The sequence below is a fragment of the Halobacterium litoreum genome (assembly GCF_021233415.1).
Classification (GTDB): domain Archaea; phylum Halobacteriota; class Halobacteria; order Halobacteriales; family Halobacteriaceae; genus Halobacterium; species Halobacterium litoreum.
The window spans coordinates 1,033,952-1,252,670 of sequence record NZ_CP089466.1 but is presented as its reverse complement, the minus strand read 5'-3'; the positions used below and the strand labels follow the sequence as shown (position 1 = coordinate 1,252,670).

General features: G+C 69.2%; 227 protein-coding genes, 3 tRNA genes and 3 pseudogenes (2 of these 233 cut by a window edge). 105 read left to right on the top strand and 128 right to left on the bottom strand.

The genetic code is table 11. The features are described 5' to 3' along the window. The 3 genes in view from LT972_RS06890 to LT972_RS06880 are tightly spaced (at most 42 nt apart) and all read left to right on the top strand, a layout consistent with a single transcriptional unit that may run on beyond the window. Positions 1–3,085, top strand: partial view of an oligosaccharyl transferase, archaeosortase A system-associated gene (locus tag LT972_RS06890; RefSeq protein ID WP_232572462.1) — the 3' portion only. Its footprint begins 179 nt before the window's first position; only the last 3,085 of its 3,264 coding nucleotides appear in the window; its start codon lies off the left edge, out of view; it ends in the stop codon at positions 3,083–3,085. Further along, on the top strand, positions 3,082–4,020 hold the full coding sequence (locus tag LT972_RS06885) for a DUF368 domain-containing protein (protein WP_232572461.1): 939 nt from the start codon (positions 3,082–3,084) through the stop codon (positions 4,018–4,020). The genes LT972_RS06890 and LT972_RS06885 overlap by 4 nt, the downstream gene beginning before the upstream one ends. A gap of 42 nt (positions 4,021–4,062) precedes the next feature. Then, positions 4,063–4,422 (top strand): hypothetical protein, encoded by a 360-nt coding sequence (locus tag LT972_RS06880; RefSeq protein WP_232572460.1) that lies wholly within the window; start codon positions 4,063–4,065, stop codon positions 4,420–4,422. Positions 4,423–4,485: 63 nt separating this feature from the next. Here the strand turns inward: LT972_RS06880 and LT972_RS06875 are convergent, their stop codons facing one another. Genes LT972_RS06875 through LT972_RS06855 form a run of 5 tightly spaced genes read right to left on the bottom strand, consistent with a single transcriptional unit; the run spans position 4,486 to position 8,960 of the window. Beyond that, positions 4,486–4,848 (bottom strand): helix-turn-helix transcriptional regulator, encoded by a 363-nt coding sequence (locus LT972_RS06875; RefSeq protein ID WP_232572459.1) that lies wholly within the window; start codon positions 4,846–4,848, stop codon positions 4,486–4,488. 25 nt (positions 4,849–4,873) lie between these two features. Further along, positions 4,874–5,560: an NRDE family protein gene (locus LT972_RS06870; protein ID WP_232572458.1), complete on the bottom strand. Its 687-nt coding sequence runs from the start codon at positions 5,558–5,560 to the stop codon at positions 4,874–4,876. A 25-nt stretch (positions 5,561–5,585) separates the two neighbouring features. Then, the gene (menE, locus tag LT972_RS06865) at positions 5,586–7,046 is read right to left on the bottom strand and encodes an o-succinylbenzoate--CoA ligase (RefSeq protein WP_232572457.1); all 1,461 of its coding nucleotides are present in this window, start codon (positions 7,044–7,046) and stop codon (positions 5,586–5,588) included. Further along, positions 7,039–8,028 carry a mandelate racemase/muconate lactonizing enzyme family protein gene (locus tag LT972_RS06860; protein ID WP_232572456.1) on the bottom strand — a complete coding sequence of 330 codons (990 nt, stop codon included), beginning with the start codon at positions 8,026–8,028 and terminating at the stop codon, positions 7,039–7,041. Before LT972_RS06860 ends, menE begins: the two co-directional genes overlap by 8 nt. Continuing rightward, on the bottom strand, positions 8,025–8,960 hold the full coding sequence (locus tag LT972_RS06855) for a 1,4-dihydroxy-2-naphthoate polyprenyltransferase (RefSeq protein ID WP_232572455.1): 936 nt from the start codon (positions 8,958–8,960) through the stop codon (positions 8,025–8,027). Before LT972_RS06855 ends, LT972_RS06860 begins: the two co-directional genes overlap by 4 nt. 128 nt (positions 8,961–9,088) lie before the next feature. Here LT972_RS06855 and LT972_RS06850 point away from each other — a divergent pair, with 128 nt between their 5' ends. Further along, the gene (locus tag LT972_RS06850) at positions 9,089–10,750 is read left to right on the top strand and encodes a histidine kinase N-terminal 7TM domain-containing protein (RefSeq protein WP_232572454.1); all 1,662 of its coding nucleotides are present in this window, start codon (positions 9,089–9,091) and stop codon (positions 10,748–10,750) included. A gap of 7 nt (positions 10,751–10,757) precedes the next feature. On the opposite strand, the gene LT972_RS06845 is transcribed toward LT972_RS06850, so the two are convergent. Together LT972_RS06845 and LT972_RS06840 are read right to left on the bottom strand one after the other, a co-directional pair. Continuing rightward, complete coding sequence (locus LT972_RS06845) at positions 10,758–12,362, bottom strand: BCCT family transporter (RefSeq protein ID WP_232572453.1); 1,605 nt, start codon at positions 12,360–12,362, stop codon at positions 10,758–10,760. Positions 12,363–12,493: 131 nt separating this feature from the next. Further along, a complete protein-coding gene (locus LT972_RS06840; RefSeq protein ID WP_232572452.1) occupies positions 12,494–13,408 on the bottom strand; it encodes a 1,4-dihydroxy-2-naphthoyl-CoA synthase in 915 nt (304 codons plus the stop codon). 118 nt (positions 13,409–13,526) lie between these two features. Between LT972_RS06840 and LT972_RS06835 the strand changes: the two genes are divergently transcribed. Beyond that, on the top strand, positions 13,527–14,156 hold the full coding sequence (locus LT972_RS06835) for a hypothetical protein (RefSeq protein WP_232572451.1): 630 nt from the start codon (positions 13,527–13,529) through the stop codon (positions 14,154–14,156). Between the two features lie 3 nt (positions 14,157–14,159). Here LT972_RS06835 and menD read toward each other — a convergent pair whose 3' ends face one another. The 3 genes from menD to LT972_RS06820 form a co-directional block, all read right to left on the bottom strand. Continuing rightward, a complete protein-coding gene (menD, locus tag LT972_RS06830) occupies positions 14,160–15,899 on the bottom strand; it encodes a 2-succinyl-5-enolpyruvyl-6-hydroxy-3-cyclohexene-1-carboxylic-acid synthase (RefSeq protein ID WP_232572450.1) in 1,740 nt (579 codons plus the stop codon). Beyond that, positions 15,896–17,221: an isochorismate synthase gene (locus tag LT972_RS06825; protein WP_232572449.1), complete on the bottom strand. Its 1,326-nt coding sequence runs from the start codon at positions 17,219–17,221 to the stop codon at positions 15,896–15,898. The genes menD and LT972_RS06825 overlap by 4 nt, the downstream gene beginning before the upstream one ends. Before the next feature lie 125 nt (positions 17,222–17,346). Then, the gene (locus tag LT972_RS06820; protein ID WP_232572448.1) at positions 17,347–17,943 is read right to left on the bottom strand and encodes a sulfite oxidase-like oxidoreductase; all 597 of its coding nucleotides are present in this window, start codon (positions 17,941–17,943) and stop codon (positions 17,347–17,349) included. Between the two features lie 157 nt (positions 17,944–18,100). Here LT972_RS06820 and LT972_RS06815 point away from each other — a divergent pair, with 157 nt between their 5' ends. The 3 genes from LT972_RS06815 to LT972_RS06805 all read left to right on the top strand — a co-directional run bounded on the left by LT972_RS06815 (position 18,101) and on the right by LT972_RS06805 (position 20,824). Beyond that, entirely contained in the window at positions 18,101–18,319 is a 219-nt protein-coding gene (locus tag LT972_RS06815; RefSeq protein ID WP_232572447.1) for a DUF7120 family protein, read from the top strand. A 63-nt stretch (positions 18,320–18,382) separates the two neighbouring features. Beyond that, positions 18,383–18,661 carry a UPF0058 family protein gene (locus LT972_RS06810; RefSeq protein WP_232572446.1) on the top strand — a complete coding sequence of 93 codons (279 nt, stop codon included), beginning with the start codon at positions 18,383–18,385 and terminating at the stop codon, positions 18,659–18,661. A 99-nt stretch (positions 18,662–18,760) separates the two neighbouring features. Next, positions 18,761–20,824 carry a DUF7527 domain-containing protein gene (locus LT972_RS06805; RefSeq protein WP_232572445.1) on the top strand — a complete coding sequence of 688 codons (2,064 nt, stop codon included), beginning with the start codon at positions 18,761–18,763 and terminating at the stop codon, positions 20,822–20,824. Position 20,825: 1 nt separating this feature from the next. Here the strand turns inward: LT972_RS06805 and LT972_RS06800 are convergent, their stop codons facing one another. Beyond that, entirely contained in the window at positions 20,826–21,128 is a 303-nt protein-coding gene (locus LT972_RS06800) for a hypothetical protein (RefSeq protein ID WP_232572444.1), read from the bottom strand. Positions 21,129–21,366: 238 nt separating this feature from the next. Between LT972_RS06800 and LT972_RS06795 the strand changes: the two genes are divergently transcribed. From LT972_RS06795 to LT972_RS06785, 3 genes are read left to right on the top strand one after another with little or no spacing between them, the layout of a single operon-like run. Further along, positions 21,367–22,731, top strand: a complete 1,365-nt coding sequence (locus tag LT972_RS06795) for an adenylosuccinate synthase (RefSeq protein ID WP_232572443.1) — start codon at positions 21,367–21,369, stop codon at positions 22,729–22,731. A gap of 54 nt (positions 22,732–22,785) precedes the next feature. Then, positions 22,786–22,980 (top strand): methytransferase partner Trm112, encoded by a 195-nt coding sequence (locus tag LT972_RS06790; protein ID WP_232572442.1) that lies wholly within the window; start codon positions 22,786–22,788, stop codon positions 22,978–22,980. 54 nt (positions 22,981–23,034) lie between these two features. After that, complete coding sequence (locus tag LT972_RS06785) at positions 23,035–23,592, top strand: DUF7524 family protein (RefSeq protein ID WP_232572441.1); 558 nt, start codon at positions 23,035–23,037, stop codon at positions 23,590–23,592. Positions 23,593–23,623: 31 nt separating this feature from the next. Here LT972_RS06785 and LT972_RS06780 read toward each other — a convergent pair whose 3' ends face one another. Then, positions 23,624–24,682: a DR2241 family protein gene (locus LT972_RS06780; RefSeq protein WP_232572440.1), complete on the bottom strand. Its 1,059-nt coding sequence runs from the start codon at positions 24,680–24,682 to the stop codon at positions 23,624–23,626. Then, positions 24,682–25,605, bottom strand: coding sequence for a CbiX/SirB N-terminal domain-containing protein (locus LT972_RS06775; protein WP_232572439.1), 924 nt, complete (start codon positions 25,603–25,605; stop codon positions 24,682–24,684). Before LT972_RS06775 ends, LT972_RS06780 begins: the two co-directional genes overlap by 1 nt. A 126-nt stretch (positions 25,606–25,731) precedes the next feature. Between LT972_RS06775 and LT972_RS06770 the strand changes: the two genes are divergently transcribed. Further along, positions 25,732–26,892, top strand: a complete 1,161-nt coding sequence (locus tag LT972_RS06770; protein WP_232572438.1) for a DUF4367 domain-containing protein — start codon at positions 25,732–25,734, stop codon at positions 26,890–26,892. 19 nt (positions 26,893–26,911) lie between these two features. Here the strand turns inward: LT972_RS06770 and LT972_RS06765 are convergent, their stop codons facing one another. Together LT972_RS06765 and LT972_RS06760 are read right to left on the bottom strand one after the other, a co-directional pair. Next, positions 26,912–27,211 (bottom strand): DUF7521 family protein, encoded by a 300-nt coding sequence (locus LT972_RS06765; RefSeq protein ID WP_232572437.1) that lies wholly within the window; start codon positions 27,209–27,211, stop codon positions 26,912–26,914. Continuing rightward, entirely contained in the window at positions 27,208–27,552 is a 345-nt protein-coding gene (locus LT972_RS06760) for an ArsR/SmtB family transcription factor (protein WP_232572436.1), read from the bottom strand. Before LT972_RS06760 ends, LT972_RS06765 begins: the two co-directional genes overlap by 4 nt. 87 nt (positions 27,553–27,639) lie before the next feature. Between LT972_RS06760 and LT972_RS06755 the strand changes: the two genes are divergently transcribed. The 3 genes from LT972_RS06755 to LT972_RS06745 are packed head-to-tail and all read left to right on the top strand — an operon-like array spanning position 27,640 to position 30,348. Beyond that, positions 27,640–28,128 (top strand): DUF7523 family protein, encoded by a 489-nt coding sequence (locus LT972_RS06755; protein WP_232572435.1) that lies wholly within the window; start codon positions 27,640–27,642, stop codon positions 28,126–28,128. A 58-nt stretch (positions 28,129–28,186) separates the two neighbouring features. Further along, positions 28,187–29,671, top strand: a complete 1,485-nt coding sequence (gene cysS, locus LT972_RS06750; protein WP_232572434.1) for a cysteine--tRNA ligase — start codon at positions 28,187–28,189, stop codon at positions 29,669–29,671. A 44-nt stretch (positions 29,672–29,715) separates the two neighbouring features. Further along, positions 29,716–30,348, top strand: coding sequence for a DUF6517 family protein (locus LT972_RS06745; RefSeq protein WP_232572433.1), 633 nt, complete (start codon positions 29,716–29,718; stop codon positions 30,346–30,348). 39 nt (positions 30,349–30,387) lie between these two features. On the opposite strand, the gene LT972_RS06740 is transcribed toward LT972_RS06745, so the two are convergent. The 4 genes from LT972_RS06740 to LT972_RS06725 all read right to left on the bottom strand — a co-directional run bounded on the left by LT972_RS06740 (position 30,388) and on the right by LT972_RS06725 (position 34,503). Beyond that, positions 30,388–31,809: an FAD-dependent oxidoreductase gene (locus LT972_RS06740; protein WP_232572432.1), complete on the bottom strand. Its 1,422-nt coding sequence runs from the start codon at positions 31,807–31,809 to the stop codon at positions 30,388–30,390. A 69-nt stretch (positions 31,810–31,878) separates the two neighbouring features. Continuing rightward, positions 31,879–32,085 (bottom strand): hypothetical protein, encoded by a 207-nt coding sequence (locus LT972_RS06735; protein ID WP_232572431.1) that lies wholly within the window; start codon positions 32,083–32,085, stop codon positions 31,879–31,881. Then, positions 32,085–33,083 (bottom strand): cytochrome d ubiquinol oxidase subunit II, encoded by a 999-nt coding sequence (locus LT972_RS06730; protein WP_232572430.1) that lies wholly within the window; start codon positions 33,081–33,083, stop codon positions 32,085–32,087. The genes LT972_RS06735 and LT972_RS06730 overlap by 1 nt, the downstream gene beginning before the upstream one ends. Next, positions 33,076–34,503 (bottom strand): cytochrome ubiquinol oxidase subunit I, encoded by a 1,428-nt coding sequence (locus LT972_RS06725; protein WP_232572429.1) that lies wholly within the window; start codon positions 34,501–34,503, stop codon positions 33,076–33,078. The genes LT972_RS06730 and LT972_RS06725 overlap by 8 nt, the downstream gene beginning before the upstream one ends. 300 nt (positions 34,504–34,803) lie before the next feature. Between LT972_RS06725 and LT972_RS06720 the strand changes: the two genes are divergently transcribed. Both LT972_RS06720 and LT972_RS06715 read left to right on the top strand, forming a co-directional pair. Further along, a complete protein-coding gene (locus tag LT972_RS06720; RefSeq protein WP_232572428.1) occupies positions 34,804–35,634 on the top strand; it encodes a YqcI/YcgG family protein in 831 nt (276 codons plus the stop codon). Next, positions 35,627–36,184: a cysteine hydrolase family protein gene (locus LT972_RS06715; RefSeq protein WP_232572427.1), complete on the top strand. Its 558-nt coding sequence runs from the start codon at positions 35,627–35,629 to the stop codon at positions 36,182–36,184. Before LT972_RS06720 ends, LT972_RS06715 begins: the two co-directional genes overlap by 8 nt. Positions 36,185–36,676: 492 nt before the next feature. Here the strand turns inward: LT972_RS06715 and LT972_RS14865 are convergent, their stop codons facing one another. Together LT972_RS14865 and LT972_RS06710 are read right to left on the bottom strand one after the other, a co-directional pair. Next, positions 36,677–36,811 carry a hypothetical protein gene (locus tag LT972_RS14865; protein WP_269780550.1) on the bottom strand — a complete coding sequence of 45 codons (135 nt, stop codon included), beginning with the start codon at positions 36,809–36,811 and terminating at the stop codon, positions 36,677–36,679. A gap of 32 nt (positions 36,812–36,843) precedes the next feature. Continuing rightward, positions 36,844–36,993, bottom strand: coding sequence for a DUF7837 family putative zinc-binding protein (locus LT972_RS06710; protein WP_232572426.1), 150 nt, complete (start codon positions 36,991–36,993; stop codon positions 36,844–36,846). A 125-nt stretch (positions 36,994–37,118) separates the two neighbouring features. Between LT972_RS06710 and LT972_RS06705 the strand changes: the two genes are divergently transcribed. After that, a complete protein-coding gene (locus tag LT972_RS06705; protein ID WP_232572425.1) occupies positions 37,119–37,481 on the top strand; it encodes a hypothetical protein in 363 nt (120 codons plus the stop codon). 144 nt (positions 37,482–37,625) lie between these two features. Here LT972_RS06705 and LT972_RS06700 read toward each other — a convergent pair whose 3' ends face one another. The 3 genes from LT972_RS06700 to glmS all read right to left on the bottom strand — a co-directional run bounded on the left by LT972_RS06700 (position 37,626) and on the right by glmS (position 40,397). Then, positions 37,626–37,904: a winged helix-turn-helix domain-containing protein gene (locus LT972_RS06700; protein WP_232572424.1), complete on the bottom strand. Its 279-nt coding sequence runs from the start codon at positions 37,902–37,904 to the stop codon at positions 37,626–37,628. Between the two features lie 22 nt (positions 37,905–37,926). After that, positions 37,927–38,442 carry a DUF7344 domain-containing protein gene (locus LT972_RS06695; protein WP_232572423.1) on the bottom strand — a complete coding sequence of 172 codons (516 nt, stop codon included), beginning with the start codon at positions 38,440–38,442 and terminating at the stop codon, positions 37,927–37,929. Between the two features lie 140 nt (positions 38,443–38,582). Beyond that, positions 38,583–40,397, bottom strand: a complete 1,815-nt coding sequence (gene glmS, locus LT972_RS06690; protein WP_232572422.1) for a glutamine--fructose-6-phosphate transaminase (isomerizing) — start codon at positions 40,395–40,397, stop codon at positions 38,583–38,585. Positions 40,398–40,736: 339 nt separating this feature from the next. Here glmS and LT972_RS06685 point away from each other — a divergent pair, with 339 nt between their 5' ends. Beyond that, complete coding sequence (locus LT972_RS06685) at positions 40,737–41,777, top strand: glucose-1-phosphate thymidylyltransferase (RefSeq protein ID WP_232572421.1); 1,041 nt, start codon at positions 40,737–40,739, stop codon at positions 41,775–41,777. Positions 41,778–41,890: 113 nt separating this feature from the next. Beyond that, positions 41,891–42,529, top strand: coding sequence for a DUF7344 domain-containing protein (locus LT972_RS06680; protein WP_232572420.1), 639 nt, complete (start codon positions 41,891–41,893; stop codon positions 42,527–42,529). Between the two features lie 27 nt (positions 42,530–42,556). Here LT972_RS06680 and glmU read toward each other — a convergent pair whose 3' ends face one another. From glmU to LT972_RS06665, 3 genes are read right to left on the bottom strand one after another with little or no spacing between them, the layout of a single operon-like run. Beyond that, the gene (gene glmU, locus LT972_RS06675; protein ID WP_232572419.1) at positions 42,557–43,627 is read right to left on the bottom strand and encodes a bifunctional sugar-1-phosphate nucleotidylyltransferase/acetyltransferase; all 1,071 of its coding nucleotides are present in this window, start codon (positions 43,625–43,627) and stop codon (positions 42,557–42,559) included. 43 nt (positions 43,628–43,670) lie between these two features. Next, the gene (gene glmM / locus LT972_RS06670) at positions 43,671–45,017 is read right to left on the bottom strand and encodes a phosphoglucosamine mutase (protein WP_232572418.1); all 1,347 of its coding nucleotides are present in this window, start codon (positions 45,015–45,017) and stop codon (positions 43,671–43,673) included. Between the two features lie 49 nt (positions 45,018–45,066). Next, positions 45,067–46,236: a glycosyltransferase family 2 protein gene (locus tag LT972_RS06665; RefSeq protein WP_332839502.1), complete on the bottom strand. Its 1,170-nt coding sequence runs from the start codon at positions 46,234–46,236 to the stop codon at positions 45,067–45,069. 208 nt (positions 46,237–46,444) lie between these two features. Between LT972_RS06665 and LT972_RS06660 the strand changes: the two genes are divergently transcribed. Beyond that, positions 46,445–50,227: a PKD domain-containing protein gene (locus LT972_RS06660; protein ID WP_232572417.1), complete on the top strand. Its 3,783-nt coding sequence runs from the start codon at positions 46,445–46,447 to the stop codon at positions 50,225–50,227. A gap of 9 nt (positions 50,228–50,236) precedes the next feature. Here LT972_RS06660 and LT972_RS06655 read toward each other — a convergent pair whose 3' ends face one another. After that, on the bottom strand, positions 50,237–51,709 hold the full coding sequence (locus LT972_RS06655; RefSeq protein ID WP_232572416.1) for a right-handed parallel beta-helix repeat-containing protein: 1,473 nt from the start codon (positions 51,707–51,709) through the stop codon (positions 50,237–50,239). Positions 51,710–51,930: 221 nt separating this feature from the next. Here LT972_RS06655 and LT972_RS06650 point away from each other — a divergent pair, with 221 nt between their 5' ends. From LT972_RS06650 to LT972_RS06620, 7 genes are all read left to right on the top strand, one after another. Beyond that, positions 51,931–53,295 (top strand): MBL fold metallo-hydrolase, encoded by a 1,365-nt coding sequence (locus LT972_RS06650; RefSeq protein WP_232572415.1) that lies wholly within the window; start codon positions 51,931–51,933, stop codon positions 53,293–53,295. 99 nt (positions 53,296–53,394) lie between these two features. Next, positions 53,395–54,453 (top strand): DUF1616 domain-containing protein, encoded by a 1,059-nt coding sequence (locus LT972_RS06645; RefSeq protein WP_232572414.1) that lies wholly within the window; start codon positions 53,395–53,397, stop codon positions 54,451–54,453. Then, positions 54,453–55,037 carry a metal-dependent hydrolase gene (locus LT972_RS06640; protein ID WP_232572413.1) on the top strand — a complete coding sequence of 195 codons (585 nt, stop codon included), beginning with the start codon at positions 54,453–54,455 and terminating at the stop codon, positions 55,035–55,037. Before LT972_RS06645 ends, LT972_RS06640 begins: the two co-directional genes overlap by 1 nt. A 40-nt stretch (positions 55,038–55,077) precedes the next feature. Next, on the top strand, positions 55,078–56,205 hold the full coding sequence (locus LT972_RS06635) for a Gfo/Idh/MocA family protein (RefSeq protein ID WP_232572412.1): 1,128 nt from the start codon (positions 55,078–55,080) through the stop codon (positions 56,203–56,205). Between the two features lie 2 nt (positions 56,206–56,207). Next, positions 56,208–57,014, top strand: coding sequence for a ParB N-terminal domain-containing protein (locus tag LT972_RS06630; protein WP_232572411.1), 807 nt, complete (start codon positions 56,208–56,210; stop codon positions 57,012–57,014). A 192-nt stretch (positions 57,015–57,206) separates the two neighbouring features. Continuing rightward, positions 57,207–57,812, top strand: coding sequence for a DUF1326 domain-containing protein (locus tag LT972_RS06625; RefSeq protein WP_232572410.1), 606 nt, complete (start codon positions 57,207–57,209; stop codon positions 57,810–57,812). Positions 57,813–57,839: 27 nt separating this feature from the next. Further along, positions 57,840–58,631: a DUF2182 domain-containing protein gene (locus tag LT972_RS06620; RefSeq protein WP_232572409.1), complete on the top strand. Its 792-nt coding sequence runs from the start codon at positions 57,840–57,842 to the stop codon at positions 58,629–58,631. An 8-nt stretch (positions 58,632–58,639) separates the two neighbouring features. On the opposite strand, the gene LT972_RS06615 is transcribed toward LT972_RS06620, so the two are convergent. From LT972_RS06615 to LT972_RS06595, 5 genes are all read right to left on the bottom strand, one after another. Then, on the bottom strand, positions 58,640–59,611 hold the full coding sequence (locus LT972_RS06615) for an NAD-dependent epimerase/dehydratase family protein (protein ID WP_232572408.1): 972 nt from the start codon (positions 59,609–59,611) through the stop codon (positions 58,640–58,642). 49 nt (positions 59,612–59,660) lie between these two features. Further along, positions 59,661–61,130, bottom strand: a complete 1,470-nt coding sequence (locus LT972_RS06610) for a flippase (protein ID WP_232572407.1) — start codon at positions 61,128–61,130, stop codon at positions 59,661–59,663. Then, positions 61,127–62,968: a hypothetical protein gene (locus LT972_RS06605; RefSeq protein WP_232572406.1), complete on the bottom strand. Its 1,842-nt coding sequence runs from the start codon at positions 62,966–62,968 to the stop codon at positions 61,127–61,129. The genes LT972_RS06610 and LT972_RS06605 overlap by 4 nt, the downstream gene beginning before the upstream one ends. Positions 62,969–63,075: 107 nt before the next feature. Next, positions 63,076–64,011, bottom strand: coding sequence for a glycosyltransferase family 4 protein (locus LT972_RS06600; RefSeq protein ID WP_390226319.1), 936 nt, complete (start codon positions 64,009–64,011; stop codon positions 63,076–63,078). Between the two features lie 9 nt (positions 64,012–64,020). Then, entirely contained in the window at positions 64,021–65,028 is a 1,008-nt protein-coding gene (locus LT972_RS06595) for a GNAT family N-acetyltransferase (protein WP_232572404.1), read from the bottom strand. Positions 65,029–65,123: 95 nt separating this feature from the next. On the opposite strand from LT972_RS06595, the gene LT972_RS06590 reads away from it, so the two are divergent. Continuing rightward, positions 65,124–65,771: an acyltransferase gene (locus LT972_RS06590; protein WP_232572403.1), complete on the top strand. Its 648-nt coding sequence runs from the start codon at positions 65,124–65,126 to the stop codon at positions 65,769–65,771. On the opposite strand, the gene LT972_RS06585 is transcribed toward LT972_RS06590, so the two are convergent. The 9 genes from LT972_RS06585 to LT972_RS06545 all read right to left on the bottom strand — a co-directional run bounded on the left by LT972_RS06585 (position 65,772) and on the right by LT972_RS06545 (position 75,434). Further along, positions 65,772–67,004: a carboxylate--amine ligase gene (locus LT972_RS06585; RefSeq protein WP_232572402.1), complete on the bottom strand. Its 1,233-nt coding sequence runs from the start codon at positions 67,002–67,004 to the stop codon at positions 65,772–65,774. A 94-nt stretch (positions 67,005–67,098) separates the two neighbouring features. After that, positions 67,099–68,025, bottom strand: a complete 927-nt coding sequence (locus tag LT972_RS06580; protein ID WP_232572401.1) for a polysaccharide deacetylase family protein — start codon at positions 68,023–68,025, stop codon at positions 67,099–67,101. Further along, complete coding sequence (locus LT972_RS06575) at positions 68,022–69,047, bottom strand: DUF354 domain-containing protein (RefSeq protein WP_232572400.1); 1,026 nt, start codon at positions 69,045–69,047, stop codon at positions 68,022–68,024. Before LT972_RS06575 ends, LT972_RS06580 begins: the two co-directional genes overlap by 4 nt. After that, complete coding sequence (locus LT972_RS06570) at positions 69,047–70,615, bottom strand: alkaline phosphatase family protein (RefSeq protein ID WP_232572399.1); 1,569 nt, start codon at positions 70,613–70,615, stop codon at positions 69,047–69,049. The genes LT972_RS06575 and LT972_RS06570 overlap by 1 nt, the downstream gene beginning before the upstream one ends. Next, positions 70,612–71,403, bottom strand: a complete 792-nt coding sequence (locus LT972_RS06565; protein WP_232572398.1) for a hypothetical protein — start codon at positions 71,401–71,403, stop codon at positions 70,612–70,614. The genes LT972_RS06570 and LT972_RS06565 overlap by 4 nt, the downstream gene beginning before the upstream one ends. Further along, positions 71,400–72,779, bottom strand: a complete 1,380-nt coding sequence (locus tag LT972_RS06560; protein WP_390226264.1) for a nucleotide sugar dehydrogenase — start codon at positions 72,777–72,779, stop codon at positions 71,400–71,402. Before LT972_RS06560 ends, LT972_RS06565 begins: the two co-directional genes overlap by 4 nt. Beyond that, positions 72,776–73,750, bottom strand: a complete 975-nt coding sequence (locus LT972_RS06555; RefSeq protein ID WP_232572396.1) for a Gfo/Idh/MocA family protein — start codon at positions 73,748–73,750, stop codon at positions 72,776–72,778. Before LT972_RS06555 ends, LT972_RS06560 begins: the two co-directional genes overlap by 4 nt. Beyond that, entirely contained in the window at positions 73,747–74,865 is a 1,119-nt protein-coding gene (locus LT972_RS06550) for a DegT/DnrJ/EryC1/StrS family aminotransferase (RefSeq protein ID WP_232572395.1), read from the bottom strand. The genes LT972_RS06555 and LT972_RS06550 overlap by 4 nt, the downstream gene beginning before the upstream one ends. Next, on the bottom strand, positions 74,862–75,434 hold the full coding sequence (locus tag LT972_RS06545) for an acyltransferase (protein ID WP_232572394.1): 573 nt from the start codon (positions 75,432–75,434) through the stop codon (positions 74,862–74,864). The genes LT972_RS06550 and LT972_RS06545 overlap by 4 nt, the downstream gene beginning before the upstream one ends. A 358-nt stretch (positions 75,435–75,792) precedes the next feature. Between LT972_RS06545 and LT972_RS06540 the strand changes: the two genes are divergently transcribed. Further along, on the top strand, positions 75,793–76,776 hold the full coding sequence (locus LT972_RS06540) for a polysaccharide deacetylase family protein (protein WP_232572393.1): 984 nt from the start codon (positions 75,793–75,795) through the stop codon (positions 76,774–76,776). Here LT972_RS06540 and LT972_RS06535 read toward each other — a convergent pair. From LT972_RS06535 to LT972_RS06515, 5 genes are all read right to left on the bottom strand, one after another. After that, the gene (locus LT972_RS06535; RefSeq protein WP_232572392.1) at positions 76,733–78,154 is read right to left on the bottom strand and encodes a right-handed parallel beta-helix repeat-containing protein; all 1,422 of its coding nucleotides are present in this window, start codon (positions 78,152–78,154) and stop codon (positions 76,733–76,735) included. The two genes, LT972_RS06540 and LT972_RS06535, sit on opposite strands and share 44 nt — an antisense overlap. Before the next feature lie 72 nt (positions 78,155–78,226). Continuing rightward, entirely contained in the window at positions 78,227–79,339 is a 1,113-nt protein-coding gene (locus tag LT972_RS06530) for a GNAT family N-acetyltransferase (RefSeq protein WP_232572391.1), read from the bottom strand. Between the two features lie 3 nt (positions 79,340–79,342). Further along, entirely contained in the window at positions 79,343–79,549 is a 207-nt protein-coding gene (locus tag LT972_RS06525; RefSeq protein ID WP_232572390.1) for a hypothetical protein, read from the bottom strand. Positions 79,550–79,590: 41 nt separating this feature from the next. After that, positions 79,591–80,427, bottom strand: coding sequence for a BKACE family enzyme (locus LT972_RS06520; protein WP_232572389.1), 837 nt, complete (start codon positions 80,425–80,427; stop codon positions 79,591–79,593). A gap of 62 nt (positions 80,428–80,489) precedes the next feature. Beyond that, positions 80,490–80,930: an Hsp20/alpha crystallin family protein gene (locus LT972_RS06515; RefSeq protein WP_232572388.1), complete on the bottom strand. Its 441-nt coding sequence runs from the start codon at positions 80,928–80,930 to the stop codon at positions 80,490–80,492. Between the two features lie 94 nt (positions 80,931–81,024). On the opposite strand from LT972_RS06515, the gene LT972_RS06510 reads away from it, so the two are divergent. Continuing rightward, positions 81,025–81,804: a hypothetical protein gene (locus LT972_RS06510; RefSeq protein ID WP_232572387.1), complete on the top strand. Its 780-nt coding sequence runs from the start codon at positions 81,025–81,027 to the stop codon at positions 81,802–81,804. 35 nt (positions 81,805–81,839) lie between these two features. On the opposite strand, the gene LT972_RS06505 is transcribed toward LT972_RS06510, so the two are convergent. Beyond that, positions 81,840–82,076 carry a hypothetical protein gene (locus LT972_RS06505; protein ID WP_232572386.1) on the bottom strand — a complete coding sequence of 79 codons (237 nt, stop codon included), beginning with the start codon at positions 82,074–82,076 and terminating at the stop codon, positions 81,840–81,842. Positions 82,077–82,424: 348 nt separating this feature from the next. Here LT972_RS06505 and LT972_RS06500 point away from each other — a divergent pair, with 348 nt between their 5' ends. Further along, on the top strand, positions 82,425–82,604 hold the full coding sequence (locus tag LT972_RS06500) for a DUF7563 family protein (RefSeq protein ID WP_390226265.1): 180 nt from the start codon (positions 82,425–82,427) through the stop codon (positions 82,602–82,604). Positions 82,605–82,650: 46 nt separating this feature from the next. Then, on the top strand, positions 82,651–83,040 hold the full coding sequence (locus LT972_RS06495) for a hypothetical protein (protein ID WP_232572384.1): 390 nt from the start codon (positions 82,651–82,653) through the stop codon (positions 83,038–83,040). On the opposite strand, the gene LT972_RS06490 is transcribed toward LT972_RS06495, so the two are convergent. Then, positions 83,041–83,523: a flavin reductase family protein gene (locus LT972_RS06490; RefSeq protein WP_232572383.1), complete on the bottom strand. Its 483-nt coding sequence runs from the start codon at positions 83,521–83,523 to the stop codon at positions 83,041–83,043. 201 nt (positions 83,524–83,724) lie between these two features. Here LT972_RS06490 and LT972_RS06485 point away from each other — a divergent pair, with 201 nt between their 5' ends. Next, complete coding sequence (locus LT972_RS06485) at positions 83,725–84,012, top strand: HalOD1 output domain-containing protein (RefSeq protein WP_232572382.1); 288 nt, start codon at positions 83,725–83,727, stop codon at positions 84,010–84,012. Between the two features lie 4 nt (positions 84,013–84,016). Here the strand turns inward: LT972_RS06485 and LT972_RS06480 are convergent, their stop codons facing one another. Together LT972_RS06480 and LT972_RS06475 are read right to left on the bottom strand one after the other, a co-directional pair. Next, a complete protein-coding gene (locus LT972_RS06480) occupies positions 84,017–85,015 on the bottom strand; it encodes a GNAT family N-acetyltransferase (RefSeq protein WP_232572381.1) in 999 nt (332 codons plus the stop codon). Next, positions 85,005–86,606, bottom strand: coding sequence for an alkaline phosphatase family protein (locus LT972_RS06475; protein WP_232572658.1), 1,602 nt, complete (start codon positions 86,604–86,606; stop codon positions 85,005–85,007). The genes LT972_RS06480 and LT972_RS06475 overlap by 11 nt, the downstream gene beginning before the upstream one ends. A 332-nt stretch (positions 86,607–86,938) precedes the next feature. On the opposite strand from LT972_RS06475, the gene LT972_RS06470 reads away from it, so the two are divergent. Together LT972_RS06470 and LT972_RS06465 are read left to right on the top strand one after the other, a co-directional pair. Continuing rightward, on the top strand, positions 86,939–89,176 hold the full coding sequence (locus LT972_RS06470; RefSeq protein WP_232572380.1) for a right-handed parallel beta-helix repeat-containing protein: 2,238 nt from the start codon (positions 86,939–86,941) through the stop codon (positions 89,174–89,176). A gap of 2 nt (positions 89,177–89,178) precedes the next feature. Then, a complete protein-coding gene (locus tag LT972_RS06465; protein ID WP_232572379.1) occupies positions 89,179–89,394 on the top strand; it encodes a hypothetical protein in 216 nt (71 codons plus the stop codon). On the opposite strand, the gene LT972_RS06460 is transcribed toward LT972_RS06465, so the two are convergent. From LT972_RS06460 to LT972_RS06390, 15 genes and pseudogenes are all read right to left on the bottom strand, one after another. Further along, complete coding sequence (locus LT972_RS06460; protein WP_232572378.1) at positions 89,391–90,128, bottom strand: class I SAM-dependent methyltransferase; 738 nt, start codon at positions 90,126–90,128, stop codon at positions 89,391–89,393. The two genes, LT972_RS06465 and LT972_RS06460, sit on opposite strands and share 4 nt — an antisense overlap. Positions 90,129–90,203: 75 nt before the next feature. Further along, on the bottom strand, positions 90,204–90,755 hold the full coding sequence (locus LT972_RS06455) for a halocyanin domain-containing protein (RefSeq protein WP_232572377.1): 552 nt from the start codon (positions 90,753–90,755) through the stop codon (positions 90,204–90,206). Beyond that, on the bottom strand, positions 90,748–90,966 hold the full coding sequence (locus LT972_RS06450; protein ID WP_232572376.1) for a dodecin family protein: 219 nt from the start codon (positions 90,964–90,966) through the stop codon (positions 90,748–90,750). Before LT972_RS06450 ends, LT972_RS06455 begins: the two co-directional genes overlap by 8 nt. 83 nt (positions 90,967–91,049) lie before the next feature. After that, positions 91,050–91,673 carry a class I SAM-dependent methyltransferase gene (locus tag LT972_RS06445; protein WP_269780549.1) on the bottom strand — a complete coding sequence of 208 codons (624 nt, stop codon included), beginning with the start codon at positions 91,671–91,673 and terminating at the stop codon, positions 91,050–91,052. Between the two features lie 77 nt (positions 91,674–91,750). Further along, positions 91,751–92,092: pseudogene (locus tag LT972_RS06440) on the bottom strand (phosphate signaling complex PhoU family protein); the annotation flags it as partial. Continuing rightward, positions 92,092–92,997: a phosphate ABC transporter ATP-binding protein PstB gene (gene pstB, locus LT972_RS06435; protein WP_232572374.1), complete on the bottom strand. Its 906-nt coding sequence runs from the start codon at positions 92,995–92,997 to the stop codon at positions 92,092–92,094. The gene pstB and the pseudogene LT972_RS06440, both read right to left, overlap by 1 nt. Further along, positions 92,990–94,633, bottom strand: a complete 1,644-nt coding sequence (gene pstA, locus LT972_RS06430; protein ID WP_232572373.1) for a phosphate ABC transporter permease PstA — start codon at positions 94,631–94,633, stop codon at positions 92,990–92,992. Before pstA ends, pstB begins: the two co-directional genes overlap by 8 nt. After that, the gene (gene pstC, locus LT972_RS06425) at positions 94,630–95,700 is read right to left on the bottom strand and encodes a phosphate ABC transporter permease subunit PstC (RefSeq protein ID WP_232572372.1); all 1,071 of its coding nucleotides are present in this window, start codon (positions 95,698–95,700) and stop codon (positions 94,630–94,632) included. The genes pstA and pstC overlap by 4 nt, the downstream gene beginning before the upstream one ends. An 84-nt stretch (positions 95,701–95,784) precedes the next feature. Then, a complete protein-coding gene (locus tag LT972_RS06420) occupies positions 95,785–96,954 on the bottom strand; it encodes a PstS family phosphate ABC transporter substrate-binding protein (protein WP_232572371.1) in 1,170 nt (389 codons plus the stop codon). Between the two features lie 122 nt (positions 96,955–97,076). Next, a complete protein-coding gene (locus tag LT972_RS06415; protein ID WP_232572370.1) occupies positions 97,077–98,309 on the bottom strand; it encodes a tripartite tricarboxylate transporter permease in 1,233 nt (410 codons plus the stop codon). 105 nt (positions 98,310–98,414) lie between these two features. After that, the gene (rpl12p, locus tag LT972_RS06410) at positions 98,415–98,756 is read right to left on the bottom strand and encodes a 50S ribosomal protein P1 (RefSeq protein WP_232572369.1); all 342 of its coding nucleotides are present in this window, start codon (positions 98,754–98,756) and stop codon (positions 98,415–98,417) included. Between the two features lie 2 nt (positions 98,757–98,758). Continuing rightward, positions 98,759–99,805, bottom strand: coding sequence for a 50S ribosomal protein L10 (locus LT972_RS06405; protein WP_232572368.1), 1,047 nt, complete (start codon positions 99,803–99,805; stop codon positions 98,759–98,761). A 1-nt stretch (position 99,806) separates the two neighbouring features. Further along, positions 99,807–100,445 (bottom strand): 50S ribosomal protein L1, encoded by a 639-nt coding sequence (locus LT972_RS06400; protein WP_232572367.1) that lies wholly within the window; start codon positions 100,443–100,445, stop codon positions 99,807–99,809. 283 nt (positions 100,446–100,728) lie between these two features. Continuing rightward, on the bottom strand, positions 100,729–101,220 hold the full coding sequence (locus LT972_RS06395) for a 50S ribosomal protein L11 (RefSeq protein WP_232572366.1): 492 nt from the start codon (positions 101,218–101,220) through the stop codon (positions 100,729–100,731). 39 nt (positions 101,221–101,259) lie between these two features. Further along, entirely contained in the window at positions 101,260–101,466 is a 207-nt protein-coding gene (locus LT972_RS06390) for a VNG_1110C family protein (protein ID WP_232572365.1), read from the bottom strand. A 156-nt stretch (positions 101,467–101,622) separates the two neighbouring features. Here LT972_RS06390 and LT972_RS06385 point away from each other — a divergent pair, with 156 nt between their 5' ends. From LT972_RS06385 to LT972_RS06365, 5 genes are read left to right on the top strand one after another with little or no spacing between them, the layout of a single operon-like run. Then, positions 101,623–102,735 carry an OBG GTPase family GTP-binding protein gene (locus LT972_RS06385; RefSeq protein WP_232572364.1) on the top strand — a complete coding sequence of 371 codons (1,113 nt, stop codon included), beginning with the start codon at positions 101,623–101,625 and terminating at the stop codon, positions 102,733–102,735. Further along, positions 102,736–103,143, top strand: a complete 408-nt coding sequence (locus tag LT972_RS06380; protein ID WP_232572363.1) for a TIGR04206 family protein — start codon at positions 102,736–102,738, stop codon at positions 103,141–103,143. It begins immediately after the preceding gene. Between the two features lie 56 nt (positions 103,144–103,199). Continuing rightward, positions 103,200–103,985, top strand: a complete 786-nt coding sequence (locus LT972_RS06375) for a VOC family protein (RefSeq protein WP_232572362.1) — start codon at positions 103,200–103,202, stop codon at positions 103,983–103,985. A 49-nt stretch (positions 103,986–104,034) separates the two neighbouring features. Beyond that, the gene (locus LT972_RS06370) at positions 104,035–104,256 is read left to right on the top strand and encodes a hypothetical protein (protein ID WP_232572361.1); all 222 of its coding nucleotides are present in this window, start codon (positions 104,035–104,037) and stop codon (positions 104,254–104,256) included. Positions 104,257–104,258: 2 nt separating this feature from the next. Next, a complete protein-coding gene (locus tag LT972_RS06365) occupies positions 104,259–104,633 on the top strand; it encodes a TrmO family methyltransferase domain-containing protein (protein WP_232572360.1) in 375 nt (124 codons plus the stop codon). Between the two features lie 28 nt (positions 104,634–104,661). On the opposite strand, the gene dph5 is transcribed toward LT972_RS06365, so the two are convergent. After that, on the bottom strand, positions 104,662–105,447 hold the full coding sequence (dph5, locus tag LT972_RS06360) for a diphthine synthase (RefSeq protein WP_232572359.1): 786 nt from the start codon (positions 105,445–105,447) through the stop codon (positions 104,662–104,664). Between the two features lie 90 nt (positions 105,448–105,537). On the opposite strand from dph5, the gene LT972_RS06355 reads away from it, so the two are divergent. From LT972_RS06355 to LT972_RS06345, 3 genes are all read left to right on the top strand, one after another. Further along, entirely contained in the window at positions 105,538–106,521 is a 984-nt protein-coding gene (locus LT972_RS06355; RefSeq protein WP_232572358.1) for a class I SAM-dependent methyltransferase, read from the top strand. Positions 106,522–106,582: 61 nt separating this feature from the next. Further along, positions 106,583–106,656, top strand: a tRNA-Thr gene (locus tag LT972_RS06350). A gap of 203 nt (positions 106,657–106,859) precedes the next feature. After that, complete coding sequence (locus LT972_RS06345) at positions 106,860–107,564, top strand: DUF4396 domain-containing protein (protein ID WP_232572357.1); 705 nt, start codon at positions 106,860–106,862, stop codon at positions 107,562–107,564. On the opposite strand, the gene LT972_RS06340 is transcribed toward LT972_RS06345, so the two are convergent. The 4 genes from LT972_RS06340 to btuC are packed head-to-tail and all read right to left on the bottom strand — an operon-like array spanning position 107,561 to position 112,433. Continuing rightward, a complete protein-coding gene (locus LT972_RS06340) occupies positions 107,561–108,112 on the bottom strand; it encodes a thermonuclease family protein (RefSeq protein ID WP_232572356.1) in 552 nt (183 codons plus the stop codon). The genes LT972_RS06345 and LT972_RS06340 overlap by 4 nt on opposite strands. A gap of 4 nt (positions 108,113–108,116) precedes the next feature. Continuing rightward, positions 108,117–110,093 carry a hypothetical protein gene (locus LT972_RS06335; protein WP_232572355.1) on the bottom strand — a complete coding sequence of 659 codons (1,977 nt, stop codon included), beginning with the start codon at positions 110,091–110,093 and terminating at the stop codon, positions 108,117–108,119. Between the two features lie 43 nt (positions 110,094–110,136). Beyond that, positions 110,137–111,333 (bottom strand): heme ABC transporter ATP-binding protein, encoded by a 1,197-nt coding sequence (locus LT972_RS06330; protein ID WP_232572354.1) that lies wholly within the window; start codon positions 111,331–111,333, stop codon positions 110,137–110,139. Next, on the bottom strand, positions 111,330–112,433 hold the full coding sequence (gene btuC / locus LT972_RS06325) for a vitamin B12 ABC transporter permease BtuC (RefSeq protein WP_232572353.1): 1,104 nt from the start codon (positions 112,431–112,433) through the stop codon (positions 111,330–111,332). Before btuC ends, LT972_RS06330 begins: the two co-directional genes overlap by 4 nt. 88 nt (positions 112,434–112,521) lie before the next feature. On the opposite strand from btuC, the gene LT972_RS06320 reads away from it, so the two are divergent. The 4 genes from LT972_RS06320 (at position 112,522) to LT972_RS06305 (ending at position 115,206) form a co-directional block, all read left to right on the top strand. Beyond that, entirely contained in the window at positions 112,522–113,619 is a 1,098-nt protein-coding gene (locus tag LT972_RS06320; RefSeq protein WP_232572352.1) for a PGF-CTERM-anchored ABC transporter substrate-binding protein, read from the top strand. 75 nt (positions 113,620–113,694) lie between these two features. Further along, a complete protein-coding gene (gene srp19, locus LT972_RS06315) occupies positions 113,695–113,976 on the top strand; it encodes a signal recognition particle subunit SRP19 (RefSeq protein WP_232572351.1) in 282 nt (93 codons plus the stop codon). Further along, positions 113,976–114,203 carry an H/ACA ribonucleoprotein complex subunit GAR1 gene (locus LT972_RS06310; protein WP_232572350.1) on the top strand — a complete coding sequence of 76 codons (228 nt, stop codon included), beginning with the start codon at positions 113,976–113,978 and terminating at the stop codon, positions 114,201–114,203. The genes srp19 and LT972_RS06310 overlap by 1 nt, the downstream gene beginning before the upstream one ends. 46 nt (positions 114,204–114,249) lie before the next feature. Next, positions 114,250–115,206 (top strand): presenilin family intramembrane aspartyl protease PSH, encoded by a 957-nt coding sequence (locus LT972_RS06305; protein WP_232572349.1) that lies wholly within the window; start codon positions 114,250–114,252, stop codon positions 115,204–115,206. A 114-nt stretch (positions 115,207–115,320) separates the two neighbouring features. On the opposite strand, the gene LT972_RS06300 is transcribed toward LT972_RS06305, so the two are convergent. Beyond that, positions 115,321–116,319: an ornithine cyclodeaminase family protein gene (locus LT972_RS06300; protein WP_232572348.1), complete on the bottom strand. Its 999-nt coding sequence runs from the start codon at positions 116,317–116,319 to the stop codon at positions 115,321–115,323. 166 nt (positions 116,320–116,485) lie between these two features. Between LT972_RS06300 and LT972_RS06295 the strand changes: the two genes are divergently transcribed. Next, a complete protein-coding gene (locus LT972_RS06295) occupies positions 116,486–117,652 on the top strand; it encodes an MFS transporter (RefSeq protein ID WP_232572656.1) in 1,167 nt (388 codons plus the stop codon). Here the strand turns inward: LT972_RS06295 and LT972_RS06290 are convergent. Further along, on the bottom strand, positions 117,639–118,040 hold the full coding sequence (locus tag LT972_RS06290; protein WP_232572347.1) for a DUF3054 domain-containing protein: 402 nt from the start codon (positions 118,038–118,040) through the stop codon (positions 117,639–117,641). The genes LT972_RS06295 and LT972_RS06290 overlap by 14 nt on opposite strands. Before the next feature lie 23 nt (positions 118,041–118,063). Beyond that, positions 118,064–118,633, bottom strand: a complete 570-nt coding sequence (locus tag LT972_RS06285; protein ID WP_232572346.1) for a class I SAM-dependent methyltransferase — start codon at positions 118,631–118,633, stop codon at positions 118,064–118,066. A 59-nt stretch (positions 118,634–118,692) separates the two neighbouring features. Between LT972_RS06285 and LT972_RS06280 the strand changes: the two genes are divergently transcribed. Then, positions 118,693–119,271: a GNAT family N-acetyltransferase gene (locus LT972_RS06280; protein ID WP_232572345.1), complete on the top strand. Its 579-nt coding sequence runs from the start codon at positions 118,693–118,695 to the stop codon at positions 119,269–119,271. A 42-nt stretch (positions 119,272–119,313) separates the two neighbouring features. Here LT972_RS06280 and LT972_RS06275 read toward each other — a convergent pair whose 3' ends face one another. Further along, a complete protein-coding gene (locus tag LT972_RS06275) occupies positions 119,314–119,508 on the bottom strand; it encodes a hypothetical protein (RefSeq protein ID WP_232572344.1) in 195 nt (64 codons plus the stop codon). On the opposite strand from LT972_RS06275, the gene LT972_RS06270 reads away from it, so the two are divergent. Both LT972_RS06270 and fen read left to right on the top strand, forming a co-directional pair. After that, a complete protein-coding gene (locus LT972_RS06270) occupies positions 119,507–119,719 on the top strand; it encodes a hypothetical protein (RefSeq protein ID WP_232572343.1) in 213 nt (70 codons plus the stop codon). The two genes, LT972_RS06275 and LT972_RS06270, sit on opposite strands and share 2 nt — an antisense overlap. A 37-nt stretch (positions 119,720–119,756) precedes the next feature. Next, positions 119,757–120,740: a flap endonuclease-1 gene (gene fen / locus LT972_RS06265; RefSeq protein WP_232572342.1), complete on the top strand. Its 984-nt coding sequence runs from the start codon at positions 119,757–119,759 to the stop codon at positions 120,738–120,740. A 69-nt stretch (positions 120,741–120,809) separates the two neighbouring features. Here the strand turns inward: fen and LT972_RS06260 are convergent, their stop codons facing one another. Both LT972_RS06260 and LT972_RS06255 read right to left on the bottom strand, forming a co-directional pair. Then, a complete protein-coding gene (locus LT972_RS06260; protein ID WP_232572341.1) occupies positions 120,810–121,466 on the bottom strand; it encodes a hypothetical protein in 657 nt (218 codons plus the stop codon). A gap of 104 nt (positions 121,467–121,570) precedes the next feature. After that, positions 121,571–122,542 (bottom strand): hypothetical protein, encoded by a 972-nt coding sequence (locus LT972_RS06255; protein ID WP_232572340.1) that lies wholly within the window; start codon positions 122,540–122,542, stop codon positions 121,571–121,573. A gap of 78 nt (positions 122,543–122,620) precedes the next feature. Between LT972_RS06255 and LT972_RS06250 the strand changes: the two genes are divergently transcribed. Further along, a complete protein-coding gene (locus LT972_RS06250; protein WP_232572339.1) occupies positions 122,621–122,875 on the top strand; it encodes a BolA family protein in 255 nt (84 codons plus the stop codon). Positions 122,876–122,923: 48 nt separating this feature from the next. Here LT972_RS06250 and LT972_RS06245 read toward each other — a convergent pair whose 3' ends face one another. The 4 genes from LT972_RS06245 to LT972_RS06230 are packed head-to-tail and all read right to left on the bottom strand — an operon-like array spanning position 122,924 to position 127,251. Next, positions 122,924–124,057 (bottom strand): ABC transporter ATP-binding protein, encoded by a 1,134-nt coding sequence (locus tag LT972_RS06245; RefSeq protein WP_232572338.1) that lies wholly within the window; start codon positions 124,055–124,057, stop codon positions 122,924–122,926. 15 nt (positions 124,058–124,072) lie between these two features. Next, a complete protein-coding gene (locus LT972_RS06240) occupies positions 124,073–124,945 on the bottom strand; it encodes a carbohydrate ABC transporter permease (RefSeq protein ID WP_232572337.1) in 873 nt (290 codons plus the stop codon). Then, on the bottom strand, positions 124,942–125,940 hold the full coding sequence (locus tag LT972_RS06235; RefSeq protein ID WP_232572336.1) for a carbohydrate ABC transporter permease: 999 nt from the start codon (positions 125,938–125,940) through the stop codon (positions 124,942–124,944). Before LT972_RS06235 ends, LT972_RS06240 begins: the two co-directional genes overlap by 4 nt. Positions 125,941–125,964: 24 nt before the next feature. Further along, positions 125,965–127,251 carry an ABC transporter substrate-binding protein gene (locus tag LT972_RS06230; RefSeq protein ID WP_232572335.1) on the bottom strand — a complete coding sequence of 429 codons (1,287 nt, stop codon included), beginning with the start codon at positions 127,249–127,251 and terminating at the stop codon, positions 125,965–125,967. 163 nt (positions 127,252–127,414) lie between these two features. Between LT972_RS06230 and LT972_RS06225 the strand changes: the two genes are divergently transcribed. The 4 genes from LT972_RS06225 to gatE all read left to right on the top strand — a co-directional run bounded on the left by LT972_RS06225 (position 127,415) and on the right by gatE (position 133,055). Then, a complete protein-coding gene (locus LT972_RS06225; RefSeq protein ID WP_232572334.1) occupies positions 127,415–128,824 on the top strand; it encodes a class II fumarate hydratase in 1,410 nt (469 codons plus the stop codon). A gap of 58 nt (positions 128,825–128,882) precedes the next feature. Beyond that, complete coding sequence (locus tag LT972_RS06220; RefSeq protein ID WP_232572333.1) at positions 128,883–129,368, top strand: PH domain-containing protein; 486 nt, start codon at positions 128,883–128,885, stop codon at positions 129,366–129,368. After that, entirely contained in the window at positions 129,365–130,891 is a 1,527-nt protein-coding gene (locus tag LT972_RS06215; RefSeq protein WP_232572332.1) for a PH domain-containing protein, read from the top strand. Before LT972_RS06220 ends, LT972_RS06215 begins: the two co-directional genes overlap by 4 nt. Before the next feature lie 295 nt (positions 130,892–131,186). After that, on the top strand, positions 131,187–133,055 hold the full coding sequence (gene gatE, locus LT972_RS06210) for a Glu-tRNA(Gln) amidotransferase subunit GatE (RefSeq protein WP_232572331.1): 1,869 nt from the start codon (positions 131,187–131,189) through the stop codon (positions 133,053–133,055). Here the strand turns inward: gatE and LT972_RS06205 are convergent, their stop codons facing one another. Next, the gene (locus tag LT972_RS06205; RefSeq protein WP_232572330.1) at positions 133,056–133,544 is read right to left on the bottom strand and encodes an Lrp/AsnC family transcriptional regulator; all 489 of its coding nucleotides are present in this window, start codon (positions 133,542–133,544) and stop codon (positions 133,056–133,058) included. Between the two features lie 144 nt (positions 133,545–133,688). Here LT972_RS06205 and LT972_RS06200 point away from each other — a divergent pair, with 144 nt between their 5' ends. The 3 genes from LT972_RS06200 to LT972_RS06190 are packed head-to-tail and all read left to right on the top strand — an operon-like array spanning position 133,689 to position 135,894. Beyond that, on the top strand, positions 133,689–134,624 hold the full coding sequence (locus LT972_RS06200) for a DMT family transporter (RefSeq protein ID WP_232572329.1): 936 nt from the start codon (positions 133,689–133,691) through the stop codon (positions 134,622–134,624). 42 nt (positions 134,625–134,666) lie between these two features. Beyond that, positions 134,667–135,395 carry a sporulation protein gene (locus LT972_RS06195; RefSeq protein ID WP_232572328.1) on the top strand — a complete coding sequence of 243 codons (729 nt, stop codon included), beginning with the start codon at positions 134,667–134,669 and terminating at the stop codon, positions 135,393–135,395. A gap of 25 nt (positions 135,396–135,420) precedes the next feature. Then, positions 135,421–135,894 carry a MaoC family dehydratase gene (locus LT972_RS06190; protein WP_232572327.1) on the top strand — a complete coding sequence of 158 codons (474 nt, stop codon included), beginning with the start codon at positions 135,421–135,423 and terminating at the stop codon, positions 135,892–135,894. 22 nt (positions 135,895–135,916) lie between these two features. On the opposite strand, the gene LT972_RS06185 is transcribed toward LT972_RS06190, so the two are convergent. Together LT972_RS06185 and LT972_RS06180 are read right to left on the bottom strand one after the other, a co-directional pair. Beyond that, positions 135,917–136,633 carry an RNA methyltransferase gene (locus LT972_RS06185; protein WP_232572326.1) on the bottom strand — a complete coding sequence of 239 codons (717 nt, stop codon included), beginning with the start codon at positions 136,631–136,633 and terminating at the stop codon, positions 135,917–135,919. Continuing rightward, the gene (locus LT972_RS06180; RefSeq protein ID WP_232572325.1) at positions 136,626–137,186 is read right to left on the bottom strand and encodes a hypothetical protein; all 561 of its coding nucleotides are present in this window, start codon (positions 137,184–137,186) and stop codon (positions 136,626–136,628) included. Before LT972_RS06180 ends, LT972_RS06185 begins: the two co-directional genes overlap by 8 nt. A 94-nt stretch (positions 137,187–137,280) precedes the next feature. Between LT972_RS06180 and folP the strand changes: the two genes are divergently transcribed. Both folP and LT972_RS06170 read left to right on the top strand, forming a co-directional pair. Then, positions 137,281–138,396, top strand: coding sequence for a dihydropteroate synthase (folP, locus tag LT972_RS06175; RefSeq protein ID WP_232572324.1), 1,116 nt, complete (start codon positions 137,281–137,283; stop codon positions 138,394–138,396). Between the two features lie 131 nt (positions 138,397–138,527). After that, on the top strand, positions 138,528–139,205 hold the full coding sequence (locus tag LT972_RS06170; RefSeq protein WP_232572323.1) for a 6-hydroxymethylpterin diphosphokinase MptE-like protein: 678 nt from the start codon (positions 138,528–138,530) through the stop codon (positions 139,203–139,205). A gap of 7 nt (positions 139,206–139,212) precedes the next feature. Here the strand turns inward: LT972_RS06170 and LT972_RS06165 are convergent, their stop codons facing one another. The 3 genes from LT972_RS06165 to LT972_RS06155 form a co-directional block, all read right to left on the bottom strand. Next, positions 139,213–140,184, bottom strand: a complete 972-nt coding sequence (locus LT972_RS06165) for a quinone oxidoreductase family protein (RefSeq protein WP_232572322.1) — start codon at positions 140,182–140,184, stop codon at positions 139,213–139,215. A gap of 72 nt (positions 140,185–140,256) precedes the next feature. After that, entirely contained in the window at positions 140,257–141,261 is a 1,005-nt protein-coding gene (locus tag LT972_RS06160; RefSeq protein ID WP_232572321.1) for a TIGR04024 family LLM class F420-dependent oxidoreductase, read from the bottom strand. Further along, the gene (locus tag LT972_RS06155) at positions 141,258–142,022 is read right to left on the bottom strand and encodes an SDR family NAD(P)-dependent oxidoreductase (RefSeq protein ID WP_232572320.1); all 765 of its coding nucleotides are present in this window, start codon (positions 142,020–142,022) and stop codon (positions 141,258–141,260) included. The genes LT972_RS06160 and LT972_RS06155 overlap by 4 nt, the downstream gene beginning before the upstream one ends. A gap of 104 nt (positions 142,023–142,126) precedes the next feature. Here LT972_RS06155 and LT972_RS06150 point away from each other — a divergent pair, with 104 nt between their 5' ends. After that, positions 142,127–142,918: an N-acyl homoserine lactonase family protein gene (locus tag LT972_RS06150; RefSeq protein ID WP_232572319.1), complete on the top strand. Its 792-nt coding sequence runs from the start codon at positions 142,127–142,129 to the stop codon at positions 142,916–142,918. 48 nt (positions 142,919–142,966) lie between these two features. On the opposite strand, the gene LT972_RS06145 is transcribed toward LT972_RS06150, so the two are convergent. Both LT972_RS06145 and LT972_RS06140 read right to left on the bottom strand, forming a co-directional pair. Further along, positions 142,967–144,523 (bottom strand): long-chain-fatty-acid--CoA ligase, encoded by a 1,557-nt coding sequence (locus LT972_RS06145; RefSeq protein ID WP_232572318.1) that lies wholly within the window; start codon positions 144,521–144,523, stop codon positions 142,967–142,969. A 135-nt stretch (positions 144,524–144,658) separates the two neighbouring features. After that, positions 144,659–146,266, bottom strand: coding sequence for a long-chain-fatty-acid--CoA ligase (locus LT972_RS06140; protein WP_232572317.1), 1,608 nt, complete (start codon positions 146,264–146,266; stop codon positions 144,659–144,661). Between the two features lie 92 nt (positions 146,267–146,358). Between LT972_RS06140 and LT972_RS06135 the strand changes: the two genes are divergently transcribed. The 5 genes from LT972_RS06135 (at position 146,359) to sod (ending at position 151,352) form a co-directional block, all read left to right on the top strand. Next, positions 146,359–146,820, top strand: coding sequence for a PaaI family thioesterase (locus LT972_RS06135; protein WP_232572316.1), 462 nt, complete (start codon positions 146,359–146,361; stop codon positions 146,818–146,820). A 62-nt stretch (positions 146,821–146,882) separates the two neighbouring features. Continuing rightward, positions 146,883–147,260 carry a hypothetical protein gene (locus LT972_RS06130; protein ID WP_232572315.1) on the top strand — a complete coding sequence of 126 codons (378 nt, stop codon included), beginning with the start codon at positions 146,883–146,885 and terminating at the stop codon, positions 147,258–147,260. Positions 147,261–147,311: 51 nt separating this feature from the next. Then, the gene (locus tag LT972_RS06125) at positions 147,312–148,712 is read left to right on the top strand and encodes a cryptochrome/photolyase family protein (RefSeq protein WP_232572314.1); all 1,401 of its coding nucleotides are present in this window, start codon (positions 147,312–147,314) and stop codon (positions 148,710–148,712) included. 291 nt (positions 148,713–149,003) lie between these two features. Next, complete coding sequence (locus tag LT972_RS06120) at positions 149,004–150,656, top strand: alkaline phosphatase D family protein (RefSeq protein ID WP_232572313.1); 1,653 nt, start codon at positions 149,004–149,006, stop codon at positions 150,654–150,656. A gap of 93 nt (positions 150,657–150,749) precedes the next feature. After that, entirely contained in the window at positions 150,750–151,352 is a 603-nt protein-coding gene (gene sod, locus LT972_RS06115; RefSeq protein WP_232572312.1) for a superoxide dismutase, read from the top strand. Positions 151,353–151,446: 94 nt separating this feature from the next. Here sod and LT972_RS06110 read toward each other — a convergent pair whose 3' ends face one another. Next, on the bottom strand, positions 151,447–151,896 hold the full coding sequence (locus LT972_RS06110; RefSeq protein ID WP_232572311.1) for a DUF7522 family protein: 450 nt from the start codon (positions 151,894–151,896) through the stop codon (positions 151,447–151,449). Positions 151,897–151,986: 90 nt separating this feature from the next. Here LT972_RS06110 and LT972_RS06105 point away from each other — a divergent pair, with 90 nt between their 5' ends. Continuing rightward, positions 151,987–152,253, top strand: coding sequence for a DUF5827 family protein (locus tag LT972_RS06105; protein WP_232572310.1), 267 nt, complete (start codon positions 151,987–151,989; stop codon positions 152,251–152,253). 10 nt (positions 152,254–152,263) lie between these two features. Here LT972_RS06105 and LT972_RS06100 read toward each other — a convergent pair whose 3' ends face one another. Next, on the bottom strand, positions 152,264–152,842 hold the full coding sequence (locus LT972_RS06100; protein ID WP_232572309.1) for an MBL fold metallo-hydrolase: 579 nt from the start codon (positions 152,840–152,842) through the stop codon (positions 152,264–152,266). Positions 152,843–152,937: 95 nt separating this feature from the next. Between LT972_RS06100 and thyX the strand changes: the two genes are divergently transcribed. The 4 genes from thyX (at position 152,938) to LT972_RS06080 (ending at position 156,100) form a co-directional block, all read left to right on the top strand. Then, entirely contained in the window at positions 152,938–153,678 is a 741-nt protein-coding gene (gene thyX, locus LT972_RS06095; RefSeq protein ID WP_232572308.1) for an FAD-dependent thymidylate synthase, read from the top strand. Between the two features lie 203 nt (positions 153,679–153,881). Continuing rightward, the gene (locus LT972_RS06090) at positions 153,882–154,451 is read left to right on the top strand and encodes a hypothetical protein (protein WP_232572307.1); all 570 of its coding nucleotides are present in this window, start codon (positions 153,882–153,884) and stop codon (positions 154,449–154,451) included. A 104-nt stretch (positions 154,452–154,555) separates the two neighbouring features. Beyond that, positions 154,556–155,947 carry an NAD-dependent succinate-semialdehyde dehydrogenase gene (locus LT972_RS06085; RefSeq protein WP_232572306.1) on the top strand — a complete coding sequence of 464 codons (1,392 nt, stop codon included), beginning with the start codon at positions 154,556–154,558 and terminating at the stop codon, positions 155,945–155,947. 78 nt (positions 155,948–156,025) lie between these two features. Further along, positions 156,026–156,100, top strand: a tRNA-Glu gene (locus tag LT972_RS06080). Between the two features lie 126 nt (positions 156,101–156,226). Here the strand turns inward: LT972_RS06080 and LT972_RS06075 are convergent. From LT972_RS06075 to LT972_RS06060, 4 genes are all read right to left on the bottom strand, one after another. Beyond that, positions 156,227–156,832 (bottom strand): hypothetical protein, encoded by a 606-nt coding sequence (locus LT972_RS06075; protein ID WP_232572305.1) that lies wholly within the window; start codon positions 156,830–156,832, stop codon positions 156,227–156,229. Positions 156,833–156,843: 11 nt separating this feature from the next. Beyond that, positions 156,844–157,767 carry a hypothetical protein gene (locus LT972_RS06070; protein ID WP_232572304.1) on the bottom strand — a complete coding sequence of 308 codons (924 nt, stop codon included), beginning with the start codon at positions 157,765–157,767 and terminating at the stop codon, positions 156,844–156,846. Positions 157,768–158,169: 402 nt separating this feature from the next. Beyond that, positions 158,170–159,198 (bottom strand): LLM class flavin-dependent oxidoreductase, encoded by a 1,029-nt coding sequence (locus LT972_RS06065; protein WP_232572303.1) that lies wholly within the window; start codon positions 159,196–159,198, stop codon positions 158,170–158,172. Between the two features lie 64 nt (positions 159,199–159,262). Continuing rightward, entirely contained in the window at positions 159,263–159,691 is a 429-nt protein-coding gene (locus LT972_RS06060) for a DUF2267 domain-containing protein (protein ID WP_232572302.1), read from the bottom strand. A gap of 136 nt (positions 159,692–159,827) precedes the next feature. Here LT972_RS06060 and LT972_RS06055 point away from each other — a divergent pair, with 136 nt between their 5' ends. After that, positions 159,828–160,250, top strand: coding sequence for a CBS domain-containing protein (locus LT972_RS06055; protein ID WP_232572301.1), 423 nt, complete (start codon positions 159,828–159,830; stop codon positions 160,248–160,250). A gap of 1 nt (position 160,251) precedes the next feature. Here LT972_RS06055 and LT972_RS06050 read toward each other — a convergent pair whose 3' ends face one another. Further along, positions 160,252–160,887, bottom strand: coding sequence for a dienelactone hydrolase family protein (locus tag LT972_RS06050; protein WP_232572300.1), 636 nt, complete (start codon positions 160,885–160,887; stop codon positions 160,252–160,254). A 224-nt stretch (positions 160,888–161,111) separates the two neighbouring features. Between LT972_RS06050 and LT972_RS06045 the strand changes: the two genes are divergently transcribed. Genes LT972_RS06045 through LT972_RS06030 form a run of 4 tightly spaced genes read left to right on the top strand, consistent with a single transcriptional unit; the run spans position 161,112 to position 163,168 of the window. Then, on the top strand, positions 161,112–161,381 hold the full coding sequence (locus LT972_RS06045; RefSeq protein WP_232572299.1) for a hypothetical protein: 270 nt from the start codon (positions 161,112–161,114) through the stop codon (positions 161,379–161,381). A 9-nt stretch (positions 161,382–161,390) separates the two neighbouring features. After that, a complete protein-coding gene (locus LT972_RS06040) occupies positions 161,391–162,374 on the top strand; it encodes a CapA family protein (protein WP_232572298.1) in 984 nt (327 codons plus the stop codon). Between the two features lie 39 nt (positions 162,375–162,413). After that, on the top strand, positions 162,414–162,800 hold the full coding sequence (locus tag LT972_RS06035) for a secondary thiamine-phosphate synthase enzyme YjbQ (RefSeq protein WP_232572297.1): 387 nt from the start codon (positions 162,414–162,416) through the stop codon (positions 162,798–162,800). A 53-nt stretch (positions 162,801–162,853) separates the two neighbouring features. Continuing rightward, complete coding sequence (locus tag LT972_RS06030; RefSeq protein ID WP_232572296.1) at positions 162,854–163,168, top strand: hypothetical protein; 315 nt, start codon at positions 162,854–162,856, stop codon at positions 163,166–163,168. Here LT972_RS06030 and LT972_RS06025 read toward each other — a convergent pair. From LT972_RS06025 to LT972_RS05985, 9 genes are all read right to left on the bottom strand, one after another. Next, a complete protein-coding gene (locus LT972_RS06025; RefSeq protein ID WP_232572295.1) occupies positions 163,165–163,536 on the bottom strand; it encodes an Hsp20/alpha crystallin family protein in 372 nt (123 codons plus the stop codon). The genes LT972_RS06030 and LT972_RS06025 overlap by 4 nt on opposite strands. A gap of 50 nt (positions 163,537–163,586) precedes the next feature. After that, on the bottom strand, positions 163,587–163,811 hold the full coding sequence (locus LT972_RS06020; RefSeq protein WP_232572294.1) for a hypothetical protein: 225 nt from the start codon (positions 163,809–163,811) through the stop codon (positions 163,587–163,589). A 150-nt stretch (positions 163,812–163,961) separates the two neighbouring features. After that, a complete protein-coding gene (locus LT972_RS06015) occupies positions 163,962–166,451 on the bottom strand; it encodes a right-handed parallel beta-helix repeat-containing protein (RefSeq protein WP_232572293.1) in 2,490 nt (829 codons plus the stop codon). Continuing rightward, a complete protein-coding gene (locus tag LT972_RS06010; protein ID WP_232572292.1) occupies positions 166,448–167,710 on the bottom strand; it encodes a thrombospondin type 3 repeat-containing protein in 1,263 nt (420 codons plus the stop codon). Before LT972_RS06010 ends, LT972_RS06015 begins: the two co-directional genes overlap by 4 nt. A 123-nt stretch (positions 167,711–167,833) precedes the next feature. Further along, a complete protein-coding gene (locus LT972_RS06005) occupies positions 167,834–168,301 on the bottom strand; it encodes a pyridoxamine 5'-phosphate oxidase family protein (protein WP_232572291.1) in 468 nt (155 codons plus the stop codon). 4 nt (positions 168,302–168,305) lie between these two features. After that, a complete protein-coding gene (locus LT972_RS06000) occupies positions 168,306–168,764 on the bottom strand; it encodes a universal stress protein (RefSeq protein WP_232572290.1) in 459 nt (152 codons plus the stop codon). Continuing rightward, a complete protein-coding gene (locus LT972_RS05995; RefSeq protein ID WP_232572289.1) occupies positions 168,757–169,554 on the bottom strand; it encodes a 3-oxoacyl-ACP reductase family protein in 798 nt (265 codons plus the stop codon). The genes LT972_RS06000 and LT972_RS05995 overlap by 8 nt, the downstream gene beginning before the upstream one ends. Continuing rightward, entirely contained in the window at positions 169,547–170,269 is a 723-nt protein-coding gene (locus LT972_RS05990) for an HTH domain-containing protein (protein ID WP_232572288.1), read from the bottom strand. Before LT972_RS05990 ends, LT972_RS05995 begins: the two co-directional genes overlap by 8 nt. A 162-nt stretch (positions 170,270–170,431) precedes the next feature. Further along, positions 170,432–171,052 (bottom strand): MaoC family dehydratase, encoded by a 621-nt coding sequence (locus tag LT972_RS05985; RefSeq protein WP_232572287.1) that lies wholly within the window; start codon positions 171,050–171,052, stop codon positions 170,432–170,434. Positions 171,053–171,297: 245 nt separating this feature from the next. Between LT972_RS05985 and LT972_RS05980 the strand changes: the two genes are divergently transcribed. The 4 genes from LT972_RS05980 to phaC are packed head-to-tail and all read left to right on the top strand — an operon-like array spanning position 171,298 to position 173,949. Further along, complete coding sequence (locus LT972_RS05980; RefSeq protein ID WP_232572286.1) at positions 171,298–171,603, top strand: AbrB/MazE/SpoVT family DNA-binding domain-containing protein; 306 nt, start codon at positions 171,298–171,300, stop codon at positions 171,601–171,603. Then, a complete protein-coding gene (locus tag LT972_RS05975; RefSeq protein WP_232572285.1) occupies positions 171,596–172,138 on the top strand; it encodes a hypothetical protein in 543 nt (180 codons plus the stop codon). Before LT972_RS05980 ends, LT972_RS05975 begins: the two co-directional genes overlap by 8 nt. Continuing rightward, entirely contained in the window at positions 172,131–172,679 is a 549-nt protein-coding gene (locus LT972_RS05970; RefSeq protein WP_232572284.1) for a poly(R)-hydroxyalkanoic acid synthase subunit PhaE, read from the top strand. Before LT972_RS05975 ends, LT972_RS05970 begins: the two co-directional genes overlap by 8 nt. Positions 172,680–172,683: 4 nt before the next feature. Continuing rightward, the gene (phaC, locus tag LT972_RS05965) at positions 172,684–173,949 is read left to right on the top strand and encodes a class III poly(R)-hydroxyalkanoic acid synthase subunit PhaC (RefSeq protein ID WP_232572283.1); all 1,266 of its coding nucleotides are present in this window, start codon (positions 172,684–172,686) and stop codon (positions 173,947–173,949) included. A 9-nt stretch (positions 173,950–173,958) separates the two neighbouring features. Here phaC and LT972_RS05960 read toward each other — a convergent pair whose 3' ends face one another. The 6 genes from LT972_RS05960 to LT972_RS05935 form a co-directional block, all read right to left on the bottom strand. After that, on the bottom strand, positions 173,959–176,955 hold the full coding sequence (locus LT972_RS05960; protein ID WP_232572282.1) for an FAD-binding and (Fe-S)-binding domain-containing protein: 2,997 nt from the start codon (positions 176,953–176,955) through the stop codon (positions 173,959–173,961). Between the two features lie 40 nt (positions 176,956–176,995). Beyond that, complete coding sequence (locus tag LT972_RS05955; RefSeq protein WP_232572281.1) at positions 176,996–177,787, bottom strand: SDR family oxidoreductase; 792 nt, start codon at positions 177,785–177,787, stop codon at positions 176,996–176,998. A gap of 224 nt (positions 177,788–178,011) precedes the next feature. After that, the gene (locus tag LT972_RS05950; RefSeq protein ID WP_232572280.1) at positions 178,012–178,386 is read right to left on the bottom strand and encodes a hypothetical protein; all 375 of its coding nucleotides are present in this window, start codon (positions 178,384–178,386) and stop codon (positions 178,012–178,014) included. Continuing rightward, positions 178,386–179,258: a ParA family protein gene (locus LT972_RS05945; protein WP_232572279.1), complete on the bottom strand. Its 873-nt coding sequence runs from the start codon at positions 179,256–179,258 to the stop codon at positions 178,386–178,388. Before LT972_RS05945 ends, LT972_RS05950 begins: the two co-directional genes overlap by 1 nt. Before the next feature lie 774 nt (positions 179,259–180,032). Continuing rightward, positions 180,033–181,064, bottom strand: coding sequence for a succinylglutamate desuccinylase/aspartoacylase family protein (locus LT972_RS05940; RefSeq protein WP_232572278.1), 1,032 nt, complete (start codon positions 181,062–181,064; stop codon positions 180,033–180,035). A gap of 218 nt (positions 181,065–181,282) precedes the next feature. Further along, entirely contained in the window at positions 181,283–182,173 is an 891-nt protein-coding gene (locus LT972_RS05935) for a DMT family transporter (RefSeq protein ID WP_232572277.1), read from the bottom strand. A gap of 93 nt (positions 182,174–182,266) precedes the next feature. Between LT972_RS05935 and LT972_RS05930 the strand changes: the two genes are divergently transcribed. From LT972_RS05930 to LT972_RS05920, 3 genes are read left to right on the top strand one after another with little or no spacing between them, the layout of a single operon-like run. Then, entirely contained in the window at positions 182,267–182,947 is a 681-nt protein-coding gene (locus tag LT972_RS05930; protein ID WP_232572276.1) for a DUF5518 domain-containing protein, read from the top strand. A 41-nt stretch (positions 182,948–182,988) separates the two neighbouring features. After that, positions 182,989–183,795, top strand: a complete 807-nt coding sequence (locus LT972_RS05925; protein ID WP_232572275.1) for a hypothetical protein — start codon at positions 182,989–182,991, stop codon at positions 183,793–183,795. Between the two features lie 49 nt (positions 183,796–183,844). Beyond that, the gene (locus LT972_RS05920) at positions 183,845–185,545 is read left to right on the top strand and encodes a hypothetical protein (protein ID WP_232572274.1); all 1,701 of its coding nucleotides are present in this window, start codon (positions 183,845–183,847) and stop codon (positions 185,543–185,545) included. 47 nt (positions 185,546–185,592) lie between these two features. Here the strand turns inward: LT972_RS05920 and LT972_RS05915 are convergent, their stop codons facing one another. Beyond that, positions 185,593–185,988, bottom strand: coding sequence for a MaoC family dehydratase (locus tag LT972_RS05915; RefSeq protein WP_232572273.1), 396 nt, complete (start codon positions 185,986–185,988; stop codon positions 185,593–185,595). An 88-nt stretch (positions 185,989–186,076) separates the two neighbouring features. Between LT972_RS05915 and LT972_RS05910 the strand changes: the two genes are divergently transcribed. The 9 genes from LT972_RS05910 (at position 186,077) to LT972_RS05870 (ending at position 195,356) form a co-directional block, all read left to right on the top strand. Continuing rightward, positions 186,077–186,874: an alpha/beta fold hydrolase gene (locus LT972_RS05910; RefSeq protein ID WP_232572272.1), complete on the top strand. Its 798-nt coding sequence runs from the start codon at positions 186,077–186,079 to the stop codon at positions 186,872–186,874. Continuing rightward, positions 186,867–188,435, top strand: a complete 1,569-nt coding sequence (locus LT972_RS05905; RefSeq protein ID WP_232572271.1) for an AMP-binding protein — start codon at positions 186,867–186,869, stop codon at positions 188,433–188,435. Before LT972_RS05910 ends, LT972_RS05905 begins: the two co-directional genes overlap by 8 nt. Before the next feature lie 42 nt (positions 188,436–188,477). Beyond that, positions 188,478–189,173, top strand: coding sequence for a helix-turn-helix domain-containing protein (locus LT972_RS05900; RefSeq protein WP_232572270.1), 696 nt, complete (start codon positions 188,478–188,480; stop codon positions 189,171–189,173). 83 nt (positions 189,174–189,256) lie between these two features. Beyond that, a complete protein-coding gene (locus LT972_RS05895; protein ID WP_232572269.1) occupies positions 189,257–190,615 on the top strand; it encodes an ABC transporter substrate-binding protein in 1,359 nt (452 codons plus the stop codon). Beyond that, entirely contained in the window at positions 190,616–191,404 is a 789-nt protein-coding gene (locus tag LT972_RS05890; RefSeq protein ID WP_232572268.1) for an ABC transporter ATP-binding protein, read from the top strand. It abuts the gene before it with no gap. After that, positions 191,401–192,096 (top strand): ABC transporter ATP-binding protein, encoded by a 696-nt coding sequence (locus LT972_RS05885; protein ID WP_232572267.1) that lies wholly within the window; start codon positions 191,401–191,403, stop codon positions 192,094–192,096. Before LT972_RS05890 ends, LT972_RS05885 begins: the two co-directional genes overlap by 4 nt. Next, entirely contained in the window at positions 192,093–193,070 is a 978-nt protein-coding gene (locus LT972_RS05880; protein WP_232572266.1) for a branched-chain amino acid ABC transporter permease, read from the top strand. Before LT972_RS05885 ends, LT972_RS05880 begins: the two co-directional genes overlap by 4 nt. 88 nt (positions 193,071–193,158) lie before the next feature. Continuing rightward, complete coding sequence (locus LT972_RS05875) at positions 193,159–194,346, top strand: branched-chain amino acid ABC transporter permease (RefSeq protein ID WP_232572265.1); 1,188 nt, start codon at positions 193,159–193,161, stop codon at positions 194,344–194,346. Beyond that, a complete protein-coding gene (locus LT972_RS05870) occupies positions 194,343–195,356 on the top strand; it encodes a 3-oxoacyl-ACP synthase (RefSeq protein ID WP_232572264.1) in 1,014 nt (337 codons plus the stop codon). The genes LT972_RS05875 and LT972_RS05870 overlap by 4 nt, the downstream gene beginning before the upstream one ends. Before the next feature lie 43 nt (positions 195,357–195,399). On the opposite strand, the gene LT972_RS05865 is transcribed toward LT972_RS05870, so the two are convergent. The 8 genes from LT972_RS05865 to LT972_RS05830 all read right to left on the bottom strand — a co-directional run bounded on the left by LT972_RS05865 (position 195,400) and on the right by LT972_RS05830 (position 202,224). Then, entirely contained in the window at positions 195,400–195,741 is a 342-nt protein-coding gene (locus tag LT972_RS05865) for a hypothetical protein (RefSeq protein ID WP_232572263.1), read from the bottom strand. Between the two features lie 380 nt (positions 195,742–196,121). Then, on the bottom strand, positions 196,122–196,316 hold the full coding sequence (locus LT972_RS05860) for a hypothetical protein (protein WP_232572262.1): 195 nt from the start codon (positions 196,314–196,316) through the stop codon (positions 196,122–196,124). Between the two features lie 40 nt (positions 196,317–196,356). Beyond that, positions 196,357–196,719 carry a hypothetical protein gene (locus tag LT972_RS05855; protein ID WP_232572261.1) on the bottom strand — a complete coding sequence of 121 codons (363 nt, stop codon included), beginning with the start codon at positions 196,717–196,719 and terminating at the stop codon, positions 196,357–196,359. A 37-nt stretch (positions 196,720–196,756) separates the two neighbouring features. Beyond that, positions 196,757–196,978, bottom strand: a complete 222-nt coding sequence (locus LT972_RS05850; RefSeq protein WP_232572260.1) for a hypothetical protein — start codon at positions 196,976–196,978, stop codon at positions 196,757–196,759. A 71-nt stretch (positions 196,979–197,049) separates the two neighbouring features. After that, complete coding sequence (locus LT972_RS05845) at positions 197,050–198,102, bottom strand: NAD(P)-dependent alcohol dehydrogenase (RefSeq protein WP_232572259.1); 1,053 nt, start codon at positions 198,100–198,102, stop codon at positions 197,050–197,052. Between the two features lie 107 nt (positions 198,103–198,209). After that, positions 198,210–199,934, bottom strand: a complete 1,725-nt coding sequence (locus LT972_RS05840) for a Na+/H+ antiporter NhaC family protein (RefSeq protein WP_232572258.1) — start codon at positions 199,932–199,934, stop codon at positions 198,210–198,212. Between the two features lie 185 nt (positions 199,935–200,119). After that, positions 200,120–200,194: transfer RNA gene (locus tag LT972_RS05835), tRNA-Glu, on the bottom strand. Between the two features lie 56 nt (positions 200,195–200,250). After that, positions 200,251–202,224, bottom strand: a complete 1,974-nt coding sequence (locus LT972_RS05830; RefSeq protein WP_232572257.1) for a 3-hydroxyacyl-CoA dehydrogenase/enoyl-CoA hydratase family protein — start codon at positions 202,222–202,224, stop codon at positions 200,251–200,253. Between the two features lie 158 nt (positions 202,225–202,382). Here LT972_RS05830 and LT972_RS05825 point away from each other — a divergent pair, with 158 nt between their 5' ends. From LT972_RS05825 to LT972_RS05810, 4 genes and pseudogenes are all read left to right on the top strand, one after another. After that, on the top strand, positions 202,383–202,820 hold the full coding sequence (locus tag LT972_RS05825; protein ID WP_232572256.1) for a hypothetical protein: 438 nt from the start codon (positions 202,383–202,385) through the stop codon (positions 202,818–202,820). A 24-nt stretch (positions 202,821–202,844) separates the two neighbouring features. Continuing rightward, positions 202,845–203,246: pseudogene (locus tag LT972_RS05820) on the top strand (DNA-3-methyladenine glycosylase family protein); the annotation flags it as partial. Positions 203,247–203,326: 80 nt separating this feature from the next. Then, positions 203,327–203,848 (top strand): hypothetical protein, encoded by a 522-nt coding sequence (locus tag LT972_RS05815; protein ID WP_232572254.1) that lies wholly within the window; start codon positions 203,327–203,329, stop codon positions 203,846–203,848. Between the two features lie 48 nt (positions 203,849–203,896). Continuing rightward, the gene (locus tag LT972_RS05810; protein WP_232572253.1) at positions 203,897–204,475 is read left to right on the top strand and encodes a DNA-3-methyladenine glycosylase family protein; all 579 of its coding nucleotides are present in this window, start codon (positions 203,897–203,899) and stop codon (positions 204,473–204,475) included. A gap of 91 nt (positions 204,476–204,566) precedes the next feature. On the opposite strand, the gene LT972_RS05805 is transcribed toward LT972_RS05810, so the two are convergent. The 3 genes from LT972_RS05805 to LT972_RS05795 form a co-directional block, all read right to left on the bottom strand. Further along, entirely contained in the window at positions 204,567–204,953 is a 387-nt protein-coding gene (locus tag LT972_RS05805) for a hypothetical protein (protein WP_232572252.1), read from the bottom strand. A 721-nt stretch (positions 204,954–205,674) separates the two neighbouring features. Then, complete coding sequence (locus tag LT972_RS05800; protein WP_232572251.1) at positions 205,675–206,652, bottom strand: tyrosine-type recombinase/integrase; 978 nt, start codon at positions 206,650–206,652, stop codon at positions 205,675–205,677. A 1-nt stretch (position 206,653) separates the two neighbouring features. Continuing rightward, positions 206,654–207,199, bottom strand: coding sequence for a ribbon-helix-helix domain-containing protein (locus tag LT972_RS05795; RefSeq protein WP_232572250.1), 546 nt, complete (start codon positions 207,197–207,199; stop codon positions 206,654–206,656). A 53-nt stretch (positions 207,200–207,252) separates the two neighbouring features. Here LT972_RS05795 and LT972_RS05790 point away from each other — a divergent pair. Then, a pseudogene (locus LT972_RS05790) lies at positions 207,253–207,435 on the top strand (DNA-3-methyladenine glycosylase family protein); the annotation flags it as partial. A gap of 30 nt (positions 207,436–207,465) precedes the next feature. Here LT972_RS05790 and LT972_RS05785 read toward each other — a convergent pair. Beyond that, positions 207,466–208,299, bottom strand: coding sequence for a spondin domain-containing protein (locus LT972_RS05785; protein WP_232572249.1), 834 nt, complete (start codon positions 208,297–208,299; stop codon positions 207,466–207,468). 167 nt (positions 208,300–208,466) lie between these two features. Next, the gene (locus LT972_RS05780) at positions 208,467–209,801 is read right to left on the bottom strand and encodes an ATP-grasp domain-containing protein (protein WP_452176540.1); all 1,335 of its coding nucleotides are present in this window, start codon (positions 209,799–209,801) and stop codon (positions 208,467–208,469) included. Positions 209,802–209,889: 88 nt separating this feature from the next. Between LT972_RS05780 and LT972_RS05775 the strand changes: the two genes are divergently transcribed. The 5 genes from LT972_RS05775 to LT972_RS05755 all read left to right on the top strand — a co-directional run bounded on the left by LT972_RS05775 (position 209,890) and on the right by LT972_RS05755 (position 214,547). Further along, a complete protein-coding gene (locus LT972_RS05775) occupies positions 209,890–210,912 on the top strand; it encodes a succinylglutamate desuccinylase/aspartoacylase family protein (RefSeq protein WP_232572247.1) in 1,023 nt (340 codons plus the stop codon). Positions 210,913–211,058: 146 nt separating this feature from the next. Then, positions 211,059–211,451: a succinate dehydrogenase, cytochrome b556 subunit gene (gene sdhC / locus LT972_RS05770; RefSeq protein ID WP_232572246.1), complete on the top strand. Its 393-nt coding sequence runs from the start codon at positions 211,059–211,061 to the stop codon at positions 211,449–211,451. Between the two features lies 1 nt (position 211,452). Then, entirely contained in the window at positions 211,453–211,815 is a 363-nt protein-coding gene (locus tag LT972_RS05765; protein ID WP_232572245.1) for a succinate dehydrogenase hydrophobic membrane anchor subunit, read from the top strand. Between the two features lies 1 nt (position 211,816). Beyond that, a complete protein-coding gene (locus LT972_RS05760; protein ID WP_232572244.1) occupies positions 211,817–212,698 on the top strand; it encodes a succinate dehydrogenase/fumarate reductase iron-sulfur subunit in 882 nt (293 codons plus the stop codon). 1 nt (position 212,699) lies between these two features. Continuing rightward, positions 212,700–214,547 (top strand): FAD-binding protein, encoded by a 1,848-nt coding sequence (locus LT972_RS05755; RefSeq protein WP_232572243.1) that lies wholly within the window; start codon positions 212,700–212,702, stop codon positions 214,545–214,547. 125 nt (positions 214,548–214,672) lie between these two features. On the opposite strand, the gene LT972_RS05750 is transcribed toward LT972_RS05755, so the two are convergent. Genes LT972_RS05750 through purD form a run of 3 tightly spaced genes read right to left on the bottom strand, consistent with a single transcriptional unit; the run spans position 214,673 to position 216,694 of the window. Beyond that, positions 214,673–214,867 carry a XapX domain-containing protein gene (locus LT972_RS05750; RefSeq protein ID WP_232572242.1) on the bottom strand — a complete coding sequence of 65 codons (195 nt, stop codon included), beginning with the start codon at positions 214,865–214,867 and terminating at the stop codon, positions 214,673–214,675. A gap of 39 nt (positions 214,868–214,906) precedes the next feature. Continuing rightward, entirely contained in the window at positions 214,907–215,362 is a 456-nt protein-coding gene (locus LT972_RS05745) for a ferritin-like domain-containing protein (RefSeq protein WP_232572241.1), read from the bottom strand. Positions 215,363–215,407: 45 nt separating this feature from the next. Further along, complete coding sequence (gene purD / locus LT972_RS05740; protein ID WP_232572240.1) at positions 215,408–216,694, bottom strand: phosphoribosylamine--glycine ligase; 1,287 nt, start codon at positions 216,692–216,694, stop codon at positions 215,408–215,410. Positions 216,695–216,844: 150 nt separating this feature from the next. On the opposite strand from purD, the gene LT972_RS05735 reads away from it, so the two are divergent. Further along, positions 216,845–218,719, top strand: the 5' portion of a protein-coding gene (locus tag LT972_RS05735) for a thioredoxin domain-containing protein (RefSeq protein WP_232572239.1). The gene runs 267 nt beyond the window's last position; 1,875 of the gene's 2,142 nt are visible here — the first part of the coding sequence; the start codon lies at positions 216,845–216,847; its stop codon lies off the right edge, out of view.

Here is a 218,719-nt window from a genome sequence, read left to right as displayed (position 1 = left end):
CGACGCTTACTACCACTTCCGGGAGGTGATGTACACGGTCCAGCACTGGCCGCAGACGATGCCGTTCGACCCGTGGACGAACTTCCCGACGGGGACGAGCGTCGGTCAGTTCGGGACGCTGTACGACCAAATCGTGGCGACGGCGGCGCTCGTCGTCGGGATGGGCGACCCGTCCCAGAACACCATCGCGTTGACGCTGGTGTTCGCGCCCGCTGTCTTCGGCGCGCTGCTCGCGGTTCCTGTCTACTTCCTCGGGAAGCGCATGGGCGGCCGCCTCGGCGGCGTGTTCGCCGCCGTCGTCCTCGCGCTCCTGCCGGGGTACTTCTTGATTCGAACGCGTGCGGGCGCCGCCGACCACAACGGCGCCGAGCCGCTGTTCCAGGCGGTGGCCGTCCTCACGACGATGGTCGCGCTCGCGGTCGCTCAGCGCGAGAAGCCAGTCTGGGAGCAGTTCCTCGACCGCGACGTCGCTGGCCTCCGCCGCGTCGTCGGCTGGAGCGCGCTCGCCGGCGTCGCGACCGCGGCGTACATGTGGATGTGGCCGCCGGGCGTCCTCCTCGTCGGCATCTTCGGCGTCTTCTATCTGGTGAAGCTGACGAGCGACTACTACCACGGGACCAGCCCGGACCACGTCGCCGTCGTCGCCGCGGTCAGTTCGGTGACGACCGGTCTGCTGATGTTCGTTCCCCTCGCGACGCTCGAGTTCTCTGCCTCCCGGTTCTCGCTCCTCCAACCGATAGCCGCTCTCGGCGTCGGCCTCGGCGCGGTGTTCCTCGCGTGGCTCGCTCGCCAGTGGGACACCCAGGACTTCGACGCCACGTCCTACCCGATTGCAGTGTTTTCGCTGGTCGTCGTGGGCGTCGCGGTCGTCTCGGTCGCGCTTCCGAGCCTCTGGTCACTCGTCGAGACGAATCTCCTGCGCTTCGTCGGCTTCAGTTCCGGCGCCGCCACCCGAACCATCGGTGAGGCACAGCCGTTCCTCGCTCGCGAGTCGCGGTACGGCCTCGGGATGTTCGGTGTGGTCTTCCTCGAGTACGGGCTGGCGTTCTTCACTGCACTGCTCGGTGCGGCGTGGATTCTGCTCCGTCCGCATCTCGCGAGCGGGAGCGTGAAGCGCATCGCCGGCGCTGCGGCCTCGGTCGTCGTGGTCGCGACGGTGTTCGCGGCGCCGCAGTTCCCCGAGTGGCTCGGCGGCATCTTCGGTATCGGCGGCCAACTCACCGCGCTCGCGATCGTCGCGGTGACGCTGACTGCGGTCGCGGTGACGGCGGAGCGTGACGCAGAGCAGTTGCTCGTCGTGGTGTGGGGTGCGTTCATCACGTCGGCGGCGTTCACGCAGGTGCGGTTCAACTACTACCTCGTCGTGCCGGTGGTCGTGCTGAACGCCTACCTGCTCGGCGAGTTGCTCTCCGTGCTGGCCCTCGACCGGCCGGCGTCGGCCATCGACGAGGTGAGCTGGTACCAGGTCGGGACGGTGACGATGGCCGTCCTGCTCGTGTTGGTGCCGGTCGCCGCGCCCGCGGTCGCGGAGGCGACGAACAACGACTCGAACCCGAACAGCGCGAGTCCGATTCGGCTGACGAACAACAACGGCCAGCAGGTCCCGCTGCAGTCCGCGATTACGGTCGGCGCGTCGAACAGCCCGGGCGAGGTCATCGAGTGGGACGACGCCCTGGAGTGGATGAAATCGAACACGCCGGAGGTCGGTAACTACGGCGGCGCCGGGAACGCGGACCAACTCGACTACTACGGGACGTACGCGCAGACCGACGACTACGACTACCCCGCGGGCTCGTACGGCGTGATGTCGTGGTGGGACTACGGCCACTGGATTACGGTCGAGGGCGAGCGCGTCCCGCACGCGAACCCGTTCCAGCAGGGCGCGGACAACGCCGCGAACTTCCTGCTCGCGGACAACGAGAGCCAGGCCGAGGACGTGATGGCCGGAATCAGTGAGGACGACGCGAAGATGCGGTACGTCGCCGTGGACTGGCAGATGGTGCTCCCGAGCGCGAAGTTCGGCGCACCCATCCAGTTCTACGACGGCCCGCGCTCGCTGAGCGGGAACGACTTCTACCGGCAGGCGATCAACTCCCAGTACGACGGGAGCCAGATCACGAACTACCAGTCGCTCCAGTCGGCGTCCCTGGTGAAACGCCAGGCGTACTACGAGTCGATGATGGTTCGGCTGTACCGCTACCACGGGAGCGCACAGCAGGCTCAGCCGGTCGTCTTCGACTGGCGGGACACGCTCCAGACGCCGAGCGGGGCGGAAGTCCTGAGCTTCGACTCGTCGACGACGAACGTGCGCTCGTTCGAGAACATGTCCGCAGCGGAGGCGTACGTGGCCAACGACTCGACGTCCCAGATCGGCGGGACGAGCGCGCTGCCCTCCGAGGACGTGCCGGCCCTGGAGCACTACCGGCTCGTCGGTGTGAGCGACGACAACCTCGCGCCGTTCAACTACCTGCGTCAGCTCGGCCCGCAGCGGCCGATGGCCGTCAAGATGTTCGAGCGCGTGGAGGGCGCCGAGGTGACCGGCACCGGGCCGGCGAACACGACGGTGACCGCGCGCGTGACGCTGAACATGACGCAGATGACGAGCAACCAGGACGGCTCGCACCCGCAGTTCACGTACGTCCAGCGCGCGGAGACCGGGCCGGACGGCGAGTTCACGATGACGCTCCCGTACTCGTCGACGGGCTACGAGAACTTCGGGACCGACGAGGGGTACACGAACGTCTCCGTGCGCGCCGCTGGTCCCTACGAGTTCACGACCGGGAACACGACGGCCGCTGACGGCATCACCGTCGTGGAGTACAACGACACGGCGGACGTGACCGAATCGCAGGTGCTCGGGCAGTCCGACGAGACGGTGACCGTGGACCTCGAACGCAGCGTCGTCGACCGGCCGGAGGGCGCACAGAACAACACGTCCTCCGCGTCGCTGGTCGACCCGTCGACGGCGGTCGAGACCACCGAGGAGTCGTCCGCAGACGGCAGTGACGGCTTCGACGGGGCCGGCGCGACCGCGGCGGCCGTGCCCGCGCTGGCTGGTCTCGTCGCGATTCGACGCACTCGATGACGTCGGCGCGCGACTGGGTCGCGGTCTACCTGAAGGGTGCGGCGATGGGCGCGGCCGACGCGGTTCCCGGCGTCTCCGGCGGAACCATCGCGCTCATCACGGGCATCTACGAGCGCCTCGTCGGCGCCATCGCGGCGCTCGACCCGCGGGAGGCGCTGTCGCTGTTGGCGTTGGTGCCGCGACTCGGGAGCGCGAGCGCTCGCGAGGAGTTCGCGGGCGCGCTCGCCGACATGGAGGTGCCGTTCCTCCTCGTGTTGGGCGTTGGCGTGCTCTCCTCGGTGGTGACCGTGGCGAACGTCGTCCACGTCGCTATCAACGACTACACGGGGCTGACGTTCGCGTTCTTCCTCGGGCTCATCGCGGCGTCCGTCGTCGTGCTCGTCGGCGAGGTCGAGGTCGACACGCCGGGCCGCATCGCCGCAGGCGTCTTCGGGTTCGCGTTCGCGTTCCTGCTGAGCGGGCAGGCCCAGGCCGACGTGCTGCCGGGCGGCGTCGCGGTGATGGTCGTGGTCGGCGCGTTCGCCATCTGCGCGATGGTGTTGCCGGGCGTCTCCGGGTCGCTCATCCTGCTCACGGTCGGGAAGTACGACGTGATGACGGGCGCCGTGAGCGACGCGACGGACGCCATCTTCGACGCGCAGTTCGCGGACGCCGTCGAGCCGGTGACGACGCTCGTGGCGTTCATGGCGGGCGCACTCGTCGGCATCCTGTCGTTCGCGCGCGCCGTGGAGTGGGCGCTCGAACACTACCGCGCGGCGACGCTGACGTTCCTCGTGGCGTTGATGGCTGGCGCGCTCCGGGCGCCCGCAATCCGGATTTCGGATGCGACCGGCGCGTGGAACGCGGGGACCGTCGCGCCGCTCGTCGTCGCGGCCGTCGTGGGCGCGGGCCTCGTGCTCGCGTTGGACGCGACGACCGACGACCTCGATTACTGACTCTGGGGTAGCGTTTTCTCGCCCGCGGGCGTACGATTTGGTATGAGCCACCCGTTCGGCCGCGGCGCCGTCCGAGACATCGCGGACGTGTACGGCGTCGACGAGCGCGCGCTGGCGGACGCCGCGGCGTCGGTGCAGGCGGCGGTCGGGAACTATCCGGGCGCGACCATCGACGGCCTCGTCTACGAGTGGCGCCAAGCGTTCGCCGAGGACCCGCTGGTCGAGCGCACGCCGACGCGCTGGGTGTTGCTGGTGCCCGAGCGCGTGTGGACTGACCTCTGCGAGCGCGGCGGCGTCAGGGACGACCTCAGGCCGGTGCTCGCGGCGCTCCACGCGTCGGCGTTCACCGGGGAGCGCGACGAGGACGACGAGCGCGTGCCCCTCGTGCTCGCGCGGTCGTAGTCGTCACTCGCCGTGGCGGGGAATCACGAGACGCCGCGAGAACAGTAGCCGACCGCTCGCTCTTTACTCCTCGTACGCGAGGTTCATCATCCACTGCGAGAAGGCGTCGCTCTGCGCGTCGACTTCCTCCTCGCCGACGAACGGCGACAGCATGTCGCCGGCCATCAGCAGCGAGAAGTCGAGTTCGCGCTCGTCGATGACGGGCGTGATGAGGTAGGTGGTGTTGCCCTCGTGGACCGACTCCTCGCGCTGGACGAATCCCTTCTCCTCGAGTTTGGAAGCGATGCGACTCCCCTTCCGCGAGGACACGTCGAGTTCCTTCCAGAACTCGCTCTGGTGGATGCCGAGGGTCTCCCGGACGAGTTCCAGCCCTGCGCGTTCGTCCTCGGAGAGGTCCTCCTCGGTGACTTCGGCTTCGGCGCTCATGTACCAGACACGGACCGCGACGCGTTTAAAGGTGGTCGTTGACGCGTCGATACTCCGTCTCGCAGGGCGGGCCGTCCGCGAACTCGTAGACGACGTCGCCGTCTTCGACTGTCAGGAGCGACGACGACCGCGTGCCGTAGCCGTCGCGGTGGAGACACGCGCCCGTCTCGTGGTCGCGTAGCGCCTCGCGGGCGGCGTTCCGCCACTCGGTCGCCGTCTCGTGGCCGGTGAGCGCGCGCCGGACCGCACGCGACTTCTCCGTGCCGTCGTCGAACCCCTCGTTGACGACGACGTGCGTGCCGGGGTCGAAGGCGTGCTCGCGGAGTTCGCCGTCCCACTCCAGCAGGACGCAGTCGTCCTCGTCGGCGAGCACGAGGTTGAACCCGGCGTAGTCGGTCCCGGCGACGGCGCGCTCGACGGTCTCGATGGCTGCGCTCGCGGTCTCGGCGGCGAGCGCGTCCGTGATGAGCAGCCCCCGCGAGCGCTCGCCTTCGAGGTCGGTCCGCCGGTTCGTCACGCCGACGAACACGCGGTGTTCGTTCGCGCCGATCCACGTCCCGCCCGCCTGCTCGTCGCGGGGCATCACCACTCTGGGGTCGCCGTCGCGGACGCTCGGCGGCGTCGACGGCCGACCGGTCGCCTCGTCTCGGTTCGCGCCGACGACGAGCCACGCGTCTCCGAACTCGCGCCACGCGAATGCCAGCGTACACACGACCTGACGTAGGTCGTCCCCGTACTTAGGTGTCGTCGGCGAGCGCGGCGAGTGCGGCCTCGCGGTCGACGGTCCCCGACGTCGTGCGCGGAATCTCGTCGACGAACGCGACCGCTCGCGGGTGCTTGTAGCCGGCGAGGCGCCCCTCGCAGAACTCGCGGAGGTCGGCGAGCGAGACGTCGCCGTCCGGGACGACGAGCGCGCCGACGCGTTCGCCCCACTCGTCGTCGGGTACGCCGACGACGGCCACGTCCGCGATTCGGGGGTGGTCGCGGAGCGCGTCCGCGACTTCCTCGGGGTGGACGTTCTCGCCGCCGGTGACGATTTGGTCGGCCTGCCGGCCGCCGACGTGGAGGTAGCCGCCCGCGTCCACGAACCCGCGGTCACCAGTCAGGAGGCCGTACTCGCCAAAGCGGTCGCCGTCGCCGTCGACGTAGCCGGGCGTGACCGTCGGCCCGGCAACCGCGATTTCGCCCGTCTCGCCCGTCGGCACGGGGTCGCCGTCGGGGCCGAGAATCGTCACGTCGGTCCCGAAGAGGGGACGCCCGGCGCTGTCGGGGCGTTCGGCGGCCTGCTCCGGGCGGAGCGTCGCGACCTGCGAGGCGGTCTCGGTCATCCCGAACGTCGGGCAGACCGGCACGTCGGAGTCCAGCGCACGCGCCACGAGGTCGGGGGGCGTGGGCGCGCCGCCGACGAGTGCGAACCGCAGGCTGTCGGGACCACCACCAGAATCGAGCAGGCGCGAGAGCATCGTCGGCACGAGCGAGACGCCGGTGCAGTCGTACGTCGCGAGCGCGTCCCGAACCTCGCTGGCGTCGAAGCCGGGCGTGCGCACGAGGACGGCGGTCGTCCCGTAGAGCGCGCTCCGGAGGACGACCGAGAGGCCGCCCGTGTGGTACATCGAGAGCGGGCAGAGCCAGCGGTCGTCGGGGAGGACGCCGAGGCGGAACGCCGACGCGACGGCGCTCGCGGCGAAATTTCCGTACGTGAGGCGGACGGCCTTCGGGTCGCCCGTGGTTCCCGACGTGAACAGGAGCGCGCGCGTGTCGCCCCACGAGAGGTCTGCAGGAGCGAAGTCGACGGAATCCGCGTCCCGGAAGGCGCGCGCGTCGCCGTCGTCCACGCTCACCGCGGGCGCGTCGAGGGCGAGCGCGTCGGCCTCGGTGTCGGCCTCGCAGACGACGAGCACCGGGCCGAGGGCGTCGACCTGCGCCCGCAGTTCGGGCCGCGAGAGGCGGGCGTTCAGCGGGACCAGCACGGCGCCGAGGCGAGCGCACGCGAACGCAAGCCGCGCGAACGCGGGCCGCGTCTCCATCAGCACGCCGACGCGGTCGCCCGCTTCGACGCCGAGCGCCGCGAGTCGGCCCGCCGTCGTCTCCACCGCGGCGTCGAGTTCGTCGTACGTCCAGGTCTCGTCGGTCGCGGCGTCCACGAGCGCCGTGCCGTCAGGGTTGCTCCGCGTCTGGAGCGCGACGGCGTCACGCATCGACGCTCACCTCCACGCCGTGACCGGGTGCGTCCGGCACCCGGATGCGCCCCGATTCGACGGGCGCGGGGTCGTCGGCGACGTCCTCGGCGAGCAGGTCCGCAGTCGCCAGCCCGCACGCCGAAATCTCGGGGACGCCGGCGGCGAGGTGGACGGCCGCGGTTCGCGCGACGGCGGCGTCGATGGTCGTCGTCACCACGGGTTCGACGCCCGCCTCGCGCGCTGCGAGCGCGGCGTCCCGCGCGCGGTCGACGCCACCGAGCGCCATCGGCTTCAGGACGACGCAGTCCGCGACGGCGAGCACGTCGTCGAGCGCGTGGTTCGTTGTCGCCTCGTCGAGTGCGACCCCGACGCCGTCGCCGAGGCCGCGGTGGCCGGTCAGGTCGTCGGCAGCGAGTGGCTGTTCGACGTACTCGACGCCGAGGCCGGCGAGCGCGTCGAACGCCTCGCGGGCTTGCTCGCGGGACCACGCGCCGTTCGCGTCCGCGCGCAGGGTCGCGTCCGTCGCGTCGCTCGCGGCGCGCATCCGTTCGAGGTCGTCCGCCAGCGAGCGCGCGCCGACCTTCACCTTCACTGTCTCGAATCCGGCGTCGAGGGCGTTCTCGACGGCTTCGACGGTCGCTTCGACGCCGGCGTCGCCCACGGTGGCGTTCACCGGGACGCTCCCGGCGGGGTCGTCGGCGAGGCGGGCGGCGAGCGTGATTCCTCGGGCCCTCGATTCGGCGTCGAGTCTCGCGAGCGAGACGGCGTGCCGGGCGGCGGGCGAGCCCTCGCAGGCGGCGAGCGCGGCGTCCCAGTCGTCGGCGGCGTCGGCCTCACGGAGCGCGGCGCCGCAGTCCTCGCGGGACTCGGTCCACCCCGGAAGCGGCGTGGCTTCGCCGACCCCGCCGTCGCGCTCGAAGAGAAAGCCCGACCGGTGGTCGATGGTGCCGTTGGCGGTCGGGAGCGGCGCGTCGAGGGCCAGCGAGAACGCGCGAATCATAGCGCCAGGCCGGCGGCGAACAGCGCCGAGTACAGCGCGAGCAGTTGGCCGACACGGGAGAGCGCGGGGTTCAGCGCCTCGCCGTCCGTGCGCTCGAAGACGGTCTGTGTCACCGACGCCGCGAGCGGGAGGCTGAGCAGGGGGAGGAACACCGAGAGGCCGTACCCCTCGACGTAGAACCAGACGGGCGCGAGATAGGCGAGCGCGAGCATCGCGGCGAACTCGGCCCGCGAGAACGCGTACCCGAAGCGCACCGCGAGCGTGCGCTTGCCCGTCGTCTCGTCTTCGGCCTTGTCGCGGACGTTGTTCACGACGAGAATGTTCGTGGAGAGGCCGGCGACCGGGAGGCTGGCGACGAACGCCGCGAGCGTGACGGTGCCCGCGGGGAGCGCCGTCGCGAGCGGTTCGGCGAGGTGCGCGGCGGCCTGCACGTAGAACGTCCCCATCACGGCGACGACGCCGAAGAACACGAACACGAACAGGTCGCCCAGGCCGTGGTAACCCAGGGGGTAGGGGCCGCCGGTGTACGCGATGCCGGAGGCGACGCTCGCGAGGCCGATGACGACGATGGGGAGGCCGCCGACGTACACGAGGTAGGTGCCCGAGAGGACGGCGAGCGCGAACGTCGCGTACATCGCGAGTTTCACGCGCTCGCGCTCGATGAGGCCGCTCGCCGTCACGCGAGTGAACCCCTCGCGGTCCTCGGTGTCGGCGCCCTGGACGGCGTCGTAGTAGTCGTTCGCGAAGTTCGTCCCGACCTGAATCAGCGCCGCGCCCACGAGCGCGGCGAGCGCCGGGAGCGCGGCGAACACGCCCGCGTGAACGGCCAGGCCGGTGCCGACGACCACCGGAGCGGCGGCCGCCGGGAGGGTGTGTGGTCGGGCCGCCATCAGCCACGCTTCCCTGCGCGTCACGTCGGCCGCGTCGGTCATTGGTCCGTCTTGGGGGAGCGCTCCCAAAGCGGTGGCGGTCCGCGAGGGCGTCGCCGACACGCCGGCCGATTATAGAGAGTGATACCGGGAGGCGCACGTATAAGTTTCCGAGGACACGTATCACGGCTATGACACCGACCGAGTCGTGGGTTTTCGCCGCGTACGTCGGCGCCTTCGGTGCGGCGGCCGTCGCCTGCGGCGTCGCCGTCCTGCGCGCTCGACGCGTCGCCGACGACGACACCCAACGCGGCCTCGTCGGCCTGCTCGTCGGGAGCGGCGGGTGGGCGTTCTTCCAGTTGCTCTACCTCGTCGTCCCGGGGCGCGCCCTGAAGTACGTCGCCTACGACGCGAGTCTCGTCGTCGGCCTCGCCACCATCGGCGGGTGGCTCTACTTCACCTCGGCGTACACCGGGCGGACGCTCCACCGACAGCAGACCGTTCGGCGGCTCGCAGTCGGCGTGTACGCGAGCATCGTCGCGCTCAAACTCACGAATCCGATTCACGGCTGGTACTTCACGCTCACCGCCGTGGAATCACCGTTCCCGCATCTCGCCGTCCAGCAAGGCACCGTCCACTGGGTCGTCACCGGCCTCTCGTACGCGCTCGTGGCTGTCGGGTTCTTCATGCTGTACGAACTGTTCGTCGAAGCCGACTACGACACGCGCCCGCTCGGCGTCCTCGTCGGCGTCACCGGCCTCCCGGTCGCGTTCGACCTGTTCGGGTTCGCGTCGCCGCTGTTACTGGACGTGAACTACGAACCGCTCGGCGTCGCGGCGTTCGCGCTCGGCGTCCTCTACGTCTACGAGGCCGAGTTCCTCGCCGTCCAACTCACGGACGGGTTCGACGACCCGGTCGTCTACCTCGACGACGCCGACCGCGTTCGGTCCGCGAACGGTCGCGCGACGGCGGTGTTCGACGCGCTCGACGGCGCCACCGGCGAGTCGCTCTCGGCGGTCCTCCCGGACGTCGCGGCCGTCCTCGACGAAGACCAGCCGATAGTCCAGCGCGCCGTCGACGGCGAGGCCCGGTTCTTTCTGGTGTCCAGCACGTCGTTCACCGTCGGCCAGTCCGACGTCGGGCGGATGGTCGTGTTCAGCGACGTGACCGAGACCGAACGCCAGCGCCGCGAACTCGAACGACAGAACGAGCAACTGGAGGGGTTCGCGGCGGCGATTCGCCACGAGCTCCTGAACACGCTCCAAATCGTCTCCGGACACGTGTCCCTCGTGGGCGACGCCATCGACGACGGCGACGTCGACGACGCTCGGTCGTACCTGCAGAACGCCTCCGGGGCCGCCGACCGGATGGCGGGCGTCGTCGACGACCTCTCCGTGCTGGCGCGCCACGGCAAGACCCTCGGCGAGACCGAGCGCGTGAGCGTCGCCGCCGCCGCGAGCGACGCCAGCGAAATTGCCGACGCTGACATCGACGTCTCGGTCGACGGGGACGGGGACGTCGTCGCCGACCCGGAGCGCCTCGAAGAACTGTTCGTGAGCGCCTTCGAGTTCGCGGCGCACAACGGCGCCGAGTCGGTCACCGTCGAGTGCGGCGACGGGTGGTTCGCCGTCGCCGACGACGGCCGGTCGCTGGCGGCCTTCGACGCCGACGCGCTGTTCGAGTACGGGAGCGCGGTGCCGGACGCGGAGGCCGGCATCCTCCTGCCGAACGTCCGAATGCTCGCCGCCGTTCACGGCTGGGAGGCCGACCTCGACGCCGACTACGACGGCGGCACGCGCGTCGTCGTCTCCGGGACGGACGGCGTGGTGCGTCCGTCGGTGGAGGCGGCCTGACGCGCGGTCAGTCGTCGTCCGAGGCCGCGGTGTCAGCGGACCGCGACTGCTCGGAGAGCAACGAACCGGGTTCGACGTCGACGCCGTCGGCTTCTCTCGCGTAGTCGCGAGCGGCGACGTAGGCCGCGTAGACGATTGCGAGCAGGAACACCGTGAACGGGAGCGCGAGCAGCGGGGACAGCGACTGGATGGCCGCGAAGCTCTCCAGTTCGAGGCTCACCACGCCGAAGAAGGCGAGCAGTGCACCCCACCACGCGCGGTTCCGGGCGTTCGGGTCCTCGTCGCCGAGCGTGATGGCGGATATCATGAACACCGCCGAGTCAAGCGACGTGACGATGTAGCCGGCGATGACGACGACGAACAGCACCGCGAGGACGGAGCCGTACGGCGTCACGGAGAGCGCTCGCGCGATGGCCGCGGGGATGCCGTTGGCCGCCAGCGCGTCGCCGACGGGGCCGACGTAGCCGGGCGCGAGCACCCACCCGCCGACGAGGAGGTGTTGAATCCACGTCAGCGCCGTCGGCGCGAGCACGAGGACGGCGAACATCTCGCGGATGGTGCGTCCCTTCGAGACGCGCGCGACGAAACTCCCGACGAAGATGCTCCACGCCGCCCACCACGCCCACCAGAAGCCGGTCCAGTTGGCCGCCCAGTTGCCGGACGCCGTGGGGTCGGTGTACAGCATCATCCGGACCATGTTGTTCAGCCAGACGCCGGTCGCGTCGAGGCCGAGTTCGAACATGAACAGCGTCGGCCCGACGACGACGAGCAGCGCCATCGCGAGCCCGATGAACACCATCGTCGCGCGCGCCGCGTTCCGGATGCCCTTCCGGAGGCCGAGCCAGACGTCGACGAGGAAGACGCCGCCGATGAGCGCGAAGATGCCGTACGTGAGGACGGCGGCGTCGAGGCCGAAGACGCCGCCGAGGATGGCGGCCATCGTCTGGGAGCTGAACCCGAGCGTGGTGGCGATGCCGCCGATGCTCGCGACGATGGCGGCGAGGTCGACGGTCCAGTGGAAGCCGGGGTAGTCGTCGGCCGGGACGATACCGGTGAGCATCGAACTGATCTTGTACTCGCCGACGCCCTCGGTGTAGACGACGATGCCGAACGCGAGGGCGACCGGGAGGTACCACATCGCCAGCCCCGGGAACACCTCGTGGACGAACATGAACGCGAGTGACAGCGACTTCAGCGACGCGCCCTCGACGGGGTAGGGTTTCGGCGGCGGGTTCTGGAAGATGGAGACGGGTTCGCCGACGCCCCAGATGAGAATCGAGGCGCCGAAGCCGACGGTGAACACCATCGAGAGCCAGGAGAACGTGTCGAACTCTGGTTCGGCGTCCGGGCCGCCGATGCGGAGGCGGCCGTACCGGGAGAACGTCACGCAGAGGACGAGCACCAACAGGATGAACCCGAGGAGGATGAACCACCAGCCGAAGTACGTCAGCACCCAGTCGAAGGCGCCGTTCAGCGCGTCGCTGAGGAGCGCCGGGCGCAGGAATCCGACGGCGGCGAGCGAGAGCATCGCCGCCATCGCGACGAAGAACAGGCCGCGCTCGGGCCACGTCGCGTCTTCGAGGCCGAGAACGTACCAGCCACCCCGACTCATCGTCGTCGACGGGGGGCGTCGCTCGGTCGTCTCGGTGCTGTGCGTGCGAAAACGCGGTCGCTCACGGGTCGTAGCGAGCGAGCGTACATCCTGCCTACGGCGAGCGCGCTGTCACTGAAAAGGCCGGCGAATCAGTAATGCCAGGGGTACTTCGAGAAATCCGGGTCGCGGCCCTCCATGAACGCCTCTCGGCCCTCCTTGGCTTCGTCGGTCATGTAGCCGAGGCGGGTGGCTTCGCCCGCGAACACCTGCTGGTCGACGAGGCCGTCGTCGGCCATGTTGAACGCGTACTTCAACATTCGCATCGCCGTCGGCGACTTCGACGCCATCTCGTCGGCCCACTCCAGGGCCACCTCCTCCAGGTCGTCGTGCGGGACCGCCTCGTTGGCCATTCCCATGTCGACGGCTTCCTCGGCGCTGTACGTCTTCCCGCGGAAGAAGATTTCGCGGGCCTTCTTCTGGCCGACCTGCTTGGCGAGGTACGCCGACCCGAACCCGGCGTCGAACGAGGCCACGTCGGGGTCGGTCTGGAGGAACTTCGCGTGCTCGTCGCTCGCGAGCGTGATGTCACAGACGACGTGGAGGCTGTGCCCGCCGCCGACCGCCCACCCGGGGACGACGGCGACCACGGGCTTGGGCATGAACCGAATCGCGCGCTGGACTTCCAGAATGTGGAGGCGGCCCGCCTTCGCCTCTCGCACCGACTCGTCCTCGTCGGCGTCGGCCTCGTCGTCGCCCCGGTACTCGTAGCCGGAGTCGCCGCGCACGGACTGGTCGCCGCCCGAGCAGAACGCCCAGCCGTCGTCTTTCGGACTCGGGCCGTTGCCCGTCAGGAGGACACAGCCGACGTCGGACTGGCGTTTCGCGTGGTCGAGCGCCTCGTGGAGTTCGTCCACTGTCCCGGGTCGGAACGCGTTGCGCACCTCGGGGCGGTCGAACGCGATTCGCACCGCGTCCACGTCCGTCCCCCGGTGGTACGTGATGTCGGTGAAGTCGACGTCGTCGACCGCCTCCCAGCGGTCGGGGTCGAACAGTTCAGAGACCATACCGAGGGTGGGCGGGCGGCGTGCAAAAGGGTTTACACCCGCCACCCGCCCGCGAGCAGACCGCGAGCCGTCCGACAGCCACCCGCAACCTTAAGGCCGTTCTCGGGCAGGAGAGCGTATGGACTTCCCGGGCGCGCTGTACCGCGACTGGCGGGACACGGCGCGCGCCGCCGTCGCGGGCGTCGTCGCGTTCCTCGCGGGGTTCGCGGCGACGTTCGTCCTTGAGTACGACGAGGCCCGGGACTCCGCCGGCTTCGTCGAGGACGTCGCGCGCTTCCTCGGTCCGGACGCCGGCCCGCTGTTCCGGCAGGCCGCCGACTGGCTCGAACCCGACCCCGTGCAGGTGACGGGGTGGTTCTTCTACGCGAGTCACTACGTCCCCCTGGACGTGCGGGTGACGGCGCTCGGGAACTCGGCACACCGGGTCGTGAACGTCCGCGACCTTCCCGTCTGGGACGGCGCGCTCGTTCTCGTGCCGCCCGCCGTCCTGCTAGTCGCGGGGTTCGTCGTCGCGGCGCGCGTCACGCCGGACGCGTCACCGGTGCTGACCGGCGTCCGCGTCGCGTTCGGCTATGTCGCGGCCGCGGTGGTTGCGCTTCGGTGGGTCGCGTACTCGCGGGACGCCGGCCTCGCGTCCGCGTCCGTCGGCCCCGACGCGTGGACGGTCGCAATCAACTGCGGCGCGTACGCGCTGGTTTTCGGAACAATAGGCGCGATAGTGTACGCGGCGTACGTCCGGCGGACGTGACTCTCAGAGCCGGTCGGCGACCAGCGAGTCGAGGCGGTCGCGCTCCCGGTGGGTCGCTTCGGCGTCCGTCCGCACCTCGATGACCTGCGTGCCCGGCGAGCCGACGGACTCGCGGTAGGCCTCGCGGAAGCCGTCGAGGCTCTCGACCCGAGCGAACTCTAAGTCGTAGGTGTCGCCGGTCGGCGCGAAGTCGAGGCCGTGGGGCGTGACGAACTGCTCGGTGAACGGCGGGTCGAAGGCCTCGATGGGGAGTTCGTGGAAGATGCCGCCGCCGTCGTTGTTCACGAGGACGACGGTGGCGTCCACGCCACAGCGCTCCAGCGCGAGCAGGCCGTTCGAGTCGTGGTAGTACGCGATGTCGCCGGTCAGGAGGACGAGCGGGTCGTCGGTCGCGCTCCCCGCGCCGAGCGCGGTGGAGGTGACGCCGTCGACGCCCGACGCGCCGCGATTCCCGAGGACGGTCAGATTTGCGTCGCGGGGGCGCGCGAACCGGTCGGCGTCCCGCACCGGCATGCTGTTCGAGACCGCAATCGTCGCGGGGTCGGGTGCGTCCGCGAACACCGTCGCGGCCACGTCGCCTTCCAGCAGGCAGTCGCGCTCGAAGCCGTCCACCGCGCCCCAGTACCGGGCCTCGGCGTCGAGCACCCGGTCGGTCCAGTCGCTGCGGCCCGAATCCACGCGCTCGGCGAGCGCTCGCGCCGTCTCGGTCGGGTCGGCGGCGACGAGGTCGGTCGCAGTGAACTCGGCTTCGCGCCACCCGCCCGCGGCGTCGACGACGACCTGTCGGGCGTCCGCGTCCCGGAGGAAGTGACGGAGGCGCTTCGAGGTAGGGGACGCGCCGAACCGCAGGACGAAGTCGGGGGCCGGAAAGTCGGCGGCGAGGAAGCCGTCGTAGCCGCCGACGACGGGCGCGTCGGCGGTCTGCGAGCCGAACCGCGCGTCGGACAGCGGGTCCGCGAACACCGGGAAGCCGGTGGCTTCGGCGAGCGCGGCGGCAGCATCTCCGGCGAGCCCGTGGTCGTCCGGGCCGGCGACGACGAGGCCGCGCTCGGCGCTCGCCGCGGCGTCAGCGAGGTCCGCGAGCACGCGCTCGGGTGGCTCGCTCCGGCCGTGGTCGACGGCGACGAACGGGCCGTCGCGTCCCTCGGCGGCGAGCGGGTAGTCCTCGGCGAACGACCCGGGAACGTCGCCCGGCGCCTCGGTCGGTTCGAGCGGCTTCCGGAACGGGAAGTTCAGGTGAACCGGACCCGGGTTCGCGCCCGTCGTCTCGCCGACGGCACGGCAGACCGCGGTTCGGAGCGACCGGAGTTTCCGGTCGTCGGCCTCGGGTTCGGGGAGTTCCCGGAAGTGGCGGACGGCGTCGCCGTACAGTTTCGTCTGGTCGACGGTCTGGTTCGCGCCCGAGTCCCGGAGTTCCGGCGGCCGGTCCGCGGTCAGGAGGAGCAGGGGGACGCGGGCCTGATTTGCCTCCATCACCGCCGGGTGGAGGTTCGCCGTCGCCGTGCCCGACGTGGTGACGACCGGCGTCGGGCGACCGGTGCGCTTCCCGCGGCCGAGCGCGAAGAACGCCGCCGAGCGCTCGTCGAGGTGCGAGAACACCCGGATGTCGTCGTGCTCGGCGAGCGCGACCGTCAACGGCGTGGAGCGACTGCCGGGGCAGACACAGACCGCGTCCACCCCGGACTTCGCGAGTTCGTCGACCGCAGCGCGCGCCCACAGGACGTTCCGGTTCGGCGCCGTCATTCGAGTTCGTCCAGAATCGGCCGGTACTTCAACTGTACCTCCTCCCACTCGGCCTCCGGGTCGCTGTCCGCGACGATGCCGTTCCCGCCGAACATCGTCACCGTCTCGCCGGCGGCGACCGCGGAGCGCAGGCCGACGCCGAACGTCCCGTCGCCGTCGGCGTCGAACCACCCGACTGGCGCGGCGTACCACCCGCGGTCGAACGTCTCCGTCTCCCGAATCGTGTCCAGCGCCGCGTCCGCCGGCAGGCCGTTGACGGCCGGCGTCGGATGCAGGCGCTCGACCACGTCGAGGACGTGCGTGTCGTCGGTCACAGTCGCCGAAATCGGCGTTTCGAGGTGCTGGATGTTCGAGAGTTTGCGGACGCCGCGCTCGCCCACCGTCACGTCGCCGAGCGCGTCGAGGCGCTCGGCGATGGTGTCGGTGACGAGTTCCTGCTCGTGGCGGAGTTTGTCGCTCTCCCGGAGCAGTTCCGCGAGTCGCGCGTCCTCGGCGACCGACTCGCCGCGCTCGACTGACCCCGCGAGCGCCGTCGTCCGCACCGTGTCGCCGGAGAGCGTCGCGAGGCGCTCGGGGGTCGCGCCGAGGAACGCCGCGTCGCTCGTCGGCTCCACGAGAAACCGGAAGCACTCGGAGTAGCGCTGACGGAGGCGCTCGAGGAGGTTCCGCGGCTCGACGGGCGCGTTCAGGTCGGCGCGCAGCGCCGTCGCGAGGACGACCTTCCGGAGGCTCCCGTCCTCGATGCGGGCGAGCGCGTCCCGGACTTGGTCACACCACGCCGCTTTCCCCGGCGTCGGCGTCGTCTCGCGGACGCCCGGTCGGTCGCCGCCGGGCACCATCGCCGGCAGCGACTCGACCGTCTCGCGGGCGTCTTCGAGCGCCGCCTCAACGCCCTCGGCGGTGGCGTCGTCGCCGGCGCGCGTCACCGTCAGCCACGTCTCGTCGCCCGCGCTCGCCAACTGGAACTCGGGGACGACGAACTGCGCGGCGGGGAAGCCAGCCCACGTCCCGCCGGCCTCGTGGTCGTCGAAGAACGCGAAGCCGCCGAGGGCGCGCGGCCGAGCGACCTCGGGGCCGTCGTGGTCGGCGTCCGCGAACAGCGCGTCGGCCCACTCGCGGACGGCGTCGAAGCGGTCGCCGCCCGCCGCCGTCACCACCGCCGTCGCGCCGACCCCCGACACCTCCACGCCGTCGGGGTCGGCCCAGTGGATGCGCGGGGCGTCCCGCGACGCGAGAAACGCCCGATAGGAGACGTCCGCGACCCGGCAACTCCTGCTCACGACCGGCCCCTGAACGGCCGCTTCGCCGGACAGAGAACTCATTGTTCGTGGTTCAGGACTCCCCGACTAATAGCCTATCCTTCTCGCGTGGCTAACTGTACCGGCTCGCGTGTCGGTCACGTTGTTCCCTCCCGCTCGCTCGTTCCGCGGCGCTGCGCGCTGCGTGGCTAACTGTACCGGTCTTCCGCCCACGGGTCGGCGGTGTTCGAGTAGCCGCGCTTCTCCCAGTAGCCGCGCTCGGGTTCGGTGAGGAACTCCACGCCGTCAACCCACTTCGCGCCCTTGTACGCGTACTTGTGGGGCGTCACGACGCGCAGGGGGCCGCCGTGCTCGCGGGGCAGGTCGTCGCCGTCGTACTCCCACGCGAACAGTACCTCGTCGCGCATGCAGGTCTCCAGCGGGAGGTTCGTCGTGTAGCCGTCTAGCGCGTGGAACATCACGTGGACCGCGTCGTCGCGGACACCCGCCAACTCGGCGAGGTGCGGGAACGTCACGCCCGTGAACTCGCAGTCGAGTTTCGACCAGCCGGTGACGCAGTGGAAGTCCTGTCGCTGGGTCTCGGCGTCGAGGCCGGTGAACTCCTCGAAGGAGAGCGACAGTTCCTCGTCGACCGCGCCGGTCACGGTGAACTCCCACGACTCGGGGTCCCACGACGGCGTCCCGCCCTTCGACAACACCGGGAACTTCGACGTCTCGCGCTGGCCCGGCGGGACCCTGTCGTCCCCGAACTCCTCGTAGAGGTCCGTGACGTCCTCGACACTCATGGACCGACCTAGCGGCGGGACACACGTATTCCTACCGACTCGGGTCGCGCTCGCCGCCTCCCGGAATCGGCAGATAGCGCCGTCATCGTCGGCGGACTCCCGCTCGCGCGTGCCCGTCAGGCTTAAGAACGGTGGCGGCGAAGCCCCGCCCAGTACGATGCCTACCGTCGAAGTCAACATCCCGGACCAGATCGAGATGCAGATCGCCCAACTCGTCGAACAGGGGGAGTTCGTCAGCCGCGAGGAAGCAATCGAGCAACTGCTCTCGTCGGGCATCCGCGCGTACAAGACGAGCGGCCCGTCCGACGACGAAGAGGAGTTCGGTCTCGAAGGCGAAGGCGACATGATGGGCCACGAGGACGAGTACGTCTTCTGACGGGCGCGTGTGAACCCGTCGCGGACAACGCTTAACACGTCCAAAATCTAACTCAGACCAGAGATGCACAAGGACGAGCTCCTCGACTTACACGAGCAGATGGTCCAGATCAAAGACCAGTTCATCGAGTTCGACACCGTCGACGAGGACGCGTTCGCGGCCTACGAGCAACTCGAAGTCGACCCCTCCCACGTCCACAAGTCCAAAAGCGAGCACAAACACGCCGTCTTCCTCCTCGGGAACTCGCTCGCGGCGGCGATGAGCGAGGACGAGTTCTCCAGTGCGGGCCGCCTCAGCAAGCGCATGGAGGAGCTCGCGGACGACGCTTCGAACAAACTCTGAGCGGAGACACAACTCGATTGACGTGTCGCGCCGAGTGACCTTCTGAGGGGCTCGTCCGCCCCGGAAAGCCTTTTACGCGCGCCACGCGTTCCGCGCAGTATGCAGGCACACACGGTCGAGCGGGTGGAGTCGTGGGACTCCCGGCCGTTCTCGGGTGGCTTCCGCGAACTCCACGACCTCGCGGACGCTAACTTCTCGGGCGCGGTCGTCGCCGACGGAACGTGGTTGTTCGTGTTGAACGGCCGCGTCATCGGCGTCTTCGAGGGCGACATCGAGGACTTCGAGGACGCCGACGGGACGGTGTACGAGGCACCGGACCCGTCCGTCGCGCTCCTGTTCTCGATGCAGGAGCGAGGCGGACAGACGCAAGCGAAGTACTACTCGAACGACACGCCGCTGTCGGAGGCCGACGACACCCTCTCCAGTGCGAACTTCACGGGCTACGTCGAACTCTCGGAGAACGTCCTCTCCGGGGATTACTACGTCGTCTACTACGGCGGCCGGTCGATGAGCGCGGCGTTCGTCGGAACGAGCGAGGAACTGATAACGGGCGACGAGGCGTTCGAGCGCGCGGACGACGAGGTCGGCGTCTACGAGGTCATGAAGACGCCGGTGAACGTCACGGCGCTCCCCGAAGTCGAGGACGAAGACGAGAGCGAGGGCGAGCCCACCGACGCGGCCGCGGGTGCGGCGGCCGCCGGTGGTGCGGCCGCGGGTGCGGCGGCCGCCGGTGGTGCGGCCGCGAGCGACGACAGCCCGGCGGCGGCCGAGTCGTCGCCCGCGACCGAGCAGTCGACCGGCGGCGAGTCGCGCACGGAAGCGACGTCGGCGACGGACCAGTCGCCGAGCAGTTCCGGAACCGGCGCCGCGTCGTCGTCCACTACAGACACGGCGGCCGCCGGGGCAACGGCGGCGAGCACCGGCGACGCGGACACCGGCGAGACGACCGTCGAGGCGCCGTCGGGGTCGGCTGGCGGCGACGCCGGTGGCGACGAGTCACCGGAGGGGCGCGCGTTCGACGAGGAACAGGAGTGGCAGAACGCGCGCTCGGTGCCGACACTCGACCCCGAGAAGAGCGCGACGAGCGACGGCGGCACCGAGGCGGCGAGCGGGTCGTCGTCGAACGCGCCGTCGCGGAGCGAACAGTCCAAGCGCACGCAACGCAAGCGGTCGACGCAGTCCCGCTCGAAGCGTTCCGCGAACGCCGACCAGCAGTCGTCGTCGGGGAAGCCGCGTTCGACCGTCGAGAAGCTGAAGCAGGCGGTGAAGCGGCGGGACGCGAAACTGGAGGAGACCAAGGAGCGACTCGCGACGCTGGAGGGCGAACGCGACGACCTCCGGGAGACCGTCGAGGAGGTAGAGCGCGAGCGCGACGAACTTCAGTCCCGCGTGGACGAACTGGAGGCGGAACTGGCGGCCGTCGAGGCCGACCAGCCCGACGGCGACCTCGAACTCGACCGGAGCGAGGCGCTGTCGGGTACGAACCTCTTCGTGCGCTACGACTCGAAGGGGAAGCCGACGCTGGACGAACTGGACGGGTCGACGAACCGCGAGGAGGTAAACCAGAATCTGCGCATCGACCACCACACGCAGTTCGAGGCGTCGCGGGCGACCGTGGACGGCGAGTCCTTCGAGTCGTTCCTCGCGGACACGGCGGCCTACCGGTTCGTGTCGTGGGCGGTCCGCGAACTCCCGTACGAGATTCGGGACTCCGGGCACCAGTCGGGACTGGCTGACCTCTACGACGCCATCCCGGACGTCGACCGCGCGGAGTTGGACGGCACCGTCGAAGTCGAAACCGAGGACGGCGCCGTCGCCGAGACGTTCGACGTCGTGCTCCGGGACCGGATGGGGAACCCGCTCGTCGTGGCGGAGTTGAACGCCGAGCGGGAGCCCGTCACCGGGGACGAGATGCAGTCACTCGTGGACGCCGCAACGGGCGTCCGCGAGGGGAGCGACGACCTCGGCGCGGCGGTCTACGTGACCGCGTCGTTCTTCGAGCCGCCGGCCCTCGAAACCGCCGCCGAGGAGACGGGTGGCGGCGGCTTCCTGAGTCGCAGCGACAAGGAGAGTTACGTGAAAGTCGCTCGGAAAGCGGGCTATCACCTGTGTCTCGTGGAAGACCGGAGCGACGCCTTCCACCTCACGGTGCCGGAACTGTAGGTTAGTCGGCTTCCGCGGTCGCGTCGATTTTCATCGACTCCATCTTGTCGACGATTTCGTCGACCTTGCCGTCGAGTTCTTCGACGAACTCGTCGGTGCGCTCGGTCGTGATGGCTCCCTGACTGGACGGCTCGATGAGGTTCTCCTCTTCGAGCACGCGGAGGGAGTACCGGACCTTGTGGTGGGGGTAGCCGGTTTCGTTGGACATCTTCACGATGCCGATAGGTTCGTTCTCGATGACCATGCGGAGGACCTGGAGATGTCGTTCCAGCATGTCGACTTCCTTCTCAAGCCGGTCTATCATGGCATTTGTTAACTTGTCTTGGCGGGGTTTTAAAGGTTATCACACCGGACGGACGAGAAGACGCGCCCTCGTAAGTTGCGAGTGGTAACAATTAACGCTTGTGATGCAGTCAGACTCCCGGACAACACCCGCGTTCGTCCAATTAACGGCAGATTAACTTCCGCACCTACACACGTGCGTGCCCATATTCCCCGGTGAGACCGTAACCGGTTTCACCCCGACGGTGGAACGCAGTCGTATGACCGTCACAATCGTCGGCGCGCAACTCGGCGACGAAGGGAAGGGTGGCGTCGTCGACATCTTCGGCGACGCCGCTGACGTCGTCGCCCGCTACCAGGGCGGCGACAACGCCGGCCACACCGTCGTGGCCGACGGCGAAGAGTACAAACTGTCGCTGGTCCCCTCCGGCGCCGTCCGCGGGAAGACCGGCGTCCTCGGCAACGGCTGTGTCGTCAACCCCGAGACGCTGTTCGAGGAAATCGACGCGCTCCGCGAGCGCGGCCTCGACCCCGACGTGAGAGTCGCGAAGCGCGCTCACGTCATCCTCCCCTACCACCGCGTCCTCGACGGCATCGAGGAAGACGTCAAAAGCGAGTCCGACCAGGAGGTCGGGACGACCGGCCGCGGCATCGGGCCGACCTACGAGGACAAGGCCGGTCGCCGAGGCCTCCGCGTCGCGGACCTACTCGACACCGACACCCTCCGGGAGAAACTGGAGTACGTCGTGCCACAGAAGCGCCGCCTCGCCGAGGATGTCTTCGGCGTGGAGACCGGCGACGCGTTCGACGTCGACGCCCTCCACGAGCAGTACGCGCGCTACGGCGAACGCCTCGCCGACGAGGACATGACCGTGGACGCCGGGAACTACCTCGCCGACCGTCTCGACGACGGCGACGAGGTGATGTTCGAGGGCGCACAGGGCACCATCATCGACATCGACCACGGGAACTACCCCTACGTCACGTCCTCGAACCCGACCGCGGGCGGCGCCGCGACGGGCACCGGCCTGAGCCCCGGCGTCGTCGGCGGCGGCGAGGTACTCGGCATTGTGAAGGGCTACCTGACGCGCGTCGGCAGCGGCCCGATGCCGACCGAACTCGGCGGCGTCGTCGGCGACACGCCGGACTACGACGAGCAGGGCGAGGGCGACAACGAGGAACTGGCGACGTACATCCGCGAGGAGGGCGGCGAGTACGGCACCGTCACCGGCCGCCCGCGACGCGTCGGCTGGCTGGACATGCCGATGCTCCGCCACTCCGCGCGCGCCAACGGCTTCACCGGCCTCGCTCTCAACCACCTCGACGTGCTCGCCGGCCTGGACGAGGTGAAAGTCGGGCACGCCTACGAACTCGACGGCGAGACGGTCTACTCGATGCCCGCGACCACCGAGCGCTGGGGCGACTGCGACCCCGTCTTCCGGACCTTCGAGGGCTGGGAGGAGTTCGACCCCGAGACGGTCGCCGCGGAGGGCTACGACGCCCTCCCCGAGGCCGCACGCGACTACGTGGAGTACGTCGAGGATGAACTCGACGCGCCCGCGTACGTGCTCGGCGTCGGGCCGGGCCGCGAGGAGTCCGTCGTCCGACAGAACCCCTTCGAGTAGCGGGCCGCGCGCGGAACCCGCACGCTTTTGATTGCCGCCGTCCACGCTCCGTACATGAAAGAAGACCTCATGGACATCGTCTGCTGTCCGCTGGACAAACACGACCTCGAACTCGACGTCGAGTCCCGCGAGGACGACGAGGTCATGTCGGGAACGCTGACGTGTACGGAGTGCGGCGAGACGTACCCAATCGAGGACGGCATCCCGAACCTCCTGCCCCCGGACATGCGAGAGGACGCGCCGGCCTGACCGCGCCGTATCACGCCACGAACCTTTTTCTAACCCCGGTTCCATCCACCGAGCGTGCCGGAGCGTCTCGCCGTCCACCTCAACCGCGACCAGCCACGTGAGGTAGCGCCGGAAGCGGCGCGACTGGAGACCGACCGCTCGTTCGTGCTGGCGTTCGAGAACCACGGCGGCCCGCTCCACGTCCACCTCCACTTGGACGACGCGCTCGCAAAGGTGGCGCGCCCGGAGCAGACACAGATTTACGTCGACGAGGGCGAGACGCGTCGCGTCGAGGTGGTGATTCCGCCGGACCACGCGCCGACGAAGGGGTACGTCGACCTCGTGACGGGCTACGGCGCCGAGGAGGCGCGCGTGAACGTCACCGTCACGGCCGAGCGGAAGGACGGCGGCCCCGACGTAGCGGTCGACGAGACGCTCTCGGAGAAACAGCAGGTCGAAGTCGAATCCGAATCCTCGGCTGGCGAGGTGGCGTGGCCGGCGGTCGGCGCGGGCGTCGCCGTGGTCGTCGCGGCCGCGCTCGCGCTCGCCGTCTCGGACGGCGTCGCGGTGTTCGTCGGCGCGTTCGGCCTACTCGCGGGCGTCGCGGCGGCGGCCTACGTGTTGTACGCGTAGCCCGCCGGAGTGCGCTGCGCGCGCCCGTTCTCTACTCGTGGTCTTCGGGGTACGTCGGCGTCCCCGAGAGGCCGTGTTCGTCCATGCGCTTGGCGCGCAGGAACCGCGCCCGGTAGCGGTTCGCGCCCTCGTAGACGTCCGCCTCCCGAATCTCGTCGGTGCGGCCGTCCGCGACGGCGTCGACGATGTCCTCGACTTGTTCTTTCTCCTCGGGCGTCAACTCGAAGGTGTACTCGCGAGTCTCCTCGCGTTCGAGCGTCGTGAACTTGCGCGCGGCCGCGATAAACAGCGAGCACGGCTCCCGGCACGGGAACTCGCCGTCGCCGCGGGGCACGTCGAGTTCCTCGTCCTCGCTCTCGTCCCACTCGCGGCGCTTCAGGCACTGGGAGTCGACACAGCAGGCCTCGGCCGCCCACTCCAGGGCGTCGCCGTCTAACTGCTGGACGATTTCGTAGATGCCGGACTGTCGGCCGGCGGCGTCCTCCCAGTGGTCGACGTCGAGGTCGCCCTCGCGCTCTCGGTGCCAGTTCGCGACCGTCGCCGGGTAGACGTACTCGACGGTCTGCACGAGGTCGCTCCCGTCGAGGTCGACGAACGCCCACCCGGTCGGGAGCGTCGGCGCCGTCGACAGCGGCCGGTAGCGCCCGTCGTCGTCGTGTTTCACCAACTGGCGCGCCTCCAGCGGGTCGGTGTAGGCGTCGACGTCCGCTCCGAGGTCGTCCTCGTGGCGGACCTCGTAGCGCCGCTGGCCGTCCTCGCTCAGGACGACGGTCACCGCGAGTTCGCCCCAGTGTCGCGTGTGGCCGCCCCGGAGGTGGTCGTAGCGCTCGGGGACGGCGTGCTCGCCGTCGCCTTCGAGCCACCGGAGGAACGCGCGCCGCGCGGTGTCGTGGCCCTCCACGACGCGCTCCCAGTAGTGCCAGTTCGTCGCATACGGGCTGTCCGCGCGCTCCCGGAGTTCGGCTTCGGTGACGACCGCCTCGCCGTCGGGCGTCTGCCAGCGGTAGGCGTCGCGGTACGGTTCCACGGTGAGGCCGTCGAAGTCGATGCCGGCGTCGGCGGCGTCGGCGAGTGCGTCGGCGACCGACATCAGTCCCCCGCGGCCGCGTCCGCGCCGCCGGTCTTCTCTCGCACGGCCTCGACGGCGTCGTGGACGGGCGCGCCGGCGTCCTCGGCGCGCTCCAAGATTACGTCCGCGACGAGCGGTTCGGTGCCGACGGCGCCCGAGTACCAGATGCGGTGGCCGTCCACCTCGCCGGGAACGGGGTAGCCGTCCCGGTAATCGTCGGTCAGCCCCATGTCCTCGGGGATGTCCTCCTGCGTGTGGAAGCCGTCCGCGACGAACAGCGGGACGACGACGATGTCCTCGCTCTCGAAGAAGTCGGTCACGTCGTCCACCTCGGGGTCCTCGTCCATGAAGACGGCCTGCACCTCGTCGAAGCGCCCCATCTCGCGGATGCGGTCGGCGTGGTAGTGGATGGCCTTCGCGGAGTTCTCGTTGCGCTCCGTGCCGTGGCCGACGACGGCGAGGCCGAACCCACCGTCAGACTCCGTCTGACGAGCCGACGAGTCCGACTCGTCGACCTCGCCCACGTCCTCGTCTCCCGTAATCGACTTCGCGCGCTGGACGATGACGTCGCTCATCGAGTCGTGGGTGCCGACCGGCCCGCAGTAGTGGACCGTCTTCTCCACGTCCGCGGCGTCGAGCGTGACGTGGTCGGCGTCCGTGCCGTCCGAGTCCCAGTTCTCGGGGTCCCAGTCGTCGAGGCGGAGCTCCCGCGGGATAACCTGCTCGGTGAAGTAGCCCTCCGAGATGAACAGCGGGACGACGTACACCTCGTCGGATTCGAGGGTCCGCAGGACCTCGCGGAACGACGGTTCCTCCTTCCAGAACGCCTCCCGCACCTCGTCGAACGCGCCCGCCTCGCGGATGGTGTCGGCGTGCGCGAACGCGGGGTCCGAGGAGCCCGGATTGAGGTGCGAGCCGTGCCCGACGATGACCAGCGCTTGCATACCCCGACGTTGGGACGACGCGGCCTTAGTGACTTCGGGACGGGCGGCGTTTGCGGGAGCAATGCGGCCCGAAAACCGGCGCTTTTCGCCCGTTTTATCTTCTTTGCCCCACACGTTGGAGGCGTCATGAGTCGCCGTCCCCTCCTCGCCGTCGCGGTCGCCGCCCTCCTCGTCACCAGTGGCTGTAACGCCATCGGGACGCTCGGCGGCGGCAGCGGCGCCGACGTTCCCAACGAGGACGTCGAAGCCGAGTTCGCCGAACTGGAGACGATGGAGGCCACGCAGGTCTCCGTGTCGACGTTCGGCAACACGACGAACCGCACGCGGAGCCACCTGTACGCCGCGTTCGGCGACCCCGTCCGGCAGCGCCAGCGCGTGCTCTCGCCCGAGTCCCGCGCCGGGAATCTCGTGATAGCGAACGAGACGACGACGGTCATCTACGACGACGCGGCGAACAACGCCACGCTGATTCCGCGAACGGCCACGTCGTCCGTCGACCGGAGTGCGTACTACGCGAGCATCGTCGCCGCGGCGCGAGAGAACGGCACTGTCGACCCCGAAACCGGCGTCTCGCCGCTCCCGGTCCTCCCGGCCAGACAGGGGTCGTCGGTGCCGACCGAGGACATCGGCGGCTACCGCGTCGAGTACCTTGGCACGGACACTATCGCCGACCGGACCGCCCACGGGTTCCGGATGACGCCGACGACCGACGCCGCGCTCACCTCGAACCGGACGGTGTGGCTCGACGCCGAGTTCTACTACCCCCTGAAGACCCACGTCCGGGCGACGCTGAACGACCGGACAATCGAGGTCGAGTCCCGCGTCGAGAACGTCACGTTCAACGCCGACCTCCCCGGCGGCATCTTCGACTTCGAACCGCCGGAGAACGCGTCCGTCGAGACGCTGAACGTCTCGGCGGAGACCTACGACACCCCCGAGGCGCTCCGCGAGGCGGTCGACATCGCGGTCCCCGACCCGGACGTGCCCGAGGGCTACGCGTTCGTTCGCGGCCAGCACTACCCCGGGAACGCCTCGCAGGTCGGCCTCCACTACGAGGGCGAGGACGGCGCGACGCTCCGCGTGAGCAAGATGGCGTACGTGACGAACGGCACGGGCCTGTCGAGCGGCGAGAACGTCACGGTCGCCGGACGCGAGGGGAACTACCTGACGACGGGCCGGACGAAACTGCTGACGTGGAGCTGCGAGGAGAGCCAGTACTCGATAGCCGCCAGCGACCTCTCGAAGGAGGAACTGCTCGCTGTCGCCGAGTCCGTCGCCTGCGAGTAGTCGAGTCGCGGGCGCGGGCTCAGGGCCGCCGGTACAGCGAGTACGCGATGCAGACGAGGCCGGCGAACTGGAGGACGCGCACGCCGAGCGTGAACGGCAACTGGAGCGCGCCGTCGATGACGTCGTACCGGAGGAGCGCGGACCCGACGAACGCGGTGGTGTTGGTCACCGCAGTCAGGAGGATGAGTCCCACCGAGAGGTACTGCATCGCCCGCGACTGGTGGCGCCGGAACCCCCGGTAGGCCTGATAGCCGACGAAGAGGCCGACGGCCGTCGACACCAGCGACACCGCGAGGATGGCGAGATACCAGGCGTTCATAGTCCCTCCCACATGCGCGTGAATCGGTCGGCGACGTCCTCGGACTCGCACTCGACCTCGGTGGCGAATTCGCCGTCTTCGAGTTCGAGCGTGAATCGCTGGAGGGTCGCGCGGTAGACGCGGTGGTGGTTCCCGTCCGAGCGTACGTTGATGGATTCTTCGAGGAGGTCGAGTTCGGTCAGGTCGTCGATTCTGCGGTACACCGTCGCCGTCGACGCGTCGCAGGCCTCGCTCAGTTGGCTGGCGGACATGGGTTCCGTGCTTGCCGCTGCGAGGATGGCTCGCGCGTGCTCGTCGTCGAGCAACGAGAGCACTGCCGTCGGGACGCTGTCCTCGCTCACACCCGCCTTTCAGCCCACGGGGATTTAAACGCCGGTCGTCTGTCGCACGCGCTGAGATTTAAGCCACCCCCGCCCCGAGGAGGTGGTATGAGTGTTGCCGGAGAGACACGAGCGGCGGTCGACGACCACCCGTTCCTGCGGCGCGCGCTCCGCGCGGGCGTGGTGAATCACGCCGCCGCCGCGCGCTTCGTCGACGTTGCCGGGGACGAGGACGCGGTCGCCGCGGCGATTCGCCGGTACGGCGAGGAACTGCCGGCGTTCGCGGCGGGCGACCGGAGCGCGCACGTCTCGATGCAGTCCGGCCTCGGGGAGAGCGAGGACGGCCTGCTGGCGGTGGCGGGCACGGGGTTCGCGCCCGGCGAGGGCGACCTGACGGCGCTGTTGGCGAGTGGCGACGTGGACTCGCGGTCGCTCGCGTTCGCGCTCGAACGCCTGCACGCCGCGGGCGTCGACCCGGTGGCGGCGGGCGTCGCGGGCGAGACGCTTGCCGTCGTGGTGACGCGGCGGGCGGCGGCGGACGCGCTCCGAATCGTAGAGGACGCCGTCGTGGCCGTGCCCAGGGCGGGCGGCGACTGACCGAGCGAGCGTCGCTCGTTCCGACGCTTTGAAGCGCTGGCGCGCGTACCTCCGGTGAATGACGCTCTACGTGTCGAACACCCTCTCCGGCGAGCGAGAGCCCTTCGAGCCACGCGACCCCGACGACGTGCTCGTGTACACGTGTGGCCTGACGGTCTCCGACGACGCCCACCTCGGGCACGCTCGCCTCTGGGTGCAGTCGGACGTGATGGCGCGGTGGCTCTCGCACGTCGGCTACGGCGTGCGCCACGTCCAGAACTTCACGGACGTGAACGAGAAAATCGTCGCGCGCACCGGCGAGGACGATTTCGGCGAGACGGAGGGCGAGGTGGCGACGCACTTCATCGAGTCAGTCATCGAGGACATGCGGGACCTGAACCTCGCGCGGGCGGACGTCTACCCTCGCGTCTCCGAGCACGTCCCCGAAATCATCGACCTCGTGGAGACGCTCGTCGAGAAGGGGTACGCCTACGAGTCAAACGGCTCGGTGTACTTCGACGTGACGCGCTTCGAGGACTACGGGAAGCTCTCGGGCCAGCGCGTCGAGGAGATGGAGGCACAGGGCGCCGAAGACGAGCAGTCCGAGAAGCGCCACCCGGCGGACTTCGCGCTCTGGAAGGCGGGCGGCGTCTCGGCTGACGACGCGAACGAACACCGCGACGAGAGCCTGCCGCCCATCGACCACGAGTGCGGGCAGACGTGGGCGTCGCCGTGGGGCGAGGGGCGTCCGGGCTGGCACATCGAGTGCTCGGCGATGGCGACGACGCACCTCGACGACCACATCGACGTCCACGTCGGCGGGCAGGACCTCGTGTTCCCCCACCACGAGAACGAAATCGCGCAGAGCGAGGCGGCGGCGGGCGAACCGTTCGCCAAGTACTGGCTCCACGTCCGCCTCCTCGAAACCGAGGGCGAGAAGATGAGTTCGAGTCTCGGGAACTTCTTCACCGTGAAGAACGCCATCGAGGCGTTCGGCGCGAACGTGGTGCGGATGTTCCTCGTCTCGACGTCCTACACGCAGCGACAGACGTACTCCGAGGCGACGATTTCGGAGGCCGAGGAGCGCTGGGAGCGCCTCGAGCGCGCGTACGACCGCGCCGTCGAGGCCGCCGACAGTTCCGAGGCGTACGCGAAGGTCGCGGACGACGACCTGCGGGACGCCGTCGAGAACGCCCGGCGGGAGTTCGCGGCGTCGATGAACGACGACTTCAACGCGCGCGGCGCGGTGTCCGCGCTCCTCGAACTCGCCACCGCCGTGAACCGTCACGTGGACGAGGCCGAGCGCTTCGACTACCGCGGCCTCGTGGACGCCATCGAGGCGTTCGAGGAACTGGGCGGCGGCGTCCTCGGCTTCCAGTTCGGCGACGGCGAGGCGGGCGGCGACGTGGCGCTCGCGGACGAACTCGTCGAACTCGTCTTAGACGTTCGCGAGGAGGAACGCGAGGCGGGGAACTACGAGCGCGCCGACGACCTCCGCGACCGCCTCGAAGCGCTCGGCGTGACCGTCGAGGACACGGACGACGGCGCGACGTTCCGGCGCTGACCGGCGGCCACTACACTTATCGGCGTCCGGTCGATTCGACGGGTATGGACAGACGTGTGACCGTCGCGGTGGTCTTCGCCGCGCTCGTGGCGACGAGCGGGTGTCTCGGGTTCCTCAGCGGCCCCATCACGTTCTCGGCGTCGAAGGCGACCGTCGGCGACGACGCGCTCCAGCAGACGGAGTACGAGGAGGCGGCGGTGAACAGTTCGGAGGTCACGCGCACGTTCTCGGCGGCCGGCCAGTCGAAGAACGTCACCGTCACGAACTGGGTGGCGATGTACGAGCGCACCGTCGACGTGCCCGTACTCGGTGAGCGCCGGGCGGCGGTGTTCGGCGCGTTCGCCAGCCCCGAGGTGAGCGTGCTCGGGCAGACCTTCAACCCCATCAAGGACTACTCGGACCGCGAACTCGCCTCCCTCGCCCAACAGCAGTACAGCGGCCTCTCCATCGGCGACTCGGTCGGCACCCGAGAGGTGGGGACGCTGAACCAGACGGCGGACGTGACGAAGTTCGAGGGCACCGCGACGCTCTCGGGCGGGCAGTCGGTGGACGTCTACGTCCACGTCACGAAGGTCAAACACGACGGCGACTTCGTGGTCGCGGTCGCCATCTACCCGCAGCGCCTCGACGGCGAGCAGGAGAAGGTCGATGCCCTGCTCTCGGGCCTCGAACACTAGTTCTCGCGGTTTTCTCGTCAGCGACGGACGGCGACCGAGTCAGTCGAGGCTGCCGCGCAGCACCTTCGCGGCGACGAGCACGGGGTCCCAGACGGGGCTGAACGGCGGCGCGTACGCCAGGTCGAGGCGTTCGACCTCGGCGACGGTCATACCGGCTTCGAGCGCGGTGGCGACGGTGTCGATGCGGATGGCGGCGCGGTCGGTGCCGACGATGCTCCCGCCGAGCAGGCGCCCGGTCTCGCGGTCGGCGGTGAGCGTGACTGTGGTTTCCGCATTCCCGGGGTAGTAGCCCGACCGCGACCCGGCAGTGACCGTCTCCGAGACGGGGTCGAAGCCGGCGTCGCGAGCGCGCTCGTGGTCCAGAATCCCGGTTCGCCCGCACTCCTCGTCGAACGCCTTCACGACCGCCGTCCCCGCGATGTCGCCGACTGGTTCGGGGTCGCCGGCGACCGTCTGCCCGATTGCGCGCCCGGCGCGGTTCGCGGTGAGGCCGAGGGGCGTCCAGTCGGGTTCGCCGGTCACGGCGTGGCGCATCTCCGCGCAGTCGCCCGCGGCGTAGACGTGTTCGCGGTTCGTGCGCCCGTGGTCGTCGATTGCGATGGCGCCGCTGTCGCCGAGTTCGACGTCGGTGTCCGAGAGGAGGTCGGTGTTCGGTGCGACGCCGATGCCGACCACCGCCACGTCCGCGTCGAGGCGCGTGTTCGCGCACTCGACGCCGGTGAGGCGGCCGCCGTCGCCGGCGAGTCGCTTCACTTCCATGTCGAGGTGGAGCGTGACGCCGGCGTCCCGGAGGGCGTCCGCGACTTCCTCGGCGACCGCCTCGCCGAACGGTTCGAGCAGGCGGTCGGGGCGCTGGAACAGGTGGACGTCGAGGCCGTGGGCGCTGAAGGCTTCGGCCATCTCCACGCCGACGTAGCCGCCGCCGACGATGGCCGCCGTCTCCGGCGGGTCGCGCGCGCCGAACCCGCGGACGTAGTCGCCGTCGACGTACTCGACGCTCGCGATTTCCTCGGCCTCGGCCTCGTCCACGAGGAACGCGCGCAGCGCGGCGGTGTCGTCCATGCTGTGGAGCGTGAACGCGCCCGACAGGTCGGTGCCCGGAATCGGGTCCGAGACGGCGCGCGCGCCGGTCGCAATCAGGAGGTCGCCGTACGCCTGCTCGAACGTCCCGTCCTCGTTTCGCACGGTGACGGTCTGCTCGTCGGGGTTCACCGACAGCACTTCGTGACGCCGCCGCAGGTCGATGCCGCGCTCTTCGGCCTGGTCGGGTTTCAACGACAGCAGGTCGGTGATGGAGTCGACCTCGCCTTTCACGAAGTACGGCATCCCGCACTGCGCGTACGACACCCAGTCGCCCTTCTCGAAGACGATGACGTCGCCGTCGGGGTTCTCGCGTCGGTACTTGCTGGCGGCGCTCAGGCCGGCGGCGTCCCCGCCGACCACGACGAACGGTTCGGACATGTCTCACCCTGGAACGTCGACCACCGTAACTGTGGGAGTGAGTTCCCGGTAACCGGCTATCGGCCCACACTACGCCGCCGCGACGCGCGCCCGCACCAACCGGTCGACGTTGTAGACGAGGACGGCCACCGACGCGAGCGTCGTCGCGAGGTAGACGACCAACTGGACGGGCCCGCTGGTCGCGCCGCCGAGCGCCGCGCCCGCGAACCCGACGACGACGAGTTCGAGCCACGTCACGACGATTCGGGAGAACAGGAGGGGGTTCGACTCCGCCATCAGTACCCCTCCGTGGGTTCCGCGGGGCCGCTGAACGCGCTGTAGAGGACGACGAAGTACGACGCGACGAGCGGGAGCAGAATCGCCGCGCCGACGGACATGAGGTTCAGCGGGAGCGTCGAGATTATCGCGGAGTCGACGGTGTGGCCGCCCGCGGGGTCGATGCCGGGGTAGAGCAGGAGCGCGACGACGGCGACGAGACCGTAGGTCATCGCGGCGCTCGCGGCGAGCGCGAGGTGGTCGCGGTCGGCGCGGAGCGCGGCGACGTACCCCGCGGCGAGCGCGACTGACGCGACGACGAGCGCGAGGACCGGGAGCGTCGCGACGGCGTCGGCGACGCGGTCGGCGGCGAGCGAGAGCACGCCCAGAGAAGCGACGACGCCGACGAGGTACGCGACGACGGCGCCCTCGCCGTAGGTGCGAATCTCCTCGCGGAGCGCGCCGCGGGCCTTCACCCGGAGGAACGCGACGCCGGAGACGACCGCGAGCGCGACGACGGTGGCGCCGACGACGACGCCGGAGAGCGTGAGCGACCGGCCGGCGCCGGCGACCCAGTTCCCGACGAACGCGCCGAGGAGGAACGGCGAGAGCGCGCTCCCGGCGACGAACGACCGCCCCCACCAGCGCTGCCACGCGTCGTCGTGGCGCTGTTCGTACATCTCGGGCGCGAGGCCGCGGAGGATGAGCGCGCCGAGGATGGCGAACATCAGCAGGTAGTGGCGGCTGAACAGCGCGGCGTAGACGGTGGGGAAGGCGGCGAACAGCGCGCCGCCGAAGACGACGAGCCACACCTCGTTACCGTCCCAGAACGGCCCGATGGCGGCGAGAATCGTCTCCCGGTCCTCGTCGCCCTCGCGCAGGCCGAACAGGACGCCGGCGCCGAAGTCGAAGCCGTCGAGGAACAGGAAGGTACCGAGGATGGCAAAGAGGAGCGCGAACCACAGTTCCGGGAGCGGCAGGCCGAACAGCGGGCCGCCCGCGAGGAACGGCTCAGTCATCGACGGCCACCTCCGCGCCGTCGGTCGCGTCCCGGGGTTCGGGCGTCCGCAGTTCGTCGCCGCCCGGCGGGCCGGCGCGCACGATTCGCGTGATTACGTACGTGTACAGCGACAGCAGCCCGAGGTAGACCGCGGCGAACCCGGCGAGCGTCAGCGTCGCCTCGCTGCCCGTGAGGCCGGGGGAGACGCCCTCGCTGGTCTTCAACACGCCCTGTACGACCCACGGCTGGCGCCCCACCTCGGTGACAATCCACCCGAGTTCGACGGCGAGGATGCCGAGTAAGGACGACCCCATCAGGGCCTTGTGGAGCAGGCCGTCCTCGTAGAGGTCGCCGGTCCGCCACCGGTAGCCCGCCCAGAACGCCAACAGGACGAACCAGAACCCCAGGCCGACCATCGCGCGGAACGCCCAGAACACGATGGCGACCGGTGGCGCCTCCGTCTCGAAGGAGTTCAGCCCGCGTATCTCCGCGTTCGGGTCGCCGCCGCTCGCGAGCCACGACGCCCCGCCGGGGATGCCGATGCCGAACAGTTCCTTCGCGCGCGGGTCGAGCAGTTGGTCGACGCTCGTCGGGAACGCGACGATGTACTCGGGGACGTAGGAGTCGGTCTCCCAGACGGCCTCCATCGCGGCGAACTTCTGGGGTTGGGTCTCGGCGACGTGGCGGCCGTAGGCGTCGCCGTGAATGACTTGGAAGGGGGCCGTAATCAGGAGGACGACGAGCGCAATTTTGAGCGTCTTCTGCCAGAAGCGCGGGTGTTCGACGGGGTATCCCCAGACGTGGTGTCGGAAGACGTAGTACGCCGCGATGCCCGACATCAGCAGCGCGACGGACTCGACGGCGGCGTTCTGCATGTGGACGAACATCCACGGGAACCGGGGGTTGGCGTAGGCGGCGATGGGGTCGCTGAGGTGGACGATGGTCTGCCCGCCCTCCCGTGCGAGTTCGTAGCCCCGCGGCGTCTGCATCCAGGAGTTCGCGACGAGAATCCAGACCGCTGACAGCCACGTGCCGAGGCCGACGGCGACGCTGGAGACGAAGTAGAGTTTGTCGCCGACGCGCTCGCGCCCGAACACGAACACGCCGAGGAACGTGGCTTCGAGCATGAACGCCATCATGCCCTCGATGGCCAGCGGGCCGCCGAACAGTTCGCCGGCGAACGCGGAGAACGCGGCGAAGTTGGTGCCGAACTCGAACTCGAGGACGATGCCGGTGACGGTGCCGACGACGAAACTCACCGCGAATATCTTCGTCCAGAACCGCCGCAGTTGCTCGTAGACGGGGTCGTCGCTCCGGATGTCCTTGTACGTGAAGTAGACGAGGAAGGGAGCGAGCCCCATGCTGACGACGGGGAAGATGATGTGGACGATGGTGGTGAGCGCGAACTGGAGTCGACTCGCGAGGACTGGGTCTACCATGGTGTGGGGTTGGTGGGTGGGCGTTCGCAGTTCGGTGCAGTCCAGTCGTGTGTGTCGGTACCGCGGACCAAAACGCTGGCGTCGGTCGACGACGCGGCCCGCAGCACCGCTCTATACGAACACGTTCGTCCCGCCACCTAAACCGGCGTCTGCGATTATCGGTCTCCGAGAACCGCCGTCGAGAGGCGGTGAACGCGCCGCGAGTGACGGCGTCGCGCTCTCACCCGAGGTGAGTTCGCCCCCGTCCGCGCTCCCGGTGCGACCGGAACGCCTAATTTCGCTACGCCCCGAGTTCGGCGCATGAACGAGCCGGAGTTGGGGGCCCTGGTCGACCAGTCGACGCTGGCCGAGCGCGTCGAAGCCGGCGACTATCCGGCGTGGGCGGACCGACACTGGGAGACGTTCCGCGAGGGAGTGACCGGGGAGCGCGACGGCGAGCCGTTCCCGTGTTTCTTCGGCGCGGAGTCGGTGGCCAACGGCGAACCGCTGTACGCGGTCGTCCCGTCGCTCACCGACCCGGACGCGCTCCTCCGGTTTAGGGACGCGCTACTGGAGTACCTCGACGTCTACCGGGACCGCGAGGGCCGGGCGTCGCTCGTGACGTTCTTCGCGCCGCCCGAGCGCGACTTCGAGGAGGTCGACTACCACGAGGCGCTCTGGCACGTCCTGAACTTCCTGCACGTCCACGACCCCGAGCCGTGGCCCGCGGACATTCCGACGGAGACGGACGACCCGGAGTGGGAGTTCTGCTTCGGCGGCGAACCGATGTTCCCGACGTGTCGCGCGCCGTTCTACGACGAGCACGGCCGGTACTCGCGGTACTGTCCGGTGGGCCTGGAAATCACGTTCCAGCCCCGGCAGTTGTTCGACGGCATCACCGCGGACACCGACGCCGGCCAGCGCGCCCGCGAGACCATCCAGGGCCGGATGGAGGAGTACGACGGCGTCTGCCCGCACGCCGACCTCGGGGACTGGGGCGTGGACGGCGACCGCGAGTGGCCCCAGTACATGTTCCGCGAGGACGACGCGCAGGCGCCCGACGAGTGTCCGGTGACGTTCACGCGCGACCACCCGAAGGCGACCGCGGGCGTCGACCCCGTGGCGGGCGCGCCCCGCGAGGCCGATGACTGACGGACCGACGCCGGCGACGGCGCTCGTCCTCGTCGACTTCCAGCGGGGGTTCGACGACCCGGCGTGGGGCGAACGCAACAACCCCGACGCCGAAGCGCGCGCCGGCGACCTGCTCGCGGCGTGGCGGGCCGCCGACGCGCCCGTCGTCCACGTCCGCCACGACTCCACCGAACCGGACTCGCCGCTGCAGCGGGGCGAACCCGGGTTCGCGTACCGCGACGACCTCGAACCCGCCGGCGACGAGCACGAGGTCGTGAAGTCGGTCAACGGCGCGTTCGTCGGCACCGGCCTCGACTCGTGGCTCGCCGAGCGCGGCGTCGACGCGCTCGTCGTCTGCGGGCTGACCACCGACCACTGCGTCTCCACGACCACGCGGATGGCGGAGAACCGCGGCTACGAGGTGACGCTCGCGCGGGACGCCACGGCCACCTTCGACCGGACGTTCGACGGCGACACCATCCCCGCCGAGGAGGTCCACCGGAGTGCGCTCGCACACCTCGACGGCGAGTTCGCGACGGTCGTCCGCGTCGAGACAGTGGTCGGTGAGTGAGGCGCGCGCTACCCGCCGCGTACAGGAAGTAAAAGAGGAGGGAACCGCGGGTGTGGCGGCACACGCGAGTCGCCTCACCCCGTTTGTACCACGTTACCGACTGCTCTACTCGTCGCCGTCCTCGGCCTCCGGTTCGAGGAGGTGCGGGCCGCGCTGGTACTTCGGCGTCGCCGCGAACCGCTTCATCCGCTGCTTGTCCGACTCGGTTATCTGGTGTGCCATCGCACTCGCTTTGACCCCTCGTAAGTATTGTAATAACACCAATAACAGCAGTATCCGGGTCCTAAGACCGACGAATATTCCCTCGTCGTACCCCGTTACGAGGGGCGAATTGAGGGGTCTCAGGCGGTCTCCGCGGGCGTCGAGTGCGAGTGGATAGAAATCAGTTACGCCGCCGAACAGGCGGGCAGTCCGGGCGTACTCGCGGGGACGTCGAAGCGAGCCGACACGTCCGCGCCGGCGGCGCTCGCGCACTCGCGGCCCGCGGCTCGGTCAGTCGGCGTACTCGTCCGCGAGGTCGGGTCGCGTGCGTCGTTCGACGAACAGTCCGGCTACCAGTGCAACGCCCACCAGGACGGTGGTGGCGAGCAGTTTCAAGCGCATGGCGAGCGAATCGTCCACCGCCACGTGTTTCGTTATGCCGCGGCTTCCGGTCGCGGTCAGGTCGGCCGGACGACGCCACCGCAGTCGGGGCACTCGGCGAACACCGCGGGCCAGCCGTTCCGGCGGTACCGGATGAGCAACGCGCCCTCCGGCACGGCAGCCTCGCAGTCCGGGCACTCGCCGAGTGTCGGTTGTCGCTGTGCCATGCCCCCACCAGCGACGCCCGGAGCCTTTGTTATCGAACGCCTATCCCCGTCGAAACGACTGATTTCGAGCGGTGCGCGCGGAACTCGGGCCATAACAAACCGGCGACGAGGCGGACTGTCGGTCGATGTCTGCGACCGACGCACTCGGGACGCGAACCGGCCTCGTCGCCCTCCTCGCGGCGTCGAAGTTCGCCGACGCCGCGACCACGTACGCCGGGCTCCGGTGGGTGGCCGACGTCCGCGAAGCGAACCCCGTCGTCGCCGCGGCGATTCACGCGTACGGCGTGCCCGCGGCGCTCCTGCTCGCGAGCGTCCTCGTGGTCGTCGCGGTCGTCGCCGTCACCGAAGCCACGATTCTCGCGGTGGACCGGTGGCTCGACCCGCCGCCGAACGCCGACCGCGTCGTCCGCGTCCTCGGGTACGGACTCCCCGCGGTCGTTCACGTCGCCGTCGCCGCCAGAAACGCGGTCGTGGTTCTCGCTACCTAACGGCGCACGCCCCGCTTAACAAAGGGGGTGGCACCAGACACACAGAGTGGGGAGGACGACCGTTCCGCGTCTCCCCCGGAGCGCGACTCCCCGACCCTGCCCCCGACTGGAGCCACCACGCTCCCCCACCCCGTTTTTCCGCCGTCACTTCGTGAGGTCTTTCGCTTGGATGGTCTCCCAGGTCTCGCCGCCGAGGTCGGTGATGCCGTAGACGCGGCCCTTCCGTCGGTCCTCGGGCACGAGCAACTCGACGAGTTCGCGCTCCCGGAGCGAGCTCAGCGCCCGCGAGACGTGGGTCACCGACAGGTCGACGTCGCTGGCTATCTGCGTGGGCGTCGCCGGCCCCTCGGCCAGCCGTCCCAGTACCTTCGTGCGGTGCTCCGAACTGATGACGTAGCCGACCACGTCCCAGTCCGGCGTCATGGCCGCCTCCGTGAGTGTCGAATCATAGTTCCCTCCCGGTCAGGTAGTGCGCTGCCGCCGCGACGCCGAACGCGACGATGACCGCGACGCCGACGGCAGTCGTCGTGACGCCCCCGACGAGACCGGGGAACGCCAACACGAACACGTACGCCAGCAGCCCGACGCCCGCGATGCCGGCGTACACCAACTGCCACGGCACTCGTTCGTCGTCTCGCTCCGGCAGGTACGTGTCCAGTTCGGCGACGCTGGACGTGAGTCGCACCTCGCCGGAGTCCTGGTCGTAGTCCACGATGCCGGAGTCGTCGAGTTTCGGCACGTGGGTCTGGTAGAGCGAGACGTAGACGCGTTTGACCTGCTGGTCGGTGAGGTTCTCGACCGCCGTCTCGTTCTCCCACGCGGCCACCTCGCGGGACAGGTCGCTGAGTTCCACCGGTTCGTCGCGCTCCCTGAGGTAGGAGATGACGAAGCGCCGTCGAGCGTTGCTCAGGAGGTCGTACACTTCCCCCTGACTCAACGATTCGCGTTCTTGGTTGGACATCTGTGGGTCCGTGGGCTGTCACCGTTCTGTCGTCGCGGGCTCGCCGCGGCGGCCGGCCGGCCGACTGCCGGTCGGGGCGGCGGCCGCGTTCGGGGCGGGCGTCGAGCCGTGGTGTTCGCATCGTGGTGGTGGTGGTACGGTCACTCTACGGTCACGCTCTTCGCGAGGTTCCGCGGTTTGTCGATGGAGCGCCCGAGCAGGTCCGCGACGTGGTAGGACACCAACTGCAGTTGGACGTTCGCGAGCACGCCCGCGGCGACCGGGTGGGTGTCGGGAATCGGCAGGAACTCGTCGACGGCGTCGACGACGTCGGTCGCCTCCTCGCTGGCGACGCCGACGACGGGCGCGCCCCTCGTCCGCACCTCCTCGACGTTGTTCAGCGTCTTCTCGTCGTGGCGCCCGGAGAACACCGCGAAGACGGGCGTGTTCGGGGTGACGAGCGCGAGCGGGCCGTGTTTGAGTTCGCCGGCGGCGAACCCCTCGGCGTGTTCGTACGTTATCTCCTTGAACTTCAGCGCGCCCTCCAGCGCGACCGGGAACGCGACGCCGCGCCCGATGAAGAAGTGGCCGTCGCGGTCCCGGTACCGGGCGGCCAACTGCTCGGGGTTGGACTGGTCTAAGACCTGCTGGACGTCGCTCGGGAGTCGTTCGAGCGCGCGCAACACGTCGGCGCGGTCGTCGCCCGGCGACCCGGTGACGTCCTCGGTGAGGCGTTCGGCGAGCAGCGTCAGCGCCGCGACCTGCGAGGAGAACGTCTTCGTCGCCGCCACGCCGATTTCGGGGCCGGCGCGGATGAACAGCGCGTCGTCGCACTCGCGGGCGGCCGTCGAACCCACGACGTTCGTCACCGCGAGCGTGCGCGCGCCGCGGTCGGCGGCGTTCCGGAGCGACGCGAGCGTGTCCGCGGTCTCGCCGCTCTGGGTCACCGCGACGACGAGCGTGTCGTCGTCGACGGGCGCGGGCGTCGTCGCGTACTCGCCCGCGCTGAACACGTGGGCGGGGACGCCGCGCTCGGTGAACAGCTGTCGCGCGTACAGCGACGCGTGGTAGGACGTCCCGCAGGCTATCAGGTGGACGTTTCCCACGTCGTCGAACGCGCCCGGCGGGAAGTCGTCCAACTGGACGCGCCCGTCGGCCGTGATGCGACCGCTGACGGCGCGTTCGAGGGCCGCCGGCTGCTCGTGAATCTCCTTGAGCATGTAGTGGTCGAAGCCGTCGCGTTCGGCGTCCTCGGGCTGCCAGTCGATGGACTCGACCGGCCGGTCGACCGGGCGACCGTCGAGGGCCGTTATCTCGTGGTCGTCGGCGGTCACGCGCACCACGTCGCCGTCTTCGAGGTAGACGACGCGGGACGTGTGTTCGAGGAACGACGGCACGTCGCTCGCGAGGAACCGCCGGCCGTCGTCGACGCCGAGGATGAGCGGCGAGCCGTTGCGCGTCGCGTAGACGGCTTCCTCGCCGGCCGCGACCATCGCCAGCGCGTAACTCCCGTCGAGGCGTTCGACCGCGGCGCGGAACGCCGCCTCCGGGGACGCGCCGTCGGCGAGCGCTTCGCCGACGAGGTGGGGGACGACTTCGGTGTCGGTGTCGCTCGTGAGTTCGTGGCCGCGGGCCGCGAGTTCCGAGCGGAGGTCGGCGTAGTTCTCGATGATGCCGTTGTGGACGACGGCCACCCGCCCCTCGCAGTCGGTGTGCGGGTGGGCGTTGGCGTCGGTGGGCGCGCCGTGTGTACTCCAGCGCGTGTGCCCGACGCCGAGGCGGCCGGACGGGTCGGCGTCGTCGAGTTTCGCGGCGAGTTCGTCGATGCCGCCCTCGCGTTTCACGACGGTCACGCCGTCACCGTTCCGGGTCGCGACGCCCGCCGAGTCGTACCCCCGGTACTCGAGGTTCCGGAGGCCGGCGAGCAGCGTGTCGGCCACGTCGTCGGTGGCGACGCACGCCGTTATTCCGCACATCTGTTCCCTCCGAGGGGGTTGCGGGCACGGCGGCGAGCCGTCCGTGGCGGCCGGTGCTGGTGGCTTCGCGTCCGGGGCCGTTCCGTGCGGGGATTCGGTGTGTTCGGGGTCATTGTGGTTTTGGACGCGCTTACCGTCCAAGGTAACGTACACCAATCGGCTCATCCGGGCATTGTTATTCGGCGGTTGGTGGCTCCCACCCCGCCGTTACCCCGAAACATCCACCCGGCGCGGCGTCGAGTGTCCCGCGGTGCGAACCGTTACTCGCTGTTTGGAAGGGCTTAGCGCCGCGTAGCCGACGGGTAACTAAGCACGTCGAATGATGTCTGATTGACGGACATGTTGGGAGTGCTGTGGACGCCGAGCGAACTGTCGCCCCGGGTCGAACCGGCGCGTTCGGCGGCGCTGTATCCGGTTGCGGGCGCCCCCGCGGTCGAGCGCGCCGCGGACGCGATGGTCGCCGCGGGCGTGGACGAACTCGCGGTCGTGACCGACGCGGCCGACGTTAGCGAGTGGGGAACCGCGGCGGACGTCGTGGACGAGGTCGCAGCCGACCTGGGGAAAATATCACCACGCGGACACGAGTCGGACGACCGCGTGGTCGTGGCGCTCGCGACGGCGGTGCTGGCCGGCGAGACGATTCGGCGCGTCGCGGCGGCGCGGCCCGCGGCCGCAGTCCGGACGGGCGACGAGGCCGTCGAACGCCCGCCGCTCGCGTTCTCGGTGTCTGTCGAGCGCGCGCGACGGGCGGCGTCCGTCCCGAAACTCGCGGACGCGCTCGAACACCCCGAGCCCGTTGACTGTCCGTTCGGGTTCGACGTGCGCCGCCCGTGGAACCTACTGGAGGCGAACGGCGTCGTCCTCGACGAGCAGTCCCGCTCGGTCCGCGGCGATGTCCACGGGTCGGCCGAGATTCGGGGGGACGTCGTGGTCGAACCGGGCGCCGTCGTGGAGTCCGGGTGCGTCGTGGAGGGGCCAGCGTACCTCTCGCCGGGTGTTCGAGTCGGACCAAACGCTTATGTTAGAGGACGTACCTTTCTGGGCCGGGAAGTCCGAATCGGTCACGCGGTGGAAGTGAAAAACAGCGTCCTCCTCGACGACGCGCGCGCTCCACACCTCACCTACGTGGGGGACAGCGTGGTCGGCCCCGGTGCGAATCTCGGGGCCGGCACGCAGGTTGCGAACCTGCGACACGACGACGAACCCGTGCGGGTCGCCCACGACGGCGACCGGGTGTCCACGGGCCGTCGGAAGTTCGGCGCGGTCGTCGGGGCGGGAGCGAAGTTGGGCATCGGGACGTGCCTCGACGCGGGCGTCACGCTCGCAGCGGGCGCGTCCACGAAACCGGGGGAAGTCCTCACCCGGGACCGGGGGTTGTGACGAGTCAGCAATCCGAGCGGGGGGACGGCGCCCGCGAGATGACGCGTGACACACGGGCGTCTGACGGAAGCGAATCGGTAACGAACGACACGCGGTACACGAAGACCACAACGATGCTAGAGGGAACCCACACAGGCGGAGAATCGGGGAGTCAATCGGACACCGGGCCATCGGAGCCCGTCGCGAGGGAACCTGACAGCCTCCCCCAGCCATCAACCGACGGCGACGAGGAGGCAGACGACCAGCGGGAGGAACTCCCGCTGGACGTCACCTTCGAGATTCTGAAGAACCGACGACGGCGGCTCGTCCTGGAGTACCTCCGGGAGACGGAAGACACCATCACCATCGGCGAACTCGCCGAGCACATCGCCGCCATCGAGAACGACACGACGGTCCAGCAGTTGAACGCCCAGCAGCGCAAACGCGTCTACATCGGCCTCTACCAGTGTCACCTGCCGAAGATGGACGACGCGGGCGTCGTCGACTTCAACCAGGACCGCGGCCGCATCGACCCCGGCCCGAACGTCGAACCGCTGTACGAGTACCTGAACGTGGACGCCGAGGAGGAAGAGGACGTGGCGTTCCCGACGGCCCACGTCGGCGGCTACGTCGCGTTCGCCGTGCTGTTCTTCGCGGCGCAGATGGCGAGCGCACACGCCGTCGCGACGGCGACCGTCGGCGTGTTCCTCGTGGCGGCGCTCGCCGTCTCCTATCGCTCCTACGTCGAGTCGCGCGCCGAACAGGAACGGTAGTCCGCGACGGCCGTCCGCACCCCCTCCTCACCGGTATCGGAGCCCGCCGCCGAGCGACGCGTCGGCGGCGACGACGGCGGCCGCGCTCGTCCTCGTCTCGCCGGAGACGCCCGCGAGTCGCGCGCCCGTCGCCACGCTACAGTCCGGACCGACGACCGCACCCCGGACGCTCCCGTCCGCGCCGACCGCCGCGTCCGCGAGGAGGACGACCGAGGAGACGGTCGCGTCGGCGCCGATGCGCGCGCCCGGCCCGACGACGACGGGTCCCTCGAGGACGGCGTTCCGTCCGACGGTCGCGCCGTCCGCGACGAACACGGGGCCGTCGAGGCGGGCGCGCGGTTCGACGGTGGCGCCGTCCGCGACCCGCACCGTCCCCCGCGCCGTCGCCGTCGGCGGGACGGCCTCGGTCCGCGGTTCGAGCGCTTCGAGCGCGCGGTCGTTGGCCGCCAGCAGGTCCGACGGTCGCGCCACGTCGCGCCACTCCTCGGTCGCGACGACCGCCACGTCGCGGCGCGCGACGACCGCCGCGAGGACGTCCGTGAGTTCGCGCTCGCCGCGCTCGCTCGCGGGGACGTCGAGGTCGTCGAGCGCCGACTCGGGGAAGACGTACGCGCCGGCGTTCGCGAGGTCGGTCGGCGGGTCGTCGGGCTTCTCCACGATGCCCGTCGCCACCCCGTCCTCGGTGGAGAGCACGCCGTACTCGGAGGGGTCGGGCACCCGGTGGGCGGCGACCGCGGCGTCGTGCGCGAACAACTCGCTGACGCTCGCGGCGTCGAAGACGTTGTCGCCGTTCAGCACCGCGAACCGGCCGTCGAGGCGCTCGCGGGCCGCGCGCACCGCGTCCGCGGTGCCCGACTGGGTCTCCTGTTCGGCGTACGCCACGGGCACGCCGTCGTACCGGTCGCCGAAGTACGCGCGGACGTGTTCGGCGCCGTATCCCACCACGAACACGAGTTCGTCGGCGCCCGCGGCGACCGCCGCGTCAGCGACGTGCGCCGCGAGCGGGCGGTCGGCCACCGGTAGCATCGGTTTCGGCGCGACCGACGACAGCGGCGCCATGCGTCGTCCCCTGCCGGCCGCGAGAATCACTGCTTGCATACGCACGCCTCCGACGCGAACCTAGTGCCTTGTTACCTGCCGGCTAGCCGGCGAGTTCGGTCTCCGCGCCGACCGACCGCGCCGCCGTCGACACCAGGTCGCGGGCGCTGTCGAACAGCGCACGCATCCGGTCGCTGTCCCGCGCCTCGGCGGTGACGCGGACGAGAGGCTGGGTACCGCTGGCCCGCACGAGGAACCAGCCGTCGTCCTCGTCGACGCGGACGCCGTCGACGCTCGTGACGTTCGCGTACCGGTCGGCGACGAGGCCGCGCACGCGCTCGACGACGTCGCGTTTCGCGTCGGTCCGCACGCTCTCGCGGCGAATCGGCACCGAGCTCACGTCCTCGACGAGCGCGTCCAGCGAGCCGTGGTCGGCGACCAGCGCGGCGAGTTTCGCGGCGGCGAGCGGGCCGTCCGGGCACCGCGACAGGGCCGGGAAAATCCACGCGCCGCTCGGCTCGCCGCCGAACACCACGTCGTCGTCGGCGGTGCGCGCGGCGACGTGGCCGTCCCCGACCTTCGTGAACGTCGTGGACGCGCCGACCGCCGCGAGTTCGTCGCGCACCGCGACGCTCGTGTCGATTGGGACCGCGACTCGGTCGCCCGGACCGGCCTCTCGGCGCGCGAACAGCGCGAGCAACACGTCCCCGGAGACGAACCGCCCGGACTCGGTGACGGCGAGCGCGCGGTCCGCGTCGCCGTCGTGGGCGACCCCGAAGTCGGCGTCCGTCTGCGCGACGACGCGCCGGAGGCGCTCGCAGTTCTCGGCGGTCGGTTCGCTCGGGCGCGCCGGGAACGAGCCGTCCGGGAGCGCGTTCATCGTCTCCACCTCGCAGCCGAGTTTGCGGAGCGCGGTCGCCGAGAGGCGGCCGCTCCCGTGACCCACGTCGACGGTGACGGCGAGCGGCGGGTCGACCGTGACGGCGTCAGCGATAGCGGCGACGTGGCGACGGTACGCCGACGCCACCGTCCGCGAACCGCCGATTTCGCCCCACCGCCGGGGGCGGAAGTCGTCTCGCTCCAGTCGCTCCGCGACGGCCGCCTGCTCGTCGCCGACGACCGCAGAGCCGTCCGCGCTCCAGAGTTTCAGGCCGTTGTCCGCGGGCGGGTTGTGGGACGCCGTCACCGCGATACCGGCGTCCGCGTCGTACCACTCGACCGACCGCGCGACCGTCGGCGTCGGCACCTCGCCGACGCGCACCACGTCGGCGCCACACTCCCGGAGCCCCGCGGAGACGGCGTCGACGAGCACGGGCCCGGTCTTCCGCGGGTCGCGCCCGACGACGACGCGCTCGCAGCCCTCCGAGGCGACGGCGCGGCCGACGCGGAGCGCGAGCCCCGCCGTCACGTCGGTCCCGAACTCGCCGCGGATGCCGCTCGTACCGAACATGGTCGAAACCGGCGCTAGCGACCCAGTTAGTTAGTGTCCGCGTACCGCGTCAGTCCGCGCGGTCGGGTTCGGCGACGCGGTCGCGGAGGCGTTCGCGGAGCCGGCGCGCGGCCTCCGGTGCGTCCCCGTTCGGTGACGCATCGTCGAGCAGCGACGACCACTCGGCGGCGGGGAGTTCGACCTGCACGGCGTCCGTGTCGCGGTTCCCGCGCGCTCGCTGTGCGTCGCGGCCGTAGGGGTCGTCGCTGTCGCTGAGGTGGGCGTTGGCGTGCATGTCCATCGTCATCGCGGCGACGAACGCGAGCGCGCCGAGCAGGAGGAAGGCGAGCGCGATTGCGCCGCGCGCCACGGGCGTGGCGAACGACCCGACGCCGGGCAGCGCCCACAGCAGGCCGAGGGCGCCCGCGGTCGAGGCGACGGCGCCCGCCGCGTACGCACCGACGAGCGGGTGGAAGTCGTAGACGAGGTACTTCCGGCCGAGCCGCCAGCCGAAGTTCCGCGCGAGCATCGCGGAGACCCGCGGGACGTAACTCCGGTACCTGATGTGGCTCTCCTCCTCGCCGTACGTGATGGGGCGCGGGACGTCGACGACGCGCATCTCGGCGACGTTCAGTTTCACGAGCAGGTCGTTGCAGTAGCCGTAGAACTCGTACATCCCGTCGATGTCGGCTGCCTCCAGCGCGCGCAGCGAGATGGCGGTGTAGCCGCTCTGCGGGTCGCCAGCGCTCCAGTAGCCGCTCGCGACCTTCGTGAGCGCGGCGAGCGCGGCGTTCCCGACGAACCGGTGGGCGGGCATGTCGCCGCGGTCGGTCGCGCCCAGGAAGCGGTTGCCCTTCGTGTAGTCGGCCCGCCCCTCGACGATTGGGTCGAAGAGGTCGCCGAGCATCTCGGGTTCCATCTGGCCGTCCGCGCCCATCACCGCGGTCAGTTCGATTCGGTCGGTTCTCGCGCGCAGGTAGCCGGTCTTGATGGCGCCGCCGACGCCGCGGTTGGCGTCGTGCTGGATGGGGACGACGCGCTCCGCGAACTCGGTGGCTTCGGGGCGCTGGTCGGCGCTCGCGGCGGCGCGCCGAATCTCGTCCCACGTCCCGTCCGTCGAGCCGTCGTCGACGACGTAGACGCGGTCGACGAAGCCGGGGACGGACGCGATCGTGTCCGCGACGAACGGTTCCTCGTTGTACGCCGGCACGACGACGGCGGTGGTGTGGCCTCGGTACATTGGAGTTGGCGGGGGTCGCTCCGGGAGTAGGCGGAGCCGATGTATTGTTACCCATCTCCTGTGTGAGTCGCTGTCACCCCTCATCGACGGGTAGCGTCGGCTTCCGAGGGCGCGCCACAGGGCACTGATTTTCGGCGCGTCGCGCCGGCTCCGTCGGGTACGCGGTGCGAAACTCGCTCATAACAAAGGACGACAGGCGGCGACTCGCATGGCAATGCCCGAGTCCTCGCTCTCCCGGGTGGCCGCAGTCGTGGCAGTGGTATCGTTCGTCGTCGCGGCGCCGATAGTCGGCGTCGTGTCGTTCAGCGGGTCGTCGTCGGCGATGCAGGCGTCGACGTACGCCGTCGCGCAGGGGACGACGTGCGCGACGGTGAGTCCGGTGACGGACACCGGCCAGAACGTCACCGAGTTCTACGACTACCGGAACCCCTACCCGGACATCACGGGGAACCCGTTCGCGCTGACGTACAGCTCCTACGGCACGACGGAGTACCAGGAGACGTCGGGGAGCGTGCTGTTCTTCTACGAGGGGTCTGAGGGCGCGAGCGCCGTGTTCCTCCACGACCGCCTCGGCGACGAGGACGGCGGGAGCACGCTGACGATGTCCTTCGACGACCTGCCGGCGGGCGGCGAGTGGGTCGTACAGGACGACCGCTACCCGGAGCGGGACGACGACTGGAGCCTCGGCGGGGAGTCCGCGACCATCGACTGGAAGTGGGGGCCGAACCGCACCGACGGCGGCGCGTTCCGCGGCGTCGGCGACCTGGACGGCGCCATCGAAATCACGCCCGGCTTCAACGAGGACGCCGCGCACTGGGGCGACTGGGGCTACTCGGGCACGGAGGAGACGCGCGTCGACAGTTGGACGCTGGTCGGCGCGGACGGCTCGGAGACCGGCCTCGACATGGACCGTCGCGCGTTCGTCCACAGCGGGCCGTGTCTGGAGACGCCGCCGTCCGCGAGCGTGACGGCGCCCGACACCACGGAGGAGGGCGACAGCGTCACCATCGACGCGAGCGGGACGACCGACGACGAGGCCGTCGGCGGCTACGAGTGGGACTTCGACGGCGACGGCGAGACCGACCGCGTCACCGAGGACCCGGCGGTGTCGCGGTCCTTCGAGGAGGCGGGCAACTACACGGTGTCGGTGACGGCCTTCGACACGTACGGGAACGCGGACACGGCGTCCACGACAATCGAGGTGACCGTGCCACAGACGCCGCCGGACGCCGTCCTCGACGCGCCCGACACGGCGGTCGTGAACGAGACGGTGACCCTGGACGCCAGCGACTCCACCGACGAGGGCCGGATTACCGAGTACCGCTGGGACTTCGACGGCGACGGCACGGTCGACCTGAACACGACCGACGCCGAGGTCGAGCACGCGTACACCGAGCCGGGCGACGTGACCACCGTCGTCACCGTCGTGGACGACGCGGGCGCGGTTGACGCGGCGACCGCGGACGTGGAAGTGCTGGCGCCGAACCGGCCGCCGAACGCGAGCCTCGACGCGCCCGCGGCGGTCCTCGAGGACGAGACGGTGACACTCGACGCCACCGGGTCGACCGACGACCGCGGCATCGAGACCTACGAGTGGGACTTCGACGGCGACGGCGAGGAGGACGCCCAGACGGACGAGCCGACTATCGACCACACCTACGAGGAGCCGGGTAACTACACGCCGACCGTACAGGTGGTGGACGAGGCCGACGAGATAGACACCGCGACCGCCGAGATAGAGGTGGTGCCCGTCGACGACCCGCCGTCCGCCGAACTCGACGCGCCGGAGACGGCGACGGTCGGACAGCCGGCGACGTTCGACGCGTCCGACAGCGACGACGAGGAGGGCATCGACTCGTACCGCTGGGACTTCGACGGCGACGGGCAGGTGGACGCGACCACGGCGGGCCCCACGACCGAGTACGCGTACACGCAGACCGGCACCGTCGACGCGACGGTGACCGTCGTCGACACCGGCGGACAGACCGCGAACGCGTCCGCGACCGTGGAGGTGCTGCCGCCTGACGACCCGCCGACCGCGGCGCTCTCCGCGCCGGCGAACGCCACCGTCGACGAGGACGTGGTGTTCGACGCGAGCAACTCCTCGGACGACCGCGGCGTCGAGGTCTACCGGTGGGACTTCGACGGCGACGGCGAGGTCGACGACGAGACCGACGACCCCGCGGTCGCCCACGAGTACGAGGGCGCGGGTACGTACACGGCGACGGTGACGGTCGTGGACACCGGCGGGCAGACCGCCACCGCGTCCGCGACGGTGACCGTCACCGGCCCGCCGAACGCCGACCTCGCGGTGCCCGAGACGGCGTTCGTCAACGAGACGGTGACACTCGACGCCGGCGGCTCCACCGACGAGGGCCGGATTACCGAGTACCGGTGGGACTTCGACGGCGACGATGAGGTGGACTCGACCACGTCCTCGCCGACCACGACCCACGTCTACAACGAGACCGACGACTACGACGTGGGCGTGACTGTCGTGGACGACGACGGCAACACGGACACCGTCTACGAGGAACTCGAAGTCGACGAGCGCGAGTTCCCGCCGACTGCGGCGCTCTCCGCGCCGAGTCGCGTCACCGTCGACGAGCCGTTCACGCTGGACGCCAGCGCCTCCAGCGACGAGGACGGGAGCATCGAGACCTACGAGTGGGACTTCGACGGCGACGGCGACACCGACGAGGAGACCGACGAGCCGACCGTCGAGTACGCCTACGACGACCTCGGCGACGTGTCGCCGAGCGTGACGGTCGTCGACGACGACGGCCTCGAATCGACTGCGAGCGCGACCGTGACGGTCGGCGAACCGCTCCCGCTCGACGCCGAGTTCGCGGTCGAGACCCGCGACCCGACCGCCGGTCAGTCCGTCTCGTTCGACGCGAGCGCGTCCACGCCCGTCGCGGACATCACGTCGTACTCGTGGACGTTCGGCGACGGCGCGAGCGCGTCCGGCCAGCAGCCCACGCACACCTACGACTCGTCCGGGTCGTACACGGTCACGCTCGAAGTGCAGAACGAGTCGGGCGCGACCGCGACCGCCACCCAGACCGTCACCGTCGCCGCGCGCAGCAGCGGTGGCGGCGGGAACAACGGCGGCGGCGGGAACAACGGCGGCGGTGGGAACAACGGCGGTGGCGGCAACAGCGGTGGCGGCGGTAATCCGGGCGGCGGCAACAGCGGTGGCGGTGGGAGTCCGGGCGGCGGCGGTAGTCCGGGCGGTGGGAGCAGTGGCGGCGGCAGTAGCGGTGGCGGCAACAGCGGCGGCAGTTCGCCGCCCGCCGACACCGGCGACCCGGAAATCGGGCCGGCGAACGTCACCGTCGAGGACCGCACGCTGCTCGTCGGCGACTCCATCGTCGTGGAGGCGACCGTGTCGAACACGGGCGACGCACCCGGGACGAAGACCGTCGAGTTCGAGGTCGAGGGCGACCAGATTACCAGCCGCGAGGTGCCACTCGACCCGAACGAGACGCGCACCGTGACGTTCACCCACCGGTTCACCACGCCCGGCAACAAGACCATCGAGGTCGACGAGGGCGAGAAACAGTACATCACGGTCGAACCGCGGGTGCCGAACATCTCGGTCGACAGCGTCGACGCCGGCGAGCAGCCGGTCGCCGCCGGCGAAGCGTTCACGCTCACCGCCGTCGTGTCGAACACCGGGGACGCGGAGGGCAGCGAGCGCGTGCAACTCGAACTGTTCGGCGAGGTCGTCGCCGTCGAGAACGTCTCCGTGGCGCCCGGCGAGACGCGGCGCGTGGAGTTCACGCGCTCGATTCAGGCGCCCGGCGACTACGAGGCGTCGGTCGGGAACGCGTCGGTGTCGATTCGCGTCGCCAGCGACGACACCGCGACGACTGAGTCGACGACGACCACGAGTTCGTCCGGCGATGGCGTCCCCGGCTTCGGCGTCGCCGTCGCGCTGGTGGCGGTGCTGGTGGCGGCGCTCGCGGCAGCGAGAAGAGAGACGTAGTCGGCAGCGTCAGCAGTCGTTCGGGCCGACGCTGTTGGCCCGCGACCCGTTGCGCGCCACGAGGTCGTCGTGGCGGTTCAGGCAGACCGCGTTCCCGCGCACGACGGTGTTCGTCGAGCCGCGGAGGTCGACGCCGTCGTCGACGTTCTCCCGAACGGTATTGAACCGGACGACGGCGTCGCGGACGCCCCGGAGGTAGATGCCGTCGTCGCCGTTGTCGCTGGCGACGTTCCCGGTGACGGTCGCGCCGACCGCGCTCTGGACGTCGACGCCGTCGTCGGCGTTCCGGCGCGCGGTGTTGTTCGCGACCGTGTTGTTGCTCCCGACGACGTAGACGCCGTCGTCGCCGTTGTCGAGCAGGCGGTTGGCTTCCACGACGTTCCCCGTGGCGTTCGCCACCGCGACGCCGTCGTCCGTGCTGTTGGTGACGACGTTCCCGGTGACGGTGACGTTCGTCGCGTTGTGGACGCGGATGCCGTCGCGGGCGCCGGTCACGTCGTTGCCGGCGATGGTCGCGGTGGCCGTCTCCCGGAAGACGATGCCGTAGCCGCTCCCGTTCGCGACGGTGTTGTTTGCGACCTGCGTCTCGGGGACCGGCTGCGTGACGAGCGCGCCGTCGAAGAGGCCGACGGGGACGCCGTCGAAGTCGCCGGTCCACGACGGTCGCGCGGACGGCTGTGCGTCGCCGGTGTCGTTCGCGGCGCCCTCGACGAGGACGCTCGCGCCGTCGACGCCGCCGAAGTCGTTCGCGCGCACCGTGACGCCGGACGAGTTCGAGACGAGGACGCCGCCGATGCCGCCGCGGACGGTGTTGTTCGCGACGAGCGCGGACTGGGCGCCGGTGACGCGGACGGCGCCCCCGAGCGCGTCGGTCACGTCGTTGTCGACCACGTCGGTCTCGTCGGCGGCGACCGACACGCCGGCGTTCGAGAGGTCCGCGAGGTCGTTGCCCGAGACGACGTTGCCCTCGCCCGCGTCGCCGACCGAGACCCCCGTGGAGGCGTTCGAGACGCGGTTCTCCGTGACCGCGACGCCGCCGGTTCCGTCCCGGAGCGAGACGCCGGCGACGGCGGCGTCGGAGACGGTGTTCCCGAGGATGGTGCCGCCCGAGACGTTCCGGAACGCGACGCCGGTCTGCCACCCGGTCGCCGTGATTCCGGTGACCGACACCTGCTCGGCGTCGGTCGCGGTGACGGCGGCGCCGGTTGCGTTCCCGGCGGCGAGCACGTGGCCGTTCCCGCGGAGGAACACGCGGTCGGCCGTAATCTCGATGCAGCCGTCGCCGGTGGCGTTCGTGACGTTCGCGGTGAGTTCGTAGAACCCCGGAGCGTCGATAGTTCCACACGACGACACGCCGACGGTCGCCGCGCTGTCGGTTCCTGCCCTCGCGCCGGCGGCGCCGGCGGCGAACGAGACGGTCACGAGGACCGCCACGAACACCGCCGCGGTGCGGCCGGCGAACTGCGTGCTTCTCGGATGCATGCGCGTCGCCTACCGAGACCGTACGTCCTCATTGTAAGCCAGCGCTTTCGCGGATTCTCGGGCGTCGGAGCGACGCGAAACCCCGGATTCGGACTGCTCGGTCGTCCGCACCGAGAAGGCCGTGCTTACGCGCGCTGACGCCCGGAAACGCACCCCGAACCGTCCGGGCCGGACACCGAACTGGCGCCTAACAAAGTGTCGAGCAACTGGAGGACTCCCGTATGCGACTCCGCCACCTGAAGTCGTCGAGCGTCGTCGTGGAGTCGGGGGACACGTCGGTCCTGTGTGACCCGTGGCTCCTCGACGGGGCGTTCTACGGCTCGTGGGCGCACTACCCCCCGCTGGAGTTCGAACCAGAAGACTACAACCACGTGGACTACATCTACGTCTCCCACATCCACCCGGACCACTTCCACCGGGAGACGATGGAGCGACTGGACTCCGACATCCCCGTCCTCATCCACGACTACGCCACCGACTTCCTCAAGCAGAACGTCGAACGCCTCGGGTTCGACGCCATCGAACTGCCCCACGCCGAACGCACCCACCTCGCGGGCGACCTCCACATCAACGTCCTCGGCGCGGACAACTGCGACCCCGAGGCGTGTGGCAACTACTTCGGCTGTGGCTGGTGGATGGAGTCCTCCAGCGAGCGCACCACTGACGGCTCCACGCAGATCGACTCGATGGGCGTCTTCGACGACGGCGAGAACGTCGTCGTGAACGCCAACGACTGCCGGTGGCCGCTCTCCGAGCGCGCCTGCGCCGTCGTGAACGACCAGTACGAGGACATCGACTTGCTGTTGATGCAGTACGCCGCGGCGAACTTCTACCCGCAGTGCATGGAGGACTACACGCACGAACAGCGCCTCGACGCCCGCGACGAAGTCATCGGGGAGATGTACGAGGACGCCGAGGGGTTCGTGAACGCGCTCGAACCGCGGTACTTCATGCCGTTCGCGGGCAGTTACACGCTCGCCGGGTCGCTCGCCCACCGAAACCAGTACGTCGCGTCGCCCACGCGACAGGAGGCGTACTGGCATTTCGCGGGCAGCGAGAACATCGAGCCAGCGCACAGCGAACCGATTCTGTTGAACAGCGAGGCGTACTTCGACTTAGACGAGGAACGCCCCTCCGAGCCGTACACGCCCGTCGACCCGGACGAGCGCCGCGAGTACATCGAGACCGAACTCGCCGACCGCACGTTCCCCCACGAGGCAGACGACCACCCGAGCCTCACGGACCTCGCGGACCTGGTGGAACCGGCCTACGAGCACATGGAGGCGAAACGCCAGGACGTGAACTGGGAGAGCGACACCACCGTCCTGCTGGACCTCGTGGACGACAAGGTGGCGGCGCTGTCGATGAGCGGCGACGGCTACGAGATTACGACCGCGGACGCCGCGGACACGAGCGACGGCTACGTCCGCATCTCGATGGACGACCGGCTCCTCCACCGCATCCTCCGCGGCCCCCAGTACGCGCACTTCAACAACGCCCAGATCGGCTCCCACATCGGCTTCTCGAAGGAGCCGGACGTCTACGAGCGGCCGCTGTACTACGTGATGAGTTTCTTCCACTCGTAGCCGGGCTCCGCCGGGCTACGCGCTCCATAACAATGCCCGGTCGCCCACGACACGCGACAACGATGGCACTGGAGCGACGCGGACTGTCGGGGGGAGAGCATGATGCGTGACAGCGACGCCGTCGAGTCGCGTCCGGGCGACCACGGCCTCGCGGCGGCGACCGGCGACCTCGCCGCAGTCGCCGGGTTCGCGCTCGTCGCCGGCTCGCTGCTCCTCGCCGACGTGGTGACCGGGCCGGCGCAAGTCGCGCTCGCCGCCGTCCTCCTCGGGTTCGCGCCGGGGTACGCCACCGTCTCCGCGCTGTTCCCGGCGCGCGGCGTCCTCGACCCCGCCCGCCGCCGGACGCGCTGGGTTCGCGGCCCGAACTGGGTCGAGCGCCTGAGCCTCTCGGTCGCCACGTCGCTCGTTCTCGTCGTCCTGCTCGGCGTGCCGATTTCGCTGCTCGGCCTCGACTTCGGCGCGCGCACGCTCACCGTCGCCGTCGTCGCCGTCGTCGCGGCGGGCGCGCTCCTCGGCGCGTGGCGCCGCCTCCGCCTGCCGAGCGAGGACCGCCTCGTCGTCCCGGTCGCCCGGCTTCGCGCCGAGGCGAAAGCGTCGACCGTCGACGTCCCCGCCGTCGACGCGGCGCTGAACGTCGCGCTCGCCGTCGCCGTCGTCGCCGCCGCGAGCGCGCTCGCCGTCGGCCTCGCGGCCCCCGACCGCGGCGAGGCGTACACCGAGGTCGCGCTCTTAGACGACCGCGGCGGCGACCTCGTCGCGAGCAACTACACCACGAGCATCGAGCGCGGCGACCCGGCGAACGTCACGCTCACCGTCGAGAACCGCGAGGGCGAGTCGCGGGAGTACACCGCCGTCCTCGTGCTCCAGCGCGTCCGCACGACCGACGGCCAGACGGTCGTCCTCGAACGCGAGGAACTCGACCGCATCGGCCTCTCCGTGCCCGACGAGCGGACCGCCGAGCGCACGCTCACGGCGCGCCCGACGATGCTCGGTGACGACCTCCGCATGAACGTCTTCGTCTACCCCGGCGACGCGCCCAGCGAGGCGTCCGCTTCGAGCGCGCCACACCACCTGTTCCTCTGGGTCGACGTCCAGCGCGCGAGCGCCGGGAACGCGAGCGCGAGCGCGGCAGGGAGCGCGAGTCCGAGTCTAGTCTGATGTGGCCATGGGAACACGCCGCGGCAGCGTACCTCCTCTACTCGGCGGCGAGTCGGTGGCTGTGGGGGCGGCCGCCGTCGACGCGCGCCGCGGTCGTCGTCGGGTTCGCGAGCCTGCTCCCCGACCTCGTGGACAAGCCGCTGGCGTGGTGGCTCGCCGTCCTGCCGTCGGGCCGGTCGCTCGGGCACTCGCTGCTCGTCGCCGTCCCGGTCGTCGCGGTCGCGCTCGCCGCGGGGCGGGCTCGCGGCGACTCCAGAGCGAGCGTCGCGTTCGCCGTCGGCTACCTCTCCCATCTCGCGGGCGACGTGGCGTACCCGCTCGTCGTCGACGGCGAACTGCGCGCCGGCTTCCTGCTGTGGCCGGTGATTCCCGCACCGGACGGCGGGACGACCAGCGCCCTCCCGCACCTACAGGACCTCGTCGGCGCGTTCGTCCGGTTCCTCGGGACGCCGCGGGGCGCGCTCTACCTGCTTGCGGACGCGGCGCTCGTCGCCGCCGCCGTCGCCGTCTGGGTGGCCGACGGAACGCCGGGACTCCGCTGGCTCCGTCCGTCGCCCCCCGAACCGGCCCGCGAGCGGGGCTAGCCGCTCCATAACAATGCGCCGACGGGGCGACGTGCCGGCGATGACACTGCGAAGCGCTGTCGTCGGCGGCGGCACCGTCTCGGGCGTCCACCTCTCCGGCCTCGACCGGAACCCCCGGACGGAACTCGTCGCCGTCTGCGACACCGACGAAGAGACCGCCCGCGAAATCGCCGAGGACTACGACGTCGCGGCGTACTTCGACGTGGAGTCGCTGCTCGCGGACACCGACCTCGACTGGGTCCACGTCTGCACGCCGGTCCAGACCCACCTCCCCATCGCGAAGCGAATCATCGAGGCCGGGATTCCCGTCCAGATAGAGAAACCCATCACGGAGACCTACGAGGAGTTCGAGGAACTCGCGGCCCACGCCGAGCGCCACGGCGTCGTCGTCTCCGAGAAGCACAACCACGACTTCGACCCCGTCGTGCGCGAGGCGATGCGACAGAAACGCGACGGCGAACTCGGCGACGTCCGCGGCGTCGACGTCATCTACACGGGGTCGAGTCGCCCGGACGACCCGAACCGCGGGCCGTGGAACTTCGAGCTCGCGGGCGGCGAGTTCGAGGAGGGAATCCCCCACCCCATCTACCTAACGCTGCGCGCGGGCGGCTACCCCCGCAGCGAGGACGCCGTCGCCGCGACCACCGCGCTGTACGGCGACTACGACCGCGACTTCGCGTACGACGGCGCGCAACTCCAGTACCACACCGACGACGGCGTGCTCTGCACGACGAAGGTGCTCGGCGGCACGCGGCCCGTCCGCCAACTCCTGATTCACGGCGAGGACAAATCCCTCACCGCCGACTTGATATCCCAGACGCTCGTCGAACACGACCGGAACTACAAGGGGTCTGCCGTGGGGCGCGTGCTGAACAACGTCGACCAGGCGGTCGACCGCACGGCGGGCACGGTGAAGAACGCGCGCGCCGTCCTCCGGCGGAACCGGAGCGACGACTGGGACACGCTCCGCTTGCTGAACGCGCACTACTACCAGAACGACGCCGAGTCCCGCGCGCTCGAAGCTGGCGACCCGGACGCGATGCCGGTGCCGCTCGCCGAGTCCCGGTGGACGAGTTACCTCATGGAGGAGGTCAGGAACGCCGCGAGCCGCGCCGAACCGCGGGAGAGCCACCCGGTCGAACCGGTCGTCTCCCGGGACGCCGAGTAACGATGTCCGTGGGGAGCGCGTTCGGGACGCTCGACGACTGGCTGCGCGGCGCGGGCCGCCGGCTGGTCGCCGAACGCCCCGAACTCCGGGGGTACCTCCTGCGGGCGAGAGACGGGTACGCGCGCGCCTACGTCGCGGCGCGCACCGCGACGAACCGGCTGCGATACGACGCGCCGCCGGAGCCGTACCGGCTGATTTCGGTCGACCCGGCGCGCATCGAGCGCGTCGTGGAGTTCGACCCGCCGAAGTTCCGCGTCGCCGGCGAGGTCGCGGGCGGCGACTGGGACCGCGGCGACGACCGCTTCGCGGAGATGGACGTCTACCGAGCGTACGAGCGCCACTTCGAGGACGGCGTGTCGTGGGCCGACACCGAGTTCTTCGACCGAATCGTCGCCGAAATCGAGGCCGGGGTCCCGAACTGGGGGTGTACGTCCCGGGAGGCGTTCGAGGCGCGCTGCGAGCGCCTCGACGACCTCTACGACACCATCGCTCGGGAGGGCTACTACACGCAGGACGAACTGCTCGAATCCGGTGTTTCGGACCCCATCAAGCCCCAGCACGAACTGAAGACCGAACGCCTGAAAGACGAGATAGCGGTCCACGTCGGCAGGGACGGCGACCTGCTGTTCGAGGACGGCCGGAACCGCCTCTCCATCGCGAAGATTCTCGGCCTGGAGTCGGTGCCCGTGCGCGTCCTCCGCCGGCACGCCGACTGGCAGGCGGTCCGCGACCGGTACGTGCGCGGCGACCCCGCGCTCGCGGACTGGGACCACCCGGACCTCGCCGCGCTCGAATTCGACTCGCGGTGATGCGGTCGGGAGACGAGCGACGCTCGCCGGGCCGCCACGCGGACGCTGTCACCGGCGCCCGACGACCGACCGGCCCTCGGCGACCGGACCGAATCGCGCAATGTCAAATAGAGCGACCTACTCTCCCGTAATTCGGCATTAGAGCCTCGAACGAGACTCATTACAAAGTCGCTGTGGCTCGTCAGCATCAGCATGACTGAAGACTGGACGATCGCCGGCGAGTACGTGGAGTGTTGCAACTGCGAGGTGCCCTGCCAGTGCCTCTGGTTCGAATCACCGACGGACGACGTCTGCAACGCCGGCGTGTTCTGGAACATCGAGGAGGGGAACTACGGGGACGTCTCGTTGGACGGGCTCACCGGCGGGGTGCTCCTCGACCAGGAGGGCGTGCTCTTCGAGGGCGGCTGGGACGTCGTGCTCGTGCTCGACGAGGCCGCAGACGAACCGCAGTCCGAAGCCCTCCAGATGATCTTCTCCGGGGAGGCCGGCGGCCTGTTCGGTGCGCTGCGCGGACTGATCGACGAGGTCGTCGACGTCGTCTCGCTCCCGTTCGAGTACACCAGTAGCGACGGGCACTTCGAGTTCGAAGCCGGCGACGCGGTTTCGATGGCGGTCGACCAGCGCACCGGCTTCCACGACGAACCCGGGACCGCCTTCCCTCATCCGTTGATGCCGCCGGACCAGGAAGCGAAACTCGGCAAGTCCTCGGAGTGGCTCGTGGCGTTCGACGACCAGTTCTCGTGGGAGAACCCCGGCAACAACGCGTACTTCGGCGAGTTCGAGTTCGGGTCGGCGTAGACGAGAACCGAAACACGACAACGAGAGATGACGGCAAGCGACTCGATGCGGGCCGCGTTCGGGCTCCGCCGAATCCCGGTCGTCGCCATCGTCACGTACGGAATCGCGCTCTTGGCGTGGACGGCGATTGTCGGGCGGTGGCTCCCGATGCCGGGGATGGTTCCGGGCCTCGCGATGTCCGACCCGGGGGCGCCGGAAGCGATGGCTCTCTCGAACGGATTCGTCGGCGTCGGCCTCTACCTGTGCATGTGGGGCGTGATGATGGTCGCGATGATGTACCCGTCGTCGGTGCCGCTCTTTCGACTCTACTACAACACGCTCGGCGAGGTCGACAACCGAGGGACGGCCGCTCGGGTGGGCGTCTTCATGGGAACGTACGCGCTCGTCTGGACCGCGACGGGCGTCGTGCCGTTGGCGGTGAACGCGGTCTTTCCGGTCGCCGTCGTCGCGGACCAGCACGGCGCGCTCCTGTTCGGCGGCACGCTCCTGATGCTGTCCGCGTACCAACTCTCGCCGTACAAGGACCGCTGTCTCAGGTACTGTCGCACGCCGCTGGGGTTCCTGATGGAGTACCACCGGCCGGGAGTCCGCGGCGCCGCGGCGATGAGTTTCCGGTTCAGCGTCTTCTGCGTGGGCTGTTGTTGGGCGCTGTTCGCCGTCATGGTGGTCGTCGGCTCGATGAACATCCTGTGGATGGCCGGACTCACGGTCGTGTTGTCGCTCGAACGGGTGGTGTCGTGGGGCGACCGACTCGCCGACGGCGTCGGCGTGGCGTCCGGAGTCGGTGGCGTCGTTCTCGTGGTGCTGGCGCTCGCGTGAGGCCGCCCCTACCGCACTCGCGCCGCGCTCTTCGCGAGTTCCCGCAGCCCCTCCCCGAGTTCGACGGTCGGTTCGTAGCCGAGTTGGCGGCGCGCTCGCGTCACGTCGGCGCGACTGCGCTCGACGTCTCCCTCGCGTGGCGGGCGGTGGACGACGCCCTGGGTCGCGTCCGTGGCGTCGATGACGAGGTCGGCGAGTTCGCGGATTGTGACGCTGTCGCCGGTGCCGACGTTGAACGCGCGCCCGACGCGGTCGGTGGTGGCGGCCGCGAGGTTCGCGCGCACCACGTCCGAGACGTGGACGAAGTCACGGGTCTGGGTGCCGTCGCCCTCCACCGTCAGGGGCTGGCCGGACTGGGCCTGTTCGAGGAACGTGGAGATGACGCCGCTGTACTGGCCGGCGGACTGCCGGGGGCCGTAGACGTTGAAGTACCGGAGCGCCACGGTCTCCAGCCCGTAGAGGTCGCTGTAGAGCCGGGCGTACTGGTCGATGGCGAGTTTGTCGACGCCGTAGGGCGAGGTCGGCTCCTTCGGGTCGCCCTCGTGAATCGGGACGTCGACCGGGTTCCCGTAGACGGCGACGCTGGACGCGACGACGACGCGGGCGTCCTCGCGGCGCGCGGCTTCCAGCACGCCGAGCGTCGCGGTCGCGTTGCAGTCGTGGCTCAACGCCGGCTGTTCGACGGACTCGGGGACGCTCACGAGGCCGGCTTCGTGGAACACCACGTCCACGCCGGCCATCGCCTCGGCGACCGTCTCGGGGTCGCGCACGTCGCCCTCGTGAATCGTCGCGCCCGCCGGGACGTTCTCTCGGCGCCCCGTCGAGAAGTCGTCGAGCACGCGCACGTCGGCGTCCTCGACGAGCGCGTCCGCGATGTGGCTGCCGACGAACCCCGCGCCCCCGGTGACGAGGACGGTGGTGTCGCGGAGGTCTTCGGGGACGGCGGACCGTTCGACTGTTCGCGTGGGGCTTGCCTGCATACCCGTAGCGTCGCCGAAGACGGGGATTGTTATGGGGCGCTTGTGGCCGTCACGTCAGGAGGTTCGCGACCTTCCGCACGTCGAGGATGCCGCCGGCGACGGAGAGCGCGGCCCACGTCGCGCCGCCGAGGAACACCGTCGCGAACAGCGTCGGCAGGCCGGAGACGTACGGGAGCGCGACCCAGACGGTGCCCGCCATCGCGACCGTGACGAGGGCGACGGCGCCGAGCGTCCGGAGGACGGTGGGGACGTCGAAGGCCAGTTCCTGGTGGATGAAGTAGACGTTCGAGAGCGTGTAGACGGTGTACGTCGCGACCGTCGCGAGCGCCGCGCCGACGACGCCGAGGACGGGGATGAGGACGAGATTCAGACAGAAGTTCGAGACGGCCATCGCGGACTTGATGATGGCCCGCGAGCGGGCGCGACCGAGGTAGTCGAGGCCGTCGCTGGTGACCTTGTTGACGGCGTTCACGAGCATGAACCCCGCGAACACTTGCACGACGGGGACGGCGCCGAGGTAGTCGGTGCCGAACACGTACCGAATCATCGGGTCGGCGACCAACACGAGGCCGACGACCGCCGGGAGATACGCGACGAGGACGTACTCCAGAGACTGCTCGTAGAGGGTCGCGGCGCGCTCTATCTCGTCTTTCGAGGACTGCTCGCCGAGCGCGGGCGAGACGGCGTACCCGAACGAGGACGCGGGCGCGGCGACGAAGTCAGACACCTGCTTCGCGACGGTGTAGTAGCCGACCGCGGTCATGTTCAGGAGGACGCCGACGAGCAGCGTGTCGACTTTCTTGTCGAGGACGTTCGCGCCCCGAGTCGCGGTCAGCGGGATGCTGTACTCCAGTAAGCGCTTCGAGAGGTCGGCGTCCGGTTCGTCGGCGGCGTCGTACTTCGAGTAGAACTTCGTGTACGCGATGTAGGCGCCGACGAACGTCGCCAGCACGCCGCTCGCGACGTAGCCGAACAGCGCGCCGCCGACGCCGAACCCGAGGACGACGAACGCGACGACGAACGGGAGCCGGCTCGCGCTCGCGACGGAGGAGACGGTGGCGCTGTACGTCACGCGGTTGAACCCCTGGAACAGCGCGGTGAAGTACGTGCGGCCGGCGCGCCCGACGACGTAGAGGCTGCCGGCGAGCAGATAGGGAACGACCGAGGGCGTGCCGAGCGCGTTCGCGACCGGGCGCCCGAGCAGGAGCGTCGCCACGGAGACGGCGGCGACGAGCGACCCGAGGAAGACGACGGACTTCTTGACGACGTGGGGCACTTGGCCGGGGTCGGTCTCCGCGAACTCGGTGACGTAGCGCGCCGTCGACTTCGGGATGCCGAGCGTCGCGAGGATGGTGACGACGCCGAGCGCCGACAGCACGAAGTTGAGTTGGCCGTACTCGTTGGGCGTCAGGAGGACGCGCGTGAGCAACACGACGAGCGCGGCGTTCGTGAGGATGTCCAGCATCGTCGCGCCGAGCGACGCCTTCGCGCCGCGCACGATGCGCTCGGCGAGCGTCATTCGTCACCCTCGACGACGTACTGCCGGAACTCGCCGTTCGACCGGACGCGCGCGACGCCCGGCGTCGACTCCAGCAACTCGAACCCGCGCCGGGGATACCGGAAGCCGTCGTACAACTCCACTTCCGTCTCGCGGACGGCAGCCGATATCACGAGGTACCGGGTGGTCTCGTAGGCGTCGGCGTAACTCGCGTTCGCGAACGTCGACGGCAGCGTCCCGGCCTCGTAGCCGGGGAAGTTCAGCGTCGTGCGCGCCTGCTGGGTGCCGTAGTGGTAGTCGACGAACCGCCGGGGGCCACCACGGAGGCCGGTGAACGGGACGTCCGGGTCGCGGTGCTCGAACGCCGCGTCGTAGCCGGCGACCTGCTCCTCGGTGACGTGCTGTGAGGGCTGGTACATGTACGGCGACGGGTGGACGGCGACGAGACCGACGGGCACGAGCACAAGGAGGAGCGCGGCGACGACGGCGGTGCCGGCTCTCGGGTGGTCGCGGCCCGCGAACCACCCTCGGGCGCGGGCGAGCGCGGCGGCCCCGACCACCGTCACGGGCACCATGATGAATCCCTGGTACCGGAAGTACATGTCGCCCTGCTCGGCCGCGAGCACGACGGCGAAGACGGCGACGAGCGGGACGAACCCGGCGGCGACGTACGCGACCAGCGAGTCCGGGCCGCGGCGGTGTCGGCGCAGCGCGACGACGAGCAGGCCGGCGGCGAGCAGGGAGACGACGGTGGCGGTGCCGAACAGTTTCAGGAATATTTCGGGGAGGCTGCCGCCGACGACGGTGAGCGACGCGGACTTCGCGGCGACCACGTCGCCGGTGGACGCGCCCTGCTGGAGGATGCTCCGGATGGTCGACTGGGCGGCGCCCTGCGCGCGCTCGAAGCGCGGCGCCCAGAGCGCGAACGCGCCGACGAGCACGGCGGTGTGGAGGTAAAGCGGGCGGTGCGTGGTGACCGGGTGGTCGTCGAAGTACCACCGACCGACGAACTGGACGAACGACACCGCGACGAAGACGAGCGCGACGTTCAGCGCCTGCTGGGGGTGGACGAGGACGATGGCGGCCGACGCGAGCGCGAGCAGGCCGCCCGTTCCAGTCACGGAGAACGGCCGGCCGAGCGAACCGTGCGCTCGGTCGCCGCCGGGTTCGGCGCCGGCGCCGGTGTCGAGGACGCCGACGGCGTACGCGAGCGCGAGGTACAGCAGGAACGCGAACGCGAGAATCGCCTGGCTCGCGGGGTGGGCGATGGGGTGGACGGCGATGTTGTTGATGGGGACGAAGACGACGGCGGCGAGCAGGCCGACGGCGTACGCCGTCGGCGTCCCGGCGAGCAGTTGTGCGGCCAGCGGCACGAACAGCAGGAAGACGAGCGGGAACGCGACGAGCACGACGTAGTTGTTCGCGAGCGGGAGCGGGACGTCCGCGACGCCCGAGACGAACACGGTGAGCGTGTGGACGCCGGGGTAGAGGAGGTTCGTCGGTTCGAGGGCGCCCGAGGCGATTTCCCGGGCCCACCCGACGTGACTGAGCGCGTCGCCGGCGCCGTAGAACTCGTACCCGCGAATCACGGGCATCGCGTAGACGGCGAGCGCGCTCCCGACGACGAGCAGGACGCCGGCGTCTCGACTGCGACTGCGTGCTGGCGCGGTGAGCGCGCCGAGCGCACCGGCGGCGAGCGCGACGCCGACCCCCGCCCAGACGGCCCGCGGCGTGGCGGCGTACGGCGATATCTCGTAGCCGGCGGCGGGCGTTCGGTGGGCGGCGAGGACGGCGACGGCGAGTCCCGCGAACCCCGCGACGAGCGCGAGTTTCCGGAGGCGGTTCGGTGTCGATGACATAGCGCGTGCGTTGTTCGGAGTCGGGCGCCTCGGGGGATTGTTATGCGCCGGGTACGCGGTCTAGGGTCGGCCGACGACCCGTCGCTGTCTGGCGGTTCGGCGCGTCGCTAGCGGCCGGCGAGCACGTCCCGGTAGCAGTCGTGGAGGCGCTGGCTGGTGCGCTCGACGCTGACCTCGCGGGCGGCCTCGCGGCCGTTCGAGCGCTCGCCGGCGCGGAGGACGGTCGCGAGCGCGTCGACGAGTTCGCCGTCGGTCTCGCAGACGCGGGAGTGGGTGACGCCGTCGAGGCGCGTGGCGACGTCGCCGACGTCCGTCGAGACGACGGGGAGGTTGCACGCGAGCGCCTCCTTGACGGCGTTCGGCGACCCCTCGCGGCGGGAGGTGACGAGCAGGGCGTCGGCGGCGTTCATGTACGTCGGCATCTCCTCGTGGGGGACGCCGGTGGGCGTGTGGAGCGCCACGTCGTCGATTCGGTCGCGTACGCGGTCGACCACCTGGTCCGCCCGCGGGTAGTCCTTCACCGTGCGCTCTCTCGGATACGGGAACAGGACGTGGCGCGCGTCGGCGTCCCAGTCGAGCGCGGCGCGGGCGGCCGCCTGCGGTTCGGGGCGGAAGCGGTCGAGGTTCACGCCGTGCGGGATGACGCGGCAGTCGCCGTCGAGTTCGGCCGCCATCGCGGGCGACATCACGACGACGGCGTCCGCGAACCGCGCGCAGAGTTTGCTCACCCAGCCGTACTCCCCCATCAGGTCGGTGCCCCACAGCGACAGCACGACCGGGAGGTTCGGCTGGACGACGGCGTGGGGCGCCGTGAGGCCGTAGTTCGCGTGGACGAGGTCGTAGTCGCCGAACGAGTGCTTGAGGACGGACGGAACGAACCGCGCGTAGTCGAGTGGCGTGCGCGCCGTGGTGTCGCCGTCGTCGTACTCGCGGCGGCCCGGCACGGTGAGCGTCGTCTCGCTGACGCCGCGGTCGGCGAGCACGTCGACCTGCTGTTTGAAGAAGCGGGACTGCGCGTTCGGCACGAGGTTGAGGACGCGCACGGCGGCCACCTACCGGCTCACCAGCCGGTACGCGGTCTTCGCGGCGGTCATCCCCGGGCCGCGGGATTCGAGCGCGTAGTACGGCGCGAGGTCGGCGCCGAACTTGCTCTTGTACCGGCAGAGGCGCTCCGTGTTCGCGCCCATCAGGTCGTAGGTATCGACGGACTCGCGGGGTTCGCCCGCTGCGATGTCACGGAGGATGTGCCAGTGCAGGAGGCTGTTCACGCTCGTGCCCTCGTAGTCGGTTCGCGCGCCGCCGAGCCAGTAGTACGCCGCGTCGTTGCTGTAGAGGACGACGATACCCGAGAGGAACCGCCCGCCGGGGGTGCGGGCGACGTACGTCCGGCACCGGTCGTCGGCGGCGAGCGCGCGCGTCAGGTCGCTGACGTACCCCCAGTCGAGCGTGAAGCCGCGGCCCTGCTCGGCGTACCGCTCGCGGGTGCGCTCGAAGACGGTGCGCACGCCGTCCTCCTTCGAGACGTCGACGGTGACGTCCGAGTCCACGCCGTCCCGAATCTCGCGGCGCAGGCTCTTCGAGAACGACGCGAGCAGGTCGTCGGTGTCGTCGGGCACGTCGAGGTGGTAGGTGAACGACGTGTCCAGCGAGAGGTCCGACCAGACGTACGGCCGCGGGTCGGGGTACGAGGTGGGACAGACGGCTCGGAACAGCGTCAGCGAGGCGTCGATGTCGAGTTCGTCGAGGACGTGTTCGGCGAATCGGCCGTTGACCTGTTCGCGCTTCCGTCGCTTCGGGCTGGCGGGCATCACGAGCGGGCCGAGGCGCGGCACCGAGAAGCCGGGCGGCGGCGAGAGCAGCGCGCGGCCGACGGCGCGCTCCTGGACGAACACCGGAAAGAGGCCGACCGGCTGGTCGCCCTTGAAGCCGCCGTACAGGCGGAGGTCGCCGTCCGCGTGGTCGTCGAGCACGCCGAGGGCCGCGGGCGTGTGGAACACTTCGAACCCCGACGACGGCAGCGCGTCTCCCCACTCGTCGAGCGAGAGTTGCTGTATCTCCATCGACTGCGTGGGGCGCGCGCGGAGCAATTGTTATCGGCCTCCTACCGTCGTGAGCCGGTTCGTAACGAAGCGTCGGCCCGCCGACTGCCGGGGTAATGTTGCGCGACCTTGAACGCCGCCTCGCGTCGAGCCCCGTCGCCGACCGCGTGCTGTTCAACGACGCGACGGGCGCGCTCGCGCAGTACGTGCAGGCGGCCCGCGACCGGCGTCGGTACCGGCGGTACCGCGAGCGCTACGACGTCCACCCGGACTTCGAGTTCAACGGCCCCGGCATCACGGTGTACGGCGACGGCGACGTGGAACTGTGCGAGGGGTCGTACATCGGCCGCCACTCTCGGCTGCAGGCGAAGGACGGACAGACCGTCCGCGTCGGCGAGAACACGGCGGTGAGTCACTTCGTGTTCCTCTACACGCAGAACCGCGTCGCCGACCAGGACATGAGCCGCGCGCCGAACACGAATCAGGGACTGGACGTGCGCGAGGGCGACGCGGAAATCGGGGCGGACTGCTGGGTGGGCGCGTTCACGTTCGTCGCCGAGGGGACCAGCGTCGGCGAGAACTCGGTCGTGGGCGCGAACAGCGTCGTCACCCGCGACCTGCCGCCGCACTCGGTTTCGGCGGGGACGCCGGCGCGCGTCCGCCAGTTCAAGTCCTACCTCGACGACGGCGAGGCCGCCGCGCTCGCCGACGAGTACCGGGGCGCGCTCTCCGAACGGGTCGCCGCCGAGTACCTCGACGAGTAATCAGAAGCGCCCTGTGACGGCGTCCCTGACCGCGCCGGCGCCGAGTTCGGCGGCCTGCCGGAGCGCGGCGACCGTCGTCATCGGGTCGTCGGGCCGCACGAACACCTGGTCGTCGGTCCAGAGCGCGCGGAGGAACGGCCCGACTGCGGCGACGTTGCCGTCCTCCAACTGCTCGCCGAGCCACTTCAGGTCGCCGTACAGCAGGCGTTGTTGGACCACGTCGTCGCGGTACGTCTCCGGAATCTCCGGGCGCTCGCCGGTCAGAAGCGAGTAGTGGAGCCACGGGATGTCGACGCCCGAGGCGACCGCGAGCGGCGTCGACCCCCAGTACCGGCCGTTCACCTCCACGAGGTAGAACTCGTCGTCGGGCGTCCACATGAACTCCACCTGGATGGGGCCGGTCCAGTCGAGCGCGGCGACGACCTCGCCGGCGTACTCGCGCATCGTCTCGTCCTTGAATCCCGTGATGAGCGTGGAACTGCCGCCGGACGCCGGCGTGGTACGCAGCCGCAACTCCTGGAAGTGCGCGAGGAACTCGCCCGCGTCCGCGACCCCGACGGTGGTCGTCGTCTGCCCCTCGACGTACTCCTGTACGATCGGCGGCTCGGACCGAGTGCCGGCGTCGGCAGCCAGCAGCCGGCGGTACGTCGACACCAGTTCGAGCGGCGTCCGCGCGTAGTCGCTGTCTCCGACCTCGTGGGTGTAGAGGCGGCCGTCGCTGTCGGCGACGTGCTTGCTGCGGGACTTCACGACCACCGGGTACGGGAGGTCGCCGGCCATCGACGCCGCGTCTGCGAGCGACTCGGGGGCGCGCGTGTCCGGCGTCGGCACGTCGAGGTCGCCCGCCAACTCGAAGGTGCGCTCCTTGTCGGTGGCGCGCCGGAACCGCGGCCAGTCCTCGACGGCGACCACGGTGTCCGTCGCGGCGAGCCGGCGCTTGTGCCGGGAGACGACGGTCGTGGTGTCGTCGCGCGTCGGCAGCACGGCGAAGTGGTCGGTGTCGTCGAGGAACGCCCGGAGTTCGTCGGCGAACGCCGCGGGCTCCACGGCGGGGTCGGGGTAGACGAACTCGCTGTCGACGTACCGGGAGTGGCTCCCGACGGAGTTCGGAGCGTCGTTCCCGACGGTGACGGCGACGCCCCGCGAGCCGAGCGACGAGACGACGCTCAGGGACGCTTGACTGTCGCCGTCGAGGACGAGTACGCGGCGGTCGGCGTCGGGAGAGCGGGCCATCGGACACAGACACTCACCACAGATACGGGCAAAGTAATGGATGTCGTACGCGCCGTATCGCCGAGTACGCTCCCCTTATCGGGGGAACTGGCGGTCACTCGCCGAGTTCGGCCGTCTCGTAGAACTCCCCCGGCGGGCCGACCCACGCGCCGAGGTCGAGCGCGCGCTCGACGAGCGCCCGGTAGAGCCGGAGGTAGCCGGGGAAGTCGCGGTGGCTGAAGTGCCGGGGGTGCCAGAGCACCGTCGCCACGGCGTCGTTGTCCCGCGCTTCTTCGAGCAGGTCTTCGCAGGCCGCCCACGCCGCGTCGTAGTCGCGGCCGGGGTCGGGGAGGGCTTGTTCCATCGCGGTCAGCGGGAACACCGCGAAATCGTCGTCGAACGGCCGGCGGACGCCGTAGCCGTGGTCGAATCCGTAGTCGTCGCTGGAGCCGAGGCTGGCGTCGTACCGTAGCCCGAGCGCGCGCTGGTGGCGCCACGTCTCGGGCGCGAGGTTGAGGTAGTGCTGGCGGCCGCCCGTGACTTCGCTCCCGAGCGCAGCCTCGACGGTCGCCTGTTCGTCGCGCAGGCGGTCGCGGTCCCGGTAGGACTCGTAGGAGCCGTGGAGGCCGACCTCCCAGCCGCCGTCGTCGAGCGCCGCAATCAGGTCCCGAATCCGAGGGTCTGAGAGGGAGTACCGGCCGCCGTACAGCCGCCAGCCGTCCATCGACAGCCAGTCCCGGACCGGGCGCTCGCGGAGCGGCTGCTCGTCGAGGAAGTAAAAGGCCGACCGCACGCCGAGGTCGCGTTCGACCGCCATCGCGTTCTCGAACTGCCAGTACGGATTCACGCCGGGCAGCAGCGACGAGAGGTGGTACCGGCGCTTCTCGGGTTGGGTGAGCGCGTAGAACAGCGACTGGTAGGTCTTGTACGGCCGGTCGACGTCGTGGGTGAGCAACAGCGCGAACTCGTGGCCGTCCGGAATCGGGCGTTCGCCGTCGCCGTCCCCGAGCACGTCGGCGACGCCGGGTTCGTTGCCGCTCATTCGCCGCCCACCTCCTCGGCGAGTTCGACGACGTACGCGGTGAGGTCTATCTTGTCCGCGAGCAGGCGTCGGCGCCGGCGCCGCCACCGGTCGCCGGCGTCCGGGTCGTCGGCCAGCGAGCGCGCGCGGTCGACGGCCTCGCGTTCGTCGCCGGTGGACGCGACGAGGCCGTAGTCGGCGAGCGCCTCGAAGTTCCCGAGCACGCCGTCGAAGGCGTCGTAGCGCACCGACGGCGTGCCGAGCAGGCCGGCTTCCGTCGCCATCGTCGCGGAGTCGCCGACGTAGACGTCCGCGAACGCGAGCAGGTCGTGCATCGCGTCGACGGGCACCGGCGGTTCGCGCGCCGCGAGCCCCGGCGGCAGGGCGCCCTCGGCGGAGACGAACACGTCGCCCGGCAGGTCGTCGACGAGCGTGCGCGCGGCGGCGGCGGAGAGCCCGGCGTCGGCGTCGTCGTGGTGGCCGTCGCGCGCGACGAGGCGCAGGACTGCGTACCGGTCGTCGGGCGAGACGCCGTGGTCGCGGAGGCGCTGTGGGTCGGGCGCGAACCGCGCCGGGTGGAGGTACGCGAGTTCGTGGTAGCCCTGGTACCGGAGGTGGCGCGCCGGGAGGTCGCGGTCGAACTCCGCGGGCGTCGCGACGACTGCGGCGAACGGCAGGGTCACGCGGTCGAGCGCGCCCGCGACCTCGGTGTCGTGGAACACGACGTTCGGCACGCCGAGCGTGGCGGCGACGTGCGCCGACGCCGGATTCAGGCGACTCAGGACAACGTCCGGGTCGAACCGGCGGGCGTACCGGAGCAGTCGGAGTTCGCGGCCCGCCCACTCGCGGGCGACGCCCGCGGGCCCCGCGCGCTTCCGGGAGAGGACGGCGTGGGGAATCCCGTGGGCGTCGAGCAGGTCGGTCGTCACGTCCTTCTCGCGGGACGCGACGCGGACGGCGTGCCCGCGGTTCCGGAGTTCGCCGACGGCGTTCCGGAACAGGTGGACGTGGGCCGGGTGCGTGACGTCGACGAGCGCGCGCATCACTCCAGGTACCCGAGGTCGGCGAGTCGCTCCTCGACGTTCGCGTCGTCGCTCTCCTCTCCGAGTCGGTCCTCCGAGAGCGGGTTCCGGGTCGCCACCTCGCGGGCCGCCGGCTCCGAGCCCTCGGCGAACACGTCTAACACCTCGCCGTCGAGGTCGTCGGGGACGCGGGCGCCCATCGCGTGCAGGAGCGTCGGCGCGAGGTCCGTGATGGAGGCGCGCCGCGTCAGGCCCTCGGACTGGAAGCTCGGCCCGGAGAACAGGAAGATTCCCTCGGGCATGTTGCCGCCGACCCAGACGCCCGAGTCGGCCACGGGGTCGTCGGGACCGATGGCGTCGCTGACGTGGACGTTCTCGCCTTGGTCGACGAGCAGGTCGGGGGCGTTCCCGGCGTACGGGCCGTCGTAGTACTCCTCGCCGCGGTGGACGGCCTTCAGGAGTTGCTGGCCGGTCTGGGGGTGCGTGAGCGATTCGAGTTCCTCGATGAGTTCGTCCCGGATGCCCTCGTAGGCGGCGTCGTCGCGCGGGACGTTCAGGTAAATCGGGCCCTGATTGCTCGCGACCGCGGTGGTCTCCTCCCAGTCCACGACCGACAGCACGCGGTCGCGCTTGACGCCCTCCTCCCACGGAATCATCCGCTGGAGGCGCTCGGGGACGACGCGGCTCAGGGTGTCGACCATCCCGAGGCGCTTCGCGACGGAGAGCGCGCGTTCGCGGGTGACGCCGAGGCGCTGGAGCAGTTCGTCCACGCCGCCGTCGACGGCGAGGTAGCCGTGCTGCGCGAGCCAGACGTTCACGTAGAAGACGGTGTCCACGTGCCACGTGCCGTGGTCGGACATCACGAGCACGTCGTGGTCGTCGTCGAGCAGGCGGCCGAGGTGGTCGTCGATGCGCTCCCACGCCCGCCGGACCGGCTCGTCGTCCCAGAAGTAGTGCTGGAGCGCCATGCTGTAGAACACCGTGAGGTGGAGGAAGTCGGGGTTCTCGCGCTCCAGTAAGCGCTCGGCGGCCTCGAAGCGCAGGTCCACGAGGTTGAGGACGGCCTCGACTTCCGCCTCGCCCTTCTCCGAGGGCGAAATCATCGGGCTCGGGTGGACGCGGTAGTCCAGTTCCTCGCGCAGGAACGACTCCACGCGCTCGGGCGTCGCGAACCCCGAATCCAGCGAGCGGTACGCCGACTCAGAGGCGTCCGGGCCGCCCGCGACGACGAAGCCGTCTATCTCCTTGGGCGGGTACGTCGAGGGCTTGTTCACGACGCCCGCGGTCAGCCCGTCGTCGTTCAGGTAGTCCCAGAGTTCCGCGCTCCGGAAGTCCGTCGCGTCGTGGAAGACGTGCTCGCGGTTCGCCGTGTCGATGCGGTCGAACCGGAACACGTCCAGTTTCCCGGGGTTCTTCCCGGTCGCGTAGCACTTCCAGTTCGGCACCGTCAGCGGCGGCAGGCAACTCTCGGAGACGCCGCCGACGCCGTCGTCGATTAGTCGTTGCAGGTTCGGGAGGCGGCCCTCCGAGAGCCACGGCCCGAGCAGGTCCCAGTTCGCCCCGTCCAGTCCGATTGTTATCGTAGTCATGAGGACACAGCCCCGTAGTCCAGCAGTCGCATCCCTCGTTTCACGAGGTTCACCGCGCGGTCCTTCGAGCGCGCCGCCACCAGTTCCGGCAGGGAGTCGGCCCACCGGTCGGGGTGGGCGAGCACGCACGCCCGGTCGAGTTCGCCGTCGCGGAACAGCGCCGCCAACTCGGAGGTGGCGTCCGCGGCGACGGTCTTCTCGCCCTCGCCCATCGTGTGGTCCTTTATCTTGAGCGGGCCGTCGCGCCACGTTCGCCCGGTGTCCGAGAAGTACGTCACGTCCTCGAAGGACATCGAGAGGTAGGCCTCCCCGAGCAGGCCGTAGTCGGCGAAGCCGGGCGCGCCGTCGACCGTCCACATGTCGCGGTTGTCGTGCTTCGAGAGGGGGTTGCCGTGCATGCAGACGGTGTCCACGTCACAGACCCGCCGGAACATCCGGAGGTGGGTCGCGAACAGGCGGTGGGCGGCCGCCACGTCGCCGCGGGCGCGGACGTAGTCCTCGTAGTGGTAGCCGACCTCGTGGCCGAGCGACGAGACGCGCTCGACGCTGTCCGCGGTGAACGTCTTCGTCCGGTAGTAGTACGTGCTCCTGACGCCGCGTTCGGCCTCCAGCGCCGCCATCTTCGCGGCGTTCTCGGGCTTGCGGTCCACGTCGTGGCGGAGCACGACGAAGCGCTCGGGCAGGTCGTCGCGCGCGAGGTACTCGCGGACCGTGAGCGTCTCGTAGCCGCCGGCGTCGATGGCGTCGAGCAGGTCGCAGTACGCCGCCGTGGTGAACTCTCCCGTCACTGCCACCCCCTCCCGACGGTGTACTGGCGGTGGTCGGTGGCCGAGAGGTCGAGGGCGTCTCGGCCGTCCACGACGACCAGCGGGTCGAACGCCGGCCAGTCGATATCCTCGAACTCCTCGTGGGCGGTGGCGAGCACCGCGGCGTCGAGGTCGGTCTCGGGCAGGTCGGCTATCGCCACGTCCTCCGCCGGCACGCCCTCGGCGTCCACGAGCGGGTCGGCCGCGTAGACGGTCGCGTTGCGCTCCGCGAGGCGCTCGCAGACGTCGATACCGGGGCTGGCGCGCGTCTCCGCGACGCCCGCCCGGTACGCGAGCCCGAGGACGGCGACCGAGGCGTCCGCGAGCGCGTCGCCGCCGTTCGTCGCCATCGCGGCGTCGTCGGCGTGCTGCGCGGCGAGGCCTTCGGCGACCCGGTCGGCGACGAACCCCGGCATCGCGTCGTTGACCTCGCGGGCGGTGCGCACGAGCGGCGCGTCGGCGTGCAGCCAGTTCAAGACGAAGTACGGGTAGTACGGGATGCAGTGGCCGCCGACGCCCGCGCCCGGCTCGTGGATGTCACAGAAGGGCTGGGTGTTCGCGGCGTCGATGGCCTCCCGCACGTCGATAGCGAGTTCGTCCGTGAGGCGCGCGAGGTCGTTCGCGAGCGCGATGTTCGCGTCCCGGTAGAGCCCCTCGAACACCTTGACGGCCTCCGCGGTGGCGGCGTCCGAGACGGGAATCACGTCGTTGGCCACGAGTTCGCCGTAGACGAGTTCGGCCACGCGCGTGGCCTCGTCGTCGACGCCGCCGACGACCTTCGGGTGGGTGCCCCGCACGTCGGCGAGCGCGCGCCCGCTGGACGTGCGCTCGGGGCAGAACGCCACGCCGAACTCGCCCGATTCGAGGCCGCTCCGGTCGGCGAGCATCGGTTCGACCACGTCCGCGCACGTACGGGGCGGAACCGTCGATTCGACGACCACGAGGTCGCCCGACGAGAGCCCCGAGGCCACGTCCGCCGCGACAGACGTGACCGCGGACAGGTCGGGTTCCTTCTCGTCGGTGAGGACGGTCGGCACGATGACGACGTGGACGGCGGCGTCTTCGGCGGCGCGCGTCGAGTCGGTGGTCGCGCGGAGCGCGCCCCGTCCGACGAGTTCGCGCACGAGTCCCGGGAGGCCGGGTTCGCGGTCGACCGGGCAGTCGCCCGCGTTCACGGCCTCGACCACGGACTCGTCCACGTCGACGCCGGTGACGTTCCCGCAGTTCTCGGCGTAGACGGCGGCCAACGGCAGCCCCATCTTCCCGAGACCGTACACCGCGACCGGCACGTCGCCGGTGCGGAACCACTCGCGTTGGGTGTCCGTCGCGGCCGTCGACCCGTAGAGGCGCCGGGTCACGTCCACACCTCCGCGGTGTCGCGGGTGGCGACCAGTCCCTCGATGCAGGACGCGAGTTCGACCGCGCGCACGCCGTCCTCGGCGGTGACGACGGGGTCGGTGCCGTTCCGCGCGGCGTCCGCGAACGACGCGAGTTCGTGTTTCAGGGGTTCGCCGTTCTCCACGAGCGGGCGCTCCACGACGCTCTCGGTGCGGTGCCTGAGGTCGCCGTTCGTGGCGACGTACTCGGGCGTCGAACTCCGGTGAATCTCGACGGACTGGTCGAGGTAGTCCACCGTGACGCGGCACTCGCGGGCGGTCACGGCGAAGCGCCGGACCTTCTGTTGGGTGACCCTGCTCGCGGTGAGTGAGGCGACGACGCCGCCCTCGAACGAGCAGTGCGCGGTCGCGTACTCGCCGTCCGCGGTGCCGGAGGCCGAGACCGAAATCGGGTCGGCGTCGAGCATCGCGCACGCCACGTCGATGTCGTGAATCATCAAATCGGAGACGACGCTCGCGTCGAGGTCGCGGTCCACGGGCGGCCCGAGGCGCTCGGCAGTCACGGCGATGACGTCGAGGCCCGGCAGGATGGACGCGAGCGTCCGGACTGCCGGATTGAATCGCTCGACGTGCCCGACCTGGAGTGTGACGCCGGCGTCGCGCGCGGCGTCGGCGAGCGCCCTGCCCTCCTCGGGGTCCGCGACGAACGGCTTCTCGACGAGGACGTGGACGCCCGCGTCGATGGCGTCCGCGACCAGCGGCGCGTGGGCAGACGTGGGCACGGCGACGGAGACGGCGTCGACCCGCGAGAGCAGGTCGCCGGTGGCGAACGCCTCGGTGCCGTACTCGCCGGCCACGCGTTCGGCCGCCTCGCGGTCGGCGTCCGCGACGCCGACGAGGTCGGTCTCCGCGAGTTCGCGGTAGACGCGGACGTGGTTCCGGCCCATGCTCCCGACGCCGATTACGCCCACGCTGAGCGGAGCGTCGGTCACGAGTCCATCACGCCCCGGCGGGCGGTCGCGGTGTCTCGCGCGGCGTCGAAGGACTCGACGGCGGCGACGACGCGGTCGAGGTCGCGGGCCGAGAGGTCGGGGTGGACCGGGAGCGAGAGCACGCGGTCGGCGGCGCGCTCGGCGACCGGGAGTTCGGCGTGCACGTCGGCGTACGCCGGCTGGCGGTGAATCGGCGTCGGGTAGTAGACGCCCGTGTCCACGCCGCGCTCCGCGAGGTGGTCGGCGAGCGCGTCCCGGTGGTCGCTCCGGACGGTGTACTGGTGGAAGACCGAGCGGGCGTCGGCGGGGACCGACGGCGTCTCGACGCTCGTCCCGGCGAGGCCGGCGTCGAGGGCGGCGGCGTGCTCGCGGCGCGCGTCGTTGTACGCGGGGAGTTTCTCCAGTTGCGCCCGTCCGATGGCGGCACAGAGACTCGTCATCCGGAAGTTGTGGCCGAGTTGGACGTGGGCGTACCCCTGCGTGCGGCCGTGGTCGCAGAAGCGCCGGACGCGCTGGGCGAGCGCGTCGTGGTCGGTGGTGACCATCCCGCCCTCGCCCGACGTCATGTTCTTCGTCGGGTAAAACGAGAAGCAGGCGACGTCGCCGAGCGAGCCGACGCGGTCGCCGCGGTACTCCGCGCCGTGGGCCTGCGCGGCGTCCTCCACGAGCGCGAGGCCGTGGTCGTCGGCGACGTCCCGCAGGTCGCGCATCGCGGCGGGCGCGCCGTAGAGGTGGACGGCGAGGACGGCGACCACGTCGTCGCGGCGCGCCGCCACGTCGGCGACGGCGTCGGGGTCGAGCGTGAGCGTGTCCGGGTCGACGTCGGCGAAGACGGGTTCGGCGCCCGCGTGCCGAATCGCGTTCGCGCTCGCGACGAACGAGAACGGCGTCGTCACCACCGTGTCTCCCGGCCCGACGCCGAGCGCCTCGAAGGCGGCGTGGAGCGCGGTCGTCCCGTTCGTCGTGGCGACGGCGTGGTCGGTGCCACAGAAGTCCGCGAACTCGTCCTCGAACTCGCGGACGACCGGGCCGTCCGCGAGTTGGCCGGAGTCCAGCACCTCGCGGACGCCCTCGCGTTCGGCGTCCCCGACCTCGGGGGCGGCGATGGGAATCACGGGCCGTTCCCTCCGGCGAGCGCCTCGGGGAGCGGTTCGTGGACGGCCGGCGCGCCAACCGCGAGCGTCTCCGGGGGCACGTCCTCGGTGACGACGGCGTTCGCCGCGACGAACGCGCCCTCGCCGACGGTGACGCCCGGCAGAATCGTGGCGTTCGCGCCGACGGACACGTCGTCCTCGATTGTCGGTCCCTCGAGGTCGGCGTCCGCCCGGAGGGGGTACGGGTCGTTCGTCAGGACGGCGTGGGGCCCGAAGAACACGCGGTCGCCCACCGTCGTGTTCCGGGGGAGGTAGACGCCGGTCTGGAGGCTGACGTCGTCCCCGAGCGTACACGCGCCGTCGACGACGGCGTGCGTGCCGACGAGCGCGTCGTCGCCGATGGTGGTGTCCTCGCGGACGAGCGCGCCGTGACCGGTGACGAAGCCGTCGCCGATGTCCACGTCGGCGTAGACGATGGTGTCGCGGCGAATCGTCGCGTCGGCGCCGATTCGCGGGCGTTCGCCGTCGCCCTCGCCGAGGACGGCGTCGGCGTGGACGTCGGCGTCCGGACCGAGCGCGGCGTCCGTCATCGCGTCGGTCCCCCCGGAGAGCCGCGGTTGCGTCCGGCGCGCCCGACGGCGGCCGGCGTGGTACGCTCGGAGGCGTCGTGTCGTTGAGTGGCGTGAGACATTGTCGACACCGCTGGTGGCGGTTGTCGGCTTATCCGGCGACCGACCCATTGTTATAGGCGAATTTTCGGGGGTTAGACACCTCCTGCGTACGATTCTCCGCGACGGCGGTTCGGCACGCGAGGACGCGAGACCGACTGGTGGCCGCGGCCTGCGTCCGCTCGACGGCCGGAGAACCGCGTTACACGAGGGCTACGCGGCGCCGCGCCGAGTGAACGGTCTCGCGGTTTTAACGCGGTCGCCGCCGACCGTCCAGTAGATGACCGAGACGCCGCGAAGCGACAGACCCGGAACCGTCGTGGTGTCGGTGGACGCCGAACTCGGCTGGGGGCACCACGACCTCGCGGACCCGCCGGTCGAGCGCGTGGAGTACGCCCGAACCGGCTGGGTTCGCCTGCTCGACGCGCTCGACGAGTACGACCTGCCCGCGACGTGGGCGGTGGTCGGCCACCTGTTCCTCGACGACTGCGACGGCCGCCACGCCGACCACCCGACGCCCGAGGGGTGGTTCGCGAGAGAGTCGGGCGAGTGGGCCGACCGCCCCGAACTTCGCTTCGGCCGCGGCCTCGTGGACCGAATCGAGGACGCGAGCGCCGACCACGAACTCGGCTCGCACACGTTCTCTCACGTCCCGTTCGGCGTCGCGGAGACGACGAGCGAGGTCGCGCGCGCCGAACTCGCGGCGAGCGAGCGCGCCGCCGGCCGCGGGTTCGACTCGTTCGTCTTCCCGCGGAACTACGTCGGCCACCGGGACGCGCTCGCGGACGCCGGCTACACGTGCTACCGGGGGAGCGGACCGGGGGCGCAGGTCGGCGGCGTCGCGTCCCTGGTCCGGAAAGTCGCACGGAGCGCGGGGTACGCGGGCGCGCCGCTCGTCGACCCCGCGTTCGACGAGCACGGGCTCGTGAACGTGCCGGCGTCGCTGTACCTCTTCGACTTCGAGGGCGTCGCGCGCGCCGCCGTCGAGGCGGTGGCCGACGACCCCGTGGTGCGGGCGGCGCGGCGGGGCGTCGACGCCGCGGCGAACACCGGCCGGACGGTCCACCTGTGGCTCCACCCGAACAACGTCAGGAGCGACCGCCACGCGCGCCGAATTCGGCGAGTGTTCGAGTACGTCGCCGAGCGCCGGAACGACGGCGCGGTTCGCGTCGAGACGATGGGCGAGGTGGCCGAGCGCGTGCGCGGCGAGCGCACAGGGGTCAGCGACACGCCCCGCGGGCGTTCGGTCGCCTACTCACGCTGACGTTCCGGCGGCGAATGGTGGAGTTTCGGAACGACAGCGGGTCGCCGGTCACGGCGATGCGCGCGTTCACGAGTTCGCCGTCGACGTTGTCGGCGCGCACGCCGTCCCGGTCGTCGCCGTCCTGCGTGACACAGACGTGGTGGAACTCACACCCCTGCCGGTTCGCGGCCTGGATGGCGGCGCCGCCGGACGCGGACCCGGTGACGGCGACCTGCTCGCAGCGGAACGGGCCGCGCTGGGTGTCTCCGGGCGCGCTCCGGTTCGGGCTCTTCACGCGAATCGCGTTCACGCCGTCGGCGTCCACGCGCAGCCGGCAGTTCCGCACCGTCGCGGACTCCAGTTCCGAGGCGAACGTCACCGCGCCGTCGCTCTCCGTGACTTCGAGCAGTTCCACGACGCAGTCCTCGACGAGCAGGGAGTTGCCCGCGCGCAGACGGATGCCGCGCATGTTCTCGCCGCTCCCCTCGGCCTCGTCACAGAGCACGTACGCGCCCCGGACGACGCTGTCCTCGTTGGTCTCGATGCGGACGCCCGCGACGCCGTTGTTGCGGAAGTAGCCGCCGTGGACCTCGACTGAGCCGGCGGGCGGGTCGGCGTACAGGCCGTTGTCCGGGAATCCCTCGACGTGGCAGTTCACGAACGACACGTCTCCGCGGTTGCCGTCGCCGACCTCGCAGCCGGTGACGCCGGTGCCGGGGAGCGCGCCGTCCGGGAGCGCCAGCCGCTCCACGAGTCCGGTGCCCGTCTCGCTGGTCACGTCGATTCGGAGTAAGTCCTGGCGCACGTCCACCTCGCCGCGGACCACCACGTCCCGGAGGACGACCCGGTCGTCGGCCGCCGCGTAGATGGGGCGACCGCCGGTGTCCGGCGCGGTGAAGTCGAAGGCCACCCCGGAGACGAACACGTCGCTCATCGGCTCCGGCCACCCGAGCCCGAACAGCGTGTCCGAGAACCCCTCTGCGGGCACTATCGTCGCGTCGTGGCCGACGATGCCGAGGCGGCTGTCGGCGAGCGCGAAGCTCTCGGTGAGCCGGTACCGGCCCGGCGGCAGGTAGACGAGCGTGTCGTCGGTCGCGTGGTCGGCGAGCACGTCGTCCACGGGACGCACGCCGCCGGTGTCCGCGCCCGCCTCGTCGAGGTCCACGACGTCGTCGAACCCCCACGACTGCGCGACGCTCTCGACCGACTGTTCGGTGGCGTTGCCGCCGACGGGCGTCGCTGGCGGGCGGCGGTCGGCGGGCGGCGTCGGGATGTCGTCGGTCGCTATCGACGGCGGTTCGCGCCCGCTACAGCCGGCCAGTCCGACCGTCGACGCGGCCCCCGCCCACCCGACGGCAGTCGCTGACGACGCCTTTCGGAGGAACGTCCGGCGGTGCATCTGTCGGAGTTCACGCCGCCCGAGCGGTTTGTTATGGGGAGCGAACGCGAGTAAGGAGTGCCTGTGCCGGCGTCAGCGCGCGTCGAGTTCAGCGTACGACAGCGCCCAGTTCCGGCCGTCGCGCAGGTCGAGGCCGGTGGCCTGCCACGCGGTGTCGCCGTCGCCCGCGAGGTCGTACGCGACCAGTTTCGTCGGGGACGTCACCCACGACAGCGGCGGGACGCCGTCGAAGTGGAAGCCGTGCGCGCGGAGGACGCGGCGCGGAATCGCCGTCCCGCAGTACCCGAGCAGGTCGGCGTCCGCGTGGTCGTCGGTGACCGCACCGAGGAGCGCTTCGAGGCCCGCGGCCCGACGGTCGTCTCCGGTGAGCGGGAGGGCGTCGACGACGTTCGTCGTCGTCACGCCGTCCGCGTCGGTCTGCCGGCCGGTGACGACCGCGGCGATTCGGTCGCCGCCCGCGGACGCCGTGTACGCCTCGTAGGTCCAGTTCGGGTTGTCGTACCGCCAGTCGAGGAACGCCTCGTCCCGGACCGCGTGGACGCCGTCGGGCGCGCCGCGCTCGTAGGCGTCGGCGAGGGCGCCAACGGGCACCTCGTGGTGTCTGGTGACGGCGACGTCGGCCTGTCGGCCGGCGAGGCGGTCGCGCGCGCCGAGGTAGCCGTCGGCGGCGGGCGCGGCGAGCCGACCGAGCACGGCGCCGGTGACGCCGTCCCGCGTCGCGCCGGCGACGCGCGCCGGGTTCTGCACGCGGTAGAACGACGGCAGGTGGGCTATCACCTCGCCGCCCGCCTTCAGGAATCCGGGCCGGGACTTGTCGTTCGGGCAGTTGAAGCAGAACCGCGTTGGCATCGACGCGTAGTGGTCGAGCGCGCGCTCCGCGAGGCGCGTGAACACGCCCCGGCGCCGGTGGTCCGGATGGACCATCGTGTCCCCGAAGCGCAGTCCGAGCACGTCCTCGCCGCCGACGCGGAACAGGAACGGGACCTGCGGGCGGGCGCCGGCGAACGCGCCGTCGGAGACGCGCTCGGCGACGAGAATCGGGACGTGGGAGACGCGGGGGTTCTGGACGTACTTCCAGTCGAACCACTCGTCGCTCCCGCCGCCGAACGCGTCGTCGTACAGCGAGACGAACGCCTCGCGGTCGCCCGGCTCGAACCACCGGAGGGCGTACTCGTCGTCGGCCATCGGTCAGTCCGTCGGCTCCGGCGTCGCGGTCTGCTCGGCGGCCCGCCGGAACACGTCGCAGTCCTCGGCGTGGTCGAAGTCGTGGCGGTCGTTACAGACGTCGGCCTTCATCGGGGACACGAACTCCTCCAGCGCCGCGCAGTACGGGCGGTCGTGGTCGAACTCGTGGTCGTCGTCGCTCGACCGGTACTCGAGGTACGGACAGGTCATCGGTCACTCCGACCACGGGAGCACACTATGTTACCCGCAGATTAGGTCATCCCCAGGCGGTCTCTGGCCTCCGCCGGCGTCGCCAAATCGCAGCCGAGTAAGTCCACGATTCGCGCCGTCCGGTCGACTAACTGGGCGTTCTCCTCGACCTGCCGGCCTCGTCGCAGGTAGAGGTTGTCCTCCATGCCGACCCGGACGTGGCCGCCGAGGATGACCGACAGCGTCGTCAGCGGGAGCTGGTGTTCGCCGACCGCGAGCAGATTGAACTCGCTGTTCTCCGGGAGGTTCGACACCATGTTCAGGACGTTCTCCGGCGTCGGCGGCGTGAACGTCCCGTGCCCGAAGATGAGGTTGATGTAGTAGGGCTCCTCGATGGCGTCGCGCTCGACGAGCCGGTGGGCCTCGTTCAGGTGGCCGTTGTTGAAACACTCCAGTTCGGGCTTGATGCCCTTCTCGCGCATCTCGGCCGCGAGGCGGTCGATGTTGTGGCGGTTGTGCTCGGTGATGATGTGCTGGCCGCGGTTGAACGGCCCCATGTCCAGGCTCGCCATCTCCGGGTGCGGGTCGGTGCGAATCCCCTGCACGCGGGCGTCGTACGTGCTCTGTCCCCCTGTGGTGTTCTGGATGATGATGTCGTCACAGCGCTCGCGTACCGCCTCGTTGACTTCCTGCAGGCGGGCCGCGTCGTTCTCCCCGTGTTCGTCCCGCGCGTGGAGGTGGACGATGGCGGCGCCGAGGTCCTCGCAGGCCGCCACCTGTTCGGCGATCTCCTCGGGCTGCTCGGGGAGGTTCGGGTTCGCGTCCTTGCCGTGGACGCCGCCAGTCGGGGCGACTGTGAGAATGACGTTCCGGTCGTCCAGGTAGTCCTCGTAACTCATGCGACTGCACGAAAAACCGGAAGTGAGCGCCTTTGTTTTGCCCCGCTTACCGCGGGACGGCGCTACTCGATGTCGACGTGCCGGCCCTCGGTCGCGGCCTCGGCCTTCGGCACGGTGACCGTCAGCACGCCGTTTTGCATCCTCGCAGAGACGTTCTCGGCGCGCACGTCCTGCGGGAACGTCACCGTCTGCATCGACGCGCTCTCGCGGCGCTCCCGGCGGATGTAGCGGCCCTCCTCGTCCTCGGTCTCCTCGCGCTCGGCGTGCTCGGCGTCCACGACGAGCCGCCGGTCGTCGAGGCGCACGTCCACGTCGGCCTTGTCGTACCCCGGCAGGTCGACGGTGACGACGTACTCGTCGTCGTACTCCACGAGGTCGAGCGTCGACTCGGCCTCCCGAATTCCGGCGAGTCCGGCGCCCGTGCGTCGCGTTCCCTCCTCGAAGACGGTCTGCATCTCGTCGACGATTCGCTCCAACTCCTCGAACGGACTGTATCGTGCCATCGCCGTACAGTCACGCGCGGACGGGCTTTAGTTAGGAACCGGCTGTGCCCGGCGCGGAACGTAAGTAGTCTCGGCCCATACTCCGCCTATCAGCGTGGCAGACAGGGAAGCAGACGGCGACGAGACCGAATCGGGGGCGGTCGAGCGGACCGCGGCGGTGACACGACACGACGACCCGCGGGTCTCCGGGGAGTACGTGCGCGTGGTCGAGGCCGGCGACGGCGAACCCGTCGTACTCGTCGGCGTCGTCCACGACCACCCCGCGAGCGTCCACCGAGCCGAGGCCGTCGTTGACGCGCTCGCGCCGGACGTCGTCGCTCTGGAGACGCCGGACGCGCTCGTGTCGCTGTTCGAGCAGTACGCCGCCGACGACGGCGAGGACGCGGGCGGCGAACTGTCGGCGGCGGTGCGAGCCGCCGAGACCGACGCCAGCGTCGTCGGCGTGGACGTGCCGGGCCGTCGCGCGCTCGGGACGCTGGCGTCGACGCTCCGGGACGCGGACGCGTCGCTGCGGACGGTTGCGCGCACGCTCCACGGGTTCGGTCGCCTCGCCGTCCACACGGCCCGCGGTCGCCTGCAGGCGGCCGGCGTGCCCGCGGACTGGGTCGGCGCCGTCGAACACACACAGGAGTACGACTGCCCGAGCGACGCGACGCCGACCGAACAGGCCAGCCACGAGTCCGGGCACGTCCGGCGGTCCACGACGCTGCTGCGGGCGTTCGAACCGCCGGCGGCGACGCGGCTGCTGGACGCCGCCCGCGAGCGCTACATGGCGGGCCGGCTCGCCGACCTGCGCGCGGATTCGCTGGTCGTGGCGGTGGTCGGGTTCAGTCACCTCGACGGCGTAGAAGCAGGGCTCGCGGGCGACGCGTAGTCACCCGCTCGGTTCGGTCGATTCGCGGGGCGGGGTCAGTCCTTCAGGTGGACCTCGTCGCTGGAGAAGGACTTCACGCGCGAGTGGTCGAGCGTGTACATCTCCTCGCTCTCGTCGGTCCACCCGAGTCGCTGTCGGATGCTGTCGGCCAGCCCGCGGTCCGGTTTCACGTGGGCCATCTCGCCGTCGATGCTGTCGATTTTCCCGACGGTGTCGCCGTCGGCGGTGACGACGCGTTTCCCCTTGTCGTTGTTGCGGAATGCTCGTACCATTGTGAATCGGCGACCGCGCTGCCGTCCGGCGGTCACCGACAGTACGAACGCCGCTGAACCGCATTGTAATAGGGGCGCTACGAGCGCGTCAGCGGGGGCTACGCCGACCGCCGTCGGCGGAGCGAACAGGCGCCTGTGGCGGCCCGCGTCGTTCGTGTCGGGTAGGGGCGTGTTTCACTACCGTAACCGCGGGCTTGGTTATGCGGGCGCTAAGCGCGCGCCCGAGGGGTAGTGTCCGGGTTCCGACCGACGCCCGACGGACAGGCGGCGATTACGGCGCGTAAGCCGCCTCGTGGGCGAATAATGGGGTGAATAACCAAACTCGTGGCCTGTGCGTACACTCTCACGATGCCACGTTGCAGAAACTGCGACAGTCACGTGACACTCCAGTTCGCTCGCGTGTTCGGCGACAACGAGGACCGCGTTCACAGCTGTATCGACTGCGTGCCGAACGCCGAACTGGACGACGGCGCCGCGTCGGTGTCGGACGAACCGCCAGAGGCCGGCGCCGCGAACTGGGGACAGTGACGCCGGAGTCGACGGTCGCGTCGCGGCCGCCAGCGGGGCGACAGCGATGAGCGACGCCGACGAGCGAGCGCGCCTCGGGGCGTTCGGCGACGAGGCGTTCGAGGAGTTCGTCGCGGCGCTGTGGCGCCGCGCGGGCTGGCGCGTCGCATCGGCGGACGGTCCGCCCTTCGACGCGGCGCGCTCCGAGGGGCGGCGAGCGACGGTGCTGGTGCCGATGGCGCCGTCGGCGGGGGAGGTGTCGGCGGCACGGATGCGAGACGTCGTCGCGGAGCGCGAGGGGGACGCGAGCGACCTCACGGCCGTTTCGCCGGTCGGTTTCTCCGTCGAGGCGCTGGACGTCGCGGACGCGCACGGCGTGGACGCGGTCGGGCCGGACTCGCTGCTCCGCCTCGTCGACGCGCTGGACGCCGACCACTTGCTCGCCGACCCGGCGTGACTACCGGGGTCGGCCGCCCCACTCGCCGCGGAAGAACGTGAGGGGGTCGGCGGTGTCGTCGAGGACGTCGGCGTCGGCGGCTTCGCCGACGTAGACGGTGTGGTCGCCGACGGCGAGCGACGAGTGGACCGTGCAGTCGACGTACGCGAGCGCGCTCTCGAAGACCGGCGCGCCGGTGGACGCGGCGTGCGTGCCCGCGAACGGTTCGTCGAGGTCGGTCATGCCGGCGAAGTGTTCGCCGACCGGCTGCTGGTCGGCGGCGAGGACGTTCACGCAGAACGCGTCGGCGTCGCCGGACGCGAGCAGTTCGTGGCTGCGGGTGTCGTGGTCGAGGCAGACGAGCACGAGTGGCGGGTCGAGAGACGCGCTCGCGAACGCGTTCACCGTGATGCCGTGGGGGTCGTCGGCGGGCGGGAAGGTGACGACGGTGACGCCCGTGGCGAACTGCCCCATGACGCGCCGGAAGTCGTCCGGGTCGGTCACGCGTCGCCACCTCGCGTCGCTGCGGGTCGACTGGAAAGCATGCGTTACTCGGGGGAAGGGCGTGCGGATGTATTGTTAGGACGTGGTGAACGACGACCGACGCCTGATTCAGCGGGCAGCCGTCACACAACCGGAAGTCAGACCCCGTTCCGCTGGATATTTACCCGGCTGTCCGTAATTCTGCACGAGACGACCCTATATATGGAGTCTGACAGGAATTCGTCGCCGGACCGACGCGGCGTCGACGCAGTTCCGGAAATCCGACGAACGGACTGGTCCGACCACGACCAAGCGAGCACCGCAATCGCGGAAGCCATCGCAGCGACGACGGAGCAGCGACAGACCGACCTCGAACCGCTCCAGTACACCATCGACGCCGACGCGCTCGACGCGCTGCTCGACGGCGGCAGCGACGTCGAAGTGACGTTCGCGTACGAGGACCTCGAAGTCCGCGTGACCAGCGGCGGCGTCCTCGAAGTCTGGGCGTAGCCGACTATTTCAGCCGACTGTACAGTTTCGACAGCGCGCTCATCGTCCGCGACGCGTTCTGGAGGCGGTAGTACGACACCAGGTCCGGCGCGAACTTCGCCTTGTAGCCCGCGATGCGCGCGTTGTTCGCGCCCGCGAGGTCGTAGGCCGACTGCCCGCGGTCCATCGCCTCGACACAGCAGTGCCAGTCGACGAGGTCGTTGACGGGAATCTCCGAGTCCGTCTTCGCGCCGCCCAGCCAGCACACCGACGTGTCGCCGTACTCCAGGACCACGCTGCCGCCGGCGAACTCGCCGTCGATGCGGCAGACGTACGGTCGCACGACGCCGTCGGGGAGGCGCTCGTAGAGGTCGGTGACGAACTCGGTGGAGAGCGGGAACGGTTCGCCCTGCTCCTCGTGGCGCGCCCGCACCTGCTCGACGACGCGCGCCGCGTCCTCGACGGTGCCCTCCTCGAGCGTGTACGCCACGTCGTAGTTGTTCGAGACGTTCCGGCGCGCGTCGCTGCTGAACGCCGACAGTAACTCCTCGCGGTCCCGCGTCAGGTCCACGAGGTACGTGTACCGCGGCTTCGCGTCGAACTCCTGCCAGACGAACGGCCTGACGTCGTCGTACCCCGGCGGCGTCAACAGCGTCGTGAACTTCGGGTCGTGTTCCTCGTTCAGCCAGTCGAGGCAGGCGTCCACGAACCGGCGGTTGCGCTTGTCCCGCCGCCGGCGTTTCATCTCCTGACGGTCGAGCAGCGACGGCCCGAGGTAGTGGACCTTCAGGTCCGGCGGCGGCGAGAACGCCGCCGTCACCGGCCCCTTCGACATCGTGAACACGGGGAACACGCCGACCGGCTCCTTCCCCTTGAACCCGACGAGGTGATGACAGTCCGCGTCCGCGTACTCGGCGAGGACGTCGAGGCCCTCGGCGAGATGAAACGCCGTCGGGTTGGCCGCATCGGCCACCAGTTCGTTCCAGCGGTCCGCGTCGTCGACGGTCCGCACCTCAATACTCATCGTCGTCGAGGTAGCCGAGGTTCGATAGTTGGCGTTTCACGCGGTCGCTTTCCGTCGAGGACGCCGGGTCGGCGTCGAACTCGGGGTACGTCGTCGGCGCGAGCGAGTCGACGGCGGGGAGCGCGCGCCCGTCCATGCGGTCGCTCGGTCGCACGCCGAGCGTCGCCAGCACGGTCGGCGCCACGTCGAAGAGATGCGGGTCGCCGAGGTCGGCGGACTCGTCCACGCCGTCCCCCGACAGCGCGACGATGCCCGTGCGCTTGTGGTTCCACGCCTCCGACGGCTCGGCGTACACGTCCCCCCGGAGGGAGGCCGACAGGTAGTTGTCGAACGCCGCCGGCACCGTCACCACGTCCGGCGCGTCGTCGACGTACGGGCCGTGGAAGTAGTCCTCGGCGGGACCGACCGCCTCGAAGACGCGCGTGCCGTCCGGGGCGCGCGCCGCCAGCAGGTCGCTCACCACGTCCGAGCGCACGGACGGGTACTCCGCCGGCGACACCGACCCGTCGGGCTCGCGGCCCGCCTTGTTGATGCGCACGCCGAGTTCCGTCCGCGACCGCATGTACGCCGTCGACTCGGCGAAGTCGACGCGCTCGGTGCCCGCCCGCACGGTGTCCGTCGACACGTGGTCGAGGACGAACTCCTTCAGACCGAGGCGCTCGAGCGCCGTCGCGATGCGCTGGCTCGTCACGCCGACGGACGCCGCCAGCGACACCGCCGCTTCGGCGAGCGACCGACGACCGCCGTCGTCCGCCCGGTCGCGAGCGAGCGACGTCCACGACGGCATCCCGCCCTCGCCGCGCGTCGTCGCCACGAGCCCGCGGTCGCGGAGGTACTCGTTCGCGCGGAACTCACAGCCCGTGTACGGCCCGATACCGTGGTCGCTCGCCACCACCACGGTGTCCGGGTCACAGGCGTCCAGGACCGCCGCGACCTGCTCGTCGACCGCCTCGAAGACGGCGCGCACGGCGTCCCGGTCCGTCGGGCGCTCGTGGAACACGGTGTCGGTCTGCTGGAACTGCAGGAACCCGAAGTCGGGGTCGAAGCGGTCGACGAGGTAGCGAAACGCCTCGCCGCGCATCGCCACGAGGCGCTCGTACCACTCGACTTGCTCGTCGCCGCCGTCCACGTCCTCGGGCTCGTACACGCGGTAGTCGCCGACTTCGTCCTGCACGTCGTCGAGGAGTCCCTCGGGGTGGCAGGTCGGCTCGTTCGGCGCGACGTACCCCGGAATCAGCGCGCCGTCGAACGCCACCGGCGGCCCGGTCACGGGGACGTTCACGACGACACTCGACAGGCCGTGCTCGTCCAGCAGCTCCCAGAGCGCGTGCTCGCGGACGTGCCGCCGGTTCACCAACTCCCAGTCGTACCCCTCGAAGGAGAGGAAGTCGAAGACGCCGTGTTTGCCGGGGTTCACGCCCGTGAACAGCGACGGCCACGCGCTCGGCGTCCACGGCGGAATCTGGGACTCCAACCCGGAGACGGTCGCCTCCCCGAACAGGTCGGCGAGCGCCGGGAGCGCGCCGTCGTCGAACAGCGGGTCGAGAACCGGGCGGCAGACGCCGTCGAGGCCGAGGAGGAGGGTTCCCATCCCGGTCGATGCTCGTGTCACGAGTCGTGTGTCCGCACTCGCGGACATTGTTATGGAGACGGTTCCCCCGGCGGCGAGCGCACAGAACGCCCCGTCTCGGGGTAACAGCCTCCTACTCGACCGATACGCGCGTCCTACTCGGTAGGCTCGGGTTTGTCTCGGTGAGCGCGGGCCCGGCGCTCCCGGTAGGATTCACTTACCATCCGTGTCGCCACGCGGCTGCTAACTGGCTGATACGCGGTACGCATACGTCTTCAAGTAGCCCCATATTACCGGTGTACGGCCCGCAACTCGTCAGAATTCCTTTTTGAGTAACCTCTTACTACCCGTCCATGGCGAAGGGCCACAACGACGACGAAGCGGAGAAGGAACGGGCTACTGAATCGACGAGCGGGAAGGGACGGACTAACCGCCGGACGTTCATGAAGACGGTCGGCGCGGCGGTCGCGCTCGGCGGGTCCGCGTCCCTCATCGGGCGCGCCTCTGCGGTCAGCGACCTCGACGCCGCGCTGAACCCGAGCGGCGAGGTCACGCTCGACGCCGGCGAGTACTCGTGGGGCGGCGGCATGGACATCGGCGCCGGGAACGCGTGCATCGGCGGCGGGTCGAAGGGCGACACCGTCCTCAACCTCGAATCCGGCACGATGTCCGGGAGCGTCGAGGGGCGACTGGAGAACGTCGTGGTTCGCGGCGCGAACCCCGAGCCGAAGGCCGGCATCGACCTCTCCCCCGGCGCGACACTCGACGGCTTCGTGTGGCCGGAGGGCGGCCGGCAGAGCGAGGACCGCGCGCTCTACACCCCCGACGGCGGCAACGACCGCCTGACGATTCGGAACTCGGCGTGGGCGCGGATGGCGAACAACGGCGCGTACGTCGACAAGCCGCCGGTGACGATGGAGAACTGCGTCTCCGTCAACAACAACATCGCCGGCGTCCGCGTCGGCCACCGTGACGGCACGGACACGAGCGAGACGACGTACGTCCGGAACACGCTCATCGCGGTCACCGACTCCATCCCGAGCGACGACACGAACTCGCCGAACGCGCGCGGCCTTCGCCTCCGCAGTCCGGCGAATCTCGTCGTCGAGAACTGCTGGTTCGTCTACTTCGACGTGGACGGCAACGCCGACCTCGTGGAACTCCACGACGAGGCCGCCGGCTCCACCGTCACCATCCGGAACTGCACGTTCTACAACGACTCCGACGGCGACCTCGTGCGCGACAAGTCCGGCGGCGAGATGGACGTGACCATCGAGAACTGCACCGTCGCCGGGTCCGGCAGCCGCACCGTCGAACCCGACTTCAGCGGCTCCGGCATCAGCGAGGCCGACGAGGTCAGCGTCCCCGTGCCCTCCCAGATTACGGGCTACGCGGCCGCCGACGACATCGAGGGCCTCGATCTGAGCGTCTCGCCGTGGGACGGCTCCGCGAGCGCGCCGTCCGAACCCAGCGAACCGGACAACACGCTCGTCCTGCACGCGACGCCGGACAACGACGGCGCCGCCGACGTGTCGTTCACCGTCGACGGGACAGTCGAATTCGCCGCCGAGGCCGAACCCGACACGGACACCATCGTCGAGAACGACGACGGCACGACGACCGCGACGAGCGTCGGCCTCGCGCCGGACGAACTCGACTCCTACCGGTTCTCCGGCGGCGTCGTCGACTACAGCGTGCCCGACGGCACCACCGTCGACGTCTCCGTGAACGGCACGACGACCACGTTCGCCGAACTCACCGGCGAGTCGAGCGCCGACGACGGTGCCGACGGCTCGGACGGTTCCGACGGCTCCGACGACAGTTCGGACGCCGGGGACGCCGACGTGCTCGAAGTCATCGCCCAGCAGTCCGGCGACCTGAACTACGAGTTCGTCGTCGACGGCAGCGTCGAACTCCACCGCGTCTCCAGTGACGTGGTCGCGGGCCACGGCGACAGCATCACCGAGAACGGCGACGGGACGGTCACCGTCACCGGCTTCACCGGCAACACCGGATTCGGCGACGCCTACCTCGTCGACGGGACGATTACGTCGTTCAGCGCCGACCCCGCGGACTACGACTTCGACGTGGTCCTGAACGGGGAGAGCGTCGACCCCTCGGCGTTCGACGGCTCCGCGAGCGGCGGCGCCGACGACCAGCAGGACGGTTCCTCGGGCGACGGTTCGGACGACAGCACGGGCGACGACGGCTCCGCTGACGGTGGCTCCTCCGACGACGGACAGGACGGTTCCTCGGGCGGCAGCCAGGACGGCTCCTCGGGCGACGACTCGTCCGGTAGCGACTCCTCGGGCGACTCCGAGAGCGATTCGCTCCCCCATCTGCTCACCGTGGACGGCGAGAGCGACGTGACGACGTACACGTTCACCGTCTCCGGCGACGTCGCGCGCGACCCCGACGAGAGCGTCTCGACGGGCGACGGCACGTCGTGGGACGCCATCGAGGACATCGCGAAGGACGGCAAGGTCATCGGCCTCGTCGGGAGCGGCGCGGACGCCTACCGCTTCGGCGGCGCCGTCACCGAAATCACCGTGGACGGCGACGCCGCCGTCTCCATCGAACGGAACGCGTGACGATGTCGACGCCGGCAAGCGATTGGTGGGACGTCGCCGACGACCCGGACCCGGAGCGCGACCTCGACTACGCGCTCATCGACCTCGACGTCATCCAGACGACGACGAACGGCCGCGACCAAGTGCTCGTCCTCCCGACCGACGAGGACCTGCTCCGCGAGGACGCGTTCATGGTCGCCGAGGAGTCGGCGGTGCGCGACCTCGAAAAGATGGTCTAACCGCGGTCGGGCTTCCGCGCGACGTAGTACGGTCGGCGTTCGAGGTAGTTCAGCGGCGACGGCCGCTTCCCCACGTACGCCACCGGTTCGAACCCCATTCTTCGGAGTTGTCGGCGCTGTCGAACCGGGTTCGTGACGTACACCTTCATGTCCCACTCGGTGTCGTCGACCTTGTACCGCTCGCCGAGCCGCCGGTGGTTCCCGTTCGACAGGTAGAACTTGCGCACGTGACTCCAGTCGTCGACGGCGGCGACGGCGTTGTACCAACTGTTGTGGGTGCTGAACGCGAACACGCCGCCGGGAGCGAGCACGCGCCGGATTTCGCGGAGGGCTTCGCGGCGCGCCGCCTCCGGGTAGACGAGGTCCAGTCCGCAGTACGAGAACAGGACGTACTGGAAGGACTCGTCCCGGAACGCGAGGTCCGTCGCGTCGCCGCGCTGGACGCCGATGCCGGGGAACTGGCGTCTCGCCTCGCGGACCATCGCGGCGCTCACGTCCACCCCCGTCACGTCGAACCCGCGGCGGTCGAGGACCGCAGTCGTCCTGCCCGCGCCACACCCGACGTCGAGAACGCGCCCTGCGCTCGGGCGGAAGTAGCGGGCGAGGACGCGCTCCTCGCTCTCGTGGAGGCCGTCTTCCGCGGCCCACTCGGCGTACGCCGCCACGGCGTCGGTCGAGTCGTAGCCCGCGACGTTCTCGGTTTGCTCGCGTTTTGCGTTCCGTCCCAGTGCCATCTCCGGTCGGTACGCGGAGTCTACGCATTGTAATGGCCGGCTTACTCGGCTCCTCGGCTGTGCTACCGGCCCGTCTCACTCTTCGGCGACGACGACCGCGCCCTTCATCCCGACCGACAGATGGGGCTCGCAGTGGTAGAGCGCGACGCCCGCGCGGTCGAGTGTCTGTTCGAACGTCTCCTCGTCGGAGTCCACCGCCTCGCCGGAACTGAACTCGAAGTCCGACTCGCCGATCTGCTCGTCGGCCTCGGCTTCGACGTTGTGCGCGCCGCCTTCCCCGGTCCACCGCCACGTCACCGTCGTGCCGGGCGACACGGCGACGGCCGACGGCCCGAACGCGTAGAAGCCGCCGTTCCCCTCGCTACCGACGTCCACGTCTATCGCGTCCTGGCCGCGGCTGTCGACGACGCGTCCGCCGTACGTGTCGTCGCTGTCGCCGACCGCCGTTTCGGTCAGCCACTCGTCGACCGCCGGATAGTCACTGCCGGGGAGCGTGTCGCCGCCGCCACCGCCGCCCGCACAGCCCGCGAGCGCGACGACGGCGCCGACTGCCGTCCCGCGGAGGACGCGCCGTCGGGCGACGCCGCGACCCGAGGCGGCGCGCGGCCCCGACCGCGAGTCAGGCATCACCCGAGGACTCGTGGACCGGGAACGCGATTTCGACGGTCGCCTTGTACGACGTGATGGCGCCGCCCTCGACGTTCGCCGTCCAGTCCTCTACCTCGACGCCGTGGATGTCGTCGACCGTCTGACTCGCCTCCTCGACGGCGGCCTGCGCCGCGTCCTCCCAGGACTCCTCGGACGTGCCGAGCACTTTGATGATTTTGACTGCGGTCATGCCGTCGTAACGACGCGCGGGCCGCGCATTAGTATGGAGCGCGTACGCCCTCGAAACCCCACGCTTCGGTCGGTACGACCGGCTTACTCGGTGCGGACGACGCACGCGAAGTACGCCGGATTGTGGCTGTGCCGTCGCTCGAAGGTGGTCTCGCGCACGAACGCCACCCGCCAGCCGTCCCGTTCGCGGAACCGCTCCCTAATCTCGGCGGGCGAGACGCCGTACAGCGAACGCGGGTCCGAGCGCGCGTCGCCGAGCACGCAGTACGTACCGCCCGGTTCGAGGACGCTCCCGAGGCCCGCGACGAACCGGTCGCGCTCGGCGGCCCCGAGCACGTGGAACATCGCGCAGTCGACGACCGAGTCGAACGCGAACCCGCGGGCGGCCAACCTCGGCAGGTCGAGCGCGTCCCACACCACGAACGACGCCCGAATGCGCCGCCAGCGCGCCTTCTCGCGGGCCTGCCGAATGGCGAGCGGCGACAGGTCGACGCCGAGGACGTCGTGTTCGCGGCGCGCGAGGAACAGCGACAGTTCGCCGGTGCCACAGCCCACATCGAGAACCCGCGGGCCGAGCAGGCCGGCCTCCTCCGCCGCGACGAACGCGCGCTGCGGGCGCCCAATGTCCCAGTTCGGCACGCCGTGGTAGGCCGCGTCGTAGGCGTACGCCGCCGGCTTCGAGACGGGGTAGTGGCGGCGCGCGCTCACGGAGACGCCCCGCGTTCGGTGGTCATACGACCAACACGACGCGGGGGCTTGTAGAAGTTCGGCGGTCAGTAGACGAGTTCGGGGTCGCTCTCGACTGCGTACAGCGTGCGCGCCGCGACGTTCACGGCGTGGTCGCCGACGCGTTCGAGGTCGGTGCTGATTTTGAACGACGCGGCGACGAACCGGAGGTCGCTCGCGACCGGCTGCTGGAGCGCGAGCAGGTCGACGCAGTCGCCCTCCAGTTCGAGGTAGCGGTCGTTCACCGCGTCGTCGCCGTCCACGACACCTCGGGCCACCGCTTCGTCGTTCGCCTCGTAGGCCGCGAGCGCGTCGTCCAGTCGGTCGCAGACGAGGTCGCCCATCTCGACGACGCTCGCACGCAGGTCGTCGAGTTCGGCCTGGTACTCCTCTCTGGGCATTAGCCGAACTTCCCCGTGATGTAGTCCTCGACGCGCTGGCTCTCGGGGTTCTCGAATATCTGGTCGGTGTCGCCGTACTCCACGAGTTCGCCGCCGGTGAGGAAGACGGCGGTCTGGTCGCTGATGCGGGCGGCCTGCTGCATGTTGTGCGTGACGACGACCACCGTGTACTCCTCCGCGAGTTCCTCGATGAGGTCCTCGATTTTCGCGGTGGCGATGGGGTCGAGCGCGCTCGCCGGTTCGTCCATCAACAGCACGTCGGGGTCGACGGCGAGCGCTCGCGCGATGCAGAGACGCTGCTGTTGGCCGCCGGAGAGGCCGAGCGCGTTGTCGTCTAGGCGGTCGGCCACCTCGTCCCAGAGCGCAGCGTCACGTAGACACTGCTCCACGAGTTCGTCCTCCCGCTCGCGGTCGTCGCGGCCGAACAGGCGGCTCACGAGCCCGGTGTCGATGTCGCCGTGCTTCCGCGGACCGTACGCGATGTTGTCCCGAATCGACTTCGGGAACGGATTTGGCGCCTGGAACACCATCCCGACGCGCTTGCGAAGTTCCACCAGATTCGTGCCGTCCTGGTAAATCTCCTCGCCGCCGACCTCCACGGAGCCGTCGACGCTCGCGGCCTTGATGCGGTCGTTCATCCGGTTCAGACATCGGAGGTAGGTGGACTTCCCGCAGCCCGACGGGCCGATGAGCGCGGTGACGCTCTCGTCGGGGATGTCCATCGCGACGCCTTTCAGCGCGTGGTCCGAGCCGTAGTGGACGTTCAAGCCCTCGACGGATACCATCGGCTCGCCGCCAAAGTCGTAGTCGGCCCACTCGTCGCGGACCTCCTCGACGGTCTCGCCCGTGGTCGTCTGCGCGGCCTGTGCGTGCTGGTCTTGGGTCGTGGTGTCGGCGTTACTCATTGTACAGTTTCCTCCGGAAGTAGATGCGACTCGCGATGCCGATTGCGTACAGTCCGAGGACGACGACGAGCAGGACGAGCGCGGTCCCCCAGCCGAACTCCTGCACGGTGAACGGCGCGCCCTGTCCGGGCAGTCGCCCGCTCGTAATCGACGTGTAGAGTTGGTACGGGAGCGCGCTCCCGGCGTCCATCAGCGCGGTGTTGGAGACGAACGGCGGCGAACTCGTGAACTGGAACTTCGACAGCACGTTCGGCTGCTGGCTGGAGAACGGCGGGCCGCCGTACACCAACAGGAGCGGCGCCGTCTCGCCCGCGATGCGGCCGACGCCGAGAATGACGCCCGTGATGACGCCCGGCATCGCCGCCGGGAGCACGGCGCTCTTGATTGTCTGCCACTGGGTCACGCCGAGCGCGGCGCTCGCGTCCCGGTACTCGTCGGGAACCGCCTTGATGGACTCGTAACTCGTGATGACGACGAGCGGCAGGAGCATGAACCCGAGGACGAGCTGGCCCGAAATCAGGGACTTCCCGCCGCCGAACCGCGGCACGAGGAACGCCAGCCCGAACAGACCGAAGACGATGCTCGGGGTGCTCCAGAGGCCGTTCGTCGCGATTTCCACGACCTGGCGGAACAGCCGGCTCTCCGTGTACTCCGCGAGGAAGATGGCGGCCGCCAGCCCGAGAGGCACCGCGAACAGCATCGCGCCGAGCACCAGCCACAGCGTCCCGAGGATGGCGGGCGCCAGCCCCGGCACGTCGATGAAGAGGCTCTGGGAGACGTTCGTCACGAACGGGACCTGCACGTCGAAGAACGGAATCGTCCAGTCCGGCAGACTCACGCCGAACAGCCTCCCGGGCAGGTCGATGTGCCCATCGAACCCGAAGTGCGAGTTCGTGAGCGCCGTCTCCGAGCCGTTCTTCACGATGAAGCCGACGAGCAACGCGAGGACGCCGAGCATCCCGAACACGCTCAACCGAATCAAGTAGAACGCGCCGCTCTCGCGGCCCTGCGTCCCGAAGCCGGCTCGGGCCTTCGCGGCGCTCCACGACCCGACCAGCGACCCGACGACGGTCAACACGGGAACCATCACGGACCCGACGAACGTCGCCGAGATGTCGGTCGGCGACCACGACCACCCGAGGTCGACGGTGCCGGTGACGAACAGCGCGCCGAGGAACGCGAGGAACAGCGCCGGCGGGAACGTCGACCCCACGTCCTCGCGGGGGCCGACGGCGAGTGCGGTCGTCGCGCCACCGAACGCCAGCGCGGCGGCGACCCAGCCGACGGTGCCGAGGCCGAACGTCTGGGAGGCCGCCAGTCCGCCGACAGCGAACCCGATGCCACCGAACAGCACGCCGACGACGAGGCCGGCGCTCCGGGACGGCGACGCGGAGACGTACCCGACGCGCGACGCGACGCCGACGCCCGCGATGCCGACGGCCATCGCGAGCAGGAGGACGCCGAACAGCGCGAACAGGTCGACGCCGAGCACGGGCGTCGACTCGCCGACCCACTGGAACAACACGACCCAACTGGCGAGGAACAACACCGCGCCGAGCGCCATCACGCCCGTCGACACGTACTCGCGGAGCGTCGTCTCGGTGGAGACCAGCGCGTTCTGTTCGAACGTGCTCATCGGTCACCACCGTACTTGCGCCGCATGCGCGCCTGAATCACCTGCGAAGTGACGCTCAACACGAGCACCATCGCGAACAACACGACGCCCGCCGCGAACAGCCCCTCGAGGTGGCGGCCCGTCGCGTTCCCGCCCTCGAAGGCGATGACGGTGGTCAGCGTCTTACCGACGCCGCCGAACACGTCGTAGACCGGGTCCGGAAATCCGACCGTGTGGGGAATCATCACGGTCGCCGCCATCGTCTCCCCCATCGCGCGCCCGACGCCGAGCAGGACGGCGGCGGACACGCCCGAGAACGCCGACGGCAGGGTGACGCTCTTCATCGTCTGCCAGTTCGTCGTCCCCACCGCCAGCGCCCCGCTCTTCATCGCCTCGGGCACTGTCGACAGCGCGTCCTCGGCGACCGACACGATGGTCGGCAGCGCCATGATGCCGATCATCACGCCGACGGTGAAGTAGTTCCCAATCGTGGAGGTCTGGAACTTCTCGTAGAAAAAGCGGTTCACGATGGTGAAGCCGATGAACCCGTACGTGATGGAGGGAATCCCAGCCATCAACTCGATGCCCGGCTTCACGACTTCGCGGGTGGTGTCCGAGGCGATTTCGCTGATGTAGAGCGCGCCCGCGATGCCCAGCGGCGCGGCCACCGCCGTCGCGATGACCGTGGTTATCATCGTGCCGAGAATCATCGGCGCGAGCGACCACGGCGTGTCCTTCGCGGGCTTCCACAGCGGTTCGTTGCTCCGGTACAGCGCCTCCAGTCCCATCTGGTCGAACGCCGGCCACGCGCGAACGAACAGGAACGCGACGATGAGACCGAGGACGGAGACCGTCGCGACGGTCATGACGAACGTCAGCCCGCGCGCGATGGTCGCCTGATATTTGACCCAGCCGACCACCGTCAACAGGAAGAACAACGCCACCGGGACGACGGTCCACCGGGACTGCTGGTAGAACAACGCGAAGGCCGCCACCAGCGACAGCGCGGTCACCGCCAGTAAGACGAGCGCTGTGTCCTCGTTCCGGGACCGATAGTTTCGGAGACTCTCGACGATTCTGGATACCATGTATGCGATAACTGTGTGCGATTTCGGTGTCTTCGAAAGCGGACGGCAGTGGATGACAGCGGCTGACGACCGGCGGCGACGGCGTTACTCGTAGTTGCTCGCGGCGACCTTCTCGCGTTGGGCCTCGCGGCGCTCCGGCGGCAGCGCGAAGTAGTTGTTCGACTTCACGAAGTACTCCTGCCCGAAGTCCGAGAGCAGGAAGTTGACGAACGCGGCCTCCTGCCGGCTCGTGTCCTCCCACGTGTAACAGTGGAGGTCGCGGGCCAGCGGATACTCCTTGGAGCCGAGGTTCTTCCCGTACTCGTAGAGCGTGCCGTCGATTTCGAGGCCGATGGGCGGGACCTGCCCCTCGGGCTGGACGAACGCGAGCGCGATGTACGCGATGGCGTTGTCGGCGGTCGCGACGGCCTGCTGGAGCTGCTGGTTTTTCCCGTAGCGCTGGTCCGGCGAGATGGACGCCTCGGCGTCGCCCATCACGTTCACGAGGAACGCCGTGTTCGTTCCCGAGCCGGGGGCGCGACCGAGCGCGAGAATCTCCTTGTCCGGGCCGCCGAGTTCGCTCCAGTTCGTAATCTCCTGCTTGTAGATTTGGCGCAGTTCCTCGATGGTGATGTCCGTGACGCCCGCGTCCTTGATCTCCTTCGAGACGACGATTGGCTGGCCGTCGACGCCGACGACGTGGTCGACGAACTTGTCCAGTTCCTCCTCGGAGACGTCGCTACCGGCGAGTTCGGCTTCCGCCGTGGAGCTCGCGTCACCGATGTCGATGCGGCCCTCCATGACGCCCTCGATGCCAGTGCCGGAGTGCGAGAGCGCGATGCTCACGCGGAACGGCGGCACCGAGCGCTTGCCGGTCGGCTCCCAGCCGTAGCGGCTGGCGAAGTGGTCGGCGAGTCGCTCGTCGGTGCCGATGCGGTCGGCCCACTCCTGCGGGAAGTAGTCGCCGTCGCCCGGCTCCGGGTTGGAGTTCCAGAACGACGCGCCCGTGTTCGCGATGGGGAACACCGTCGAGGAACCGTCGCCGACGAGGGTGTCCGTGGCCAGACTGGTGTCCTGTTCGTCCTCGGTCGTCTCCTGTTCGGTCTCCTCCGGTTCCGTGGTGTCCTGCTCCTCCTCAGTCGCTGGGTCGTCGCTGTCGTCGTCGTTACCGCCCCCCTGACAGCCGGCGACCATCGCCGTGCCCGCGGCACCGGTGGCAGCGAGGAACTTGCGACGCGATGCGAACTCGGAGAACCGCCCTTTGTCCTGCGGCATCACCTACGTAGAGCGCGGTCGATACTAAACCCGTTTATAATAGGGGTACGGCGGCCTAACGTCCGGAACTGACGAATACGTCGACGTCATTTCCGTCGGTGTGCGTACGTATGCCACAGTAGTCACGTGGCGATGGGAACGAGCAACACTCCCATCAGGTGGACGCGACGCGCGCCGAAGCGCGGCGGAATCAGCCCCACGAGCGTCGCGACCACCAGCAAACCGACGCCGAGGACGCCCGCGAACAGCCACGAGAGGACTGCGAGGAGGCCACACACCGCGAGCGTGAGGCGCTCGTGGTCGACGGCGCGAATCAGCCGGAAGTACCGGTCGCCGAGCACCGGCACGAGCACGGCCGCGACACACGACGCGAGCGCGACGCTCGCGAGCAACAGCGGGAGCGTCCGCGGCAGACTCGCGCGCTCGAAGGCCACCAGCACGCCGGTTCGGGGTTCGCCGAGCGCGAACAGCGCGTACAGCGCGAAGACGGTGTTGGCGGTGTTGACGCCGGAGAGCGCCGCGATGAACGCACGGTCGCCGTCCGCGCTCGTGACGTCGAGCGCCGCGACGGCCGCGATGGCGCCCGACATGCCGGGGACGTACGCGACCGCCGCCCCCGCGAGACTGCCGGCGACGCCCGGCCTGACGACGTCCAGTGGACGACCAGCAATCGCGGGGTCGTGTTGCTCGGGGACGCCAGAGCCGCGGTACGCCGCGAGCAGGACGGGTGCACCGAACAGGCCCGCGAACAGGGGCGCGAGCACGTCACCCGTCGGAACGACACCCGACGGGTCCAACGGGAGCGCGACGACGCCGAGCAGGCCGCTGGCGGCGACCGAGAGCGCGCCGCCGAGTCGCGCCCGCCACGACGACTCCCGAGCGACCAAGAATCCCAACAGGAGCGCAATCGCGACCGAGAGGTGCGCGTACACCACGGGCGCGGCCCGCTTCGCCAGCCACGTCACGGGCGCGCCGGCGGCGAACGCCACCGCGACGGCGACGCCGCTCCCGAGCGCCGACACCCGCAGCGCCTCCCGACCCCGACCGCCCATCACGAGGCGGTGGCCGGGGAGCGCACTCACCGCCATCGCCGGGTCCGGCACCCCGAGCGCGAGCGTCGGCACCACGTCCAGAAACGAATGCGTGACGCCCGCCGCCAGCAACGCCGCCCCGACGAGATGTGGCGGCCCCGGTACGAGTGGCGCACCCGCCGCCAGCAGGAGCGCGAGCGTGTTCACGTGCAGTCCCGGCACCAACCCCGAGCACGCGCCGAGCAGCACGCCGGATGAAATCGCGGCGAGTGCCGCGGCTGTCGCCGCAGGGCCGACGAACACGCGCACGCCCAGCGCCTCCATCGCCGCGAGTTGGCCGCGCTCCCCTACTTCAAGTTACGCGCGGCGCGGACGCGTCGCTGGTCGGCGCAGCGCGCGAAAGAAAATTCGTGGGTTCGCGGAACCGAATTAGCCGAAGAGGTCGCCGAGACCTTCGCCGCTGGCCTCCTCGTCCTCGTCGTCGCCTTCGTCCTCGGCCGCTTCCTCGGCGGCTTCCTCCTCGTCGTCGCCCTCGTCGGCGGACTCCTCGGACTCCGAGGAACCGCCGGACGCGGCGGCGCCCGCGGCGGGCGCGGCGGCCGCCTGCTCGACGGCCTCTTCGATGTCGACGTCCTCCAGCGCGGCGACGAGCGCCTTGACGCGGGACTCCTCGACGTCGACGCCGGCGGCCTCGAGGACGCCGGTGATGTTGTCTTCGTTGATCTCTTCGCCAGACTCGTTCAGGATGAGGGCTGCGTAAACGTACTCCATTGTTATCCGAACATCTCCCCGAGGCCTTCGGCGCCGTCGTCCCCGTCGTCGTCTCCGTCGTCGGAGTCGTCGGCGTCTGCCTCGGAATCAGTTGCTTCGTCGTCCTGTGCATCTTCGTCGTCCTCGCCGTCGTCCTCAGCGGACGCGGCGGGGGCTTCGACGTCCCGGAGTTCCTCCGGGAGCGCCTCCTCGTCGTCGATCTGCGCGGCGAGCGCGCGAACCTGCGCGTCCGCCTTGCTCACGAGGTCGTCTGCGAGGTCCGGGCTCTCGATGCTGGCCTGCAGACCGAGGCTCTTGGCCTCGCCGCTGCCCTTCGCGAGCATCGTCGAGACGGTCTGAGCCGTCGGGTAGCCGGCGTTGATCGAGAGGTTCCGGGCGGAGGCGACCGCGGACTCGATGTCCGCGCGGTACTCCTCCACGTCGATCTCCAGTTCGTCGGGCGTGAACAGGACGCCCTCGGAGTAGACGCCGCGCAGGTCGAGACCGACCTCCTTCGGCTCGATGCCGAGTTCCGAGAGGACGTTGGACACGTCGTCGGAGACGGTGCCACCCTCCTCGACGACGACGGAGTCCTCGAGGACCTGGATGGAACCTTCCTGGATGCGCGCGTTCGCGCCGATCTGCTGGAGTTCGCCGACGAACGGACCGGGGTCGATGCCGGTGTCACCCTCGGGGATGACGATGTCGTTCGGGGCGACCTCGCCGGCGCTGATGGGCGCGGGGGTCTTCGACGCTTCGAGCTGCTTGAACAGCCCGAAGGGGTTGTCGTTCGTGGCGACGAGGCCGACCTCACCCGAGACGTACTGGGTGAGCTCTTCGAGGCCGTCGTCGACCTGCTCGAGGGCGCGCACGAGCAGCGTGTTCCGGCTCATGCGGAGCACCGCCTGCCCGTGCAGGCCGCGGCGCATGTCCTGGAGCTGCTTGCTCGGGATGCCCGTGACGTTCACGACGCCCACGCTGTCGTAGCGCTGCAGGAGTTCGACGAGCTCGTCGACTTCCGCCTGCTTCCACTCCGGAACGTGGTCGGTCGTGCGTTCTTCGGCGGACATCTCAGGCCACCTCCACGGCGGGCCCCATCGTCGTCTTCACGAAGACGGAGTCGATGTTGAGCGGGCCCTTCTCGAGGTCCGCGTGCAGGCGACGCAGGATGACGTCGACGTTGTCGGCGATGTCCTCGGCGGACATGTCCTCCGCGCCGACGCGCGTGTGGAACGTGCGTCGGTCGCGGCTGCGAAGCTGCACGGTGTTTTTCATTCGGTTGATAGTCTCGACGACGTCGTCGTCGGGCTGGAGCGGCGTCGGCATCTTGCCGCGCGGGCCGAGTACTTGACCGAGCGCACCCGCGATGTCTTGCATCATGGATGCTTCCGCCACGAAGAAGTCCGTCTCGTCTGCGAGATCCTTCGCGGCGTCGGTGTCGTCGCCGAGGTCTGCGAGGTCGTCCCCGTCAAGAACCTCGTCGGCGACTTCTTCGGCTCGAACCGCGGTCTCGCCGTCTGCGAAGACCACGATTTTCGTCTCCTGACCGGTGCCCGACGGCAGCACGACGCCCTCGTCGACTCGATTCGACGGGTCGTTGAGGTCGAGGTCACGCAGGTTCACGGCGAGGTCCACGGTTTCGCGGAAATTCCGCTGTGGAGCCTCGTCGAGCGCGCGACGTACGGCCTCTTCAATATCGTTGTCTGCCATCTTTCACCTCCGTAGTGCGTCGACCCTGTGAAGGCCAGATCTCCTACGGGTCAGTGAAACAGGCTACGCCTGTCTCGCTTCGACAGAAGTGGATGCCAGCCTTAAAACCGTCGAAGCCGATTCCCCGTGGGAGCCGTCCACGGGGCCGCTGGGCGGCGAGACGGCCGCGAGGCTGGCCGGCGAGAAAGCAGGAGAAACGCGGTGTTCTGTGCGTCGCGCTTACGCCGCTGCTTCTTCAGCGCCGAGCACACCGAGTCGCGAAGCGACTCGACCCCTCGGTGCCTCAGGCTGCCGCTTCTTCGGCACCGAGGACGTCGTCGTAGTCGCCGTCGTCGACGCGCTGCTTGAAGGTGCGCGCGTCCTCGCCTTCGATGGTGACGCCGAGGGAGGCACACGTGCCGGCGACCTCCTTCGCGGCGTTCCGCGTGTCGTAGGCCAGCAGGTCGGGCTTCTTCTGCTCCGCGATGGTCTTCAGCTGCTCGATGGAGAGGTCCGCGACGAAGTTCTCCTGGGGTTCGCCGGAACCGGTCTCGAAGCCGGCCTCGTCCTTGACGAGCGCCGCCGTCGGCGGGACACCGACTTCGATGGTGAAGGAGCCGTCCTCCTCGTACTCGACGGTGACCGGAACCTCGGTACCGTCGAACGCGGCGGTCTGGTCGTTGATTTCCTGTACGACTGCCTGCACGTCCACGGGGGTCGGGCCGAGTTCCGGGCCCAGCGGCGGACCGGGGTCTGCTTGACCACCGGGTACGAGTACTTCGATCGTCTCAGCCATACCCAGAAGAACCGTCGCCGCGGTTTTAACCCTTGTCTTTTACGGGAGACTGATGCCGTGACGCGTCAGGAACTCGCTGACCTCCTTGATGACGACGGGGCTGCCGATGATGCGGACGACCTCGGAGTCCTCCGGTTCGAAGATGGTGACGACGAACTCGGCCTCGACGTCCTCTCGAATCCCCTCCAGGGCGGACGCGGGGAGCACGATTTGCGTGCTGTCGCGGAACGTGGAGGGGTCTGCCATCGTGAATCTGTCACTTGACACGGGCCATTAACGTGTCGAAAGTAACTGCAGACACCCGGGCGCATTCGTGTGGTTCGTTAGCACAGTTGTCGCGCCGTCGACAGGCGCCGGCACGGAGGAAAGCCCTTTTCGGCGGGTACGGCGTAGCACCGGCCAATGGGTCTCGAGGAGGACATCGAATCGCTCGAAGAAGAAATCGCGAACACGCCGTACAACAAGTCGACGGAGGCCCACATCGGCCGTCTGAAGGCGAAGCTCGCGGACAAAAAAGAGCAACTCGAAAAACAACAGTCCGGGGGCAGTGGCGGTGGCGGTTACGCCGTCGAACAGCACGGCGACGCGACGGTGGCGCTCGTCGGCTTCCCCTCCGTCGGGAAATCCTCGCTCATCAACGCGATGACGAACGCGGACAGCGAGGTCGGCGCCTACGAGTTCACGACCCTCGACGTGAACCCCGGCATGCTGGAGTATCGGGGTGCGAACATCCAACTGCTGGACGTGCCCGGTCTCATCGAGGGCGCGGCCGGCGGGCGCGGCGGCGGGAAGGAGATTCTGTCGGTGATTCGCGGCGCGGACCTCGTCATCATCGTGCTGTCGCCGTTCGAAATAGAGCAGTACGACCGGCTCTCCGAGGAACTCTACGGCGTCAACATCCGCGTCGACGAGGAGCCGCCGTCGGTGACGGTTCGCCGGAAAGGCAAGGACGGCATCGACGTGAATACGTCGGGCGACCTCGAACTCGACCACGACACCGTCAAGGAGATTCTCCGCGAGCGCGGGTTCATCAACGCGAACGTCACCATCCGCGGGAACCCCTCGGTGGACAAACTCATCGACGGCATCATGGACAACCGCGTCTACATGCCGTCGCTCGTCGCGGTGAACAAGGTCGACCTCATCGACCCGTCGTACGCCGAGACGATGAAGGAGAACCTCCGCGAGCACGGCGTCGACCCCGAGGAGACCATCTTCCTCTCGGCGGAGAAGGAGAAGGGACTGGAGTCCCTGAAAGAGCAGATGTGGGAGGAACTCGGCCTCATCCGCATCTACATGGACAAGCCGGGTCGGGGCGTCGACTACGAGGAACCGCTCATCATCCGCGAGGGCGAGACCGTCGACGACGCGCTCCGCAAACTCGGCGGGACACTCGACGAGCGCTTCCGGTTCGCGCGCGTCACCGGCCCGTCCGCGAAACACGACGAACAGCAGGTCGGCCGCGACCACGAACTGAAAGACGAGGACATCCTGCGCGTCGTCGCGAGACGGTAGATGCGTCGTCGCCGCACTGCGGTCGTTTTCCTCGCGGGCCTCCTGCCGTGGGTCGCCGTCACGTGGCCCGGCGGCTGGTACCCCCTGTTCTCGGTCGGCTTCCTCCAGTTCGACCCCCTGACGTTCACGTCGCTCCCGGCGTACGTCGAGCGCGTCGGCACCGTCCCCGAACACCTCTCGGCGTGGCCGATAGCGACCCTCCTGTGGGCCGCTGCCCTGGCGTCGGCGCCGTTTGAGCGCGTGGACGGCACAGTCACCGTGGGGTTGCTCGCGCTCGCGGGCGCGAGCGTGCTGTCGTTGTCCCTCGAACTCTCCGGTCAGCGCGGCATCACCGCGATTCCGCTCGGGGCGCTGTGGCTGTGGGCCGCGGCGGGCGTCGAGTACGCCGCCCTCTTCCGGTCCGACTGACGGCCGGCAGTTCCGCGTCCGGTACGCTTAACGAGACGCCAGCCCACTCCTCGCCCATGACGGACTACGCACTCGACCACGTGATGATGCGCGTCGGCGACCTCGACGCCGCGCTGGACTGGTACGGCGAGCACCTCGACTACGTCGAGCACGCGCGCTGGGAGGCCGACACGTTCACGAACGTCTACGTCGGCCCCGAGGACGTCCACGAGGAGGGCGCGCTCCTCGAACTCACGTACAACCACGACACCTCAGAGTACGACATGGGCGACGCGTTCGGTCACATCGCGGTGCGCACCGACGACGTGTACGACGCCTACGAGCAGTTGATGGACGAGGGCGTCGAGGACTACCGCGACCCCGACTCGTGTGGCGGCTCCTACGCCTTCGTGAAGGACCCCGACGGCCACGAAGTCGAACTCGTGGAGCGAGACCACGGCCAGCAGTGGAGTCTCGACCACACGATGGTGCGCGTCGAGGACGCCGACCAGCATCTCGGCTTCTGGACGCGGAAGTTCGAGTACGAACACACGGGCCGCTGGGAGTCCGACACGTTCGCGAACTACTTCATGAAGCCGGAGGACGCCGCCGACGAGGCGATGGCGGTCGAACTCACGTACAACTACGACGGTCGAACGTACGACTTCGAGGACGGCTGGGGCCACCTCGCGGTGCGCACGGACGACCTCGTCGGCGACTGGGAGGACCTGCTCGTCCGGGAAGCCGAGGACTACCGCGACCCCGAGTCCTGTGACTTCAACTACGCGTTCACGAAGACGCCGGACGGCCACGAAATCGAAGTTCTGAATCCCGACGACTCGCCGATGGACCGGTCGCAGTAGTCGAGGCCCGCCGCGAATTTTTATCGTCACCCGTCGTGCACTCGCGAGTATGCACGCAGTGTCGACGCTCCGAGACCGGTTCGAAGCGATGCGCGACGACGGCGAGTGGGGCGTGTTCGTCTCGGCGCTCGCACTCGCCTTCCTCACGGGCGGGTACGCCGTGGGGAGCGTGCTCGCGGGCGAGGCAGTGACCGAGCAACTGTGGGCGCTCCCGTTGTTCACCGGGTGCGTGTGCGTGCTCGCGATGCTCTGGTCCCGGGACGAGGCGTGACGATGGAGTTCGTCCAGATAGGGCGCGTCGAGACGCCGTTCGAGACGCCCGACGAGGCGCCCCGGCAGGGCTGCGAGGACCCGCACGCCGGCAACGTCCGCATCGACGAGCGGTTCCGAGACGCCCTTCGCGGCCTCGCGCACGGCGACCGCGTGGTCGTCGTCTGGGTCGCCGACCGCGCCGACCGGTCGGTGCTCCGCGTCCGGGACGGCGAGCGCGGCGTCTTCGACACGCGGTCGCCGGCACGCCCGAATCCGATTTGCATCACCGAATGCGAGGTGCTCGCCGTCGACGAGGAAGACGGCACCGTCGCCGTGAAGGGCGTGGACATGGCCGACGGCAGTCCCGTCCTCGATTTGAAGCGCGCACTCGACTGACCCTCCATCCTACTCCGGTACCGCCGGCCTACTCCAGCAGGTCGTCGGGCGCGCCCGCGAGTCCCGCGAGCGCGTCGGCTTCGACGTGGTGGAGGTCGCCCGGAATCACGAGCAAGTGCAGGGGGTCGCCGAAGTCCTCGTCGGCGAGCGCGGCGAGCGTGTCGGCGCGCACGGTGGCATCTGGGGCGCCGGCGCGCGCGACGACGACGCCGAGCGCGTCCGGGTCCCAGTGTTCCGCGAGCAGGCCGGCGGCGTGGCTCGCGGTCATGTACTCGTCGCCGTCGATTCGCGGGTGGTCGACCTTGATGTCGAGATAGCAGAGCGTGTGGAGGCCGCGCTCGCGGTTCGACTCGATGGTCTCGGTTACGGAACTCGGGACGCCGTCGGCGCCGTGGGCCCACTCGAAGGGGAGTGTCGTCGCTTTTCCGAACCGGTAGTTCTGGAGGCCCGTGAGGCTGGACGCGGCGGACTCGGCGGTCGGCGCGTGAATCACGCGCGTGTCGACACCGCGCTCCTCGGCGCGCAGGCGCAGGTCGACGTGCGTCGTCGAAATCATCGTGTCGCCGGCGGTGAGGAAGACGGCGTCGCCGTCCTCGGCGGCCGCGAGAATCGGCTCGGGGTCCTGTTCGACGCCCGCGCGGTCCCGAACTTCGATTGCGGTGTCGTGGTGGGCTTCGAGGTCGGTTACGTCCGCGCCGACGAGTCTGCTGGTGTAGAACTCCGCGAACGCGCGGTCGGCGTCTCGGATGGCGTCCCGCCCCGCCACCGTGACCGAGCGCTCGTCGTAGAGGCCGAGGCCGACGAACGTGAGCATACCGTGGATTGCGCGCGAGCGACCCTATGGGTTTCGAGACGGGGACGGGGAAGCGACACCCGTAAGGGCGGCGCTCGCCGAGTATCGCCAATGGCAGTACCGTGCGTTCGCGTGTCCGTCGAGGACGGCGAAGCCACCCGGCGGCGGCTCGCCGACGACGACCTCGTGGACGACGCACACGAGATTACCGGCGAGGCGGGCGACCTCTACATTCCCGTCACCGACGCCGACGCCGTCCCCGACGACCTCTCGGTCGTCGACTTCGACGCGCCCGAGCGGCGCACCCAGACCAACCCAGCCGACCTGCTCGGCTACGAACCGACCTACGAGCGCCTCGGCGACGTGGTCATCGTGGACGAGGACGACCCCGAGCGCGCCCGCGACATCGCCGACGCGCTCGTCGAGTCGGACGTGCGGGCGGAGACGGTGGTCGACCGCGCGTCGAAAATCAAAGGCGAGACGCGCGTCCGCGACTGGGACGTGCTCGTCGGCGACAGCACCGAGGCCGTCCACCGCGAGTACGGCCACGAGTTCGCCGTCGACATCGCCGAAGTGTACTTCTCGCCGCGCCTCGCGACCGAACGCCACCGCGTCGTCGAGCAAGTGAGTGAGGGGGAACGCGCCTTCGACATGTTCGCGGGCGTCGGCCCTTATGCCGTCCCGATGGCGTCGGCGGGCGCCGAGGTGGTCGCCACCGACATCAACGAGACGGCAATCGAGTACCTCCGCGAGAACGCCGCGCGGAACGGCGTCGCCGACCGAATCACCGCCGTCGCGGGGGACGTACGGGAAGTCGCCGAGGACTACGAGGGCTGGGCCGACCGCGTCGTGATGAACCTCCCGCACACCGCCAGCGACTTCCTCGACACCGCCGTCGAACTGGCGGGCGACGACTGCGTCCTCCACCTCTACGACATCCAACACGAGGACGACCCGTTCGGCCCCGCCGAGCGCGCGATTCGGGACGCCGCCGAACCCGAGTACGACGTGACAATCGAGACGCGACGGGAGGTACGGTCGTACGCGCCCCACGAACTCAACGTCGTCGTCGACGCCCGCCTCACCCGCCGGTGATTCGCAAGGCTTATTTCTCGTATGCGGCTACGGTAGGATGCGTTCGAGTGAGACAGCGCGTGCCGGTATAGCTCAGACTGGTAGAGCGATTCCTTCGTAAGGAATAGGCCAAGGGTTCAAATCCCTTTACCGGCTCTTTCTGTCGAACGGAGTGAGACTGAAATCCGATAGAGGGATTTGAACGAGACGAGTCGCGCGCAGCGCAGCGAGCACGTCTCGGCGTGGTTCCCAATCCCTTTACCGGCTCTCTTTCGTTCTCGACGTTCCGCAGTCTCGACAGCGTTCGCGGTACTGTTTCGGCCGTCACTTCCATCAGTCTCGAAGCCCCGAACGGCGGTATGGCGAGTTTCCTGCACTCGATAGAGGAGGCGCTCGCACCGGCCCGCGACGTGGTGCGGCCGGTGGTGTCGGACCCACAGGTGCTCGCGGCGTGGGCAGCGCTGGTCGCCGTCTCGCTGGGGGTGCTCGCGTGGGACTTGCGGAAGCGGAATCAGGCGATTCCGTCGCTGATGAAGGGCGTGTGGGCGCTCGTCGTGTTGTACTCGGGGCCGATGGGGTTGGCGCTGTACTGGTACGCGGGCCGCACGCAGATACCGTCGGATTCGCTGTGGCGGCGGGGCGTGCGGTCGACCGCGCACTGCTACTCCGGGTGTGGCGCGGGCGAAGTGACCGGCGTCGTCCTGCTGGTGGGCGTGCTCGCCATCGGTGACACCGTGGTGACGACACTCGGGACGTTCGCGTTCGCGTACACCTTCGGGTACGCGCTGACTGTCGGACCGCTGATGCAGGAGGGCGAGTCCTTCGGCACCGCCGTGATGGACGCGCTCTACAGCGAGACGCCCTCCATCACGGTGATGGAGGTGACCGCCATCGGCACCGACCTCCTGATTGCGGGGTCCGCGACCATCGGCGACCCGCTGTTCTGGGGCGCGCTCGCGTTCTCGCTGTCAGTCGGGTTCGTGGCGGCGTATCCCGTGAACGCTGGTCTCATCGCGGTCGGTGTGAAGGAGGGGATGTCGAACCCCGCCGAGATGGGGAGTTAGGCCGCGCAGGCCCAGAGGCCGGTGTCGTTCTCGCGGGCGTCGCGTTCTTCGGCGGTGAACCCGTCGAGTCGCGAGAACTCGGAGTCGTAGAGGCGCGCGTAGCCGCGGTCCAAGAGCGCGCGGTTGAACGACTCGCCGTCGACGGTGACGTACGCGAGCAGGCGGCCGTAGCCGCCGCGTCTGTCGGCTTCGGGGTCGGTGGCGACCGTGACTTCGGCGCCGGCGAGGCGTTCCGTGGCGAACTCGCTGGCGCGCTCGCCCCAGTCGCGGAGGCAGGCGCGGCCCGCCTCGGTGTCGGGGACGCCCTCGAACTCGCCGGGGCTCACGTCGGCGTGGACTTCCGGCGTGTCGACGCCGAGCAGGCGCACGCGCTCTTCGGTGCCGTCCGCGAACCGCACGTCGACCGTGTCGCCGTCGACGACCGAGACGACGGTGGCGGTTCGCTCCTCGCTCGCAGACCCGTCGAGCATCGGCATCGAACAGCCGGCGGTGGCGACGAGGACGGCGACGGCGAGCAGTTGCAGCCGGGGCGGGGACGGGCCTCCCATCGCGTCACCGCCTCCGGAGTGCGGCGAGTGCGACCGCCAGCGCGACGCCGGCGACGGCGGGCGCGACGCCGAATCCGGGCACGCTACCGCCGGACCCGGCGACGCTCACGCGCGCCGACTGGTCGCCCGCAGCGAGGTCGAGGACGCCCGTATCGGGCGCGGTCAGCGTGACGGTTCGCGTGACGGACTCGCCGGGGTCGAGTGTCGCCTCGAACGTGGCGACCTGCCGGCCGTCGAGCGTGAGCGCGACCGGGCCGGTCGCCGGGCCGTCGGTCGGGTTCGACAGCGTCGCGGTGACAGTCACCGTCTCACCTCCCTCCACCGGGTCGGGGGAGGCGGACAGCGACTCGACGGTCGGCGTCGCGGGCTCGCGTACGACCACCGGAACCTGGTTCCGGCCGACCGTGACGTTGTACGTGCCGGGGTCGGTGAACTGGTGTTGGAGCGTTATCGCGTCCGTCTCTCCGGGCACGAGTTCCGCCGTCGACTCCGTCATCGTGTCGCCGGCGAGCGAGAGCGTGGCGACGTACTCGCCGGTCGTGCCGCCGTCGTTCGTGACGGTGGCGCCGACGGTCAGCGTCTCGCCGACGTACAGCGTCGGCGGCTCCTCGAAGGTCGCGTCCCGGAACGGGCCCGTGACCTCGTAGCCGGCGACATCGTAGTCCATTCGGGGCGGGCGCGTGTCGAACGCGTCGGCGTGTTCGAACCGCGACCACATGTCGGGGGTGTCGCTCGTCGCGGTGTACCGCTGGGCGTACTGACCGACCGACGTCGAGGACGCGCTCGCCACCGCCCGCAGCAGGTCGTCGTTCGACACGCGGCCCTGCTGGCGGTTCAGTTGGTAGAACACGTCGTTCATCGTGAAACTGCTGTCAGTCGCGAGGCGGAGCCGGCGGTCTATCGACCCCCAGACGAGACTCCCCTTGATGTAGTTCGCGCCGACCGGCCACGAGCCGGGGTCGGCGAGCACGGCGTCGTTCCAGGGCTCGCGTTCGCCGTAGGAGAGGTACCGCTGGAACGCGTCGAACTCGACGTACCCCTCGCGGAGAGACATATACGCGGCGTAGTACTCGGCTGACGCCTCTACCGTCCACCGGCCCGACGAGGTGGGCGTGTAGTCCTGTCGCGTGTGGACGTACTCGTGGAACCAGACGTTGCCGGGGTCGTCGAGGCGCGCGTCGGCGACCACCCACGAGTCCGTGCCGCCGTACTCGACGCCGCGAATCCCCCACGACACGTCGGTCGGCGCGACGCCGAACCAGACTTCTGAGTCGCGGGACCCGACTCGGAGGCGCTCCGAGGCGGCCGACAGCGCGTCGAGGACGCGCGCCGGAGATTCCGCCATCTCCGCGCGTTCCGGCACGGCGAGCGTGAACGTCTGCCCGTTCGCGGTCCGGGTGTGCGTCTCGACCGGCCCGAGGTACGCGATTTCGCCGCCGGTCGACCCTTCGCCGTCGACGGACACGTCCTCGGCGATGTCGACGTCAACGTCGTCGCCGCGCCACCCCCACTCGGTGCGGAGCGTCGGCACGGTGACGAGCGCCCACGACCCGGCGTCGACGAACGAGTAGTCGCCCTCCTGGGCGACGCCGGCGTGGCTCCGTGAGCCGGTCGTCGTCTTGTTCGCGGGGAGCGACAGCCTGAGCGTCGCCGAGTCGCCGTCGCCGTCCCACGACCACGCGCCGTCACCGGACTGGAAGTCGTCGCTCTGGACGGTTCGCGCGTCGTCGGGGAGGTTCACCGACAACGACGTGACGGGGTCGGGAATCGAGTACGTCACGGCGACGCCGATTTCGCCCGGTTCCCCGGGCGTCAGCGAGAGATGGATCGACTTCTGGATGGTCGCGGACTGCTGGCTGGCGACGTCGGACGCGGCAATTCGAGCGTCGGCCGGTGGTCCGGCGTTCGACGCCCCGGCGACGACCGGGCCGGCGACGAGCGAGGCGACGAGTAACGTCACGACTGCCGCGACGCGATACATACCACGGACTGAGGCCGCGACCTACATAACCGCCGTGGCCGGGTCACTCGCCGCCGCCGTCGGCGACCGCGATGCGCGTGTCGTCGTCTTCGACGGCGGCGACCGCGGCGGCCACGTCCTCGGCGGCGACGCGGGTAGCGACGGGGTCGTCGCCGACCACGAGCGTCGCGTCGGCGGCGTCCCGGAGTTCGGGGTTCGCGCCGCGGTCGGCGGCCTCGCTCGCGACGACGACGGCGTCCGCGTCGGCCACGAGCGTACGGGCGCGAGCGACCGCTTCGGCGTCCGGCGACTCGAACGGCGGCACCGTCACGCAGTCCGCGCCGAACCGCCGGGCGGTCTCGTGGTCGGTGTCGCCGTCGACGACCGGGCCGACGGAGAGGTCGGCGCCCGCGTCGGCGAGACGGCGCAGAATCGGCGTCGCGGCGTCGCCGCCGCCGAGTACGTGGACGCGCCCGTCGAGGGCCGCGTTGGCGTCCGGGAGCGGCGTGACCGTCGGTCGACCGGTCGCGGGGTCGGTGCCGACGGCGACGCGGGCGTCGAACGCCTCGCGGACGGCTTCCGGAGACAGGACTGACTCGGGCGGCCCGGAGTCGAGGACGCGGCCCTCGGCGACCAACACGAGTTCGTCGCAGTAGCGCGCCGCCAAATCGAGGTCGTGGATTGCGGCGACGACGGCGCGGTCGGCGTCCGCGGCGAGGTCGCGGACGAGTTCGAGCGTGCGAATCTGGTGGTTCACGTCGAGGCTCGCGGTCGGTTCGTCGAGCAGGAGGACGGGGGCGTCCTGTGCGAGCGCGCGAGCGAGCAGCACGCGCTGGGTCTCCCCGCCGGACAGCGAGGTCACGTCGCGGTCGGCGAACCGCGCGACCTCCGCGCGCTCCATCGCGCGGTCGACGGCCTCGGGGTCGTCGTCGCTCCCGAACCGCGGGACGTGGGGATGCCGGCCCATCTCGACGGTCTCCCGGACGGTGAACTCGAAGGAGACGTGGGTGTCCTGCGGGACGGTGGCGACGCGGCGGCTGGTGGCTTTCGACGGGAGGTCGTCGACCGCGTCGCCGTCCACGAGGACGGTGCCGGCCTCGGGGTCGATGACGCCGTTCATCGCGCGCAGGAGCGTCGACTTCCCGGCGCCGTTCGGTCCGACGACCCCGACGAGGCGGCCGTCCTCGACGTTCGCGCTGACGGCGTCGAGAATCTGTTCGCCGCCCAGTTTCACGTCCACGTCGCGCACGTCGAGGGTCACAGCGCACGCACCTCCCGGTCGCGGAGCAGGTAGAGGAAGAACGGCGCGCCGACGAACGCGGTGACGATGCCGACGGGGAGGCCCTCGGCGTTCGAGCGCGCGATGGTGTCCGCGACGACGAGGAACGCGCCGCCAGCGAACGCGGACGTCGGCAGGAGGACGCGGTGGTCGGGGCCGACGACGAGGCGCATCGCGTGCGGGACGACGAGGCCGACGAAGCCGATGACGCCGGCGACGGAGACGGCCGCGGCGGTGACGACGCTGGAGACGGCGAGCAGCACGCGTTTGGTGCGTTCGACTTCGACGCCGAGCGCGTGGGCGTCCTCCTCGCCGGCGAGCAGGACGTTCATGTCCCGAGCGTACGCGAGCAGGACGACGCTGCCGAGCACGACGGCGGGGAGCGCGACTTCCACGTCGCCCCAGCCGCTCCCGTTGAGGGTGCCCATCAGCCAGTACATCGCTTCGCGGATGCTCTTTCCGGACTTCACGACGACGAAGGAGGTGACGGCGCCGAGGAACGTCTGGACGGCGACGCCCGCGAGCAGCAGCGTGGCGACGGGCGTGCGGCCGTTCTGCGTCGCGAGCAGGTAGACCGCGAATGCGGACACGAGTGCGCCGCCGAACGCCGCGGTCTGGACGCCGAACGGCAAGAGCGCGGGGAACGCGATGGCGGTGACGGCGCCGACGGCGGCGCCCGAGGAGACGCCGATGATGGAGGGGTCGGCCATCGGATTCCGGAAGAACCCCTGCATGACGGCGCCGGAGACGGCGAGCGCCGCGCCGACGGTGGCGCCGAGGACGATTCGGGGCATCCGGAGCTGGCCGACGATGTACTGCTGGGTTCCGGGCACCGCGAACTGGAGGGGGGAGGCGTAGTCGATTGCGAGCGCGGGCCACGGGAGCGTGCCGACGACGGGGAGCGTGAGCGTGCCGAGGAACGGCACGACGGAGGTCGGGACGGCGAGCGCTTCGAGGGCGGCGAGCGCCACCCGCGGGTAGGAGATGGACACCGGCCCGATAGTGGCGCTGGCGAGCATGACGGCGACGAGGAGCGCGAACGTCCCCGCGCTCCACGCGCCCGCCTTCGTGTGCGCTCGCATCACCACAACCGTATTTGCTTTAGGTAAATATTTATTGCGTTAGTGGCCTCGATGTCGTATGCGCAGAAGTGCAACTATACTTGGTGTAGTGCTACTAGTTCTGAGTGCGATCGCGCCGGCGAGCGCCGCCGTCGGCGCCGCGAGCGCCCAGACCGCGGACGCCCTCGACTGCGAGTTCCCGTACACGGGCACCGACGCCACCGGCACGGACGTCACCGTCAGCGAGGAACCCGAACGCGTCGTCACGCTCAGCCCGAGCGCCGCCCAAACCATGTGGGAAGTCGGCGGCAGCGAGAAGGTCGTCGGCGTCTCCCAGTTCGCCGGCTACCTCGACGGCGCCGGCGACCTCCCGGTCGCGCTCTCGGGCTACCCCGCCACCGTCAACACCGAGAAAGTCATCGAACTCCAGCCCGACCTCGTGCTCGCGCCGAACACCATCGACAACGAATCCGTCCAGAAGATTCGCGGCGCCGGCATCACCGTCTACCGCTTCGAACTCGCGGACTCCGTCGACTCCGTGACGGAGAAGACCGAACTCGTCGGCGAACTCACCGGCGAGTGCAGCGGCGCCGAACAGGTGGTCTCCGGCATGGAAGAGCGCGTGAACACCATCGAAACCGCCGTCGAGGGCGAGGAGAAACCGACCGTCTACTGGGGCACCGAAGCCGGCTACACCGCCGGGCCGAACACGTTCATCGGGAAGGCAATCGCGAAGGCCGGCGGCCACAACATCGCCGCCGACGCCGACGCCAGCGCCCCCTACCCGCAACTCACCGCGGAGTTCATCGCCGCCCAAGACCCCGACTTCGTCGTCGTCAGCGTCTCCCCCGAGCGGATGGGCAACGAGTCCAAGTCCTACATTCCGAAGGGCTCGGTGATTCGGAACACCACCGCCTACGAGGAGGGGAACATCGTCGTCGTCAACACCAACAACCTCAGCCAGCCCGCGCCCCGCGTCGTCACGCCGATGACGACGTTCGCGCAGGCGTTCCACCCCGAAGCCTACGCGGACGCGAACACCACGACGACCACCCAGACCACGAGCGAACCGACCGCGACGACCAGCGACCAGACCAGCGAAGCGACGACCGCCGACACCACGACGAGCAACGGTGACACGCCCGGCTTCGGCGCGCCCGTCGCGCTCGTCGCCGTCCTCGCCGCCGCGCTCATCGCGCGCCGGTAACGCCCTCGAACCGACCGTTCGCACTCTCTTTTCGCGTCCGATACCGTTTACCCGCTCGAACCGATAGACCCGCGCATGGTCGAAAACGTCCTCTGGCCCGCGTACTTCGACGCGACGCTCTCCCGCCGCGAAGGCCGCCGGGTCGCCGAAGACCTCGCCGTCGAGCGCCCCACCGTCGACGAGATAGCGACCGCCGTCCAGCAGGTCGGCTACGACTCCGTCGTCGAACGCGACGTCGCCTACCCCCGACAGCACTGGGAAGACTCCGGGCGCGTCCTCGTCAAAGACGCCGACGACGCCGGGAAGTCCGACCTCCTGCAGGCCGTCGCCGCCTACGTGACGGCGCTCCGAGACTGATGGAGCGAGCCGGCGACGTGGTGCGCACGCAGGGGAACGTCGCGGTCGTGCGCTGCGACGGCGAAGCCCACCCCGACATCGGCGCGGCCGTCGTCGACGAGAACCTCGACGGCGTCGGGCGCGTCGTCGACGTGTTCGGGCCGGTCGCGCGCCCCTACCTCGCGGTCACGCCCGACGACGACGTTCACCTCCCGCTACTCGTCGGGCAGACGCTGTACGTCCGCTAGCGGCGAGTCGGAACACCAAAGCCGCGGGCGGCCAACGTCCCCGAGCATGAAGGATTCGACCCGCGTCGCCGGCGTGCTCGGCGTCGTCGTCGCGCTCTTTCTCGTCGTCCAGGTCGGCTCGCTCGCGCTCGTCGAGCCGTTCAAGGACGCCGGCCTCCAGTCCACCGAGAACCCACAGAACCCCGTCAACAGCGTGCTCTACGTCGCGTTCCTGCTGGTCGCGACGGCGGGCATCCTGCTCGTCATCAAGTACGACGTGCAGTGGATTCTCCGCGCGTTCATCCTGCTGACGAGCGGCGTCATCGCCTCCTACGTGTTCGGCGCGGTGCTCCCCGCGTACGTCGTTGGCGGCGTGAACCTCGCGGCGTACGCGCCCGCCGCGGTGCTCGTGTTGGCGCTGTACGCGTACCCCGAGTGGTGGGTCATCGACAGCGCGGGCGCCGTGATGGGGATGGGCGCCGCGGCGCTGTTCGGCATCAGTTTCGGCATCCTCCCGGCGCTCGTCCTGTTGACGGCGCTCGCCGTCTACGACGCCATCAGCGTCTACGGCACCGAGCACATGCTGACGCTCGCGTCCGGCGTGATGGAGTTACGACTCCCCATCGTCCTCGTGGTGCCGACGACGCTCGACTACTCGTTCCGCGAGGAGGGCGAGGAGACCGCCGAAGTGGCGGCCGACGGCGAACGCGAGGGCGACGCCGCGGCCGACCGACCGGCGTACTTCATCGGCCTCGGCGACGCCGTGATGCCGTCGATTCTCGTGGCGAGTTCGGAGTTCTTCCTCGAAACCGACGTGACGGTGCTCGGCGCGAAACTCCCCACGGTCACCGCGATGGTCGGCACGCTCGTCGGCCTGCTCGTGTTGATGCGGATGGTGTTCAAGGGCCGCGCGCACGCCGGTCTCCCGCTGTTGAACGGCGGCGCCATCCTCGGCTACCTCGTCGGCGCCGTCGCCGCCGGCATCCCCGTGGTCGACGCGCTCGGCCTCGCGCCGTACGTGTAGGGCGAACAGGCGGCGTCCCGCCCCGAAGCGACTGCCGCGCTCCCGCGAACCGCTCCGGGCGACTGGTCAGAACACGTCGCTCGGTGGTTCCGTTCTCTCACTTGAACGTTCGCGTCACTCCCCGGTGAGCGCGTCGCTCGCCGCCGCGAACGTCAGTTCCGTGCCGAGTCCCTCGTCGACGGCGCGCTCGTAGAGCATGTGGGCGGCCGCCGCCGTCTCGATGCCCGTGCCGCCGCTGTCGAACACCGTCACGTCGTCGGGCGATTCGCGGCCCGGCGCGTTCCCCGCGACGACCTCGCCGAGTTCGGCGTGGACGTGGTCCTCGTCCACGACGCCCGCCTCGACGGCGTGGAGGAACGACCCGGCGTCCTGCGCGACGCGCTCGCGGAGGTCCGGCACGTAGACGGCGCGCTCGATGGTCCTCGCGTCGAGTTCGCGCTTCTCCGGGTCGTACTGACCCATCGCCGTGACGTGCGCGCCGTCCGCGAGGTCGTCGCCGTCGAAGACGGGTTCGTCGGCCTTCGTCGCGGTCACCACGATGTCCGCGCCCTCCACGGCCGCGGCGCTCGACGCCACCGCCGCGACCGACGCGTCGAGGCGTTCGTTCATCTCCGCCGCGAACTCCTCGCGGTGTTCTTTCGTCGGCGAGTAGACGAACACCGAATCGACGTCCCGCACCGTCGCCGTCGCGCGGAGTTGGCCGCGTGCCTGCGCGCCGCTCCCGATGACCGCCATCGTCGACGCGTCCTCGCGGGCGAGCGCGTCCACGCCGACGGCGCCCGCCGCGCCGGTCTTGAAGGGGTTCATGCGCGCGCCGTCCAGAATCGCGAGCGGTTCGCCCGACTCGGCGTCGAACAGCGGCGTGACGAACCACGCGTCGCGCTCGCCGAACCCCGCGCTGTACATGTAGCCGCCCATCGCGCCCGTCTCCGGGAGGACGGCGGCGTACGCTGTGAACATCCCCGGTGGCTCCTCGTTCAGGAGTTTCGTGCGCGGTTTTGCCGGTGCGCCCTCGCCGCGCTGTCGGTACCCCTCCCGCACGGCGTCCACGTAGTCGGCTGGCTCGGCGAGTCCGGCGACGTCGTCGTCAGCGAGGAACAGCGTCTCGACCATGTCCGGACGTTCGGCCGAGGGCACGAAAAGGGTTGAGGCCGCGGCGTCCGAGGACGGTTCTGCGGGGTTCCACACGCCTTTAACGCCCGCCGTGGTTCGTGTAGACGAAGACGCCGTGAATCGGAACGACCGCTCCATCGTCGGACTCGTCGCGCTCGCCCACGCGATGGTCCACACCTACGAACTATCCATCCCGATTCTCATCCCGCTGTGGCTCGCCGAGTTCCCGGTGACTCAGTCCACCGTCGGCGCCGTTGTCGCCGCCGGCTACGCGCTGTTCGGCCTCGGCGCGCTACCGGGAGGCATCCTCTCGGACCGCGTCGGCTCCCGCCGCCTCATCGCGGCGTGCCTGTTCGGCATGGCCGGTTCTTTCCTCTTGTTGTCCGTCGCGCCGTCGATGCTCGTCGTCGGCGTCGCGCTCGTCTGCTGGGGCGCCGCCGCGAGCGTCTACCACCCCTCCGGCCTCTCGCTCATCAGCACGGGCGTCGAGGACCGCGGCGACGCGTTCGCCTACCACGGCATCGCGGGGAACGTCGGCATCGCGCTCGGCCCGCTCGCCGTCACCCTGCTGTTGCTCGTCGCTGACTGGCAGACCGTCACCGCCGTCCTCGCCGTCCCGGCCGTCGTCGCGGGCGCCGTCGCGCTCCGCGTGCGCTTCGACGAGCGCGCCGCCGTCACCGAGACCGACGGCGGCGACTCGAAGTCCGACGTGGGCGTGTCCTCGGTCTCGGAGTTCCTCGCCGAGTCGAAGACGCTGCTCGTCGGGCCGTTCGCCGCCGTCTTCCTCGTCGTGATGCTGTCGGGGCTCTACTACCGGGGCGTGCTCACGTTCCTCCCCGACCTGCTCTCCGGGTTCCCGTCGTTCGCGCCCGTGGAGTTCGGCGGGCGCGAACTCCAGCCCTACCGGTACGCCTACTCGGGTCTGCTGTTGGTCGGCGTCGCCGGCCAGTACGTCGGCGGGAAACTCACCGACCGTTTCGCGACGGAGCGCGCGCTCGCCGCCGCGTTCGGCGCGCTCGCGGTGCTCGCCGTCGTCTTCCTCCCCGCCGCCGACGCCGGCCTCGTCCCCCTGCTCGCGGTCGGCGCACTCCTCGGGTTCGCGCTGTTCGTCGTCCAACCCCTCTACCAGGCGACCGTCGCCGTCTACACGCCCGCCGGCACCCGGGGGCTCTCCTACGGCTACACGTATTTGGGGGTGTTCGGCGTCGGCGCGCTCGGCGCCGCCATCGCCGGCGGCATCCTCCAGTACGCCGACGCGCCGACGCTGTTCGCGGTGCTCGCGGGGTTCGCGGTCGTCGCGTCCGGGACGGCGGCGTGGCTCAGTTCCCGGTGAGGTCCACGACGACGAGCGTCCCGAACCGCGCGACGGCGAGGAAGATGCCGCCGAAGACGAGCGCCACGAGGAAGAAGACGGGGTCGGCGTTCCCGGGGAACGTCTCGGTGCCGCGCAGAATCTGGCCGACGAAGTCCGCGCCGAGCCACGACGCCAATCCGACGACGAGCGCGCCCCGCGTCGACTCCATCGCGCGCCGACCGTAACCGCCCGCGAGCGGCGCGACGACGAGCCAACCGACGAGGAACGGGATGAGGACGCCGGCGTAGCGTTCCGCGGTCAGCGACCCGTGGTTGATGGTGCCGATGAGGACGAGCGCGAACACGGCGAGCAAGTCGCCCGGCAGAAAGCGCACGACCGCCCGGCCGTCCACGTCGAAGAGGTCCATGTCGCGGCGTTCGGCGCGGGGGATTATCCGTCTCCCGGTTTCACGCCCGCGACGGTGAACGCGAATCCGGTGTCGACGATTCGGGGTTCGAGGCCCGCGCGCTCGATGCGCGCGCCGAGTTCGTCGGCGGTGTCGAATCTGGACTGGAAGCCGACGACGCGCTCGGCGGCGACGAGCAGGCGACCGCGAAGCGTGCTCGGGTCGAAGTCTCGAACGACGAGTACGCCGCCCGGTCGCAGGACGCGGGCGGCCTCCGCGAGCGCCGCGTCCCGTGCGGGGAAGTGGTGGAGCGCGTCGACGATGGTGACGGCGTCCACGCTCTCGTCGCGCACGGCGACGTGCCGCACGTCCGTCTGGACGACCGGGAGGCCGTGGTCGCGGGCCTCCGCGAGCATCCCGCGGCTGGCGTCCGCGACGACCGTCTCGCGGTCGAGCGCGCGGGCGACGCGGCCGGTGCCGCCGCCGAGGTCAAGCACCCGAGAGACGTCGCCGTCCGCGAGCGCGAATCCCGGTTCGAGGTCCGCGCGGTCGGCCGCCGGCATCGCGAGGTCGTAGACGCGCGCGAACCGGTCGAAGTAGGGGACGTCGTGCATGCGTCGACCGACACGCCGGAGCCACGCAATTCTTTGCCTTCCTCTCCCAAGCCGGGAGCGTGCGATACGCGGTACTCGGCGGCCCCGGCGACGGCCCGACGCTCCGCCTCGACTGGGAGGCGTTCAGTTACGCCGGGAAGTTCGTGATGTCGAACACCGGCAAGGCGGTCGCCTACGAGGGCGCGCCGGCGAACAAGCGAGACGGCTGGCCGCCCGCCGCGCGCGAGGCCGACGCGCCGGTCTCGGACGTGGTCGGCGCCGTCTCGTTCAACGACGACCGCACGGACGACGCGACGGCGTGGCTCCGGTACGTCACCGTCCGCGACGACCGGCGCGGCGACGGCGTCGGCGCGCGCCTCTGTGCGTTCGCTGCCGAACACCTGCTCGCCGGACGCGAGCGCGTCCGCATCGCCGTGAACAATCCCTTCGCGTACGAGGCGCTCCACAAGGCCGGGTTCGGCTACACCGGCGAGGAGACGGGCGTCGCCGAACTCGTCCTCGAACGCCCCCACGACGACCCGGACGCTGCCTACCAGTCCGGTCTCGACCGCTACCGCGCTCGCGACCTCTCGCCGGAGGAGACGGCGTTCTTAGAGCGCAAGCGCGGGACGTCGCCGCCCGCCCCAGTCGACGGATGACTTTTCACGGTGGCCGGCCAACGCTCTCGCGTGTCCACCGTCTCACTCGTCGCGCTGGCCGTCGGGTCGCTTTGCGTCGCGGTCGGCGCGGCGGCCGTGTTCGCGCCCGCCAGCGTCGCAGATGCCTCCCGTCGGCTGTTTCCAGACGCGGGCGGTCACGACCAGCAGTGGCGCGCCGCCGGCTTCGTCGCCGCCGGCGTCGGCCTGCTGTTGATTACCGGCGTCTGACTCACTCATGTCCCCACTCTCACTCCTCCTGTACGGTCTCGCCGCGCTCCACCTCGCAATCGGCGTTCCGGCGCTGCTCGCGCCGGGGTTCGTCCGAGCGCGTCTCCCGCCGCGGTACGCCGACGCCGTCGGGGAGCGCCGCGAGTGGCGGGGGTTCGGCGCCGGAACCACCAGCGTCGGCGGCTCCCTGCTCGTGGTCGCGAGCGCGCTCGGCGCGTGACTGAAGGTTCAAGCACGGGGAGCGCCAAACACGGGCAATGGGTAACGCGGACCTGCGCCAACTCGCGGTCATCGACGACGTCCCCTTCGCCGACCTGGAGGGGAGCGTCGTGGCCGTGGACGCGCACAACTGGCTGTACAAGTACCTCACGACGACGGTGCAGTGGACGAGCGACGACACCTACACGACCAGCGACGGCACCGAGGTCGCGAACCTCGTCGGCGTCGTGCAGGGCCTCCCGAAGTTCTTCGAGCACGACCTGACGCCCGTGTTCGTCTGGGACGGCGGCGTCACCGAACTGAAAGACGACGAAATCGAGGAGCGCCGCGAACAGCGCGAGGCCTACGAGGAGCGACTCGAAGAAGCGCGCGAAGCCGGCGACGGCGTCGAGGCCGCGCGCCTCGACGCGCGAACCCAGCGTCTCACGGACACCATCCACGAGACGACACGAGAGTTGTTCGACCTGCTGGACGTGCCACAGGTCGAAGCGCCCGCCGAGGGCGAAGCCCAGGCCTCGTACATGGCGCGCGTCGACGACGCCGTGGACTACGCCGGGAGCGACGACTACGACTGTCTCCTGTTGGGGTCACCGCTGACGCTCCGCCAACTCACGAGCAAGGGCGACCCCGAGTGCATGGACTTCGACGCCACGCTCGAAGAACACGACCTGACGTGGGAGCAACTCGTGGACGTCGGCATCCTCTGTGGCACCGACTTCAACGACGGCCTCCACGGGTTCGGGCCGAAGACGGCGCTCGCCGCGATTCACGAACACGGCGATCTCTGGGGCGTCCTCGACGCCGAGGGCGAACACGTCGAGTACGCCGACCGCATCCGCGAACTGTTCCTGAACCCCGAAGTCACGGACGACTACGAGATTCACACGGAACTCTCGCCGGATGTCGACGCAGCCCGCGAGTTCGTCACCGACGAGTGGGAGGTCGACCCCGACGAGGTGGCGCGGGGCTTCGAGCGCATCGAGGAGTCGGTCGTCCAGACCGGCCTCGACCAGTGGACGTAGCGGGAGTCGATAGCGCTGTTTCTCTGTTCGGTGTCGGCGTCGAGACGCCCGTTTCGTACGTGTGCGTCGTTAGGGGCGAAGCGACTCGTAGCTCACCCAGACTCCGATTGCCGGGAGGTACGCACAGAGCGCACCGACGAGGAGGAGCGACAGGAGGTCGTTGAGACCCCACCAGCCAGTCACGCCGTAAACCGCGAGGAAGGAGACGACACCGGCCACGACTGCGAGAGACGACCGGGCACGTTGCGTGTCTGTGAGACTGATGTAGATGCCGTAGAGGAGACCGATGGCCGCGAGCGGGTATCCGAGCAGAATGCCAGTCCCGCCAAACGACATCGGGTGTCGAATCACGAATTCGTAGTAGTGCTCCTGGTAGAGGACGTAGTAGAGGCCACTACCGGGGCGCGCTGGCGTGTCGCCCGTGTGGCCCAGTTCCGTCACCTGATGTGCCATCCCTCGAATCGTGGTCTGGTTGTTCGCGGATTCGGACGCCCGCAGGAAGGCGTCCTGTGCGGTCGCTGGCAGTTCCGCGAACTGGTAGACGACCGTCGCCTGGCCGCTCGACGACTGGGCGGCGTCAGTCGCCACGGACTGCGTCGTCGCCGCGACGTGATAGGTGAATTCGGTCAGGCCAGCGTAGTGCGAGAGCTGAACGCCACCGACGAGCAACCCCAATGCGACGATGACGCCCGCCGAAGGCCACCGTCGAGAGTGCGTCTCGGCCATCTTTGCGTCACCTCACATCGCTGAGTGAAGTGCTTTGTCCGTATTCGCCGATTCTGTCGTCGGGTTCCGGACCGCCAATCGAATGACGAAATCGCGCTCGCAGTTCAGGGAAAGAGTAGGCCGCCGACCGCGACCGCTCCGAACAGCACGAACAGCAGGCTCCCGACCTGTTCGAGGTAAACGCGCCACGGCTTCGGTTCGACGCTCTCGCCGCCCCGCGTGCCGATGAGGTCGAAGGCCAGTTCGATGCGTTCGAGCACGCGCGGGAACGCCAGCCCGAGGCCGCCCAACAGGAGAAACAGGATTCCGTAGATGGCCGCGCCACCACCGAGGTACACCGGCGAGAACGCGGACAGCGAGAGGACGGCGGCACAGCCGACGGCGACGGCGTCGACGCGCCGGCTCTCCGTCCCGATGGCGGCGCGCCACGTCCCGCGCCAGACGTACGCCGACCACGCCAGCGTCGCGACGACGACGAGCGCGTACAGCGTCGACTCGGGCGTCATCGCGGCGGCGGCGGCGTCCCGCGTCGACTCGATGCCGGCCGGCGAGTAGTCCGACAGCGAGCGCTCGACGAAGAACGGGCGGGCGGCGTACCGGAGGGCGGCGGGCGCGAGGCCGACGCCGGTCGCGGCCGCGACGGTCGAGAGTCGGACGCGGTCGCTCGGGTCGTCGGCGCTCGCGCCGCCGAACGCGAGCGCGATTACGCCGCTGACCGCGAGCCAGACCGCGAGCGGCGCGAGGAACGCGGTCCCGGCCAGCGCGTCGGCCGCCGGTCTCGCGTAACTCGACAGCGACCGCTCGACGGTCTCCGGTTCGTTCGCGCAGGCCTCGCGGTAGTTCTCGTAGAAGTCGTCCGTCGCCGCCTCGTCGCAGATCCAGTCGCCCGGCCTGTCGGGGTTGTCGACCGTGACCGTGCCGTCGGTGGCCGACGCGACCGCGCCGGCGCCCTGCGTGGCCGCGACGCCGTTCAGCACGCAGAGCGCGAGCACGACTGCGAGGCCGACGCGGGCGCGGACGTCCTCGTCGAACGCTCGCTCCGGTCGGACGAGCGCGCGGAGTGGAGACCAATCCATGCGCTCGCCGTTTCGGCCCACGCAAAAAAGTCGGTCGGTACCGTGCCGTTTTTCGTCGTCGCCGCCGCTCGTGGCTGTATGGACCTCTCCGAGATAGAGTCTCTCATCGAGGACGCGATTCCGGACAGCGACGCGACGGTGACGCGAGCGCGCGGCGACCACGACGACGACCACCTCGCCGCCACCGTCGTCTCGCCGGCGTTCGAGGGCGAACGCCTCGTCGCCCAACACGAGATGGTGTACGACGCGCTCGACGGCCGGATGACCACGGACATCCACGCGCTCGAACTGTCGACGTACACGCCCGAGGAGTACGACGAGTACGAGAACTGACGCTGGAGACGAGGGCGCAGAGACGAGAATCGGAATCGGGAGACGGGGTTACTGCGGAATCGCTTCTTCGTCGGCCTCGAACGCGCGGTTGTGGAGCGCCGCGCCCGAGTCGACGTCGAAGATGTGGACGGCGTCCTCGGGGATGCGCGCGACCACGTGGTCGCCGGCCTCGACGGCGTCCGTCGCGGGCACGACGGCCGTGAACGTCTCGTCGTCGCCGTCGAAGGTCAGGTAGACGTTGTTCTCGTTCCCGAGCGGTTCGACCACGTCCACGGTCGCGCCGTAGTCGTGGTCGCCCGTCGCCTCGTCCACGAGTTCGATGTCCTCCGGCCGGACGCCGAGGCGCACCGACGACGCACCGTCGAGGTCCTCGAGGGTCGCCGCCGAGAGCGGGAAGTCGAACTGGTCGGTGACCAGCGTCCCGTCCTCCACGCTCGCGTCGAAGAAGTTCATCGACGGCTCCCCGAGGAAGCCCGCGACGAACTCGTTGGCGGGCGCGTGGTAGGCTTCCAGCGGCGTCGCGACCTGCTGGAGGCGGCCGTCGTTCAGGATGGCGATGCGGTCGCCCATCGTCATCGCCTCCGTCTGGTCGTGCGTGACGTAGACGGTGGTGACGCCGAGGTCCTCCTGGAGGCGCTGGAGTTCCGTCCGCATCGTCGAGCGCAGTTTCGCGTCGAGGTTCGACAGCGGTTCGTCCATCAGGAACACCTCGGGGTCGCGGACGATGGCGCGCCCGAGCGCCACGCGCTGTTGCTGGCCGCCCGAGAGTTCCCGGGGCTTCCGGTCGAGCAAGTCCTCGATGCCCATCATCGCGGCGGCGTCTTCCACGCGCTCGCGAATCTCGGCGTCGCCCATCGACGTGGACTCCTCCAGCCCGAAGCTCATGTTCTCCCGCACCGTCATGTGGGGGTAGAGCGCGTACGACTGGAACACCATCGCCACGTCCCGTTCGGCGGGCGCGCGGTCGTTGATGACCGTGTCGTCGAGGCGGAGCGCGCCCTCGCTGACCGTCTCCAGTCCCGCGACCATGCGGAGAGTCGTGGACTTCCCACAGCCCGACGGACCGACGAGGACGAGGAACTCCCCGTCCGCGATGTCGATGCTCGCGTCGTCGACGGCGACGATTCGGTCGCCGTCGTCGTCGAAGTACTTCGTTACGCCGTCCAGTACGAGTTCAGCCATTGATTGTCCTCCATATCATGTCGCGACACCTTCAGCGAACTGTTCTCCGAAGATGACGTAGACGATCATCGTCGGCAGCGCCGCGATGAACGCGCCCGCCATCTTCACCGCGAACCCGACGCTGGTCATGCTCGACCCGATGTTCGTCAGGCCGACGGTGACCGGCGCGCCCTGCCCCGGCCCCATGATGACCAGCGCGAACAGCAGGTCGTTCCAGACCTGCGTGAACTGGTAGATGAGCGTCACCGCGAACATCGGCACCGACAGCGGCAGGATGACACGCCGGTAGAGCGTGTACGCCGTCGCGCCGTCGAGTTTCGCGGCCTCCACCATCTCCGTCGAGAAGTCCCGGTAGTACGTCCGGAACAGCAGCGTACAGATGGGGATGCCGTACGCGACGTGCGTGACGATGAGCGCTATCAACTCGCCGTGGTAGGGCTCCAAAACCGGGAGCAACCACAGCGGCGCGAGCAGCTCCGAGAGCGGGACGTACTTCGCCCAGAACCGCGACACCGGCAGGAGCACGGCCTGGTACGGGATGAAGATGCCCGCGATGAACAGCGCGAACACGCCGACCTGACCGCGCCAGTTCAGCGTCGTCAGGCCGTAGGCGGCCATGCTCCCGAGCAGCGCCGAGAGGATGGTCGCCGGAATCGCGAGTATCAGGCTGTTCACGAGCCCGCTCTGGAGCGCCGAGAACGCGGCCGTCCACTCGGAGAGCGTGAACCCGCCCGGTCCCGGCGGCAGGAACGGCGCCGTATCCAGCGGGTTCGACTTCAGAGACGTCACCAGCCCCGTCTCGATGGGCGCGAGGTAGAACACGACGAGCGCTCCGAGCACGCCGTACAGGCCGACGCGCTGGAGGTCGATGCGGTCGCTCGTGCTCATAGTTCACCCCGGCGGTACTGGTAGGTCAGGTACGGTGCGATGACCGCGAGCGCGAGTAGGAACAACATGATGCCGATTGCCGCGGCGTACGAGCGCTGGCCGACGGAGAACGCCTGGCGCACCATCATCGTCGCGAGGATGTCGGTGCCCTTCGGCGGGTAGTAGCCGCCGGCGAGCGAGTACAGGAAGTCGAAGGCCTTCAGCGCGAACACCATCAGAACGACGCTCGCCGAGATGGTCGCGCCCTTCAACTGCGGGACGATGACCCGCCAGTACATGCGAATCGTGTTCGCGCCGTCGACGCGCGCCGCCTCGTAGTGTTCGTCGGGAATCGCGCGCAGGCCGGCGAGGTAGACGACCATGGCGTAGCCGCTGAACTGCCAGATGAGCGCAAACACCACCGCGCCGAGCGCGAGTTCCGGATTCGACAGCCACCGGAACCGTCCGAGTCCGATGGTGGTCGTCAAGAGGTTCACGAGGCCGTTGTCGACGTTGTACATCCATAGCCAGAACTGCGCCGTGACCACGAACGAGAGGCTCATCGGCAGCAGGTAGATGGTGCGGAACGTGTTCTCGTAGCGGATGTGGCGGTCGACGAGGATGGCCACGAGCAGGCCGACGACGAGACAGCACAGCGTGAACGCCACGAGCAGGACGAACGTGTTCTGTGCGGCGTTCACGAACGTCGGGTCGTTGAACGCGCGCGTGTACTGCTCGAGGTCGAGTTGGCCGTAGTTGGGTTCGTTGAACTGCTGGACGTTCACCAGCGACAGCGCGAAGTTCCACCCGATAGCGCCGTACACGAAAAAGCCCATGAGGAGGAACGGCGGGAACCAGAACGGGAGCGACCCGAGGAAGTCGCGACTGAACGACCCTGGAAGCAGGCCGGAGTCCTCGCTCGCGGTGGCCGTTCCGCCGTCGGTTCGCGCGTCCGGCGGCTCATCGCCGTCCGTCCCCCCACGTGTCCGTATTGCCGTCCGGATTCGTTCGAGCATAAAACGTGATTGGGTCGCGGTTCTTTAGAAGGCGTCCATGAACGCCTGCGCGGTCGGCGCGGCGGCGTCCTGGGACGGGTTGCTGAATTCGCCGTTGACTGCTTCCTTCAGCGAGTTGAGCACGCCGGGCGCGACGGCGAGGCCGTGCGCGATGGACGGCGGCTGGGATTCGGAGTTCTGGAACTCCTCGATCTGGCTCGTCTGGAACGCGCCGAACTCCTCGGTGGAGACGTCGCCGCGGGGCGGAATCGAGCCCTTGTTGGTGTTGAAGCGGACCTGGGCGTCCTTCGTGCCGCAGTACTGGAGCCACTTCTTGGTGCCTTCGGGGTTCGGGCCGTCGGCCGGGAAGACCCACGAGTCCATGTTGAGCGAGTAGTGGCCGGCGGTGCCGGGGAACGGCACGTGACCCCACTCGGACTCGAACTCGAAGCCGTCCGCGGAGATGTACATCTGGGCCGCCCAGTCGCCCTGGTCGAAGAACGCGGCTTCGCCGTCGATGACGTACTGGTTGGCCTCCTGGAAGCCGATGGTGCTGGCGTCGTCGTTGAAGTACTCGGAGAGTTCCGCGACGGTCTCCAGCGAGGACTCGACCTTCGCCTTGTCGCCGTCGCCGGCGATGAAGGCGTCGTAGGCGTCGCGGCCGTGCTCACCGAGGAACACGCACGCCCACAGCTGGAGCGTCGTCCACGGGCTGGACATGGCGTGTGCGAAGCCGACGGCGTCGGTCTCGGACTCGACCTTCGCGGCGGCTTCGACGAGGTCGGCGGGCGTCTCGAGGCTGGCGGGGTCGACGCCCGCGGACTCGAGGACCGACGTGTTGTAGAAGAGGTTGTTGATGCGGTGGATGTTCGTCGGCACCGCGACGTAGTTGCCACCGGACTGGGCGGCCTCCTTCGGGCCCTGGAGGTAGGCCTCCTTCATGTTGTTCTCCGACCAGACGTCCTCCTCGATGTCGCCGAGGAGGTCTTCGCTGGTGAACTGCTGGAGGTTCTTGCCGGGCCACTCGGCCCACGAACTCGGCGCGTCGTCGTTGCCGAGACGGGTGCTGATGCGGGCGTTGAGGGTGGTGTTCCCGCTGCCGCCGATGGCCTTCAGGTTGGTTTCGACGTCCGGGTACTCCTCTTTGAAGCCCTCGTGCATGGACTCGATTGCGGCCTTGCCGTCGCCGCCGCTCCAACCGTGGAGGAGTTCGACGGGCTCGCTACCGCCGCCACCGAGACCGAGACAGCCGGTGAGACCGGTGATGGATGCAGCGCCAGCCGCGCCGGCTCCTTTCAGGTATGTGCGTCGGGTGAAGTCTTCGTCGGACATAGTGCGGTAGTCATCCGCACGTTGACGCGGGGATACTTAATCATTGTCCATTCTTTAATCCGGTACCGAGTAAACCCCTGAGAGTAGTTGACGTGGTGTCCCGGCTCCGGCGACGGCCACGCGTTTCGATGGCTTTTACGCACCGCCTACCGACGCTTCGAGTATGAGCGAGGACTACCGAACGGAGCGAGACAGCCTCGGCGAGATGCAGGTACCGGCCGACGCCTACTGGGGCGCACAGACCCAGCGCGCCGTCGAGAACTTCCCGATTTCGGGCATCACGTTCGGGCGCCGGTTCGTGCGCGCGCTCGGCGTCGTGAAGAAGGCGGCCGCGCAGGCCAACCGCGACCTCGGGCTCGTCGCCGACGAGAAGGCCGACGCCATCGTGGAAGCCGCGGACGAAGTCATCGCGGGCGAACACGACGAGGAGTTCCCGGTCGACGTGTTCCAGACGGGGAGCGGGACGTCCTCGAACATGAACGCCAACGAGGTCATCGCGAACCGTGCCGCCGAACTCATGGGGAAGGAGGTCGGTGACCGCGTCGTTCACCCGAACGACCACGTGAACTACGGGCAGTCCAGCAACGACGTGATTCCGACCGCGATGCACGTCGCGAGCCTCGAAGCCGTCGTGAAGGACGTCGAGCCGGCGCTGGAGACGCTCCGGGACGAACTCGACGCGAAGGCCGACGAGTTCGACGACGTGGTGAAGACCGGGCGCACGCACCTCCAGGACGCGACGCCGGTCCGCCTCGGACAGGAGTTCGGCGGCTACCGCGCGCAGGTCGAGAAGGGCATCCAGCGCGTCGAGAACGCGAAGCCCCACCTCGCGGAACTCGCGCTCGGCGGCACCGCCGTCGGCACCGGCCTCAACACCCACCCCGAGTTCCCCGAGAAGGCCGCCGAGTACATCAGCGAGGAGACCGGCGTGGAGTTCCGCGAGGCCGACGACCACTTCGAGGCGCAGGCCGCCCACGACGCCATGTCGGAGGCCCACGGCGCGCTCCGCACGGTCGCCGGCTCCCTGAACAAGATCGCCAACGACCTCCGCCTGCTCGCGTCCGGCCCGCGCAACGGTCTCGGCGAACTCGAACAGCCGGAGAACCAGCCCGGCTCCTCCATCATGCCCGGGAAAATCAACCCCGTCGTCGCCGAAGCCGTCAATCAGGTCCACAAGCAGGTCGTCGGGAACGACGCCGCCGTCTCCGCGGGCGCCGCGGAGGGCCAAATCGACCTGAACCTCTACAAGCCGGTGCTCGCGCACAACTTCCTCCAGTCCGCCGAGATGCTCGCGAACGCCAGCGAGACCTTCGGCGAGAAGTTCGTCGCGAAACTCGAAGCCAACGAGGAACACTGCGAGGAGCAAGTCGAGCGCTCGATGGCGCTCGCGACCGCGCTCAACCCGGCCATCGGCTACGACAAGGCCAGCGAGGTCGCGAAGGCCGCACTGAAGGAGGGCAAGACGGTCAAGGAAGTCGTCGTCGAGAAGGGCTACCTCTCCGCCGAGGAGGCCGAGGACGCCCTCGACCCCGAGAAGATGACCCACCGCGGCATCCTCTCGGGCGACGACTGACTTCGCAGTCGCGGAGAACCCCACGTACTTTCTTGTCGTCGGCGTCGAACCCGAAGCCATGGAACGTCTCGACGCTCGCGTGCGAGTGCTGTGGCTCGCGCGCGCCTTCGTGTTCGCCGCCGTGGTCGCCCTCGGCGCCTTCTTTCTCGTCTCGAACGTCGACCGAATCGACGTGTCACCGCTCCTCGCGGGCGGCACCGTGTTCGCCGTCCTCGCCCTCCTCGGCGGCGTCCACGCCCTCCTCCGATATCGCGCGTGGCGCTTCGAGGTGCGCGAGGACACGCTCTACATCGAGCGCGGCGTGCTCGTGACCGTGCGCACGGTCGTCCCGTACGTGCGCGTCCAGCACGTCGACGCGCGCCGCGGCCCGATTCAGCGCCTGCTCGGGCTCTCCTCGGTCGTCGTCTACACCGCGGGGTCGCGGGGCGCCGACGTGTCGATTCCGGGCCTCGCCGCCGACCGCGCCGACGACGTGCAGGAGACGCTCCGCCGCCTCGCCATCGAGAGCGAACCCGACTCGGGCGACGCGGGGGACGCCGTATGAAACTCCACCCGCTCTCGGTGCCGTTTCGCGCCGTCTCGCGGGGAATCGGGCTGGCGTGGGCGTTCCTCGTCGGCGGCGTCGCGCTCGCGCAGGGCGACCCCGTACTCACGAGCGGCGCGGTCGTCCTCGCGGTGCTCGCGATAGCCGCCATCGTCGCCTACGAGATAGCGTACTACCGGCGCTTCGAGTACGAACTCACCGAGGACAGTCTCGACATCTCGTCGGGCGTGTTCTCCCGACGGGAGCGCGAGATTCCCCTGCGTCGCGTGCAGAACGTCGACGTGACGCGGTCGTTCGTCGCGCGCCTGCTCGGCCTCGCGAAGGTGGATGTGGAGACGGCGGGCGGCGGCGGCACCGAGGCGAGCCTGCGGTTCGTGAGCCGTGAGGAGGCCGGGCGCCTCCAGGAGGAAGTCCGCGAGCGTCGGCGCGCGACCCGCGACGAAGCGACCGACGCCGAAGAATCGGACGCCACGGCCGAGGACACCGAGGAGCGCGCCGAGCGCGAGCGCCGCGGCGAGACGCTGTTCGAACTCTCTGACCGCGACCTCGTGTTGTACGGCTTCCTCTCGTTCGACCCCCGGCTGTTGTCGGGCATCGCGGCGCTCGCGCCGTTCGTCGCGCCCGCCGTCGTGGACCGCGTGAACCTCTCCGGGTTCGGGCTTGCCGTCGTCGGCGCCGTGCTCGCCGTCGGCGCGCTCGGCATCTGGGTGGTGTCGGCCGTCGCGCGCATCGTCCAGTTCTACGGCTTCCGCCTGCGCCGCGTCGGCGACGACCTGCGCTACGAGCGCGGCCTGTTCGAGCGCCGCGACGGCACCATCCCGCTCTCGAAACTCCAGACCGTCAGCGTCGAGGAGAACGTGCTGATGCGGCGCTACGGGTTCGCGTCCCTCGCCGTCGAGACGGCGGGCTACGCCCCCGGCAGTTCACCCTCGGGCGGGTCGGAGGCCGCCGTCCCCATCGCGCCCCGCGAGGACGTGCTCGCGCTCGCGCAGTCGCTGGAGCCCTTCGACGACTTCGACGTGTCCCGGCCGCCCGAGCGCGCCCGGAAGCGCTACGTCCGCCGGTACGCGCTCGTCGGCGTCGCCGTGCTCGCCGTCGCCTTCCTCGTGAGCCGCTACCTCCTCGCGTTCCCGTGGTACGCGGTCGCCCTGTTGATTCCGCTCGCGGTGCCCGCGGCGCGTCTGGCGTACCGGAACCGCGGCCTCGACCTCGGCGGCGACCACGTCGTCACGCAGTCGGGGTTCTGGCGGCGGCAGACCCGCGTCGTCCCGTACCGGCGCGTCCAGACGGTGATTCGCCAGCAGACCGTCTTCCAGAAGCGCTGGAATCTGACGACGGTGGTCTTCGACACTGCGGGCTCGCGGTCCATCGCGGGCGGCGACGCGGCCGCCATCGACCGCGACGACGCGGACGCCGACGAGGTGGCTACGACCGTCGAAGAAAGGGTTCTCGAAGCGATTGGAGGAAGCGATTCAAAAACCGTAGGCCAGTCGGGGGTGTCTGAAAATGAATCTCCCAAATAGAACTCGACTCAAGACTATTGCCACGTCCACGTTTAATCGACGCGAGTTTGGCAAGTCATTGATTCAAGCGAATCGGTTTATAATAGCAGGCTCTGCAGGAGTTATTGCATCATCCATCACAGCCAACCAAATCAGAAGCCTAAGAGGAGCGTTGGTGGTTATTTTTGTTCTCGGTGTAGCTGCGGTTTGGGACCTAACTGTCAGATTTGTCGTCTCTCTATTTCTCGGTGAGAACGATGAGACAGCGGTCGCAGACTGAACGGTTTTTTATCGTTCGGCGACCCACGTCCCGGTAATGACCGAGTTCGACTACGACGAACTGGGGCTCGTCGCCGGGCTGGAGATTCACCAGCAACTGGACACGGCGACGAAGCTGTTCTGTTCGTGCCCGACGGAACTCCGGGAGCCCGAGGAGTCCGCGCGTTCGTTCACGCGGTACCTCCACCCGACCCGCTCCGAACTGGGCGAAATCGACGAGGCCGCGCTCGAGGAGAGCAAGGTCGAACGCGAGTTCGAGTACCTCGCGTACGACTCGACGTGTCTCGTCGAGGAGGACGACGAACCGCCCCACCGCCTCGACGAGGAGGCGCTGGCGACCACCCTCGAAATCGCGCAACTGCTGGACATGGACCCCGTCGATCGCGCGCACGTGATGCGGAAGGTCGTCATCGACGGGTCGAACACCTCCGGCTTCCAGCGCTCCTCGCTCATCGCGCAGGACGGCGAAATCGAGACGAGCGAGGGCGCGGTCGGCATCGAGGACGTGATGCTCGAAGAGGAGTCCGCCCAGCGCGTCGAAGAACGCGAGGAGGGCGTCCTCTACAGCCTCGACCGCCTCGGCATCCCGCTCGTGGAAATCGGCACGAAGCCGGACATCTCGTCGCCCGAGCAGGCCCGCGAGGCCGCCGAGCGCATCGGTATGTTGCTGCGTTCGACCGGGAAGGTCAAGCGCGGCCTCGGCACCATCCGGCAGGACGTGAACGTCTCCATCGCCGAGGGCGCGCGCGTGGAGATGAAGGGCGTCCAGAGCCTCGACGACATCGACGACCTGGTGCGCGGGGAGGTCCGGCGGCAGGTCGAACTGCTCGACATCGCCGACGAACTCGGCGAGCGTGACGCCTCCGTGGGCGAGACGCGGGACGTGACCGACGTGTTCGCGGACACCGAGTCGGGCGTCATTCGAGGCGCATTAGACGCCGACGGCGTGGTGTACGCCGTCCCGCTGTACGGCTTCGACGGTCTCGTCGGGCGGGAACTGCAGGACGACCGGCGCCTCGGCACGGAGTTCTCGGACCACGCGAAGCGCCACGGCGCGGGCGGCATCTTCCACACGGACGAACTGCCCGCGTACGGCGTCACCGAGAGCGAGGTCGACGCGCTGCGGGAGGCAGTGGGCGCGGGCGACGAGGATGCCGTCGCCATCGTCGCCGACGACCGCGAGACCGCGCCGTCGGCCATCGAGGCCGTCGCGGAGCGCGCGGAGACCGCCCTCGACGGCGTGCCCGAGGAGACCCGGGGCGCGAACGACGACGGCACCTCGAAGTACCTCCGTCCGCTGCCAGGCGCGGCACGGATGTACCCCGAGACGGACGTGCCGCCGGTCGACCCCGACGCGAGCGAGGTCGAGACGCCCGAACTGCTCACGGAGAAGGTCGAGCGCTACCAGTCCGACTTCGGGCTGGACGCGGGCCTCGCCGAGCAGGTGGCGTTCGGGCGGCGGTGGCCGCTGTTCGAGGAGAGCGTCGAGTCGGGCGTGGACGCCACGCTCGCCGCGCAGACGCTCGAATCCACGGTGACGGAACTGCGCCGCGACGACGTGTCCGTCGAGAACCTCGCGGACGACCACTTCCGGGGCGTGCTCGGGCTCGTCGCGGACGGCGACCTCGCACAGGAGGGCGTGCCGGAACTGCTGACGGCGCTCGCCGAGAACCCCGAACGCGACCCCGCGGACCTCGCGGAAGACCTCGGGCTCGGTTCCGCGGCCGAAGACGAGGTCAGGGAGGCCGTCGTGGAGGTCGTGGAGCGCAACAGTGAGCAGGTCGAGGAGCAGGGCATGGGCGCGTTCTCCGCGCTGATGGGCGAGTGCATGGGCGCGCTCCGCGGGAAGGCGGACGGCGACCTCGTGAGCGAGGTGCTGCGCGAGGAGATTCAGGCCCGGGCCTGACTACTCGTCGTCGGCGAGTTCCGCGAGGAGCGTGTCGAGGCTGTAACTCTGGAGCGGGCGGGCGGTGTCTTTCTCGCGGGAGATGACGAACGTGGAGTTGGTGCGGTCGACTTCGGGGAGCGCTTCGAAGTCGGAGATGAGTCGCTCGACGTCGTCGGAGTCGGGGAGTCTGGCGACGACCATGAAGTCCGTCTCGCCCATCGTGAAGAACGTCTGCGTGACGCCTTCCACGTCGCTGATTTTCGCGGCGACGTCCTCGTAGCTGCCCTCGTAGTCGGTGAGGACTTCGAGGACGACGGTGACGCCGAGGCCGAGTTCGTCCAAATCGAGGTCGTAGAGGTCGTTCTCGACGACGCCGGCGTCCCGGAGGTTGTTGAGTCGGTAGTGAATCGTGGAGACGGGGATGTCGGTCTCCTCGTGGAGTTTCTCGGGGCTCCCGGTGCCGAGGTCGGAGATGGCCTTCAGGAGCGTCACGTCGCGTTCGTCCATCACTCGGTGGGTCGGCGAGCGCCGACAAAAGCCTGTGGGAGTGAGACGCATCCACAGCGATAGTTCGTTATACTGTACCAGAATCCAGTAGCAGAACTATCTTTGAAGAAAAGTCTAATATACGTACGTCGTCTCGAACTGAACATGAGTTACCATCGTTCGGTTCCCGGAATCCCGCCATCCACGGCGATGTTCCTGTTGCTCGCCGCGTTCTGGGGCACCTCGTTCGTCGCAATCGAAATCGGTCTGCACGTCGTCCCCGCGCTGTCCTTCGCCGCCATCCGGTACACCGTCGCGGGCGCCATCATCCTCGCGTGGGCCGCCTACAGCACCGACCGCTGGCGCCCCCGGACCCGCGAGGAGTGGTTCGCCGCGAGCGTCGCCGGCGTCTTCGTCATCGCCGTCTACCACGGCGCGCTCTACCTCGGCGAACTCCGCGTCTCGGGCTCCGTCGCCGCCATCGTCATCAGCCTCTCGCCCATCCTCACCGCCGCGTTCGCCAGCCGCATCCTCTCCGGGCCGTCCATCGACCTCGTGCAGGGCGTCGGTCTCCTGTTCGGGTTCGCGGGCGTCGCCGTCGTCGCCGCGCCCGGCGGCGGCGCGACCAGCCTCGTCGGCGTCGCCCTCGTCTTCCTCGCCGCCGCGAGTTTCGCGCTCGGGAGCGTCCTCGCCCGCCCGCTCGCCACCGACCTCCCCATCGAGACGATGGAAGCGTGGGCGATGCTCCTCGGCTCGCTCGTCCTCTGGGTCGGCGCCGGCGCCCGCGGCGAGTCCCTCGTCGGCATCGAGTGGACGACCACCGCCCTCGTCAGCCTCGCGTACCTCACGCTCGTCTCCGGCTGTGGCGGCTTCCTGCTGTACTTCGAGTTGCTCGACCGCATCGGCGCGACGGAACTCAACCTCATCGGCTACCTCGAACCGGTCGTCGCCGCGCTCGCCAGTTGGCTGCTCCTCGGACGCGTCGTCGACGCCTCCGCCGTCGTCGGGTTCGCCGCCATCTTCGTCGGGTTCGCGCTCGTCAAACGCGAGGCCATCGGCGCGTTCGCCAGCGACACCGCGGCCGCCGTGCGCTCGTTCTGAAAGTATTTACCGCAGCGCGACGCAGTCCGTCCCGAGTCCCCGATGAAAGACGTACTCTCCCGCGTCGGTATCGGCGCGGCGACGGTCGACGCAATCGTTCCCGAGACAGTCACCGCCGGCGACACCGTCGACGTCACCGTCCACGTCGAGGGCGGCGACACCGAACAGGACGTCGACAGCATCTACTTCGCCGTCTGCACGAAGTACAAGACCGACGAGTCGAGTCGCAAGGGCGTCGTCTCGAAGGCCCGCCTCTCGGAGTCCTTTACCATCGACGCCGACGAGGAACGCGAGTTCGAGACCGAAATCGAGATTCCCCGCGACACGCCGGTTTCCGTCGGCCACACGCAGGTCTGGGTGGAGACCGGTCTCGACATCGACTGGGCGCTCGACCCGGACGACACCGACTACATCGACGTCCAGCCCGGTCCCCACGAGGAGGCCGTCCTCGACGCGTTCGACGACCTCGGATTCCGCGTGCGGGAGGGCCACCCCGTCGAGAGCGAGCGCCTGTTCTCCGGCCAGCGGTTCGTCCAGGAGTTCGAGTTCGTTCCGCGGAGCGGCCCGTTCGCCGGGAAGGTCGACGAGGTCGAGGTCGTGACGCATCCGACCGGCGAGGGCGTGGACTGCCTGCTGGAGGTCGACAAGCGCGGCGGCCTCTTCGAGGAGGCGCTGGACGTCGACGAGCGCTTCGACCGGTTCTCGGTCACGAGCGCCGACGCGGACGCGGTCCGCGACACCCTCGAATCCCGCATCGAGCGCAACACCTAACGACGCCGCTCGCGAACCCGCGGACGTGACAGTTTACTTCGAAGACCTCTCGGTCGGCGAGAAACTCTCCTTCGGCGCGTACGAGGTGACCGAAGACGAGGTGTTGGCGTTCGCCGAGCAGTACGACCCGCAGTGGTTCCACACGGAACCGGAGCGTGCACGCGAGCAGTCGCCGCTCGGCGGGCTGGCGGCGTCGGGCTGGCACACCGCGTCGATGACGATGCGGCTGCTGGTCGACCACCACTTCGCCGACGCCGCGAGTTACGGCGCCATCGGCGTCGACGAACTCCGGTGGCCGAACCCGACGTTCCCCGGCGAGACGCTGTCCGTCACCGTCGAAGTCATCGAGAAGACGCCCTCGGAGAGCAAGCCCGACCGGGGCGTCGTCCGCACCGACCTCACGACGGCGAACGCCGACGGCGAACCGAAACTGACGATGCAGCCGATCGTGTTGTACGCGCGCCGGAACCCCGGTAGCGCCGAAGAACGAGAGGAATAGGTGGCTTAGGTAGCGTAGGCGGCTACTCCATCCGGTTCTCGGCGCGCCGCAACAGGCCGTGGACCGTGTTTATCTCTCGGCCCGTCGGGTGGGTGCGACCGAGCATTCGGCGGAGCATCCGCACCGTCTTGTCGCGTTTCTCCTCGGGGTAGTCGACGGCGTCCAGGAACTCCTCGGCGTGCTCGTAGAACGCCTCTATCTCCTCCTCGGTCGCCCGGTGGCGTTCGACCTCGGGGAGTTGGTCGCGGTTCATCGCGAGGTCGCGGAGTTCGTACAGCGCGACGGTCGCCGCCTGCCCGAGGTTCAGGACGGGGTAGTCCTCGCTCGCGGGAATCGCACACACCTCGTCGATTCGCGCGAGTTCGTCGTTCGTGAGGCCGACGCGCTCCCGGCCGAACACGAACGCCGTCTGTGACTCCACGTCCGCGAGGCTCTCCGAGAGTTCGGCGGGCGTGCGGAACGGGAAGCGCACGTGCTTCGTGGCGTCCTGGTTCGTCACCGCGGTGAACCCCACCGTGTGGAACTCCGCGGCGAGTTCGTCGAAGGAGAGTTCCCGGGCGTTCGGGAGCACGTCCTCGCGGGCGTGCCCGGCGAACCCGTAGGCCTCGGAGTCCCGACCGAGGTACGGCGGGTCGACGAGCAACAAGTCCTCGAACCCGAAGTTCTTCATCGCTCGCGCGATGGTCCCGACGTTCCCGGAGGTCTTCGCGTCGACGACGGCGACGGCGGGCTTACTCATCGCCGGTCGGGTACTCCGCCTCGAAGTCGAGGTCCTCGTCCTGCAGGTCCTCGTCGACGTCCAGGAGGTTCACGCTCGCCTGCTCCTCCTCGGGGAGTTCCACGTCGACGGCCTCGAACTCGTCGCCGGCCGGCTCCGGCACGGCCTCGGGGTCGGTGTCGACGTGGTCCGGGCCGTCGTACCAGTCGGGTTCGCGGTTCCCGGCGGCAATCCACTCGTGGAACGCGTCCTGCAGTTCGGTCGACCCCTCGTACTCGTCGCCGCCGGCTTCGAGGAACCAGTAGTAGAACGCCGCCTCGTGGTCGTCGCAGACGAGGACTTCACCCCGCGGTTCGCCGTACACCGCCGTCGGCGCGTTCACCTCGTCGGCGTCCGCGTCGCCGACCTCGAGGTAACAGACGTCACACGGCTGGTCGACGAGTTGGGGGATGCGCACGAACCGCTCGCGCGTGTCGTCGCTCATCTCGTCGACGTCGCGGTAGTTCCCGTGCTCGTCGAACACCTCGTCCTCGTCGAAACGCCACCCGCGGAACCCGATGCTCACCTTCGTCATTGGCCGAGGGTAGGCCGCGCACCCACAAAAGTCGCGTGAAGCCGGTGTCGCCGATACCGCATCGCCTTTGGTCGCGCCGCCCCCCGTTCCGGGCATGCGAACCGTCGACGCCGCCGGCCTCCCGATAGGCGACGACCACCCGCCCCGCATCATGGGCGTGTTGAACGTCTCGAAGGAGTCCCCCTACGACCCGAGCGTGTTCGACGACCCCGCGGCCGCCGCCGAGTACGTCGACGACGAACTAATCTCGGAGGGCGCGGACATCGTGGACGTCGGCCTCGAATCCGCGAACAAGCGCTTCGACGTGCTCTCGGCCGAGCAGGAACTCGACCGGCTGGAGACGGCAATCGAGACGGTCGAGCAGGTGAACGGCGAGGCCGTGTTCTCCATCGAGACGCGGTACAGCGAGGTCGCCGACGAGGCGCTCTCGCGGGGGTTCGACATGGTCAACGACATCTGCGGGTTCGCCGACCCGGAGATGCCAGCGGTGTGCGAGGCCCACGACGTGGCGGTGGCGAAGATGGCGAGTCCCCCGGACCTCGAACGCCCGGGCGCCGTCGAGGACGTCGACGACATCTACGACGCGCTCTCGCTGAACGGCTTCACGGACAAAACCATCCTCGACCCGGCGTTCGGCGGGTGGAGCGAGGCAAAGACCACCGACGACGACCGGGAGACGTTCGACCGACTCCGCGAGTTCCGGGGCTACGGCTATCCCCTGCTGGTCTCTATCAACCGCAAGAACTTCCTGAAGGAAATCGCCGGACGGGACACCGAGGGCGCGCTCCCGGTGTCGCTGGCGGCGACGTCGATGGCCGTCGAGCGCGGCGCGCACGTGATTCGGACTCACGACGTGGCGGAGACGCGGGACGCGGCGCTCGTCGGCCACCGGTTCTCGCGGGACCGCACGCGCACCGACGCCGTCGAGGAGTTGGACGTGACGACGGTGCGGGAGGCCGAACGCCACGTCGCCCGCCTCGACGGCGACGCGGACGCCGCCGCGGACGCCGTCGCGCGCGCCTTCGAAGTCCGAGGTCTAACGGCCGACGACCGGGCGATACTCGCCGACGAAGGTGTGACAATCACCGACACGAATCCGGCGCTCGTCGCGGGAACGGCGGCGACGCTGCGGGCCGCTGCGGGCCGGATTTCGGGCGAGAGCGGCGTTCTGGATGACCTCGCAACCGCGATGACGACAGCCGGCAACTAACGGGAAAACTTATACCGGCGGGGAAAGAAGCCGGGATTGGAAGCCGGACCCCCGTCGGGTAGGGGTACTTGCGGGGCGTCCTGGCTCGGACCACGGAATCCTTTCATTTATTCGACCGCGTAGCAACGGCCATGGAGTTCGACGACTGGGAGCCGGTCTACGACGCGGTTCTCGCCGACTTCGGGTACGACCGCGCCGGCGACGAGCGAGCGCGGGACGCGCTCGCGGAGTACGTCTCGCCGTTCGACCTGACGCGACTCGACTGCACCGGGCGGACCGTCGCAATCGCCGGCGGCGCGCCGTCGCTCGCCGACGAGACGGGCACGGCGGCCGACGCCGACCGCGTGTTCGCCGCGTCGACAGCCGTTGACGTGCTCGCCGACGCCGGCGTCTCGGTCGACGCGATGGTGACTGACCTGGACAAGAACCCGGAGACTGCGAGGCGGCTCAGCGAGTCTGGGACGCCGGTCGTCGCCCACGCCCACGGCGACAACATCTCTGCCATCAGGGAACACGTCCCCGCCTTCGACGCCGACCACGTGCTCGGCACGACGCAGGCCGCGCCCGTCGACGCAGTCTACAACTTCGGGGGGTTCACGGACGGCGACCGCGCCGCGTTCCTCGCGGACCACTGCGGCGCCGCGAAACTGGTGTTCCCGGGATGGGACTTCGAGGACGCGAGCGTGGGCGACGAGAAGGCGAAGAAACTGCGGTGGGCCGAACGCCTGCTCTACTGGCTCGAACGCCGGCGCGGCGAGCGATTCGGCGTGTTGGACGGCCGACGGGAGGGCATCGAACCGGTTCGCTGATTCCGGCTTACGGTTCGAGGACGACCTTCCCGGTGGTCTCGCGGTTCTCCAGCGCGCGGTGGGCGTCGGCGGCGTCCGCGAGGTCGTAGGTCTGCCCGACGACGACCTCCAGTTCGCCGGTGGCGAGCAGCTCCGAGAGTTCGGGGACCGCCTCGTAGATTCGCTCGGGGTCGCGCTCCATCGCGCGCCCGAGGTGGAAGCCCTCGACGGACTTGTTGCCGAAGAGGAGCGTGGCGGTGTCGACGGTACCGGGTTCGCCGGACGCCGCGCCGTACGCGACGACGCGCCCGAAGTGCGAGAGCGCGTCGACGCTGTCGGCGAACACGTCGCCGCCCACGCCGTCGAGCACGAGGTCGAGACCGTCGCCGTCGGTCAGGTCGTCCGTGACTTCGACGAAGTCCTCGGTCGTGTAGTCGATGGGGTGGTCACAGCCGAGTCGCTCGGCGAGTTCGCGCTTTTCGGCGGTGCTGGCGGTGCCGAACACCTCGGCGCCGTGGAGACTCGCCAGTTGGACGGCGGCGGTGCCGACGCCGCCCGCCGCGGCGTGAATCAGCACCGACTCGTCCGGTTCGAGGCCGCCCCAGTCGTGGAGGCAGTGGTGGGCGGTGAGGAACTGCACCGGGAAGCCGGCGGCCTCCGCGAACGACATCGACTCGGGTACGTCGAACAGCGCGAGCGCCGGCGCGGTGACGTACTCGGCGTACGCGTTCCCGCCGGTCATCGCGACGACGCGCTCGCCGACCTCGCGGTCGACGCCCTCGCCGGTCGCGGCGATGGTGCCCGCGGCCTCCATCCCCGGCACGTAGGGCGGTTCGGGGCCGCCGTGGTAGTGGCCGCGGCGCTGCATCACGTCCGCGAAGTTCACGCCCGCGGCCTCGACCTCGACGAGAACCTCGCCGGGGCCGGGTTCCGGGCGGTCGCGCTCGACGCGTTCGAGAACACCGTCGTCGCCGAACTCCGTGACTTCGATTGCGTACACGCCACTCCGTACGCGACCGAGGCGGAAAAAGCAGGGTCAAACCCCGGGAAACGCGCCCGGAGTTCCCCGGATTCAGGCGTCGGGCGCGACCGCGCGGAGCGTCGCGTCGATGACCTCGCGGTCGGCCGCTCGCGGGAAGGAGACGGCGACCGCGTCGAGCCCGTCGATTGCGGCGAACTCCTGGAAGCGCTCGCGGACCTCCTCGGGCGTGCCCGCCGCGCCGAGCGCGTCCAGCAGGTCGTCGTCCACGAGGCCGACCGCGCGCTCGTGGTCGCCGTCCTGCCACGCGTCGTGGATGGCGTGGGCGGCGTCCTCGAAGCCCTGCCGGGCGAGCGCGTTCCGGTAGAAGTCGCCCATCCCGCCGACGTAGAACGCGAGGTGCTGGCGGGTCAGGTCGCGGGCGGCGTCGCCGTCGGGGAGCGCACAGCACGGCAGGACGAAGGTAGTTCGCACGTCCTCGGGGTCGCGGTCGCCGAGGTCGGCGCCCCGGCGGAGGTCGTCGAGGCGGTCCCGGAAGCCCTCGTGCGTGAACATCAGGGCGTGCCAGCCGTCGGCGAACCGGCCCGCGAGTTCGACGGCCTTCGGGCCCATCCCGGTCACGTCGATTTCGGGCGCCGGGTCGGGCGCGTCCTGTCGCAGGCGGAAGCCCCGCGTCTGCACGAGGTCGCCGTCGTAGTCGACCTGCTCGCCGGCCAGCACCTTCCGCACGATTTCGACGTACTCGCGGGTGCGCCGGAGCGGGCGCTCGAAGGACTCGCCGTGCCACCCCTCGATGACGGCGGGGCCGCTCGGCCCGAGACCGAGGCGGAACCGGCCGTCCGAGTGCTCGTCGAGCGTGGCGGCGGTCTGTCCGACGAGCGCGGGACTGCGCGAGTACGTGTTCACGATGCTCGTCCCGATACCGATGTCCTCGGTGCGGTCGGCGAGCGCGGCGAGCGTCGTCGCGGCGTCACGGCCCCACGTCTCCGGGAACCACGCGCGGTCGTAGCCGAGTTCTTCGGCGGTGACGCCGATGTCGAGGACGTCGTCGAGGCTATCCTGTGCGGCGACCGGGAGGTGGACGGTGCGGTCGGTCACAGCGACGGCACCTCCTCGCCCTGCGGGACGCCGCCAGCAGTCAGCGTCTCCCCAACGACGAACGACGCGGCGGGACTCGCGAGGAACCGCGCGGCGTCGGCAATCTCCTCGCTCACGCCGACGCGCTTGTCGACCGTCTCGCGGTCGATGTCGTCCGCGGAGATGCCCATCTGGGACTCCAGTCCCGGTGTCGCGACGAACCCGGGCGCGATGCAGTTCACGCGCACGCCCTGTCCCGCCCACTCCATCGCCAGCGTCCGCGTGAGGTTGATGACGGCGGCCTTCGCGGCGGCGTAGTGGCTCATGTACGGCGCGCCCTCCTGCCCGGCGACGCTCGCGAGGTTGACGACCGAACCCCCACCGTCCTGCAAGTGCTCGGCGGCGGCGTGCGTGCAGTTGTACGTCCCGGTGAGGTTCACGTCCACGATGGTCCGCCAGCCGTTCGGCGAGATGTCGTCGAAGCCCGCGACGAAACTCGCGCCGGCGTTGTTCACCAGACAGTCCACGCCCCCGAACTCCTCGACGGTCGCTTCCACGAGCGCCTCGACGGCGTCGCGGTCGGTCACGTCGCACTCCACGGCGAGCGCGGTGCCGCCGTCCTCGCGGATGCCCTCCGCCACGGGGTCGACGTTCTCTTGCTCGCGCGAGCAGACGACGACGCTGGCGCCGTCCGCCGCGAACCGTTCCGCGATGGCGCGCCCGATGCCGCTGGACGCGCCGGTGACGATTGCCGTCCCGGACACCGAGAATCGGTCTGTCATGGGCACGGGTTCCCGGCGTCGGAGCATAAAACTGTGTCAACGACTGGCAACCCGCGCGGGGTTTCGAGCGTAGCCTTTTGTCGAATCAGTACCACGTTCCCGGCATGGACGTTCACTTCCTCGACCGCGGCCACATCACGGCGGACCGCGCGTACATGCTGGATTCGTCCGCGATGGCGACCGTGGACGACCCCGCGCCCGACCACGACCTCGTGGAGTGTCCGGTCTACAACGTCCTCGTCGACCACCCCGAGGGGACGGTGCTCTGGGACACCGGCAGTCACCCCGACGCGGGCGACGGCTACTGGCCCGCACCCCTGTTCTCGGCGTTCCACCACCCGGACGCCGACGAGCGCACGCTCCCCGTCGCGCTCGACGGAGCGGGCTACGTACTCGGCGACGTGGACGCGGTGGTGATGAGCCACCTCCACCTCGACCACGCCGGCGGCCTCCGACACTTCGCGGGCACGGACACGCCGGTCTACGTCCACGAGCGCGAACTCGAATTCGCGTACCGCTCCGCGACCACCGACACCGGCTCCATCGCCTACCTCCAATCCGACTTCGACCGCGACCTGAACTGGCGCGTGGTCAGCCCCGACCGCGAACCCCGACAACTGTACGACGGCGTCGACCTGCTCCACTTGCCCGGTCACACGCCCGGCCTGCTCGGCCTCTACCTCGATTTGGACGACCCCGTGATAATCGCGGGCGACGAGGCCTACCAGCGCGAGAACTACGACGACGGCGTGCCGATGGCCACGAGTCTCCTCTGGAGCAACGAAGCGTGGCGGGACAGTCGCCGCCGCGTCCGCGAACTGGCGCGACGCACCGTCGCGAGCGTGTTCTGCGGACACGACGCCCGCGACGCCGAACGCCTCAGCGAGCGGTTCTGACGCGAGAAAAAGCCGAAGCGCCCCGTCAGTCGCTACCGGCCGCTGCCGTCACTCGTCGGCGAGTTCGTACTTCTGTACCTTCCCGGTGGTCGTGCGCGGGAGTTCCTCGACGAACTCCACCTCGCGGGGGTGTTTGTACTCCGCGAGGTTCGACAGGCAGTACTCCCGAATCTCGTCGGCGGTCACGTCGGCGTCGGGCGTCTTCACGACGAAGGCCTTGACCGTCTCGCCGCGACGGTCGTCCTCGATACCGACGACGGCGGCGTCGGCCACCGCCTCGTGCTCGAAGAGGAGTTCTTCGACCTCGCGGGGGTAGACGTTGTAGCCGGCGGTGTTGATCATGTGCTTCTTGCGGTCGACGACGTAGAAGTAGCCGTCCTCGTCGTGGTACCCCAGGTCGCCCGTGTGGAACCACCGCTTCCCGTCGGCCTCCGTGAACGCTTTGCGGTTGGCCTCGGGGAGTCCGAGGTAGCCCTTCATCACGTTCGGGCCGGACACCACGAGTTCGCCCGTCACCTCGTCCATGTCCACCTCGTCCTCGTCGACGGGGCCTTCCTCGACGGGCGCCACCGTCTCGAAGTCCTCCGTGACGATGCGGGCGTCGACGCCTTCGAGGGGTTTGCCGATGGAGCCGACGCGACGACCCCAGTTCGGGCTGTTGAAGTGCGTCACCGGACTCGTCTCCGTGAGCCCGTACCCTTCGTCGATGCGGACGGGATAGAGGTCTTCGAACGCCCGCAGCACCTCGATGGGGATGCCGGAGCCACCGACGGTACACTGCCGGAGCGAGGAGAGGTCGAAGGACTCGGCGTTCGGCTGATTGATGATGTCGTTGTACATCGCGGGCACGGCGTCGAACAGCGTGAGTTCGGCGTCCTCGACGAGCGAGAGCGCTTCCTGTGCGTCCCACTTCGGCAGCGGGTAGAACGTCGCGCCGGCGAACAGCGCGGCGTTCATGCCGACGGTCATGCCGTAGATGTGGAACAGCGGCAGCACGCCGATTTTCCGGTCCGAGGGCTGGAGGCCGTCGGGCACGATGTCCATCGACTGGCGGGCGTTCGACGCGAGGTTGCGGTGCGTGAGTTGGACGCCCTTCGGCTGACCGGTCGTCCCCGACGTGTACGGCTGGACCGCCACGTCGTCGTCCGCGCGCTCCGCCACGCTGTCGTCGCCCTCCGTCAGGAACTCTCGGAACGGCGTTCCCGCGTCGGCCTCCCCGCCGACCGTCACGACCGTCTCCACGTTCGTCTCGTCGCGGACCTCCTCGACGAACGGCACCACGTCGGCGAGCGCGACGACCGTCTCGGCGCCCGAGTCCTCGAGCAGGTGGCTGATTTCCCGGCTCTTGTACTGTGGGTTCATCGGCACGACCACACAGCCCGCGCGCAGCGCCCCGTGGAACGCCGCGACCAACTGCGGGAGGTTCGGCAGGTAGAGCGCCACGCGGTCGCCGGGCTCCGCGCCATTCTCTCGGAGCGCCGCCGCGAACTGGCCCGTCTGCTCCCACAGTTCCCCGTACGAGAACTCGTGGTCCTCGTAGACGACTGCGGGGTCGTCGGGGTTTGCCTCGACAGAAGATTGGACGTTGGTGACGAGATTCGCCATGTACCGGCTTCAAAGGTAGACCGCGGCAAGTACGTTTGCACAACCGGGGTACAGTGCCGGTTCTGGGGCGGCGGTTCGACCGCCGGGTACCGCCTCAGGGAGTGAGAGCCGACGAACGGCGTGCCCCCGGGGCTGTCACCCCTCGACTAACTCGAATTTCTTGACCTTCCCGGTGGTGGTGCGCGGGAGTTCCTCGACGAACTCGACCTCGCGGGGGTGTTTGTACTCCGCGAGCCGGTCGAGACAGAACTGCTTGAGTTCGTCCGCCGTCGCGTCGCCGTCCGGGGTCTTCACGACGAAGGCCTTGACCGTCTCGCCCCGGCGGTCGTCCGGGATGCCGACCACCGCCACGTCAGCGACGGCGTCGTGCTCGAAGAGGAGTTCTTCGACCTCGCGGGGGTAGACGTTGTAGCCGGCGGTGTTGATCATGTGCTTCTTGCGGTCGACGACGTAGAAGTAGCCGTCCTCGTCGTGATAGCCGAGGTCGCCCGTGTGGAACCACTTCTTTCCGGAAGACGAGTCTTCCGACGTCCCGGTCGCTTCGCTCCCGGGACTCCCCTCGCGCTCGGTGAACGCCTCCCGGTTCGCCTCCGGCAGACCGGCGTACCCCTTCATCACGTTCGGCCCGGCGACCACGAGTTCGCCCGTCACCTCGTCCATGTCCACCTCGTCCTCGTCGAGCGGCCCCTCCGCCACCGGGTCGACCTCCTCGAAGTCGCCCGTAATCACCTTCGCGTCCACGCCGTCCAGCGGTTTGCCGATGGAGCCGACGCGACGCCCCCACTTCGGGCTGTTGAAGTGCGTCACCGGACTCGTCTCCGTGAGCCCGTAGCCCTCGTAGATTTCCACGTCGTAGAGGTCCTCGAACGTTCGCAACACTTCGATTGGGATGCCGGAGCCACCGACAGTACACATTCGCACGGAGGAGAGGTCGAACTCCTCGGCGTTCGGCTGATTGACGATGTCGTTGTACATCGCGGGCACGCCGTCGAACAGCGTGAGTTCGGCGTCCTCCACAAGCGCCATCGCGTCCTGTGCGTCCCACGCCGCCATCGGGTAGAACGTCCCGCCCGCGAACAGCGTGGCGTTCATGCCGACGGTCATGCCGTAGATGTGGAACAGCGGCAGCACGCCGATTTTCCGGTCGCTCGGCTTCAGCCCGCCCGGCATGATGTCCATCGACTGCCGGGCGTTCGACGCGAGGTTGTGGTGCGTGAGTTGGACGCCCTTCGGCTGGCCCGTGGTGCCGGAGGTGTACGGCTGGACCGCCACGTCGTCGTCCGCGCGCTCCGCCACGCTGTCGTCCCCGTCCGCGACGAGGAACTCTCGGAACGGCGTTCCCGCGTCGGCCTCGCCGCCGACCGTCACGACCGTCTCCACGTCCGTGTCGTCTCGTACTTGCTGGACGAACGGCACGAGGTCCAAGAGCGCCACCACGGTGGTCGCGCCCGAGTCGCCGAGCAGGTGGCTGATTTCCCGGCTCTTGTACTGTGGGTTCATCGGCACGATCACGCAGCCAGCGCGCAGCGCCCCGTGGAACGCGACGACGAACTGCGGGAGGTTCGGCAGGTAGATTGCGACCCGGTCGCCGGGTTCGGCGCCGCCCTCGCGGAGCGCCGCCGCGAACTGCCCGGTCTGCGCCCAGAACTCCCCGTACGAGAACTCGTGGTCCTCGTAGACGACGGCCGGCTCCTCGGCGTGCTCGGCGACCACGGACTCGACGTTGGTGACGAGGTTCGTCATGTGTCACCGAACACCACGAACGTTCGTGACAATAACTTTTCCCGTGGTGTCGCCTCGGTGGGCTTATGCGGGCCGCCGCCACACGGGGAATCATGACGGCGTTCGACGCGGACGACGCGGCCGCGTTCATCCAGTCCTACGTGGACGACCACGGCTTCCTCTCCTTTCTCGACCTCGAGGTCGAGGACGTCGAGGAGGGCGAGATGACGATGCGCGTGCCCTACCACGAGAAACTCGCGAACCACGGCGTCGGCAGGGGGAACGTCCACGGCGGCATCGCCGCGACGCTCATCGACACCGCGGGCGGCCTCTCGGTCCGCACCGCGCTCGACGACCCCGTCGAGGCGGGCGTCGCCACCATCGACCTGAACGTCTCCTACCTCCGGCCCGCTCGCGGCGACCTCGTCGCCGAGGCCGAGGTCGTGCGCGTCGGCTCTACCGTCGGCGTCGCCGAAGTCACGGTCGAAGCCGAACCGCACGACAACGGGGACGAAGACGAGGCCTACGAGGTCGCCGTCGGCCGCGGTTCGTTCCGCGTGTTCCGCAGCGACTAGCGACCGCCGGCGCACTGTTCCGACAACAGACACTTGCCGTGCCGGGACGAACGCCGGTAGCGATGGACTCCTCCAACCGGCGCTTCGCCGTCGCCGCCGGCGTCGGCCTCCTGAACCTCGCCGTCCTGCTCGCGTACGGCCAGTTCGTCCTCGACCTCGGCGGTCCCAGTCCGCGAATGGCGACGCTCGATGTCGCCGCGACGTGGGCGTACTGGCTCGTCGGCCTCTGGACGATGGGCGCCGTCCCGGCCGCCCTCTACCTGCGCTCGGACGCCGTCTCGCCGCTCGCGCTGACCGCGCTCCTGACGGGCTACTGCCTCTGGGACTCGTTCTCGGCGTCGATGGAGTCGTTCACGCCGCTCTACTACGCGCTGTGGCCGGCGTTCCTCGTCGCCCTCGCCGCCGCCGGCGCCGTCGAGCGACTGCTCAGACGGCGGTGACCGCGAGCGCCACCCACCACCTTCAGGAGGGTCCCGCCCGACGGGAGCGCCATGCAGGTGTTCTGGCACCGGCGGGACCTCCGCACGACCGACAACCTCGGACTCGCCGCGGCGGCCGACGCCGGCGACGCGGTGCCCGTGTTCTGTTTCGACGACGCCGTCCTCGAACACGCCGCGCCGCCTCGCGTGGCGTTCGTGCTCGACGCGCTCGCCGACCTCCGGGAGCGCTACCGGGAACTCGGCTCGGACCTCGTCGTCCGGCGCGGCGACGCGTCGGCCGTGATTCCCGACGTCGCCCGCGAGTTCGACGCCGACCGCGTCGTCTGGAACCACGACTACTCGGGGCTCGCCGACGAGCGCGACGAGGCCGTCAGGGCCGCACTCGACGAACAGGACACGCGCCACGAGGCGTTCCACGACGCCGTCCTCCACCGACCGGGCGAGATTCGCACGAACGCGGGCGACCCGTACTCCGTCTACACGTACTTCTGGAAGAAGTGGACCGACCGCGAGAAGACCGACAGCGCGCCCGAACCGGACGCCGAGGCTCTCGCGGACGTCGCGGGCGACGACCTGCCGTCCGCCAGCGACCTCGGGTTCGAGGAACCGGACGGCGCGATTCCCGAGGCTGGCACCGAGGCCGCCCGCGACCGCCTCGAATCGTTCTGCGAGGACGGCATCTACCGGTACGCCGACCGCCGGGACTACCCCGCCGACGAGAACACGTCGCGGCTCTCCGCCGACCTGAAATTCGGTACTATCGGCGTGCGCGAGGTGTACGAGCGCACCGAGGACGCGATGGCCGACGCCGACAGCGAGGGCGCACGCGAGAGCGTCGAGGAGTTCCAACAGCAACTGGCGTGGCGGGAGTTCTACGCGCAGGTGCTGTACTTCAATCAGTCCGTCGTCACGGAGAACTTCAAGGACTACGAGAACCCCATCGAGTGGCGCGACGACCCCGAGGGTTTGCAGGCGTGGAAGGACGGCGAGACGGGCTACCCCATCGTGGACGCCGGGATGCGCCAACTCCGCGAGGAGGCGTTCATGCACAACCGCGTGCGGATGATTGTCGCCGCGTTCCTCACGAAGGACCTGCTCGTGGACTGGCGCGAGGGCTACGACTGGTTCCGGGAGCGACTCGTCGACCACGACACCGCCAACGACAACGGCGGCTGGCAGTGGGCGGCCTCCACGGGCACCGACGCCCAGCCGTACTTCCGCATCTTCAACCCCACGACGCAGGGCGAGCGCTTCGACCCGGACGCCGACTACATCAAGGCGTACGTCCCCGAACTCCGGGACGTGCCCGCCGACGACATCCACGACTGGCCCGACCTCTCGCTCTCGGAGCGCCGGTCGCTCGCGCCCGACTACCCCGACCCCATCGTGGACCACAGCGAGCGCCGCGAGGAAGCCATCGAGACGTTCGAGAGAGCGAGGGGCGACGACTGACCACAGGGAAGGAGTCGGCCCTCGGAACTGCTGAGCGGTGAGCGCCAGCGAACCGCGAAGCCAGCGAACCGCGAAGCCAGCGAACCGCGAAGCCAGCGAACCGCGAAGCCAGCGAACCGCGAAGCCAGCGAACCGCGACGACTGAGCGAAGTGCGCCGTAGAGCGGGCCGCGACCGGTAACACGGTCCTACGTCTCGTACGACCGTCCTACCCGTATCCCACCGCGCGTAACGCCGGCTTACGTGTCGTACAGCGCTCATTACAAACTCTCGGCGGTCCCTCGCGGTCGACATGACCGACCAGACTCGTCGCTCGCTCCTCCGGTCGCTCGGGGCGGTCGCGGGCGCGGGCCTCGTGCCGCGGGCCGCCGACGCCGTGCGCGCCGACCGCGCCGTCGTCGAGGGCGACCCGGACCGTGAGGCGTTCCCGCAGGGCGTCGCGAGCGGCGACCCGACGCCGTCCGGCGCGGTCGTCTGGACGCGCGTCTCGCCGGCCGCCTACCGCGCCGTCGAACCGGTCTCGGTGCTCGTCTCTCGGGACCCGAACTTCCGGTCGCCGGTCGGCCTCTTCGACGCCGGCACCACCGGGCCGGGACGGGACCACACCGTCAAGGCGGACCTCGACGGCGAACTGGAAGCCGGCAGACCGTACTGGTATCGCTTCCAGCACGCCGACCGCGTCTCCCCGACCGGCCGCCTGCGCACGCTCCCGCGCTCCGACTCGTCGCCGGACTCGGTGTCCTTCGCGGTGTGTACGTGTCAGGACTACCGGAACGGCCGGTACGGCGCCTACCGGCACGTCGCGAACGACGACGTGGACTACATCCTCCACCTAGGCGACTTCGTCTACGAGCACGCCGGCGGGTCGCAGTTTCCGGGGCGAGACATTCGGCTGCCGAGCGGCGCCGGCATCGCGATGGGCCTCGAAGACTACCGCCACCTCCATCGGACGTACCGGTCGGATAGCGCGCTCCAGGCCGCGTTCGCGGCGCACACCGCCATCGCGACGTGGGACGACCACGAGGTCGTCAACGACCGGTTCTGGAGTTACCGGGAGGGCCGGCCGTACGCCGGGGACGACTCCCACCCGCGGAACGGCGACGAGGCGTTCATGCGCGAGTTGTTCGCCGCCGGAATCCGGGCGTGGTGGGAGTACACGCCCGCGAGAGTGCGGTACGACCCGGACGCCGACCTGCTGGACTCGCTCGGGCTCTACCGGTCGTTCGAGTTCGGCGACCTGCTAGACCTCGTGGTGACCGACGAGCGCCTGTTCCGGTCGGCGCCCCCCGACAGCGACCTGCCGACGCCGCTCGCCACGTCGCTCTCCGATAGCCCCCGGGGGCCGGACGGCACGCCGACGATGTTCGGCGAGCGCCAGCGCGAGTGGTTCGACGACCAGATTCGGGCGTCGTCGGCGACGTGGACGGCGTGGGCGAACGAAGTCATCCACATGGACCTCCAGTTCGAGGTCGGCGGTGAGTCGGCGTACAGCGCCGACTCGTGGGCGGGCTACGAGGCCGAACGCGAGGCCGTCGCTCGGACGCTCGCGGAGGCTGAGAACGCCGTCGCGCTCACGGGCGACCTGCACTCGTACGCGGCGGGCTACCTCAAGCCGACGTACGGCGAGCAGGCCGAACCCGGGGAGCGAGTCGGCGTGGAGTTCCTCGCGCCCGCGCTCACCAGCCAGAACGTCAAGGAGACGCTCGGTCTGCCGTCGGGGCGGTTCGCGCGCTCGCTCGTCGAGCGCGCCGTCCAAGACGAGAATCCACACGTCGAGTTCTTCGACAGCCACCACTGGGGGTACGCCGTCGTGGAGTTCGAACCGGACGCCGCGACGTACACGGCCTACGAAGTCGACAAGTCAGCGCCGGCACAGAACGCCCGTCGTTCCAGACTCGCGCGGCTCCGCGCGCCCGCCGGTCGGGTCGCCCTCCGGCGCTCGTGAGACGAGCGCGAGAAACGCCGTGAGACGTGCTAACGTGGGTGGCCTCAACCTTTAACAGGACTCCGAGAGATGATTGGGTCGGAGGAATTCACCATGAGCCAGCACGAACTGCCGCCGCTTCCCTACGACTACGACGCGCTCGAACCGCACATCAGCGAACAGGTGCTCACGTGGCACCACGACACCCACCACCAGGGCTACGTCAACGGCCTGAACTCCGCGGAGGAGACCCTCGCCGACAACCGCGAGAGCGGAGACTACTCCAGTACCGCCGGCGCGCTCGGGAACGTAACCCACAACGGCTGTGGCCACTACCTCCACACGCTGTTCTGGGAGAACATGGACCCGAACGGCGGCGGCGAACCGGAGGGCGACCTCCGCGACCGCATCGAGGAGGACTTCGGCTCCTACGAGGGCTGGAAGGGCGAGTTCGAGGCCGCGGCCTCCGCCGCCGGCGGCTGGGCGCTCCTCGTCTACGACCCGGTCGCCAAGCAGCTCCGCAACGTCAAGGTCGACAAGCACGACCAGGGCGCGCTCTGGGGCGCACACCCCATCATGGCCCTCGACGTCTGGGAGCACTCCTACTACTACGACTACGGCCCCGACCGCGGCGACTTCGTCAGCAACTTCTTCGAGGTCGTGAACTGGGACAACGTCGCAGAGAACTACAGCGACGTCGTCTCCCTCTTCGAGTAACGCGTCACACCCACCAGTTTTCTTTCGCGCTCGTCGCCCAGCGGCGCCGCCGGAACGAGCGTTGGCCCCGTGGTTCCGCGCGTCAACCCCGTGGTTACGCGTCCGGGTCGGGCGCGAACGCGTCGACGCCGTACTCGTCGGCGACCTCGTAGATGGCGTCGGTGAGCGCCGCGAAGTCGTAGTTCGTGCCGTCGGAGTCCACGCCCACGACGACGCCGACCTTCGTCGGGCCGTCCACGACGAACGTCCGGAACAACTCCCACGTGTCGAACCCGCGGTGCGTGTACCGGAACTCCGAGTAGTGGAGGCGGTTGTACGTCTCGCGGGTGACGAAGCCGTAGCGTTCGTTGTCGAGGTACTTCTCGACGTCCACGTCGGTGATGCGCTCCTCGATGTCGTCTCGGAGGTACAGCGGTTCCTGTGCCTGTTCGTCCAGCACCCACACGTCCCGGAGGTTGCCGTCGACGCGGTCGCGGAGTGTGTCGACGAGCGCCGACTTCGCGTCGCTTCGGCCCGACGCCCGCGTCGTATCGTGTCCTGTCATGCGCGTCGCTTGAGAGAGGCAAGACGAGAGGGGTCTAAAAGCGTTCCCCCGCATCGGGGGTTTTTTCGGCGGCACACACGGAGAGTCGGTATGCCCGAACCGAAATCGGAGTTCGACGAACTCCACCCGTGTGACTTCTACACGCCCGCGGAACTGATGGACGACGACGAGATGTACACCGTCTACGAGATAGCCCGCCTCCTGCAGGACCTCGAACCGGACGCCGACCTCTCGCCGGACGTCGAGAACGTCCTGCTCGACTGGGCGATTCCGTGGGTGATGATGCACGGCGACGAACTCGTGGTCGCCGAGCCGCGCGGCGACGACGAACCCGGCTTCTACGGCGTCAAGGAGTAGCGGAGACCGATTACTGGCTGAACCGCGCGGCGCGCGCCGCGACTTCCAGATTCTCGTAGACGTCGGTCGTGACCGCCGGTCCGTGCCCGGGATACATCACGTCCAGCGACGGCTCGACGACGTCGACGACGCGCTCGATGCTCTCGACGAGCGTGCGCCGGTCGCCGCCTTCCAGGTCGGTGCGCCCGAAACTCCCGTTCCCGAACACGAGGTCCGCGGAGAACAACGCGTCGGCGGCCCGCGAGTAGAGACAGACGTGGTGTGGTTCGTGACCGGGCGTGTGCAGGACCTCGTAGTCGTGGTCGCCGACGGCGACGGTGTCGCCGTCCGAGAGTTCGTGGTCGACGCCGGGGACGCCCTCGAACCCCCACGCCTCGACGTCGAAGGCGTCGCGGACGGCGTCGAGGTTGCCGACGTGGTCCGGGTGCGGGTGCGTGACGACGACGGCGTCGAGAGCGTCTACCTGTTCGCGGATGCGGGACACCGCGTCGTAGTTCGCGCCGGCGTCCACGAGGACGGTGCGCTCGCCGGGAACGAGGAAGACGTTGCTCGTGAACGCCTGCACGCCCGCCGAGATGTTCGTGACCATGCGCTCGCTACGCGGGCCGGCACTTAGACGTTGGCGGGGTTGGGCGCTCGCGTCTAGCGGGATTTATGCCGCCCGGACTCGCAGTCGTGTCCAACATGCGAGTACGCCTCCTCGAAGCCACGGAGAATCCGGAGGAACTCATCTGCCGCGGGGCACGCAACGACTACATGGAAGAGTGGGTCGCCGAGCAGTCCTTCGAGGACGCGATGGCCGGCGTCGAGGGCGAGGACATCGAGGAGAAGAAAGCGAACTTCCTCGCGAAACTCCTCCAGCGCGGGCACTACGGGCCCTTCGAGCACCCGAGCGCGACGTTCGCCATCGAGGGCGCGAGCCGGTCGTGTATGGCGCAACTGACGCGCCACCGCCACGCGTCCTTCGACGTGCAGTCGATGCGGTACGTCTCCTTCGACGAGGTGGACCCCGCGGACGTAGAAGACGGCGAGATGGTGGTGACGCCGCCGTCGGCGACGGACCCGGACTGGGTCGGCCGGAATCAGAAGGGCGACGCGAGCGAGGCCGAGGTGGAGAAACGTGAGGAGGTGTTCCGGTCGTCCGTCCGGCAGTCGGTCGAGGACTACCAGGAACTGCTCGAACTCGGGATGCCGCCCGAGGACGCGCGCTTCGTCCTCCCCATCGGCACCGAGGTGAACATCGTCGTCACGCTGAACCCGCGGTCGCTGATGCACATCGCGGACATGCGCGCCGCGGCGGACGCCCAGTGGGAGATTCGAGACCTCACGGAGCAGTTACTGGACATCGCGGCGGAGTGGTGTCCCCACACCTTCGACTACTACGAATCGGAGATGAAACACCGGAAGAACCGGCTCGCGCCCTGAGCCGGTAACGCCGTCCGAACGCGGACACCGGGCGTGACGGGCTATCGCGGCGCGTCTCCGGCGACCTTACTCGCGAGTAAGCCGAGCGGAGTTACTCGCCGACGTCTCGGGCCGACTTCATAACAAAGCCCGCGCAGTCCCGTGGATAGGGTATGGTGGACAGACGCTCAGTACTGAAAGCCGGTGCGACTGGACTCGCGGGAATGGGACTGCTCGGAACTGCCAGCGGCAGCGCGTCGTGGCGCCTGCTCGTCATCCGGAACGTGGGCGACGACGAACAGCGCGTTCGCGTGGTCGTCGACGGCCGGGTCGCGCTCGCCGACGAGGCGAGCCGAGACGAGGACTCGGCCCGGAACGACAACGGACGCGGCGTCATCGACGCCTACCTCGACCCCGGCGCCATCGACAGCTTCTGGATAGACGGCGACATCGAGCGCGTTCGATGGACGGAGTCGGAGCCGCGGCTCCGACTCGACGGCCGGACGCTCGACCTCGACGACTACGCGGGCGGGCCGGTCGACGACGACGACGATGACGACGATGACGACGACGATGACGACAACGACTACCCGTCGCGCATCCAGTTCGTCGCGACGAACGACGACCTGGAGGCGTTCCTGCGCGTGAGCGACCGCGTGCGGCGCGGCGACGACCGCGACGAGGTTCGCGTGATACTCGACGAGGACGAAGTGGAGACGGTTCGGTACTCCGGGAACATCCGGGAACTCCGCACCGCGAGCGGCGAGATAGACGTCTACATCACGCAGCGCTGAGTCGAACGGCGAGCGGCGCACGCCGCGCGGTCACACCCGCCCGACGTCGGGCCGCGGCGCCCGGCCGCCGGAACGTTAACCGACTGTGCGCCGAACGCCGTCGCATGGACGTGGTGAATCCGGCGACCGGCGAGTGCGTCGACACCTACGAGGAGCACACCGAGAGCGAGGTCGACGCCGCGCTCGCGCGCGCCGAGGACGCGTTCGCGTCGTGGCGCGACCGCTCGGTCCGGGAGCGCGAGCGCCTGCTCGCGGACGCCGCCGACGTGCTGCGCGAGCACGAACGCGAGTACGCCGAAACGATGACTCGCGAGATGGGGAAGCCGATTTCTCAGGCCATCAGCGAGGTCCAGAAGTGCGCGTGGCTCTGTGACCACTACGCCGAACACGCGAGCGCGTACCTCGACGCCGACGCCCACCCGAGTCCGCCCGGCACCACCGTCACGACCGAGTACGAACCGCTCGGCCCCGTACTCGCGGTGATGCCGTGGAACTACCCCTTCTGGCAGGTGTTCCGGTTCGCCGCGCCCTATCTCACCGCCGGCAACGTCGGCCTGCTCAAGCACGCCTCGAACGTCCCCGGCTGTGCGGCAGCCATCGCGGACGTCTTCGAGCGAGCCGGCTACCCCGAGGACGTGTTCCAGACGCTGTTGATTCCCGGCGACCGCGTGGAGCGCGTCGTCGCCGACGACCGCGTTCGCGCCGCGACCCTGACGGGGAGCGGTCCCGCCGGCCGCTCGCTCGCCTCGACGGCCGGCGAACACCTGAAGAAGACCGTCCTCGAACTCGGCGGCAGCGACCCGTTCGTCGTGCTAGACGACGCGGACGTGCAGACCGCCGCGAGCGTCGGCGCGTGGGCGCGCAACCAGAACGGCGGCCAGTCCTGCATCGCCGCCAAGCGCTTCGTCGTCGCCGACGCCGTCTACGACGAGTTCGTCGACGCGCTCGTCGCGAACGCCGAATCCCTCACCGTCGGCGACCCCACCAGCGAGGACACCGACGTGGGCCCGCAGGCCAGCCGGGAACTGCTGGAGACGCTCCACGAGCAAGTCGAAGCGAGCGTCGACGCCGGCGCCACCGTCGAGACCGGCGGCGAGCCACTCGACCGCGACGGCGCGTTCTACCCGCCGACCGTCCTCACCGACGTGCCCGCGGGCTGTCCAGCCGACACCGAGGAACTGTTCGGGCCCGTCGCCGCCGTCTACCGCGTCGACGGCGAGGACGCCGCCGTCCGGAAGGCCAACGACACCGACTTCGGCCTCGGCGCGAGCGTCTGGACCACCGACACCGACCGCGGACAGCGCGTCGCCTCGCGCATCGACGCCGGCTGCGTCTACGTCAACGAACTCGTGAAATCCGACCCCCGCGTCCCGTTCGGCGGCGTCGGCGAGTCCGGCTACGGTCGCGAACTCTCCGAGGCCGGCATCCAGGAGTTCGTCAACCGCAAAACCGTCTGGGTCGCCGACGAACCCGACACCGACGTCCCCACCGAGTGAGTACCACGTCGGTCGTTCGCACGCGGGCGACGAGACGAAATCGTTATTTGTACCCCCGCGCTACGATTGGGTGGACGCGCTCCGTTGGTGTAGTCCGGCCAATCATATTGCCCTCTCACGGCAATGACTAGGGTTCAAATCCCTGACGGAGCATTTCTGCGAGACGTTACGTGACGAGCGGTGCGCTTTCTGGGACTGGTTCGTCCGCGAGTGACGGCGTTGCGGTGATTTGGCTGGTCGAGTTTGAGACGCGGTTTCGGGTCGCGACGGACGGTACTGTCACGGGGAGTCGTCGGTCGCGTCCCGGGACGCGTGTTGGTCGCGCGTCTCCGTCTCCGTCTCCTCGGTCGTGGTGTCCGTCTCGGAGGGTTCCGCGTCCGGACTGAAGGCGGGCGTGGCGGTGGTGAGTTCGCTGGCGACCAGGTCGGCGAACTCGTCGAGGTTCGTGTAGAGGAGGACGACGAGCCAGCCGCCCGCGACGAGGCCAGTCACGAGAAACACGAGTTCGTACTGGCCGGGGTGCGTGTCGAAGTAGGGGAGCCACGTGAACGTGGGGTACGCCCACACCAACAGCAACAGGAGCGTCGCGAGTTGGATGGCGCGACGAATCGCGCTCGGGCCGTCGAGTTCCGCCGCGATGACGGCGCCGACGGTCGAGGCGTAGTCGAACACCGCCGCCATGATGACGAGGGTGACGAGTCCGTAGACGAGCAAGGCGACCGAGAGGGTCGGTTCGAGGAGGATGCGGTCGGCTCCGGGCACGCGAACGAGGACGGCGCGCGCGGTGAACAACACCGCGAGAGCGAGGACGAATCGGACGGTCGGCTTGACGAGCGCCTGCCCGACGGCCGCGAGTTTGGACCGTCGGCGTGAAGTGTCTGACATGGCTGGTGGTGTCACTGGTTCTCTGTCCGGAACGCCGCTTCCGTGTCCACGGACCACTCGACGTTCGCGGTTCGTCCCTCGCGGTAGGCGGAGAGGTCGTCGGCGTCGCTGAAGTCGCCGCTGTCCTCGTTGTATTCGAGGTACGCCTCGACGTCGTCCACGTCGATGTCGGCGGCGTTCTCGAAGACTGTCACTGACAGTCCGCGCGTGGTGTCCTCGCCGAATTCGTAGCGGAATCCGCTGGCCACGGCCCCGGCGAACCGTCCGTCGCGGAGGTCGGTTTCGGTGCGTTCCGCGAAGCGACGACCGAGTGCGAAGTGGGCGTCGCCGAGCCGGGACGTGAGCGTCGCGAACGACTCGTCGCTGTCGACGTACCGGGAGTCGCCGCTGTGTCCGGTGTCGAGAATCTGCGTGACGACGTTGGTCGCGTCCAGCACGCCGCCGGCTCGGCCGACGACGATCGTGTCGTCGGTGACGCCAAGTGCGTTCGTCGGGTCGCGCTCGTAAATCTGATAGCCGCGGTGGGTGGTGTGCGTGGAGAATCCGTTGGCGCCGACGCGAGTGGCGATTTCGGCGGTATCGAAAGCCCCTGTCAGGACGAGGTTGTACGCGCCACCGAAGCCGATGAACTCGTCCGGGTCGTGGAAGTCGAGGCCCAGTCGCGTGTCTTCGACGGGGAGTAGCGTCCGCAGTCTGGTGTACGATTCTTCGAGTTCCGCCGCGTAGGCGGCGATATCCGACGGTCGGGCGTACCGGAACCATCCGTGCGTGTCCTCGTCGATGGCCCGAGGTCGGGGTATCCACGCGGGGTACGAGGCGCCGGTATCGCTGCCGGGAATCGGCGGTCCGGCGCCGATACAGCCTGCGGCGCCCGCGGCGGCGAGGGCGCTGCCCGCTCTCAGGACGTCGCGGCGTGTCGAGAGTCGAGGCCCCATCGGTCCCACCGTTCGTACGTTACAGCATTCTAGAATATGAGTATATACCGCATACACCGACGTAATGCAGTAGTACCTGCCTTTCGATAGAGAGCGAGACCGAGAATTAGTAAATCAGTCATCAGTTCTGTGGGTCTCGCGTCGTCTCCCCTAGAACCGCCATCGACTGCCGCTCCCGGCGAGAGTTCGCGACCCGCGGTCGACCATCCGACCGCCTCGGAGAGACGGCCACCGTCGTTCGGTTACCCCCTCGCGACCGAACAGTCGCGTCGGACTTGCGTCGCCACTCGTCGGTGCGTTCGCTGTGCTCGAAGACGGGTGCGAGATGCCGGCGGGCAACAGCGAGGCGAGGCGGTAGCGTGAGAGAACCGACAGGACAACCGACCGGCGGTGGTGGCGGCGTCAGCGCGGCGTCAGGCCGACGCCGTCGGCGATGAGTTCGTGCGAGCGCAGCGCCGTCTCGTGGTCGGCGACGACGTGTTGAATCATCACTTCGCCGACGCCGACGCGGTCCGCGAGTTGGTCGAGGAGGCCCGACAGCGTGTCCGGGTCGCCCGAGATTGCGCGCGGCCACTCGTCGTCGTCGAGCGTCGCGGGCGTCGGGTCCGGAACGCCCCCGAGTTCGTCGATGGCGTCCTCGACGCTCGGCGTCGTGCCGGGTTCGCCGCGTTTCATGCGCTCGAAGGCGGCTTCGGCGACGGCGCGCTGGCGGGCGGCTTCCGCGTCCGTCTCGGCGCACACCGCGTTCACCGCGACCATCGCTTCCGGTTCGTCGACGCCGCTCGCGAACGGCGACGGCTGGAAGTGCTCGCGGTACGCGTCGAAGGCGTGCGTCGCGAACATCGGGCGGATGAACCCCGCGAAGCAGTACCGCAGACCGAGTTCGCCCGCGACTTTCGCACTCGACGGACTCGACCCGAGCACCCACGGCATCGGGGTGTCGCCGCCGGCGCGCGGAATCGTCACGTCGCTGTAGGCGTGGTCGTCCGGGAACGCGTCGTCGAGGTGCGTGACCACGGCCTCGATTTTCTCGCGGTGGTCCTCATCGGGGTTCTGGACGTGTCGCTCGGTGCCGAGCGCGCGGTCGACGGCGGGCGACCCGTTCGCGCGCCCGAGCCCGGCGTCGATGCGACCGGGCGCGAGTCCGTCGAGCGCGCCGAACTGCTCGGCGACCTTGAACGGCTGGTAGTGGTTGAGGAGGACGGCGCCCGACCCGAGGCGAATCGAGTCGGTTTCGGCGGCGAGGTGGCCGAGCAACACTTCCGGCGTCGTGCCGGCGACGCGGTCGGCCATCCCGTGGTGCTCGGCGACCCAGAAGCGCTCGAAGCCGAGTGCTTCGGCCTGCTTCGCGGCTTCGACCGTCTGCTCGTACGCGTCGGCGGCGGTGCCGCCGTCGGGGACGGGGGAGAGGTCGACGACAGAGAGGTCCATATCCGGCTTCGGGGTCTGCGAGAGAAAACCGTTCGGCTACCAGCAGGTGACGGGCCGTGTCGGCTCACTCGCCGTGTGTGGCCTCCCAGCCGCCGGCGTCGACGATGCCGAACAGTTTCCCCCAGTTCTCGTCGTCCTCGCTCTCGGGGAGTTGGTCGCGGAGTTGGCGCACGTCGGCTTCGGGGACGACCGAACAGACGAGGTCGACGACGACTTGCGCGTGGTAGGCGGCCTCGGGCCGGTCGACGCCCTCGATTTCGGTGACTCTGTCGACGAACGCCGACCAGTCGAATCGCTGGCCGTGTTCGTGGACGGCGCCGGTGAGATACCAGTCGACTTCCATCGGGAGCGAACTCGCGATGTTGCGGGCGTCGCCCTCGGGGATGCGTTCGCCGAGGGTGGAAAGCGTCGCGCGAATCGCGCGCACGGCCTGACCGGTGCCGGGGAGTTCGAGTCGGTGCTGGACGGTACCGGTGAACTCGTCGAAGTTCATGCCCGAATCATCGCCGTAGCGGACGTTGGTTATTGGGTGCGTTCGCGGCCGGCGCCGCGTTCACGGCTCCTTACTCGACGCACGCCGTCGAAGGCTACGGACAACAATAGGGGTACGGTGCGACCGTCGAGACACTATGCCAGTCGCAGACGTGGCGAGAACGGCGGTCATGACCGCGCACGGCGACCAGACCGCGGGCAACCTCGCGACCGTGATGGTCGAGGAGAACGTCGGGAGCGTCATCATCGTGAACGACAACGAACCCATCGGCATCGTGACCGACCGCGACCTCGTGGTCGAGGTGTTGGAGCCGAGACGCGACCCGACGGAGACGACCGCCGAAGACATCATGGCGGAGGCGCTGACGACGGTCGCGATGAGCGACGGCATCTTCGAGGCGACGCGCACGATGCGCGACCACGCCGTCCGCCGGCTTCCCGTGGTAGACGAGGACGACAACGTCGCGGGCATCGTCACGATGGACGACTTCGTGGTGTTGCTGTCGGACGAACTCGCGAACCTCTCGAAGGTCGTGGAGGCGGAGTCGCCGCCGTACTGACTCACGCGAGGTGGGTGACGAACCAGTCGCCGGCGACGCCCGCGACCTCGTCGAGTTCGCCGGCCCCCTCGAAGAGGTGTTCGGCGCCCTCGACGACGTGGAGCGCGCGCTCGCCGGGGAGGCGCTCGTAGGCCTCGCGGTTCAGTTCCAGCACTTGCGTGTCGGCGCCGCCGACGACGAACAGCGTCGGCGCTCGCACACCCTCGACGTCGTCGCCGGCGAGGTCGACGCGCCCGCCGCGGGAGACGACGGCACCGACGCGACCGGGGCGTCGCGCGGCGGCCCGCAACGCGGCGGCCGCGCCCGTACTCGACCCGAAGTAGCCGACCGCGAGGTCGGCGGTCTCGGACTGTTCTGCGAGCCAGTCGGTCGCGCCGAGGAGGCGGTCGGTCAACAGCGAGACGTCGAAGCGGGTCTCGCGGCGCTGGTCCTCGGTTTCGGTGAGCAGGTCGAACAGGAGCGTGCCGAGCGCGCGCTCGCGCAGTTCCTCGGCGACGAACGCGTTCCGTGGGCTGTGGCGGCTCGACCCGCTCCCGTGCGCGAACACCACGAGGCCGGTCGCGCCCTCGGGCACGGCGAGCGCGCCGTCGAGTTCGACGCCGTCGATGGGAATGGAGACGGTTCGTTCGGCTGGCACGCGTGTTCCTGTCGGTCGGCGAGACCTTCCGTCTCCCGACGCCCTGCGAGCAGCGACGCTGCGCCTCCCTCCCCGACTGCGTGCGCGTCGCCGACCGGATAGTGGCCGTTCGTCGGCAGCGACGCCGCGAACGGACCGAGCGCGCGTGGCCGGGTTCGCCGACCGCGTCGCCGGAGCGCAGTAGCCGCCGACTAACGATGCGCGCTCGCCGCGTACCCCGGTGCATGAACGACGAACCAGCGGAGAACCTCTCGACGGTCGGTTCGGGGCGCGTGGACGCGCTGTTCGACGAAATCGAGTTGACGGTGGAACTGCTCGACCGGTTCGGCGACGAACTCGAATCCGTCCGGCGGCGCGTCGAGGCGAACGACGGCGAGACGTCCGGCCACGTCAAGAACCGCGTCGAGCAGGACGCCGACCAACTCGGCGAGGAGGCCGAGGAAGCCGTCGAGAAACTGCAGGAGCGCCTCGACGCGCTGAAGCGGACGGTCTGAGCGCCGGGGATGACGCGACTCGGGTTCGTCGGCGACGTGATGCTCGGGCGGCAGGTCGACGACAAACAGCGGTCGCGTTCGGTCGAGGCGGTGTGGGGCGACTGCCTGGATTTCCTCCGCGAGTTCGACGGCCTGTTCGCGAACCTCGAGTGTTGCCTGTCCGACCGGGGGCAGCCGTGGCGCCGCACCGACCACACCTTCCACTTCCGGGCCGACCCCGAGTGGGCGGTGCCGGCACTGGAGCGGGCGGGCGTGGACTGCTGTGCGCTCGCGAACAACCACGTCCTCGACTTCGAGACCGAGGCCCTACTGGACACGCTGGACGCGCTCGACGACGGCGGCATCGCGCACTCGGGGGCGGGACGCACGCGCGACGACGCGCTCGACCCCGCGGTCGTGACCGCCGACGGCCTCGACGTGGCGTTCGTGTCGCTGACCGACAACACGCCCGAGTACGCGGCCACCGACTCCGCGTCCGGTACCGCGCACGTCGAAATCGACGTTGAGAATCCCGAGACGCGCGCGACCGTCGAGGAGGCGCTGGCCCGCGCCGACGCGACCGACCCCGACCTCGTGGTGGCGTCCCTGCACTGGGGGCCGAACATGGTGGTCTCGCCGCCCGCGCGCTTCCGGGCGTTCGCGAAGTGGTTCGTGGACTCGGGCGTCGACGTGGTTCACGGCCACAGCGCCCACGTCTTCCAGGGCGTCGAGGTGTACGACGGCGCGCCGATACTCTACGACACCGGCGACTTCGTAGACGACTACGCGGTGGACGCGACGCTCCGGAACGACCGCGGGTTCTGCTTCGAGGTAGTGGTCAAGGGCGGCGCGCCGGCGACGCTGCGCCTCCATCCGACGGAAATCGAGGACTGCGCGGTCCGCGAGGCGACCGACGAGGCCGCGGTGTGGAGCCGCGAGCGGATGCGCGAGCGCTCCGAGCCCTTCGGCACCTCCTTCGACCGGGACGGCGACGCCCTCGTCCTCTCGCTGTGACCGCCCACGCTCTTGTTCGCCCGCGTCGTAGCCCGAGGTATGTCCATCGAGGTGTCCACGAGCGAGCGCGTCGAGGTCCGCGACGTGACCGACGCCGTGCGCGACGCGATTCCCGAGGACTGCGAGCGCGGCGTCTGCACCGTCTACGTCCCGCACACGACCGCCGGCGTCGCGGTGAACGAACCCGAGTCGGGACTGCTTCGAGACCTGGAGCGAGCGCTCGACGCCCTCGTGCCCGCCAACGGCGACTACGACCACGACCGCGTGGACGACAACGCCGACGCCCACCTGCGCGCGATGCTGCTCGGCGAGAGCGCGACGATACCGGTTCGGGACGGCGACCTCGCGCTCGGCACGTGGCAGGCCGTCCTGTTCGTGGAGTGCGACGGCCCCCGGACGCGGTCGCTGTCGGTCACCGTGACGTAGCCCACAGCCATCCTGTCGAAACGACAATCTGTCTGGTCGCCGTCCGAGAAGTCATGGCCGACACGACGTGGCCGGAACTCGGCGGCAAACAGATTCGCACCGGCGACGGAACGTGGGAGTTCTCGGGCGAAGTCGACGTCCGAGACAGCGGGAACGTCCTCGCCGTCGAAGCGACCCGCGTCGACGAGGCGAAGCGACCGACTGCCCGCCTCTACTTCGACGTCGAGAACCCCCCGGACTCCCTCAATCCGGGCGCGCTCGGCGAACACTTCGACCGCGTCGAGTGGGAGGGCAACGACCCGCGTCTCGTCGTGAAGACGACGGGGCGCACCTATCGCTACGAGTTCAACCGCCTCGCGTACGATTAGGACACGTCGACGCTCCGCCCGCCCGCCTTCCGCAAGTGCACGCGGAGCACGCCGTCCTGAAACGACGCGGACACGCGCTTCTCGTCGACGCGCTGCGGGAGGCGGAGCACGCGAACGCGCTCGCCGGACGCGCGCTCGCGGCCTCGCCGGAGGTAGCGTCCGTCCTCGTCGTTCTCGAAGTCGGCGGCGATGCGCACGCGGTCTTTCTTCACCGTCACGTCGATGTCCTGCGTCCGCAGTCCGGGGAGGTCAGCGCTCACAACGAACTCGCGCCCGCGGTCCTCGACGTCCACGGCGAACGCGTCCGCCGGCATCACGGGTCGCTCGGTCCGCCTCGCTCGGTCGGCCGCGCGGCGATTCGGGGTCATTACGCACAGGGAGTCGCCGCGTTGCCGTAGTTATACGGTCGCTGTTCGCGTCAGTCGTCGGTCTCGGCGGCGTCGTGGAACGTCGCGGCCTGCTCGGCGGTCATCGTGCGCCACTCGCCGTCCCCGACTCGCACCTGCACCATCCCGTCGGGGACGTCCGCGTCGACCGATTCCGTGTGCGCGTCGACGACGTTTTCGGCGTACTGCTCGCGCGCCGCGTCGTCCGACGGCGCGATTGCCTGCCACCCGCAGTCGGGCTCTGGACAGCGAATCATTAGGTGAGTCTTACGCGCCGTAAGTCGAGCGTTCGGTTAAGCCTTCTCCCGCGACAGCCCTCATAACCGTCGAAATCACTGCGCTCTGGCGTTCAGTTGGTTACCAGATGACGGCGAGTAGCCGGGAAGTCGAGTCGAGTCGAGTCGCGGTCACCGCGTCGCGAGCACGAACAGCGCGCCCGTCGCGGCCGCCCAGACGCCGGCGCCGCCCGCACCGACGAGGAGCAGCGACCCGGGCCCGAGCACGCTTCCGAGGAGCCAAATCCCCACCGCGACGCCCGCGATGACGTGGATGAAACGCCCCTTCACGGGCGGCCGTCGGCCGTTCAGCACTTCGTTCGTGGCGTACCCGCCGACGGCGAGCGCGACGACATAGACGAGCAACCCGAGCAGCCCCCACACGGAGAACAGGCCGCCGAGCAGTCCCGGTCCGCCGCCACCGCTCTGGGCCGGCGCCTGCGTCGTCGGTGCCGTGGTGGTCGTGGTGGTCGTGGCGTTCCCGTCACCGTCGTCCGGCGTGGTCGTCTCGTCGCCGGTGTCGGACTCGGTCCGGTTCGGGTCGACAGTCACCTCGACGCGCGCTGCTCGCGCGCTCTCGACGCCCTGTGCGTCCTCCACGACGACGCGCACCTCGTGGGTGCCGTTCGTCTCGAAGGCCTCCACGAGCGTCGGCGTCTCGCGCGCCGGGAGTTGCGTGCCGTCCACGACGAAGTGGTACGACTCGACGCCGGCGTCGTCGCTCGACTCGGCCGCCGAGAACGCCACCGCGTTGCCCGGCGCGACGGTCGTCCGGTTCGCGGCGAGCGCCACCGTCGGGCGTTCGAGCAGGTCGCGGTGCGGGCTCTCGTCGAACGGTACGACGGCGGCCTTCCCGCGCGCCGGTTCCACGGCGTTCCCGTCGCCGTCGGGGTTCAGCGTCGCGTGGAACGGCCCGCTCTCAGCGCCCCAGTAGTTGTCCTCGGCGACCACGGAGCCGTCGGACTCGCTCCGGAGCCCGACGACGTGCCCGTACACGTCGTTGTCGCGGAACGTCACGTTCGCGGAGACGTCCTCGAAGACGACGCCCGTCGACGGCCCCACGTCCGCGACGGAGCCGTCCCGACCGGAGCGCGTGTTGAACGCGACGGTGTTGTTCGACGCCGACACCGCGGTCGGGCCCGCGTACCGGACGCCGTAGCGGTTTCCGGCTATCGTGTTGTTGTCGACAGTCACCGCTCGCGCGCCGGTCGCGTGGTGGTCGAGCGAGACGCCGACGTGCGCGTTGTCGAACGCGTCGTTGCCGGTGACGCGCACACCGCTCATCTCCCCGGACGCCCACACGTCGAGGCCGTCTCCGTCGTTGGCGACGAACCGGTTGTCGGCCGCCGTCACGTCGCGCACGCGACTCCCGGTGAGGACGACGCCGGACGCGCCGTTCTCGCGCACGACGTTGTCCGCGACGACCGTCTCGTCGAACACCGGCGTCGCGACGTACGCGCCGTGCCGGCCGTTGTCGGCAAGTTCGTTCCCGGTGACGGCGAACTCGTCGGCGAGCACGTACGCCGTCGTCACGCGCAGGCCGTCGCGGTCGTTCCCGCGGAGTTCGTTGTCCGCCACCGTCAGCGAGAAGTCCTGGAGCGCGCCGGAGGGCTTCGACACCGCGACGCTGACGCCCGTTCGCGCGTTCTCCACGACGTTACCGGCGATGCGCGAGTCGTCCACGTCGAGCGCCCGCGAGACGTTGACGCCCGCGCCATCGACGTCCCGAATCTGGTTGCCGGACACCGCGACGTCGTCGAGTTCGCCGCCCGTGACGTGGACGCCGTCGCCGCCGACACCGGTGACCGAGACGCCGCGAACCGCGACGTTCGAGAGCCCGCGGTCGGTCGCCGCGCTCGGCTGGGTGGCCGCCCGACTCGTGTCGAGGACGACGCCGGACTCGGCGACGCCCGTGACGGACCCGCCCGCGACAGCGACGCCGCGAATCTGGCGCGCCCACACCGCGACGCCGTGGCGGCCCGTACGCTCGAAGGCCGTGTCGCGAACCGCGACGCCGCGCGCCGACTCCACGTACGGGTTCGTGCCGGCCGCGCGGACCAACACGCCCGCGTACCCGATGTCGGCGAAGCGGCTGTCGGTCACGCGAATCGACGGCACGGCGTCGACGCCCACGGTCTCGACGCCGGTGCGGACGTGCGCTCGAATTGTCGCGTCGTCGACGACGACGCGCCCCTGACTCGACGCTACCTCGACGCCGGTCACGCCGTACTCGACGGTGGTGTTGGCGAGGCGGAGCGTCGAGTCGGCGCCGCCCTCGTAGCGAATCGCGTCCCACGTCCCCGGACCGGGGTTCGGCTTCGCGGTGGTGAACGCGACGGGGCTGGCCGCCGTTCCGGCCGCATGCAGACTCCCGCGGACGGTGAGCGTCACTTCGCCGCCGACGTTCACCGTCGTGCCGGGTTCGACGGTGAGCGTCGCACCGCGGGCGACGGTCACGTCGTCGGTGACGAAGTACGGGCCGTCGTCGGCGCTCCACGTCGTGTCCTCGTTCACGTCGCCCGTGACGTAGGTGGGCGCCGACGCGTCGGTCGCTGTCGCCGCGGGCGCGGGCACGCCGGCGAGGACGACGACAGCGACGAGGACGAGCGCGAGACGGTTCACGCGAACACCCCCAGGAGGTCGGTCAGGAGGCGCGCGGCGCCGCCCAGCAGGTCGGCGCCGAACAGCGACGTCGCAGTGCGCGTGTCGGCCGCCTCGTCGGTCGAATCGGTCGACGTCTCGGCGTCGGTGGTGGCGGCCGCGTCGTCGCTCGCGTCCGCCGTCGGGTCGTCGGTCGGCTCCGTCGGGTCCGTGCCGAGTAACACCTCGCGGCCGTCCGGGATGCCGTCGCCGTCCGTGTCGGGCTTGGCCGGGTTCGTGCCGAAGCGGGACACCTCCTCGGCGTCGTCGAGGCCGTCGCCGTCCGTGTCGGCGACGAGCGGACTGCTCGCGAGTTCGAAGTACTCCGTGCCGTCGGCCAGCCCGTCGCCGTCCGTGTCCCGGTCGGTCGGGTCGGTGCCGACGCGCTCCTCGACGGGGTCCGAGAGCCCGTCCATGTCGGTGTCCTTCGCGGTGGGCGACGACGCGTTCTGAATCTCGGTCGGGTCGTCCAGGTCGTCGCCGTCCGTGTCGTTCGCCGCCGGGTTCGTTCCCGCGCGCACCTCCTCGGGGTCGGTGACGCCGTCGCCGTCGGTGTCCTTCACGAGCGGGTTCGTGCCGAACGTCTTCACCTCGTGGCCGTCGGTGAGTCCGTCGTCGTCCGTGTCGATGTTGTCGTCGAGTAGGTTGTCGGGGTCCTTGCCGGTGCGTTCGCCCGGCCGGTCGTCCGTCGGGTCGACCACGAACTCGGTCCCCCACTCGACCTCCTCCGCGTTCAGCAGGCCGTCGCCGTCCCGGTCGCCGCCCTTGTAGACCGACACGAGGTCGACGGTGGTCTGGTTGACGCGGGACGCCGACCGGACGCCCGGCCGGTACATGCTGACGTAGAGGGTCTGTCGCCCCTCGGGAATCTCGTTCGGTGCGACCGAGAGCGTGACGTCACGCGTCTCAAGTTCGCCGAGTTCGACGCGTTCGACGGCCAGCGACTCCTCGGTGTGGGGGTCGTAGGACGCGTCCGGGTCGGTCGTCAGTCGGACGTAGTACGTCTCGTAGTAGGAGTCCGACTCGGAGACGTAGTCCCCGACGTGCGCGACGAAGTCGGTGCGTTCGCCGCGCCAGACGACCTGCACGCCGTTCTCGACGGTGGCGTTGCCGGGGCCGGTCACGTCGACGTCGAGCACGCCGGAGTTCACCTCGTCGCTGTGGGTGGCGGCCGCGGGAGCCACGACTACCGACAGCACTACGACGGCGACCACCACCAGTCCAGTCGAGCGACGAGACATGAGTACGAACAAACCTTAGCCCTGCCCTACTTGAAAATATTGGTCGGATTGACAGCCAGCGAACGTGTTTAGCCCCGTTCGTCGCGCGACCGACCCGACCGGCGGTAGGACGTGCCTACCGAGTCAGTCGTAGACCGCCCACGACGCCGACCCGACGGTCACCTCGACCAGCGCGTACCCCGACTCCTCGGCGCCCGCCGCGTCCTCGTCTCGAACCGCGCCGCCGTCGACCGCGGTGTCGCCGCCCGCCCCCGTCTCCTCGCTCGGTTCGTCGCCCTCGCCGTCGTACTTGTCGTAAATCCAGTCCGACGCCGCCTCGATTCGGTCAGCGTCGTCCACGACCGATGCGCGACCGAGCAGCGTCACGTTCCAGGCCACGTCGCCGTCTCGCGCTCGCTCGATGGACAGCGCGACTCGCGGGTTCTCGCGGGCGTTCGCGAGTTTCCGCCCGCCAGTGATGAAGGAGACGACGCCGTCCCGGTAGCCGTACCACACGGGCGCGGCGTGCGGGCGGTCGTCGACCGACGTGGCGACGTGCGCGCTCACCGGCGCGCCGGCAATCAGGTCCTCGGCTTCCTCGGGGACGCTCATCGAGTCACACCGGCAACACCGGGACGTTGGACGTGCGCATGAGGCGCTCGGTCGTGCTGCCGATGTGCGGCCTGCTCGCGCCGCCCCGTCCGTGCATCCCCATCACGATGAGGTCGATGTCGTGCTCCTCGGCGTACCGCCGAATCTCGTCGTGCGGGACGCCCCGGCAGGACCGCGCGACCGCCTCCAAGCCGAGTTGCTCGGCCTCCGTCACCACCGCCTCGAGCACGTCCTCTGCCTCCGTCTCCAGTTTCTCGATGAGGAGTTCCTCGCTCCCGAGCGCGGGCGTCTGGGCTTCCGTGCGCTCGTCGACGACGTGCAGCGCGTGAATCGTCGCGCCGTACTGGTTCCCGATGTCGAGGGCGTGTCGCGTCCCGCGGCGAGCGCCATCGCTCCCGTCGGTCGGCACGAGGATGTTCCGGTAGAGGCGCTCGCGGGACGCGCTCTCGCCGGCGTCAGCCATGCATCCCACCGTTCACGTTGACGATTTCGCCGGTGACGTACGACGACTCCTCGCTCGCGAGAAAGCGCACGACGGGAACGATTTCGTCCACCGACGCGAACCGGTTCAGGGGGATGCGCTCGCAGATGCGGTCGTGGACGTGTTCCGGGATGGAGTCGGCCATGTCCGTCGCCGTGAACCCCGGCGCGACGCAGTTCGCGGTGGTGCCGTGGGGCGCGAGTTCGAGCGCGAGTGACTTCGTGAACCCGAACAGGCCGCTCTTCGAGGCGGCGTAGTTCACCTGTCCGAAGTTCCCCTGCTGGCCGACCACGCTGGAGATGTTCACGACGCGCCCGTGCTCGGCCTCCTTCAGGTCGTCGTAGAACGCCTTCGTGCAGTTGAACGCGCCGCCGAGGTTCACGTCGACGACGCGCTGCCAGTCCTCGGGCGTCAGGCGCTCGAAGCGCTTGTCGACGTTCACGCCGGCGTTGTTCACGAGCACGTCCACGGCCCCGAACTCGTCGCGGACGCGGTCGGCGAACGCCGCCGTCGCCTCGAAGTCAGCGACGTCCGCCTGCACCGCCGTCGCCGTGCCGCCCGCCGTCTCGATGGCGTCGGCGACCGACTCGGCGGCGTCCGGCGACGAGTGGTAGTTCACGACGACGTCCGCGCCGTGTCCCGCGAACTCGGTGGCGATGCGACGCCCGATGCCGCGGGACGCGCCCGTGACGACGCACGTCTGGTCCGCCAGCAGTTCGGAGCGCTCGGCGTCGGTCTGTCCGGCGCGGGACTCGCGGAGGTCGCTACTCATCGGGCTGCACCTCCCGGAACGGGCGTTCGAGGCGGCCGTCGGGCGTCACGGGCCGGTCCTCGGACGCGACCCGAGCCGCCAGCCGGCGAGCGCTCGCGGCGGCGCCGTCGGCGACGTTCGCCAGTCCGTCCTCGACGGTCTCCACGCCGTCCTCGTGGTTGCAGGGGTAGACGCCGACGAGGTCGTCGCCGTCCCAGACGGTGAGACAGAGCGCGGGCGTCACGAGCACCTCGTCGCGCTCACGCGTAATCGAGGAGTCGACCTGCCGCACGACGAACGGCGGTCGAATCGACACGTCGTGGTCGTCCGCCCACGCCTCGAAGCGCTGGTACGTGTCGAGAACGTCGGTGCGCGCGGTGCCCGCCGACCGCAGGCTCACCTTCTCGGGCCACGTGTGGACGTTCACCGCGTCGATGACGCCGTCGTCGGCGAGCGCTTCGAGTGCTTCGAGGACCGCCGATTCGCGGTCGTGGGCGACCGAGGACCCGCGCACGTACAGTCGCACGTGCGGCGTGGTGGCAGTCGCGTCGTCGCGGCGGTCGGTGCCTTCCGCGGCCTCGCTCGGCGAGACCGATTCGTCGCGGCCGCCGCCGTCGCCGGACGTGCTGGGGCGCTCGCTCGCCGTCTCGTCGCTCGCCGACGCCTCGCTTTCCGGCGCGTCGCCCCGGTCCGCCCGGTGACGCCGGGCAGTCGCTTCTGTCGCTAACTCTTGCATCAGTCGCGCGGAGAGACGCGCCAGCCGCTCATTGCTATACACAGCCTACACCCGACAACGACGGCATACTCCGGCTATTACGTCGGTTTAACGCGAGTAACACCGGGCGGACGGGGCGGTCGGAGCGGTACGGCGTGCTTACTCGCGGCTCGGCACGGACGGTCAGGCCGGGAGTTCGTCCACGAGAACGATTGCTTCGCCGTCCACGACCGCGTCGCCGTCGCCGTCGGTGACGACGGTGGTGAGTCGGTAGCGGTCGCCGCCGAGGTTCTCGACCACCTCGCAGGTCGCGGTCGCTCGCTCCCCGATGGGGACGGGCGCGAGGTACTCCACGTCCTGTTCGAGGTAGATGGTGAGTCCGGGGAGGCGGGCGAGCGCGGCGCTGACGAGGCCGCTGACGAGCGTGCCGTGGGCGATGCGTTCGCCGAACCGGGTGCGCGCGGCGAACTCGTCGTCGAGGTGGAGGCGGTTCGTGTCGCCACTCGCCTTCGCGAACGCGCGCACGTCGTCGTCCGTGAGTTCCTTCGAGAAGGAGACGTGTTCGCCGACGCCGATGTCCTCGCGCGAGTCGACGGTACACTCGAACGTCCAGTCGTCGCGCCGATACGCCATCGACGGGAGCGTCGAGTCGCGGCGTTCGGCGTCGGCCTGAGCGAATCCGAACGCGGCGGCGGCCGCGCGGTTCGCTTCCGCGGCGCGCTGCACGACGTCGGTGGAAAAGCGGAGCCACTGGTCTGTCGCGCGCGCCCACGTCGTGACCGGGTCGCCCGTGAACTGGTCCATGCGTAGACACGACGGGACGGGAGTGAACAGCCGTTTTGGGGGGATGCGAGCCAGAATTAGGCCGCGTCGTCGCGTCGTCGCATCGTGGCGCCGTCGATTTACTGTCGCGATGGTGGCCAGTCTACCGAGGGGTTCGCGTCGACGGCATCGAGCACCACGCTCCGGTTCTCAGCCCCGTCTGTCGCCATCTGAACCCATCTGGTAACTACGCTTAACGTCGAATCCGGCGTACCTCCTGACGACAGATGCCCGACAACTACGACTCGACGTGGCCGCCGGCGGCGTTCGCACGCGACGTGCAGACGGCCGGCGAGCGCGCGTTCGAACAGCAGACGGAGTTCATGCGCCGGATGCTCGCGCCGTCGATGGACGCCGGACTCGGCGGCCTCGACGCGATGAGCCGGACGACGGCGACGTTCAAGACGCGCGTCCAGAGCGGCGGGCGCATCAGCATCCCGGACGCCGAACGCGAGGCCCTCGGCATCGAGGAGGGCGACATCGTCCAGACCGTCGTCATCCCCCTCGAAACGCGGGGTGACGGCGATGAGTGACGCGGGGATGGCGTCGCCGTTCGCGATGCAGCGCCGGCTGCTCGAACAGAGCCACCGCGCCACCCGGCAGGCGTTCGACGTCCACCGGCGGTTCACGCGCGCGTTCGCGAACTCGATGGACGCCCAGCGGAGCGCCCAGCGCGAGACGACGACGATGGCGAACACCGCACTCGAACTGCCGGTCGTGGCGATGCGCGCGACGTTCCCGAACGAGGAGAGCCTCGGCGACGTGGAGGCCGCCTACGAGGAGAGCCTGACGTCGATGGCGGACCTCACCGACGAGTGGTGGGCGCGCACCGCGCAGTCGACGGCGGACGCGCTGGAGACGTACGACGGGATGGTCGGCGTCTACGCAGACCTCGTGGCCGCCGGCTTCGACACCGCGCTCGCTGCGACCGACGACCTCGCTGCGGCCGGCGACTGGACGGACGCGGACTGGATGGGGGGCGGCGAGTGGCTGGACGCGAGTGGCTGGCCGGGCGAGGCGACCGAACCCGTGGAAATCGAGGTCGAAGGAGGTGGTGACGGTGAGTAGCGATACGCCCGGCATGGAGTGGTTCGAGCGCGTCGCCGAGGTGAACCGCCAGTACGCGGACGCCGCCGAGCAGACGATGAACGCGCAGTCGCGGTTCGTGGACGCGTGGCTGGACTCCGTCGACCAACTCACCCGGCAGAACCGCGCGGACGAGACGGCGGCGTCGGTGGCGAACGCCTACGAGGTGTGGATGCAGGCCGCCGACGACGCCCTCGAACAGGTGACAGACGTGGTCGAGGGCGAGGACGTCGACGTCGAGCGCTTCCGGGACACGTGGCTGAACGCCGCGAACCGCGCGTTCAAGGAGACGATGGAGACGTCGGCGTTCGCGTACGCGACCGGGCAGGGCCTCGACGACGCGCTCGAACTCCGCCAGCAGTTCGACGACATCACCGAGGACGCCGTCCACGAGATGGGGCTGCCGACGGAGGGCGACGTGACCGAAATCGGGGAGCGCCTCGTGGAACTGGAGCGCCGCCAGCACGCCGTCGAACAGCGCCTCGACCGAATCCTCGACGCGGTAGAGACCGAGGGGGAGTGAGCCGATGCGGGGTGCTCTCTCCGGGCCGGCGGCGTTCTGGGACGCCGCGGCGACGCTCGTCGAACGGACCGCGGACGCGCCCGACGCCGCCGAGACGATGCAGGACGTCGAGGTCGGGCAGACGCCCTCGGAGGTCGTCTACAGCGAGAACAAACTCGACCTCCTGCACTACGAGCCACTAACCGAGCAGCGCCACGACACCCCGATTCTCGTGGTGTACGCGCTCATCAACCGCCCGTACATCCTCGATTTGCAGCCGGACCGGAGCGTCGTGCGGCGCCTCCTCGAGGACGGCTTCGACGTCTACCTCGTCGACTGGGGCGAGCCGTCGAAGTTAGACGCGGCGCTGTCGCTTGACGACTACGTGAACCGGTACATCGACAACTGCGTGGACGTGGTGCGGGAGCGCTCGGGCGTCGACTCGATAAATCTGCTCGGCTACTGCATGGGCGGCACGATGAGCGCGATGTACACCGCGCTCCACCCCGAGAAGGTGCGGAATCTGGCGCTGATGGCGGCGAGCCTCTACTTCGACGAGACGGGCGGCGTCTTAGAGGAGTGGGGCGCCGAGGAGAATTTCGACCCGGCGACGCTCGCGGAGACGTTCGGGACGATTCCGGCGACGTTCTTCGACGCGGGGTTCGCGTCGATGGACCCCGTCGAGAACGGCGTGTCGAAGTACATCCGCCTCGCGGACAACCTCGAGGACGAGGAGTTCGTGGAGAACTTCGCGCGCATGGAGCGCTGGCTCGACGACGGCATCGGGATGGCCGGCGAGGTGTACCGCGAGTACCTCGAAGACGTCTACCAGGACAACAAGTTCGCCGAGGGCGACCTCACAATCGACGGCGAACGCGTCCCGCTGGAGAATCTGACGATGCCGATGCTCCAGATCGTCGCGGAGTACGACCACCTCGTCCCGCCGACCGCGAGCCGGCCGTTCAACGACCGCGTGCCGAGCGACGACACCGAAATCATGGAGGTGTCGGCGGGCCACATCGGGCTGTCGGTCGGCCGCACCGCCCACCGGGAACTGTGGCCGGCGGTCTGCGAGTGGTTCGGGGCACGCGACGGCGCCGCGAACCCCGGCGACCTCGAACGCGTCGACGGCATCGGCCCGCGGTACGCCGAGCGCCTGCGCGACGCCGGTATCGAGAATCTCGCTGCGCTCGCGGGCGCGGACGCCGGCGCGCTCGCCGAACAGATCGACGTGGCCGCGGGGCGCATCGAAGACTGGATGGCGCAGGCGCGCGACTTCGCCGGCGAGTAGTCGCCGTTCTCAGCCGTCGAGCGCCGCGGCGAGCATCTCTATCGGGGTCGGCGGACCGTCGCGGTCGGTGGGCGACGCGGCGAACGACGCGTCGAGCAGGTCGCCGAGTTGGGTGCGACAGGACGCCCCCGGCGCGACCACGAGGTCGGCGTCGCTCTCGCCGACCTGCCCGACGAGAATATCGCCGATGGCGGTGCTCATCGCGTGGTGTTCGGCCTCGTAGCCGAAACTCCCGGCCATCCCGCAACAGGTGGAGTCGAGCGCGTCGACGCCGTAGCCGGCGCGCCGCAGGACGCCGACCGCGTGGTGGTCTTTCTTCGTGGCCTTCTGGTGGCAGTGGCCGTGGTACGCGAGGCCGAGGCTCCCGGCGTCCCAGTTCACGGCCTCGTCGAGGCGGAAGGCGTCGAGGTACTCGCAGACGCCGTACGCGTTGCCGGCGACCGTCTCGGCCGCGTTCGACCCGAGCAGGTCGCGGTAGTCTGATTGGAACATCACGGCGTCGGAGGGTTCGACGACAACCACGTCCCAGCCGTCGCGGACGCGGGGCGCGAGCGCGGCGACGTTCCGGCGGGCCGTCTGCCGCGACTTGTCGAGGAAGCCCTTGGAGTGGGCGGGCCGCCCGCTGTCGGTGCGGTCCGCGAGGTCGACGCGGACGCCCGCCGCCTCCAGTACGCGCACCGCCGCCTTCCCGACCTCAGGGTGGCTGTAGTTCGTGTACGTGTCCGGGAACAGCACCGCGCGCCGGACGGCCTCTGACTCGGACACTCGCGCTCCGCCGCGAGCGTCGAACCAGTCTCGGAGCGTCTCCCGTTCGAACGTCGGGAGCGAGCGCTCGCGGGCGATGCCGACGGTCTCCTCCAGCAGCGCGCGAGCGCCCGGCAGGTCGGCGAGGCGATTCGAGAGCGGGGCGAGCGCGCTCCCGACGCGGGCGAGCGTGTCGACGTTTGCGAACAGGCGCTCGCGGAGACCGGCGCCGTGCTCCTCGTGGCGCGCGTGCTCGACTTCCGCCTTGAGTTTCGCCATGTCCACCTCGCTCGGGCAGTCTTTCGCACAGCCCTTGCAGCCGACACAGAGGTCAAGCACCTCGGTCGCGAACTCGTCGCCGGTCGGGTCGTCGGGCAGGTCGCCGCTCATCGCCTGCCGGAGCGCGTTCGCCCGCCCCCGCGTGCTCGTAATCTCCTCGTCAGCGGCGCGGTACGTCGGACACATCACGCCGCCGCCGTTCTCTTGGCTGGTGCGACAGCCGCCACAGCCGTGACAGAGTTCGACCATCCCCTGCATCCCGTTCTCGTTCTCCCAGCGCAGCGCCGAATCGAAGCCGGCGTCGAACTCGTAGTCGGGGTCGAAGCGCAGGTTCTCCGTCATCGACACGTCCCCGCAGACCTGCCCCGGATTCAGCCGCCAGTCCGGGTCGAACGCGGTCTTGAGGTCGCGGAACGCCGCCCAGAGTTCGTCGCCGTACAGTTTGCGGTTCCACTGGGTGCGGGCGCGGCCGTCGCCGTGCTCGCCGGAGACGGAGCCGCCGAACTCCACGACCATGTCCGTGACCGCGTCGGCGATGTTCGCCATCGCCTCGATGCCCGCCTCGGACTTGGTGTTCACGAGCGGGCGAACGTGGAGGACGCCGGGGCCGGCGTGCGCGTAGAACGACGCGAACGTGTCGTTGGCTTCCAAGACCTGCTGGAAGCGTTCCACGAACTCCGGGAGGTGCTCGGGCGGGACGGCGGCGTCCTCGATGAACGAGATGTGTTTCTCGTCGCTCGTCCGAGAGAGGAGAATCGGGAGACCGGACTTCCGGAGCTTCCAGAAGCGCTTGCGTTCGGTGTCGTCGTGGGCCTCCAGCGCGTCGAAGGCCACGTCGCCCACCCGGTCGGCGAGCAGGTCCGCGACCTTCGATTCGCCGTCGGCGTCGCTCTCGGCGTAGAACTCCACGAGGAGCGCGGCCCGCGTGCCCTCCGGGAGCAGTGCGACCACGTCCTCGAACTCGGCGGTGTCGGCGGCCAAGTCGATGAGGGTGTCGTCGACGAGTTCGACGGCGGCGGGGTCGTGGTCGAGGACGTGCTGGACGTCGGTGACGGCGTCGAGCACGCTGTCGTACGTGAGGAACGCGACCGACTTCGTCTCCGGCACGGGTTCGAGGGAGACGGTGGCCTCCGTGATGACGGCGAGTGTCCCCTCGCTCCCGGCGAGCAGGCGCGCGAGGTTCACGGTGCCCGACTCGGCCTCCTCGACGAGGCGGTCGAGGTTGTACCCCGAGACGTTGCGCTTCAGGTCCGGAAACTGTGCTTCCACCTCGTCGGCGTGCTCGTCCAGAATTTCGCGGACGCCCGCGTAGATTCGGGACAAGAGGTCGTCGCTCTCCGGGTCCGCGCGCTCGCGGAGTTCCGCCACCTCGATTTCGCCGAACGTCTCGACGGAGCCGTCGGCGAGGACGACCTCGCACTCCTCGACGTAGGCGTCGGTCTTCCCGTACTTCAGGGAGTGGGCGCCAGTCGAGTTGTTGCCGATGGCGCCCCCGAGCGCGCTCCGGTCGCCCGCCGCCGGGTCGGGCGCGAACTTCAAATCGTGGGGCGCGAGCCGGCCGTTCAAGTCGGCGAGCACGGTGCCGGCCTCGGCGCGCGCCTCCCGCGCGTCCGGGTCGACGCCCACCACGCTGTCCATGTGACGCGTGAAATCGAGAACGACGGCCTCGTTGACCGCCTGCCCGGCGAGACTCGTGCCGCCGCCCCGCGGGAGCACCGCGAGGTCGCGGTCCGCGCAGTACGACACCACGCTCGCCACGTCCTCGGTGTCCGCCGGGAAGACGACGCCGACCGGCGTCACCTCGTAGGCCGACGCGTCGGTCGCGTACAGTTCCCGCGAGTACGAATCGAAGCGCACCTCGCCGTCGACGCGCCCGCGGAGCGCCGCGACGAGCGCGGGCCGCTCCACGTCCTCGCCCGCGTAGTCGTATTCCGACCGCTCGTCGACCGCCGCGCGCGCCGGTCGCTCGCTGTTCGAAGCCATTCGACCCTACGTTCGGCGGACGGCCACGAGTGGTTTTGGGTTAGAGGTTCGAGCGCCCGCTCCCGCCGTCGACGGTCACCGCCTCGCCGTTCACGAAACTCGCGCGCTCCGAGAGCAGGAACGCCACCAGGTTCCCGAACTCCTCGGGGTCGCCGAGGTCACCGACCGGGATGTCGTCGGTCCACGACGCCAGACTCGCCTCGTAGGTGTCGTACTCGCCCCTGTCGACCGCGTTCTGCACGAGATACTCCAGGCGCTCCGTGCGGTGGGCGCCCGGCAGCACCGCGTTCACGCGCACCTCGGGGGCGAGTTCCCGGGAGAGCGTCTTCTCCAGGCCGACGACGCTCATCCGGACGGAGTTCGAGAGCACGAGGTCGTCGAGCGCCTCCTTCACGCTCCGGGACGTGGACGTGACGACGCTCCCGCCGCCATCCGCCTGCAAGTGCTCGGTCGCCTCGCGCACGAGGCGCACGACGCTCATCACGAGCAGGTCGTAGGCTTCGTACCACTCGCGCTCGGTGGTCTCCGCGAACGACTTGCTCGGCGGGCCGCCCGCGTTCGTCACGAGGTGGTCGAGGCCGCCGAACTCCTCGACGGTGCGCTCGACGAGCGTCTCCGCCGCGTCCGGGTCGGTGAGGTCGGCGGACACGCCGACCACGTCGCCGCCACCGACTTCGCGAATCTCCGCCACGGCGTCGTCCAGTCGCTGTTCGTCCCGGCCGTTGACCACGACGTTCGCGCCCTCGCGGGCGAGCGCCGTCGCGGCGGCCTTCCCGAGTCCACTGCTCGATGCGGCGACGAGCGCCGCGTTCCCTTCGAGTCCGAGGTCCATTGTTCGCGTCAACCGACTAGTGGTGCGGTCGCGACGTAACTGTTTCCGGGGTCGAGCCAGCGCCACGCCGCCACGAGATTGTTCGAATCACCGGAGATAGATAGAATAGGTAAGGCAGGTAGAATAGGTAGAATAAGCAACTCTCCCAGAAATCCCACACATCTTGAGACAGGTCACTACTCTGGGTTGTGAGCGCGCAAAACGACAGATTCGGGCCCGAGCAGTCAGTCGTCCCGGCGGGCGTCGCGGACCGCGTCGGCAATCTCCGCGGGGTGACGCGCCGCGACGCGGAGGACGGCGTCGTGGAGTTCGCGTTTCGCCTCGTTCCGGATGCCCGTCTCGCGGAGTTCGCGGACGACTTCGAGGTCGAGGGCGTCCTCGAGTTCGGCCCACGCCTCGGGGCGCGCGTACATCGGCGACTGCTTCACGTCGTCGAACTCGAATCCGGGCTGCTCGGCGGACGCCTCGTCGCTCGCACCAGATTCGGCGTCAGTCGGCGTCTCAGTCGCGGCCTCCGCTGAGGACTGCTCGGTCGCCTCCCCCGACTCGTCGTCGGCGTTGTGCTCTCGCTCGGCGGCTTCGAGGTCGTCGAACCCCATTACCGCACCACCTCCCCGCGCTCGACGACGCGAGCGAGTTCGTCGTACGCGTCGAGTTGGTCGCACTCGTCGTCGAAGTCCCGGAGCGGCACGCCCTCCTGGTGGGCTTCGTCGATGGCGGCGCGATACCGGATGCCCGGCAGGTCGCCGTCGTAGTCGCCGTCGTCGATGGCGTCCCAGTCGTCCGCGGAGAGGTACGCGAAGTTCGGGACGAGGTGGTCGATGGCGTCCCGGGTCGTAATCTCTCGGAGGAGTTCGCGGTCCCGCGTCTGCTGGTCGATGCGCTTCCGGAGGTCCGAGGGGACGATGGCGAGGATGTCCAACTCGAAGTACTCGCGAGCCTCCTTCACGAGTCGGTTCAGGGTGTTCGTCAACCCCGTTTCGTAGCCGTTCTCCGGCCGCAGCGGAATGACGAGATTCCCCGTGGCGTACATCGCGTTGTCGTTGAGTTTCCCGCGGTTCGCCGGGCAGTCGACGACGACGTAGTCGTACTCCTCGCCGAGGAGGGGGTCGACGAGATCCTCTTTCAGGCGCGTCGTCCCCATCGTCGCCTCCTTGAGCGCGGACTGGACGCTCTCGAGGTTCTCGTGTGCGGGGAACAAATCGAGCCCTTCGGTGACGTTCACGATGTACTCTCGCGGGTCCTCGCGGTCGATGAGCACGGCTTCGGCGTGGTTGTCGCCGTCCTCGCCGGCGTTGTACTCGTCCTCGAACCCGAGATTGAGCGTCATGTGGCCGTTGTCGTCGAGGTCGACGACGAGCGCGCGGCCGTTCCGGTGGGCGAGTTCGCGCCCGAGGTTGAGTGCGGTGGTCGTCTTCGCGAAACCTCCCTTCAGGATGCCGACGCTGACAGCGCGTGGTTCCGTTTGCATTGTGTCCCTCGTCAGAGATAGGTGCCTATCTCACAATCGGTGGGCGGGCACCTTCGCTGAGTCAGGCGGCAGTTCCGCGTCGTCGTAGATAAAACACCGGGAATAGGTACGAGAGGTGGCTAAAGTAGGTGGCTTACGTGAAACAAGCGAGCAAGTTGCGATAGGTACCTTAACTACCTATTCTATTTTGGGAGGCGTGTGTCGCCGGCCACAGAATCACTCGCGAATCAGCGAGCCGATTGCCTACCCGAACGCGAGAGCGCGCAGTGAGCGGCGACTTCCCCCCGGACAGACCCGCGTTCGAGAGTCGTTCGACACCGGCAGCCCCACTGACGCTGTGTTCGCCTACACCGACGCGTTCGCACCGCTACGGGCAGTAGCATCACCGTTCGGAAATCACCGGCTTGTGTATCTCGACATGGAGTTTATGAACTGCGTTTCGAGCGAAACGTCGGGTTGCCCGCGAGGGTTGAGCGGGCCGAGCCGAGAGAATTCGAGGGTGTGAGCCGTAAGCGTTGCTGGAGTCTCCCGACCGACGCCGCAGCGACGGCGAACGAGTGTCGTCGGCTCCAGACGCCGCCAACAGTAGTAGCGACAGTTCGTCGTGTGGGTGCTCGCGCGGCCGCGCGAACAGCCACGTCCCTACTGACGAACGTTCCTGCTGACGAATCAGCGTTCGCGTCGCGCCGACTGTCGAGTCGCGTTGTGCGCGTTCGCGCTGATACGAGCGTCAAGAATTGACGCCCCCGAAGGCGGTAGGTTATAAATTCTATTCTACGATATAGAATCTTCCTCCGGCGGGGAACGTCCGCGGCGCGATTCGATGACTCGTCGCGTCCGGTCGTCGAGTTCGACGAGGTGACAGAGCGGGTTTCCGGGGTAGACGACGGGGTTCTCGAGCGAACCGACGAGCAGGCCGGTGAACGGCGCGGTCACGGTCGCCACGTCGTCCCGGAATGGGTTAGTGATAGCACAGACGGCGTCGCCCTCGTAGACGAGGTCGCCGCGCTCGCATTGCATCTCGGCGATGCCGCCGACGTCGGCGCGCAGCCACGTCTTCTCGTCGGCCGACCGGATGACCGTCCGCCAGCCCGGCCAGCGGACGGTCTCCTGGGGGAAGACGCCGTACTCCGCGAACACGCTGCGAACGCCGTCGAGCGCGCGGTCGATGAGCGCACGTTCGAATCGGTGCGCTTCGCCGAGTTCGACAGTGACGGTGGGAACGCCGCGTTCGGTGGCTTCGCGGCGGAGCATTCCGGGTTCGCCGGCGCCGGCGACGACGACGCTCGCACCGAACGCTTGCGCGAGGCGCGCTGTCGGGTCGTCGTCCATGTCGGCGCGGACGTGGAGCATGTTGGTGCGGCCGCGCGTCGACGTGTGGAAGTCGAGGCCGAGGTCACAGGGCCGGACGAAGTTCTCGAAGATGGCGGCGGCGACGCGTCGCGCGCTCGTGCCGCGGCGATTCCCCGGAAACGAGCGGTTGAGGTCGCGGTCGTAGACGGGGAGGTAGCGTTGCTGGGTGAGGAATCCCTGCACGTTCAGGACGGGCAGGCAGACGAGCGTGCCGCGGACGTCGCCGTGGTCCCACTCGCGGGCGACTTCGCGGACGACGGCGATGCCGTTCAGTTCGTCGCCGTGGGCGGCGGCCGAGAGGAACACGGTCGGTCCGGGGTCGTCGCCGTTGACGACGGTGACGGGGATGCGAATCGGGTCGCCGAGGTACGTCTCGCTGACGGTGTACCGGATGCGTTGGGTTTCGCCGGATTCCACGCGCCCGCCGTCGTAGGTGAATGCGTCGACGCTCATGTCGGAACGTTCGGTGTGCAGGCAGATATTTCGAACAGCCCAACTGAACCAACTACCCCCACTATTTTACCTATTCTAACTATTCTACCTATTTTACACGGTCCGGTTTGTGGCGACGAGTGGCGATATCGGCTGACTGCACGCCGTGATTAGCCGTGGGCGACGACCCCCTCGCGACGAGGGGCAGGCGAGATAGCGCGACCGGCCGAGGTGATGAATTAGCCGGGCGAGGACTGGAGGAGGACGACAGCGCCGAGAACGAGCGCGCCGCCGGCGACGGTGACGGCGGTGACGGGTTCTGCGAACAGGAGCGCGCCGAGCGCGACCGTAATCGGCGGTTCGACGGTGCTGACGATGCCGGCCCGGCTCGCGCCGAGGCGTTCGAGACCGGCGAAGAAGGCGAACACGGGGACAGCGGTGGCGAGCGCCGCGACGCCGACGAGGATGGCCCAGTCGGTCGGCGCGCGGGGGACAGCGAGGTCGCCGGTCGCGGCGCCGACGACGAGGAAAGTGACGGCGGCCGCCGGGAGCACGTGCGCGGTCAACACGAGCGAGTCGGTGTCGTCGAGGGCGGCCCGGGAGACGGTGATGTAGGCGGCGTACGCGACGGCGGCCGCGAGCACGACGAGCACGCCGGTCGGCGAGGCGCCAGCGGGGTTCGCACCCACGGCGAGGGCGACCCCCGAGAGCGCGAGACAGAGCGCGAGCACCGTCGTGCGACCGACGGATTCGCCGACGGCGACCGCGGCGAGGAGGACGACGAACGCGGGGTACGTGTAGAGCACGATGGCGACCATCCCCGCGGTCATGAACTCCAAGCCGACGAAGTAGAGGCCGCTCATCGTGGCGTAGCCGAGCGCGCCGAGCGCGACCGCGACGCCGAGCGTGCGACCGCGCAGCAGGCGCGCGCGACCGCGGGCCGCGAGCGCCGTCCAGACGAACGCGGACCCGAGGACGAACCGGAAGACGAGCACCGTCGGAATGGAGAGGCCGGCGCGCTGGGCGTACACGCCGAAGATACCGAGCGTCCCGAAGCCGGCGGCGGAGACGAACACGAGCGCGAACCCCAGCGCGTCCGCGTCGAACCGCGAGCCGAGTCCGGTGTCCATGCGCGCCACGTACCGGGCGGCGCGGTATAACTCTCCGCCCGCCCGCGAGAATCACCGGTCGGAGTTAAGAGACGGGCTGCCGACACGTGCAGTATGGCGACCGCCGATTCACCCGACGCGCCCGCGGACGAACCGCCAATTCTCCTCCGGAAGCCGGTCGACTGGCTCGTCGGCGTCGTGCTCGTGTTGTTCGGTCTCGGCACCGCACTCGCCGGGCTGGCGCTCCGGGCTGGTGCGGACCGCGACCGCATCGCCGAGATGGTCGCCGAGGGAACCCTCCGGTCTGACGTCCTCACCGAAGCCGAACTCGTGGACGCGACACACGAACTCGCGCGCTGGGGCGGCTTCGGCGCGGCCGCGACGGGTGCGGTGCTCGTGCTCGCTGGCGTCGGCTACGTCGCACACCGGTCTCGCGTCCGTGGTCGACCGGGCGGGACACCGGACACCGTCAGCGTCGCCGTGCTCGGCGCCGTCGTCACCGGCGTCACCTCCTTCGTCCCGGTCTCGCCCGTCGTCGGCGGCGGCGTCGCGGGCTACCTCCACGACGGCGACGGGACGGCGGGCGTGCGTGTCGGCGGCGCCGCCGGTCTCGTGGCTGCCGTCCCGCTCGCGGTGTTGTTCGGATTCCTCGCCGCCGGACTCGCCGCGAGCGGGAACGCGTTCGTCGCCGGCGTGCTCGCCGTCGCGCTCGGCGTCTCCGCGCTCTTCGTCGTGGCGCTGAGCGCGCTCGGCGGCTACCTCGGCGTCTACCTCAGAAACGAGTTCGCCGACTGACCGGGGGAACGCTTACCCCGGCGGAACGCCACCGCAGTCCCGTGCAGGCGTTCCCCGCGCTCCCCGACGTCGAGTCCGCGCCCGTCGGCCTGTTCAACGCCGGTCACCTCTGGGTGCAGGAGTGGGTTGCCGGCGGCCCGCTCCGGTTCCAGTTGGGCGGCGACGGCCTCCTCCGGTTCGGCGACGGCGAGCGAGTGTTCCCGCCGGGCGAAATCCCGGTCGGCTACCGGGCTGCGGCCCGCGAGGTTCGCGAGCGATTGGACCGCGGCGCGCTCCGGGACGCGCTCGACGACACCGAGACGGCCACGTTCTTCGGCGTCGCGCCCCGATTCGAGGGCGTCGACTACGACTGGGCGAGGACGCCGGCATTCCTCGGTTTCGACGCCCGCGTCGAAGGCGATTTCCTCCCGCCGGACGCCGTCGAACGGACCTTCGAGCGTCTCGGGCTGACGCCCCTGAACGCCGTCGCGAAGGAGGTGCGCGCGACGGACTTCGACCCCGGAAGTTACGACGCCCCGGTGTCGGCGTGGCGCGACGGCCCGGCGGCTGGCGTCCTCGTCCGGAACAAGACCGGCGACCGCGCAGTCCGGCGATTCGACACTGCCGTCGAGGTGGCGCCGTTCGAGGGCGACGCCGAGGCGGCGGCCGCAGAGTTCGCGACTCGCGAGCGCATCGAGGCGGCAGCAGACGAGGTCGGAAGCGACGTGGACGCCGTCGCGGAGCGCGTCGTCGAGACGCTCGCTCGCGAGCGGTACGCCGTGCTGTTCGGCGACGATGCGGGCGTCGACCCGGCGGCGTTCCAGTCGGCGGTGGCGAAGCGGGCCAGCCGAGTCGTTGGCGGCGGGTGACGCGCCCGAATCCGTGGCCTGAAACCGCCCCGCTCCCTACGAGTCGCCTATGAGTCGGCGGTTCCGCTGGACGCGCCCGCTCCCCCGCGGCGAGGCGACGGTGACGCGCGTCGTCGGCGACCACGAGGACGGCGACGACCCACAGCGACGCTACACGCTCGACGGCGCGAGCGACGCGACCGTCGAACCGACCGAGGGCGTCTCGGTGGAACGGGACGGCGGGAAGCAATGGCTGACGGTCGCAGACGGCGCGGGACTCGCGGTAGTCCGGGTTCGCGTCCGCGGCGAGCGGACGACGCTGCGCGTGCCGGGGCCGACGGTCGACGAGCGCGTGACCGAGACGGCTCGCGGCGACGAGAACGCGGCCCGCGACCTGCTCGCCGCGAGCGAGGGCGCGGTCGCGCTCGCCGTCGCGTGCGGCGGATTTCTGGCGGCGGAGCAATTCGCGTCCCTCGTCGCGACCCTCGCGCGCGCCGACGACCGGGCGTCCGACGCGCTCCACGCGGTGCGCTACGACCTGCTGCGAATCAGCGCGACGACGCCCGCCGGCCCGGATATCGACTCGCGCGAGAGGTTCGAGGCGCTGGCGTCGGGGCTGGACGACGCGAGCGAAATCGGCGACGTGGACGCCGTGGACGCGCTCGCGGCGACGGTGGCCGTCGCCTGTGACTCCCCCCGGGAGTGCCACGACCTGCTCTACCGTCTCGGCTACGACCTCGGTGACGTCATCGAGCGCGACGACCGCTTTCTGGCGTACTACCTCGCGTTCGTCGCGTCGACGGCGGGCGTCGGCGAGGCGAACCGCCGAGCGAGTCGCCACCCGACGGAACTCACGTACGACGAGGCGACGGACCGCGCCGAGGGCGCGGACTACTGGGAGCGCGGCGAGGCGTGGCGCGCCGCCGTCGCGCCCGCCGCCCGGAAGTCTCGGGAGGCGTTCGCGTACGTCCTCGCGAACGCGCTCTACTGGACCGGCGAGGTGTCGCGGCGGGACTCGCGCGCGCCGGAACTGTGTTTCTCGGGCGCCGTCGCGGCGGGCCGGGAAATCGGACTGGACTGGGTGGTCGGACACGCGCGCTACGAGCGAGCGCGCGCTGTCGGTCACCGCCACCGGAGCAAGCGCAACCACGCCGTCGCCGTCGCGGCGTTCGACGACGCGCGCGAAATCGCCGGCGAGTACGCGTTCCTCGACCCGTGGGAGCCGACGTACACGCGAGCGGTGGTGGCGTCGAACTACCACTCGACGCGCGGCGACCACGAGCGCGCAATCGACGCCCTCGACGACGGCGAGGCGGCGCTCGCCGAACAGGACGTGCCGGCCGAGCGCCGAGAAGAGATGCTCGCGCACCTCGACGCCCAGCGCCACGAGCGCCGCGCCATCCTCGCCGACGAGTCGGGCGCGCGGCTCACGCACCTCGAAGCGGCGCGCGACGGCTACGAGGCAATCGGCTTCGAGCGCTCCGTGGAGCGAATCGAGGCGAAACTCGGCGGCGGCGCGGACTCGGCGGGAGCGGAGTCCACGGAGTCGAACGAGGCGCGCGTCGCGACGCCGCGGCGCCGACTCCGCGGGAGCAGAGACCGCGGGCCGAGCCTGTCGGACATCCCGACGCTCCACGACTTCCTCACCGAACCCGACCCGGACGCCGTCGGGAGCGCCGACCCCGGGGTGTTGCCGGACGAACAGGGCGACGACGGACTCGGCGGCGGCGAGTTCGGCGACGACGAGTTCGGGAGCGACCCGCGGTACTGACGAACTGCGGCGGGGCTGTTCTGCGGACGGGGCGGACGAAAGAGAAACTACGACTCGTGCTGGACGGAGAGCACGACGGCTTCGCCGGAGACGACCGTTTCGTCGGTCTCGGCGGTTGTCTCGACGCGGATGCGGTCGCCGCCGAGGTCCTCGACGACTTCGACGGTGGCGGTGACGGTGTCGCCGGGGAAGACGGGGTTCTCGAACTGGAGGTCCTGGGAGAGGTAGATGATGTCGCCCGGGAGGTCGGCGAGCGCGGCGCTTACCGGGCCCGCGGAGAGCATCCCGTGAGCGATGCGGCCGCCGAACATCGTCTCGCTGGCGTACTCCTCGTCGCGGTGGATGGGGTTGTCGTCGCCGGAGAGGGCGGCGTAGGATTCGATAGTCTCCTCGGTGACGGTAATCGAGGCGTCGGCGGTGTCGCCGACAGACGCGACTGGCATGGGTGAGACTCGGGGGGCGGCGGCGGAAAACCCCACGGTTAACATGTGAAGCACGGGGTTGAAGGCGAGGGTCGTGCATCGTTGGCGCATGCAGACGGTATCCCGTGACGGCGTGACGCTGGCCTACGAGCGCGAGGGGCCGGCGGACGCCGAGACGGTCGTCCTCGTCGAAGGGCTGGGTTACGGTCGATGGATGTGGAACTGGCAGCGCGAGGCGCTCGCCGACGACTACGACGTCGTCGTCCCCGACAATCGGGGGTCCGGGGACTCGGACGCGCCGGAGGGGCCGTACACGATTGCGGAGATGGCGGCCGACTTGGACGCCGTCCTCGAAGACGCGGGCGTCGAGGCGGCCCACGTCGTCGGCGCGAGCATGGGCGGGATGATAGCCCAGCAGTACGCGCTCGACTTCGAGAAGGCCGAGACGCTGACGCTACTGTGTACGTCGCCGGGCGGCGAGGTCGCGGAGCCGACACCGCCCGAAACGCAACAGCGCATGTTCGAGGTGCCCGAGGGCCTCGACCAGCGCGAGGAGATTCGGTACAAGATGGCGCCGGCGATGACCGACGCGCTCGCCGAGGACGACGACCTGCTCGAACGGATTATCGACTGGCGGCTGGACTCGGACGCGCCGCAGCACGCGCGAGAGGCACAGGGCGCCGCCGTCGCGACGTTCGATGCGAGCGACCGCCTCGGCGACGTCGAGGTGCCGGTGTTGGTGATGCACGGCACCGCCGACCGCGTGCTCCCGGTCGGGAACAGCGAGGTGCTCCACGAGCGCCTGCCGGACAGCCGCCTCGAACTCGTCGAGGGCGGCCCGCACCTGTTCTTCGTGGAGGACGCCGAGCGCGTGAACGACGCGGTACGGGAGTTCCTCGATGAGTGATGCGGGCGACTGGGTGGGCGACTGGAGCGCCCGCCGCGCGGCGCTGTCCCCGGACCGCCCCGCGCTGACCGACGCGACCACGGGCGAGTCGTGGACGTACGCGGAGATGGACGCGCGAGCGAACCGGACAGCGCGCCTGCTCCGCGAGTTCGGCGTCGCGGACGGCGAGCGGGTCGCCGTCGTCTCGCGGAACCGCCCGGAACTCGTGGACCTCGTGTTCGCGTGCGGGAAGACGGGCGGCGTGTTCGCGCCGCTGTCTCATCGCCTCGCACCGCCCGAACTCGCGGAACTGTTCGAGAACGTCGACCCCGAACTCGTCGTCGTGGAGGAGCCGTTCGACGGCGACGTGGCCGACGCGGTGCCCGAGGACGCGGACGTGTTGTCGCTGACGACCGACGGCGACCACCGGTGGGACGACTTCGGCGCGCACGTTCCGGACGACGACTCGCCCGTGGAGACGCCCGACCTGTCCACGGACGACCCGTTCATGTTCCTGCACACCGGCGGCTCGACGGGCACGCCGAAGGAGACGGTGCTGACCCACGGGTCGGTGACGTGGAACGCCACGAACACGGTGACCGCGTGGGGACTCCGGCCGGGCGACGCGACGCCGATGGTGTTCCCGATGTTCCACACGGGCGGTTGGAACGTGCTCACGATGCCGTTGTTTCACGTCGGCGGCCACGTCGTCGTCGCGCGGGACTTCGACCCCGGCGAGGTGCTCAATCTGGTCGAGGAGTACGACGCGTCGGTGCTCGTCGCGGTGCCGGCCGTCCTGCGGATGATGACCGAGCACGACGACTGGCCGGACACCGACCTCTCGACGCTGCGGTTCGCGAAGAGCGGCGGCGGCCCGTGCCGGCGCGCCGTGATGGAGACGTACTGGGACCGCGGCGTCGACCTCTCGCAGGGCTACGGGCTGACCGAGTGCGGACCGAACAACTTCGCGATGCCGGACGGCTGGGACCGCGAGAAGGCCGACAGCGTCGGCGTCCCCGCGATGCACGTGGACGCCCGGATCGTGGACGGCGACGGCGAGCGCGTCGACCAGGGCGAGGTCGGCGAACTCGAACTCCGGGGGCCACACGCCGCCGCGGGCTACTGGCGCGCGCCCGAGGAGACCGCCGACGCGTTCGGCGTGCCAGCCGTCGACGACCCGACGACCGTCGACGCCGACGACTACTGGGTGTCCACGGGCGACCTCTGTCGGGTGGACGCGGACGGCTACCACTACATCGAGGGCCGGAAGAAGAACATGTTCGTGAGCGGCGGCGAGAACGTCTACCCGCCCGAAGTCGAGGACGCACTCGCCGACCACCCCGGCGTGAGCGAGGTGGTCGTCATCGGCGTGCCCGACGACACGTGGGGCACTGTCGGAAAGGCAATCGTGCAGGGCGACGACTCGCTGACGGTCGAGGACTTCGATTCGTTCCTCGACGGTCGCCTCGCGCGCTTCAAGCACCCCCACCACGTCGCGTTCGTCGACGACATGCCGACCAGCGGCCCCTCGAAAATCGACCGGGACGCGCTCAGAGAGCGGTTCGGTGGGGGCACAGAGTAAACGTTTTACCTGTCGTTTCCCTGGTACAGACGAGTAGAAACGATGATTAACGTTAGCATGGAGGTGGAGCAGTACGACTGCCCGTTCGTCCATGCGAGCGACAGCCACGAGGTCGCCTTCTCCTCGGTCCACTGCGACACGAACCCGGACCGGACGGAAGTCCGGATGGTCGCGGAGGCCGCCGACCGCGACGCGCTCGAAAACGGCCTGTCGTCGGTGCGGGGCCACGGCCACGTCGCCGACTACGAGCTGTTCTCGAAGGTGGACAACGTCGCGAAGTTCCGGACCGTCGTCGGGCCGACCGACGCGATGACGGTCGTCCACGCCCACGACGGCTACGTCACCGGCCCGTTCTTCGCCGAGGCCGGCACCGAGACGTGGCACCTCGGGTTCGACGAGACGGAGCGCGCCGACGACGCGCTCGCCGCGCTCGAACGCTCCCACGAGTTCGACGTGGTGGGCCGCGACGACACGGACGAGACCGAACTCCACCAACTCGTCCAGAACGCGGGCGCCGCGATGACGCTCATCGAGGGCGCGAAAGACCTCTCGGACGTGGAACGACAGACCCTGGAGGCCGCGGTCTCGGACGGCTACTACGAGAGCCCGCGGGACGCCACGCTCGGCACGCTCGCCGACCGCTTCGACGTGTCGAAACCCGCGGTGTCGAAGAACCTCCGCCGGGGCGAACAGAAGATGATTCAGCGCGTCATCGAAGCCATCGAGGACATCGAGTGACCGCCGCTCGCTTTGCGTCCGGTGGCGCCTGTTCACATGTTAACCCGGCAGTATTTGCAGGAACAGTCGGAGAGTGAACTATCATGACGGACTTTGGCACGTCACGTCGAACCGTACTCAAGTCGCTCGGCGCAGCGGGCGCCGCCGGAATCACGGGCCTCGCCGGGTGTGCCGGCCTCGGCGGGTCCAGCAGCCCCGACAACATGAAAATTGGCGTAATGCAGCCGCTATCCACGAGCATCGCGTACTACGGACAACAGGCGCTGTGGGGATTCCTCTCCGGGCTCGCGTACAAGGGTGACACCGACCCCATCGCCGACCCCGGCACGGGCACCCACGAGGTCGAAATCGAGGGGACGACGTACGAACTCGTCGTCCGCGACACCCAGTTCGACGCCGACGAAGCCCAGTCCATCGCGAGCAACCTCGTCACCGACGAGGAAGTCGACATGCTGTTCGGCTGTGCGTCCTCCAGCGCCGCACAGCGCGTCGTCGACAACGTCCTCAGCGCGACGGACATCCCGTACATGGCGGGCCCGGCGGCGTCCGCGAGCCTGACCTCGGGCGGCGAGTCGTGTAGCAACCAACTGTTCCGCGCGAGCGAGAACACCGCGATGGACGCCCGGAGCGGCGGGAAGTACGTCGCCGAGGAGTCCGACGTGAACAGCGTCTACCTGTTCGGCGCGGACTACTCCTTCGGGAAGGCCGTCGTCAACAACTACGAGCGCGTGCTCTCGGACGCCGGCGTCGAAATCGTCGGCAAGCGCTTCGTGGAGAGCGGGCACTCCGAGTGGGAGGGCCTCCTCCAGCAGGCCGAGGAAGCCGGCGCCGAGGGCGTCGTCGGCGGGTTCACCGTGTCGACGCTCCCCGCGATGTTCTCCCAGTTCCTGCAGGGCGACTACTCCTACCGCCTGTTCGGCGGGTTCGCGACGCGCGTCGCGACGAACGTCCTCGGGCAGACCCTCAAGGGCCAACTCGGCGAACCGCTCACGGAGGAGAAACTCGACGGCGTGAAGGCCGGACCGTTCACCACCCGGTATCACTGGAACCAGTACGACAACGACATCAACAGCACGTTCGTCGACCAGTACTCGTCTGCCTACGGCACCGTGCCGGACCTGTTCAGTTCCGGGACGTTCACCGCGGCGTCGGCCATCGTGCAAGCCATCAACGAGTCCGGGTCGACGGACGCGGCGGACATCCAGGACGCGCTCACCGGCATGACCGTCACGGACACGCCGAAGGGCGAGGGCGGCTACACGTTCCAGGAGTACAACAATCAGGCTCGCTCCGAGATGACCGTCGCGAACGTCGCGCCGACCAGCGACGAGTGGTCGGAGACGTGGCAGGCACCCATCATGCCGAGCGAGCCGCTCTCGCGTGTCTCCGCCGAGGAGACGACGATTCCGAAAGACAGCGACCAGATGAACTGCTCGCTGTAGATGTTGCGGACGCGGGGATTGACCCGCCGGTTCGGGGGACTGGTCGCCGTCGACCACGTCGACTTCGAACTCGGCGACGACGAACTGTGTTCGCTCATCGGCCCGAACGGAGCGGGGAAGACGACGTTCTTCAACCTCCTGACGGGCACGCTGGCGCCCAGCGACGGCGCCGTCGAACTCCGGACCGACGACGGGTGGCGGGACGTGACCGACGCCGACCCGGCGGAGACGGCGCGCATGGGCGTCCACCGGTCGTACCAGATTACGAATATCTTTCCGACGAACACCGTCCTCGAGAACGTGCGCGTCGCCGCGCAGGCCGACGCCGACACGGGCCGACAGTTCCACCGGAACGTCAACGCCTTCGAGGAACACTACGAGGAGGCCTACGGCATCCTCGAACGCGTCGGCCTCGCCGACGAGGCCGACACCACCGCGGAGAATCTCAGCCACGGCGCCGCGCGCCAACTCGAAGTCGGCGTCGCGCTCGCGGGCGACCCGGACGTACTCCTGTTGGACGAGCCGAACGCCGGCGTGTCCAGCGAGAGCGTCGACCGCATCGTCGACCTCATCGAGGACGTGGCGAGCGACCACGCCGTGCTCCTGGTCGAACACAACATGGACATCGTGATGAACGTCAGCGACCGCGTCGTCGTCCTCGACCGCGGGTCCGTCATCGCCGACGGTCCCCCCGAGGACGTGCGCAACGACGAGGACGTCCGGCAGGCGTACCTCGGCGGCTACGAGCGCGAGGACGCCGCCGACTCCAGTGGAGGTGGGGTGGCGTGAGCCTGCTCGAAGTCGAGGACATCCACACGTACTACGGCGAGAGCCACGTCCTCGAGGGCGTCTCGCTGGAAGTGGAGCGTGGCGAAGTCGTCGCGCTCGTCGGGCGGAACGGCGTCGGGAAGACGACGACGCTCCGGTCGATTCTCCAGTTGACGCCGCCCCGCGAGGGCGACGTGCGCTACGACGGCGAGAGCGTCGTCGGCCTCGACACCCACGAGATTGCCGACCGCGGCGTCGGGTGGATTCCCGAGGACCGCCGCGTGTTCGCACACCTCACCGTCGAGGAGAACATCCGGCTCTCCGTGCCGAAAGGGGAGAGCGAACGCGAGGGACTCGAGACGGCCTACGAGGCGTTCCCGGACCTCGAAGAGTTCTCGGGCCGCGACGCCGGCACGCTGTCCGGCGGCCAACAGCAGATGCTGTCCATCGCCCGCGGCCTCGTCGGCGAGAACGACCTCCTGCTCGTGGACGAACCGAGCGAGGGGCTGGCGCCGCTCATCGTCGAGAACGTCGCGAACTCGCTGCGCGAAGTCGCCGAGGACACCACGCTGTTGCTGGTCGAACAGAACCTCCCGCTCGCCCTCGACATCGCCGACCGGTTCTACGTCGTCGACCACGGCACGGTCGTCGACGAGGGCTCCACGGAGGGCGTGACGACCGACGACGAGCGCTTCCGGAGGTTGTCAGCGTGACCGCGACAGTCGCCGCGCTCGATGCGACCGCGGTCTTCGAGGTGTTCGTCAACGGCCTCGCGAAGGCGTCGCTGTACGCGATGATGGCGCTCGGCCTGACGCTCATCTTCGGGCTGCTCGGCGTGCTGAACTTCGCCCACGGCTCCCTGACGATGCTCGGCGCGTACGTCGCCGGCCTCGTGATGGTGACGTTCTCGGGCGGCGGCACGGCCGCGTTCGCGTGGTTCTTCCTCGCCGCGGTCGTCGCGGCCGTCCTCGTCGGCGGCGTCGGCGCCGCGATGGAGGTCGGCCTCATCCGGAAACTGTACGACCGGCCGCCGGTCTACCAGATTCTGCTGACGTTCGGCGTGACGCTGGTCATCGACGAACTCGCGCGCATCGTCGTGTTGTTCTACGGCGTCCAGCCGCGGGCCGACTGGCGCGCCGCGCTCTCCACGAAACCGCCCGTGATGGGGCAGTCCGTGGACGTGCTCGGCGCGTCCGTCGGCAACCTCCAGTTGTTCCAGATCGCGTGGGGCGTCCTCACCGTCGCCGCGGTGTGGGCGTTCCTGAACCGAACGCGGTACGGCCTCGTCGTGCGCGCCGGCAGCGAGGACGACGAGATGGCGGCCGCGCTCGGCGTCGACGTGCGCCGCGTGTTCACGGTCGTGTTCGCGCTCGGCGCCGCGCTCGCCGGGTTCGCGGGCGCGCTCCTGATGTGGGACTCCGTCTGGGGAGCGAGCGTCCCGCTCGCGTCCGAGACGCTGCTCCCGGCGTTCGTCGTCGTCATCGTCGGCGGCCTCGGGTCGTTCCGCGGCACCGTCGTCGCCGCACTCCTCGTCGGTATGGTGGATGCAGTCATGACGTACGTGTTCAACCAAGGCATCGTGACGTTCTCCGGGCTCCCGGAACTGACCGTCTTCCTCATCCTCGTGGGCGTGCTCGTCGTTCGCCCGCAGGGCATCTCCGGCCTAGCGGAGGTGGGCGGCCATTAGCACCGAGTCGGTCGGTCGCGAGGACGCGACCGACGCCGAAACGAGTTGGGTCCGGCAGTACGCCCGCGACCACGTCGCGCACCTGCTCGTGGTGGCGTTCTTCGGGGTCTACCCGCTGATTTACTCGTTCCTCGGCGGCGTCGCCGAGTTCGAGGCGTTCCTCCCGCAGACGGAGACGATGATTGCGGTGTTCTACTTCGGGCTGTTCGCGATGAGTTTCGACTTCATCAGCGGCTACACGGGCTACCTGTCGTTCGGCCACGCCGCGTTCTACGGCGCGGGCGGCTACTTCGTCGTGCTCGTCGCCAGCGGGAAGATTCCGCTGCTCCCGGCGGGCACGCCGTTCATGGTGAGTCTGCTGCTCGCGGGCGTGCTCGCGGCGCTGCTCGCCGTCGTCATCGGGTCGGTGTCGTTCCGGCTCTCCGGCGTCTACTTCGCGATGATAACCCTCGGGTTCGCGCAGGTGCTGTACGTGCTGATGCGGGACTGGGACTACCTCGGGTCGAACCCCCGTGACGGCGTCTCCGTCAGCAACAGCCTCCACCCCGAGGGCTTCGAAATCGGCGTGCCGTTCGTGGACGCGCTGAACTTCGCAATCGGCCCGCTCCGCGGGGACGAACTCGACTTGTTGTTCCTCGACCTCGGCGCGACCGAAGTGTCGTACTACATGGTCGGCCTCGTGGTGCTGGTCTGCTACCTCGCGATGCAGCGCATGGTACACTCGCCGTTCGGTCGCGTGCTCGTCGCCATCCGCGAGAACGAGGAGCGCGCCCGCGCGGTCGGCTACGACACGTTCCGGTACAAACTCGCGGCGTTCGCCGCGAGCGGCTTCTTCGCCGGCATCGCGGGCGGCCTGTTCGCGGGCTACCGGCGGTCGGTCACGCCGGACAACTCGCTTTACTTCCTCGTCAGCGGGGACGCCCTGCTGGCCTCCATCATCGGCGGGTTCGGCACGCTCGCCGGGCCGCTGTACGGTCGGCTGTTCGACCGGAGCATCCGCGAGTTCCTCTCGAAGACCGGGGGCGGCGGCGGCCTGCTCCCGCTGCTCCGTGACTACGTGCCCGCCGGCGTGCTCGAAACGCCGATTCTGAACGGGATGACCGTCGGGCAGGGCATCGAGACGTTCCTGAACGGGCACGCCGCGCTCTACCTCGGCGTCGTGTTCGTGATGTTCGTGCTGTACGTGCCCGGCGGCCTGCTCGGCGCGCTGCGCGACCGCCTCGGCGGCACCGTCGCGAAGCAACTCCCGGCGTACCTCGCGAGGTTCAAGCGATGACCGTCTGTCTCACCGGCTACGGCGTCTACACGCCCGACGAGACGGTGACCGGCGAGGAAATCGCCGCGGAGAGCGGGATTCCCGAGGCGGTCGTCGTGGAGAAGATGGGCATCGAACGGAAACACGTCTGTCCGCCGGACGCCGACCACGCGACCGACATGTGCGTCGAGGCGGCCGAAGACGCGCTCGCGGACGCCGACGTGGCCCCCGAAGAACTCGATTTGGTGCTCTACCACGGGAGCGAGTTCAAGGACTACGTGGTGTGGTCGGCGGCCGCGAACGTCGCCGAGCGCCTCGGCGCCGATGCGGCGTACGCGACCGAGAGTTACACGCTGTGTGCGGGCGCGCCCCTCGCGATTCGGCAGACGCGCGCCCAACTCCAGACCGGCGACGTGGACACCGCCCTGTTGGTGTCCGCGAGCCGCGAGGAGGACCTCGTGGACTACGGCGACGAGGACGCCTCCTTCATGTTCAACTTCGGGAGCGGCGCGTCCGCGTTCGTGCTGGAGCGGGACGCCGGCGACCGCACGCGAGCGGTCGTCCACGAGTCCGCCGCGCTCACGGACGGCAGTTTCTCGGAGGACGTAATCATGCCCGCTGGCGGGTCGGAGCGCCCGCCGTCGCGGGAGACGGTGGACGCCGGGCTGCACGCGCTCACCGTCGCCTCGGACGACATGAAGGAGCGAATCGCGCCCGTCAGCGGCCCGAACTTCCTCGACGTCGCGGACGACGCGCTGGAGCGCTCGGGGCTGACGCGCGAGGACCTCGATTTCGTGGCGCTGACGCACATGAAGCGGTCGTTCCACGACTGGCTGACCGACGAACTGGGCGTGGGCGAGGACGCCCACCACTACCTCGACGAGTACGGGCACGTCCAGAGCGTGGACCAGGCGCTCGCACTCGACGAGGGCGTACGGGCCGGGAACGTCGAGTCCGGGGACACGGTGTTGTTCCTCGCGGCCGGCACCGGCTACACGTGGGCGGCGACCGCGCTGGAGTGGCGCGGGTAGCGGCTCTCGGTCGATTCTTCTGCGGTTCGGTTCGCTGTCCCGGCTAACCCACCTCTTGGACGGGTTCGCCGGGCGGGACGACGGCGCGGTCGAGTTGCAGGTCGTCGACGCTGTCGACGCCGAAGCCGTCGATGAGGGCTTCTCGCGTGGCGGCTTCGGTGTCCGGCGCGTCGTCCACGTCGAGGGTCGCCTCGATGGTTGCGTCGACCTGCAGGTCGTTGAGCCGGGGGCGGAGGTCAGTCACGTCGACGCGTTCGACGCTGCCGACGGCGTCGATTCGGGTGACGACGCTCTCCGCGCCGGCTTCGAGGTCGCCGGCGGCGTTGCGCGATACGTGCATCGTGAGGTCCGCGACGACGCGGACCGTCTGGCTGGCTGCTGCCATAGGCTCCCGCCGAGAGTCGAACTCGGTGGGACCACGGGGCCGGCCCGTCGGGAGCGGGCAGCCCGCGCTCACGCGTAGGGTTCCGGAGAAGAACACGCAGTGCCGTCGGTAGGTGTCGACGGCGTCCGCGTCCTCCCCGGGGTGAATCGCCGCTTCACGCGGCGAGGGTGGACGCGGACTGCGCGTTCGGGTGATATCCGGCCGCGACGAATCCCACGCGAGCACACGCGGACTCCCCACTAATCGAGGGAGAGTCGGTGGCGCGGGATGTCGTTGCGGTCATTATCGGTCACCCGGTGGACTCGGTCGCTCCGAGTCGCAGTGTGACTCGTAAATTCTGCCCCCGTACAATAAGTTTTGTCTCGGTGTGCGAGAGAGTCTCAGTCGCGTTCGCGCCAGCCTCTCGTGAGCGCCCACAGCAGGAGGACGGCACCCTCGACGCGGGCGACGGTGTACACCCACGGTTTCAGGTCGCCGTCGTCGTCGGTCGCGACTCCCATCCACCAGTCCACGAACTGCCGGGGGACGAGGAGTTCGAAGAGACCGGTCACCGCGGCGAGGATGCGCAGGAGCATACCCGAGACGACGACTCGAACCGAGAAAAGTAGCCGTCGCCTACGACGCGAGCGCGTCGAGCAGGCGGCGGGCTTCCGCGACCGACGCGCCGGCGCCGCGGGCGACGGCGACGAGCGCACCGCCGACGCGGAACTCGGCGGGCGCGACGCCCAGTCGCCGAGACACCGGACCGGCGCGCGCGTCCGCTCCGAGAATCGCGACCGGCGACTCCCGGACGCGGACCTCGACGGTGACGTCGGCGGCCCGGAGCGCCGCGGAGAAGCCGGTGAGGCGCTCCCGGGGGACGCTCCGGAGCACGTCGACGGCGGCGCCGAGCGCCGGCACGTCCACGAGCACCCGGTCGCCCGTCGACTCGACGCCCACGTCGGTGCCGTCGACGGACACCGAGAGGTCGGTGGTCACGGAGAGCGGTTCGCCGCGCCAGGTCGGCGTGGGCGACTCACTCGCGTTCACGGGTCGTGACGCGGACCGTGCCGTCCACGTGCCAGTGCGCGTGTTCGGCGTCGTCGCCGGTGCCACTCGGGACGTCCACGTCGAGGTCGTCGAACTCGTAGACGATTTCGGCGCCGCGTCCGGTGAGTCGGTCGTAGAGTCCGATTGCGAGGTCGGGCCACGTCGTCGTCTCCTCGATTCGCTCGGTCGTTGGGTCTGATTCGCTCATCACGCCAACCCACGGCGCGAGCGGCGTTTGTTATGGAGTGTGGCGGCCGACGTAACTCCGCGTTACCGCCGTCACTCGAACGTTATCAGGGGCTTGATGACGCCGTCCTCCTTGGACTCCATCAACTCGAAGGCCTCGTCCGTGTTCTCGAACGCGAACTCGTGTGTGGTCATCGGCGTCGGGTCGACGCGTCCGGAGTCGATGAGCGCGAGCAGGCGTTCGAGGCGCAGGCGGCCGCCCGGACAGAGCCCCGTCACGATGTCCTTCTCGGCCATGCCGACGCCCCAGTCCTCGCGCGGGAGGTTCACGTACTCGCCCTCGCCGTGGTAGCCGACGTTCGAGACGGTGCCGCCGGGCTTCACGGCGGCGACGCACTGTTCGAGCGTCTCGCTCGACCCGAGGGCCTCGATGGCGGCGTCGACGCCCTCGCCGTCGGTGCGTTCGCGTATCTGTTCGACCGGGTCGCCCTCGGCGAAGTCGACGATTTCGTCGGCGCCGTACTGCTTCGCGAGGTCCTGCCGGGACTGCACCGTCTCCACGGCGAAGATGCGGCCCGCGCCCTGCAGGTCCGCGCCCTTCGTCGCCATCAGGCCGACCGGCCCCTGCGCGAACACGGCGACCGTGCCACCCACGGGAATGTCGGCGTGCTCGGCGCCCATGAAGCCGGTACTCATCATGTCGGTGACGTAGGCGGCCTCCTCGTCGGTAACCGACTCCGGGATGGGCGCGAGGTTCGCGTCCGCCTCGTTGACGTGGACGTACTCGGCGAACACGCCGTCTTTCTCGTTCGCGAACTTCCACCCGCCGAGGGCCGCGCCGGACTGCGAGGGGTGGCCGTCTTGGGCGGCCGCCGACCCCCAGTCGGGCGTGATGGCGCCGACGACGACCCTGTCGCCGGGCGCGAAGTCGGTGACAGAGTCGCCCACCTCGTCGACGGTCCCCACCACCTCGTGGCCGAGCGTGAGGTTCTCGCGCTCCCCGATTGCGCCGTGGACGGTGTGGACGTCCGACGTGCAGACCAACGCCTTCGTCGGGCGGAGAATCGCGTCCGTCGGCCCCGGTTCGGGGCGGTCTTTCTCTGCGAACCCGGTCTCGCCGATGCCGTTCATCACGAATGCTCGCATGGCAGAACGTGACAACGGCGCGAACCGTCTTGAATCGGGTTTCAGGCTCGCAGCGACGTGGTGGCCGGACGCAGGCGCAGTCGCGGCCGGCTACCCGCGTCGTCCCGTCAGTACGGGATGACGCGGAATCCCTCGGGCAACACGAACCCGAACAGGAGGAACAGCGCCGCGGTGATGGCGGCGGTGATGACGGCGTACGGAATCTGGGAGCGCACGTGGACCATGTGGTCGCTGCCGGACGTCGAGGACGCCAGCACCGTGGTGTCGCTGATCGGCGACGAGTGGTCGCCGAAGATGCCGCCGCTGAACACCGCCCCGAGCACGAGCGGGAGGTTCGCGCCCGTCGCGAACGCGAGCGGAATCGCGATGGGGAACATGATGCCGTACGTCGACCACGACGACCCGTCGGAGAAACTCACGAACGCCGTGGTGAGGAAGACGACGACGGGCACGACGAACGCCGGGATGTTCCCGAACGTCGCGGTGATGAACGACGCGACGCCGAGGACGGTGACGGCGTTCTGAATCGAGGACGCGAACATCAGGATGACGGCGGCGAGCAGGATGCCCTTGAAGCCGACCATCGCGGCGTCCGTGGCGTCCTTGTTCGAGGGGATGTTCCCCTGCAGGCGGTACATCAGGAACGCCACGGCGAACGCGGCGACGGACGCGATGCCGAGGCTGACGCCGCCGATGTTGAACGACCACGGGCCGGCGGGCGGCGCGACCAACTGCCACTCCGCGACCCGGAGGAGCGTCGACCCGGTCGCGCCGTCGACGTAGATGACGGGGCTCGCGCGCCAGAACATCGCGCCGAGACCGACCACGATCATCGTCAGGATGGGCACGGCGAAGTTGCGCCAGTGGGGGGTCGCGCCCTCGTACACCTCGTAGCGGTCGAGTTCCTCGGAAATCATCGGGTCGTCGTCCTCGCCGACGACGCCGTTCCCGGCGCGGGCGCGGGACTCCTCTCGCCCCATCTCGAAGATGTTCGGGAACACCTGCCACGCGACGAGCGCCGCGATTGCGAGTGCAATCCACGAGTAGAAGCCCGTGAACAGGGTGTTGAAGAACAGCGGCCAGATGGCGCCCGTGACCGCGTTCCCCTCGGCGCCGACGAACCCGCTCATCCCCGACGGGAGATTCCCCTGACTCGCGGCCTGCTCGATGCCGCCGCCGATGAACCCGACCATCGCCGCGCCCCACGTCGAGTAGAAGGCGAGGCGGGCGGCCGGCGACCCGGCGGAGTCGACGTAGTACGCGAGTTTCGCCCGCGAGACGTTGAACCGGTCGGTCAGCGGGCGCATCATCGACCCGACCACCAAGCAGTTGAAGTAGTCGTCGATGTGGACGGCGATGCCCGCGAGGAACGCCGCCTTCTCGGCGTCCGCCGAGTCGTCCACGCGGTCGGCGAGCGCCTCGAGGACGCCACGAATCGCGCCCGACCGAATCATCAGCCCGATCATCCCGCCGATGGCGAAGATGGCGAGCAGGACGTTCTCGACGTACCACGGCCCGAACAGCGGCGCCGTCGCGATTATCTCGGGGACGACTTTGAGACCGAACACCGACCCGAGCAGGACGCCGCCGAGGCCGACGCTCCACGAACTCGCGTCGTCGGCCTGCGGCGAGACCTCGGCGACGTGCGGCCCCGCCCGAATCAGGTCGTCGGGCACGCCGACGGCCGCGGGATTCAGCGCGCCGTAGACCACGCCGGCGGCGACGACGCCGACGAACAGCCCGATTTGCGCGTCGCGCGTCCGCCACGCCAGCCCGATGGCGAGCAACGCCGGGACGATGGACAACGCGCCCGCCTCTACACCACTTACCATGGTGGGACAAACCGGCCGAGGAGTACTTACATCTTTGGCGGCCTGCGTCGGCGGTACAGCGGCCGTAAAGCGTGTTCGGCGCACGATACGACGGCGTCTGGACAGTACTGAAGCCGAAGGCGACGCGCGTCCCTCCCCCCAACGTACACGCTTCGCTGCGCGATTTTCTCGCTTCGTTCGAAAAGTGCTCGGTCAGGGATTTGAACCCTGGTCGTCGGCTCGAAAGGCCAACATGATTGGCCGGACTACACCAACCGAGCGACAACAAACCGTTCCCGCGAGAGTAGTTTAAACGTGTCGTTCTCCGGGTGCCGTGTCAGTGACCCTCGAATTCGGGGTCGCGGTCCGCGGAGAACGCGCTGATGCCTTCCATCAGGTCCTGGGTGTTCATCAGTTGGCCGAACGCCTGCGCTTCGATTTCGAGGCCGGCGTCAGTGTCGTCGCGGCCGGCGAGCATCGCGCGCTTCGTGTAGCGCTGGGCGATGGGCGGGCCGGCGGCGAGGTCGCGGGCGAGTTCCCACGCGCGGTCCTCGAACTCGTCGTTCGCGACGACCTCGTTCACGAAGCCGTAGTCGGCCATCGTCTCGGGGTCGAAGCGGTCACCGGTGAAGATAATCTCCTTCGCGCGACCCTCGCCGACGATGTGCTTCAGACGCTGGGTGCCGCCCCACCCCGGCAGGAGACCGAGGTTGTGTTCGGGCTGTCCGAGTTCGCTGCGGGTGGACGCGACGCGCATGTCCGCGCAGGTCGCGAGTTCCATCCCGCCGCCGAGACAGTAGCCGTCGATGCCGGCGACGACGGGCACGTCACAGGCCTCGAGTTTGCCGAACGTCTGCTGGCCCTTCCGGGAGAGTTCGACGGCGTCGATGGGGTCCGCGCTCCCCGCCATCGACTGGACGTCGGCGCCCGCGGAGAACGCCTTCTCGCCGGCGCCCGTCAGGAGGATGGCGCGCACGTCGTCGTCCGCGGCGAGCACGTCGACGGCCTCCGAGAGCTCGTCGAGGAGTTCGCCGCTGATGGTGTTCATGCGGTGCGGGCGGTCGATTTCGAGGTGGCCGACCTTCCCGTCGACGGAGACGGCGACGCTACTGAACGACGGCGTGTCGCCCTCGCTGTCCTCGGCGGACGCGTGGAACTGGTCGCCGCTCTCGGCGAGCGTCCCGAGGTACTCGGCGGGCTCGTAGCGCGCCGCGCCGGTCTCCTCGTAGAGGTTGTCGAGCGTCTCGTAGAGGTAGTCGATACCGGCGTCGTCGGCCATCTTCGCGGGGCCCTCGGGGTAGCCCGCGCCGAGCATCACGGCCTCGTCGATTTCCGCGGGGTCGGCGACGTCGTTCCCGACGAGCTTCGCGACCTCGTTGGCCATCACGGCGACGAGGCGGTCGGCGACGTCCTCGCGAATCTGGTCGGTCGGCACGTCCGCGCCGCCGTCGTCGTAGTCGTAGAAGCCCTCGCCCGTCTTCTTCCCGAGTTTCTCGGCTTCGACCTTCTCGACGAGCAGCGGGCACGGCTCGTAGGCGTCGCCGAGCACGCCCTGCATGTAGTCGAGCACGTCGTAGGAGACGTCGACGCCGACCTGGTCGGCGAGTTCGAACGCGCCCATCGGCAGGCCGATGTCGTACTTCGTCGTGGAGTCGACCTCGGCGATGGTCGCCACGTCGTCCTCGACGAGCCACGCGGCCTCGTTCAGGAGCGGGACGAGCACGCGGTTGACGATGAACCCCGGCGAGTCCTTCCGGACGCGCACCGGCGTCTTCCCCATCGCCTCCGCGAGGTCCTCGGTCAGGTCGAGCACCTCGGGGTCGGTGTGCGCGCCGGAGATGACCTCGACGAGCTGCATCCGCACCGGCGGATTGAAGAAGTGCATCCCGCAGAACCGCTCCGGGCGGTCCGTGACCTCGGAGAGTTCCGTGACGGACAGCGAGGACGTGTTCGTCGCGAACACGGCCTCGTCCGGGGCGTGCTGTTCGAGTTCCCGGTAGACGTTCTTCTTGATGTCCATCTTCTCCGGCACCGCCTCCACCACGAAGTCGGCGTCCTCGACGGCCTCTTCGAGGTCGACGATGGGCGTCACGCGGTCCAGCGCCGCCTCCGCCTCGGCCTCGCCGATCTGCTCTTTCTCGGCGAGTTTGTTCAGCGACCACTCGAGTTGGTCGTAGCCCTTCTGGACGAACTCCTCTTTGATGTCTCGGAGGTGTACGTCGAAGCCGGCGAGCGCGGCGACTTCCGCGATGCCGTGGCCCATGTTTCCTGCGCCGAGAACGGCGATGGTCTCGATGTCGTCTACGTCCATGCCCGAACGGTCGCTTGCACACCCGTTGAACCTTTCCCTCTCGCCGGCTGACAACGTTGCACGCGTTTACACGCGTGGAAACGAGTCGCCGACGGACGGTGTCGTTCGCGGCGTTCGACACGCAAGGTACTTTTCGGACGCCAGACAAGTCCGGTCGTATGGACGACACCCCGCTCGCGGCCCTCCTCGGTCTCGGCGTCGGACTCACGCAGACGGTCGTACAACTGTTCGTGGTGGACGGCGCGAACGCCACCCCGTTCGACAACGTCGTCGAAGTCGCCCTCCAGTCGCTCGTACTCACGACGCTCCTGCTCGCCATCGTCCCCGGCGCCGCCGTCTACGGAGCGATGCGATTCGACGCCCCGGTCGACCGCCCGATTCGTCTCGCGACCGCGGTAGCCGCCGGGACCGGCGCCGCCGTCGCACTCAGTTATCCCGTTCTGTCGCCGATTAGTCAGGGCGTTCCCTTCCTCGAAGTCGCGGACCCGGAACTGTTCGTCGCGCTCTCGGTGAACGCCATCTCGCCCGCGGTCCACGGCGGCGTCGGCGCGCTCGCCGGCTTCCTGCTCGGGGCGCGCCGCGAGCGCAACACGTAGGCCGTCCGAGTCCCTGCCCCCGGTATGGCCGACCCACACGACGCGCTCCGCGACGACCCGGACCTCGCGCCGCTCGTCGCCGAGCACGGCGAACTCGAACTCGACCCCGCAGACGACCCGTTCGAGCGCCTCGTCGTCTCCATCGTCCGCCAGCAGGTGTCGATGGACGCCGCGGCCGCCATCCGCGAGCGCCTGTTCGACGCCGTCGAGGTGACGCCCGCGGGCGTCGCGAGCGCCGACCCCGAGACGCTCCGGGACGCGGGACTCTCCACTCAGAAGACCGACTACGTGCGGAACGTCGCCGAGGCGTTCCACGACCACGGCTACGACCACTCGCACTTCGCCGGCCTCGCGAACGACGAGGTCCGCGACGAACTCACCGCCATCACGGGCGTCGGCGACTGGACGGCCGAGATGTTCCTCATGTAATTAATTGGGTTTCAATAGATTTCAATTCTTCCTCAATCAGGGAAAAGTCTAACACACTACTTGATAGCCATCACGTCATGGTGTCCGTCGACGTGGTGGTTCCACTGATTCAGCTTATTGCGCTCTTCCTGCCAGCATGGGCTGTTGTAATGCAAGTTTTCTCGAAACTGGTGAAGAGTGTCGAGCTACAGAAACAGCCGACACTAATGCCTTTCTTCGGGATCGGTTTCGCCATGGCAGGAGCTTCTCTCTACCTCTTTGGCCGAGCAGGGATGGAAATTATGATTTTTCTCACCAAGGAGAATAATATTCTGTCGGAGGACTCCTTGAGACAGGCACTCATAGGAGTGGGTCAAGGGGGATTGGCTTTCACTGGGTTAGGTGTGATCGTCCTCATGACTATTGCCTTCCAACAAATCTCGGACCCTGAGATAAATTACGTCGTGGCATTTACTGCTATTTTCATTGCCATTCCTTGGTTAGGATGGGAACTCAATCGGCCTGTAGCAACGCTAATCATGATGTTAATCGCATTTGCTTTGTCGGAATTGTTGATAATCTCTCAGTACCCCAGAGCCGAAGGCCAACACAGCGATTAACGAGAAGAGGCATAACTACATCAACGTCTGTTCCTTCCCTTGGTGTGAATGAGCGAGCAAGCCGTCGAATATCTCCGCGACGACAGAGTCCTCAGCACGGTCGTCAACGAACATGGGCCAGTTACTCTCGAACCTGTTGACAATCTCTTTCAACGGTTCGTCATCTCAATTATTCGCCAGCAGGTATCTATGCAATCAGCTGCCGCAATACGCGAACGCCTTTTCGACACTATTGACGTCACCCCCAGATCCATCGAGCGTACCAATACCGAAGCCCTGCTCAATGTAGGTCTCTCACAAGCGAAAGCCGACTACATCCAAAACATCGCTACTGCATTCATGGAAAACGAATACTCCCATGCCTACTTTGAAGAAATGAGCAACGACGACGTCGTCACGGAACTCACCAATATCAAAGGCGTCGGCCCTTGGACGGCTCGTATGCAACTGATGTTTGGGTTGGGTCGGCCTGACGTCTTCCCCGTCGAGGACCTCGGCATTCGAAAGGGAATGGAGACTCTCTTTGAAGAAGAGATGACGAGGGGAGAAATGCGAGACGCGGCAACCCGCTGGAAGCCGTTTCGATCCTATGCATCTCTCTATCTTTGGAAGGCCTACGAGGACTAACCCACCGCCTGAACCACATTATGCTGATTGAGTTTTCAGCACTCTCAGATACAGACTTTGCAACGAAATCGATAATCTACCTATGAATCAGTTAGTCTGACTCCTCCTCTAATTTTGTAAATTTGGGTAATTGCTCTTCTATATCATCAAGGTCCATTCCTCGATACTGCTCTCTGAACTCTTCATGCCACGGAACAACGGTATCTATCGTGTCGATCTTTCTCACCGCCAAATCAGACCGTGTCAATACCTCAGCCAACTTTGAGGGATCTCTAATCTCGGGAAACTGGCCCACCTTAGCCTCCCCTAAATCCACAGCATAACTAACGGACCACCAGACTTTCTCCGTGGGGTTGGTATCCGCAACCTCAATCAAGACCTCTTCTAATCGCCCTGAGTTGAGGTTAAAGTACCCCTCAACATGACGCACTCCCAACTCTTTGATGGGCCTGTCTGTATTAAATGAGTCCTCATTCATACGTTCTATTTGTAATGCGTTCTGCCTAATCCTTGTGGTGCCACAACGGGCATAATGACCTGAAGTATTCCAGTAAACTGGGGTGTCAAAGATAGCAACGGAACGACGAACGACAACCGCATGGGAGGGCATCGGGGGAGACAGATTTCCCACCAAATTACCACGGCATAACAGGGGGCAGTAAGCATCCCCGCACCGAATCGGTGCCGTATCGTCTCCGCCCCCTCCGCAGTTGGACCACGGGGTGGGAACCAACACACCACACCGAATCCTTAATGGTTCTTAATAACTAGTCCAGATGACGTGCGTACACGCGTGCCTCGGCGCTCGCGCTAAATTACGACGAGGGATGGTATACACAGCAATAGCACAACGACGGTGTAGTGTACCACAGCAACGTACCCACGGTGTAGTGAACGAATTTATGGAACCCCGGCCCGCGCTGGCGCACGTCCGCCGCCGTCGCTTGGCTGGCTGGCTACGTCGAGGTTCGCAGTCTGCTCGCCTCCTCGTGGACGTCCTCGGCGGCGGAACAGTCACGGCGGGCCGTGGCCGTCACGACGTCGAAGGTCTGAGGGGTGTCTCTGGAACCGCATCCTCCTGTGTGTCCGTCAGAGCGATTTCTTGCGTCGATAGGATGATTTCCTCTCGGAAGAATCTGAAGCCGCTCAAAGACCACTCACACCGATTCTGAGAAAGGGCAGTATGCGCGCCAGTTATACTACTCGGAACCAAACGTATTGACGACCATTTCCTCCGTACCCTCCGCGTAGAACTTCTCCGTGGTATCAACCGACGAGTGGCCGAGATGAGCCTTCAATTCATCGAAGGAAACACCGCGCTCGTTGTGCTGGTACATCGCGTGGCTATGCCTAAGCAAGTGGGGGGTGACGCGGTGGTACTTACGCCCGTCTTTCGACACATGATCAACCTCTTGTATTCCCGCGTTCTCCGCCGCCTTCTTCACGACTCTCGCAACACCACTCTCCGTCAGGGGCTTCTTCCGTCCGAGGAACAGCCTGCGCGACTCGTTGGCGTACTTGTAGCGGAGCCGTCCGTTCCGAACCCAGTCACGGAGAAGTGGGTTAATCTCCCCCCGTGGATAGGAAACAGACCGTGATTCGTCCGTCTTCGGCGCGTACACCTTGATACAGGGTTTCTGGACGTCAATGTCGCTTCCCTCGCCGTCAACAGAACCATCCCGCCCTATGTCAATTCGGACGACTTCACTCACTCGCGCCCCCGTCCAGAATAGCAGTTTCACGAGCAGTTCGTTCCTATCGGTCGGTTCAGGAACACTCTCGGCCAACTCGTAGACCTCAGCCTTCGTGAGGTAGTCCTTCGCATCGTCCTCCGCTTTCTTCTCCGCCTCCGTCTTCGCCTTCTGTGCCTTCTTCCGAATCGCCTTCCGCTTCATCCGCTTAATCGGATTGTTGTCAACCAAGTCCTCCACAAACAGATGATTGTATGCCGCCGAGACGGAGCCATACCGCGATTCAATGGTGTTCGGTGCATATCCCTCGTCAACCAACCAATCGACGTAACGGGAAATGTCGCGGCGACTCACGTCCTCGACGTCGTCAACGTCCACGAACTCCGAGAACTCCGAAAGATGGCGCTCGCGGATACTCACGGTATTCTCCGAGGCCTCCTGATTCAGTTCCAGGTCAACAACGAACTCCTCGAACTCCTCGAACATCTCACTCGTCACCTCGTTCCCGATTCCGCACGTTTGCTGGCTGTCCCCTCACGCGGAAATACTCACTCGGCCCCCGTGGCTTCGTCCGAACATAGGACAGGTTCTCCTCCAAATACTCCAGCGCGTCCTTCACTTCCCCAACACTCACGTTCCCCGACTGTTCCTGCGCGACGTCCCACAGCTCGCTCTGCGTCTCACTCTCCCACTCCGCGAATCGGTCGGCGTGAACTTCCTCAAGTTCGCCCGCAATGTCGTGGCCAAGTTCCACGATCTCCGACGGGTACTGAGTCGCCGTCGCCGCCTCGACGTCCTCGAAGCCTTCCAGTAGGTCGGCCATCTGTTCGCGGAGTGTGGCCTGTGTCTCTGCAACCTCAGTTAACTCCGCTTCAACTTCGCGGGGAACCCCGTCGCCGTCACTCTCCCTTGCAATCTCCTTCCGTACTGATGATCGAACTAACTCGCTGATGCTTCCATAATCAGTTTCCTCGACGTACTCCTCCCAGTCCTCCTTCGTCGCCTCGTTCACGCTGACGCCAACGTGTGGCATACCTCTGTCTTCGCAACCCACTTTGAAAATAGTTTTCACAAATTCGGGACACGTTCCTCATGTTCGCGCTCGGGCGCGAGGACGTGTTCCCGGTCGGCGACCTCGGCATCCGGCGCGGGATGGAGCAACTGTTCGGCGACGACACGACACGCGGCGAGATGCGCGAGATTGCGGGACGGTGGGCGCCCTACCGGTCGTACGCGTCGCTGTACGTGTGGCGGGCGTACGAGGGGTGACGGCGCGGACCGGGCGCGGGTTCCGCGCGGTCAGTCACCGTCGAGCCGTTCGACCTGCACGACGGCCGCGGGTTCGCGCCAGTCGTACACCTCCGGCGGGAGGTTCCCGACGCCCTGAATCCCCGGGTGTGGACGAATCACGCCGTCCTCCGCGATGTCCTCGTCGCTCTCGCCGGTCCCCTCGGGTTCGCCGCCGAGAATCAGCGTCTTCGCGGGCGGCACGAGGTCAGCGAACAGTTCCGTGTTCTGCTCGGTTCCCACGTCGTAGCCGTTCGCGTAGTGCGTCTCGGACTCGTTGACGGCCTCCGGGAGCGCCACGGTGTCGAGGCCGACGATGCCGTCGTTCGTCGCGACGAGCATGCTCGCGAACGTGAGGTGGGTCGCGCTCGCGTCCGCGGACAGTTCGAGTTCCGCGTAGTACGGGTTCCCGGTGTCGCCCGGGTCGCTTTCGGGGACGAGCGCCGCGTCCCCGACGCCCGCCGCGCGAATGCTGTTCGTGTCCTCGATGAGCGAAACGAGCGGGTCGAGGTTGCCGTTCTCCGCGAGTTCCCTCGTGGGTTCGTTCGCGGGGTCGCCGACCGAGAACACCTCCACGTCCGGCCGGTGGAGCGCGACGGCCGGCGGCGTGAACGGCTGGCCACGCGTCAGGTTCGTCACGGTCACGCGGTAAGTTCGCGCCGCCTTCCCGTCTGCCGACTGCGCGGTGACGAACGGCGCGCCGCCGAGCGCGAGCGCGCCGACGCCGGCGCCGCCGAGTGCGAGCGCTCGCCGTCGCGTCATCACGGGGCCGCCCGCTGTCGTCTCCGAGCCGCCCGCCGTCGTCTGTCGGTTCGCCGTCGTCTCTCCGAGGTCGTCCGCAGTCATAGTTTCAGCCCGCCTCGCGGCGGTGTGCGGAGTTGGCACTGCGGCGTTTTTGTTATGAACTGGCGGCGCGAGAACGCAGAGCGGACGGCTGATGGAGGCTTTCTGCTTACTCGGAGTAAGGCGAGTGTGCGACCCGACTCCGGGCGGGCGTTCGGCGAGCCTACCGACTACTCCTCGTCGCTGCTGGACTCCTCGCCCGTGCGCCGGCGCACGTCGACCTGGTAGTGCTGGAGGATGTCGCGGCCGAGCAACAGCGGGTAGTCCATGTGACCGCGGTCCTCCAGCGAGGCGGCGACGGTGTGGCGGTCGCCCGCGACGCCGACGACGATGTCCACGACCGGGCGGGCCTTCCCAGACTTCACGCTCCCCGATTTCACCTTCGTCATCGACTTGATGGGGCCGGCGCCGATTTTCGCCGCGAGCCGGGTGTCGATGCTCGTGCGGGACGCTCCCGTGTCGGACTTCGCGACGATGCGCTCGGTGCCGCTCGTCCCGGAGACGAGCACGTCCTCGGTGTACCCGATGACGTTCGCCTCCTCTCGGTCCGGCGTCGGGTTCGCCTCGACGTCCGCGGGCCGCGAGTCGTCCAGCGTCTGCGCGAGGCGTTCGACCTCGTCGTCGTCGACCTCGCCGCCAGCCGTCTCCACGGCGAGTTTCGCGATGTACGGCGCGGGACTCACGCCCGTCGCCTCGAACAGGCCCTTGAACCCCGCGGTGGGGTTGACTTCGAGGAGGTGCCAGCCGTCGTGGCCCTCCACGAGGTCGACGCCCGCGTAGTCGAGGCCGATGCGGTCGGCGGCCGCGAGCGCCATGTCCGCGGCGTCCTCGGGCAGGTCGTCGACGCCCTCCACGTCGCCGCCGAGCGCGACGTTCGTCCGCCAGTCGTTCTCGGGCGCGTACCGCCGCATCGTCCCGACGATGTCGCCGTCCACGATGTAGACGCGCAGGTCGCGGTGCCGGTCGCCGTCGCGCTCGACGAGTTCCTGCAGGAACGCGTACCGGTCGCCGACCCGGGGGTTGACCTGCTCGTCGGCGGCAATCTTCCACGTCCCGCCGCCGTGCGTGCCGATGGCGGTCTTGTAGACGACCTCGTCGCCGTACTTCGCCTTCTCGTCGTTCAGGCGGTCGGAGTCCAGCGCGAGCGTCGCGTCCGGTAGACTCACTTCGCTCTCGGCGAGCGACGTCGCGGTCGCGAACTTGTGGAACGCCGTCAGCACGTTCTCCGGGCGGTTCAGCGTCGGGCGCAGCCGGCTCAGCGAGAGCGCGAGACCGAGCAGTTCGCAGGGCTGTTCCGTGTTCGAGAGCAGGAGGCGATTCGCCACCACGTCGACGTCGGGCTCCATGCGCGCGACGCCGTCCTCGATGTCGACACAGAGGTTGTTCTCGCGGAGCCACACGCCGCGGTGGCCGAGCGCCTCGACCGCGTTCACGATCGCCTTCGTCTCCTTGCTGTTGTGTAGGCTGAGTACGCCCACCGAGACCGAGTCGTCCATTGTCGGGATTGACACGCGGAACGAGCAAAACGGTGCCGGTGCGTCCCAGTACGAGGGGACTCGCGCCTTTTTACGTGTTCGCCGCGAAGCCGGTGGCATGACCGACGGGGCGTTCACGTACAACGGCGGCCGGGTGGACCCCGGAGAGCGAGCGGACATCCGGTACAGCATCAGCGAGACGTACCTCGGCGACCCGGTGCGCGTCCCGGTGTCCATCGTCAACGGCGAACACCCCGGGCCCACGGTGTTCCTCACGGCGGCGATTCACGGCGACGAACTGAACGGCATCGCCGTCGTCCGCGAGGTCGCCCACGAGTGGGCGCACACCAACCTCCACGGGACGCTCGTCTGCATGCCCGTCGTGAACGTCCCCGGGTTCATGGCCCAACAGCGCTACCTCCCCGTCTACGACCGCGACCTCAACCGCTCGTTCCCCGGAAAGGAGGGGTCGACGAGCGCGAAGCGGATGGCCGACCAGATATTCCGGAACTTCGTCGAACCCTGCGACTACGGCGTCGACTTCCACACGTCGACGCGCGGCCGCACCAACATGCTTCACGCGCGAGCGGACATGAGCGACGACGCGGCGGCGCGCCTCGCGCGGTCGTTCGGCACGAACGTCATCATCGACAGCGACGGCTCCAGCGGGACGCTCCGCCGGGAAGCCACCGAAGCGGGCGTCCCCACCGTCACCGTCGAGATGGGGGAAGCCCACCGGTTCCAGCGGCCGCTCATCGACCGCGCGCTCGACGGCGTCGCGAGCGTGCTCGCGGAGTACGAACTCTACCCGAGCGAGCCCGTGAACTGGCCGGGGTGGCGCACTATCGTCACGTCCGACCAGAAGACGTGGCTGCGCGCGGACGCCGGCGGCCTCGTGGACATGCACTACGAGCGCGGCGAACTCGTCCGCGAGGGCGACACCATCTGTACCATCTCGAACCCGTTCAAGACCGACGTGGTTCGTGTCACCGCGCCCTTTACCGGCCTGCTCGTCGGCGCGCTCGAGAATCCGGTCGTCTACCCCGGGAACCCGCTCTGTCACCTCGTCGAGTTGGACGAACGCACCCAGCGAGCGTACGAACGCGACCGCACGGACACGATGCCCGAGCGACCGACGTGACGCCGCCGCGACCCCGCGGCGCGCTGCCCGAACACGTTCCCGAATCGACAGTCGAGAACGCCGATTGTGTCGCCCGACGACGCCACCAGCAGGGGGCCCGCGTGTAGTAACTTCTATGTGCAGAGGGGCCTCACCTTCCGAATGGTATGAGTGAGTCGTACGACCGAGGCCTCGTCGAGGACTTCGGCCGGTGGCGGGAGTTCTCGGCCGGCATGTGGGCCTGGGTGTTTCACAAGTTCACGGGGTGGGTTCTCATCGGCTACCTGTTCACCCACATCTCCGTCCTGAGCACGTCGCTCCAAGGGCCGGAGACGTACAACCAGACGCTGAGCGGGTTGGAGAGCCTCGCGCTCGTCCGCCTGCTCGAGGTCGGACTGCTCGCGGTCGCCGTCTTCCACATCCTCAACGGCATCCGCTTGCTGTTCGTCGACCTCGGCGTCGGCCTGGAATCGCAGGACAAGAGTTTCTACGCGTCGCTCGTGTTGACCGGCGTCATCGTCGTCGCGAGCGTGCCGACGTTCCTCACGGGGGCATTCTAAGATGGCAGAACGCTACTCCTCGTTCAGTTCGGGTTCGACCACGTGGCTGCTCCAGCGCGTCACGGCGGCGTTCCTCGTCGTCGTGCTGGCGTTCCACTTCTTCCTGTTGCACTTCGTTCACCACGCCTACGAGATCGAGTTCCTCGGTAGCCAGGCCCGCATGCAGGACCTCGGCTACTACGTCACGATGATTCTGTTCCTCGTGACGGCGACGTTCCACGGCGTCAACGGCGTCTACAACGCGCTCGTGAACCAGGGCATCGACGGCAAAGCCAAGCGCGCCGCACAGATAGTGCTCGGCGTCGCCAGCATCCTGCTCGTCGTGCAGGGCGTCCGCGTCGCCAACGCGCTCGCGGGGTTCTAACATGAGTACGCAGACACCCGAAACCGAGACCGAGACGGAGTCCGAGACCGAACAGCCCGCGTCCAGCCCCCACCAGGAGCGGCGGCTGGCGGAGAAACGAGAGCGCGCCGAGCGCGAGGCCGCCGAGGAGGCAGCCGACGCGACGAAGTTCGACGGCGAGACGCTCGAACTCAAGGTCTTCCGCTACGACCCCGAAATCGAGGGGAAAGAGGAGCCGCGCTTCGACTCCTTTACCGTCCCCAAGGAACAGGGGATGACCGTCCTCGACGCGCTCATCTTCGCGCGCGACGAGTACGACTCCAGTCTGACGTTCCGGCACTCCTGCCGGCAGGCGGTGTGTGGCTCCGACGCGTTCTTCGTGAACGGCCAGCAGCGCCTCGGCTGTCAGACCCAGATTTCGGAGTTGGACACGCCGGTGCGCGTCGAACCGCTCCCCCACCAGGACGTCGTCAAAGACCTCGTGGTGGAGATGGACCACTTCTACGACCAGATGGAGACGGCCCAGCCCTTCTTCGACCCGGACGACCTGCCGGAGGGGGAACTCGAAGAGCAGCGCCAGAGCCGCGAGAACCGCGAGAAGATCAAGCTCTCGACGCGCTGTATCTGGTGTGGCGCCTGCATGTCCTCGTGTAACATCGCCGCGGGCGACAACAAGTACCTCGGCCCGGCGGCCATCAACAAGGCCTACCGGTTCTACATGGACGAACGCGAGGGCGAGCAAAAGCGCCAGGAGCGCCTCGAAATCATCGAGCAGGAACACGGCGTCTGGCGCTGTCAGACGCAGTTCTCGTGTACGAACGTCTGTCCGAAGGACATCCCGCTGACCGAGCACATCCAAGAACTCAAGCGAGAGGCAGTCAAGCAGAACCTCAAATTCTGGTAACATGTACGAGCACGACGTCATCGTAGTCGGCGGCGGCGGCGCGGGGCTCCGCGCGGCCATCGCCGCCCACGAGGAAGGCGCAGACGTAGCAATCGTCACGAAACTCCATCCGGTGCGCTCGCACACGGGCGCGGCGGAGGGCGGTATCAACGCCGCGCTCCGCGACGGAGACTCGTGGGAGGACCACGCGTACGACACGATGAAGGGCGCGGACTACCTGAGCGACGCGCCCGCCGTCGACACGTTCGCACAGACGGCTCCCGAGGAAGTCATCCAACTCGAACACTGGGGGATGCCGTTCTCCCGCGAGGACGACGGGCGCGTGAGCCAGCGGCCGTTCGGCGGCCTGAGTTTCCCGCGGACGACGTACGCGGGCGCCGAGACCGGCCACCACATGCTCCACACGCTGTACGAGCAGGTGGTGAAACGAGGCATCGAGGTGTACGACGAGTGGTACGTGAGCCAGGTCGCCGTCACCGACGAGGACGACCCGAACGAGCGCGACTGCCACGGAGTCGTCGCGTGGGACGTCCAGACCGGCGAAATCGCGGGCTTCCGCGCTCGCGAGGGCGTGGTGCTCGCGACCGGCGGGCTCGGCCAGGCGTTCGACCACACGACCAACGCCGTCGCGAACACCGGGGACGGCGTCGCCATCGCGTACCGCGCGGGCGTGCCGATGGAGGACATGGAGATGATTCAGTTCCACCCGACGACGCTCCCCTCGACCGGCGTCCTCATCAGCGAGGGCGTGCGCGGCGAGGGCGGCATCCTCTACAACTCCGAGGGCGAGCGCTTCATGTTCGAGTACGGGTACGCGACGAACGACGGCGAACTCGCGTCCCGCGACGTGGTGGCGCGCGCCGAACTCACGGAGGTCAACGAGGGCCGCGGCGTCGAGGACGAGTACGTCTACCTCGACATGCGTCACCTGGGCGAGGAACGCATCACCGACCGACTCGAGAACATCCTCCACCTCGCGGAGGACTTCGAGGGCGTCAACGGCCTCGAGGAGCCGATGCCGGTCAAGCCCGGCCAGCACTACGCGATGGGCGGCATCGAGGTCAACGAGCACGGCGAGACGTGCATCGACGGCCTGTACGCGGCCGGCGAGTGCGCGTGTGTGAGCCTCCACGGCGCGAACCGCCTCGGCGGGAACGCGCTGCCGGAGCTCATCGTGTTCGGCGCTCGCGCCGGCCGTCACGCGGCGGGCGCGGACATGCCGGAGCCGAAAATCGAGACGGGGCCGTACGACGACGCCGAGCGCGAGGAACTCGGCGTGCCGGTCGGCGCGCCCGACGGCGACGCGGACGCGGTCGAGCCGGCGGCTGACGGCGGCGAAGCCGTCGACGCCGACGACCGCTCGCCGGACGCCGTCGTCGAAGCCACCGCGGAGGCCGAGCGCGAACGCATCGACACCCTACTGGAGCGCGAGGACGGCGTGAACCACGCCGACGTGCGCTCTGACCTCCAGGAGTCGATGACCGCGAACGTCAACGTGTTCCGCGAAGAAGAGGGCCTGAAGCAGGCGCTCCGCGACATCCAGCGCGCTCGCGAGCGCTACCAGGACGTGTACGTCGCGGACAAGTCCCGGACGTTCAACACCGACCTCCAGCACACCATCGAGACGCGGAACCTCCTCGACGTGGCGGAAGCCATCACGATGGGCGCGCTCGCCCGCGACGAGTTCCGCGGCGCGCACTGGCGGAAGGAACACCAGGAGCGCAAGGACGACGAGTGGCTCAAGCACACGATGGTCTCGTGGAACGACGGCGAGCCGGAACTCTGGTACCGGCCGGCCATCCTCGAGGGCGACGAGCAGACCTACGAGCCCAAAGAGCGCTCGTACTGACGGCCGAACCTTCTTCTGCGAGCACGCGACCATCTCGTCGCGTGACCTGACTGCGAGCGCGGGCGAGGAGCGCGAAACCGGCGGAATACTCGCTCGCGGCGGAACGATTCCGTCTGTTCGCTACGCTACAGCCCGAGCGCTTCGACCACGTCGAAGCCGGCGTCGAAGTGGTGGACGAGTCGGTAACCGAGCCAGACGCCGACGATGCCCATCACGCCGGCGAGCGACGGCGGCGCGGGCACGGGGATTCTGAGGAACGCGAAGAACGCGCCGACCGTGAGGCCGGCGAGCGTCGCCAGAACGACGAACACGGGATTCATGGCTGTCCCGTGGGCGGCCGCGGTGAAAAACCGACGGAATCAGTCCGCGCGGTACTCCTTCCGGAAGCCGCGGAACTCGGTGCGGTGGGCTTCCTCGTCGGCGAGGATGGTTACGGCGAGGTCCTCCGTGACGGGGTCGTCGGCTTCCTCCGCGGCGTCGATGAGGTCGCGGTACGTCTGGATGGCGTCCTCCTCGGCGTCGAGGACGCCCTCGATGACCGACAGCACGTCCGTCGTGTCCTCGGGCGGCTGGAGGGAGTGCTGGCGGGCCTCGAACTCGGCGCTCGCGGGCGGCGCCTCGTCCAGTTGCTTGAGGCGGCCGCCGAGTTGCTCGGCGTGCCCGAGTTCCTCCTGGATGTCCTGCTGGAGGGACTCCTTGATCTCCTCGGCGCGCACGCCGTCGAGGACGATGGAGTTCGTCATGTAGTTCATCACCGTCTCTATCTCGTCGCTGTACGCCTTCCTGAGCAGTCGCGTGACCTCGTCGCTGGTCATGTCGACGGCTACGGCGACCAGCCATATAGAACGGGTGGCCGACTCCTACTCGCTGCGAACGTCAGCGACGTGGTCGACGCGGGACTGGAGGAGTTCGTCGCTCCCGATGTCGCGGCGGACGCGCACGCCCTCGGGGAGGTCGGCGAGTGCGGCGTCCGCCTCGTCGTTCGCGTCGGCGAGCGTGTCGCCCGACCCGACGACGGCGAACGACCGCGACGTGGTGGTGTAGACGCCGTCCTCGCGGGCGTCGACGCTCGCGTAGAACAGGCTGGCGTCGCCCACCGAGTCCTCGTCCACGGAGATGCGCGTCCCGCCCTCCGGGTTCGTCGGGTAGCCCTCGGGGACGGCGTACTTGCAGACGGTCGCGACCTCGGCGAAGTCGAGGTCGGGAAGGGGTTCGCCGTCCCGAGCGGCGGTGAGAACGTCGACGAGCGGCGTCTCCATCGCGGGGAGCGTGTTCATCGCTTCCGGGTCGCCGAAGCGCGCGTTGAACTCCACGACCTTCGGACCGTCGGCGGTGAGCATGAACTGACCGTAGAGGACGCCGCGGTACTCCGGGAGGCCCTCGACGACCGCTTCGATGGTGTCGACGGCAGCCTCGTAGTCGGCCTCGGTGGCGAACGGCAGGAGTTTGCCGGGGCCGGCGATGCTCCCCATGCCGCCCGTGTTCGGGCCTTCGTCGCCTTCGTAGGCGCGCCCGTGGTCGTGGGCGACCGGCGTCGCGCGCACCTCGCCGTTCGCGACGAACGCCTGCACGGTGATTTCCTCGCCGACGAGGCGCTCCTCTATCACCCACTCGTCGTGGTCCGCGCTCCGCACGTAGTCGGCGGCCTCCGCCTTCGTCACCTGGTCGCCGGTGACGCGAACGCCCTTCCCGCCGGTGAGGCCCGCGGGCTTGACTGCCACGTCGCCGTCGACGCTCTCGACGTAGTCGGCGGCGGCGTCGGCGTCCGCGAACGTCTCGAAGTCGGCCTGTCCGGGGACGTCGTGTTCGGCCATGAACTCTCGCTGGAACGTCTTGTCCGTCTCGATGCGGGCGTCGGCTTGCTTCGGACCGAACGCGTAGATACCGGCGTCTTCGAGCGCGTCCACGACGCCCTCGGCGAGTGGCGTCTCGGGACCGACGACGACGAGCGTGGCGTCCACGCGCTCGGCGTAATCGACGACGGCGGCGGGGTCGCTCTCATCCAGAGTTTCGAACGCCTCGGCGAGGCGGTCGATACCGGGGTTTCGGTTGCCGGCGGCGGCGTACAACTCGCAGTCGGGGGCCAGCGCGTCGGCGATGGCGTGTTCGCGGCCGCCGCCGCCGACGAGCAGGACGCGCTCTGTCATACGAGAACCGAGTGAGCAAGCAAGTGTAAACCTTCCCCTTCGACGCACCGATTGTGTACGAGTTCGTGCCCAAGTACGTCGCCGTGGGCGGTCGCCGAGACCGGTGTCGGGACGCGTGGATTTACCCGCGTGGCCGACCGACAATCGGACATGACCGACCCCACCGACCGGAACCGCCTCGACGAGGCGGGCAGCCCCTACCTCCGCCAGCACGCCGACAACCCCGTGCACTGGCAGCCGTGGGACGAGACGGCCTTCGAGGCCGCACGCGAACGCGACGTGCCAATCTTCCTCTCCATCGGCTACTCGGCGTGTCACTGGTGTCACGTCATGGAGGAGGAGTCGTTCTCGGACCCCGAAGTCGCCGAGGTGCTGAACGAGCACTTCGTCCCCGTCAAGGTCGACCGGGAGGAGCGCCCGGACGTGGACGCGCTGTACATGAAGGTGTGTCAGGTCGTCCGGGGCGGCGGCGGGTGGCCGCTGTCGGCGTTCCTCACGCCCGACCGCGAACCGTTCTTCGTCGGGACGTACTTCCCGAAAGAGGCCAAGCGCAACCAACCCGGGTTCCTGCAACTGCTCGCCGACGTCCGGGAGTCGTGGCAGACCGACCGCGGGGACCTCGAAGACCGGGCCGACCAGTGGCTGAGCGCGGCACGCGGCGAACTCGAATCGCTCCCGGACGCCGTGGAGTTGGGCGACGACAGCCCGCTCGCCGACGCCGCGCAGAACGTCGCGCGCGGCGCGGACCGCGACAACGGCGGATTCGGGCGCTCCCCGAAGTTCCCACAGACCGGCCGCGTCGACCTCCTCCTACGTGCGAACGCCATCGACGACCGGTACGGCAACGTCGCGCGCGAGGCGCTCGACGCGATGGCCGACGGCGGCCTCTACGACCACCTCGGCGGCGGCTTCCACCGGTACTGCACGGACGCCGACTGGACGGTGCCGCACTTCGAGAAGATGCTGTACGACCAGGCCAGTCTCGCGCGCACGTACGTCGACGGCTATCGCGCGTTCGGCGACGACCGCTACGCCGACGTCGTCCGGGAGACGCTGGACTTCGTGGACCGCGAACTCGGCCACCCCGAGGGCGGCTTCCACGCCACGCTCGACGCCCGGAGCCCGCCGGTCGACGACCCGGAGGGAGAACACGAGGAGGGCGCGTTCTACGTCTGGACGCCCGAGCAGGTCGACAAAGCGGTCACCGAATACGCCGACGCCGCACCGAGCGACGTCGACGACGACGTGCTCGCGGACCTGTTCTGCGAGCGCTACGGCGTCACCGAAGCGGGGAACTTCGAGCACGGCCAGACCGTGCTCACGCGCTCCGCGTCGATAGCCGACCTCGCCGACGATTTCGACCGTAGCGAGGACGAAATCGAGGAGATGCTCGACGCCGTCGAGTCGCGGCTGCGCGCGGCGCGCGCCGACCGCCCGCGTCCCGCCCGCGACGACAAGGTGCTCGCGGGCTGGAACGGCCTGATGGCGCGCGCCTACGCCGAAGCCGGTCTCGCACTCGATGCCGAGTACGGCGAGCGCGCGGCGGACGCGATACGGTTCGTCCGCGAGGAACTGTGGGACGGCGACCGGCTCTCGCGGCGAATCATCGACGAGGACGTGGCGGGCGTCGGCTACGCCGAGGACTACGCGTACCTCGCGGCGGGCGCGCTCGCGACCTACGAGGCGACCGGCGACCACGCCCACCTCGGGTTCGCGCTCGACCTCGCGGACGCGCTGCTCGACGCCTGCTACGACCCCGAGACCGGCGCGCTGTACGAAGCCCCGGAGAGCGTCGCGGACGTGGACGTGCGCTCGCAGGCGGTCGGCGAGGGCCCGACGCCGTCGCCGGTCGGCGTCGCCAGCGAGACACTGCTCGGGTTGGACGCGTTCGACCCGGACGCGTGCTACGCCGACGCCGCGGACGCGATGCTGGAGCGGTACGGCGGCCGCGTCCAGAACAGTCCGGCCGCCCTCCCCGAACTCGCGCTCGCTGCCGACACCCGTGCGGTCGGGCACCGCGAGGTC

What these genes read in the sequence shown, in the direction of transcription:
- LT972_RS06520 (WP_232572389.1), bottom strand. Translation starts at nt 80,427, where the DNA reads ATGAGTTACGAGGACTACCTGGACGACCGGAACGTCATTCTCACAGTC.
- LT972_RS06170 (WP_232572323.1), top strand. Translation starts at nt 138,528, where the DNA reads ATGGAGTTCGACGACTGGGAGCCGGTCTACGACGCGGTTCTCGCCGAC.
- LT972_RS06610 (WP_232572407.1), bottom strand. Translation starts at nt 61,130, where the DNA reads ATGACGCTCGCCGAGCGCATCGTGCGCGGCGCGAAGGCGTCGCTCGGC.
- LT972_RS06580 (WP_232572401.1), bottom strand. Translation starts at nt 68,025, where the DNA reads ATGAGCGGCAACGAACCCGGCGTCGCCGACGTGCTCGGGGACGGCGAC.
- LT972_RS06800 (WP_232572444.1), bottom strand. Translation starts at nt 21,128, where the DNA reads ATGATAGACCGGCTTGAGAAGGAAGTCGACATGCTGGAACGACATCTC.
- LT972_RS06770 (WP_232572438.1), top strand. Translation starts at nt 25,732, where the DNA reads ATGAGTCGCCGTCCCCTCCTCGCCGTCGCGGTCGCCGCCCTCCTCGTC.
- LT972_RS06310 (WP_232572350.1), top strand. Translation starts at nt 113,976, where the DNA reads ATGGAGCGAGCCGGCGACGTGGTGCGCACGCAGGGGAACGTCGCGGTC.
- LT972_RS06405 (WP_232572368.1), bottom strand. Translation starts at nt 99,805, where the DNA reads ATGTCCGCCGAAGAACGCACGACCGACCACGTTCCGGAGTGGAAGCAG.
- LT972_RS06485 (WP_232572382.1), top strand. Translation starts at nt 83,725, where the DNA reads ATGGAGTCTGACAGGAATTCGTCGCCGGACCGACGCGGCGTCGACGCA.
- LT972_RS06195 (WP_232572328.1), top strand. Translation starts at nt 134,667, where the DNA reads ATGAAAGACGTACTCTCCCGCGTCGGTATCGGCGCGGCGACGGTCGAC.
- LT972_RS05930 (WP_232572276.1), top strand. Translation starts at nt 182,267, where the DNA reads ATGGCGACCGCCGATTCACCCGACGCGCCCGCGGACGAACCGCCAATT.
- LT972_RS06595 (WP_232572404.1), bottom strand. Translation starts at nt 65,028, where the DNA reads ATGGAGATACAGCAACTCTCGCTCGACGAGTGGGGAGACGCGCTGCCG.
- LT972_RS05755 (WP_232572243.1), top strand. Translation starts at nt 212,700, where the DNA reads ATGTACGAGCACGACGTCATCGTAGTCGGCGGCGGCGGCGCGGGGCTC.
- LT972_RS05920 (WP_232572274.1), top strand. Translation starts at nt 183,845, where the DNA reads ATGAGTCGGCGGTTCCGCTGGACGCGCCCGCTCCCCCGCGGCGAGGCG.
- sod (WP_232572312.1), top strand. Translation starts at nt 150,750, where the DNA reads ATGAGCCAGCACGAACTGCCGCCGCTTCCCTACGACTACGACGCGCTC.
- LT972_RS06470 (WP_232572380.1), top strand. Translation starts at nt 86,939, where the DNA reads ATGGCGAAGGGCCACAACGACGACGAAGCGGAGAAGGAACGGGCTACT.
- LT972_RS06070 (WP_232572304.1), bottom strand. Translation starts at nt 157,767, where the DNA reads ATGGGGCCTCGACTCTCGACACGCCGCGACGTCCTGAGAGCGGGCAGC.
- LT972_RS06535 (WP_232572392.1), bottom strand. Translation starts at nt 78,154, where the DNA reads ATGCACCGCCGGACGTTCCTCCGAAAGGCGTCGTCAGCGACTGCCGTC.
- LT972_RS06365 (WP_232572360.1), top strand. Translation starts at nt 104,259, where the DNA reads ATGGAGTTCGTCCAGATAGGGCGCGTCGAGACGCCGTTCGAGACGCCC.
- LT972_RS06270 (WP_232572343.1), top strand. Translation starts at nt 119,507, where the DNA reads ATGTCCCCACTCTCACTCCTCCTGTACGGTCTCGCCGCGCTCCACCTC.
- LT972_RS06780 (WP_232572440.1), bottom strand. Translation starts at nt 24,682, where the DNA reads ATGTCGGTCGCCGACGCACTCGCCGACGCCGCCGACGCCGGCATCGAC.
- LT972_RS06620 (WP_232572409.1), top strand. Translation starts at nt 57,840, where the DNA reads ATGACGGCAAGCGACTCGATGCGGGCCGCGTTCGGGCTCCGCCGAATC.
- LT972_RS06215 (WP_232572332.1), top strand. Translation starts at nt 129,365, where the DNA reads ATGAAACTCCACCCGCTCTCGGTGCCGTTTCGCGCCGTCTCGCGGGGA.
- LT972_RS06650 (WP_232572415.1), top strand. Translation starts at nt 51,931, where the DNA reads ATGCGACTCCGCCACCTGAAGTCGTCGAGCGTCGTCGTGGAGTCGGGG.
- pstB (WP_232572374.1), bottom strand. Translation starts at nt 92,997, where the DNA reads ATGAGTAACGCCGACACCACGACCCAAGACCAGCACGCACAGGCCGCG.
- srp19 (WP_232572351.1), top strand. Translation starts at nt 113,695, where the DNA reads ATGGTCGAAAACGTCCTCTGGCCCGCGTACTTCGACGCGACGCTCTCC.
- menD (WP_232572450.1), bottom strand. Translation starts at nt 15,899, where the DNA reads ATGACGGCGCCGAACCGGAACGTCCTGTGGGCGCGCGCTGCGGTCGAC.
- LT972_RS06130 (WP_232572315.1), top strand. Translation starts at nt 146,883, where the DNA reads ATGGACTCCTCCAACCGGCGCTTCGCCGTCGCCGCCGGCGTCGGCCTC.
- LT972_RS05795 (WP_232572250.1), bottom strand. Translation starts at nt 207,199, where the DNA reads ATGCCACACGTTGGCGTCAGCGTGAACGAGGCGACGAAGGAGGACTGG.
- LT972_RS05850 (WP_232572260.1), bottom strand. Translation starts at nt 196,978, where the DNA reads ATGAGCGAATCAGACCCAACGACCGAGCGAATCGAGGAGACGACGACG.
- LT972_RS06825 (WP_232572449.1), bottom strand. Translation starts at nt 17,221, where the DNA reads ATGAGTTCTCTGTCCGGCGAAGCGGCCGTTCAGGGGCCGGTCGTGAGC.
- LT972_RS05830 (WP_232572257.1), bottom strand. Translation starts at nt 202,224, where the DNA reads ATGGACGTAGACGACATCGAGACCATCGCCGTTCTCGGCGCAGGAAAC.
- LT972_RS06875 (WP_232572459.1), bottom strand. Translation starts at nt 4,848, where the DNA reads ATGAGCGCCGAAGCCGAAGTCACCGAGGAGGACCTCTCCGAGGACGAA.
- LT972_RS06340 (WP_232572356.1), bottom strand. Translation starts at nt 108,112, where the DNA reads ATGGGAGGCCCGTCCCCGCCCCGGCTGCAACTGCTCGCCGTCGCCGTC.
- LT972_RS06575 (WP_232572400.1), bottom strand. Translation starts at nt 69,047, where the DNA reads ATGCGCGCGCTCGTCGACGTCACGCACCCGGCCCACGTCCACCTGTTC.
- folP (WP_232572324.1), top strand. Translation starts at nt 137,281, where the DNA reads ATGCGAACCGTCGACGCCGCCGGCCTCCCGATAGGCGACGACCACCCG.
- LT972_RS05870 (WP_232572264.1), top strand. Translation starts at nt 194,343, where the DNA reads ATGACCGTCTGTCTCACCGGCTACGGCGTCTACACGCCCGACGAGACG.
- LT972_RS06025 (WP_232572295.1), bottom strand. Translation starts at nt 163,536, where the DNA reads ATGACCCCGAATCGCCGCGCGGCCGACCGAGCGAGGCGGACCGAGCGA.
- gatE (WP_232572331.1), top strand. Translation starts at nt 131,187, where the DNA reads ATGACCGAGTTCGACTACGACGAACTGGGGCTCGTCGCCGGGCTGGAG.
- LT972_RS06180 (WP_232572325.1), bottom strand. Translation starts at nt 137,186, where the DNA reads ATGACGAAGGTGAGCATCGGGTTCCGCGGGTGGCGTTTCGACGAGGAC.
- LT972_RS06145 (WP_232572318.1), bottom strand. Translation starts at nt 144,523, where the DNA reads ATGGCGAATCTCGTCACCAACGTCCAATCTTCTGTCGAGGCAAACCCC.
- LT972_RS05950 (WP_232572280.1), bottom strand. Translation starts at nt 178,386, where the DNA reads ATGGGGTTCGACGACCTCGAAGCCGCCGAGCGAGAGCACAACGCCGAC.
- LT972_RS06140 (WP_232572317.1), bottom strand. Translation starts at nt 146,266, where the DNA reads ATGACGAACCTCGTCACCAACGTCGAGTCCGTGGTCGCCGAGCACGCC.
- LT972_RS06615 (WP_232572408.1), bottom strand. Translation starts at nt 59,611, where the DNA reads ATGCAGGCAAGCCCCACGCGAACAGTCGAACGGTCCGCCGTCCCCGAA.
- fen (WP_232572342.1), top strand. Translation starts at nt 119,757, where the DNA reads ATGGGTAACGCGGACCTGCGCCAACTCGCGGTCATCGACGACGTCCCC.
- LT972_RS06240 (WP_232572337.1), bottom strand. Translation starts at nt 124,945, where the DNA reads ATGAGCACGAGCGACCGCATCGACCTCCAGCGCGTCGGCCTGTACGGC.
- dph5 (WP_232572359.1), bottom strand. Translation starts at nt 105,447, where the DNA reads ATGCTCACGTTCGTCGGCCTCGGCCTCTACGACGAGCGCTCGGTCACG.
- LT972_RS06150 (WP_232572319.1), top strand. Translation starts at nt 142,127, where the DNA reads ATGGACGTTCACTTCCTCGACCGCGGCCACATCACGGCGGACCGCGCG.
- LT972_RS06245 (WP_232572338.1), bottom strand. Translation starts at nt 124,057, where the DNA reads ATGGCTGAACTCGTACTGGACGGCGTAACGAAGTACTTCGACGACGAC.
- LT972_RS06205 (WP_232572330.1), bottom strand. Translation starts at nt 133,544, where the DNA reads ATGGACGAACGCGACGTGACGCTCCTGAAGGCCATCTCCGACCTCGGC.
- LT972_RS06695 (WP_232572423.1), bottom strand. Translation starts at nt 38,442, where the DNA reads ATGTCCAACCAAGAACGCGAATCGTTGAGTCAGGGGGAAGTGTACGAC.
- LT972_RS05760 (WP_232572244.1), top strand. Translation starts at nt 211,817, where the DNA reads ATGAGTACGCAGACACCCGAAACCGAGACCGAGACGGAGTCCGAGACC.
- LT972_RS05895 (WP_232572269.1), top strand. Translation starts at nt 189,257, where the DNA reads ATGACGGACTTTGGCACGTCACGTCGAACCGTACTCAAGTCGCTCGGC.
- thyX (WP_232572308.1), top strand. Translation starts at nt 152,938, where the DNA reads ATGCGAGTACGCCTCCTCGAAGCCACGGAGAATCCGGAGGAACTCATC.
- LT972_RS06655 (WP_232572416.1), bottom strand. Translation starts at nt 51,709, where the DNA reads ATGCATCCGAGAAGCACGCAGTTCGCCGGCCGCACCGCGGCGGTGTTC.
- LT972_RS06300 (WP_232572348.1), bottom strand. Translation starts at nt 116,319, where the DNA reads ATGGTCGAGACGCTGTTCCTCGCTGACGACGACGTCGCCGGACTCGCC.
- LT972_RS05985 (WP_232572287.1), bottom strand. Translation starts at nt 171,052, where the DNA reads ATGGACCAGTTCACGGGCGACCCGGTCACGACGTGGGCGCGCGCGACA.
- LT972_RS06000 (WP_232572290.1), bottom strand. Translation starts at nt 168,764, where the DNA reads ATGGCTGACGCCGGCGAGAGCGCGTCCCGCGAGCGCCTCTACCGGAAC.
- LT972_RS05865 (WP_232572263.1), bottom strand. Translation starts at nt 195,741, where the DNA reads ATGGCAGCAGCCAGCCAGACGGTCCGCGTCGTCGCGGACCTCACGATG.
- LT972_RS05805 (WP_232572252.1), bottom strand. Translation starts at nt 204,953, where the DNA reads ATGAATGAGGACTCATTTAATACAGACAGGCCCATCAAAGAGTTGGGA.
- LT972_RS06755 (WP_232572435.1), top strand. Translation starts at nt 27,640, where the DNA reads ATGAGTGTTGCCGGAGAGACACGAGCGGCGGTCGACGACCACCCGTTC.
- LT972_RS06725 (WP_232572429.1), bottom strand. Translation starts at nt 34,503, where the DNA reads ATGGTAGACCCAGTCCTCGCGAGTCGACTCCAGTTCGCGCTCACCACC.
- LT972_RS06415 (WP_232572370.1), bottom strand. Translation starts at nt 98,309, where the DNA reads ATGGAGGCGCTGGGCGTGCGCGTGTTCGTCGGCCCTGCGGCGACAGCC.
- LT972_RS05845 (WP_232572259.1), bottom strand. Translation starts at nt 198,102, where the DNA reads ATGCGAGCATTCGTGATGAACGGCATCGGCGAGACCGGGTTCGCAGAG.
- btuC (WP_232572353.1), bottom strand. Translation starts at nt 112,433, where the DNA reads ATGCGAGCGCACACGAAGGCGGGCGCGTGGAGCGCGGGGACGTTCGCG.
- LT972_RS06790 (WP_232572442.1), top strand. Translation starts at nt 22,786, where the DNA reads ATGAAAGAAGACCTCATGGACATCGTCTGCTGTCCGCTGGACAAACAC.
- LT972_RS06110 (WP_232572311.1), bottom strand. Translation starts at nt 151,896, where the DNA reads ATGACAGGACACGATACGACGCGGGCGTCGGGCCGAAGCGACGCGAAG.
- LT972_RS06545 (WP_232572394.1), bottom strand. Translation starts at nt 75,434, where the DNA reads ATGACGGACGCCGCGCTCGGTCCGGACGCCGACGTCCACGCCGACGCC.
- LT972_RS06640 (WP_232572413.1), top strand. Translation starts at nt 54,453, where the DNA reads ATGTGGCCATGGGAACACGCCGCGGCAGCGTACCTCCTCTACTCGGCG.
- LT972_RS06075 (WP_232572305.1), bottom strand. Translation starts at nt 156,832, where the DNA reads ATGTCAGACACTTCACGCCGACGGTCCAAACTCGCGGCCGTCGGGCAG.
- LT972_RS06045 (WP_232572299.1), top strand. Translation starts at nt 161,112, where the DNA reads ATGAACGACGAACCAGCGGAGAACCTCTCGACGGTCGGTTCGGGGCGC.
- LT972_RS06255 (WP_232572340.1), bottom strand. Translation starts at nt 122,542, where the DNA reads ATGGATTGGTCTCCACTCCGCGCGCTCGTCCGACCGGAGCGAGCGTTC.
- LT972_RS06815 (WP_232572447.1), top strand. Translation starts at nt 18,101, where the DNA reads ATGCCTACCGTCGAAGTCAACATCCCGGACCAGATCGAGATGCAGATC.
- LT972_RS06850 (WP_232572454.1), top strand. Translation starts at nt 9,089, where the DNA reads ATGACACCGACCGAGTCGTGGGTTTTCGCCGCGTACGTCGGCGCCTTC.
- LT972_RS05775 (WP_232572247.1), top strand. Translation starts at nt 209,890, where the DNA reads ATGACCGACGGGGCGTTCACGTACAACGGCGGCCGGGTGGACCCCGGA.
- LT972_RS05810 (WP_232572253.1), top strand. Translation starts at nt 203,897, where the DNA reads ATGAGCGAGCAAGCCGTCGAATATCTCCGCGACGACAGAGTCCTCAGC.
- LT972_RS05905 (WP_232572271.1), top strand. Translation starts at nt 186,867, where the DNA reads ATGAGTGATGCGGGCGACTGGGTGGGCGACTGGAGCGCCCGCCGCGCG.
- LT972_RS06455 (WP_232572377.1), bottom strand. Translation starts at nt 90,755, where the DNA reads ATGCCTGACTCGCGGTCGGGGCCGCGCGCCGCCTCGGGTCGCGGCGTC.
- LT972_RS06030 (WP_232572296.1), top strand. Translation starts at nt 162,854, where the DNA reads ATGGCCGACACGACGTGGCCGGAACTCGGCGGCAAACAGATTCGCACC.
- LT972_RS06260 (WP_232572341.1), bottom strand. Translation starts at nt 121,466, where the DNA reads ATGGCCGAGACGCACTCTCGACGGTGGCCTTCGGCGGGCGTCATCGTC.
- LT972_RS05750 (WP_232572242.1), bottom strand. Translation starts at nt 214,867, where the DNA reads ATGAATCCCGTGTTCGTCGTTCTGGCGACGCTCGCCGGCCTCACGGTC.
- LT972_RS06515 (WP_232572388.1), bottom strand. Translation starts at nt 80,930, where the DNA reads ATGGCACGATACAGTCCGTTCGAGGAGTTGGAGCGAATCGTCGACGAG.
- LT972_RS06740 (WP_232572432.1), bottom strand. Translation starts at nt 31,809, where the DNA reads ATGTCCGAACCGTTCGTCGTGGTCGGCGGGGACGCCGCCGGCCTGAGC.
- LT972_RS06380 (WP_232572363.1), top strand. Translation starts at nt 102,736, where the DNA reads ATGCGTCGTCGCCGCACTGCGGTCGTTTTCCTCGCGGGCCTCCTGCCG.
- phaC (WP_232572283.1), top strand. Translation starts at nt 172,684, where the DNA reads ATGCGGGGTGCTCTCTCCGGGCCGGCGGCGTTCTGGGACGCCGCGGCG.
- LT972_RS06375 (WP_232572362.1), top strand. Translation starts at nt 103,200, where the DNA reads ATGACGGACTACGCACTCGACCACGTGATGATGCGCGTCGGCGACCTC.
- pstA (WP_232572373.1), bottom strand. Translation starts at nt 94,633, where the DNA reads ATGAGCACGTTCGAACAGAACGCGCTGGTCTCCACCGAGACGACGCTC.
- LT972_RS06630 (WP_232572411.1), top strand. Translation starts at nt 56,208, where the DNA reads ATGTCCGTGGGGAGCGCGTTCGGGACGCTCGACGACTGGCTGCGCGGC.
- LT972_RS06450 (WP_232572376.1), bottom strand. Translation starts at nt 90,966, where the DNA reads ATGACCGCAGTCAAAATCATCAAAGTGCTCGGCACGTCCGAGGAGTCC.
- menE (WP_232572457.1), bottom strand. Translation starts at nt 7,046, where the DNA reads ATGCGTGACGCCGTCGCGCTCCAGACGCGGAGCAACCCTGACGGCACG.
- LT972_RS06040 (WP_232572298.1), top strand. Translation starts at nt 161,391, where the DNA reads ATGACGCGACTCGGGTTCGTCGGCGACGTGATGCTCGGGCGGCAGGTC.
- LT972_RS06810 (WP_232572446.1), top strand. Translation starts at nt 18,383, where the DNA reads ATGCACAAGGACGAGCTCCTCGACTTACACGAGCAGATGGTCCAGATC.
- glmM (WP_232572418.1), bottom strand. Translation starts at nt 45,017, where the DNA reads ATGTTCGGTACGAGCGGCATCCGCGGCGAGTTCGGGACCGACGTGACG.
- LT972_RS06500 (WP_390226265.1), top strand. Translation starts at nt 82,425, where the DNA reads ATGCCACGTTGCAGAAACTGCGACAGTCACGTGACACTCCAGTTCGCT.
- LT972_RS06715 (WP_232572427.1), top strand. Translation starts at nt 35,627, where the DNA reads ATGACTGACGGACCGACGCCGGCGACGGCGCTCGTCCTCGTCGACTTC.
- LT972_RS06820 (WP_232572448.1), bottom strand. Translation starts at nt 17,943, where the DNA reads ATGAGTGTCGAGGACGTCACGGACCTCTACGAGGAGTTCGGGGACGAC.
- LT972_RS06720 (WP_232572428.1), top strand. Translation starts at nt 34,804, where the DNA reads ATGAACGAGCCGGAGTTGGGGGCCCTGGTCGACCAGTCGACGCTGGCC.
- LT972_RS06530 (WP_232572391.1), bottom strand. Translation starts at nt 79,339, where the DNA reads ATGGCCGACGACGAGTACGCCCTCCGGTGGTTCGAGCCGGGCGACCGC.
- LT972_RS05975 (WP_232572285.1), top strand. Translation starts at nt 171,596, where the DNA reads ATGAGTGACGCGGGGATGGCGTCGCCGTTCGCGATGCAGCGCCGGCTG.
- LT972_RS06185 (WP_232572326.1), bottom strand. Translation starts at nt 136,633, where the DNA reads ATGAGTAAGCCCGCCGTCGCCGTCGTCGACGCGAAGACCTCCGGGAAC.
- LT972_RS06235 (WP_232572336.1), bottom strand. Translation starts at nt 125,940, where the DNA reads ATGCTCGAACGAATCCGGACGGCAATACGGACACGTGGGGGGACGGAC.
- LT972_RS06605 (WP_232572406.1), bottom strand. Translation starts at nt 62,968, where the DNA reads ATGTCATCGACACCGAACCGCCTCCGGAAACTCGCGCTCGTCGCGGGG.
- LT972_RS06120 (WP_232572313.1), top strand. Translation starts at nt 149,004, where the DNA reads ATGACCGACCAGACTCGTCGCTCGCTCCTCCGGTCGCTCGGGGCGGTC.
- LT972_RS06355 (WP_232572358.1), top strand. Translation starts at nt 105,538, where the DNA reads ATGGCAGTACCGTGCGTTCGCGTGTCCGTCGAGGACGGCGAAGCCACC.
- LT972_RS06845 (WP_232572453.1), bottom strand. Translation starts at nt 12,362, where the DNA reads ATGAGTCGGGGTGGCTGGTACGTTCTCGGCCTCGAAGACGCGACGTGG.
- LT972_RS06400 (WP_232572367.1), bottom strand. Translation starts at nt 100,445, where the DNA reads ATGGCAGACAACGATATTGAAGAGGCCGTACGTCGCGCGCTCGACGAG.
- LT972_RS06090 (WP_232572307.1), top strand. Translation starts at nt 153,882, where the DNA reads ATGGGACTGCTCGGAACTGCCAGCGGCAGCGCGTCGTGGCGCCTGCTC.
- LT972_RS05945 (WP_232572279.1), bottom strand. Translation starts at nt 179,258, where the DNA reads ATGCAAACGGAACCACGCGCTGTCAGCGTCGGCATCCTGAAGGGAGGT.
- LT972_RS05955 (WP_232572281.1), bottom strand. Translation starts at nt 177,787, where the DNA reads ATGGACCTCGGACTCGAAGGGAACGCGGCGCTCGTCGCCGCATCGAGC.
- LT972_RS06480 (WP_232572381.1), bottom strand. Translation starts at nt 85,015, where the DNA reads ATGAGTATTGAGGTGCGGACCGTCGACGACGCGGACCGCTGGAACGAA.
- LT972_RS06625 (WP_232572410.1), top strand. Translation starts at nt 57,207, where the DNA reads ATGACTGAAGACTGGACGATCGCCGGCGAGTACGTGGAGTGTTGCAAC.
- LT972_RS06345 (WP_232572357.1), top strand. Translation starts at nt 106,860, where the DNA reads ATGGCGAGTTTCCTGCACTCGATAGAGGAGGCGCTCGCACCGGCCCGC.
- LT972_RS06840 (WP_232572452.1), bottom strand. Translation starts at nt 13,408, where the DNA reads ATGGTCTCTGAACTGTTCGACCCCGACCGCTGGGAGGCGGTCGACGAC.
- LT972_RS06665 (WP_332839502.1), bottom strand. Translation starts at nt 46,236, where the DNA reads ATGTACCGAGGCCACACCACCGCCGTCGTCGTGCCGGCGTACAACGAG.
- LT972_RS06285 (WP_232572346.1), bottom strand. Translation starts at nt 118,633, where the DNA reads ATGCACGACGTCCCCTACTTCGACCGGTTCGCGCGCGTCTACGACCTC.
- LT972_RS06290 (WP_232572347.1), bottom strand. Translation starts at nt 118,040, where the DNA reads ATGGACCTCTTCGACGTGGACGGCCGGGCGGTCGTGCGCTTTCTGCCG.
- LT972_RS05890 (WP_232572268.1), top strand. Translation starts at nt 190,616, where the DNA reads ATGTTGCGGACGCGGGGATTGACCCGCCGGTTCGGGGGACTGGTCGCC.
- LT972_RS06645 (WP_232572414.1), top strand. Translation starts at nt 53,395, where the DNA reads ATGATGCGTGACAGCGACGCCGTCGAGTCGCGTCCGGGCGACCACGGC.
- LT972_RS06200 (WP_232572329.1), top strand. Translation starts at nt 133,689, where the DNA reads ATGAGTTACCATCGTTCGGTTCCCGGAATCCCGCCATCCACGGCGATG.
- LT972_RS06335 (WP_232572355.1), bottom strand. Translation starts at nt 110,093, where the DNA reads ATGTATCGCGTCGCGGCAGTCGTGACGTTACTCGTCGCCTCGCTCGTC.
- LT972_RS06540 (WP_232572393.1), top strand. Translation starts at nt 75,793, where the DNA reads ATGACCGAGACGCCGCGAAGCGACAGACCCGGAACCGTCGTGGTGTCG.
- LT972_RS06220 (WP_232572333.1), top strand. Translation starts at nt 128,883, where the DNA reads ATGGAACGTCTCGACGCTCGCGTGCGAGTGCTGTGGCTCGCGCGCGCC.
- LT972_RS05800 (WP_232572251.1), bottom strand. Translation starts at nt 206,652, where the DNA reads ATGTTCGAGGAGTTCGAGGAGTTCGTTGTTGACCTGGAACTGAATCAG.
- LT972_RS06495 (WP_232572384.1), top strand. Translation starts at nt 82,651, where the DNA reads ATGAGCGACGCCGACGAGCGAGCGCGCCTCGGGGCGTTCGGCGACGAG.
- LT972_RS06685 (WP_232572421.1), top strand. Translation starts at nt 40,737, where the DNA reads ATGTTGGGAGTGCTGTGGACGCCGAGCGAACTGTCGCCCCGGGTCGAA.
- purD (WP_232572240.1), bottom strand. Translation starts at nt 216,694, where the DNA reads ATGACAGAGCGCGTCCTGCTCGTCGGCGGCGGCGGCCGCGAACACGCC.
- cysS (WP_232572434.1), top strand. Translation starts at nt 28,187, where the DNA reads ATGACGCTCTACGTGTCGAACACCCTCTCCGGCGAGCGAGAGCCCTTC.
- LT972_RS06020 (WP_232572294.1), bottom strand. Translation starts at nt 163,811, where the DNA reads ATGATTCGCTGTCCAGAGCCCGACTGCGGGTGGCAGGCAATCGCGCCG.
- LT972_RS06805 (WP_232572445.1), top strand. Translation starts at nt 18,761, where the DNA reads ATGCAGGCACACACGGTCGAGCGGGTGGAGTCGTGGGACTCCCGGCCG.
- LT972_RS06005 (WP_232572291.1), bottom strand. Translation starts at nt 168,301, where the DNA reads ATGAGCGTCCCCGAGGAAGCCGAGGACCTGATTGCCGGCGCGCCGGTG.
- LT972_RS05785 (WP_232572249.1), bottom strand. Translation starts at nt 208,299, where the DNA reads ATGACTGCGGACGACCTCGGAGAGACGACGGCGAACCGACAGACGACG.
- LT972_RS06735 (WP_232572431.1), bottom strand. Translation starts at nt 32,085, where the DNA reads ATGGCGGAGTCGAACCCCCTCCTGTTCTCCCGAATCGTCGTGACGTGG.
- LT972_RS05860 (WP_232572262.1), bottom strand. Translation starts at nt 196,316, where the DNA reads ATGCTCCTGCGCATCCTCGCCGCGGTGACCGGTCTCTTCGAACTCCTC.
- LT972_RS05745 (WP_232572241.1), bottom strand. Translation starts at nt 215,362, where the DNA reads ATGACCAGCGACGAGGTCACGCGACTGCTCAGGAAGGCGTACAGCGAC.
- LT972_RS06885 (WP_232572461.1), top strand. Translation starts at nt 3,082, where the DNA reads ATGACGTCGGCGCGCGACTGGGTCGCGGTCTACCTGAAGGGTGCGGCG.
- LT972_RS06250 (WP_232572339.1), top strand. Translation starts at nt 122,621, where the DNA reads ATGGACCTCTCCGAGATAGAGTCTCTCATCGAGGACGCGATTCCGGAC.
- LT972_RS06085 (WP_232572306.1), top strand. Translation starts at nt 154,556, where the DNA reads ATGGACGTGGTGAATCCGGCGACCGGCGAGTGCGTCGACACCTACGAG.
- LT972_RS06060 (WP_232572302.1), bottom strand. Translation starts at nt 159,691, where the DNA reads ATGAACTTCGACGAGTTCACCGGTACCGTCCAGCACCGACTCGAACTC.
- LT972_RS06635 (WP_232572412.1), top strand. Translation starts at nt 55,078, where the DNA reads ATGACACTGCGAAGCGCTGTCGTCGGCGGCGGCACCGTCTCGGGCGTC.
- LT972_RS06660 (WP_232572417.1), top strand. Translation starts at nt 46,445, where the DNA reads ATGGCAATGCCCGAGTCCTCGCTCTCCCGGGTGGCCGCAGTCGTGGCA.
- LT972_RS06055 (WP_232572301.1), top strand. Translation starts at nt 159,828, where the DNA reads ATGCCAGTCGCAGACGTGGCGAGAACGGCGGTCATGACCGCGCACGGC.
- LT972_RS06465 (WP_232572379.1), top strand. Translation starts at nt 89,179, where the DNA reads ATGTCGACGCCGGCAAGCGATTGGTGGGACGTCGCCGACGACCCGGAC.
- LT972_RS05940 (WP_232572278.1), bottom strand. Translation starts at nt 181,064, where the DNA reads ATGAGCGTCGACGCATTCACCTACGACGGCGGGCGCGTGGAATCCGGC.
- LT972_RS05765 (WP_232572245.1), top strand. Translation starts at nt 211,453, where the DNA reads ATGGCAGAACGCTACTCCTCGTTCAGTTCGGGTTCGACCACGTGGCTG.
- LT972_RS06230 (WP_232572335.1), bottom strand. Translation starts at nt 127,251, where the DNA reads ATGTCCGACGAAGACTTCACCCGACGCACATACCTGAAAGGAGCCGGC.
- LT972_RS06295 (WP_232572656.1), top strand. Translation starts at nt 116,486, where the DNA reads ATGGTCCACACCTACGAACTATCCATCCCGATTCTCATCCCGCTGTGG.
- LT972_RS06860 (WP_232572456.1), bottom strand. Translation starts at nt 8,028, where the DNA reads ATGATTCGCGCGTTCTCGCTGGCCCTCGACGCGCCGCTCCCGACCGCC.
- LT972_RS06590 (WP_232572403.1), top strand. Translation starts at nt 65,124, where the DNA reads ATGTTGCGCGACCTTGAACGCCGCCTCGCGTCGAGCCCCGTCGCCGAC.
- LT972_RS06730 (WP_232572430.1), bottom strand. Translation starts at nt 33,083, where the DNA reads ATGACTGAGCCGTTCCTCGCGGGCGGCCCGCTGTTCGGCCTGCCGCTC.
- LT972_RS06855 (WP_232572455.1), bottom strand. Translation starts at nt 8,960, where the DNA reads ATGACCGACGCGGCCGACGTGACGCGCAGGGAAGCGTGGCTGATGGCG.
- LT972_RS05960 (WP_232572282.1), bottom strand. Translation starts at nt 176,955, where the DNA reads ATGGCTTCGAACAGCGAGCGACCGGCGCGCGCGGCGGTCGACGAGCGG.
- LT972_RS06275 (WP_232572344.1), bottom strand. Translation starts at nt 119,508, where the DNA reads ATGAGTGAGTCAGACGCCGGTAATCAACAGCAGGCCGACGCCGGCGGC.
- LT972_RS06570 (WP_232572399.1), bottom strand. Translation starts at nt 70,615, where the DNA reads ATGACTACGATAACAATCGGACTGGACGGGGCGAACTGGGACCTGCTC.
- LT972_RS06155 (WP_232572320.1), bottom strand. Translation starts at nt 142,022, where the DNA reads ATGACAGACCGATTCTCGGTGTCCGGGACGGCAATCGTCACCGGCGCG.
- LT972_RS05995 (WP_232572289.1), bottom strand. Translation starts at nt 169,554, where the DNA reads ATGAGTAGCGACCTCCGCGAGTCCCGCGCCGGACAGACCGACGCCGAG.
- rpl12p (WP_232572369.1), bottom strand. Translation starts at nt 98,756, where the DNA reads ATGGAGTACGTTTACGCAGCCCTCATCCTGAACGAGTCTGGCGAAGAG.
- LT972_RS06370 (WP_232572361.1), top strand. Translation starts at nt 104,035, where the DNA reads ATGCACGCAGTGTCGACGCTCCGAGACCGGTTCGAAGCGATGCGCGAC.
- LT972_RS06065 (WP_232572303.1), bottom strand. Translation starts at nt 159,198, where the DNA reads ATGGACCTCTCTGTCGTCGACCTCTCCCCCGTCCCCGACGGCGGCACC.
- LT972_RS06225 (WP_232572334.1), top strand. Translation starts at nt 127,415, where the DNA reads ATGAGCGAGGACTACCGAACGGAGCGAGACAGCCTCGGCGAGATGCAG.
- glmU (WP_232572419.1), bottom strand. Translation starts at nt 43,627, where the DNA reads ATGCAAGCAGTGATTCTCGCGGCCGGCAGGGGACGACGCATGGCGCCG.
- LT972_RS05980 (WP_232572286.1), top strand. Translation starts at nt 171,298, where the DNA reads ATGCCCGACAACTACGACTCGACGTGGCCGCCGGCGGCGTTCGCACGC.
- LT972_RS06835 (WP_232572451.1), top strand. Translation starts at nt 13,527, where the DNA reads ATGGACTTCCCGGGCGCGCTGTACCGCGACTGGCGGGACACGGCGCGC.
- LT972_RS06100 (WP_232572309.1), bottom strand. Translation starts at nt 152,842, where the DNA reads ATGGTCACGAACATCTCGGCGGGCGTGCAGGCGTTCACGAGCAACGTC.
- LT972_RS06105 (WP_232572310.1), top strand. Translation starts at nt 151,987, where the DNA reads ATGCCCGAACCGAAATCGGAGTTCGACGAACTCCACCCGTGTGACTTC.
- LT972_RS06010 (WP_232572292.1), bottom strand. Translation starts at nt 167,710, where the DNA reads ATGTCTCGTCGCTCGACTGGACTGGTGGTGGTCGCCGTCGTAGTGCTG.
- LT972_RS06475 (WP_232572658.1), bottom strand. Translation starts at nt 86,606, where the DNA reads ATGGGAACCCTCCTCCTCGGCCTCGACGGCGTCTGCCGCCCGGTTCTC.
- sdhC (WP_232572246.1), top strand. Translation starts at nt 211,059, where the DNA reads ATGAGTGAGTCGTACGACCGAGGCCTCGTCGAGGACTTCGGCCGGTGG.
- LT972_RS06680 (WP_232572420.1), top strand. Translation starts at nt 41,891, where the DNA reads ATGCTAGAGGGAACCCACACAGGCGGAGAATCGGGGAGTCAATCGGAC.
- LT972_RS06460 (WP_232572378.1), bottom strand. Translation starts at nt 90,128, where the DNA reads ATGGCACTGGGACGGAACGCAAAACGCGAGCAAACCGAGAACGTCGCG.
- LT972_RS05935 (WP_232572277.1), bottom strand. Translation starts at nt 182,173, where the DNA reads ATGGACACCGGACTCGGCTCGCGGTTCGACGCGGACGCGCTGGGGTTC.
- LT972_RS06505 (WP_232572386.1), bottom strand. Translation starts at nt 82,076, where the DNA reads ATGGTACGAGCATTCCGCAACAACGACAAGGGGAAACGCGTCGTCACC.
- LT972_RS06525 (WP_232572390.1), bottom strand. Translation starts at nt 79,549, where the DNA reads ATGACCTGTCCGTACCTCGAGTACCGGTCGAGCGACGACGACCACGAG.
- LT972_RS06585 (WP_232572402.1), bottom strand. Translation starts at nt 67,004, where the DNA reads ATGGCCCGCTCTCCCGACGCCGACCGCCGCGTACTCGTCCTCGACGGC.
- LT972_RS06125 (WP_232572314.1), top strand. Translation starts at nt 147,312, where the DNA reads ATGCAGGTGTTCTGGCACCGGCGGGACCTCCGCACGACCGACAACCTC.
- LT972_RS06035 (WP_232572297.1), top strand. Translation starts at nt 162,414, where the DNA reads ATGTCCATCGAGGTGTCCACGAGCGAGCGCGTCGAGGTCCGCGACGTG.
- LT972_RS05825 (WP_232572256.1), top strand. Translation starts at nt 202,383, where the DNA reads ATGGACGACACCCCGCTCGCGGCCCTCCTCGGTCTCGGCGTCGGACTC.
- LT972_RS06705 (WP_232572425.1), top strand. Translation starts at nt 37,119, where the DNA reads ATGTCTGCGACCGACGCACTCGGGACGCGAACCGGCCTCGTCGCCCTC.
- LT972_RS06745 (WP_232572433.1), top strand. Translation starts at nt 29,716, where the DNA reads ATGGACAGACGTGTGACCGTCGCGGTGGTCTTCGCCGCGCTCGTGGCG.
- LT972_RS06765 (WP_232572437.1), bottom strand. Translation starts at nt 27,211, where the DNA reads ATGAACGCCTGGTATCTCGCCATCCTCGCGGTGTCGCTGGTGTCGACG.
- LT972_RS05990 (WP_232572288.1), bottom strand. Translation starts at nt 170,269, where the DNA reads ATGCAAGAGTTAGCGACAGAAGCGACTGCCCGGCGTCACCGGGCGGAC.
- LT972_RS06710 (WP_232572426.1), bottom strand. Translation starts at nt 36,993, where the DNA reads ATGGCACAGCGACAACCGACACTCGGCGAGTGCCCGGACTGCGAGGCT.
- LT972_RS06880 (WP_232572460.1), top strand. Translation starts at nt 4,063, where the DNA reads ATGAGCCACCCGTTCGGCCGCGGCGCCGTCCGAGACATCGCGGACGTG.
- LT972_RS06395 (WP_232572366.1), bottom strand. Translation starts at nt 101,220, where the DNA reads ATGGCTGAGACGATCGAAGTACTCGTACCCGGTGGTCAAGCAGACCCC.
- LT972_RS05910 (WP_232572272.1), top strand. Translation starts at nt 186,077, where the DNA reads ATGCAGACGGTATCCCGTGACGGCGTGACGCTGGCCTACGAGCGCGAG.
- LT972_RS05840 (WP_232572258.1), bottom strand. Translation starts at nt 199,934, where the DNA reads ATGGTAAGTGGTGTAGAGGCGGGCGCGTTGTCCATCGTCCCGGCGTTG.
- LT972_RS06700 (WP_232572424.1), bottom strand. Translation starts at nt 37,904, where the DNA reads ATGACGCCGGACTGGGACGTGGTCGGCTACGTCATCAGTTCGGAGCAC.
- LT972_RS06795 (WP_232572443.1), top strand. Translation starts at nt 21,367, where the DNA reads ATGACCGTCACAATCGTCGGCGCGCAACTCGGCGACGAAGGGAAGGGT.
- LT972_RS06385 (WP_232572364.1), top strand. Translation starts at nt 101,623, where the DNA reads ATGGGTCTCGAGGAGGACATCGAATCGCTCGAAGAAGAAATCGCGAAC.
- pstC (WP_232572372.1), bottom strand. Translation starts at nt 95,700, where the DNA reads ATGGTATCCAGAATCGTCGAGAGTCTCCGAAACTATCGGTCCCGGAAC.
- LT972_RS06420 (WP_232572371.1), bottom strand. Translation starts at nt 96,954, where the DNA reads ATGCCGCAGGACAAAGGGCGGTTCTCCGAGTTCGCATCGCGTCGCAAG.
- LT972_RS06305 (WP_232572349.1), top strand. Translation starts at nt 114,250, where the DNA reads ATGAAGGATTCGACCCGCGTCGCCGGCGTGCTCGGCGTCGTCGTCGCG.
- LT972_RS06775 (WP_232572439.1), bottom strand. Translation starts at nt 25,605, where the DNA reads ATGCAAGCGCTGGTCATCGTCGGGCACGGCTCGCACCTCAATCCGGGC.
- LT972_RS05815 (WP_232572254.1), top strand. Translation starts at nt 203,327, where the DNA reads ATGGTGTCCGTCGACGTGGTGGTTCCACTGATTCAGCTTATTGCGCTC.
- LT972_RS06390 (WP_232572365.1), bottom strand. Translation starts at nt 101,466, where the DNA reads ATGGCAGACCCCTCCACGTTCCGCGACAGCACGCAAATCGTGCTCCCC.
- LT972_RS05900 (WP_232572270.1), top strand. Translation starts at nt 188,478, where the DNA reads ATGATTAACGTTAGCATGGAGGTGGAGCAGTACGACTGCCCGTTCGTC.
- LT972_RS05915 (WP_232572273.1), bottom strand. Translation starts at nt 185,988, where the DNA reads ATGCCAGTCGCGTCTGTCGGCGACACCGCCGACGCCTCGATTACCGTC.
- LT972_RS06135 (WP_232572316.1), top strand. Translation starts at nt 146,359, where the DNA reads ATGACGGCGTTCGACGCGGACGACGCGGCCGCGTTCATCCAGTCCTAC.
- glmS (WP_232572422.1), bottom strand. Translation starts at nt 40,397, where the DNA reads ATGTGCGGAATAACGGCGTGCGTCGCCACCGACGACGTGGCCGACACG.